This window comes from Flagellimonas amoyensis, from assembly GCF_003058265.1.
Classification (GTDB): domain Bacteria; phylum Bacteroidota; class Bacteroidia; order Flavobacteriales; family Flavobacteriaceae; genus Flagellimonas; species Flagellimonas amoyensis.
This window is the reverse complement of the sequence record NZ_QBUK01000009.1, coordinates 57,672-239,630: the sequence shown is the minus strand read 5'-3', so window position 1 is coordinate 239,630 and position 181,959 is coordinate 57,672. Positions and strand designations below refer to the sequence as shown.

The 181,959-nt window shown below is 45.6% G+C and carries 166 protein-coding genes, 4 tRNA genes and 1 pseudogene (1 of these 171 cut by a window edge); 99 read left to right on the top strand and 72 right to left on the bottom strand.

Annotated elements, in window-relative coordinates:
- The 4 genes and pseudogenes from DB398_RS13965 to nagB all read left to right on the top strand — a co-directional run.
- Nucleotides 1-729 (top strand): annotated as a pseudogene (locus DB398_RS13965) (gfo/Idh/MocA family oxidoreductase); the annotation flags it as partial.
- Nucleotides 730-807: 78 nt separating this feature from the next.
- Nucleotides 808-1,656 (top strand): fumarylacetoacetate hydrolase family protein, encoded by an 849-nt coding sequence (locus DB398_RS13960; RefSeq protein ID WP_108425057.1) that lies wholly within the window; start codon nucleotides 808-810, stop codon nucleotides 1,654-1,656.
- Between the two features lie 180 nt (nucleotides 1,657-1,836).
- The gene (locus DB398_RS13955) at nucleotides 1,837-3,645 is read left to right on the top strand and encodes a sodium:solute symporter family protein (RefSeq protein ID WP_108425056.1); all 1,809 of its coding nucleotides are present in this window, start codon (nucleotides 1,837-1,839) and stop codon (nucleotides 3,643-3,645) included.
- A gap of 18 nt (nucleotides 3,646-3,663) precedes the next feature.
- Nucleotides 3,664-5,583, top strand: coding sequence for a glucosamine-6-phosphate deaminase (gene nagB / locus DB398_RS13950; RefSeq protein ID WP_108425055.1), 1,920 nt, complete (start codon nucleotides 3,664-3,666; stop codon nucleotides 5,581-5,583).
- A gap of 545 nt (nucleotides 5,584-6,128) precedes the next feature.
- Here nagB and DB398_RS13940 read toward each other — a convergent pair.
- The 5 genes from DB398_RS13940 to DB398_RS13920 all read right to left on the bottom strand — a co-directional run bounded on the left by DB398_RS13940 (nucleotide 6,129) and on the right by DB398_RS13920 (nucleotide 12,599).
- On the bottom strand, nucleotides 6,129-7,976 hold the full coding sequence (locus DB398_RS13940; protein WP_108425071.1) for a CocE/NonD family hydrolase: 1,848 nt from the start codon (nucleotides 7,974-7,976) through the stop codon (nucleotides 6,129-6,131).
- Nucleotides 7,977-8,062: 86 nt separating this feature from the next.
- Nucleotides 8,063-8,785 (bottom strand): LytR/AlgR family response regulator transcription factor, encoded by a 723-nt coding sequence (locus tag DB398_RS13935; RefSeq protein WP_108425053.1) that lies wholly within the window; start codon nucleotides 8,783-8,785, stop codon nucleotides 8,063-8,065.
- Entirely contained in the window at nucleotides 8,782-9,849 is a 1,068-nt protein-coding gene (locus DB398_RS13930) for a sensor histidine kinase (RefSeq protein ID WP_108425052.1), read from the bottom strand. The genes DB398_RS13935 and DB398_RS13930 overlap by 4 nt, the downstream gene beginning before the upstream one ends.
- A gap of 139 nt (nucleotides 9,850-9,988) precedes the next feature.
- On the bottom strand, nucleotides 9,989-10,621 hold the full coding sequence (locus DB398_RS13925; protein ID WP_108425051.1) for a response regulator: 633 nt from the start codon (nucleotides 10,619-10,621) through the stop codon (nucleotides 9,989-9,991).
- Nucleotides 10,608-12,599, bottom strand: a complete 1,992-nt coding sequence (locus DB398_RS13920) for a tetratricopeptide repeat-containing sensor histidine kinase (protein WP_108425050.1) — start codon at nucleotides 12,597-12,599, stop codon at nucleotides 10,608-10,610. The genes DB398_RS13925 and DB398_RS13920 overlap by 14 nt, the downstream gene beginning before the upstream one ends.
- Nucleotides 12,600-12,745: 146 nt before the next feature.
- On the opposite strand from DB398_RS13920, the gene DB398_RS13915 reads away from it, so the two are divergent.
- From DB398_RS13915 to DB398_RS13905, 3 genes are all read left to right on the top strand, one after another.
- A complete protein-coding gene (locus tag DB398_RS13915; RefSeq protein WP_159076448.1) occupies nucleotides 12,746-13,135 on the top strand; it encodes a hypothetical protein in 390 nt (129 codons plus the stop codon).
- Between the two features lie 59 nt (nucleotides 13,136-13,194).
- Nucleotides 13,195-13,692 carry an outer membrane beta-barrel protein gene (locus DB398_RS13910; protein ID WP_108425048.1) on the top strand — a complete coding sequence of 166 codons (498 nt, stop codon included), beginning with the start codon at nucleotides 13,195-13,197 and terminating at the stop codon, nucleotides 13,690-13,692.
- Between the two features lie 79 nt (nucleotides 13,693-13,771).
- Nucleotides 13,772-14,812, top strand: a complete 1,041-nt coding sequence (locus DB398_RS13905; RefSeq protein ID WP_108425047.1) for an OmpA family protein — start codon at nucleotides 13,772-13,774, stop codon at nucleotides 14,810-14,812.
- Between the two features lie 65 nt (nucleotides 14,813-14,877).
- Here DB398_RS13905 and DB398_RS13900 read toward each other — a convergent pair whose 3' ends face one another.
- From DB398_RS13900 to DB398_RS13880, 5 genes are all read right to left on the bottom strand, one after another.
- A complete protein-coding gene (locus tag DB398_RS13900) occupies nucleotides 14,878-15,513 on the bottom strand; it encodes a hypothetical protein (RefSeq protein WP_159076447.1) in 636 nt (211 codons plus the stop codon).
- Between the two features lie 27 nt (nucleotides 15,514-15,540).
- The gene (locus tag DB398_RS13895; RefSeq protein ID WP_108425045.1) at nucleotides 15,541-15,969 is read right to left on the bottom strand and encodes a hypothetical protein; all 429 of its coding nucleotides are present in this window, start codon (nucleotides 15,967-15,969) and stop codon (nucleotides 15,541-15,543) included.
- A gap of 24 nt (nucleotides 15,970-15,993) precedes the next feature.
- Nucleotides 15,994-16,911 carry a hypothetical protein gene (locus tag DB398_RS13890; protein ID WP_159076446.1) on the bottom strand — a complete coding sequence of 306 codons (918 nt, stop codon included), beginning with the start codon at nucleotides 16,909-16,911 and terminating at the stop codon, nucleotides 15,994-15,996.
- A gap of 435 nt (nucleotides 16,912-17,346) precedes the next feature.
- Nucleotides 17,347-18,252 (bottom strand): ImmA/IrrE family metallo-endopeptidase, encoded by a 906-nt coding sequence (locus DB398_RS13885; RefSeq protein WP_108425043.1) that lies wholly within the window; start codon nucleotides 18,250-18,252, stop codon nucleotides 17,347-17,349.
- Complete coding sequence (locus tag DB398_RS13880) at nucleotides 18,249-18,596, bottom strand: helix-turn-helix domain-containing protein (RefSeq protein WP_108425042.1); 348 nt, start codon at nucleotides 18,594-18,596, stop codon at nucleotides 18,249-18,251. Before DB398_RS13880 ends, DB398_RS13885 begins: the two co-directional genes overlap by 4 nt.
- Before the next feature lie 383 nt (nucleotides 18,597-18,979).
- On the opposite strand from DB398_RS13880, the gene DB398_RS13875 reads away from it, so the two are divergent.
- Genes DB398_RS13875 through DB398_RS13865 form a run of 3 tightly spaced genes read left to right on the top strand, consistent with a single transcriptional unit; the run spans nucleotide 18,980 to nucleotide 21,311 of the window.
- The gene (locus tag DB398_RS13875; RefSeq protein WP_159076445.1) at nucleotides 18,980-19,651 is read left to right on the top strand and encodes a multiubiquitin domain-containing protein; all 672 of its coding nucleotides are present in this window, start codon (nucleotides 18,980-18,982) and stop codon (nucleotides 19,649-19,651) included.
- Between the two features lie 2 nt (nucleotides 19,652-19,653).
- On the top strand, nucleotides 19,654-19,992 hold the full coding sequence (locus DB398_RS13870; RefSeq protein ID WP_108425040.1) for a hypothetical protein: 339 nt from the start codon (nucleotides 19,654-19,656) through the stop codon (nucleotides 19,990-19,992).
- Nucleotides 19,989-21,311: a HesA/MoeB/ThiF family protein gene (locus DB398_RS13865; RefSeq protein WP_199913405.1), complete on the top strand. Its 1,323-nt coding sequence runs from the start codon at nucleotides 19,989-19,991 to the stop codon at nucleotides 21,309-21,311. Before DB398_RS13870 ends, DB398_RS13865 begins: the two co-directional genes overlap by 4 nt.
- A 30-nt stretch (nucleotides 21,312-21,341) precedes the next feature.
- Here the strand turns inward: DB398_RS13865 and DB398_RS18375 are convergent, their stop codons facing one another.
- Nucleotides 21,342-21,512 carry a hypothetical protein gene (locus DB398_RS18375; protein WP_159076444.1) on the bottom strand — a complete coding sequence of 57 codons (171 nt, stop codon included), beginning with the start codon at nucleotides 21,510-21,512 and terminating at the stop codon, nucleotides 21,342-21,344.
- A 279-nt stretch (nucleotides 21,513-21,791) separates the two neighbouring features.
- Between DB398_RS18375 and DB398_RS18470 the strand changes: the two genes are divergently transcribed.
- Nucleotides 21,792-22,058 carry a transposase gene (locus tag DB398_RS18470; RefSeq protein ID WP_199913404.1) on the top strand — a complete coding sequence of 89 codons (267 nt, stop codon included), beginning with the start codon at nucleotides 21,792-21,794 and terminating at the stop codon, nucleotides 22,056-22,058.
- A 20-nt stretch (nucleotides 22,059-22,078) separates the two neighbouring features.
- The gene (locus DB398_RS13860) at nucleotides 22,079-22,909 is read left to right on the top strand and encodes an IS3 family transposase (protein ID WP_234416293.1); all 831 of its coding nucleotides are present in this window, start codon (nucleotides 22,079-22,081) and stop codon (nucleotides 22,907-22,909) included.
- Nucleotides 22,910-22,933: 24 nt separating this feature from the next.
- Here DB398_RS13860 and DB398_RS13855 read toward each other — a convergent pair whose 3' ends face one another.
- Both DB398_RS13855 and DB398_RS13850 read right to left on the bottom strand, forming a co-directional pair.
- A complete protein-coding gene (locus tag DB398_RS13855) occupies nucleotides 22,934-24,349 on the bottom strand; it encodes an anti-phage dCTP deaminase (RefSeq protein WP_159076443.1) in 1,416 nt (471 codons plus the stop codon).
- A 337-nt stretch (nucleotides 24,350-24,686) separates the two neighbouring features.
- Complete coding sequence (locus DB398_RS13850; RefSeq protein WP_108425037.1) at nucleotides 24,687-24,902, bottom strand: helix-turn-helix domain-containing protein; 216 nt, start codon at nucleotides 24,900-24,902, stop codon at nucleotides 24,687-24,689.
- A 156-nt stretch (nucleotides 24,903-25,058) separates the two neighbouring features.
- On the opposite strand from DB398_RS13850, the gene DB398_RS13845 reads away from it, so the two are divergent.
- The 6 genes from DB398_RS13845 (at nucleotide 25,059) to darG (ending at nucleotide 29,578) form a co-directional block, all read left to right on the top strand.
- Nucleotides 25,059-26,249 carry a hypothetical protein gene (locus tag DB398_RS13845; protein ID WP_159076442.1) on the top strand — a complete coding sequence of 397 codons (1,191 nt, stop codon included), beginning with the start codon at nucleotides 25,059-25,061 and terminating at the stop codon, nucleotides 26,247-26,249.
- Complete coding sequence (locus DB398_RS13840) at nucleotides 26,233-26,604, top strand: hypothetical protein (RefSeq protein ID WP_108425035.1); 372 nt, start codon at nucleotides 26,233-26,235, stop codon at nucleotides 26,602-26,604. Before DB398_RS13845 ends, DB398_RS13840 begins: the two co-directional genes overlap by 17 nt.
- Before the next feature lie 29 nt (nucleotides 26,605-26,633).
- Nucleotides 26,634-26,981, top strand: a complete 348-nt coding sequence (locus DB398_RS13835; RefSeq protein WP_159076441.1) for a hypothetical protein — start codon at nucleotides 26,634-26,636, stop codon at nucleotides 26,979-26,981.
- Between the two features lie 30 nt (nucleotides 26,982-27,011).
- Nucleotides 27,012-27,359 carry a hypothetical protein gene (locus tag DB398_RS13830; protein ID WP_108425033.1) on the top strand — a complete coding sequence of 116 codons (348 nt, stop codon included), beginning with the start codon at nucleotides 27,012-27,014 and terminating at the stop codon, nucleotides 27,357-27,359.
- Between the two features lie 552 nt (nucleotides 27,360-27,911).
- Entirely contained in the window at nucleotides 27,912-28,532 is a 621-nt protein-coding gene (darT, locus tag DB398_RS13825; protein ID WP_108425032.1) for a type II toxin-antitoxin system toxin DNA ADP-ribosyl transferase DarT, read from the top strand.
- Nucleotides 28,533-28,534: 2 nt separating this feature from the next.
- A complete protein-coding gene (gene darG, locus DB398_RS13820) occupies nucleotides 28,535-29,578 on the top strand; it encodes a type II toxin-antitoxin system antitoxin DNA ADP-ribosyl glycohydrolase DarG (protein ID WP_108425031.1) in 1,044 nt (347 codons plus the stop codon).
- 470 nt (nucleotides 29,579-30,048) lie between these two features.
- Here darG and DB398_RS13815 read toward each other — a convergent pair whose 3' ends face one another.
- The 6 genes from DB398_RS13815 to DB398_RS13790 all read right to left on the bottom strand — a co-directional run bounded on the left by DB398_RS13815 (nucleotide 30,049) and on the right by DB398_RS13790 (nucleotide 38,143).
- Nucleotides 30,049-31,284 carry a site-specific integrase gene (locus DB398_RS13815; RefSeq protein ID WP_108425030.1) on the bottom strand — a complete coding sequence of 412 codons (1,236 nt, stop codon included), beginning with the start codon at nucleotides 31,282-31,284 and terminating at the stop codon, nucleotides 30,049-30,051.
- A 252-nt stretch (nucleotides 31,285-31,536) separates the two neighbouring features.
- Nucleotides 31,537-31,610, bottom strand: a tRNA-Asp gene (locus tag DB398_RS13810).
- Between the two features lie 126 nt (nucleotides 31,611-31,736).
- A complete protein-coding gene (locus tag DB398_RS13805; RefSeq protein ID WP_108425029.1) occupies nucleotides 31,737-32,663 on the bottom strand; it encodes a DUF58 domain-containing protein in 927 nt (308 codons plus the stop codon).
- Between the two features lie 74 nt (nucleotides 32,664-32,737).
- The gene (gene trxA / locus DB398_RS13800) at nucleotides 32,738-33,055 is read right to left on the bottom strand and encodes a thioredoxin (RefSeq protein ID WP_072877983.1); all 318 of its coding nucleotides are present in this window, start codon (nucleotides 33,053-33,055) and stop codon (nucleotides 32,738-32,740) included.
- Between the two features lie 103 nt (nucleotides 33,056-33,158).
- Nucleotides 33,159-37,544: a DNA polymerase III subunit alpha gene (gene dnaE / locus DB398_RS13795; protein ID WP_108425028.1), complete on the bottom strand. Its 4,386-nt coding sequence runs from the start codon at nucleotides 37,542-37,544 to the stop codon at nucleotides 33,159-33,161.
- Between the two features lie 143 nt (nucleotides 37,545-37,687).
- On the bottom strand, nucleotides 37,688-38,143 hold the full coding sequence (locus DB398_RS13790) for a ferritin-like domain-containing protein (RefSeq protein WP_108425069.1): 456 nt from the start codon (nucleotides 38,141-38,143) through the stop codon (nucleotides 37,688-37,690).
- Between the two features lie 258 nt (nucleotides 38,144-38,401).
- Between DB398_RS13790 and DB398_RS13785 the strand changes: the two genes are divergently transcribed.
- The 7 genes from DB398_RS13785 to DB398_RS13755 all read left to right on the top strand — a co-directional run bounded on the left by DB398_RS13785 (nucleotide 38,402) and on the right by DB398_RS13755 (nucleotide 44,648).
- A complete protein-coding gene (locus tag DB398_RS13785) occupies nucleotides 38,402-38,968 on the top strand; it encodes a 30S ribosomal protein S16 (protein ID WP_108425027.1) in 567 nt (188 codons plus the stop codon).
- A 12-nt stretch (nucleotides 38,969-38,980) separates the two neighbouring features.
- On the top strand, nucleotides 38,981-39,511 hold the full coding sequence (gene rimM / locus DB398_RS13780) for a ribosome maturation factor RimM (RefSeq protein ID WP_108425026.1): 531 nt from the start codon (nucleotides 38,981-38,983) through the stop codon (nucleotides 39,509-39,511).
- Between the two features lie 72 nt (nucleotides 39,512-39,583).
- On the top strand, nucleotides 39,584-40,990 hold the full coding sequence (locus tag DB398_RS13775) for a sulfatase family protein (protein ID WP_234416285.1): 1,407 nt from the start codon (nucleotides 39,584-39,586) through the stop codon (nucleotides 40,988-40,990).
- Complete coding sequence (locus tag DB398_RS13770; RefSeq protein ID WP_108425024.1) at nucleotides 40,983-41,696, top strand: tRNA1(Val) (adenine(37)-N6)-methyltransferase; 714 nt, start codon at nucleotides 40,983-40,985, stop codon at nucleotides 41,694-41,696. The genes DB398_RS13775 and DB398_RS13770 overlap by 8 nt, the downstream gene beginning before the upstream one ends.
- Before the next feature lie 43 nt (nucleotides 41,697-41,739).
- Nucleotides 41,740-42,918, top strand: a complete 1,179-nt coding sequence (locus tag DB398_RS13765) for an acyl-CoA dehydrogenase family protein (protein ID WP_108425023.1) — start codon at nucleotides 41,740-41,742, stop codon at nucleotides 42,916-42,918.
- 24 nt (nucleotides 42,919-42,942) lie between these two features.
- Nucleotides 42,943-44,202 (top strand): Y-family DNA polymerase, encoded by a 1,260-nt coding sequence (locus DB398_RS13760; protein ID WP_108425022.1) that lies wholly within the window; start codon nucleotides 42,943-42,945, stop codon nucleotides 44,200-44,202.
- A complete protein-coding gene (locus tag DB398_RS13755) occupies nucleotides 44,199-44,648 on the top strand; it encodes a LexA family protein (RefSeq protein WP_108425021.1) in 450 nt (149 codons plus the stop codon). The genes DB398_RS13760 and DB398_RS13755 overlap by 4 nt, the downstream gene beginning before the upstream one ends.
- Nucleotides 44,649-45,074: 426 nt before the next feature.
- Here DB398_RS13755 and hutG read toward each other — a convergent pair whose 3' ends face one another.
- The 4 genes from hutG to hutH are packed head-to-tail and all read right to left on the bottom strand — an operon-like array spanning nucleotide 45,075 to nucleotide 50,880.
- Entirely contained in the window at nucleotides 45,075-46,046 is a 972-nt protein-coding gene (hutG, locus tag DB398_RS13750; protein WP_108425020.1) for a formimidoylglutamase, read from the bottom strand.
- 4 nt (nucleotides 46,047-46,050) lie between these two features.
- The gene (locus DB398_RS13745) at nucleotides 46,051-48,066 is read right to left on the bottom strand and encodes a urocanate hydratase (RefSeq protein WP_108425019.1); all 2,016 of its coding nucleotides are present in this window, start codon (nucleotides 48,064-48,066) and stop codon (nucleotides 46,051-46,053) included.
- 2 nt (nucleotides 48,067-48,068) lie between these two features.
- The gene (gene hutI / locus DB398_RS13740; protein ID WP_108425018.1) at nucleotides 48,069-49,301 is read right to left on the bottom strand and encodes an imidazolonepropionase; all 1,233 of its coding nucleotides are present in this window, start codon (nucleotides 49,299-49,301) and stop codon (nucleotides 48,069-48,071) included.
- Between the two features lies 1 nt (nucleotide 49,302).
- The gene (gene hutH, locus DB398_RS13735; protein ID WP_108425017.1) at nucleotides 49,303-50,880 is read right to left on the bottom strand and encodes a histidine ammonia-lyase; all 1,578 of its coding nucleotides are present in this window, start codon (nucleotides 50,878-50,880) and stop codon (nucleotides 49,303-49,305) included.
- Nucleotides 50,881-50,955: 75 nt separating this feature from the next.
- Between hutH and DB398_RS13730 the strand changes: the two genes are divergently transcribed.
- Nucleotides 50,956-51,843: a LysR family transcriptional regulator gene (locus tag DB398_RS13730; protein ID WP_108425016.1), complete on the top strand. Its 888-nt coding sequence runs from the start codon at nucleotides 50,956-50,958 to the stop codon at nucleotides 51,841-51,843.
- A 161-nt stretch (nucleotides 51,844-52,004) separates the two neighbouring features.
- Nucleotides 52,005-52,559 (top strand): nitroreductase family protein, encoded by a 555-nt coding sequence (locus tag DB398_RS13725; RefSeq protein WP_108425015.1) that lies wholly within the window; start codon nucleotides 52,005-52,007, stop codon nucleotides 52,557-52,559.
- Here the strand turns inward: DB398_RS13725 and DB398_RS13720 are convergent.
- Nucleotides 52,556-53,068 carry a DUF456 domain-containing protein gene (locus DB398_RS13720; protein ID WP_108425014.1) on the bottom strand — a complete coding sequence of 171 codons (513 nt, stop codon included), beginning with the start codon at nucleotides 53,066-53,068 and terminating at the stop codon, nucleotides 52,556-52,558. The two genes, DB398_RS13725 and DB398_RS13720, sit on opposite strands and share 4 nt — an antisense overlap.
- Before the next feature lie 154 nt (nucleotides 53,069-53,222).
- Here DB398_RS13720 and DB398_RS13715 point away from each other — a divergent pair, with 154 nt between their 5' ends.
- The 8 genes from DB398_RS13715 (at nucleotide 53,223) to hemW (ending at nucleotide 62,331) form a co-directional block, all read left to right on the top strand.
- Nucleotides 53,223-53,621 carry a hypothetical protein gene (locus DB398_RS13715; protein WP_159076440.1) on the top strand — a complete coding sequence of 133 codons (399 nt, stop codon included), beginning with the start codon at nucleotides 53,223-53,225 and terminating at the stop codon, nucleotides 53,619-53,621.
- A gap of 167 nt (nucleotides 53,622-53,788) precedes the next feature.
- Nucleotides 53,789-56,014: a TonB-dependent receptor gene (locus DB398_RS13710; protein ID WP_108425012.1), complete on the top strand. Its 2,226-nt coding sequence runs from the start codon at nucleotides 53,789-53,791 to the stop codon at nucleotides 56,012-56,014.
- A gap of 429 nt (nucleotides 56,015-56,443) precedes the next feature.
- Complete coding sequence (locus DB398_RS13705; RefSeq protein ID WP_072878020.1) at nucleotides 56,444-56,806, top strand: BlaI/MecI/CopY family transcriptional regulator; 363 nt, start codon at nucleotides 56,444-56,446, stop codon at nucleotides 56,804-56,806.
- Nucleotides 56,803-58,950: a M56 family metallopeptidase gene (locus DB398_RS13700; RefSeq protein WP_108425011.1), complete on the top strand. Its 2,148-nt coding sequence runs from the start codon at nucleotides 56,803-56,805 to the stop codon at nucleotides 58,948-58,950. The genes DB398_RS13705 and DB398_RS13700 overlap by 4 nt, the downstream gene beginning before the upstream one ends.
- Nucleotides 58,951-58,973: 23 nt before the next feature.
- A complete protein-coding gene (locus DB398_RS13695) occupies nucleotides 58,974-60,122 on the top strand; it encodes a tetratricopeptide repeat protein (protein ID WP_108425010.1) in 1,149 nt (382 codons plus the stop codon).
- A gap of 44 nt (nucleotides 60,123-60,166) precedes the next feature.
- Nucleotides 60,167-60,646, top strand: a complete 480-nt coding sequence (locus tag DB398_RS13690) for a hypothetical protein (RefSeq protein ID WP_108425009.1) — start codon at nucleotides 60,167-60,169, stop codon at nucleotides 60,644-60,646.
- 3 nt (nucleotides 60,647-60,649) lie between these two features.
- The gene (ruvC, locus tag DB398_RS13685) at nucleotides 60,650-61,201 is read left to right on the top strand and encodes a crossover junction endodeoxyribonuclease RuvC (RefSeq protein ID WP_108425008.1); all 552 of its coding nucleotides are present in this window, start codon (nucleotides 60,650-60,652) and stop codon (nucleotides 61,199-61,201) included.
- Between the two features lie 2 nt (nucleotides 61,202-61,203).
- Entirely contained in the window at nucleotides 61,204-62,331 is a 1,128-nt protein-coding gene (hemW, locus tag DB398_RS13680; RefSeq protein WP_108425007.1) for a radical SAM family heme chaperone HemW, read from the top strand.
- Nucleotides 62,332-62,392: 61 nt separating this feature from the next.
- Here the strand turns inward: hemW and DB398_RS13675 are convergent, their stop codons facing one another.
- From DB398_RS13675 to DB398_RS13665, 3 genes are all read right to left on the bottom strand, one after another.
- Entirely contained in the window at nucleotides 62,393-62,704 is a 312-nt protein-coding gene (locus DB398_RS13675; protein WP_108425068.1) for a helix-turn-helix domain-containing protein, read from the bottom strand.
- A gap of 22 nt (nucleotides 62,705-62,726) precedes the next feature.
- Nucleotides 62,727-63,077 (bottom strand): type II toxin-antitoxin system RelE/ParE family toxin, encoded by a 351-nt coding sequence (locus tag DB398_RS13670; RefSeq protein ID WP_108425006.1) that lies wholly within the window; start codon nucleotides 63,075-63,077, stop codon nucleotides 62,727-62,729.
- 311 nt (nucleotides 63,078-63,388) lie between these two features.
- Nucleotides 63,389-63,964 (bottom strand): outer membrane protein, encoded by a 576-nt coding sequence (locus DB398_RS13665; RefSeq protein WP_108425005.1) that lies wholly within the window; start codon nucleotides 63,962-63,964, stop codon nucleotides 63,389-63,391.
- Between the two features lie 322 nt (nucleotides 63,965-64,286).
- On the opposite strand from DB398_RS13665, the gene DB398_RS13660 reads away from it, so the two are divergent.
- From DB398_RS13660 to DB398_RS13635, 6 genes are read left to right on the top strand one after another with little or no spacing between them, the layout of a single operon-like run.
- Nucleotides 64,287-65,039 (top strand): cyclase family protein, encoded by a 753-nt coding sequence (locus DB398_RS13660; RefSeq protein ID WP_108425004.1) that lies wholly within the window; start codon nucleotides 64,287-64,289, stop codon nucleotides 65,037-65,039.
- On the top strand, nucleotides 65,036-65,395 hold the full coding sequence (locus DB398_RS13655; RefSeq protein WP_108425003.1) for a DUF4260 domain-containing protein: 360 nt from the start codon (nucleotides 65,036-65,038) through the stop codon (nucleotides 65,393-65,395). The genes DB398_RS13660 and DB398_RS13655 overlap by 4 nt, the downstream gene beginning before the upstream one ends.
- A complete protein-coding gene (locus DB398_RS13650; RefSeq protein WP_108425002.1) occupies nucleotides 65,388-66,011 on the top strand; it encodes a DUF4230 domain-containing protein in 624 nt (207 codons plus the stop codon). The genes DB398_RS13655 and DB398_RS13650 overlap by 8 nt, the downstream gene beginning before the upstream one ends.
- A 5-nt stretch (nucleotides 66,012-66,016) precedes the next feature.
- Nucleotides 66,017-66,415 (top strand): Dabb family protein, encoded by a 399-nt coding sequence (locus tag DB398_RS13645; protein ID WP_108425001.1) that lies wholly within the window; start codon nucleotides 66,017-66,019, stop codon nucleotides 66,413-66,415.
- Nucleotides 66,416-66,417: 2 nt separating this feature from the next.
- A complete protein-coding gene (locus DB398_RS13640) occupies nucleotides 66,418-66,777 on the top strand; it encodes an MmcQ/YjbR family DNA-binding protein (protein ID WP_108425000.1) in 360 nt (119 codons plus the stop codon).
- 6 nt (nucleotides 66,778-66,783) lie between these two features.
- Nucleotides 66,784-68,553, top strand: a complete 1,770-nt coding sequence (locus DB398_RS13635; RefSeq protein ID WP_108424999.1) for a MutS-related protein — start codon at nucleotides 66,784-66,786, stop codon at nucleotides 68,551-68,553.
- A 223-nt stretch (nucleotides 68,554-68,776) separates the two neighbouring features.
- Here DB398_RS13635 and DB398_RS13630 read toward each other — a convergent pair whose 3' ends face one another.
- The 5 genes from DB398_RS13630 to DB398_RS13610 form a co-directional block, all read right to left on the bottom strand.
- Entirely contained in the window at nucleotides 68,777-69,142 is a 366-nt protein-coding gene (locus DB398_RS13630; protein ID WP_108424998.1) for a hypothetical protein, read from the bottom strand.
- Between the two features lie 212 nt (nucleotides 69,143-69,354).
- On the bottom strand, nucleotides 69,355-70,455 hold the full coding sequence (locus tag DB398_RS13625; protein ID WP_108424997.1) for a DUF4407 domain-containing protein: 1,101 nt from the start codon (nucleotides 70,453-70,455) through the stop codon (nucleotides 69,355-69,357).
- 108 nt (nucleotides 70,456-70,563) lie between these two features.
- Nucleotides 70,564-72,453, bottom strand: a complete 1,890-nt coding sequence (locus DB398_RS13620) for a M56 family metallopeptidase (protein ID WP_108424996.1) — start codon at nucleotides 72,451-72,453, stop codon at nucleotides 70,564-70,566.
- 2 nt (nucleotides 72,454-72,455) lie between these two features.
- The gene (locus tag DB398_RS13615; protein ID WP_108424995.1) at nucleotides 72,456-72,821 is read right to left on the bottom strand and encodes a BlaI/MecI/CopY family transcriptional regulator; all 366 of its coding nucleotides are present in this window, start codon (nucleotides 72,819-72,821) and stop codon (nucleotides 72,456-72,458) included.
- Between the two features lie 279 nt (nucleotides 72,822-73,100).
- Complete coding sequence (locus DB398_RS13610) at nucleotides 73,101-73,568, bottom strand: hypothetical protein (protein ID WP_159076439.1); 468 nt, start codon at nucleotides 73,566-73,568, stop codon at nucleotides 73,101-73,103.
- A gap of 180 nt (nucleotides 73,569-73,748) precedes the next feature.
- On the opposite strand from DB398_RS13610, the gene DB398_RS13605 reads away from it, so the two are divergent.
- The gene (locus tag DB398_RS13605; RefSeq protein WP_108424993.1) at nucleotides 73,749-74,327 is read left to right on the top strand and encodes a PhnA domain-containing protein; all 579 of its coding nucleotides are present in this window, start codon (nucleotides 73,749-73,751) and stop codon (nucleotides 74,325-74,327) included.
- On the opposite strand, the gene DB398_RS13600 is transcribed toward DB398_RS13605, so the two are convergent.
- On the bottom strand, nucleotides 74,324-75,712 hold the full coding sequence (locus DB398_RS13600) for a dipeptidase (protein WP_108424992.1): 1,389 nt from the start codon (nucleotides 75,710-75,712) through the stop codon (nucleotides 74,324-74,326). The two genes, DB398_RS13605 and DB398_RS13600, sit on opposite strands and share 4 nt — an antisense overlap.
- A gap of 97 nt (nucleotides 75,713-75,809) precedes the next feature.
- Here DB398_RS13600 and DB398_RS13595 point away from each other — a divergent pair.
- The 3 genes from DB398_RS13595 to DB398_RS13585 all read left to right on the top strand — a co-directional run bounded on the left by DB398_RS13595 (nucleotide 75,810) and on the right by DB398_RS13585 (nucleotide 78,009).
- A tRNA-Leu gene (locus tag DB398_RS13595) sits at nucleotides 75,810-75,891 on the top strand.
- A 176-nt stretch (nucleotides 75,892-76,067) separates the two neighbouring features.
- A complete protein-coding gene (locus DB398_RS13590; protein WP_108424991.1) occupies nucleotides 76,068-76,457 on the top strand; it encodes a response regulator in 390 nt (129 codons plus the stop codon).
- Nucleotides 76,458-76,551: 94 nt separating this feature from the next.
- Entirely contained in the window at nucleotides 76,552-78,009 is a 1,458-nt protein-coding gene (locus DB398_RS13585) for a sensor histidine kinase (RefSeq protein ID WP_108424990.1), read from the top strand.
- Here the strand turns inward: DB398_RS13585 and DB398_RS13580 are convergent.
- The 3 genes from DB398_RS13580 to DB398_RS13570 form a co-directional block, all read right to left on the bottom strand.
- Nucleotides 78,006-78,953 (bottom strand): pyridoxal-phosphate dependent enzyme, encoded by a 948-nt coding sequence (locus tag DB398_RS13580; RefSeq protein ID WP_108424989.1) that lies wholly within the window; start codon nucleotides 78,951-78,953, stop codon nucleotides 78,006-78,008. The genes DB398_RS13585 and DB398_RS13580 overlap by 4 nt on opposite strands.
- 53 nt (nucleotides 78,954-79,006) lie before the next feature.
- Nucleotides 79,007-79,915 (bottom strand): universal stress protein, encoded by a 909-nt coding sequence (locus tag DB398_RS13575; protein ID WP_108424988.1) that lies wholly within the window; start codon nucleotides 79,913-79,915, stop codon nucleotides 79,007-79,009.
- Nucleotides 79,916-79,995: 80 nt separating this feature from the next.
- Nucleotides 79,996-80,685: a Crp/Fnr family transcriptional regulator gene (locus DB398_RS13570; RefSeq protein WP_072878050.1), complete on the bottom strand. Its 690-nt coding sequence runs from the start codon at nucleotides 80,683-80,685 to the stop codon at nucleotides 79,996-79,998.
- Nucleotides 80,686-80,809: 124 nt separating this feature from the next.
- On the opposite strand from DB398_RS13570, the gene DB398_RS13565 reads away from it, so the two are divergent.
- The 9 genes from DB398_RS13565 to DB398_RS13525 all read left to right on the top strand — a co-directional run bounded on the left by DB398_RS13565 (nucleotide 80,810) and on the right by DB398_RS13525 (nucleotide 90,809).
- Nucleotides 80,810-83,194: a heavy metal translocating P-type ATPase gene (locus DB398_RS13565; RefSeq protein WP_108425067.1), complete on the top strand. Its 2,385-nt coding sequence runs from the start codon at nucleotides 80,810-80,812 to the stop codon at nucleotides 83,192-83,194.
- Nucleotides 83,195-83,253: 59 nt separating this feature from the next.
- Complete coding sequence (ccoS, locus tag DB398_RS13560; protein WP_108424987.1) at nucleotides 83,254-83,463, top strand: cbb3-type cytochrome oxidase assembly protein CcoS; 210 nt, start codon at nucleotides 83,254-83,256, stop codon at nucleotides 83,461-83,463.
- A gap of 2 nt (nucleotides 83,464-83,465) precedes the next feature.
- On the top strand, nucleotides 83,466-85,670 hold the full coding sequence (gene ccoN / locus DB398_RS13555) for a cytochrome-c oxidase, cbb3-type subunit I (protein WP_108424986.1): 2,205 nt from the start codon (nucleotides 83,466-83,468) through the stop codon (nucleotides 85,668-85,670).
- A 94-nt stretch (nucleotides 85,671-85,764) separates the two neighbouring features.
- Nucleotides 85,765-85,953 carry a cytochrome C oxidase subunit IV gene (locus tag DB398_RS13550; protein ID WP_072878058.1) on the top strand — a complete coding sequence of 63 codons (189 nt, stop codon included), beginning with the start codon at nucleotides 85,765-85,767 and terminating at the stop codon, nucleotides 85,951-85,953.
- Between the two features lie 4 nt (nucleotides 85,954-85,957).
- The gene (locus tag DB398_RS13545) at nucleotides 85,958-86,902 is read left to right on the top strand and encodes a cbb3-type cytochrome c oxidase N-terminal domain-containing protein (RefSeq protein ID WP_108424985.1); all 945 of its coding nucleotides are present in this window, start codon (nucleotides 85,958-85,960) and stop codon (nucleotides 86,900-86,902) included.
- Nucleotides 86,903-86,946: 44 nt separating this feature from the next.
- Nucleotides 86,947-88,356, top strand: a complete 1,410-nt coding sequence (gene ccoG / locus DB398_RS13540) for a cytochrome c oxidase accessory protein CcoG (RefSeq protein ID WP_108424984.1) — start codon at nucleotides 86,947-86,949, stop codon at nucleotides 88,354-88,356.
- Nucleotides 88,357-88,368: 12 nt separating this feature from the next.
- Complete coding sequence (locus DB398_RS13535; protein ID WP_108424983.1) at nucleotides 88,369-88,815, top strand: FixH family protein; 447 nt, start codon at nucleotides 88,369-88,371, stop codon at nucleotides 88,813-88,815.
- Between the two features lie 2 nt (nucleotides 88,816-88,817).
- On the top strand, nucleotides 88,818-89,528 hold the full coding sequence (locus tag DB398_RS13530) for a sulfite exporter TauE/SafE family protein (protein ID WP_108424982.1): 711 nt from the start codon (nucleotides 88,818-88,820) through the stop codon (nucleotides 89,526-89,528).
- 12 nt (nucleotides 89,529-89,540) lie between these two features.
- A complete protein-coding gene (locus tag DB398_RS13525) occupies nucleotides 89,541-90,809 on the top strand; it encodes an acetyl-CoA hydrolase/transferase family protein (RefSeq protein WP_108424981.1) in 1,269 nt (422 codons plus the stop codon).
- 86 nt (nucleotides 90,810-90,895) lie between these two features.
- On the opposite strand, the gene DB398_RS13520 is transcribed toward DB398_RS13525, so the two are convergent.
- The 4 genes from DB398_RS13520 to DB398_RS13505 all read right to left on the bottom strand — a co-directional run bounded on the left by DB398_RS13520 (nucleotide 90,896) and on the right by DB398_RS13505 (nucleotide 95,015).
- Nucleotides 90,896-91,717: a universal stress protein gene (locus tag DB398_RS13520; RefSeq protein ID WP_108424980.1), complete on the bottom strand. Its 822-nt coding sequence runs from the start codon at nucleotides 91,715-91,717 to the stop codon at nucleotides 90,896-90,898.
- A 17-nt stretch (nucleotides 91,718-91,734) separates the two neighbouring features.
- Entirely contained in the window at nucleotides 91,735-93,093 is a 1,359-nt protein-coding gene (gene hemN / locus DB398_RS13515; protein WP_108424979.1) for an oxygen-independent coproporphyrinogen III oxidase, read from the bottom strand.
- A gap of 128 nt (nucleotides 93,094-93,221) precedes the next feature.
- Entirely contained in the window at nucleotides 93,222-93,950 is a 729-nt protein-coding gene (locus DB398_RS13510) for an energy transducer TonB (RefSeq protein ID WP_108424978.1), read from the bottom strand.
- 90 nt (nucleotides 93,951-94,040) lie between these two features.
- The gene (locus tag DB398_RS13505; protein ID WP_108424977.1) at nucleotides 94,041-95,015 is read right to left on the bottom strand and encodes an ROK family protein; all 975 of its coding nucleotides are present in this window, start codon (nucleotides 95,013-95,015) and stop codon (nucleotides 94,041-94,043) included.
- 199 nt (nucleotides 95,016-95,214) lie between these two features.
- Here DB398_RS13505 and DB398_RS13500 point away from each other — a divergent pair, with 199 nt between their 5' ends.
- The 4 genes from DB398_RS13500 to DB398_RS13485 all read left to right on the top strand — a co-directional run bounded on the left by DB398_RS13500 (nucleotide 95,215) and on the right by DB398_RS13485 (nucleotide 98,412).
- Nucleotides 95,215-96,006, top strand: a complete 792-nt coding sequence (locus tag DB398_RS13500) for a universal stress protein (protein ID WP_108424976.1) — start codon at nucleotides 95,215-95,217, stop codon at nucleotides 96,004-96,006.
- 35 nt (nucleotides 96,007-96,041) lie between these two features.
- Nucleotides 96,042-97,355 carry an ATP-dependent 6-phosphofructokinase gene (locus tag DB398_RS13495; RefSeq protein ID WP_108424975.1) on the top strand — a complete coding sequence of 438 codons (1,314 nt, stop codon included), beginning with the start codon at nucleotides 96,042-96,044 and terminating at the stop codon, nucleotides 97,353-97,355.
- A gap of 85 nt (nucleotides 97,356-97,440) precedes the next feature.
- Complete coding sequence (locus DB398_RS13490; protein WP_108424974.1) at nucleotides 97,441-97,740, top strand: HPF/RaiA family ribosome-associated protein; 300 nt, start codon at nucleotides 97,441-97,443, stop codon at nucleotides 97,738-97,740.
- A gap of 45 nt (nucleotides 97,741-97,785) precedes the next feature.
- A complete protein-coding gene (locus DB398_RS13485) occupies nucleotides 97,786-98,412 on the top strand; it encodes a hypothetical protein (RefSeq protein WP_108424973.1) in 627 nt (208 codons plus the stop codon).
- Here the strand turns inward: DB398_RS13485 and DB398_RS18370 are convergent.
- The 3 genes from DB398_RS18370 to DB398_RS13475 all read right to left on the bottom strand — a co-directional run bounded on the left by DB398_RS18370 (nucleotide 98,409) and on the right by DB398_RS13475 (nucleotide 101,321).
- Nucleotides 98,409-98,555: a hypothetical protein gene (locus DB398_RS18370; RefSeq protein ID WP_159076438.1), complete on the bottom strand. Its 147-nt coding sequence runs from the start codon at nucleotides 98,553-98,555 to the stop codon at nucleotides 98,409-98,411. The genes DB398_RS13485 and DB398_RS18370 overlap by 4 nt on opposite strands.
- A 105-nt stretch (nucleotides 98,556-98,660) precedes the next feature.
- The gene (locus tag DB398_RS13480; RefSeq protein WP_108424972.1) at nucleotides 98,661-100,049 is read right to left on the bottom strand and encodes a sugar porter family MFS transporter; all 1,389 of its coding nucleotides are present in this window, start codon (nucleotides 100,047-100,049) and stop codon (nucleotides 98,661-98,663) included.
- Between the two features lie 21 nt (nucleotides 100,050-100,070).
- The gene (locus DB398_RS13475; protein ID WP_108425066.1) at nucleotides 100,071-101,321 is read right to left on the bottom strand and encodes a 3-deoxy-D-manno-octulosonic acid transferase; all 1,251 of its coding nucleotides are present in this window, start codon (nucleotides 101,319-101,321) and stop codon (nucleotides 100,071-100,073) included.
- Nucleotides 101,322-101,403: 82 nt separating this feature from the next.
- On the opposite strand from DB398_RS13475, the gene DB398_RS13470 reads away from it, so the two are divergent.
- Genes DB398_RS13470 through DB398_RS13460 form a run of 3 tightly spaced genes read left to right on the top strand, consistent with a single transcriptional unit; the run spans nucleotide 101,404 to nucleotide 103,948 of the window.
- On the top strand, nucleotides 101,404-102,531 hold the full coding sequence (locus tag DB398_RS13470) for a DegT/DnrJ/EryC1/StrS family aminotransferase (RefSeq protein ID WP_108424971.1): 1,128 nt from the start codon (nucleotides 101,404-101,406) through the stop codon (nucleotides 102,529-102,531).
- Nucleotides 102,532-102,533: 2 nt separating this feature from the next.
- Complete coding sequence (gene galE / locus DB398_RS13465; RefSeq protein WP_108424970.1) at nucleotides 102,534-103,565, top strand: UDP-glucose 4-epimerase GalE; 1,032 nt, start codon at nucleotides 102,534-102,536, stop codon at nucleotides 103,563-103,565.
- A gap of 26 nt (nucleotides 103,566-103,591) precedes the next feature.
- Nucleotides 103,592-103,948: a hypothetical protein gene (locus DB398_RS13460; protein ID WP_108424969.1), complete on the top strand. Its 357-nt coding sequence runs from the start codon at nucleotides 103,592-103,594 to the stop codon at nucleotides 103,946-103,948.
- A 7-nt stretch (nucleotides 103,949-103,955) separates the two neighbouring features.
- Here DB398_RS13460 and DB398_RS13455 read toward each other — a convergent pair whose 3' ends face one another.
- Nucleotides 103,956-105,056, bottom strand: a complete 1,101-nt coding sequence (locus DB398_RS13455; protein WP_108424968.1) for an acyltransferase family protein — start codon at nucleotides 105,054-105,056, stop codon at nucleotides 103,956-103,958.
- Nucleotides 105,057-105,268: 212 nt separating this feature from the next.
- Between DB398_RS13455 and DB398_RS13450 the strand changes: the two genes are divergently transcribed.
- Nucleotides 105,269-108,067: a 2-oxoglutarate dehydrogenase E1 component gene (locus tag DB398_RS13450; RefSeq protein WP_108424967.1), complete on the top strand. Its 2,799-nt coding sequence runs from the start codon at nucleotides 105,269-105,271 to the stop codon at nucleotides 108,065-108,067.
- A 23-nt stretch (nucleotides 108,068-108,090) separates the two neighbouring features.
- A complete protein-coding gene (odhB, locus tag DB398_RS13445; RefSeq protein ID WP_108424966.1) occupies nucleotides 108,091-109,308 on the top strand; it encodes a 2-oxoglutarate dehydrogenase complex dihydrolipoyllysine-residue succinyltransferase in 1,218 nt (405 codons plus the stop codon).
- Nucleotides 109,309-109,383: 75 nt separating this feature from the next.
- On the opposite strand, the gene DB398_RS13440 is transcribed toward odhB, so the two are convergent.
- Nucleotides 109,384-109,824 carry a retropepsin-like aspartic protease family protein gene (locus DB398_RS13440; RefSeq protein WP_108424965.1) on the bottom strand — a complete coding sequence of 147 codons (441 nt, stop codon included), beginning with the start codon at nucleotides 109,822-109,824 and terminating at the stop codon, nucleotides 109,384-109,386.
- A 126-nt stretch (nucleotides 109,825-109,950) separates the two neighbouring features.
- Here DB398_RS13440 and DB398_RS13435 point away from each other — a divergent pair, with 126 nt between their 5' ends.
- The 11 genes from DB398_RS13435 (at nucleotide 109,951) to DB398_RS13385 (ending at nucleotide 116,938) form a co-directional block, all read left to right on the top strand.
- On the top strand, nucleotides 109,951-110,562 hold the full coding sequence (locus DB398_RS13435; RefSeq protein ID WP_108424964.1) for a hypothetical protein: 612 nt from the start codon (nucleotides 109,951-109,953) through the stop codon (nucleotides 110,560-110,562).
- Nucleotides 110,559-111,326, top strand: coding sequence for a TatD family hydrolase (locus DB398_RS13430; RefSeq protein ID WP_108424963.1), 768 nt, complete (start codon nucleotides 110,559-110,561; stop codon nucleotides 111,324-111,326). Before DB398_RS13435 ends, DB398_RS13430 begins: the two co-directional genes overlap by 4 nt.
- A gap of 3 nt (nucleotides 111,327-111,329) precedes the next feature.
- Nucleotides 111,330-112,361, top strand: a complete 1,032-nt coding sequence (locus DB398_RS13425) for an asparaginase (RefSeq protein WP_108424962.1) — start codon at nucleotides 111,330-111,332, stop codon at nucleotides 112,359-112,361.
- A gap of 66 nt (nucleotides 112,362-112,427) precedes the next feature.
- Nucleotides 112,428-112,515 (top strand) — tRNA-Ser (locus DB398_RS13420).
- Between the two features lie 78 nt (nucleotides 112,516-112,593).
- On the top strand, nucleotides 112,594-113,322 hold the full coding sequence (locus DB398_RS13415) for a MotA/TolQ/ExbB proton channel family protein (protein WP_108424961.1): 729 nt from the start codon (nucleotides 112,594-112,596) through the stop codon (nucleotides 113,320-113,322).
- A 26-nt stretch (nucleotides 113,323-113,348) separates the two neighbouring features.
- Nucleotides 113,349-113,786: a hypothetical protein gene (locus DB398_RS13410; RefSeq protein WP_108424960.1), complete on the top strand. Its 438-nt coding sequence runs from the start codon at nucleotides 113,349-113,351 to the stop codon at nucleotides 113,784-113,786.
- 11 nt (nucleotides 113,787-113,797) lie between these two features.
- Nucleotides 113,798-114,403, top strand: coding sequence for an ExbD/TolR family protein (locus DB398_RS13405; protein WP_108424959.1), 606 nt, complete (start codon nucleotides 113,798-113,800; stop codon nucleotides 114,401-114,403).
- A gap of 13 nt (nucleotides 114,404-114,416) precedes the next feature.
- Nucleotides 114,417-114,899 (top strand): ExbD/TolR family protein, encoded by a 483-nt coding sequence (locus DB398_RS13400; RefSeq protein WP_108424958.1) that lies wholly within the window; start codon nucleotides 114,417-114,419, stop codon nucleotides 114,897-114,899.
- Between the two features lie 165 nt (nucleotides 114,900-115,064).
- Nucleotides 115,065-115,694 (top strand): ExbD/TolR family protein, encoded by a 630-nt coding sequence (locus tag DB398_RS13395; protein WP_108424957.1) that lies wholly within the window; start codon nucleotides 115,065-115,067, stop codon nucleotides 115,692-115,694.
- The gene (locus DB398_RS13390; protein WP_108424956.1) at nucleotides 115,694-116,173 is read left to right on the top strand and encodes an ExbD/TolR family protein; all 480 of its coding nucleotides are present in this window, start codon (nucleotides 115,694-115,696) and stop codon (nucleotides 116,171-116,173) included. Before DB398_RS13395 ends, DB398_RS13390 begins: the two co-directional genes overlap by 1 nt.
- 105 nt (nucleotides 116,174-116,278) lie before the next feature.
- Nucleotides 116,279-116,938, top strand: coding sequence for a porin family protein (locus DB398_RS13385; protein WP_234416282.1), 660 nt, complete (start codon nucleotides 116,279-116,281; stop codon nucleotides 116,936-116,938).
- Here the strand turns inward: DB398_RS13385 and DB398_RS13380 are convergent.
- The 10 genes from DB398_RS13380 to rplM form a co-directional block, all read right to left on the bottom strand.
- Complete coding sequence (locus DB398_RS13380; protein WP_108424954.1) at nucleotides 116,933-117,535, bottom strand: hypothetical protein; 603 nt, start codon at nucleotides 117,533-117,535, stop codon at nucleotides 116,933-116,935. The genes DB398_RS13385 and DB398_RS13380 overlap by 6 nt on opposite strands.
- Nucleotides 117,535-118,992 (bottom strand): RNA polymerase factor sigma-54, encoded by a 1,458-nt coding sequence (gene rpoN / locus DB398_RS13375; RefSeq protein WP_108424953.1) that lies wholly within the window; start codon nucleotides 118,990-118,992, stop codon nucleotides 117,535-117,537. The genes DB398_RS13380 and rpoN overlap by 1 nt, the downstream gene beginning before the upstream one ends.
- 47 nt (nucleotides 118,993-119,039) lie before the next feature.
- On the bottom strand, nucleotides 119,040-120,473 hold the full coding sequence (gene asnS / locus DB398_RS13370) for an asparagine--tRNA ligase (protein WP_108424952.1): 1,434 nt from the start codon (nucleotides 120,471-120,473) through the stop codon (nucleotides 119,040-119,042).
- 89 nt (nucleotides 120,474-120,562) lie between these two features.
- Nucleotides 120,563-122,959 carry an efflux RND transporter permease subunit gene (locus DB398_RS13365; RefSeq protein ID WP_108424951.1) on the bottom strand — a complete coding sequence of 799 codons (2,397 nt, stop codon included), beginning with the start codon at nucleotides 122,957-122,959 and terminating at the stop codon, nucleotides 120,563-120,565.
- Between the two features lie 75 nt (nucleotides 122,960-123,034).
- The gene (gene frr / locus DB398_RS13360; RefSeq protein WP_108424950.1) at nucleotides 123,035-123,589 is read right to left on the bottom strand and encodes a ribosome recycling factor; all 555 of its coding nucleotides are present in this window, start codon (nucleotides 123,587-123,589) and stop codon (nucleotides 123,035-123,037) included.
- A 40-nt stretch (nucleotides 123,590-123,629) separates the two neighbouring features.
- Complete coding sequence (gene pyrH, locus DB398_RS13355) at nucleotides 123,630-124,337, bottom strand: UMP kinase (RefSeq protein ID WP_108425065.1); 708 nt, start codon at nucleotides 124,335-124,337, stop codon at nucleotides 123,630-123,632.
- 127 nt (nucleotides 124,338-124,464) lie between these two features.
- Nucleotides 124,465-125,289 (bottom strand): translation elongation factor Ts, encoded by an 825-nt coding sequence (tsf, locus tag DB398_RS13350; protein ID WP_108424949.1) that lies wholly within the window; start codon nucleotides 125,287-125,289, stop codon nucleotides 124,465-124,467.
- Between the two features lie 83 nt (nucleotides 125,290-125,372).
- Entirely contained in the window at nucleotides 125,373-126,470 is a 1,098-nt protein-coding gene (gene rpsB, locus DB398_RS13345; protein WP_108425064.1) for a 30S ribosomal protein S2, read from the bottom strand.
- A gap of 213 nt (nucleotides 126,471-126,683) precedes the next feature.
- Nucleotides 126,684-127,070 (bottom strand): 30S ribosomal protein S9, encoded by a 387-nt coding sequence (gene rpsI / locus DB398_RS13340; RefSeq protein ID WP_108424948.1) that lies wholly within the window; start codon nucleotides 127,068-127,070, stop codon nucleotides 126,684-126,686.
- Nucleotides 127,071-127,526, bottom strand: coding sequence for a 50S ribosomal protein L13 (gene rplM, locus DB398_RS13335; protein ID WP_108424947.1), 456 nt, complete (start codon nucleotides 127,524-127,526; stop codon nucleotides 127,071-127,073).
- A gap of 245 nt (nucleotides 127,527-127,771) precedes the next feature.
- Between rplM and DB398_RS13330 the strand changes: the two genes are divergently transcribed.
- A complete protein-coding gene (locus DB398_RS13330) occupies nucleotides 127,772-130,423 on the top strand; it encodes a DUF5916 domain-containing protein (protein WP_199913402.1) in 2,652 nt (883 codons plus the stop codon).
- A gap of 85 nt (nucleotides 130,424-130,508) precedes the next feature.
- On the opposite strand, the gene DB398_RS13325 is transcribed toward DB398_RS13330, so the two are convergent.
- The 6 genes from DB398_RS13325 to hppD form a co-directional block, all read right to left on the bottom strand.
- A complete protein-coding gene (locus DB398_RS13325; RefSeq protein ID WP_108424946.1) occupies nucleotides 130,509-131,612 on the bottom strand; it encodes a pyridoxal phosphate-dependent aminotransferase in 1,104 nt (367 codons plus the stop codon).
- A 126-nt stretch (nucleotides 131,613-131,738) separates the two neighbouring features.
- Nucleotides 131,739-132,350 (bottom strand): hypothetical protein, encoded by a 612-nt coding sequence (locus tag DB398_RS13320; protein ID WP_108424945.1) that lies wholly within the window; start codon nucleotides 132,348-132,350, stop codon nucleotides 131,739-131,741.
- A gap of 93 nt (nucleotides 132,351-132,443) precedes the next feature.
- Nucleotides 132,444-133,313 (bottom strand): flavin reductase family protein, encoded by an 870-nt coding sequence (locus DB398_RS13315; RefSeq protein ID WP_108424944.1) that lies wholly within the window; start codon nucleotides 133,311-133,313, stop codon nucleotides 132,444-132,446.
- A 117-nt stretch (nucleotides 133,314-133,430) separates the two neighbouring features.
- A complete protein-coding gene (gene fahA / locus DB398_RS13310) occupies nucleotides 133,431-134,651 on the bottom strand; it encodes a fumarylacetoacetase (RefSeq protein WP_108424943.1) in 1,221 nt (406 codons plus the stop codon).
- 99 nt (nucleotides 134,652-134,750) lie between these two features.
- The gene (locus DB398_RS13305) at nucleotides 134,751-135,908 is read right to left on the bottom strand and encodes a homogentisate 1,2-dioxygenase (RefSeq protein ID WP_108424942.1); all 1,158 of its coding nucleotides are present in this window, start codon (nucleotides 135,906-135,908) and stop codon (nucleotides 134,751-134,753) included.
- 78 nt (nucleotides 135,909-135,986) lie between these two features.
- The gene (hppD, locus tag DB398_RS13300; RefSeq protein WP_108424941.1) at nucleotides 135,987-137,123 is read right to left on the bottom strand and encodes a 4-hydroxyphenylpyruvate dioxygenase; all 1,137 of its coding nucleotides are present in this window, start codon (nucleotides 137,121-137,123) and stop codon (nucleotides 135,987-135,989) included.
- A 177-nt stretch (nucleotides 137,124-137,300) separates the two neighbouring features.
- Here hppD and DB398_RS13295 point away from each other — a divergent pair, with 177 nt between their 5' ends.
- Nucleotides 137,301-137,747 carry a MarR family winged helix-turn-helix transcriptional regulator gene (locus DB398_RS13295; protein WP_108424940.1) on the top strand — a complete coding sequence of 149 codons (447 nt, stop codon included), beginning with the start codon at nucleotides 137,301-137,303 and terminating at the stop codon, nucleotides 137,745-137,747.
- Here the strand turns inward: DB398_RS13295 and DB398_RS13290 are convergent.
- Nucleotides 137,732-138,481 carry a sulfite exporter TauE/SafE family protein gene (locus tag DB398_RS13290; protein ID WP_108424939.1) on the bottom strand — a complete coding sequence of 250 codons (750 nt, stop codon included), beginning with the start codon at nucleotides 138,479-138,481 and terminating at the stop codon, nucleotides 137,732-137,734. The genes DB398_RS13295 and DB398_RS13290 overlap by 16 nt on opposite strands.
- Nucleotides 138,482-138,750: 269 nt before the next feature.
- On the opposite strand from DB398_RS13290, the gene DB398_RS13285 reads away from it, so the two are divergent.
- Nucleotides 138,751-139,314 carry a hypothetical protein gene (locus DB398_RS13285; protein WP_108424938.1) on the top strand — a complete coding sequence of 188 codons (564 nt, stop codon included), beginning with the start codon at nucleotides 138,751-138,753 and terminating at the stop codon, nucleotides 139,312-139,314.
- 60 nt (nucleotides 139,315-139,374) lie between these two features.
- Here DB398_RS13285 and DB398_RS13280 read toward each other — a convergent pair whose 3' ends face one another.
- The 5 genes from DB398_RS13280 to DB398_RS13260 all read right to left on the bottom strand — a co-directional run bounded on the left by DB398_RS13280 (nucleotide 139,375) and on the right by DB398_RS13260 (nucleotide 145,415).
- Nucleotides 139,375-139,980: an SET domain-containing protein gene (locus DB398_RS13280; protein WP_108424937.1), complete on the bottom strand. Its 606-nt coding sequence runs from the start codon at nucleotides 139,978-139,980 to the stop codon at nucleotides 139,375-139,377.
- 170 nt (nucleotides 139,981-140,150) lie between these two features.
- Complete coding sequence (locus DB398_RS18635; protein WP_262497747.1) at nucleotides 140,151-140,279, bottom strand: hypothetical protein; 129 nt, start codon at nucleotides 140,277-140,279, stop codon at nucleotides 140,151-140,153.
- Nucleotides 140,280-140,353: 74 nt separating this feature from the next.
- Entirely contained in the window at nucleotides 140,354-141,358 is a 1,005-nt protein-coding gene (locus tag DB398_RS13270; protein ID WP_159076437.1) for a hypothetical protein, read from the bottom strand.
- A gap of 30 nt (nucleotides 141,359-141,388) precedes the next feature.
- On the bottom strand, nucleotides 141,389-144,223 hold the full coding sequence (gene polA / locus DB398_RS13265) for a DNA polymerase I (RefSeq protein ID WP_108424935.1): 2,835 nt from the start codon (nucleotides 144,221-144,223) through the stop codon (nucleotides 141,389-141,391).
- A 190-nt stretch (nucleotides 144,224-144,413) separates the two neighbouring features.
- Complete coding sequence (locus DB398_RS13260; protein ID WP_108424934.1) at nucleotides 144,414-145,415, bottom strand: isoaspartyl peptidase/L-asparaginase family protein; 1,002 nt, start codon at nucleotides 145,413-145,415, stop codon at nucleotides 144,414-144,416.
- A gap of 40 nt (nucleotides 145,416-145,455) precedes the next feature.
- Here DB398_RS13260 and DB398_RS13255 point away from each other — a divergent pair, with 40 nt between their 5' ends.
- Both DB398_RS13255 and DB398_RS13250 read left to right on the top strand, forming a co-directional pair.
- The gene (locus tag DB398_RS13255; RefSeq protein ID WP_108425062.1) at nucleotides 145,456-146,175 is read left to right on the top strand and encodes a copper homeostasis protein CutC; all 720 of its coding nucleotides are present in this window, start codon (nucleotides 145,456-145,458) and stop codon (nucleotides 146,173-146,175) included.
- A 56-nt stretch (nucleotides 146,176-146,231) separates the two neighbouring features.
- Entirely contained in the window at nucleotides 146,232-147,464 is a 1,233-nt protein-coding gene (locus DB398_RS13250) for a metallophosphoesterase (protein WP_108424933.1), read from the top strand.
- A gap of 2 nt (nucleotides 147,465-147,466) precedes the next feature.
- Here DB398_RS13250 and DB398_RS13245 read toward each other — a convergent pair whose 3' ends face one another.
- Nucleotides 147,467-148,129: a hydrolase gene (locus DB398_RS13245; protein ID WP_108424932.1), complete on the bottom strand. Its 663-nt coding sequence runs from the start codon at nucleotides 148,127-148,129 to the stop codon at nucleotides 147,467-147,469.
- 208 nt (nucleotides 148,130-148,337) lie between these two features.
- Between DB398_RS13245 and DB398_RS13240 the strand changes: the two genes are divergently transcribed.
- A complete protein-coding gene (locus tag DB398_RS13240; protein ID WP_072878191.1) occupies nucleotides 148,338-148,634 on the top strand; it encodes a thioredoxin family protein in 297 nt (98 codons plus the stop codon).
- A gap of 34 nt (nucleotides 148,635-148,668) precedes the next feature.
- On the opposite strand, the gene DB398_RS13235 is transcribed toward DB398_RS13240, so the two are convergent.
- Nucleotides 148,669-152,007 carry a DUF2723 domain-containing protein gene (locus DB398_RS13235; protein WP_108424931.1) on the bottom strand — a complete coding sequence of 1,113 codons (3,339 nt, stop codon included), beginning with the start codon at nucleotides 152,005-152,007 and terminating at the stop codon, nucleotides 148,669-148,671.
- A 192-nt stretch (nucleotides 152,008-152,199) separates the two neighbouring features.
- Between DB398_RS13235 and DB398_RS13230 the strand changes: the two genes are divergently transcribed.
- Nucleotides 152,200-152,271: transfer RNA gene (locus tag DB398_RS13230), tRNA-Gln, on the top strand.
- Between the two features lie 58 nt (nucleotides 152,272-152,329).
- Here DB398_RS13230 and DB398_RS13225 read toward each other — a convergent pair.
- On the bottom strand, nucleotides 152,330-155,746 hold the full coding sequence (locus tag DB398_RS13225; protein ID WP_159076436.1) for a PA14 domain-containing protein: 3,417 nt from the start codon (nucleotides 155,744-155,746) through the stop codon (nucleotides 152,330-152,332).
- Between the two features lie 339 nt (nucleotides 155,747-156,085).
- On the opposite strand from DB398_RS13225, the gene rimP reads away from it, so the two are divergent.
- The 6 genes from rimP to DB398_RS13195 all read left to right on the top strand — a co-directional run bounded on the left by rimP (nucleotide 156,086) and on the right by DB398_RS13195 (nucleotide 163,649).
- Nucleotides 156,086-156,547 (top strand): ribosome assembly cofactor RimP, encoded by a 462-nt coding sequence (rimP, locus tag DB398_RS13220; RefSeq protein ID WP_108424929.1) that lies wholly within the window; start codon nucleotides 156,086-156,088, stop codon nucleotides 156,545-156,547.
- Nucleotides 156,548-156,559: 12 nt separating this feature from the next.
- On the top strand, nucleotides 156,560-157,792 hold the full coding sequence (gene nusA / locus DB398_RS13215; RefSeq protein ID WP_108424928.1) for a transcription termination factor NusA: 1,233 nt from the start codon (nucleotides 156,560-156,562) through the stop codon (nucleotides 157,790-157,792).
- 41 nt (nucleotides 157,793-157,833) lie between these two features.
- Nucleotides 157,834-160,596, top strand: coding sequence for a translation initiation factor IF-2 (gene infB, locus DB398_RS13210; protein WP_108424927.1), 2,763 nt, complete (start codon nucleotides 157,834-157,836; stop codon nucleotides 160,594-160,596).
- A gap of 364 nt (nucleotides 160,597-160,960) precedes the next feature.
- Complete coding sequence (locus DB398_RS13205) at nucleotides 160,961-162,751, top strand: hypothetical protein (protein WP_108424926.1); 1,791 nt, start codon at nucleotides 160,961-160,963, stop codon at nucleotides 162,749-162,751.
- An 8-nt stretch (nucleotides 162,752-162,759) separates the two neighbouring features.
- Nucleotides 162,760-163,200: a hypothetical protein gene (locus DB398_RS13200; RefSeq protein WP_108424925.1), complete on the top strand. Its 441-nt coding sequence runs from the start codon at nucleotides 162,760-162,762 to the stop codon at nucleotides 163,198-163,200.
- A 14-nt stretch (nucleotides 163,201-163,214) separates the two neighbouring features.
- Entirely contained in the window at nucleotides 163,215-163,649 is a 435-nt protein-coding gene (locus DB398_RS13195; RefSeq protein WP_108424924.1) for a hypothetical protein, read from the top strand.
- A gap of 62 nt (nucleotides 163,650-163,711) precedes the next feature.
- On the opposite strand, the gene DB398_RS13190 is transcribed toward DB398_RS13195, so the two are convergent.
- On the bottom strand, nucleotides 163,712-164,086 hold the full coding sequence (locus DB398_RS13190; RefSeq protein WP_108424923.1) for an SPOR domain-containing protein: 375 nt from the start codon (nucleotides 164,084-164,086) through the stop codon (nucleotides 163,712-163,714).
- A 235-nt stretch (nucleotides 164,087-164,321) separates the two neighbouring features.
- On the opposite strand from DB398_RS13190, the gene DB398_RS13185 reads away from it, so the two are divergent.
- The 9 genes from DB398_RS13185 to DB398_RS13145 all read left to right on the top strand — a co-directional run bounded on the left by DB398_RS13185 (nucleotide 164,322) and on the right by DB398_RS13145 (nucleotide 177,009).
- The gene (locus DB398_RS13185) at nucleotides 164,322-165,689 is read left to right on the top strand and encodes a cytochrome c3 family protein (protein ID WP_108424922.1); all 1,368 of its coding nucleotides are present in this window, start codon (nucleotides 164,322-164,324) and stop codon (nucleotides 165,687-165,689) included.
- 32 nt (nucleotides 165,690-165,721) lie between these two features.
- Complete coding sequence (locus DB398_RS13180; protein ID WP_108424921.1) at nucleotides 165,722-168,853, top strand: TAT-variant-translocated molybdopterin oxidoreductase; 3,132 nt, start codon at nucleotides 165,722-165,724, stop codon at nucleotides 168,851-168,853.
- 30 nt (nucleotides 168,854-168,883) lie between these two features.
- Nucleotides 168,884-170,635, top strand: a complete 1,752-nt coding sequence (gene nrfD / locus DB398_RS13175; RefSeq protein ID WP_108424920.1) for an NrfD/PsrC family molybdoenzyme membrane anchor subunit — start codon at nucleotides 168,884-168,886, stop codon at nucleotides 170,633-170,635.
- Nucleotides 170,636-170,637: 2 nt separating this feature from the next.
- On the top strand, nucleotides 170,638-171,165 hold the full coding sequence (locus DB398_RS13170; protein WP_108424919.1) for a DUF3341 domain-containing protein: 528 nt from the start codon (nucleotides 170,638-170,640) through the stop codon (nucleotides 171,163-171,165).
- 4 nt (nucleotides 171,166-171,169) lie between these two features.
- Nucleotides 171,170-171,739, top strand: coding sequence for a c-type cytochrome (locus DB398_RS13165; RefSeq protein ID WP_108424918.1), 570 nt, complete (start codon nucleotides 171,170-171,172; stop codon nucleotides 171,737-171,739).
- Between the two features lie 17 nt (nucleotides 171,740-171,756).
- Nucleotides 171,757-173,094 (top strand): quinol:cytochrome C oxidoreductase, encoded by a 1,338-nt coding sequence (locus DB398_RS13160; protein ID WP_108424917.1) that lies wholly within the window; start codon nucleotides 171,757-171,759, stop codon nucleotides 173,092-173,094.
- Between the two features lie 28 nt (nucleotides 173,095-173,122).
- Nucleotides 173,123-174,181 (top strand): cytochrome c oxidase subunit II, encoded by a 1,059-nt coding sequence (locus DB398_RS13155; protein WP_108424916.1) that lies wholly within the window; start codon nucleotides 173,123-173,125, stop codon nucleotides 174,179-174,181.
- 41 nt (nucleotides 174,182-174,222) lie between these two features.
- On the top strand, nucleotides 174,223-176,052 hold the full coding sequence (locus DB398_RS13150; protein ID WP_108424915.1) for a cytochrome c oxidase subunit I: 1,830 nt from the start codon (nucleotides 174,223-174,225) through the stop codon (nucleotides 176,050-176,052).
- A gap of 132 nt (nucleotides 176,053-176,184) precedes the next feature.
- Complete coding sequence (locus DB398_RS13145; RefSeq protein ID WP_159076435.1) at nucleotides 176,185-177,009, top strand: GIN domain-containing protein; 825 nt, start codon at nucleotides 176,185-176,187, stop codon at nucleotides 177,007-177,009.
- A gap of 1 nt (nucleotide 177,010) precedes the next feature.
- On the opposite strand, the gene DB398_RS13140 is transcribed toward DB398_RS13145, so the two are convergent.
- Nucleotides 177,011-179,272: an acyl-CoA dehydrogenase family protein gene (locus DB398_RS13140; RefSeq protein ID WP_108424913.1), complete on the bottom strand. Its 2,262-nt coding sequence runs from the start codon at nucleotides 179,270-179,272 to the stop codon at nucleotides 177,011-177,013.
- Nucleotides 179,273-179,559: 287 nt separating this feature from the next.
- Here DB398_RS13140 and ruvB point away from each other — a divergent pair, with 287 nt between their 5' ends.
- From ruvB to queG, 3 genes are all read left to right on the top strand, one after another.
- Complete coding sequence (gene ruvB / locus DB398_RS13135) at nucleotides 179,560-180,582, top strand: Holliday junction branch migration DNA helicase RuvB (RefSeq protein ID WP_108424912.1); 1,023 nt, start codon at nucleotides 179,560-179,562, stop codon at nucleotides 180,580-180,582.
- A gap of 128 nt (nucleotides 180,583-180,710) precedes the next feature.
- Entirely contained in the window at nucleotides 180,711-181,058 is a 348-nt protein-coding gene (locus DB398_RS13130; protein WP_108424911.1) for a GIY-YIG nuclease family protein, read from the top strand.
- 6 nt (nucleotides 181,059-181,064) lie between these two features.
- A protein-coding gene (queG, locus tag DB398_RS13125; protein ID WP_108424910.1) for a tRNA epoxyqueuosine(34) reductase QueG crosses the window boundary here: on the top strand, nucleotides 181,065-181,959 show its 5' portion. The gene runs 29 nt beyond the window's last position; 895 of the gene's 924 nt are visible here — the first part of the coding sequence; it begins with the start codon at nucleotides 181,065-181,067; its stop codon lies beyond the right edge, outside the window.

Sequence of the window (181,959 nt, the reverse complement as noted above, 5' to 3'; positions counted from 1 at the left end):
GATTACGGTTGCGGCACCCTGGGCGATATGGGGGTCCATATCTTCGATACCCCCTACAATGCCCTGCAACTGGACGTACCGACCACCATAACCACACAATGTAGGCCCTCCAATGGATACAGCTACCCAGAAAACAATGTGGTTACCTATGAATTTCCAACTACTCCTTATACCTCAAAATCCTTTAAGTGGATTTGGTATGATGGCCCTGGTGTTCCTGATATGCATGAAGATTTGGTTTTGCCCGGTGCTAAAAAGACAATGGGCACAAAACCGAAAAAAGAGGAGAGTGTGGCCGATAAGATGTCGCTCGATGCCAAAGTGGCCGGAGAGGGCGAACTGCCAGAACAGGGAGCTATGTTCGTTGGTGAAAAAGGCAGGTTGCTGCTCCCCCACTTCATGCAGTTGCCCAAAAAGATCGTGAAGGGCAAGTATGTGGACATCTCCAAGGAGATCGCCAAGGTATCGGCGGCCAACAACATGGGCGAGCCCATCCGAAATTACGAGACCGAGGGCCCGAAGCACTACCACCAGTTCGTGGATGCCTGCTTGGGCAAAGGAGAGACCACTGCGCCATTCGATTATGGGGCACGGTTGACCGAGACCATACTTTTGGGCACCATTGCGGGCCGTTTTCCTGGTGAAACGTTGCATTGGGATGCGGAAGCGGCAAAGTTCAAGGAAGAAAAGGCCAACCAATACTTGTCAGGGGATTATCGGAATTTTTAAAGATATCCCCGATCGACACAGACAATGACTGAGCGGTAGGAGCGCTATTATTTTTTAAAACAACAAAATAGATTCAATATGAAATTGATACGATACGGGAAGATGGGAATGGAGAAGCCAGGAGTATTGATAAATGACAAACGATACAGCCTATCAGCCTACTTCAAGGATTTTGATAGGGATTTTTTTGCGGCAGATGGCCCTGTCCAAGTGAAGGAATTGCTCTCCAAAGGAGAAGATTTACCATTGGTGGGAGAAGAAGAACGATGGGGAGCCCCAATGGCAAGGCCGGGAAAGGTGATGTGCATAGGGTTGAATTATTCGGACCATGCCAAAGAAGCAGGAATGCCGATTCCTACAGAGCCAATCATCTTTCAAAAAGGAAGCAATACCGTGGTCGGACCCTACGATCCTATTTTGATTCCCAGGGGAAGTGAAAAGACCGATTGGGAAGTGGAACTGGGAGTGGTGATAGGCAAAAAGGCCAGATATCTGGATTCGATAGAGGCATCCAAGGAGTGTATTGCAGGGTATTGTTTGGCCAACGATGTTTCTGAAAGAGCGTTCCAATTGGAAAGAGGCGGCCAATGGACAAAGGGCAAATCATCTGACAATTTTACGCCCATAGGACCTTTTTTGTTGGATGCGGATCGCATTGAAAATCCCCAAGACCTGGACATGAAACTTTGGGTAAATGGCCAGCTTATGCAATCGGGCAATACCGACAACATGATTTTTTCCGTCCATTTCATTGTTCATTACCTATCCCAGTTCATGACCTTGGAAGAGGGGGACCTTATTCTTACGGGGACTCCCCCAGGAGTTGGCATGGGCCAGAAGCCACAGGTATACCTGAGGTTGGATGATATTGTCGAGCTTGAAGTTGAACATTTGGGTAGACAGAAACAAATTTGCCAAAACGCATAAGAACAGATTGCTTGGTTTTGATGCCAATAACACAGAGGGGGCATCCGACCCTAGTATTTGAATAGATAGTTTTTAGTTGTTGAGTTAGTTGATGAAGGCGGGCAGGGGTTGCTCCCTGCCCATTCTTTTGCAATACGGAAAATAACTATTTTCTTTTTCCAACCTTTCCACACCATAATCATGATTACATTACAACTGCTGGATTATGCCATCATAATCACGTTTTTTGCCATTACATTGGGCATAGGCCTCTATGTTTCCAAGAGTTCGGGGAAGAGCAGTTCCGAATTCTTTCTTTCAGGGAGATCCATGCCGTGGTGGCTTTTGGGTATTTCCATGGTGGCGACCACTTTTTCCACGGACACTCCCAATCTGGTCACGGACATCGTACGTACCCATGGGGTAGCAGGCAATTGGGTATGGTGGGCGTTTCTGCTCACTGGACTTTTGACTGTTTTTATCTATGCCAGACTTTGGAGACGTTCCAACGTAAATACCGATCTGGAGTTCTATGAGCTGAGATACGGTGGGGCACCGGCCCGGTTTTTGAGGGGCTTTCGGGCCATATACCTTGGGGTGATCTTCAATGTGATCACCATGTCAGCCGTTACTCTGGCGGCCATCAAGATAGGGAGCATCATGTTGGGGTTGGAGCCTTGGCAGACCGTTTTGATTGCAGGTATCGTCACGGTCACCTTTAGTGCCATTGGAGGATTCAAGGGAGTGGTCTACACGGATTTTGTCCTGTTCTTTGTGGCCATGGCAGGAACTGTGGGGGCTGCTTATTATCTGGTGAATATCCCGGAAGTTGGTGGTTTGGATGCCCTGCTTTCGAATTCCCAAGTGAAACAAAAATTGGCAATTGTGCCCGATCTAGATAACACAGAGGCATTGATTACACTGATTATTATCCCCTTGGCGGTACAATGGTGGAGTTCTTGGTACCCAGGATCGGAACCGGGGGGCGGGGGCTACATTGCCCAACGGATGCTTTCAGCCAAAAACGAGAAACATGCCATAGCCGCTACTTTTTTCTTCAATATCATGCACTATGCGGTGCGTCCCTGGCCTTGGATCTTGGTGGCCTTGGCCTCGCTGGTGGTCTTCCCGGACCTTGAAAGTTTACAACAAGCTTTTCCGATAGTTTCTGAGGATAAGCTTGGGCACGACCTGGCCTATTCCGCCATGCTCACTAAACTACCTACAGGTCTGTTGGGGCTGGTACTGGCTTCATTGATAGCAGCTTACATGTCCACGATTTCCACCCAACTCAACTGGGGTTCGTCATACATTGTGTATGATTTTTATAAAGAAAGGGTCCATCCAGGGGCATCAGAAAAGAGATTGGTAGCGGTGGGTCGCCTATCCACTGTCGTTTTGATGATTCTCAGTGCTGCATTGGCACTCTTGCTGCAAAATGCACTGCAACTTTTTGAGATACTCCTTGTTTTTGGGGCCGGTACGGGTCTGATCTTTATCCTAAGATGGTTTTGGTGGCGAATCAATGCTTGGAGTGAAATCACGGCCATGTTCGCTTCTGGAATACTCTCGTTGGTACTCAAATTGACGCCTCTTGGGGATTTTTTATTTGCTGATGGCGGACTTTTGCCCAGTTGGACCGAATATCCCTTTGTGGTCCTGTTCACTACCCTTGCATGGTTGGTGGCCACCTTTGTCACCTCACCGGAGCACAAGGAAGTACTCTATGCCTTCTGCGAGAAGATCAGACCGGGAGGCCCGGGATGGAACAAGATCATAGTGCAGGGAAAAAAAGAGGGAATCGATTTGGAAACAGGGGAAAAATGGAGTGTGCCCAGTGGAATACTGGCAATGCTCCTAGGAACAGTCCTCATTTATAGTACCCTGTTCGCGATGGGCTATTGGATCTATGGAAAATGGCTTTGGGCATCTGTATTGAGCATCATCGTTGTGGTTTCGGCAACGAGTCTTTCACTTTTATGGAAAAAAATTAAAATAATCATTAGATAAAATACGTCACAATAAATTATGGGAACGGGTCAACAATCAATTCAACATGAGCCTGCAGGACAATTTGAACAAACACGATTTGAAAAGATACACAATGTAATCTTTGATGATTCAAGACAGGGATCATTGGAGGTTGCAAAGGAAATATCGGAACTGATCAGGGAGAGGTCTGGCAGGGGCCTTCAATGTGTCCTTGGCCTGGCCACGGGATCTTCGCCCATCAAGGTTTATGAGGAACTGGTGCGCATGCACAGGGAGGAAGGGCTCAGTTTCAAGAATGTGATCACTTTCAATTTGGATGAGTACCATCCCATGGAAAAGGCCAATATCCAGAGCTACCATTATTTCATGCACCAGCACCTGTTCGACCATGTGGACATATTGCAGGAAAACGTGCATATCCCGGATGGCACGGTGCCCTCCCATGCGGTACAGGAATATTGTAGGGAATATGAACGGAAGATAGAAGAGGCGGGCGGACTGGACTTCCAACTGTTGGGCATAGGCAGGACAGGGCACATCGGCTTCAACGAACCGGGGTCCCACTATAATTCTGCCACTAGGGACATCACCTTGGACCATATCACAAGGGTGGATGCCGCTGGATCGTTCAAAGGGCTTGAGAACGTCCCCCGCAAGGCCATCACCATGGGGATAGGGACCATCAGGAAGGCCAAACGCATCGTGCTGATGGCCTGGGGACAGAACAAGGCAGAGATCATCAGAGGGACCATAGAGGGGGAGGTGAGCTCCGAGGTGCCGGCGACCTATCTACAGGAACACCCTAATGCCACCTTTGTGCTGGACAGGGAGGCGGCATCTTTGTTGACCCGGATAGACACCCCTTGGTTGGTGCAGAGCTGTGACTGGACCAAGGACCTGACCCACAAGGCCGTGGTGTGGCTGAGCCAGAGGAAGGACAAGCCCATCTTGCAACTGACCGATAAGGATTATAACGACAATGGGATGTCGGACCTGCTCAGTACGGAGGAATCCTCGTATGAGATCAATATCCGGACGTTCAACCGTCTGCAACATACCATAACGGGCTGGCCAGGAGGCAAGCCGGGAGCGGATGACAGCAACCGTCCCGAGCGGGCGGAGCCTGCCAAAAAGAGGGTGATCATCTTCAGTCCCCACCCGGACGACGATGTGATCTCCATGGGAGGTACCTTTGACCGTTTGGTTTCACAGGGACATGAAGTGCACATCGTTTATCAGACATCGGGGAACATAGCGGTGGCCGACCACGAGGTGCTGAAGGTTGCCGAGGTGGCGAATTCCATTCAACCTACCGAACACTTTAAGCAAGTAATACTTGATCTTGAAAAGAAAACGGACATGGACTTTGATTCGGAACCTGTGAGAAAGGTGAAGGGGGGTATAAGGAGGAGTGAAAGTTATGGCGCCACCCGATATATGGGCATACCGGACAGTCAGGTGCATTTTCTGGACCTTCCGTTCTATGAGACCGGCACGATCAAGAAGAACCCGCTAGGTGAACGGGACATCCAGATCATGAACGACATCATCGAAAAGATCGAACCGCACCAGATCTATGCGGCGGGCGATCTGGCCGACCCCCATGGCACTCACCGTGTCTGTCTGGAAGCCCTTTTCGCTTCCTTGGATGCGCTGAAGCCACGACCATTCATGGAAGAGTGTTGGGTATGGCTCTATCGCGGGGCATGGCACGAGTGGGACACCCACGAGATCGAGATGGCCGTCCCGATGAGCCCTGAGCAGGTCCTGAGAAAGCGCAAGGCGATATTCTACCACCAGACGCAAAAGGACGGGGTGATGTTCCAAGGGGAGGACCTCAGGGAGTTTTGGGTGCGCGCCGAGGACAGGAACAAGGACACAGCACAGAAGTACCAGGCACTTGGGCTGGCCAGCTATGCTGCCATGGAAGCTTTTGTACGGTATGATTTTCATTAGAAATAGGCATCATTGTCTTGATTGCTAACAATGGTTCTACCAAGTGTGATTTGGAATAAGGTATGAGAAGGGTCTTTCAAAAGAGAACCTCAGGGCGTGAATCCAATTATGGACCTTGGAAGTGGCAATTATTACGGCAGGGAGCTTCTTCGAAGCTATGCTTATGGATATATACCTGTCAATCTTCGGAAATTTTTGAACACCAATACAATATAGAGGACAACACCTTAGTAAGAACTCTATTATTGGGACAATCCTAGCTCTTATTTGCCCAGTTCATGATACAGGGCCAAGAACATCTTTTCATGCAAGGGATGATTAAGGATGGGATTGACAAAGTTAATGAGTATGTGTTGGCTTACAAGGAAGAAATGGAATGTTATCCCATATACTTCATTGACTCTATTGTTTTTTATTTAAGAGAAATGATTCAACATGAAGCTAATAAAAGAGGATGTCGTTCTGTCCATTTTATACACAAACCCATAGAATGTTTGGTCGGGGAATAGATTTGATCAAACATATTTTTGATAGAAACATTTGGTTTACTTACATAGTGTTGCCATGGAGAGGTAGATTTTGTTTTTCTTCACAGGAATCTGAATATAGCTATCGCTGTGCCAAGTGATCACAAGGGGGGTTTTGCCATCTGCCATGGTTTCTTCGCTTACAGGTTTGCCCGAACCATAATTGATCTCGGTAAAAGGTTCCTTGATTCCGTTGATAACAACTACCAATCGGCTGCCTTTGCTGATTTTTTTGCTCGTCATCCGGACAATGCCAAAAGGAATCTTTGTTTTGACAAGGGGTTCCAATAATTGTCTTTTTTCGCGGTCCAATACATAACTGGCCCTTCCCACATAGGGCAATGTCAATGCAAAGAACTTCCCGTCTGGCGTTTGCTCGTACAATGCAACACTGTAGTCAAAATCCTTTTTGTTGATGGATACCGACATTTCTCCTCCAAAGGAGCCATTGACTTCGAAATCGGAGGTAAAGGGTTCGGTGACAAAGGAAAATCCTTGGCCAATGGTCAAGTTGTCTGCAACAATGCTTCCCCATCCGCTTGAATTCCAGGTGAAATTCCGCCTGTCCAAAAAATCGATTGTCTGTTCCAAATACCCTTCAGGATCATCGGGACGCTCTTCCAAACTGAAATGGATGTTCTCCCCATTGTTCCCAGAATTATAGGTTGATCTAAAGGCCACACCCGATCGTTTGCTGCTCAGGTAATAGGTAAGGGTGTCGTTTGCCATTTGGTCTAACGAAGGGGCATGTCCCCATGTATTGGCTCCCATGACCTCATAATTGATCTTGTCCTTCAGCAAGGACGGTTTCTCCTTGTCCTTCAGGATATGGTCGAACCATTCAAAGATCAAATCCGTGATGTCGATTTGGGCCGCAGGATCTATATCATATCCCAAAATGTGGGCGTTGGGTTTTCCTTGGGCACCAAAATGGGTGTAGGGCCCAATGACTAAATAATGCACTGCATCCTTATTGTATTTGGTGTGTTCGTTCAAATAATATCTAATGCCCGTTTGCCCCCCATCATAATACCCTGTCGTGGACAGAACGGGAATGTCCATATGCGAGAATTCCTCTTTATAAGGCATCATGCTTTGCCAATAGGCATCATAAGTAGGGTGCAATAACCGCTCATTGAATTGAGGATTGGGTAACCCATCCAAACTGTCCATTTTATTGTAGGCGACACCTTCCCCATACCATTTCATGTTCAGGTCTTGCCATCTTTGCCCATTGGAATAAAGGGTGGTGTCCAGGTATTTGTTGTTCGACACATAATGGTGCCAGGGAAAATGAAAATTTTGATGGACACCATTTTCCATGGGCTCGGCTATTCCCGGTGCCACGGATACGGATGGTACAATGGTTTTCAGTGCGGGGTGCACCCCATGCTTGACCGAGGCCCATTGGACAAAACCTACATAGCTTCCCCCATACATACCTATTTTTTGATTGCTCCACTCCTGTTTGCTTATCCACTCGATGATATCATAAGTGTCGGTCGCCTCTTTTTTAAAGGGCATTATGGAATCTGGGCTCAACCCTTTCCCGCGAGTATATGAAATGACCCCGACATAACCCCGATCTGCCGCCATTTTTGCCTTTTGCAGATCACTCTTCCGGGAATATATGGTGTGGAAAAGTATGGCAGGATTTGGCTTGGTGATTTTGGAGTTCCTAACCACTATGGCATGGATCTTTGCACCATCCCTGGTTTGGATCAAAATACTGTCCTGAATAAGATATGTGGTGTTGTCCTCAATGACCGTACGGGGAACCTGTACAGCGTCTTTTCGCTTGCAATGGATTAAAAAACAGCAGCTTGCTATTAAGACAAGAACGGATGTTATAATGTGTTTTTTCATTTTGACAGATGTTGGATTTTGAACATATTTCACCATCACCATGAGCCCTTGTCATTGGTGATATGTTTTTTTGATGTATGTATTTGCTACAGACTTTTTAGTTTTTTGAACAGTACGGATTGCCTACCTGAAACTTCAATGGTTTTCCCTGTAGTTAGGAAAATCCGTAGTTTATTGTTGAAATCCGGTTGGATTTCCTTGATGTATTCCGTGTTGATGATCTGGCTCCTGTTGGCCCTAAAGAACACGTTGGGATCCAGTTTTTTTTCCAGAAGGTTCAAGGAGCGTTTGATCATGGTTTTCTTGTCGTTGAAGTGAAGTTGCGCATAATTGTCCATGGATTCGATCAAACTGATGTCCCCCAATGTGATAAAATGTACTTTTTCGCCGTCCTTGACAAAGATTTTTTGGTGATTGGAAACCGTTGTCTGCGGTTCTTCCACTTTTTTTTCCAGTTCCATTTTGACCTTTTCAATGGCCTTGGCAAATCGTTCTTCCCGCAGGGGCTTCACCAGATAATCCAAGGCATTCACTTCAAAGGCCTTCACGGCATATTGGTCGTAGGCCGTGGTAAAGATCACTTCAGGAACGGTTCCCAATTCATCCAACAGGTCGAATCCTGATTTCCCGGGCATGTGAATGTCCAGAAAAAGAATGTCGGGTTGTTCTGTCTCGATCATTCCGATGGCCACTTCCACATTTTGTGCCTCTCCCACGATACAAAACTCCGGATACCCATTCAGTGCCCTCCTCACTTCTTCGCGAGCCAAGCGTTCATCATCAACGATCAATGTTTTATAGGTCTTCATTTCTTATTGATTGGTATCTTTAGGGTTGCCTCTATCATCAGCTCCCTAGGGGCTCCGATCTCCAATTCTGCCGTTTCCCCATATTGTAACAAAAGACGTTCGCTTAAATTTTTCAACCCCAACCCCTTATGCTCTTTTGTTGAAAGAATCCCTGGATTTTTGACAGTGATGAGGATATGGTCGGAATCGGTCCGGACCGAAATTTCCACCGTTCCTCCATCCAATTGTTGGTCTATTCCATGCTTGATGGCATTTTCAACCAGAAGTTGGATACTCAAAGGTGGGATGGTATGGCTCTTTAAGGTATCATCAATATCCATTTTCACTTTCAAACGTTCCTCAAACCGTAATTGTTCCAATTCCACGTAGTCTTTGACCAAGGCCAACTCCTCGGCAATGGTGATGGCGGTATATTCTTTCCCATAAAGTGACGAACGCAATAGATCGGACAACAAATCGATGGCCCTGCGCGCAATTTTGGGATTTTCAAGGGTCAACGCTTTGATGGAATTGAGCGAATTGAACAAGAAGTGGGGGTTCAATTGTGCTGAAAGATTGTCCAGTTGTGTCTGCTTGGCCATAACCAAGAGCTGGGCATTCTTTTTTGCGGTATCAATCTCCCTAACATAAAATTTATAACCATGGTAGGCAAGCACCCAAATGGACATATGCCTTATGCCTGTGATCAGGACAGGATTCCATAAAAGCAGATTTTCAGAAAAGGTATTGCTGCCATTGAACATATAAATATATACGGACATTTTAATGTTCATCAAGAACATGAACAGAACGGACAACATCAAAATCGAAGGAACGGCCCTTTTCAACAATTTTTTGATGCCCAATCGGCCCCATCCCTTCTTCAATGCAATGGCTCTATAGGCATGGGTGAGCCCGATACAAATGGCAACATCGAGGACATAATTGGTCAGAGCATCGGTAATGCCAAACCGATCCCGTACCAAAGCAATATATAACCACAGCAGGGAAACAATTCCCCAACCTATGATCTGGCATTTCCAGTAAAGGGAAAGTATGTTGCTCGCTTTTTGGGTCTCTGGCATGGTACAAAGCAACAAAAAACATCCTATCCTTTGAAGGTAAAATACACTGGCGCACAGAATTGGGGCTGAGCGATTAAAAATAGGGAGTAAAATGTCCTATGCTATGGATCATTTAAAAGAGGCTGAGCGCTATGGTACTTTACAGCAGTTGATGCTTGTTGGCCACCATGATCAGTTCGGCCACATTTTTGACCTGGAATTTATGGTGCAGGTTTCTACGGTGCGTTTCAATGGTCAATGGACTTACGTTCAATCGTGATGCAATCTCCTGTGTCGTTTCCCCATCGGCCACCATCCGTAGGATCTGTTTTTCCCTTTTGGTCAGATAGGGGGGGTCTCCCAGTTCATATTTGGTGGGCTTGGAAATAATGCCCCCGATCTCATTGCAAAAATGGATCTCTCCTGCCATTACCGCTGAAATTCCCTGCAACAGTCCTTGCTTTGAAATATTTTTCAGCATATACCCATTTGCACCATTTTGGAGCGTCTGCATGATGATGTTCCTCTCATTATGGTTGCTCAGTACCAAAACCTTTGTTTCGGGTGCCATGGCCTTGATTTTTCGACAGAGGTCTATGCCGCTGACATCTGGCAGGTTGATGTCCAACAACACCAAGTCAGGCCTTTCCCTTTCGATAAAGTCACAGGCCTCGTTGCCTGACGTAAAGTGTCCAAGAACGTCCAACGGATCACCATCCAAAAGGGATTTGAGTCCCTCTATCACAATGGAGTGGTCATCTACAATGACAATGGAGGTCTTATCCAAGTACATTCAGTTCAATGTTTACTGTGGTCCCATCGTTGGGTTCCGATATGATATTGATGCTGCCGTCCATGGTCTGGACCCGATGGTCCAGATTGCGGAGTCCCAATCCTTTTTGGTTCAATGGCGACTGTGGGTCAAAGCCTATTCCATTGTCTTCCACGGTGATGTAGAACTTGTTTTCGTTTTGACTGCATTGCACAATGGCCAGGGAAGCCTTACTATGTCTTAGGGCATTGTTCAACAATTCCTGTACAATTCTATATATGGTCAGCTTTTCGGTTTCCGTCAATGTGGATTGGATCTCATAGGGTTGGTAATCCACTTTGAAATCAAGGGTTTCGTAGGATTTGCACAAGTCTTCCAAGGCACTGGACAATCCTATCCTCGATAACGACTCTGGCATCAGGTTATGGGCGATCCTTCGCAATTCCTTCATGGACTTGTCCACGTTGGTAATGATCTTTTTGACTTCTTCATACAGGGTCTTGGCCACTTTGGTTTCCACATTGGAAAGGTTGATGCGCACCCCGGTCAGTATGCCCCCCAATCCATCGTGAAGGTCTTGTGCCATTCGTTTGCGTTCCAGTTCCTCACCTTTTAGCATGGCCTGGGCGGACATCAGTTGCTGATCCTGCTTGAGCTTTGTCAACTGGTTGCGATAGTTCTGTTCCTTTTCAAAGGCCAGTTTTTTGTCCTTTCGATAATAGAAATAGGAATATAACACTACGAACAGGAAAAAGAGACTGATGGTTCCCAACAACCAATTTGCAAGCCGGTTATTATGGGCCGCTAGTGAAGCCATTTTGTTTTCTGCTTCCAACCGGGCTATGCGTTTTTCTTTTTCGGCATTGTTGTACTTGATTTCAAGGGCATTGATATCGCTCTTCAGCTTGCTGGTGTGCAGACTATCGCTCAGGGTGCTGTATTTTTTTTGCCACTCATAGGCCTGTTTCATATCGCCCAGATTGACGTAGGTTTCCGTTAGCCCTTGGTATATTTGTAGTTTGTTGATGGCCAGCGACATGATTTCCTTCTGTTCCAAAAGAAACTGGAAGATCTTCTCCGCTTTTCTGTACTCCTTGTCGTTGTAGTGCACATAGAATTTCTGAAAGAGCAAGGTCTGCTCCTCGTATTTTAAAGCACGCTTCTGGGCCAAGGCTATCCCCCTGTCCAAACTGACCAGGGCATCATCAAACTGGCCCACAACGGTAAAATACATCCCCTCAATGGCATAGTAGCGTAAAAAATGTTCAGAATCGGGGTAGGGGGACAAGCGTACTTTGGCACTATCGAGCATGGCCTTGGTCTGGGCGTATTTTTCTTCGAACACATAGTTTTCGGCAATGGTGTAATAGGCCTTGGCGAGTACTCCCGGCTCTGCACGGGCATTTCTTAAGGCACTTATGGCCTTTAGGCAATACTCCTCTGCCTTGTCAAGCTGTCGCTGGTTTTTGAAGACGATGCCCAGCGCCAAATAATGATCTCCCACTAGCACACTGTCGCCTGACTGTCTGGCAAAAGGAATGGCCTTGTTCAATAAGATGTCGGTAAAGGCTTTTTCGTCATCCAGAGTCTGTTTGAGGGCCCCAATCCTTCGCCAAACCTTTGATCGGTAATAATAGGCGTCGGCATTCTGGTATTCCTTGAGCAGTGAGTCGGCGGTCAAGTAAATGGATTGGCTTTTTTCCTTATCGGTATCATAATAAAAATAGGCCTCGTAGTAGAGCTGCAATCCTTTTAGGTATGGATAGTTCTGGCCAAGTTCATTTCCTTTGGTCAAGTGCTCATGGGCCTCATCGTTGTTCTTGTTGTACCAATATTCGGACAATAATAGGTTGGCTCTTGCCTTGACACTGTCGTTTCCTGCATTTTTCAGGATTTGGTTCAGACTATCCGCATATGTGGACCCGCTTAAGGGAGTTTGGGCAGGACAAATGTAGATACCAAGGACAAGGAGTAGGATGATCAGGGGGTTTCGAATCATACCCGCAATTTATGATTTAGTTTAATCATTCAATCGCTTTTGCCTAAAAATACCAAGAAACCAGTAGTCGAAAATACCTCTGGTCGGGTATTGTTATGGAGGAGCGGGGCGTCTACTTTTGCCCTGTAAATTTAACTAGAGAGATCATGAAAAGAATGATTAGATTATTGGCCTTTGTTATTATGGTAGGTCTTGGGGCCTGTTCCTCGGATGATGGGTCCGTTCCGCAGACCAGGGAAATGACATATGAAATAACTGGTAACTACTCCGGGGAAGTGGTAATCGTTTATTCCGATGAGGGAGGAAACCAGCAGATTGCGGAAGCGGAATCCCTGCCTTGGTCGAAATCTGTGACCATTGATGGAGACGTGCCCGTAATAGTACTTGGAGTCTCGGACAGCGTAAGTAACCCGGGCAACGAAGGAGAGACCGTTCTGCTTAAAATTTATCGGGGGGACACTGTGGTGGAGGAATCCACTGTTACTGCAATAAGCAATGGTTACATGAACTTTTCCATGACCTATGAGTTTGACTGATGGTCATACCCGCATATCAAAATGCAACGAATACATCATAAACTTTAACCTTTAAATACATGAAAACTTTTTTACTAAGCTTTGGATTCATCCTGTTGACCTGCCAAATTGCACTGGCCCAAAATGATTTCCGCATTGGTGGGAAACTGATCTATGGAACCGAGATAGAGAGCATTGGTATTGGGGCCACAGCAGAAATCCCCATTATGGACAAACTTGTCATTGCTCCGGATATCGGATACTATTTTCCCAAAAAAGAAGGTGATGTCAAATTCAATATGTTCGAGATAAACGGTAATGTGAACTACTATTTTGTGGACGACGAGACCTTGGGTTTTTATGGCTTGGGAGGATTGAACTATACCCATGCCAAAGTAAAGTTCGACAATGATTTTGGCAGTGGAAGTGGTAGTAGTGGTGAAGTGGGACTGAACCTGGGAGCCGGTGTCAATTTTCCCATAGGGAAGAACTTCTTGCCCTTTGCCGAGATTAAGTACGTCCTTGGCGATGCCGACCAATTGGTCATTGGTGCCGGGGTGAAATTCAACATCGATTAAAGGCATAAAAGTTACATATATCTAAAAAAAACAGATGGAAGTGGTTGTTTCGACCACTTCCTTTTTATTTATACACATTATGAAATTACCGATTTTACATCCAAAAAGAATATTGCTCTTTTTTGCACTGATATTGCCATTGATATCCTGTAAAAAAGGAGCTGAAAAGAAGGACGCTGACACAGGTACCGAGCCTATGGAAGAAACCCAAATCGGACATGCCTCCGAAGCTGTGGAAGAAACAGGTGCCGAAGAACCTAAATTCAACATCAATGACCTCCCTATCTCCAAGGTCGACCTTGGAGAGTTCCCATTTTTTAGTCTGCCTGAAGGGCTTGTCACCACAAACCGCCCCATACAGCGAAAATATGATGTGCTATTTGTTGCGTTGGATAGCATCATGACTCCTTTGGAAGGTAAAGTATGGAAGACCTATATTTCTGCCGAGGGAGGTTACGATCAATGGTCCTTACCTTATTTCCAGAAAAGTTACGATGACATCATCACTTCTGTTGGCGGGGTAAAAGTGTTTGATGGAAAAATAAGCAGTGAAGAATACGAAAGATACCATGACGACGCGGTATATATGGGCGAGGATGGTTCCATTGGCTACGTGGGCCAACGGATACGGACCTATGTGATCCGACGGCCAGATGGTGGAAACATCTATGTGCAGCTGACTGGGGATACTGCATCAGGCTGCCTGAACATCCTCCAGGAAAAACCCTTTGAGCAGACAATCTCCATTTTAAGGTCGGACAAGATTCAAAAAGATTTGGAGGAAAGCGGTAAAGTGGTGTTGTACATTAATTTTGAGTTGGACAAGGCGGTTCTTACGCCTAAAGGGACAGAGGCCGTTGAAGAGGTGGCCAAGGCATTGCAGTCCGATGAGGAGTTGAAGGTTTCCATTCACGGGTACACCGATGCCTCGGGGTATGATGCACATAACCAAAAACTGTCCGAGGACAGGGCACAAACCGTGATGAAAGAATTGGTCTCCATGGGAATCGATGCCCAACGGTTGTTATTTCAAGGGCATGGTTCCCAAGACCCCATTGCGGATAATGAAACTGAAGAAGGACGGGCCAAAAACCGAAGGGTGGAACTGATAAAACAATAATGAAAATCGTTCAATGAATCGGAAGTAGTACTCTATTGTATTCTTCCGATCCATCGGACCATCGTCTATTTCAATTTTACTTTAACAGTTTCAGTGTCGGGCTCCACAGTTATGACCTGTATCAGGAAATCACTATGTGATACAGTGTAGTATTGCCGGTCATAGTAATCCACTCTTCCTCCATAAGAGCCATACCCGCTGCCCGTATATTGGTCCTGATACCCCGAGGATGTCCAGGGCAAGGTTCCCATGATGATGTATTTCCCTGGTTTGATTTCGGGAAAGGTAAATTCACCTCGTGAATTTGTCTCACAGTACAACCGATGCCCATAGGCGATGCTGTCCATATAGACAATCCGGTTTTTCTTTATGTTCTCCTTTTTTCTTTTGAGCTCATACCATTCTTCGAAGTAAGGGGTATAGGGAAACAGTTCCACGGTAATATGGTTGGCATAGATTTTCTCTGCCAAGGGAGCTTTGAAACCCAAATTGTTGGTGGGTTTTGTAAAGGCGACCCCCTTTATGGTGGCTTTGCCCTTGGCCAAAGAGTTCCTTGCGATAACTGAGTCAAAAGGCTGTTGTGGGAAAATCCTTTGTAGAGGGTGTTTTTGATATTCTTCCTGCTTGTACTGGGCACTTAGATTTGTACTTCCAATAATTGTGAAAAGAATTAGGGATAAAAGTAGGGACGTTTTTTGCATATTTCTTTTGTTGTTGAATACGATTTTTCAATCACCATGTACGGTTACCGTTCCGTCAACGTAATAGTTTGCCACAAATACAAGGACGCCATCTGGGGCCACCTCGGCTGAATGTGTAGCTACCTGCTCTTTTTCCAGAAAAATCTTGATGGAGACCATTTCTCCGACAAAACCATCTTCAACGGCTACGGAAAGACCCACCCCGGATGCCAAATAATGCAACGACACCTCTTTGGTCCAAGGAAGTGTAACGGTTTCCTCATAATCAACATCATCAAGGACATCTTCTGGACTCAAGATGGTCGGGGTATATTGAATCTGGACCGGGACGGAAACAGTGCCCGTCACTTCATAGCGATAATCGCTAACTTTCTGACCGGCGCCATCATCGCTTGAGCAAGCATTTGACAAATAGGCCATCAGTACGACAAGCGCAATGGCTGCGTATTTTTTCATAAAATAGGTTTGTAAGGATTACTGTTATGGGTTCCCGAACATGATACCCATCAGTTTGGCAGCTATGGTCTGAGCATCGGATTTTCCTGAATAGACAGGTTGGCTTTGTTGGATTTCCATATCTGAATCGCTGACTGGTACAGGGGTCACTTTTTTAAACTCGTACACCATTGGCATATCCGAATCCATGTCTTGATAAATTGCAATTTTCATGATACCATGTTCCTCCTCCAAATAGAAAGGGTGTATAAAATTCAGTGACTGAGGCATGCGTTCGGAGGTCCAGACCTCAAGTTTTCCCAATGCCATTGGTGCGCTGTTTTTCAACGTATATATGGCCTTGGCGCAGGTGTAGCCGGCGATTACATCAGTGTCATTGGTCTGCTGCCTGTCATATAAGTCCATGTCTATCCTGGTCTGTAGCTGGATTTCCCCAAAATAATCCTTGTCATATTCGAACGTAAGTTGCTTGCTCTTATCATATTGTGACTGGATGAACACCACCCCGGTCTCATTTTCACCATTCAGTTTATTCTCTAGATGGTACATCAATCCATCGCATTTGGCGAGTGCATGGTCTTCTCGTACGAAGATTTCATTTTTGAGCATTGGTGCAAACATGATCTGCATGGCAAGAATGGGATTGGCCTCCATTACCTTTTTTATGTTTTCCGCCTCGGATTGTGATAAATCTTTCATTAGGTTTTGCATCTGTTGCTGCACATCTCCCTTGGATGGGTCTACCTTGTTCAAAATTTCGCTCAAACGGTTTCCGGGAAAATGGATGACTACGTCTATCTTTCCCTCGCTGAAATTCTCTTTGGTATTATTCGTTCCCAGAATCTCCAATTGCTCGGATTCTGCTTGTGGTCCCTGACCTTGTCCATTTTTGCATGAAAGTATGGACACAAGGGCAATCAATAACATAATTCTGTTCATCATTTTAAAAGTATTTGGGCATTGTTGGGTTTTGATTAAATATTTGTCTGTTTCTAGCACACGGTATTAGGCATTGTGAAACGCCATGATTTATCAAAATTAGGGGGTCCCTATGAAAGGGGCAATCACTGAAAACCAGTATTTTTTCCTTACCGATATTTCATTTTGTCCATTTCACTGAAAATTTGATGTGTGAAGAATAGGGGAAGAAAAATAAAGTTATGTGTCCGGCCACTACTTGGGAGCTTGGATTATTGGAAATGAAAAAAGCCTGTAAACATCTTGTTTACAGGCTTTTGCATAAATTTGGAAATATTCCAAGCGGTCTGGACGGGACTCGAACTTTATACAAAAAAAGCCCATTTTTCAGGGCTTCCCGGAGGGTCATTTTTGAGAGGCACCGAATTGCTCACCTTTTAACAAATTTTAACGTTTATCCTATTTAAGGATTACTTTATTTCTTGCTTTTTTCATTTTTTCCCCTTTTGGGAAAATTAACACAAATGCATTATATCCATTTTTAAATAAATGATAGTTGGCTTCCATAATTTCACCACTTTTTAAGGTTAGGGTTATTTCTCCATCGGTGATGAATGGAGATTTGGAAAGATACCTGGGAATGAAATCCCATGTGTATCCAAATTGTTCAGGAAAGTCGATTTTTCCAAATTCTAAAAAAAATGATTTTGAATAGAATAGGTTTCTCGTAGAACAAATTGGCTTATAAAAATTTCTGTTTTGTATTGGATCTAATACGAGTAAGGCGCATCTTTTACTGGTTTTAAAAATGTAATTTCTGAATGAGGCATGGACTGAAGCCCCAAATTTTTTAGCTAATGCTACAATACCGGGAAGTCCAAAATCAAATTTTCTCATTTCTCGATCAAAGCGATTGTGCTGAAAAAGTGTAATAGATGCAAAATAGTTAGCCTCTTCTTCAAATTGATCTTCAAAATCCGGATTTAATGTAGTGGCGTTGTCAAAAGCACCAATAACGGCACTTTGCCAAGGTAAAACACCATGGCCTGTTTCATGTAGCTTTACAAAATTTTTTCTACCGAGATGTCTGGTTTGAGATATGTAAATGGTACTTTCAGAACGATCAAATAAGCCCCGAATATTTAATAGTCCTTCTTGAAGAATTTTAATTCCTTCTCCCGTTTTTTCTTTTAAAGACTCAAAAAAGGTTTTGTCTATATGACTTAAATCTACATTGTTGTTAATAATCAATTCAGAATGTTCAACAATTCGATCAACAGGGGTAGGAAATATATCAAAAGCCTTGCTTTGTTTTAAAAGTTCAAAGGACACCTCTTCGATGTCCTTTCTTGTAGATTCAATCATTTATTACGGCTTTTTAGAAACTCTAAATACTCCAAAACCGAATCCTTCTGTTCTTTTGTAAGTCCATCAGAGGAATATTGAACGGCGTTAATGAATTTAGTTTTTTCACTTCTTTCTTCCACTGGATTTTTGTCGATTATACCGGCGGAGTAAAGTAAAATATCCAAATCTACATTGTAAAGCTTAGCAAGCTTATATAAAGTATTTGCAGATGGCTGTTTTACTTTGTCATTTTCTAACTGGCTCAAATAAGCATTTGAAATTCCAAGCTTTTGCTCAACATCCTTAAGTGTAAGTTCTTTAAGGGTTCTAAGACTTTTGAGTGTTTTTCCTAAGCTGCTCATGAGATATTAACTTTAACCAAAGTTAATAAATTAATTTAAACATAGCAAGATTATATCTTAACAAAATAAGATAGATAAATCAAGAATTAATTTTACTATATATAGATATTTGATTATATTTGTATTTCAATTCATGTTTTTAATTAAACTATAAGAATGAAAAACGCCCAAAAAGTATAGCGGTACTTAATGGGCGGAAAGGGTTAACGTTGGTTCGTTTTTACAAAAAAAAATTGCAGTTCTTTTGTAATTCCCTCATTTCTTTCAAAGGTAAGTAAATTTTACTTCTGCTAAGAGATGTTAAATAATTCTGCACTTGTTGTCAATGCATACTCCATTGGTTACTTGATTGATGAATGAGTATAATTAAAAAATCTCTTTTAATGAAAGCAGAAAAAAAACAAAATCAAGAAAGGAAATTGTATTTAAAATTCTTAATTCAAGAAATTGAATACAATTGGTACGATCAGTTTATCACTGGGGAACAATTAAAAAATTTAGCGGGTATTAATATTGAGGAGGAATTATTTCTGTCTCTTGTTGATCCGTGGGATGATGAATTGATTTCCAATGATACTAAGGTTGATTTGGCTAGACCAGGTATTGAAAAATTTTATGTTAGGCCACTTCTAAAGTTTAAGATTGACAACAAAATGGTAAGCTGGAATGAACAGTTCATTACAGGGCTACAAATCAAAAACTTGGGGTCTCTGAGTGATGATGAACAAGTGTTTTTAAAGATAAAAGGAGACTTTGAAGATGAGATTATATTAAATAATGCAAAGGTAGATTTAGCCAGACCAGGTATTGAGAATTTTTACTCTAAGAAGGCCATCCCTGCATTGGTTTCAATTTTCATTGATACCAAACCTTATGAATTGGAAAGAGGAAAATATACCGGGTCAGAGTTGAAGGGTATTGGAGGTGTTCCTATCGACTATGAACTTGAACAAATTGTTCATGGACAAATCAAACTTATTAGTGACAATAAAATGATTGTCATTAAAGGAGGAGAGGAATTCATATCACATCCCAAAGATGGACATTCTTCTTAAGTATGAGTTTTGCCCAAAAAGAAATTGATGAACTGAAAAAGGTAGCTCCCGACTTGAAAATTATTCAAGAAGGGGGGTATACCTTTTTTTATATTGAAAAATTATTGCTGCCAGACGGATGTGTGCCAAATATAATAGAAGCATTATTGTGTCCTACTCCACATAGTGGCTATCCATGTAGATTATTTTTCTCTTCCCAAATTTCAGGCTGTCCTGCGAGAAATTGGAATGGAAATTTAAGAGTTATTGGTAGAAATTGGTTTGCCATTTCATGGAAAACTAAATCAGGACTGACTTTATTAGAAATGGTAAGCATTCATTTAAAAGCGTTGGAAAGATGAAGAAGATTAAATTTAAGTTGCCTAAACAATTAAGAAAGGAGATTGTAAAGGATTTAGAAAGGGACCATGATCATGCATACGAAAGGGTTGGGTTTATATTAACTCGTTTATGTGTGACACAAACACAGGAATTGATTATTGCATATAAATTTTGCCCAGTAGCAGATGAAGATTATGTTCAAGATGAAAGTGTTGGTGCTCGGATTAATTCTTTAGCGATAAGAAAGATTATGCAAACGGCACTTACGGAAAAGTGTGGCGTTTTTCATGTGCATATTCATGCCCATAGTGGAAAACCATATGAAAGTTTAAGTGATGCGGAAGGAATTCCTCCTATGATGGAAAGCATTTCTCGAATAAATTCCAAAGAAAAGCATGGATATTTAATCTTAAGTAAAAACTCGGCATTTTGTAATGTTTATTCGAGTGATTATCAATGTTTTATTGAGCCCAATATTTATGAGGAAATAGGATACCCCATGAATTTTGTTCTTTCAGATAAATTTAAAAGTTCACTTGAATTAGAAAGAAATAAACGCCAAATGTTTTTAGGTGAGGACTCTCTTTTACTTCTAAAGGAAATAACCATTGGTATTGTTGGATATGGGGGCGGGGGGTCTCACATTGGTCTTCAGTTGGCACATATCGGATTTGAAAATATAGTGATTTTTGATGGTGATAGATTTGAAGAAAGTAATATTAACAGGTTAGTAGGTGCGAATTATTCAGATATTAAAAATTGTACAAGAAAGGTAGAAATAGCCGAACGTGTAATAAAAGATGTATTGCCAACTGCCAATGTTGAACTAGTCCAGAAAAGATGGCAAGAAGAACCAGAGAAATTGCAGAAATGTGATATTATTATCGGGTGTGTTGATTCTTTTGTTGAAAGGCAACAACTTGAAGCAGAGGCACGACGTTATCTTATTCCATTAATTGATATTGGTATGGATATTCATAAATCCAATGATAATTTTTCGATTTCTGGCCAGTTAATTTTATCATTACCAGGAGATTTTTGTATGAGTTGTTGTGGGTTCATTACAGACAAAAAATTGGAAATTGAAGCCATGAAATATGGTGATGTAGGAGGAAATCCACAAGTAGTATGGTCTAATGGGGTACTTGCTTCAAGCGCTGTGGGTTTATTGATGGATATTTTGTTCGGGTGGAGTGGACTGGAGGATAGACAGGTTTATTTATCCTATGATGGAACATTAGGAATAATGATTAAGCATACAAGATTACTAGCTACCCCAAAAGAGTGTAAACATTATTTACTGAATTTAACGGGTCCACCAAGATTTATTAAAATTTAAACTAAATATTATTTAAAGTGTTCAAAGTCATTAATCGTTTCTTTTTTTTACGAGTGAAGCAACTTCATTTACCATATTATCCAATTCTCTTCGATTAAGATTTATGGTAGGAGAATTTGTAAAATGATCACTAGTTTTTGAGGTAGTAGAAATATCTTTTTTAAATTCTACTGAAATAACTTTTCCTTTGTTTGTTTCCATGTCGATGGTATTAACTTGTTTGCTGAATCCTTAATGCAGCCTGAGACTCTAAATAAATTAAAGCTTGTAATGTCATACTATTTATAGGCTTAAGGGTTTTTTTATCTCCAGTCACGTATTTGCCTGAAAATTTTCGCTCTCGTGTTTGTGTAAAAAACCTTAAATAACCTCTTGGTGAAACTCCTTCAAAAAACAAGATTTTAACTTTTTGTGTAACCCTCCCTAAAAGTCGGACTGGTCTAAATTAGACAAAAAGTTTAATTTTAACAGTCAGATATTATGAAGAGAACCAAGTTTACCGAGAGCCAGATCGTATCCTGCATCAAGCAGCACGAATCAGGGGTCAAAGTGGACCAGATCTGTAGGGATATGGGCATCCACAAGGCCACATTTTACAATTGGAAGAAACGATATTCGGGGATGGACAGCCTCGAGCTCAAGCGCCTGAAGGAACTTGAGGAGGAGAACCGCAAGCTCAAGCAGATGTATGCGGACATGGCCCTTGACAACAAGATGCTCAAGGACGTGCTCTCAAAAAAGTGGTAGGCTCCGGTGAGAGGAAAAACATGGTGGCCTACCTGGGGGAATATTACAGGGTAAGCATCACCAGGGCCTGCAGGACATTGACGTTCCCAAAGTCGATGTACTATTACCGCTCCGTGAAAGATGACGGTGAGGTGATCGACAAGTTGCTGGAACTTTCCGTGGCCAAGCCAAGGGAAGGACAGGACAAATACTATCAGCGGATAAGACTGGAAGGCCATAAATGGAACAGGAAGCGGGTCAGACGGGTATACCTGATGCTGGGCCTGAACTTGAGGAGAAAGACCAAAAAGAGGGTGCCCAAGCGGGTCAAGGAGCCCTTGGTGCTGCCCGATGGTCCGAACATGACATGGTCCATGGACTTCATGAGCGATTCATTGGTGCACGGGAGAAGGTTCAGGACCTTCAACATCATCGATGACTTCAACAGGAAGGCCATCGGCGTGGAGGCCGAGTTCAGTTTCCCTGCCATGGGCGTGGTACAGGTATTGAAGAGGGCCATCGGGGAACACGGTAGGCCCGAAAGGGTCAGGGTGGACAACGGGCCCGAGTTCCTTGCGCTCGATTTCACGAGATGGTGCGAGGCCCAAGGGATAGACATCCAGTACACCCAGCCGGGAAGGCCCATGCAGAACGGGTTCATTGAACGGTTCAACCGTACTTACAGACAGGACGTGCTTGACGCACATCTGTTCGAGGACATTTCACAGGTACGCATATTGACCGAGGAATGGATAAAGGATTACAACATGAAACGGCCGCATGAAGCCTTGGGTGGGATCACCCCGGAACGCTATGAAAAGGAATTCTCTTCCAAGCAAGCTTGCTTGGAAGAACAAACAAAAGTTGTCTAACCAATGGTCCGAGAAAAGGGAGGGTTACATTTGTACTTCACCTTCTTTTTCTGTAATTGAATCTTCATGTAGTAATGGAGCTTTACTTTTGATATATGGTTCTATATAATATACCTTATTGATTCCGGAAGCAACTATATGTCTTGCACAATTATGGCATGGATAAGTAGTACAAAATAAAATTCCTCCTTTTATTTTATTACCATCTAAATGTCCAGCATTAATTATGGCATGCATCTCAGCATGTACAGATCGTGAAAATTCTATTAAATTCTTAATTGATGAACTTTCAAGAATACTCTCTAGTAAATTAGAGGTATTTTTATTGATTTCAAAATTAATTTTTTCTTCTAATCCATCAATAAGTTTTTCTTTTATTTCTTTTGAGAATAATCCACCATTTTCAATCTTATCTTTTACTCCTTCTTTGAACTTATTAAGTATTAACTTTCTTAGCTTACTTTTTTCTTCGTCATTAAAACATTTTTTGGAATTAAAACACCTGTGATCTACTTTATCTTCACCGGAATATAAATTACCTCCCGCTTTAGGAACATCGTTCCAACCTATAGAAATCAACTCACCATTTGAAGAGACAATTGAAGCTCCAACTTGCCTTGATAAACATGAAGAATTGACAGAAGCTGATTTTGCTTCATACATGGCCCTTTCCTCTATCGTTGGTGTTTCCATCCCATACTCAAATATCAAATTAATGTATTTCTCAATATTCCTCTCTAATTTGTCGTTTTCATTTCCATTGACTCTAACGAAGAAATCTGAATCTATAAACACTTTTCTGACTTGTTGACCAGATAAATCTTCTTGGTATTCATCAATTTCAACAAGTTCTTCAGCTTCCTTTTGTGATAGTTCTGTGCCTGCAAGGAAATTAATTCTTTCATCTTTTGGGGTGAATATTCCAATCAAATAGAATATCTCCCTATAAACATTTCTAAAGGTTAAAAGCTCATCGGTATGCTTAATTGAATCAATAATATAGCATATCCTCTGTGATTTAATATTACTAAAATCCTTTTGTGTCTTTACACCAAATTCGTCTTTTTTCTGTTTGGCAATTTTAGTTATAGCAACATTTGCTAGATAATCATTACCATGTTTTTCTCTTAAATCATTGCCAGTCTTTATTTTTTGGTTGTATTCGCAAAACTTTGCAGTTTTATAGGGTTGATTTTCCGTTTCAAAGATGTTGTCAGAAATGGTTTTACTTAGTTTGATAACTTCAACCTTGTAGTCAAATTCCTTTAAATAGGCTTTAAGTTTGTCTATAACCTCATTCTTTTTGGCTCCAATTTGAGCACAAATTCCTATTATCAATTCTTCTGTATGAGTATCTTTAACTCGCTCAGATGTGTTTTTTTTTGAGGATGTTGATTCAGTGGTCAATAATTCCTTCTTTTTGGCGGTGGCATTACTCATTAACACAGACATTTAGTTGTAAGTAAAATATTAATAATTCCAGAAAAATTTAAAATTAAGTTAAATATCTAAATTGAACATTTTCAATAGTCAAGACATTTTTTATAAATTTTTATCTGAATCAGCATTGTGGTCTGAAATTAAGATGCAGTTGACATTTAATGGGCTGCTGCAATTTTATAATGTAAAAAGTTGATGTTTGAGCTAATTCTGGAAATTTTATGTAATCTGCTTGTTTTTATGAAGTCTTGAATTAATTGTTGAGAGCGAACGAAGCAAAGCGAAGTGCTGCAAGCCCAAATCTTACCGAAACTAATTTACTGAGCGAGGCATAAGGTCAATTTGGAAGTTTCACATCTCCATATAATTCCTTCATTACTTCACAGGGGTCAATAGCAATGGCCAATGAAATAAGGTAGAGTTCCTCCGCCCTTAGTTTCGTGGTCGGGTTGGAACTCAATTGACTTATCCTTGATTTACTTATACCTGTCCTTCTCGCAACTTCCGCTTTATTGATGGACTTTTTGGCCAAATATAATCCTAGGTCTGTCATTATAGAGTGAATGTAAAATTTTGATACATAAAGATAGATTTTAGATACACCTATATAAAATTTTATCCAATTCGTATAGAAAAAGAGTATTTATTTTATACATTGGTATAGAAATTCTACACGAATGGAATGAAATTCACCTTAAAACTTCGACATATGGATTCCTTAGCACAAAGAAAGAAACAGTTCGCCCCACAGATACAGGGGCTTTTATCGGATATCATCAAAGTAATTCCGAAGGTTGTACAGGTCTATCTGAATAAGGGCCTCAAAAAAAAGAACCCCTTTAAATTCAGGTGGAACATCATCATCGATGCACCCAAAAATGACATAAACAACAAGTTCCTTCCCATTATCCAAGGGTTGTTCCTTGACCATCAAGATCATTTCCACAATCTCTTTTCCCATGATTACGCCAAAACAGAACTGGCTAATGGAAACCTGTTTTTCATCAACCATTGTCGGACCGAACATCTCATATTTGGAAATCGGGAAATTGGCTTTCCTTGGAACCAACATGAAGACCTTACCAATGAGAAAGTCCAGAAACACATTGAGAAGGATTTTCGGACATCCTTGGAAGGCAGTTTTGCTTTTCAGAAGGGGTTCAAATACTTCATGTCGGATAACAACCTTTCCCAAGCTGCCTTTATGGCCCACCAAGGGTTCGAACTGGGATACCGAGTACTGGAAGGCTTTCTCTGCGGAAAGGTCAAAATATGCCATAAGATAGAAATCCATCAAAAGTTCATGGAAAGGAACATTTTCCGAACAAAGGGAATGTTCAATCTTGAAGACAACAAGGAGATGGAATTGTTGGAACTATTGGATAGGGCCTATTCCAGTTCAAGGTATGAAAACTCCTTCCATATTGAAAAGGCTCAGTTGGACATTTTGGAACAAAAGCTTGAATGCTTCTTGGATGAGATCAGGCAATTATTTGAAGAGGAACTTGAACTTTTACAGACCCTTATTACAAGCGAAAGAAAGGCTTTGCTCGAAACCCAAAATATAGAAGGCCCCAACCTATTGGACACGATCAAGCAATTGAGCAAGGAAAACTTTGAAATGATGAGACCTTCAAATCGAAGGACCAAAAAAGGATATTATCTCAACCATGTATATGTCCACAGTCACTTTTCCCTTTTCTATACCTTAAGATCGACCCTCAATGTATGTATCCTGGCTTTGGACGAGCAGTGCGATATGACCTTGGACATCAAAAACATCAAGGAGGATGTAAAGACCGTACTGGAGTTTGCAAAGAACCTCATCCCCTTGGAAGAAGGCAACTTTCTGGATGAAATGCGGGAACTCATGCTTTCCGATAATGAAACCACCACTTAACAAAGAAGCCATGAAAAAGAGCGAGGAAAGCCATAGCAATGAAAAGGAACTATTGGACAAAGTGATTGGTTTGTTGAACCCAAGAAAACGAAGGTATCATGGAAAAGATGAACCGCAAGTCCAAGAAGTAGTTTTCAAGGTGGAAAACAATTCAGAATTGCGTTATGTCATCGCTTGCCTATTAAGGCTGTGCATGTCCACCATTGACAATGAAAACGAATTGGATTCCCCAAGACTTCCCTTTCTATCCAAGGATGATGCAGTGATCACCATACTGGAATTGGTCATAAATATTCTTCCAGATGACCAGTTGGACAGTTACGACCGAATAGAAAAACTCCTTTTAAAAGAATAAACATGACTGTCAACTCAAAAACGTCAACAATGAAACAGAAAAAGAAGCAACTCAAAACCTTGAAGGATATACAAGATCTTAGAAAAAATCTTACCGGACTGTTGAGTAACAAAAAGTCCATTGATCCCAAAGGAAACCATGTGTACTTCGAGGTCAGGGACAACAACCACCTTTTGATGCAGATCAGAAGCCTATTGCAGCTCTGTGTATTCGCACTTGATGGTGATGGGATGATGTTGGCCCCTAAAAACAATAATGCATCAAAGGAGGATAGTATCACCCAAGTATTGGAACTGGTACTTTGTATCCTTCCAGATAACCAAATGTATTATGTGGACAAACTGGACGAAATGCTAACGAAACTTGAAAACAGATAATCCCATAAATCAATTCAAATACATCACATCATGAACCCAAACGAAGAAAAGCTCCTAAAGGATTTGAGACACCACTCAAATGATCATTCCCCTACCTTGGTTCCACACCCATGGTTCAAGGAAAAGTTCCAACCCACCTTCTTTTACCTTGACGGTCATGCCGATTTGTTGTTGACCGTGCGCGCATTGATATACCTTTCCATGAGGGCAATAAACCCCGATCTTGGCTCTGACGATGTCATGGAAAGGAACGAAGAGGAATTTATCCATCAGGCGATGACCATCGCCAACCGTTTGATGCCAGTCGGGGAAGAAGCATTGATGGACCATTTGAACCTATTTTACCGGAAGGAAAAGAAGGCTAAAGAAGATGAATAATCTAGGAATGGTAAAAGGATTTTTGCCCGAAATAAGCAACTGAATTTTGATTTTTACGCTAAAAATTCCTTGATTCTATTGGCCTGAGAGCATTTTTACGCTAAAAACAATATCAATCTATAAACTTCATATGGTCAAAATATTGTAGACAAAACAACACCTAAATTAAACACTGAACAGTCATTTTTTCATCAAAAATTGATTGATTTTACTGGGCTGAGAGCATTTTTTCATCAAAAATGATGTAAATACCATTAATCAATATTTTCAAAAAATCCACTAAAAATGGGCTTTTCCGAAGGAAAATGAATCTATGGCACCGCGCTAGCGTGCTATCCTCTTGCTTTACATTTTTCTTTTGCAGAGCAAAACAAAAAAGAAAGCCTTATGAAAATTCCTTAGTGCTGAATGCTAGGAAATAATATTTAACTTGCAATAGAACTGTAATAAGTTAAAAAGTATAAAACCATAAAGAAGTTTTTAAATAATCCCTTAAGTTATTGTCGTAACTATATTAGTAAATGGGTCTCAAAAATTTTTAAGGGTAAAAAAATGAATTTAAGCAAGATTTATATATATAGAATGACTCACATCGAGAACATTCCACATATTATAAATTACGGAATAACTCACAAGACATCCCTAAATTCAAATAAAAGCTTTAAACCAATAGGGGATAGTAGTTTAATTGGCACAAGAAATACATTTCCTATGCCTAATGGTGATTTTCTTGGGGAGTATATACCCTTTTATATGGGAAATAGAACCCCAATGCTTTATGTAATTCAGAATGGGTATAACGGTGTTACGGCATTACATCCTAGTAAAATAGTATATTGTGTTAGTAGTATACAGAAAGTAATTGATACAAATATTGATTATGTTTATACTGACGGACATGCAACGGATAGGTTTACAAAATTTTATGTTCCTGAAGATATTGCTAATATTGAAGATCAAGTAGATTTTAGGGCAACAGAGGCTAAGTTTTGGAAAGATGAGGGAGACTTGGATCTTAAAAGAAGGAAAGAAGCTGAGTTTTTAATAAAGAGCGATCTTCAATTTGCAGATATACTAGGTTTTGCAGTTTATGATGAGGCTGCAGAGGCAGAATTATTGGGTATGGGGGTTGCCTCAGAAAAGATTGTTGTGAAAAAGTCCTTTTATTTTTAATTATGATAAGATACGTTACCGGAAACTTATTTGATAGTGATGCTGAGGCGCTTGTTAATACAGTTAATACTGTTGGTGTAATGGGAAAGGGTATAGCGTTGCAATTCAAAAAGCTGTTCCCCACAAATTATAAATTGTATAAAGAACTTTGTGATAAAAAAGAGTTTAATATTGGGCAACTATTAGTTGTTACAGACCATAATGTAATAACTGGTGAGAAAACTATAATCAATTTCCCGACAAAAAAACATTGGAAAAGTCCCTCTGAGTATATCTATATCGAAAAAGGATTGTGTGAACTTTTAAATGTTATCAGAGATAACCGGATAAAATCTATAGCGATACCTCCTCTTGGTAGTGGAAATGGAGGATTGCAATGGTATAAAGTCAAAGAGATTATTAATGAAAAGCTTGGTGAACTTGATGATTGTGAAGTAACCGTTTATGAACCCAATGCTGATGTCAAGGAGTACTTGAAGAAGGAAAGGGTGCAGTTGACGCCGGCTAGGGCGATGTTGCTATTTATGCTTTTTGAATTGGTTAAAAATGGTGAGTTTGTATCTGAGTTTGCCAGTGAAAAGTTATGTTATTTTCTCCAAAGATTTGGAGCTGAAGAACATTTCAAGTTGAATTATTCTGCAAATTTTTATGGACCATATTCAGGTAAGGTCAGGCATGTATTAAATTATCTGAACGGAAGCTATATAATGGGTTTTGCAGGAAAAGATAAAAAGCCTTTTGAGCAGCTAAACCTTTTGGTGGACTCAGAGAGGGAAGTTGAAAATTATATTAAGGAGCATTTGGAATTACAGGAAATTGTTTCAAGGACCAATGAATTCTTGACGGGATTCTATTCTTCTTTCGGTTTGGAGCTTCTTTCAACCGTTGACTACATCTCTCAAACTAAAAATATTTCAGATAAGGACTCCATTAAAAAGGAATTGAACGAATGGAGTGATAGAAAGAAAACCCTTTTTTCAGATGATAGATTTATTGAGATATCAATTAATCATTTGAAAAAGTCAAATCTTCTTGTTGAAGCTTAGTATTATCATAATGTGATAGTCACTTTTGTATAGGCTTGATTAACAGATTGGCTATTCTCAGTATTAACCTTCTTTTATGGCTCAGAAAAATCAATAATTTGGGCTATAAATTTCATTTTTATAGCCCAAAATGAAGTAAGAATTCATCCTGAAAATTGTATTGAGTGGATTAATCTGAAAGAGTGTAAATTTTTGATTAATCCTTGGTGAAAAAGGAAAAACCTTCAAATCACATCAAAATTAATAAACTCAACTTATTTAAAATTGGGACAAGTCTTGTACCTATACTGTACCAAAATCGAGACAAGCAGTGAACAAGCATTGGTATCTTATATAAAACATATACAAACTAAATAAAACAATTAATAAACAGGGATTTTTAAAATTTCATTTTTTTGGGAATTCGCAAACTGATGCAAATAAAATGGGTGTCCCATATCTGGACAAGTAATAGGCAAGTGTATTAAAAATCAAATGGACTTGGCAAATTCCAATAGGGTAGGGTCATTTTTTAATTTTTCCATGTCATCCGAAATTTTACTGTCCAATACCTTGGCATAGATTTGGGTCGTTTTCAAAGAGGTATGACCAAGCATTTTGCTCACTGACTCAATGGGTACCCCATTGGAAAGGGTCACGGTCGTAGCAAAGGTATGTCTGGCTAAATGAGTGGTCAATGTCTTTTTGATCTTGCATGACATGGCAATTTCTTTCAAATAAGAATTGGTGCGCTGATTCGTGTAAACCGGTAGCAATGTCTTTTTTTCGATTACTCTGGGATGTTCTTTGTACTTGTCGATAATGGCCTCGGGAATGCTCAGTAGTGGAATACTGCTCAGAACTTTGGTTTTTTTCCTTTTGGTCTTGATCCATTTGTTTCCCTTGATGTCCTTGACCAGATCATCTTTGGTCAACTTTTCGATATCGCCAAATGCCAGTCCAGTATAACAGCAAAATAAAAACATGTCCCGCACTGTGTCCAATCTTTCGAATTCAAATTCTTGCTTTAACATCGCTTCCAGTTCCTCATGGGTCAGGAACTCACGCTCTTTTTGTTTCCAACTGGCCGACCAGTGGAAGAAAGGATCCCGATCGATCCATTGGTTGGCATAGGCGATGCGTACAATCTTCTTGAAATTGACGATATATTTGGTCGCTGTATTGTGTGAAACCTTTTTTTTACTTTTCAAATAATAATCAAAACCCGTTATAAACTCATAATCGAGCTTTTTAAGCGGAAAATCCTTTTTTTGGTACTTGTGCACTATGTAATCTGAGATATGCGATTTAGCGGCTTTATATCGCTGAAGAGTTCCGGCGGAATATTCTCGGCCCATCAAACTTTCCATTTGATCATTGTGATCTTGGAATATTTCCAAGATCATATACTGTTTTTGGCCCTTGCCCAAAAAGATGTTCTTCACGGTATCGGCATCCACGTATTCTTCATTGCGGACCAGCTCGTCATAGATGGAAACACACTTGGCTTTCAAGGTGTCGAAGAATCTGTTCAACACCAGTATTTCTGGGCCTTTGCCACGGACCCTGCAATTGTCGGCATCCCATCTGGCTAGTTCGATTTGTTTGCCTGTGCTGAACTCAGCACGTTTCCCATCCAGTGTAATTCGGGCATAAATAATGGATTTGTTGGGTTCTTTAACTACCTTTCTCTTTGGGTAAAAGATGACATTGATTGTTGAAAACATAAGAATAGTATTGATTTAACACTTTGAAGGTACAAAAAAGGGTCTTAAATAAATGTTAACAAATCCTTGCAATAAATTATAAAACAGTCAATTACAGCGATGGAGGTGCCTCTGAAAATGAAACCTTGAGAGGCACCGAATTAGGCACCTATTGGATGGTGTTTTTTGATGTTTTTTGGTGTCAATGGAAATGAAAAAAGCCTGTAAACATCTCGTTTACAGGCTTTTGTGTAAATTTGGAAATATTCCAAGCGGTCTGGACGGGACTCGAACCCGCGACCCCCTGCGTGACAGGCAGGTATTCTAACCAACTGAACTACCAGACCAATGATTTTATCTTTTTATCGACTCTGGCAACAGCCAGATTCAAATCTTGTTCATTTGCTTTTTTAAAGCGAGTGCAAATATACATTCTCAATTCCGATTCGGCAAAACATTTTTTAAAAATATAATCAACCAAATTTTTGGCGCTCGATCATAAAGGAATTCAACACCTTTGAGAAGCTGGAACGGATGTCCACATCCACATATTTGATTTGGTACTGTGCACACTGGAGTTTCAGGTCTTCTTGGTATTGGGCCACTTTTTCCGAATAGGCTTTTTTTATGGAATCTGCATACAGGTCGATGTGTGCCCCGGTCTCCACATCCACAAAACGTTTGGGGGCATTCCCAAACTCAAAATCGATTTCATGGGTATGGTCCAGCAAATGAAATAGCACCACGGAGTGCTTGTTGTATTTTAAATGGCGAAGGGCCTCGAAGAGCCTCGCTTCTTCAGTCTCCGTCTGAAACATGTCCGAAAAGAGGAATATCAAGCTCCTGCGGTGCATTTTTTCGGCAATTTGATGGAGGAAGGTATATGTCTTCGTGTCCTTTGTTCCTTCGGGCGTGGCAACCTCGTTCAACTTGGAATACAGCATTTGGAAGTGCCTCTCGCTGTTTTTCTCAGGGGCATGGAAGTCATAGGTGTCCGAATAGATGCTCAGACCAACGGCGTCCCGCTGTTTCTTCAATAGTTCCATGAGGGCGGCAATGGCCAGTACGCCGAAACCAATTTTGTTGAGGTTGTCCAGTGAAAGGTTTTTCACCTCGGGGTAGTACATCGAGGACGAATTGTCCAAGATCATATGGCACCTCAGGTTGGTCTCGTCCTCATACCGTTTGGTGTAGAGGCGGTCCGTTTTGGCAAACAGCTTCCAGTCGATATGTTTGGTGCTCTCCCCAGGGTTGTAGATCTTATGCTCAGCAAATTCGGCCGAAAACCCATGGAATGGACTCTTGTGGATACCGCTGATGAAACCTTCAACGATCTGGTGGGCCAAAAGCTCCAGATTTTGGAAAAGTTGTGCTTTGTGAAGTTCCGATCTGATATCCATACGTGTTGGAAATATAAAACAAAAAAGGCTTGACATTTGCCAAACCTTTTTTAAAATCGACGTTCAATACCTATTTATAGGGCCGCATCAATGGCCTCGGTATATACTTTTTTGGGAGATACCCCTACTTGACGATTGACAACCTCACCGTTTTTGAAGACCAATACAGTGGGGATGTTACGCACACCATATTTGGCAGCGAACTGCTGGTTGGCGTCAACGTCCACTTTACCTACCACAGCTTTGCCGTCGTATTCCTGGCTCACTTCTTCAATGATCGGGCCGACCATTCTACAAGGTCCGCACCAAGCTGCCCAAAAATCAACAAGGACAGGTTTGTCGCTTTTCAAAACTACTTCGTCAAAAGTCGCATCTGTTATTTCTAGTGCCATCTTATTTGTTTTATCGTTATGCAAAGTTAGTCAATTATTGTCCATCTAACTTACGCCCACGGCATTCGTTTTGATTATCGCGCCATTGGCAATAGTTATAGGTCTAGTTCAACTTGTAATGGATCTCATGGGCTTCCAGTTCGGAAAGCAGTTCGCTGTTGATCTTTACCTTTTGTTTTCGGCTCGATAGTTTGAGTTTGATCTCGTCCTTCATCTCATAGATCTCAAAACTGAGCGGGTGTTCCCCTTTGTGCAGGTGCAAGGTGTCCTTCAAGGTCTGTATGCGGTTTTCCTGAAGACGGTCCAGGTCCAGTTTGATGGTAAGTTTCTTGGCATAGGCATCCATCACGTCCTGCAGTTGTTTGAAATCGTTGAACTGCAATCGGGGTTCCCCCTTTTTGCCCGTGTCTCGGTTCACCCAACCTTCGCGTACAAATGCCTTGACATAGACAAAGGAATTGATCATGAAAAAATGGCGGAACTTGAGGTATTCCTCGCCAAAAATGCGGAATTCGTGAGAATCCGTATAATCTTCCAAGGTGAAAAGGGCCCAGCCCTTACCGTTCTTGGAGACCCTGTGCTGCACGTCGGTGATGACCCCGGCCACGGACAGTTCCCGGTTCACATACTCTTCCAGATTTTGGAAAGCGGAAACACTGGTATTGCAGAACGCGGTGATCTCTTTTTTGAAATCATCCAAAGGATGCCCGGAGATATAGATGCCCACGACTTCCTTTTCCCGTCTCAGTTTTTCCATGGTGCCCCAATCCTCGCAAGGCGGTACGATGGGTTCCGGAATCTGGACCTCACTGGCATCGCCAAAGAGGCTCACTTGGGATGAATTTTCGTTCTCTTGGTATTTGGAACCATACTTCACGGCTTTTTCTAAGAAGGTGATGCCATCACCATCATGATGGAAATACTGGGCCCTGTGCGTATTGGCAAACGAATCGAAACCGCCGGCAAGGGCCAGGTTCTCGAAAGCTTTTTTGTTGGCGGCCCTCAGGTCCACACGCTTCGCAAGGTCAAATACGGATTTGAACGGACCGTCTTTTTTTCGGTGTTCCACAATGGTCTCCACGGCGGAACGACCCACGCCCTTGATGGCGCCCATCCCAAAACGGACCGCATTGTCCTTGTTCACGGCGAACTTATAGTAGGATTCGTTCACGTCAGGCCCCAAAACTTCCAAGCCCATGCGTTTACATTCCTCCATAAAGAAGGTCACCTGTTTGATGTCGTTCATGTTGTTGGATAGCACCGCCGCCATATATTCAGCAGGGTAGTGGGCCTTCAGGTAGGCCGTTTGGTAGGCGATGTAGGCATAACAAGTGGAGTGGCTCTTGTTGAAGGCATAGGAGGCAAAGGCTTCCCAGTCCTTCCAGATTTTCTCCAAAACATCTCGGGGATGCCCATTTTTCTCCCCGCCATCCAAGAACTGAGGTTTCAATTTCTGGAGCAGGGCGAATATCTTTTTACCCATGGCCTTTCGCAAAACGTCGGCATCACCTTTGGAGAAACCGGCCAATTTTTGGGAGAGCAACATCACCTGCTCCTGATAGACCGTGATTCCGTAGGTTTCCTTTAGGTATTCCTCCATATCAGGGAGGTCATAGGTAATTTCCTCATCTCCGTGTTTTCGGGCGATGAAACTGGGGATGTATTCCATGGGCCCAGGACGGTACAGGGCGTTCATGGCGATAAGGTCATCAAAAACCGTGGGTTTCAGGTTTTTCATGTGCTTTTGCATCCCGGGCGATTCGTATTGGAATATCCCTACCGTATCCCCCCGTTGGAAAAGCTCATAGGTCTTTTCATCATCCAACGGAAAATCATCGGGAACCAAATCTATGCCGGTGCGGGCTTTCACAATCTTTACCGTGTCCTTGATGAGGGTCAATGTCTTCAGTCCCAAGAAATCCATCTTCAACAGACCGGCACTTTCCACTACGGAGTTGTCGAACTGGGTCACATAAAGGTCGGAATCCTTGGCGGTGGAAACGGGCACGAAGTTGGTGATATCGTCGGGGGTGATGATGACCCCGCAAGCATGGATCCCTGTATTTCGAAGCGATCCTTCCAATACACGGGCCATGTTCACCGTTTGGCCTTCCAGGTCTTCCCCTTCGGAAATGTTCAGCAGTTCGTTGACCTTGTCCAGTTCGTCCGATCGGAATTTTTTCTTGAGTTCCGCTTCTTCAACCCCAAAAATCTTGTTCAGTTTGGACATGTTGGGGATCAACTTGGCAATACGGTCCGCATCGCCCAAGGGAAGGTCCAATACCCTTGCCGTGTCCCGAATGGAGGATTTGGCAGCCATGGTGCCGTAGGTGATGATCTGTGCCACCTGATTGGCCCCATATTTATTGATCACGTATTCCATGACCCTGCCACGGCCCTCATCATCAAAGTCAATATCGATATCGGGCATGGAAACCCTGTCCGGGTTCAGGAAACGCTCAAAAAGAAGGTCGTACTTGAGTGGGTCGATGTTGGTGATGCCCAAACAATAGGCCACTACAGATCCCGCTGCGGAACCCCGTCCCGGTCCTACGGACACATCCATATTGCGGGCTTCGCGGATAAAATCCTCCACAATCAAGAAATAGCCGGGATAACCGGAGTTTTTGATGGTCTCCAACTCAAAATCGATACGGTCACTGATTTCTGGGGTGATTTCCCCGTAGCGCTTTTCGGCCCCTTGGTAGGTGATGTGCCTCAAATAGGCATTTTCGCCTCGTTTGCCTCCATCTTCATCATCTTCCTGTACCTTGAATTCTTCGGGAATGCCAAACTTGGGCAGCAGGATCTCGCTGGCCAGATCATAGGCTTCCACTTTGTCGATGATCTCATGGATGTTCAAAATGGCCTCGGGAACATCTTTGAAAAGTTCCTTCATTTCATCCGAGGACTTGAAGTAGTATTCCTGATTGGGAAGACCGTAACGATACCCACGCCCCCTTCCGATGGGAGTGGAGCGTTTTTCACCATCCTTCACACACAGGAGAATGTCGTGGGCCTCAGCGTCTTCCTTGTCGCAGTAATAGGTGTTGTTGGTGGCCACCAATTTGATGTTATGGTCCTTGGCCATTTGCACCAACACTTGGTTCACACGGTCCTCATCTTCCTGTCCGTGGCGCATGATCTCGATGTACAAATCGTCGCCGAACAGGTCTTTCCACCACAAAAGGGCTTCTTCGGCCTGTTTTTCGCCCACATTCAGGATTTTGTGGGGTACTTCCCCGTAGAGGTTTCCGGTAAGGGCAATGACATCCTCTTTGTATTGTTCCACAATCTTTCTGTCTATCCTTGGAACATAATAAAAACCATTGGTGTAGGCTATGGAGGACATTTTGGCCAGATTGTGGTAGCCTTTCTTGTTCTTGGCCAATAGCACGATCTGATAACCGTAGTCCTTTACATTTTTATTGGTGTGGTCCTCACAGACAAAAAATTCACAGCCGACGATGGGGGTGATTTCCTTCTCGGTAGGCTGTTCGCCCTTTTCCTCGAGTTCCTTGTTCTTTTCTTTGACACTTTTGTTGTGTGCCATGATTTCTTTCACAAAGTGAAAGGCACCCATCATGTTCGCGTGGTCGGTCAGGGCAACGGCGGGCATGCCGTTTTGGGCGGTGGTCTTTACCAGGTCCTTGATGTTGATTGTGGACTGGAGTACCGAAAATTGGGAATGGTTGTGCAGGTGGGCAAACGGAGCGTCTTCCAGGGTCTCAATGTTTTCCTGGATTTCTTCTGCTGAAATTTCACCGGTGTCTTTTGCCCAAAGGGCATCTGCAATTTTTTTGGAAGCGGCCTTTAGGTTGATGTGCTTGAGCCCGATGAGTTGTATTTCCTGTGGGTTGACCTCAGAAAAATGCTCAAAATAATCGGGTTGCACGTCCAGTTGTTCGGAAGTGAAATGTTTCTTCCGCACCAGTTCCAGAAAGCATCGTGTTGTGGCTTCCACATCCGCGGTGGCATTGTGTGCCTCGGCAAAGGGTTCACCGAACAGGAACTCATGGAGCTCGGTCAAGGTGGGCAGCTTGAATTTGCCGCCACGTCCCCCTGGTATTTTACAAAGCTCTGCGGTATACTCGGTACAGGTGTCCAGTACGGGGAGCTGGGTCAAAAGAGTGTCTACACTCCCTCGATGGAACTCACATCCCATAACGTTGATGTCGAACCCTACGTTCTGGCCCACCACAAATTTGGTCCGCTCCAAAGCTTGGTTGAACGCCTGCAAGACTTCATGGAAAGGGGTTCCTTTTTCTTCTGCCAAGGCTGTGGAGATGCCATGGATCTGTTCCGATTCGTATGGGATGTTGAACCCTTCGGGTTTGATCAAGAAGTCTTGGTGCTCCACCAATTGCCCCATTTCATCATGCAATTGCCAGGCAATCTGCACGCACCTTGGCCAGTTGTCGGTGTCGGTGATGGGGGCGTCCCAGCGTTTGGGCAATCCAGTGGTCTCTGTGTCAAAGATCAGGTACATAGGCTTTGGTTCTCGGTGAAAAAAAAGGAATGGATAAAAATACGGAAGAAGATAGTCACGGGAAAATCGAGTTTTCACGATTTATCAACCAAAAAAAGCCGGGGGTTTCCCGACTTTCCTTGATTTTGATATCTGTATTTTGCCTATGAAACGGCTGATTCAAAAATTTCGGCCGTTTCCAAGGTCTCCCTGATGGCGTTTCGGTGGCGCATCAATAGGCCTTCTGTGGATGGGGGCAATACAAAGTCCTTGTCTTGCAAGATATCATTGTAAGTGGCTATGGCCTCCTTTTCACCCCGGTGTACCTCTTTTAGCATGGCCTCTTCATTGTTGGAAGTGAACAGTGACTTGAAGTCTATCCACGAGCGGTGAAGGGTTCCCTTGGTGCTTCCCCCTTTGTCGGGAGCTTGACCAAATGATAATATTTCAGATTTTAATTCTTGGCCAAAATTGAACCGTTGCTTGGCTCTGTCCAAGAAAAATTCCTTGAGCGTTTTGTTATCTACCTTTTCGGAAACTTGTTTAAAACCTTTTTCTGCATCATAGGTCCGTTCCAAAAGTTCATTCAACTTATTTGACATTTCTACGGTGTACTTCATCATTTCATTTTTAGGTTCTGACTGTCGATTTTCGACAACTTCTATTTATAAGTTAAGGGATATCAGTGCCTTCCCAAAATTTCTGGAACGGTTTAAGATGGGTTTAACGGGATATGGGCGAATTGTTAAGCCATTTAACTTTTTTTTGTTTTATCGCGTGCTATAAACAAATAAGTGTATATTTGCACCCGCTTAGACGAAAAGCGTTACTAAAAAGAATTAATAACCAGGGTCGGGCACCCTACAAATTAATGTGATATGCCAGTTAGAATCAGACTTCAGAGACACGGTAAAAAAGGTAAACCATTTTATTGGGTGGTTGCCGCAGATTCAAGATCAAAAAGAGACGGTAAATTTTTGGAAAAATTGGGCATCTATAATCCCAATACCAATCCTGCTACCATCGATTTGGATGTGGACACTTCCGTAAAATGGTTGCAGAACGGTGCACAGCCTACCGATACTGCCAAGGCCATCCTATCATACAAAGGAGTATTGTTGAAGCACCACTTGTTGGGCGGTGTGCGCAAAGGTGCACTTACCGAAGAGCAAGCAGAGGAAAAATTCAACGCTTGGTTGGAAGAAAAGGAAAAAGGAATCCAGTCCAAAAAAGATGGTTTGAGCAAAGCGGATGCCGAAGCGAAGGCCAAAGCATTGGAAGCCGAGAAGGAAGCCAATGAAAAAAGAATCGCTGCTGCTGCCCCTGTTGAGGAAGTAGTGGAAGAAGTTGCCGAGGAAACAGCGGAAGTAGCTACGGAAGAAGCTCCAGTTGAAGAAACTGCCGAAGCTCCTGCTGCTGAGGAAGCTGCCAAAGAAGAAGAATAAGACTTAGGAACGATGCGCAAGGAAGATTGCTTCTACCTGGGCAAAGTCGTTTCAAAATATAGTTTCAAGGGGGAGGTATTGGTCAAGCTCGATACCGATGAACCTGAGATATACGAAAATATGGAATCAGTATTTGTTTCATTGGGAAACAATCTGGTTCCATTTTTTATTGACCGCTGTCGTCTCCACAAATCCAATCTGCTCCGCATCGATTTTGAAGAAGTAAAGGATGAGCCAACGGCGGACAAACTGATAGGCGTGGAACTTTATTTGCCATTGACCTTGCTGCCACCGCTTTCGGGCAACAAGTTTTACTTCCATGAAGTTATAGGGTTCACAATGATGGATGGGGTCCATGGGGATATCGGGATCATTAAGGCCATCAACGATAGTGCCTCACAGGAACTTTTTGAGGTGGACAAAAACGGGAAGGAACTTTTGATCCCCGTCAATGATGAGATCATTACCAAGGTGGATCGGAAAGCCAAGACCATCCATGTGAACACTCCCGAAGGTTTGGTAGACCTTTACCTGAATTCTTAGCATAGTAGATTTAAGCCTATCTTTAAGGAGATTATTTTAGTTTGTACTATGCGTATATATCTTCTTGTTCTTATGGTCATTGGCTTAACCTCCTGTGGGGATAAGAAAACCCAGCCCACTGTAGCGGAACGTCCCCCCAACATTGTACTGATTTTCACGGATGATCAGGGTTATCAGGATGTGGGGGTTTTTGGTTCTCCGGACATAAAGACCCCTAATTTGGACCAAATGGCGACAGATGGACTGCAATTGACCCATTACTATGCCGCCCAGGCAGTCTGTTCGGCATCCAGGGCGGGAATCTTAACAGGGTGTTATCCTAACCGAATTGGCATCCATAATGCGTTGGGGCCCGATAATACACATGGGATCAGTGCTTCGGAAACCACCATTGCCGAAATGTTGAAGAAAAAAGGGTATGCCACCGGTATTTATGGGAAATGGCATTTGGGGCACCACAAAGAGTTTTTGCCCACCCGGCATGGGTTTGATGAATGGTTTGGAATTCCATACTCGAATGATATGTGGCCTTTTCACCCCCAGCAGGGAACCATTTTCAATTTCCCGGATCTACCGCTCTATGAAAATGAAACGGTAATCGATACCTTGATTGACCAATCCCAATTGACTACGCAAATTACCGAAAGAAGCGTCGATTTTATCAAAAGGAACAAAGACCGGCCATTTTTTCTATATGTGCCACATCCACAGCCCCATGTGCCATTGTTCGTGTCGGATAAGTTCAAGGGCAAGTCGGAAAGGGGGCTGTACGGTGATGTCATCATGGAGATCGATTGGTCGGTGGGACAAATCATCAAAGCACTCAAGGAAAATGGACTCGAAGACGACACCATGGTCATCTTTACTTCGGACAACGGTCCTTGGCTTTCTTATGGAAACCATGCTGGGAGTGCGTTGCCCCTTCGTGAAGGGAAAGGTACTGCTTGGGAGGGAGGGCAACGAGAACCCTGTATCATCAAATATCCAAAAAAACTCAAAGGAGGAAAGGTCATTGATGTCCCGATGATGGCCATTGACCTGCTGCCTACCCTTGCTGAGATAACAGAGGCGGAATTGCCAGAAACCATTATTGATGGAAAAAGTGTGTGGAACATTCTCAGTGGGGAGCGGACGGTTCCCGTTCAAGATGCCTATTTCTTTTATTATAGAGTGAATGAACTCTTTGGGGTGCGCTATGGGAAGTGGAAATTATATTTCCCACACCGATATCGAACCATGGAAGGGCAAGAACCCGGAAAAGATGGAAAGCCAGGCGAGTATCGGATGGTCGATATGGAAGAGATGGAGCTCTATGATGTGGTGAACGATGTGGGCGAGACCCATAATGTTGCGGAGGAATATCCCGAAATCGTGGCAGAGATAAAAGTTTTGGCCAATCGTATGCGGCAGCGATTGGGAGATTCATTGCTTGAAGTCGAGGGAAGTGAGAACCGAGAACCAGGTAGGTTGTATGAGTAAGAAATTCGTTTTCAAACAATTTACTGTCCACCAAGATCAATGTGCCATGAAAGTGGGCACCGATGGGGTGCTTTTGGGGGCTTGGGCCTCTTTGGACCATCAACCTGAAACCATCTTGGATATCGGAGCTGGAACCGGACTCATCGCACTCCAGTTGGCGCAGCGATCAACGGCGGAAACCATAGATGCCATTGAGTTGGATGAGAACGCCTATGAACAATGTGTGGCCAATTTTGAGGGCTCGCCTTGGGCAGATCGGTTGTTCTGTTATCATGCAGGGTTTGATGAATTTGTGGATGAAATCGAGGACCAATACGATTTGATCGTTTCCAATCCACCCTTTTATTCCGAAGAGATGGCTACCGGCGACAGCCTACGGGATCAGGCAAGGCAGAACAGTTCCCTCCCATTTGATGAGCTGTTGAAAGGCGTTTCGGGACTCTTGTCCGAAGGAGGCCTGTTTTCCGTTGTCATACCCTATAAAGAGGAGCAGGGATTCGTGGTATTGGCCCAAGCGTCTGGTTTGTATCCAAAACGGGTCACTCGGGTCAAGGGAAATCCCAATGTGGACTACAAAAGGAGCTTGATGGAATTTGGATTTTCCAAGGGAGATATCGAAGAAAGCGAGCTGACCATAGAAATAGGACGCCATGAGTACACCGAGGAATACATCAAATTGACCGAAGCATTTTATTTGAAAATGTAACAATATCCGAACGTAATGTTATATTTGGTTAAAATTATAGCGCATGAAGCCCGATTTATTTGAAGCCCCGGATTACTACAATTTGGATGACCTGCTTTCCGAAGAACACAAACTGGTCCGTGATGCAGCCCGTCAGTGGGTAAAGCGGGACATATCCCCCATCATTGAGGAATTTGCCCAAAAGGCGGAATTCCCCAAACAGATTATTGGTGGCTTGGCAGAGATCGGTGCCTTCGGGCCCTACATTCCCGAACAATACGGGGGTGCCGGTTTAGATCAGATTAGTTATGGATTGATCATGCAGGAAATTGAACGTGGTGACAGTGGGGTCCGCTCCACGGCATCGGTGCAGTCCTCCTTGGTCATGTATCCCATTTACGCCTACGGCTCTGAGGAGCAAAGGCAAAAATATTTGCCCAAATTGGCCTCTGGCGAATGGATGGGCTGTTTCGGGTTGACCGAACCCAATCACGGTTCCAATCCAGGTGGCATGGAAACCAAGTTCAAGGATATGGGCGATCATTACCTGTTGAACGGGGCCAAGCTCTGGATTTCCAATTCGCCCTTTGCCGATGTTGCGGTGGTCTGGGCCAAGAATGAGGAAGGAAGGATCCACGGTCTGATCGTGGAACGTGACATGGAAGGTTTTTCCACTCCGGAAACCCACAACAAATGGTCGCTACGTGCCTCCGCCACAGGGGAATTGATATTCGACAACGTAAAAGTGCCCAAGGAAAACCTCTTGCCCAACAAAAGCGGATTGGGTGCCCCATTGGGTTGTCTCGATTCCGCTCGATACGGTATTGCTTGGGGGGCCATCGGTGCTGCTATGGATTGTTATGATACCGCACTTCGATATGCCAAGGAACGCATCCAATTTGGAAAACCCATTGCGGCCTTCCAACTGCAGCAGAAAAAATTGGCCGAAATGATCACGGAAATCACCAAAGCTCAATTGTTGGCTTTTCGATTGGGTCAATTAAAAAATGAAGGCAAGGCTACAACGGCCCAAATTTCCATGGCGAAGCGGAACAATGTGGAAATGGCCATCAAGATAGCCCGGGAAGCGCGACAGATGTTGGGCGGTATGGGCATCACTGGTGAATACAGCATCATGCGCCACATGATGAACCTCGAAAGTGTGATCACTTACGAAGGTACCCACGACATCCATTTGTTGATAACAGGGGCAGATATTACGGGGATTCCTGCTTTTAAGTAACCTGCTATTTCATTACTTTTAGGCATGTTTGCCTTGGTAGATTGCAATAACTTCTATGCTTCGTGTGAACGGGCCTTTCAGCCCCAGTTCAACAACATTCCCGTGGGCATTTTGTCCAACAATGATGGTTGTTTCATCTCGCGTAGCGATGAAGCCAAAGCATTGGGACTGCCCATGGGTGCTCCTGCTTTCAAATACCGAAAGTTCTGTGAGGACCAAGGCATCAAGGTGTTTTCTTCCAACTATCCTCTCTATGGCGACATGAGTGCCCGGGTGATGAATATTTTGGGGACCTTTACGCCCGATATAGAAGTGTACAGTGTGGATGAGGCCTTTTTAAGGTTTGATGGCTTCGAGCATTATGATTTTGAGGCCTACGGCAGGGAAATCCAACGCACCGTGCAAAAGTGTACCGGAATACCCATCAGTATAGGGATAGCACCCACAAAGGCCTTGGCCAAGGTAGCCAATAAGATTGCCAAAAAATTGAAGTCAAGGACAGGAGGAGTGTATGTGATCCAGTCTGAAGAAAGGCGTATAAAGGCATTGAAATGGACCAAAATTGAGAGTGTTTGGGGTATTGGACATGGAAACCTGAAACGAGTTCAGACCCAAAATGTAAAAACAGCCTATGACTTTACCCAATTACCGGATGAATGGGTGCGGAAGCAAATGGCGGTGATAGGACTGCGATTGAAAAAGGACCTGCAGGGCATCCCTACATTGGATTTGGATGATGATACCCGGGACAAGAAGGCCATCGCAACCACAAGAAGTTTTGAAAGTACCTATTCCGATATCGAGAACATCAAAGAGCGCATCTCCACCTTTGCCAGCAGTTGTGCCGAAAAATTACGGAGCCAAGGCAGTAGTTGCAACCATATTGTGGTGCTTTTGCGAAGCGACAGGCATAAAAAGGACGAACCACAGCACAGTGGCAGTCTCATTGTTACGTTGCCCTATGCCACGGATTCCAGTCTCACCATCAGCAACTATGCCGTCAAAACTGCGGTTTCCATGTTCAGGCCGGGCATTAAATACAAAAGGGCAGGAGTCATCGTATCTGGGTTGGTGCCCACCAATGCAAGGCAATTGGACCTATTTCTATCCGAAAATCCAAAGCATCACAAGCTCATGCAGGTCATGGACGGGATCAACAACAAGTATGGGAACAATAAGATGAAGATTGCGAACCAAGATCTGGAGAGGACCTGGAAGATGCGACAAGAACACCTTTCCCCGAGGTACACCACAAACATCAATGAAATCATTACGGTAAAATGACCCCTAAAAAGCCGCTGCATACCGAACCGCTCACTTTTTTTTCTCCAGATGAAGAAAAGAAAAAGGGCGTCCCCATTTCCAACAATACCGTTTCCGCAGGATTTCCGTCCCCAGCGGATGATTTTAAGGAAAAAAGGATCAGTCTTGACCGAACATTGGTCAAAAACAAAGAGGCCACCTTCTATGCACGGGTTAGCGGAAAATCGATGATCGGCGCGGGGCTCGATGATGGAGATCTCTTGGTCATAGACCGTAGCTTGGAGGCGGAACATGGCAAAATAGCGGTCTGTTTTTTGGATGGGGAATTCACGGTGAAACGACTGCACATGGAAAAAAACACCATTACATTGATGCCTGAAAATGAGAACTACAAGCCCATCAAAGTATCTAAGGACAGTGACTTATTGATATGGGGAGTGGTCACTTATGTCATCAAGGCGCTTTGACTTTCTTTTATTCCCATGGAAACAAATTGGTGAATCCAAAACCTTTGCTATCTTTGTAACGTTGTGTTGGATTCCAGTCGCGATGATAGGAATCAGGTTGAAGCATCATACCGATGCTCGCCAATGAAAGGCTTTCCTTTTGGAAGGCTTTTTTTGTTTGTGAAACCCATGAACATAATTCAAAATTGATGGTTGAACAAATTCCGCTGCAGAGCGGAATCTTCTCCAAATGGATTGTGAAAGTTGTCAGGTCGAGCTGTCATCCTGAGCGCAGTCGAAGGAGCGGTCGAGAGGTGACATCTGTAGATTAATGGGAATTAGTGCCATTCGTGTCAAACTTTAATCTATCTACATCTACCCAATAGATTCTTCGCAAAGCCTGTCTTGAGCGCAGTCGAAAGGATCAGAATGACAATCAGGCCACTATTAACTCCCTGAAACCGTATGCGCCACATGGTGCACCAAAGAAGCGGCCAACTTGGCCGTTTGTCCGTCAATGTCATATTTGGGGTTCATCTCGGCGATATCCAAGCTGATCAGTTTACCCGATGATATGATAGTCTTCAGGCATTCCAAAACAATGTGTGGGGTAAAACCCATGGGCGAGGCAGCACTTACCCCTGGAGCAAACGCCGATGAAAATCCATCCAGATCGATGGTGACATACACTTGGTCCACATTTTTGGTAAAGGCATTGATGAAGGTGGTGATCTCTTGCAAAAAGGTAGGCTGAAACGTTTCGGACATCACATAAATAACGTTGAGGTCCTTGGCCGTTTCAAAAAGATGACGGTCGTTGGCATCTTTTCGAATGCCGAGACAGAGGTAGTTAAAGTCGATGCCTTCTTTTTGGCAATCTTGGGCAATCTGATAAAAAGGGGTGCCGGAATTGCTCTGTTCCGTATTTTTCCGAAGGTCAAAATGGGCATCAAAATTAATGATTCCGATGGTCTGGCTTTCTTTTTTTGCATCCAGGTATTTTTTGATGCCACAGTAATGTCCATAGGCCATATCATGCCCGCCACCCAGCACAATGGGGAATTGTTTTTTCTCCAAAAGCGTGACAACGGCTTCTGCAAGTTGTTCTTGGGCAGATTCCATATCGCTATTGGTACACGTAATGGAACCTACATCGTGCAACAAAACATGACTGGCCAAATGGTTGGGCATTTTCCCGAAACTGCTTTTTATGGCATCCGGTCCGTCCACAGCCCCGACCCTTCCTTGGTTACGGTGCACTCCGGCATCACAGGAATAACCCAATAGGGCAATGGATTTTTTCTGGGCTTCGGGAATTTCGGTCAAGGGAGTGCAATGCACTTTTTCGTGGAGGTACAACCACTTGTTGGAAATACGTCCGGTCCAGAGGTTTTTTTTTGGGGGTTCGTAGTGTTTCATCACATTAAAAAAGGTCGTCCAGTATATTCGGTTCCACCAGATTTGGTAAAGTTACCCTTAAATTTGGAGTACGGTCCATTTCTCGTTGAATGGCAAACAATGCTTCTTTGTTACGGGCCCAACTTCTTCGGGAGATACCATTGTTCACATCGTAGAACAACATCTTTTTCAAACGGTTGGAAGCTTCTTCGGAACCATCGAGTACCATACCAAAGCCTCCGTTGATGACTTCGCCCCAACCTACACCGCCACCATTGTGGATGGATACCCAAGTGGCTCCCCTAAAGCTGTCGCCGATCACATTATGGATGGCCATGTCCGCGGTGAACTTGCTACCATCGTAAATATTACTGGTTTCCCGGAAAGGGGAATCGGTTCCACTCACGTCGTGGTGGTCGCGACCCAAAACCACGGGTGCGCTGATCTCACCCTTCGCAATGGCCGTATTGAAGGCTTCGGCAATCTTGCTTCGTCCTTCGGCATCGGCATAAAGGATGCGGGCCTGTGAACCCACCACCAATTTATTCTGCTCCGCTTCGGATATCCATTTGATGTTGTCCTGCATCTGTTGTTGGATTTCCCCCGGAGCCTCGGCCTTGATTTCTCTCATGACCTCCAACGCTATGGCATCGGTTTTTTGAAGGTCTTTTGGATTGCCCGAAGTACACACCCATCTAAAAGGTCCAAAACCATAATCAAAACACATGGGCCCTAAAATATCCTGTACATAGGAAGGATATCTAAAATCGATGTTGTTCTCCGCCATCACATTGCCACCGGCACGGGAAACTTCCAACAAAAAGGCATTCCCGTAATCAAAAAAGTAGGTGCCTTTGGCGGTGTGTTTGTTGATGGCATTGATCTGTCTGCGGAGGGATTCCTGTACTTTTTCCTTGAATGCGGTTGGATGTTCCACCATCAAGGTATTCGCTTCGTCAAATGAAAGACCAACGGGATAATATCCACCTGCCCAAGGATTGTGCAAGGAAGTTTGATCGGAACCTAGATGCACAAAAATGCCTTCTTCGTAAAGATGTTCCCAAACATCCACCACATTGCCAATGTAGGCCAAGGATACGGTTTCTTGGTTGGCAATGGCCTCTTTTACCCGGACCATCAACAATTGAAGGTCTACCAAAAGTTCATCCACCCAACCCTGTTCATGTCGTTTTTTGGCCGCTTCGGGGTTTACTTCAGCACAAACGGTTATGCAGCCGGCAATGTTCCCAGCTTTGGGCTGCGCTCCGCTCATACCACCTAATCCTGCGGTCAGAAACACTTTCCCCTTTGGGGAATCGTTCTTGTCCAGCACTTTTCGGAAGGCGTTCATCACGGTAATGGCCGTTCCGTGTACAATGCCTTGTGGACCTATGTACATGTATGATCCTGCAGTCATTTGTCCGTATTGCGTAACGCCCAAGGCGTTGAATTTTTCCCAATCATCGGGTTTGGAATAGTTGGGAATCACCATCCCGTTGGTGACCACCACCCTTGGGGCTTCCTTGGATGAAGGAAATAGTCCCATCGGATGCCCGGAATACATGTGCAGGGTCTGTTCCTCTGTCATGGTCGCCAAATATTTCATGGTCAACAGGTATTGTGCCCAATTCTGAAAAACGGCTCCGTTGCCCCCATACGTGATGAGTTCTTCGGGATGTTGCGCCACGGCTGGGTTCAAATTGTTTTGGATCATCAACATAATGGCCGCCGCCTGATGGGTTTTGGCAGGATATTCCGAAATGGGCCGGGCATACATTTCGTAATCCGGCTTGAAGCGGTACACATAGATCCTTCCATACGTTTTCAGTTCCTCGGCAAACTCTTGGGCAAGCACCACATGCCATGCTTTTGGAAAATAACGCAGCGCATTTTGCACCGCCAATTTCTTCTCTTCTTTGGATAGGATATCTTTCCGTTTTGGTGCCGGGTTCCCGTTTTCGGGATAGGGTCTTTTAGTGGGAAGTTGTTCTGGGATCCCTTGTAATATCTGTGCTTGAAAATCGGTCAATGTTGTGGTCATGCTCAATCGTTTTGATGGATGGGTTCTCCTTTTTTCCAGACTTCACCGGGTTTCATTTGCCCTTGGTAATAAGTGATTTCTTGGTAATTATCCGTTGGGAAAATGGCGAAATCGGCCCAGTTTCCAGGTTCCAATTTTCCCCTGTCGGTCAAGCGCAATGCTGCCGCGGCCCTAAATGTGATACCAGCTAATACTTCGGTGTTGGACAGTTTTTCGAACGCGCCCAAAATGCTGGCTTGAGTCAACAGGTCGCCCATCGGAGCAGAACCAGGATTGTGGTCACTGGCGATGGACAATGCCCCGCCGGCATCCAAAATTCTTCGGGCCGGGGTGTAGGCACAACCCAGACCAAGCGAAGCGCCGGGTAATGCCGTGGCGATGGTATTGCTTTTTGCCAAAAGCTGTATTTCCTTTTCGGTACTAGCTTCCAAATGGTCGGCACTCACGGCCCTAAACTCAACCGCAACTTGACTTCCGCCAGTGGTGAATTGGTCGGCATGTACAGTAATGTCAAATCCCATAGCTTTTGCTTTTTGGAAATAGGGTTTGATTTCTTCTGGGGAAAAGGCACTTTCCTCCACAAATGCATCGATGCGATGGGTTAGGTTTTCGGCTTTTAGGATGGGAAAAAGGGTCGTGCTTATTTCTTCAAGATATTCGCTCTGAAGATTCCAGTCTTTGGGTTTCATATGAGCCGCCAAACAAGTCGGCATCAAGGTGGCCGCTACTTTTTCATTAGCCAGTTTAATGGCTCGAAGCATTTTCAGTTCTTCATCCACAGAAAGACCATAACCACTTTTCACCTCAATGGTGGTGACGCCATTTCGAAGGTGCGTTTTGCTTCTGGAAACGATTCCAGCAACCAATTCCTCTTGGGTTGCTTTTCGCGTCTGGGTCACCGTGTCCCAAATGCCCCCGCCGGCCTTGGCAATTTCCAAATAGGACTTTCCTGCATTTCGGTAGGCATAGTCCCGAGCGCGACTGCCAGCAAAACAGATGTGGGTATGGGAGTCTACAAATCCGGGGAGGCAAACGGTCTTGCCCTCAATGTGATGGATGTCGACTTCGTTTGATTTCAAGTCATCAAAAATGCCAATGGCCACGATTTTTCCTTCGGAAACCACAATACCCCCGTTTTCAATGATGGGCAATTGCTCGTCTTTCAAAGCTCCTTTCAAGGGCAAACCTGTCATGGGCAATAATTGGGAAAAGGGTCCGATCAATAATGGTTTCATGCTAGTAGTTTTCAAATGCTTCTAGGTGGGGCGTGTTCCAATGCAGGTTTTTTTCCTGCATTACATCCTCCACCAAATGAATAATGTCGTTGTTTTGAATGATCTCGATTCCTTTCTCGATATCATCAGCAAATACCCTGTCGTGCTCGGCAAACGCTACTTTGGTCCTTAGGAAGGTATGGATTTCGTCCAGAACGATTCCTGATTTTAAAGGTTTTCGGTACTCGAAGGCTTGAGCCGCTGTCAAGAGTTCAATGGCCAATATTTTCTCCACGTTTTCAATTATTTGCAAAGCTTTCCGTCCGCTAATGGAACCCATGCTCACATGGTCCTCTTGTCCTAATGAAGTAGGAATGCTATCGGCACTGGCAGGGAAACAAAGGCTCTTATTTTCACTGGCCAAGGCGGCTGTAGTGTATTGCAAAATCATATAGCCCGAATTGATCCCAGTGTCCTTCATCAACAATTTGGGAACCCCTGGGCTGTTACCTTCCAGCGCCAGGTAAATGCGTCGGTCTGAAATATTCCCGATTTCCGATGCGGCCAAAGCGGCATAATCCAAAGCCATCGCCAAAGGCTGACCGTGAAAATTTCCACCGCTGATGGTGAGTTCGTCATCAATGATGACAGGGTTGTCGGTTACGGAATTAAGTTCGATTTCCAATAATTCCTTCAGATGCAACCACGTATTTCGTGAGGCTCCGTGCACCTGCGGAATGCAACGAAGGGAGTAGGGGTCCTGTACCCTTTCACAGTCGATATGGTCTTCCAAGATTTCGGAACCTTGTAGTAGGGTTCGGATTCTACCCGCTACATGTTGGTTGCCTTTAAAAGGACGGAGTTGGTGCAATTCCTCATGAAACGGTTTCAAAGATCCTTGAAGTCCCTCGATCATCATGGTCCCGATGATGTCAGCATGTTTGAGGCAATGCTGTAATTTATGAAGCACAAGCACCCCATGGGCGGCTATAAATTGTGTGCCGTTGATCAAGGCCAAACCTTCTTTGGGTCCCAGTTCCAAAGGATGTAATCCGGTTTTTTGGAAAAGCTCTTGGGTGGTGATGGTCTTTCCTTGGTATTCCACTTTACCCAAACCTATCAATGGGAGGAACAAGTGGGACAGCGGTGCCAAGTCACCCGAAGCGCCTACGGAACCCTGACTGGGAACCACTGGAATGGCATCATGTTCCAAATGCCAAAGCATCCGTTGCAAAGTAGTTTCTGCAATACCCGAAAAGCCTTTGGCCAAAGCATGGATTTTTAAGATCAGCATGATCTTGGCCAACTGTTTGGCAATGGGCGTGCCCACCCCAACACTATGACTCTGTAGTATGTTGGATTGAAGGATTTTGGTGTCCTGCTTCGAAATTTTGGTATTGCATAAGGGGCCGAAACCCGTGTTGATACCATAAACGATATGGCCTTTTTCCACAATGCGTTGTACCCTTTGGTGACTGGCATTGACTTTTTTGAGGCAGGTGTCGGATAAAATTCCTTTTACAGTACCGCCTGCCAGACCAAGGGCCAAACCTGCGGTCAGGTGGTCTTCACCATATTGAAATGTCTTGATGTGCGACATGGACTATCTTTTGATATAAAATTAGCACTTGCGTATGATAATTGCCAATACTTATTTTTGTATTATTTAATAAGTATGAATTATCAAATAGAACTCCGGCATTTCATCTACTTTTTGGCCGTGGCCGAAGAATTGCACTATAGAAAAGCGGCAGAAAAGCTCTTCATTTCTCAGCCGGGACTGAGTACCCAAATCAAACAGATGGAAGAAATCTTGGAAACTCAACTTTTTGTAAGGGATAAAAAGAAGGTGCGATTGACCCCGGCCGGCGAGTTTCTGAAAAAGGAGGTGGAATTCATCCTGAACCATCTTGACCAGACCAAAAAGCAATTGAAACTGATCGGGCACGGTCATATGGGCGAGGTCCGGATCGGATTTTTGGGATCGGCCATGCAAAATGTGGTCCCTGAACTTTTGGTGGGTTTGAAGGAAAAATATCCCTTGGTGCACACTACTTTGGAAGAATTGTCGAATCGTGCACAGATCAATGCCATCCTTTCCGATCGTTTGGATCTGGGTTTTGTGCGGATGTCGCGAGTACCCAAAGGCTTGGAAGTGAAACCTGTTTTTGAGGATACGTTTTCATTGGTGTTGCCCCAAGATCATCCCATTGATGCGAAGAATTTTAAGAGTATTGACCAATTGGTCAACGAGGATTTTATTCTTTTCTCCCAAGATTACAGCCCTGAGTATTACGATACCGTGTTGAGCATTTGTGAGGATAGTGGTTTTGTGCCGAAAGTGTCGCATAAATCCGTTCATGCGCAGACCATTTTTAAGTTGGTGGAGAATAAATTGGGTATTGCCATTGTCCCTACCACATTGCAGCATGGGTTCCAGATGGAGGTAAAGTTCATCGAGATGAAACAGATCAGGCAAAGGGCGGTATTGTCCATGGTCTGGAAAGCCGACAATCGGAATCCGGCCTTAAAAAACTGTATGGATTTGCTCTTGAAATTATGATGACATCTTTTTGGGGCCTACCTTTGAATTTGTCAATTCGAGTGATTTTTAAGCGAAGCAAAGAAAATTGTATCGAGAATAGCCGACAAATTTGGTTCTCGATACTTTTCTAAAGGAAAAACTCGAACTGACGTATTATTCACTATCTAATTTTAATGAGTATGATTTTTGATCTTATAGCGAAAAGGAGAAGTATTTTTCCTGTTCAATACAACGATAAACCCATAGCCAAAGAAACGTTGGAAAAAATTTTGGAAGCGTCCAATTGGGCCCCGACCCACAAGAAAACCGAGCCTTGGCGTTTTAAGGTGTTGACGGGTCAAAAAAAGGATGAAATGGGTGTATTCCTTTCTGAAAAATATCAGGAAGTGGACCCCAAGCCAAAACAGGTCACCATCAATAAATTACAGGAGAACCCTGCGCGTTCCGCAGCGGTCATCGCTATCTGCATGCAGCGGGATCCCAAAGAAAGTCTGCCCGAGTGGGAAGAAATTGCCGCAACGGCCATGGCGGTGCAAAATATGTGGCTGTGCTGCACGGAGTTGGGCATTGGCAGTTATTGGTCTTCGCCCGGCCTCATCAAGTTTATGGGTGAATTCTTCGACCTCAACGAAGGTGAAAAATGTTTGGGCTTTTTCTATATGGGCTATTTTGATGGTGAGGTGATTCCATCCGAAAGAACACCCATCGCTGAAAAAGTGGAGTGGTTGGACTAACTGAACGTAAAGAGTTCGCCAGCATATTTTATGGCGATGTACACGTAGAAAATAGCGTAGACGATGGTCAGCACCAATTTCATAAAGGTGCCTGTCAAAAAACCCAAAAAAGAACCAAAAGCCGCCTTCAGGGCGGTTTTTTGATTGGCCTTGTTCAGCAATTCGCCCACCAACGCCCCGATAAAGGGCCAAATGATGATTCCGAATGGGCCAAAAACAGGGACAAAAATGGCAACTAGCAACCCAATGATCGTACCCCACATGCCCGCTTTCGTGCCTCCAAATCGTTTGGTGCCCATGGCCGGAATCACATAGTCCAAAACGGTGATGGTCAGGGTAATCACCAAGGTGATGCCAAGTACCCACCAGTTGTCGGGTACGGCTTTCGTCAAATAGAGCAACAGCAATCCAACCCAACTCAAGGGAGGACCGGGCAACACGGGCAAAAAACTGCCCAAGATGCCGACCAGCATCAATAGAAACCCCAAAATCAACAAGACGATGTCCATGGTTTTCTTTTCCTGTTAGACAAATGTAACCGACAAATGTTACAAACAACCAAAATAAAACCCTCCACTTTAAATTTTCGTAAGTAGATTTGAAACCAATAGCCAATTGCTTTTGAAGGAGACCAAAACATATCGTAAATCTAGGCTTGTCCAAATGGGATGTGCCCTGCTCTGTACCTTTTATGTCTTCGGGATTTTCAACAGCCTTTTGTTGGAAGGAATGCACGAAGTATCACATTTCTGGGGTCCCAAAACGCACCAACATGGCTTTTTTGCCGAGCATGAAGCAGTGGACTACTCGTCATTGGAAGCCATGGCCGGACATTCCCACGAAGCCCTGGAAGCCTTGAAAGCGTTGTTGGAGGCCAACCAGCCGGATGACCAACAATCCTCGGATGAGATCCATCTCAAATTGGACAAACACTTTGTTGATGACGTTGGGATAGTATTTCAGATGGTCCCAACAGCAATGGCAAATGACCATTGGGTGCGCCCAAATAGTTTCTTTTCGTGGTTCCAAGGCGTGACCACACCTCCTCCCCAATACTGTTGAAATATTTTTTAGTGGATTTATCGGATAAGTCCTGAAATCGTCACCCTGAACTTGTTTCAGGGTCACATTATGTATGCTGAAACTCGTTTGGCATGACATTCAGGTGGGCTTATCTGATGTGCCTAACAGAGGCAGTTTTTATACAAATCAAATTTAAATACAACGACATGAAATATTTTATGACGGCATTGTGCATGCTGTTCATGGGCATTGCCGCCGCACAAAACATCAAGGGAAAACTGGTTGACGAAGCAGGCTCCCCATTGGAAGATGCCGGGATTTTCAATAAGACCAGCGGCCAACACAGCCATACCGACGGAACAGGGCATTTTGTGCTGGACAGGACCTCGGTGAACGATACCATTTATTTTTCACGATTGGGATATGCCACGCAGACCCGAATGGTGAGCGCATCCGACCTTGAGAATCCATTGACGATTGTGCTTCAGGAAAGTTCCATTTCCTTGGAGCAAGTGGTTTTGGTTTCCGAAGTGGATGCCCTGAGCAGGGTAGTGGATGTGGATGTGAAAACCAACCCCGTGAAATCTTCCCAAGAGATTTTGAGAAAGGTGCCAGGCTTGATCATCGGCCAACATGCTGGTGGGGGTAAGGCCGAACAGATCTTCTTGCGGGGCTTTGATGTGGATCATGGTACCGATGTGGCCATCAGTGTGGACGGAATGCCAGTGAACATGGTTTCGCATGCCCACGGGCAAGGCTATGCCGACCTTCACTTTGTGATCCCGGAGACCATCGAGAATGTCAACTTTGGAAAAGGGCCTTACTATGTGGAACAGGGGAACTTCAATACGGCCGGTTATGTGGACCTGAAGCTGAGAAAGAGCTTGGACAAGAGCATGCTGTCCACCGAAGTGGGCCAGTTTGGCACCAGAAGGTTCATGGGGATGCTCAATGTAATGGACAGCGAGAACAGCAATGCGTATCTGGCCTCCGAACTCTATCTGACGGATGGTCCGTTCGAGTCACCGCAGAACTTCAATCGCATCAACATTTTGGGAAGATACCGATATGCCCTGCCCGGCGATCAGGAACTCTTGTTGACCGCTTCGCATTTTTCCAGCAAGTGGGACGCATCTGGCCAAATACCCCAACGTGCCGTGGATCAAGGACTGATTGGTCGTTTTGGGGCGATTGACGACACTGAGGGTGGCCAGACCAGCAGGACCAATTTCGTCCTGAACCACAATAAGAACTTGGGTACGGGCAAATCGCTCAATACCATGGCCTTTGTGTCGCATTACGATTTTGAGCTCTATTCCAATTTTACCTTTTTCTTGGAAGACCCGGTGAACGGAGATCAGATCAAACAGTTTGAAGACCGATTGATGGCCGGTGCCAGAACCGTTTTTCAAGACAATGCGGCCCGTCTTGGTGGGTTGGATTTCAAATACAATGCAGGGATTGGTTTCCGGTACGATAATGTGGACGACAACCAATTGTCCCACACCTTGAATCGGCAGGAACTTCTGGAGCGTATGGCCTATGGCGATGTGGACGAGATGAACGGCTACGCGTTTGCCGGAGCAGCCTTCAAATCAGGAAAATTCACCTTTGAACCTGCTGTTCGTCTGGATTATTTCCGGTTCGATTACATCAACAAGATGAGCGAGCTGTACGATAGCAGCAGTGAGGAAAAGGTAGCTTTCAGCCCCAAGTTCAATACCATTTACAGTCCCACGGAAAACACACAATTCTTCTTGAAGACGGGTATCGGTTTTCACTCCAACGACACTCGGGTGGTGGTGGCCAACAATGGGGAGGATATCCTGCCCGCTGCCTATGGTGTGGATTTGGGGACCATCATCAAACCTGCGGACAAATTGGTGCTGAATGCCACTTTGTGGACCTTGTTCTTGGATCAGGAGTTTGTGTATGTGGGTGATGCGGCCATTGTGGAGCCCAGCGGGAAGACCCGCAGAATGGGTCTTGAAGTAGGGGCGCGATACCAACCTTTGGATTGGCTTTACCTCTATACCGATGCCAATTATACCCATGCCCGAAGCACTGAGGAGGCCGATGGGGAAGATCATATCCCCTTGGCACCAGATTTCACCATGGCAGGTGGGGTCACCTTGGGCGGCAACCAAGGGTTTTCCGGAGGAATCAATTATCGGTATATTGACGACAGGCCGGCCAATGAGGACAATTCCATCGTGGCCGAAGGCTATTTGGTCACCGATGCCACCCTCAACTATAGTCTGAAGAATTGGACGTTTGGGTTGATTGTGGAAAACCTGTTCGATACGGAATGGAACGAGACCCAATTTGCCACCGAAAGCCGTTTGTTCAACGAACCCACTTCTTTTGAGGAAATCCATTTTACACCGGGAACGCCGTTCTATTTAAGAGGAAAGGTCACGGTTACTTTTTAAATAATGTCAGTTCGAGTGATTTTTCTTTGGAAAAATCGTATCGAGAACCAGAATTCCAAGGCCAAAACGGATTTGCTACGCTGAATCTACGAATTCTAGATACCTGCCTACCGCAGGCAGGCAAAATTCCTCCGGAATTTCACTCGAATTGACAGTTTTGGGAATTGTCACATCGAGCGCAGTCGAGATGCTTTGGTGTTCTGTTTTTGAATGAGGTCTCGCATCTCGACTGCGCTCGATATGACAGCTCGACCTGACATCTAGGGTTCAACATTCTGATTTTTAGTAAAAAGTAGAATTCAAGTCAAACAATTATCCGCCAGAAAACCACACTGGCGGATTTTTTTATCCATTTTTTAACTAAAAAATTAGTTTAAACTAAATATTTAGTTATATTTGTTTCGTGTTGAACTAAAAAGTTAGTTAAAAATGAAACAGCTCACCAAAGCAGAAGAAGAGGTAATGCAATTGCTCTGGGAATTGAAAAAGGCCAATGTGGCCGCAATTCTGGAGGAATTGCCCGAACCCAAACCAGCCTACAATACGGTTTCCACCATTGTCAGGATATTGGAAGACAAAGGTTTTGTGTCCCATGAGAAGGTAGGGAAGGGCCATGTGTACTTTCCTTTGGTGAAAAGGGAGGAGTACAGCAACCAACGTTTGAACACTTTGGTCGATGGGTATTTCCAAGGCTCCTTCACCAGCATGGTGTCCTTTTTTATGAAGAAGAACGACATCAGCCTGAAAGAATTGGAAGAGATCATGAAGAACATCAAAAACGAGGAAAAATGATCGTCTATATCTTGGAAACACTCGTCTTTCAGTTGGTCTTTTTGTTGACCTACGACCTCTTTCTAAAGAAAGAGACTTTTTTCCAATGGAACAGGTTTTATCTCTTGGTCACTTTTTTACTGTCGCTGGTGTTGCCCTGGATCAAACTGGAAATGTTGCGGACCAGCATGCCCCAGGAATTGGGTGGTGTCACGGTCTTTTTGACGCAATTGGATGGGGTGGTCTTGACCCCACAGGGACCAGAATCGAATTTTTGGGCCACATTTCCATGGTATTATTGGGTATTGGGTGTGGGAAGCATCGTGTCCGCCCTTTGGTTTGGGTATAAACTGTTGCAGATTCTGAAACTGAAACGACAAGGAAAAGTGGTTAGGTACCCCGATTTTGTAAAGGTCACCGTACAAAGGAGCAGTCTGGCCTTTTCCTTCTTCCGGAACATTTTTATGGGGGCCGAGATCCAAAAGGAAAAAGAGGCCAAGATCATTGCCCACGAACTGGTGCATGTAAAACAGAAACACACCCTGGACCTTCTCTTTTTTGAGATGGCCCGGATCGTGTTCTGGTTCAATCCATTGGTCTATGTGTATCAAGCCCGTGTGGCGGAACTGCACGAGTTCATTGCCGATGCGCATGCGGTGAAAGACAACAAAAGGGAACACTTTGAAATGCTGTTGTCCGAAGCGTTCAAGACGCGGCACATCAGTTTTGTGAACCAATTTTTCAATAAGTCATTAATCAAAAAACGAATAGTCATGTTACAAAAAAAGCGATCAAAAGCCATTTGGCAGTTGAAGTATGTATTGTTGCTGCCCTTGGTCTTGGGGATGTTGGTGTATACTTCCTGCGAGAGTGAAAGCGAAAAGAAAATTGAAGAATTGGAAGCTCTACCTCTGAATGAAATTGTGGTTGTAGGGTATAGCGGGGATTTTAAGACCTACACCTTGAACGTGAAGGATTTGGATGCACTTACCGCAGAAGAAGAAAGCGCACGGGATGAGTTAATGGAAAAACTGGCAGAAAACAGCGAAACAGGTGTTATTGTCCATATGATGGACCAACAACAAAGATCCATAAAAATGCAGGTCGAAAACGGGGCTATTAAAAGTATAAGTGTAGATAAGCAAAATCAGAATGGCGTTTCGGTGCCATTTGGAGAGATAGATGAAGTGCCCGTTTTTCCAGGGTGCGAGGATGCAACGGATAAGAGGACCTGTTTTCAAGAAAAGATACAGGAACATATCCGCAAACACTTTAGATATCCAGAAGAAGCCCAAGCGCAGGGCATCCAAGGGAGGGTGAGCCTAATTTTCACCATCGATACAGATGGGACCATTACAGGTATCAGGAAACGTGGACCACACGAATTATTGGAAAATGAAGCGGTACGGATCATAGAACGCTTGCCCCAAATGCAAGCTGGAAAACAGGACGGAGAGGTGGTGAAGGTTCCCTTTTCCATCCCTATCACCTTCCGACTTCAAGGGAATGTGGAAGATGTGATCAGTCCACAAAAGGGAGGAATAGGAGTACCCTTCGCAGTTGTGGAGGAAGTGCCCATTTTTCCTGGTTGTGAAGATGCCGCTGATAAAAAAGCCTGTTTCACGGAAAAAGTACAGGAGCACATTCGCAAACATTTCAGGTATCCCCAAGTGGCCCAAGAGCAGGGCATCCAAGGTAGGGTAAGTGTGATTTTCACTATCGGGGAGGATGGGGCCATTACGGACATTCGCAAACGGGGACCACATGAATTGTTGGAAAATGAGGCGGTACGGATCATAGAACGTTTGCCCCAAATGCAACCTGGAAAACAAAAAGGGAAGGTAGTGGAAGTTCCTTTCTCCATACCCATTACCTTTAAATTGGCTGGAAAAACGAGTGGAACATCGGATGCAACGCGCCAAGCCAAAGATTATATACAAGTGGCCGGAGGGCTACAGCATGGGAACGGGTCCAGTTATTATAAAGGCAAGGTCACGGATAGTGAATCACTCGGTCTTCCCGGGGTGAACATATCCATCCAAGGTACTGAAAAAGGTGCGGTCACCGATTTTGATGGCAATTTTGCCATTGCGGTCGAAAAAGGACAGGTCTTGAGTTTTCAATACAAGGGACTGCCAACAAAAACAATCGAAGTAACCCGATAGCAATGTCATTAGAAATAGAGTAGATGATGGGAATAAAATCCATTTGGTATAGCTGTTTGATTTTGTTTTCATTCCAAGCCGGTGCTCAGTCATCGGCTTTGCCCGTTGCCGACAGTCTGTATGCCTTGGGCAACTATGCCGCGGCCATCAATGCCTATGCGAAGCAGAACAACACGGCATCGTCCCTTCAGATAGCCCGGGCCTACAATGCCATTGGGAATTACGATAAGGCCATTGTCCAATATCAGGAAACGCTGGGCATGGACCCCAACTTGGACATTGCCCGTTTCGAATTGGGCAAATTGCTCCTCAAGGCCAAAAAATATGACCTAGCACTGGCAACTATCGATTTGTTGGTCTCCAAAGAACAGGAAAATCCTGAATACTACTATTACTTGGGCAGGGTATGGGAATCCTTGAACAGCCAAAAAAAGGCAGATGAGGCCTTTAGAAATGCCGTTCAAAAAGATAGTACCCATTTGCGGAGCCTCTATTCGTTGGCCCGATCTTTTGCATCCAAAAAAGAAAAGGATTCCGTGCTCAAGTATGTGGATATGGGCCTTCGGTTCTATGAAGACGATGTTTCCATGATCAATCTGAAAGCACTGGCCTTTTTCAACAACGGACAGTTTGGGATGGCCACTCCACATTTTGAAAGATTGTTGCAGCTTGGAGAGGAAGTACCTTTTGTTTACAATAAGCTGGCCCATTGTTACCTCCGGGACTTGAAGTTGGAAAAGGCCCAAAAGACCTATCATCAACTCAAGAAATTTCCCGAGTATTTGGCCGATGCCTACTCTGGCCTTGGGGAGGTGTTCCTAAAGGAACAACAATTGGACAGTGCCCAATACTATATCCAAAAATCCATAGAGGAGCGCACCGTAGCCTTTGACAAAGAATATGCCGACCTTGGCCGCATAGCGCGCATACAGGGAAAGACCAAAACAGCACTGGACCTCTACACCAAGGCTTGGGAAGAGAACAAGGACAATCCGTACAATTATTACCAAGTCTGTATCTTGGCGGACGAGTACTACAAAGACACCAAAACAAAGTTGGGATATTATGAAAGGTTATTGGGTATGTACCCCGATCTGGCCCCTTTCATAGCCGAGCGTGTGCAAAAGCGCATATCGGAGATCAAGGAGGAAATACACTACGCGGGCAACTGATTTCTTCAAAATATCGTAATTTCAGCCAAATTATAGGGGCTGCCATGCAAAAGTATGTTTTGTGGATCATTTTTATGGGATTGTTCGTTTCCTGCGAGCTGTTCGAGTCCAAAGAGGACAAGACCCAAAAACTGGTCAATGAGGAACTTATGGCCATTGATTGGAACGATGTGGACCAATACCCCCTTTTTGATAGCTGTGACGAAACGGCGACCAAGGAAGCACAACGGGAATGCTTCCAGAATGTGATGGCCGACTATTTTTCCGAAGCCTTGGCAGGGCTCCAGTTCCAAGTGGACAGCGATCTGAACGACACCGTGTACATCGATTTTATGATTGACGAACATGGTTTCATATCCGTGATCAACGTGGAGGAAAAAACCGCCGTGCTCAATGAGATCTCGGATTTCAACACTAAGATATCCGAGCGATTGAACGACCTGACCACCGTGGCGCCCGCCCTGAAAAGAGGGAATCCGGTGGGCCTTCGGTTCAGGCTGCCATTGGTACTAAACACCCATTAGAATTTGGCTACAGAAAAGATCATATTGGGAATAGACCCCGGAACGACCGTTATGGGTTTTGGCATTATCAAAGTGGTGAACAAGCAGATGCACTTTGTGCAGATGAACGAGCTGATGCTGAAAAAGTATGACGACCCCTACATCAAGCTCAAACTCATTTTTGAGCGGACTTTGGAACTTATCGATACTTACCACCCCGATGAGATTGCCATAGAGGCCCCTTTTTATGGGAAGAACGTACAATCCATGCTGAAACTGGGCCGTGCGCAGGGCGTGGCCATGGCGGCCGGACTCTCCAGACAGGTGCCCATTACCGAGTACATGCCGAAGAAAATCAAAATGGCCATTACCGGTAATGGTAATGCCAGCAAGGAACAGGTGGCCAAAATGCTACAAAGTGTACTGAAACTGAAAACCTTGCCCAAAAACTTGGATAGCACCGATGGACTGGCCGCAGCCGTTTGTCATTTTTACAACGAGGGGAAGGTGGAACTCGGCAAAAGCTACACGGGTTGGGAGGCGTTCATCAAACAAAATCCCGATAAATTGGGATAACCATGTCAGGAATCTACATCCATATCCCTTTTTGCAAACAAGCTTGCCATTATTGCGATTTTCATTTTTCCACCCAAATGAAGAAGAAGGATGTCATGGTGGATGCCTTTGTCCGGGAAATGGAACTGCGCAAAAACGAGTTGGGCGATGAGGTTGTCGAGACCATTTATTTTGGTGGTGGCACCCCTTCGGTTTTGGAACTACAGGAATTGGAGCGTTTGATCCAAACCGTGTATGACCATTACAAAGTAATGGACCATGCAGAAATCACCCTGGAGGCCAATCCGGATGACTTGTCCAGTGATCGAATCATCCAACTATCCAAAAGTCCAATCAACCGTCTCAGCATCGGCATCCAATCTTTTTTTGAGGAGGATCTGACCTTGATGAACCGCGCCCACAATGCCCAAGAAGCTGAACATTGCATCGAGGAAGCCGTAAAACATTTTGATAATATCACCATCGACCTGATTTATGGTATTCCGGGGATGGGTCATGACCGATGGAAGGCGAACATCCAAAAAGCCTTGGATTTTGGATTGCCCCATATCTCCAGCTATGCCTTAACGGTAGAACCCAAAACCGCACTGGAAAAATTGATCCAGAAAGGAACAGTGGCCCAAGTGGATGACGGTCAGGCACAGGAGCAGTTCCATATTTTGGTGGATGTATTGGAGGAACAGGGTTTTGTAAACTATGAGATCTCCAACTTTGGGAAACCGGGCTATTTTTCCAAGAACAATACCGCCTATTGGCAGGGCAAAACCTATTTGGGCATTGGTCCGTCCGCGCATTCGTATGATGGACTTTCCCGCGCTTGGAACATTCGAAACAATTCCATCTACATCAAACAGATCCAACAAGGGATCTTGCCCAGTGAAAAGGAAACCTTGACCGTGACCGACCGGTACAACGAATATGTGATGACGGGACTCAGGACTATTTGGGGTGTTTCCAAGGTGAAGATTGCCAAGGAATTTGGACCGGACTACGCGAACTATTTGGAACAACAATCGGAAAAGTTCACAGAACAGCAATTGCTGTTTTGGGAAGATGCTATTTTACGAACTACCCAACAAGGCAAGTTTTTAGCGGATGGTATTGCGGCGGATTTGTTTTTTTTGGAGTAGTTTTGGGCAGACCCATCCACTGATTTTATGGGTTGCTCACAAAGGGAGCTCTCGCATTTTTTTATTCAAATTTGATGGAAATCTCCAAATGTCCTCCGAGTCCTTCGTTTATGATTCTTTGCAAGGTCGAAAATCGAATGTCCTTTAAATTTCTTTCCAATTTTGATATATAGGATTTGTTTGTTCCCGCCAATTCGGCCAATTGTTCTTGCGTAAGACCTTTGTCTTCTCTTGCTTGTTGGATCAACACCCCAAGTTTGAAAGCGTCATATTCGGTTTCAAATTCTTCTCGCTTTACGGTACCTCTTTTTCCAATTTTTTCATCGATAAATTGGTCAAGGTTTTTAAGATTTTTATTTTTTGCTTTGTCCATGTCACACTTGTTTTGAAGGTATTTACGAACCACCTTTGATGGTTTCATAATATTCTTTTTTTATTTGTTCTGCCCTCTCAATCTGCAGTTTAGGTGTTTTTTGCGTTTTCTTGTGGAATCCATGGCCGACAACGACAATATTGTCCAAATCAAAAAAGCAGAAAATTCTATAAATGTTACTTCCAACCTGAACCCTGATTTCATAAAGCCCGGTTGTGTTTTTCAAATGCTTTAAATAGGTTTCGGGAATTCGGTCAATTTCCTCAATGATCCTTAAGGTCCAAATAATTTTCTTTTTTACCTTTTCAGTTTGGATTTCGAAAAAAACCTCAAAGTAATTTTTGAAAAAGTACAGCTCCCGCTTTTTGTTCATAGCAAATATATAAAAAGTAGTCCAATTGGACTACTTTTTTGTGTTTTCAGAATGAAATACAATGAGGTTTCTTTAGAGACGGTTGCCTCTGATTCTTGATGGAGAAAAGTTGCCCACCGCCAAAAACTTGTCTTTTTTGGTGGATGGTATTGCAAATGATTTGTTTTTGTTGGAACAGTTTTTGGAAGTCCCGTCCATTGATTTGAAGAGTTGTACTTATTGGCCTCGATGATTTGGTTATGCAATCTTTCGCTGGATTTATACGCATAGAGATTAGCCTTTGATAACGCTTGTTTTTGTTGGGAAACGTTTTAAAATCTGTATCCAACCCCAATTTTCAATCGATTTGAATTGAAACCAATTTTTTCCTCAGTAATAAAATTATCAACATATAATCTTATAAATTGAAAATTGCCTTGAATGAAGAAATTTCTTAAAATGTCATAGGTTCCGCCAAAGCTTATATTAAATCCTCCAACATTATCTTTTTCAGTATTGGAAATTACAGGACCAGCGTCACTGTAAATATTTGTAGTCTTAAAATAACTTTGTGTGGAATATCCGACTCCTAAAAAGGGCATTAATCCTTTGATTGAATTGAGTGGAATTTCTCCAAATAAATTGAAATGATGTGATGTAAATGATTCACTTTGATTTTGAAAAATTAATTCACCAGTCAATAAATCAATCGAATAAGAAGCCCCAATGTTGAATGATTCCCTATTCAAAAACCTGTATTTCACCTTTGAATTTATAATTCCTGTTAAATCAGATGAATTCCCATTTGAAAACTCCATTGGATAATTTATCTCCAAGCTAAAATTCTTTGTTTGAGAAAAAGCAATGGTAATTGAAATGATGAATAATAGGGTAAAAATTTTTCTCATTTTTTGGTTTTTATTTTCCTTAATGTTTTAAGATGCCTATCTGTCGGTTGACAGGGGTGAAGATATTGGATTCTATCAAAAAATCTAGGTCAAATTGATGAATGCCCTTTTTGGGTTTATGTAACCCCATTTCCAATTGATGGAATTAGATAAGCATGCTTCAAGTTTTCAAAAAATGCGTAGAGAAAGTGATTTTTAGCAAACCGTTCTCGATACAAAATTCCTTTGGAATTTCACTCGAACTGACAATCTTCACCAAAAAATTCCAATTTATTGCATTTCTCAACGGAAATGAGTTTATTACTGCAACAAGTCCAATTACATGATCGCAACCCTAAAACATAATTCCAGAAACTATACAATAGACCTCTCCAGACCCCTTGACATTTCCATTGCCCTGCACGGTGGCGACAAAAATGTGAACGCTTGGTACTTGGGGCCACCCAAAATGGAACCCCATACCGAGGATGGATTTGTGGGCAAGGTCACGGAAGGGGCCTCTACCAATTTCAACGATGTGTGGTTCAATCCGCATTCGCATGTGACCCACACGGAATGTTTGGGCCACATCACCGAAGCATTCCATTCCATCAACCAGAAACTGAAAAAGTTCTTCTTTTTGGCCGAAGTGATCACCGTGGCCCCTGAACAAATGGGCGATGACTTTGTCATTTCCGAAAAACAGTTGAAATACGCTTTGGGCAATAAAAAAAGGGAGGCGGTGGTCATCCGCACCCTGCCCAACACCAAGGAAAAACGCTCCCGAAACTATTCCGATACCAATCCGCCTTACTTGCTGGAAGAAGCCGTGAACTTTTTGGTGAAAAAAGGAGTGGAACACTTGCTAATCGACCTGCCTTCGGTGGACAAGGAACGGGATGGCGGCGCACTTTTGTGCCATAATGCCTTTTGGAACATGAAAGGAAAACCCCGGGAAAAGGCCACCATCACGGAACTGATCTATGTGCCGAACAAAGTGAAGGATGGCACCTATTTTTTAAACCTTCAGGTGGCGCCTTTTGAAAATGATGCCAGCCCCAGCCGCCCCGTACTCTATAAAATCGAAGAAAAATGAAAACGATCATCAAGTTGGAAGAGGTGCTGATGTTCGTATTGGGTATTTATCTGTTCAACCAATTGAACTATGCGTGGTGGTGGTTTTTGGTCCTGATCTTGGCGCCGGACATAGGTATGCTGGGCTATCTTTTGGGCAATAGGGCAGGGGCCTTTACCTACAATTTGTTCCACCACAAAGGAATGGCGATCATCATATACCTCTTGGGGAGCTACTTTTCAATACCTTTATGCCAGTTGGCCGGCGTGATCCTGTTCTCGCACTCCGCATTGGACAGGGCCATGGGCTATGGATTAAAATATGACAAAGGATTTAAGTTTACCCACTTGGGGGAAATAGGCAAAGACAATGGGTGAAGTATTCGATTCCGTTCTGGGACTGATCTTGGGGGCCATATTGATGTATTGGTTCTTTTCCCTTTTCCGTAAAAAAAGGAGCAAGGAAATTACCGAGCACCAGTCCACCGTACTGCTGGACAAAATCAGGAGTGTGTGCAAGCTGGTCTCCGTGGAAGGCGATTTTGCCGAGATCTACCACTACGAGAACACCAAAGGCAGCTTTATGAGCCTCTTCAAAAGCAAAAAGAAGGCACTGATCGTGATCAAGGCCAAGGCGCATATTGGGTACGATCTGAGCAAGTTGGACCTGAAGGCGGACACCGAAACCAAACGGATCATCCTGAGCCATTTTCCACAACCTGAAGTATTGTCCATTGAGCCCGACCTGCAATTTTACGACATCAAGAACGGGATTTTCAACAGTTTTTCGCCCACGGACCTGACCCAGCTCAACCAAGAGGCCAAGCTCCATATCAAAGAAAAGATTCCCGAAAGCGGATTGATGGAAACAGCTAGGAAAGAGGCATTGCAAGCCGTACTTTTGGTAGAAAAGATCGTGGAGACCATAGGTTGGAAACTGGACTACTCCGCTTTGGACATATCGAACAGGGAAAAACAATTCATAGAAGAATAACAACCATGAAAATCAAAATCGTAATCTTGCTATTGGCGGGCATATGTGCCTCCAGTTGTGTACAATTCAAAAAAGAAATGAACAATAATTTTGACCCCACATTTACCCATGTCGTCTATTTTTGGTTCAAAGAACCTAACAACCATGCAGATAGGGTTAAGTTTGAAGCCTCGTTGAAGAAGTTTTTGGAGAACTCCCAATATGCCAAGACCAAGTTTATTGGCACCCCACCCAAGGCCACAAGGGATGTGGTTGATGACTCCTTTACCTACTCTTTGATCTTAAGTTTTGAGTCTGCGGAAGATCAGGCGGCCTATCAAACGGAGCCTCCGCATTTGGTCTTTATTGAGGAATGTAAGGATTTGTGGGAGAAGGTCATCGTGTACGATTCTGAAGGCATCTGACCATGAACATTGAAGCGTTTCGTGAACTTTGCTTGGCCAAAAAAGGAGTGACCGAGGAATTTCCCTTTGATGCGGAGACTTTGGTCTTCAAGGTCATGGGGAAAATGTTCGCTTTGGTTCCCTTGGAGCGTTTGCCTTCCCAATGCAACCTCAAATGTGACCCAGAACGTTCCGAAGAGCTTCGGGAAACCTATGATGGCATCATTGTCCCGGGTTACCACATGAGCAAAACGCACTGGAACACATTGTTTTTGGAACAATTGCCGCCCCAATTGATAGTGGAGTTGACGGACCATTCCTATGATCTGGTCGTATCCGGATTGACCAAGAAGTTGCAACAGGAGCTTAAAAATTTGGGCTGAGGTTACATGGAGGATCTACAGCATTTTTACACATCGCAACAAGAGAGGCACCAAGAGGCGCTTCAGCGCACAAAAAAGCGATTGTCCCTTCTGGCCACCCTGCGCTTGTCCGTTTTCGTGGTCCTCGCGCTTGCGGGATATTTTCTTTGGGACACCAAGATCGTATTTGTGGTGTTGCCCTTCGGAATGGGGCTGTTTCTGTATTTGGTGACGAGCTTTAGTGACGTAAAGCGTCATAAGGCCTACCTGCAAAGACTCATCGACATCAATACGAACGAATTGGAGATCCTGGCCCGCCGTTATCATCATTTACCGGATGGAAAGGAGTTTTTACAACCGGATCATCCCTATGCACAGGACCTCGATCTTTTTGGAAGAGGCTCTTTTTATCAATATGCAAACCGGACCACCTTGCCGCAAGGACGGGAAGTTTTTGCAGGGCTTCTGCTGGACGGATATCCAAAGGATATCGCCCAAAAGCAGGAAGCCATCCAAGAATTGGCAAAGCTGCCTGAGTGGCGCCAACATTTCTCTTCCCTGGCTGGGGAAACCAATCCCAAAATAGCTCCCAATGTGGTGGCCAACTGGATGAAAAACCACCAACCGTTCACCCCAAAATGGGTGGGGATAGTGGCACCACTTTTTGCGCTGGGTTCCATCCTGTGGATCGTTCTGGCTTTGTTGGGAGTGATACCCGAAAGTTTGGTATTGGTTTGGTACTTTTTGGGGATAGGCATCGTAGGTCGATTTTCCAAGCACATCCTCAAGTTTGCGGCCCATGTATCCCAAGCCCAAGAAACCATCCAGCAACATCAGCGACTCATCTCGGAACTGGAGGGGCAGACTTTCACCTCGGAGCTTTTGCAGGATCTTCAGAAAAAATTGGAAGTGAAAGGGGAGAAGACCTCCAAGTTGTTGAAAAGGTTCAGCCAAAGCATTGATAATTTTGAACAACAGAACAACCTTTTGGTGTTGATGTTCGGTCAGGGATTACTGCTCTGGAGTTTGTATTTTGCCCATCGCATAGAATCTTGGATCGCTACTTACGGGAAGGAGGTGGAAGAGTGGTTTTTCGCCATTGCCCAGTTCGATGCCTACATCAGTTTGGCCACTTATACCTTTAACCATCAGACACATAGCTATCCAAGTTTGGTGCAAAAGGATTTGGTGTTGAGCGCAAAGGAAGTGGGTCACCCTTTGGTAGATCCCCAAAAAAGCGTATTGAACGATTTTACCATAGGTAAAGGTCGGTTCTGTATCGTCACCGGGGCCAACATGGCAGGAAAAAGTACCTTCCTTCGGGCCGTTTCCCTTCAAATTGTGATGGCCAATATGGGACTGCCCGTAAACGGCAAAGAAGTGGAATACAGTCCCGTGCGCTTGCTCACGAGCATGCGTTCCTCGGATTCCCTCACGGATGAAACCTCGTATTTTTATGCGGAGTTGAAGCGGTTGAAATACATTGTGGACGAACTGGAAAAGGGGGAATGCTTTGTGGTCCTCGATGAAATTTTGAAAGGCACCAACAGTGTGGACAAGGCAGAAGGCTCCAAAAAATTCGTGGAAAAATTGGTGCGCTCCGGAGCCACGGGTTTGGTTGCCACCCACGATTTGAGCCTATGCACCTTGGCCGATGAGCTTTCCCAGGTGGAAAACCATTATTTTGATGCCCAGATCGTGAACGGGGAACTCTATTTTGACTACCGTTTCAAGGAAGGCATTTGCCAGAACATGAATGCCTCATTCCTTCTGAAAAAAATGGGGATTGTGGATTAGTGCCCCAAATGATCCTTTTTGATTTTCTGCTACAGGGGATGTGCCAATGATTTATATGAAGCCAAAAAAAAATTACACTTATCGGGTTTGTGTATGATTAGTTGCGTGGTTTAGCACGAAATTTAGCAAATAAAAACCAAGTAGAAAATCTGCAAGGATTTTCAGAAATAGGCGAGAACAAGCAATTATTTTACACTTTGTTACCTACAGGTTTTTATTCATTTTAAAGTCCGAAGAAAAATTTAAAGTAACTACTTTTTGGTCTCAGTACTTTTATTTTGGTCAGATAGATAAATTGTCCACTTTTATTTTTTCTGTACACAGTCAATTCCGAATCGACTTTTTTTACAATCGAATCCCCAACTTTAATTTCTTTCTCCTCTAATTGTTCCAAATAAAAGAAGTCCGATTCTCCATAATATACTTTTGTTCCTCTGGCAGCTTTTATGTCTACAATAATTCCGTTTACATTGTTATTGTAAAAAGCTACTTTGTTTTCATAGTAACTAGATTTTGAATTGTAAATAAGAGTGAAGGCAACCAATACAATTATAATTCCCCAAATTTTTTTAATAAGACTAATTTTCATTTTTTGGAACTTGCAGGTTACGTTAAAGATATGATTCGTTTCAATACTTCGGCTGCGCTCAGTACAAAGTGAATGATATCGACCGATACCTGCCTGTCGGCAGATAGGAGTGAAGTTAGGGTTTTTCCGGTTAAAATTCCATCACCAATGGATGGACATCCTTTTTAAATGGATAAGGTAGTAAGATCATTGGGCTATGGGCTCAAATTTGGCTATAAGCCCTTTACCTGCACATTGTGAAAGGAATCGGCCTGTAAGCGCAATAGCTCCTCGGCTTTCTTCTTTTTGTATTGGTATAGTTCCTCCTCGTTCTTGATGTCGGTGTAGATTTTTTCGTTGATTTCCCCATCGGTGGCCAACAACAGTTTGCGCTGTTCCACTTTTTGGGTCACCCAAGTGGACACCACACTTTCCTGCTCTTCAAACTTGAAGTCGTATTCCCCTTTGGGAGCCAACAATTTGGCAATGATAGGTGCCGTTTCGATGGCCAAGAACAACAAAAAGATAAAAAACGAAGGGAACCAAGGTAATTTTCCCAAAGCGTTGATGCGGGCCATGAGTCCGTCAAAACCATCAATAATGGGTTGTGAATTGGTCACCGCCGTGTTGTAATCGGCTTCCAAGGCCGCAATTTGGGCTTCGATGCCTGCTATTTTGGCTGCGTTGGTTTCTTTCAAGGTGTTGAGTTCCGCCAAAGCAGCATCGTGTTTGTCGCGTTTTTCCTTGTAAACGGGTCCTTTGCCCAAACGGCCCGTCCCTGCGGTGCCTTCGGCTTCCGAAATATAGGTGTCGTACAGCGCGTTGGTTTCCGTTTCTTTGGTAGCGATTTCCCCTTTCAGGTTGGCAATGTCCTGGTTGAGGCTTTCTATTTTAGGAGTGTATTGCAGGGCCAATTGCTCCTTATTGTCCAAGGTCATGGCATTTTTTTCTTCCAACAACACTTGGTTGATTTCCTTCTCAAAGATTTTCATTTCCAAGGGCTTGGAGATGACCACGGCAATGATCAAAGCCAAAACAATACGTGGAGCGGCTTGGAGCAGTTCATTTTTAAAATTGTCCCTCTTTTTGATGGTGGAAACGATGTATCGGTCCAGATTGAAGATCAAAAGTCCCCAGATTAACCCAAAAAAGATGGAGGTGTAGATATTGTCAAACACCGTGTAAAGCGCATACCCGCTGGCAATGAAGGCCATAACAGCGGTGAAGAATACGGTGGCGCCAATTCCGGCATATTTGTTCTGTTCCCCATTGGAGCAGGTTTTTAGGATTTCAGTATCGGCTCCGGAGCAAAAAATAAAAAAACGTTGTAGCATGTTCGTGTTCTCTTTGATTGATAGGGTATTAGAACGTGATTTTGGAACTATTGTTACATCAAAAGCCCCAATTAAGGGGCTTTTAACATAATTGGACTTTTTGGAAGGCTAGTTTTCTATGACAATGGGTTCCGTGGAGAGTTTTACGATAGGTTTGCCACTATCCGATCCTCTGGAATCGACATTGATCCTTTTGTTGTTTTCCAAAACCCGGATGGCTTCCTTGGCGGTTATTTCTTTTCCATTGTGCATGAAGGTAGCTCCCTTGCCTGCCATTTCCTTGATGTGCTCCAAAGGGGATTTGGGCTCTGGTGGAGGTGGGGGAGCAGGCAGTGCGGAATTCGGTTCCTGAGCTGGCATTACTCCAGGAGGCGAAGGAATAGCAGCTTCTGTTGCTGGTGCATGTTGAACAGGTTCAGGTGCATCTGGTGCTGGTGGTGGCGGTGGAAAATTAGGGAAGGGTTCCGCATCTTCCTGTTGTTTTTTGGACATTTTGCCATAGATTTCCTTTAACCGGTTCACTTCCTGTTTTTTGATGACCATATGGTTACGGTCCATGGCATTGTACTTTTTGGCCAAGGCGTTGTATTCCTTCATTTCTCCACGGGTGGCACTGGATTGCATGGAAGTTTCTGGACCTACAATGTTGATGGTGGCAGAGCCATATTCGGTGAGGATTTTATCCACCTGTTGAATCACATTTTTTGGGGTTTGGGCTTCTACTTGTATGACCGACCGAACCACTTTTTTGCGTTGATCAAAGGAAAGATGTTCGTTGACTTTGGAAAGCATTTCCTTTAAATCCTCCAAAGGAACAATGTTGCTTTGAAATACTAACTTACCGTTATTATTGATAAAGATTTCGATGAATTCGATCGTTTTTTGGCCTTCTTCTTTTGGAGAACATTCAGGGAAAGGTAGTGCGTTTTCCTTTTGGGTTTCGTCCATTTTCCGATAGATGCGCTCCAATTCCTTCAAATCTTCCAAAGGAATGATCCTTTGTTCAATGGGGATGGCGTTGTATTTCTTCGCCAATTCATGGTAGGTTTTAAGATCGGAAGGGGAAGCGTTTCCATCCAAAGTCAGAACTTTCTCCGTGGGATCCCATTTTTCAATTTGTCGTTTTTCACTAAACCCAAATAACAACAGGGCCGTAAGCGGGAGCACGAGCAGGCTCCTCAATACAAATGATTTTCTTGATGTGTTTGTTTTCATGACTGTAAACCGTTTTTTGATTGATGAATAATTAATGGCATTGGCAATGCCGGTCGACTGATGTTGTTCAAAACTACCGTGTGATAAGTACGATAGGATAGTATTTTGATAGTGTGAATGGTCATGGTTCCCGTTGATTACCGCCCTGTCCGCCAAAAATTCGTGGTTCAGCTTGATGGACGATTTGAATAGGTAGATGATTGGGTTGAACCATAAGATGACCTGGGCCATTTCAATAAAGAGAATATCCAGACTATGCCGTTGTTTGGCATGGGTCTCTTCATGTAAGAGCACTTCCTGCGGAATATGTTTTTCCTCAAATTGCCTTTGGTTTAAAAAGATATAATTAAAGAAGGTGTGGGGCGGAAGGGATTGTCTCAACAGTACCCTAGTGATAAAGTTTTCCTTGAACTTAGGATTTTTTCGGATGCGTAATGCAATTTGCGTCAGGTTTCTTAAAAATCGAATTCCAAATCCGATAACACCGATACTGTAGACCAACCACAATCCAATTTCCCAATCAAAATAGGACTTTTCTGCAACTACTTGCTCAGTTGCTGTGCTCGGTATCTCCCCAGCAATAGGGGATGCTGAAAGAACTATTTGCTCTGGCACGTCCACGTATTCGGTAAAGACCACGGCCGGAATCAAAAAGGAAGCAATCAATGCACCCAACAGAAAGAATCGCTTGAATTGGTGTATGCTTTCCTTTTCCAGTACCAGTTTATAGAAGGACAGGAAAATGACAAGGCATGCAGTGGATTTTAATAGGAAGACCAACATGGTTATTTCTTTTTGATTTCGTTGTCTATCAATTTTTTCAATTCTTCCAACTCGGCTTTGCTCAAGTTCGTTTCTTTGGCAAAGAAGGAGGCAAATTGGCTCGCACTGTCGTTAAAAAAGTTTTTGATGAGCCCGTTCACGTGTTTGGAAAAATAATCTTGCTTTTTCACCAGCGGATAGTATTCCCTACTTCTGCCAATGGTCTCATATGCCACAAAGCCTTTGTCTGCCATCCGTTTTAAAAGGGTGGCCACGGTGGTGGTGGCCGGTTTGGGTTCCGGATAGGCATCCAAGAGGTCTTTCATATAGGCCTTTTTCAACATCCAAACAATGTTCATCAATTCTTCTTCTGCTTTTGACAATTGCATCTCTTGTACTTTATTATGAAGTGTTATTTAATTGTTTTTTTCGTTCATTTTGTCCTTTAGTGCAACAGCTAGGTTTTCATCGGTCAAAATCATTGTTGCGTCTTGGCAATATTGCGTTTTTCCAATATATTGCTCGTATCCCAATTGTCCTTTAGTGCAACAGCTAGGTTTTCATCGGTCAAAATCATTGTTGCGTCTTGGCAATATTGCGTTTTTCCAATATATTGCTCGTATCCCAATTGTCCTTTAGTGCAACAGCTAGGTTTTCATCGGTCAAAATCATTGTTGCGTCTTGGCAATATTGCGTTTTTCCAATATATTGCTCGTATCCCAATTGTCCTTTAGTGCAACAGCTAGGTTTTCATCGGTCAAAATCATTGTTGCGTCTTGGCAATATTGCGTTTTTCCAATATATTGCTCGTATCCCAATGTCTTGATAGTAGTAAAAGCTATCCACTCATTATCCTCTTGGGATAAAAATTCACCACATAGAACAAAAGTTTTTTCATCGTTAGACGCTGTAAGAAAACCAACTTTTACATCACGGAAATTCATAGGTGTCGGTGGTTTGTGGTTACGAAAATCAGTTGAAGCCGAAGTAATCAAAAACTGTACAATACTGTCGGGAATAATTTCCTTATCAGGTGTTGCAGTTGAATTGGCCTCTGCTTCATGATTAGAGTTACAGCTTATGATTGCTAACATCAAGCACAGGGAAACAAACATTTTTAAAATTTGTCGGACCATTATTTCGCTTTTGATTTGATGTTTTTCTTATTGTTTTCAGTGATTTTTTTAAACCGCCTACAATTTTGCTCTACAAACATAGAACAAATATTTTAATTCTACAAATGTAGAGTTTGTTAAAATGAATAATGGGATGTTTTACTTTCCAAAAATGTTAAGTTTGCCGACAAATACAACAACATGGGATTATTGGAAGATTTACAGAGCAGGAGTGGTAACCAATGTGAGCTTTGTGGCGCAACGGAAGATCTGAAGGTGTATGAAGTGCCACCAGTGTCTACAGGAGGTTTGGATGGCAGTGTTTTGGCCTGCGCCACCTGTTTGGGTCAGATAGAAAATCCTGAAACTGTGGATTCCAACCATTGGCGTTGTTTGAACGATAGCATGTGGAGCGAGCAAGATGCCGTTAAGGTAGTGGCTTGGCGAATGTTGAACCGTTTAAAATCCGAAGGATGGCCGCAAGATCTGTTGGATATGATGTACTTGGATGAAGAGGTTTTGGCCTGGGCCAAGGCAACCGGCGAAGGTCAGGATGCCGCGGATAGGGTGGTACATCGGGATTCCAATGGGGTTGTATTGGAAAATGGAGACAACGTGGTGCTGATCAAAGACCTGAAAGTGAAGGGATCTAGCATGGTCGCAAAACAGGGAACCGCCGTGAGACGGATTTCCCTGGATCGCGAAAATGCTGAATATATTGAAGGTAAAGTGGACGGCCAGCAAATCGTCATCCTCACCAAATATGTGAAGAAGCTCTAGGCTTTCATCTCCGCATAATATTTATAGAAATAGGGGATGGTCTCAATCCCTTTCAAGAAATTAAAGACACCAAAATGCTCATTGGGTGAGTGGATGGCATCGCTGTCCAGCCCAAATCCCAACAGAATGGTCTTGCTGTCAAAAACCTCTTCAAAAAGGGCCACAATCGGGATGCTTCCCCCCGTGCGTTGTGGGACAGGTTTTTTTCCAAAGGTCTTCTCGATTGCCTTGGCGGCGGCTTGGTAACCAATACCGTCAATAGGGGTCACGTAGGCTTGCCCACCATGATGGGGCTTCACTTTCACCTTGACGCTTTTGGGGGCCAATGAGGTAAAATGTTTGGTGAACAGATCAGTGATCTCGTGCCAATCCTGATCAGGGACCAAACGCATGGATATTTTCGCATAGGCCTTACTGGCAATCACGGTCTTTGCACCTTCACCAGTGTAGCCACCCCAAATACCGTTCACATCCAACGTAGGTCGGATACCGAAACGTTCCGTAGTGGTATATCCTTTTTCGCCATGCACATCGCCGATGTCCAAAGCTTCTTTATATTTCTCTAGGTCAAATGGAGCCTTGGCCATTTCAGCTCGCTCGGCATCGGAAATGATCTGCACTTTGTCGTAAAAACCTGGAATGGTGATGTGGTTGTTCTCATCGTGCAGGGCTGCGATCATTTTGGTCAATACGTTGATGGGATTGGGTGCCGCCCCACCGTAAATTCCAGAGTGAAGGTCACGGTTGGCCCCGGTCACTTCCACTTCCACATAGCTAAGCCCACGCAGGCCAGTGGTGATGGAAGGGGTGTCGTTGGAAATCATCCCAGTATCGGAAATCAAAATGATGTCGTTCTTGAATTTTTCACTGTTTTCCCTCAGGAAAATGGGAAGACTATCGCTTCCGACCTCTTCTTCCCCTTCGATCATAAACTTCACATTGCAGGGCAGGGTATTGTTCTTGATCATGAACTCCACCGCTTTCACGTGCATAAAAAACTGGCCTTTATCGTCACAGGCACCGCGAGCAAAAATGGCCCCATCGGGATGCAGTTTTGTTTTTTTGATCACGGGTTCAAAAGGAGGGGAGTCCCAAAGGTTTATCGGGTCCGGGGGTTGCACATCGTAGTGGCCATAGACCAGGACCGTGGGCAATTTGGGGTCGATGATTTTTTCACCGTATACCACGGGATATCCTGTGGTCTCGCAAATTTCGGTATTGTCGCAACCTGCATCGATGAGTGACTTTTGGACCACCTTTGCCGTTTCCAGCACGTCTTGGGAATAGGCAGTGTCCGCACTGATGGAGGGGAGTTTGAGTAGCTCGATAAGTTCGCTGATAAATCTGTCTTTGTGGGTGTTGATGTAATCGTTGATTTCTTCCATATAGATTTTAAAAAGGACACTAAAAGTACAAAAAACAAGTTTTTCAGGGTATCGGATTTGCAAATCCGAAAATTGATTTATATTTGCACTCCTTTCCGCGGATGTGGTGGAACTGGTAGACACGCTAGACTTAGGATCTAGTGCCGCAAGGTGTGCAGGTTCGATTCCTGTCATCCGCACTTCAAAAACAAAAGAGCTTCCCCGCAACGGAAGCTCTTTTGTTTTTTACACAATTTTCAAACCTAAACGTACATTTTTTTGAAAGAAAAGGATGCTATATGCCAAAAAATGTTTAATTTATTTCGACCTTGCGTGAAACAAACCAATAATCAACTAACGGAGTATTATACAGATTATGTACAAGGAAATTTATCTAGTCGATGACGAAGATTTGGTGAACACGGTAAACACCATACACTTCAGGAGAATGGGAATGGAGGATCGGGTAAAAACTTTTACCAATCCTGAATTGGCCCTTGATGATCTTAGGTATAGGGACAACCCCAATGTAAAAACACTGATTTTATTGGACATCAACATGCCCGAGATGAGTGGTTTTGAGTTTTTGGAATTTATGACACTCGAAAATTTTCCAAGGACCAACGAGGTGCTGCTTGTGACTTCTTCAGAATCTGATGAAGACAGACGTGAGGCCAAAAAGTTCAATAAGTATGTCAAGGAATTTATCACCAAACCTTTGCGTATTGAGCATCTGGAGGACTATCTTCAAAGTTCATACAAGTAAAAGCCCTAAACAAATCATTCCCTAAACATTCAACCCATCTTGGCGACCCACCCCCAATCTGCCGGGACAAGTTTACTTGGTCAAAATTTTAGCAGTGAAGCGGAAACAGGTTCTCATACATAACAAGGTCGAAAACGTGGAAGATCGAGGGGATGTCGTTTGGGCGATGGACCAAGATTATAAGTTAACGGCGTACAATGCCTCTTTTGAGGAAAAGCTCAAAAAAGAGCAATTGGGAAAACCCTTAAAAGGGATGGACCTCAGGGCCATATATCAAAACGGTGTTTTTTTCAACCCCTGCAAGAAGGGGTGCGAGAAAGCACTCAACCGTTATGCGACCACTGCCAAGCACACTTTTGAGGAAGGAGGTCATACCTATGTGCACGAATTTTCGTTCCAGCCCTTTATGGATGTGTCCGGAGACGTGGCCGGATGTTGCATTTGGCAGAAGGACATTACGGATGAGGTGAGCAATATCCATAAACTGTGGGACAGCGAACGGAAATATAGGGAAGCGCAGCGCATTGCAAATGTAGGGCATTGGGAATGGGACATGATCAAGGACGAGATTGTTTGGTCCAACCAATTGTACCACATCTTCCAACAAATACCGGGGGAGTTTAAAGCCAGTTATGTTTCGTTGATAGAGATCATCCATCCAGAGGATCGCGAGGCCTTTCGCGAAGATGTGGAAACCAGCATACGGGAAAATGGGATACATGATATTGTGCACAGAGTCATTGTGGGTGATGGCGAAATAAGATATGTCCACCAGAAGGGGCGTACATTCTATGATGAGCTTGGCAATCCAATGCGAATGGCGGGCACGTCGCAAGATGTGACCATGGAGGTGATGGCCAACCAACAGATAGTGCAGCAAAACAACGAGCTGCAAAACTTTGTCCGAATCATATCCCACAATTTGAGGGGACCTATCTCCAATCTATTGATGCTATCCAAAATATATGATTGGGGCAAGGACGAGGTGAACGATGACATTGTCAAAAAAATTGAGCACACCACGGAAGCCTTGGACCAGACCATAAAGGACCTCAATCTTTCTTTGTCCCTAAAGAATGCCGATAAGGAACAGTTCAGGGAAATCAAATTGTCCGAGGTGATGAAAGATGTGGATGGCCTGCTCTCTGAAGAAATCATACGCTCCAAGGCAAACGTCAAAACAGATTTTGCACACGTGGAATCTATTTTTGGCCTGAAGAGCTACATGGTGAACATTTTCTATAACCTGATTTTGAATGCCATCAACTATGCCAAGGAAGATCTTCCACCCATCATCCAGTTAACTACAGAGGAAGATAGTGGTTTCATCATCCTGAAGGTCTCGGACAATGGCATCGGTATGGAACTCACCCCCGAAAAAGAACGCAAGATCTTCAATATGTACGGTAGGCTCAGTGGAGCCACCGAAGGAAAGGGATTGGGACTCTATTTGGTAAAGACCCAAGTGGAGGCCATGAACGGGAAAATTGGGGTAGAAAGCGAAAAAGGGGTCGGGACCACCTTCACTGTCCACTTCGAGAAACAACATTAAACAGGTTTTTGGAAGGGCAAATGCGCCAAATCCACATTCCCGCCGGAAATGATCACCCCGATTTTCCTGTCCTTGAAAATTTCCTTTTCCCGGAGCACAGCGGCCAGGGCGACGGCACTTGAAGGTTCGCAGATGATTTTCATCCGTTCCCAGATCAATCGCATGGCAGATACAATTTCTTCTTCCGTGACCCGGACGATTTGCTCCACATGTTTTTGGATGATGGGAAAATTTCGGTCCCCCAATTGGGTCTTCAGGCCATCCGCAATGGTGTTGGTGGTGATGTTGCCCTCTATGGTGCCACTGAGTAGTGATCTGTAGGCGTCGTCCCCTTCAAAAGGTTCACCACCGATCGTTTTGCACCCATTTCCAAAATAGGCGGCTGCCAGCGCGGTACCGGCAATCAGTCCGCCACCACCTACAGGGGTGATTACATATTCGAGGTCTGGGTGCAGTTCCAATAGCTCTTTGCAAGCAGTCCCTTGTCCCAAGATAACGGCGTCGTCATTGGAGGGGTGGATAAAGGTGGCGCCGAATTTTTTTTGGATCACTTCGGATTCGCGTTCCCGGGCCTGCAGCGTAGGTTCGCATTCCACGATACGTCCCCCATAGCCCCGAACGGCATCTTTTTTCACTTGAGGGGCATTTTTGGGCATCACAATATGGGCCTTTACGCCCAGACTCTGGGCCGCTAGGGAAAGCGCCTGTGCAAAGTTCCCCGAAGAATGGGTGACCACCCCGTTTTGTTTTTGACCTTCGGTCAGTTGCATGATGGCATTGGCCGCACCCCGCATCTTAAAGGCGCCCATCCTTTGGAAATTCTCACATTTGAAGAACAATTGGGCCCCGGCCATTTCATCGATCTGTCGGGAAGTAAGCACAGGGGTATTGTGGATAAAAGGTTTTATCCGTTCGTGGCACTCCAAGAGTTGTTGTTTGTCCATAGAAAATAGGCCCGGTAAGTATCAGGTCCGGGCATAAAGATAGGGACAAGGGTTCAATTATGGGACTCCACGTTCTCTTCTTCCTCCTCGTGTCCAACGGAGATGCCCTCCATGCTCAATTCAGGAATGACCAATAAGGGTATCTGTGCATGGAAAGCGGTTCGTTTCACAATGGGTTCGCGGGTCATTTTTTCCATATAGCTGTGCTGGTAGTTCAGCATCGCCAACAAGTGGATGTCCAGTTCTTGGGAGAACACTTCCAGCGTCTGCGACACTGAATTTAGCTCGGAGACCGTGTGCACATAATGTTCCACGTCGCCCAAATACCTCCGCAGCATGTTCAGGTTGAATTGTTGGAGTTCCGTCAAGGCCTTGATGCTGTACTGCACATGCACGATCCGGATGGTGGCTCGGAACATTTTTGCAATTTCGATGAGGGGCGATAGTTCCGAAGTGGTATAGAACCGGGTGAAATCCGTGGCAAAAGCGATCTCGGTGGGCGTGATGAACTCAAAATGATGGGGAATGGCCAAAATGGGACACTTTTTGGCACTTTTTATCATGCGTACCGTGTTGCTTCCCATAAAAACCTCATCCGCTCCGGAAGCACCTTTGGTTCCCGTGATCACCAAGTGGATGCCGAAAGTGTCCACAATGTCCTTTACCTCTTCGGCCAAAAGATTGAAAGAAGAAATCGTTTCAAAACTGTGGTTGGGGTTCCTGTACTTGTCCTTGATTCGTGTCACCGTTTTTTGCAGCCCTCTTTCGGAAGTGTCCCTCACCGCATCCACTATACGGACGCCATCAATCATTTTGGCCATAAAACGGCTGCTCGGGATCACAGGAGTGTAGGTGTTCAGCAGATAAAAAGTACAGCGCTTGTTGCGGAAAAGCTGCATCGCATAATCAATGGCGTTCCAGGCATTTTCCGAAAAATCCGTGGGTATGAGAATCCTTTGCATCTGACGAAATTTTTAGATGCGATAAAATTAGCCTTGTGGTGACGGGGATACTATGACAATTGTCAGGTTTTGGAAGTCCCTTAGAAACCTTCCACCATTTCGATGAGTTTGCGCTCGTCCTTGATGCCTATCTTTTTGCCGGAGGTGCGGATAAGCCCTTTTTTCTTGAATTCCGAAATGATCCTGATGGCAGATTCCGTTGCGGTGCCCACCACGTTGGAGATGTCCTCCCTGGAAAGGGTAAGGGCCAAAAAGCCGTCCTTGTCCTCCCCAAAGTTGTTCCTGAGGTAGAGAAATGCCTCGGCCACACGCTGTTTCACGGTTTTTTGCGAGATGTTCACGATCACGTCGTCCGCTTCCTTTAGGTCGTGTGCCATGTGCCTCAACACCTCCAAGGTAAAGTTGGGGTTCCTTTGAAGGGTATGGGTAATGCTTTCCTTTGGAATAAAACAGACCTCCATGTCACTTACGGCGACCGCGGAAAGGTTGGTGCTTTCCTCGGCAATCACGGAACGCTGGCCAAGGACCTCGCCCTTGGTGGCCAATTTCACGATCTGGTCCTTACCGTTTGCGCTCAGTTTGGAAAGTTTGGAGACCCCGTTGCGCACGCAATAGACCCCGTTGAGCTTGTCGCCCTCCTCAAAAAGGGGCTGTCCCTTTTTTATGGTCTTTGTGGTCTTGGAGTCGGATACGGTCTTCAATTCTTCCTTGCTCATGGCCCGGAGCGAATTGAACTGTCTTATAATGCAATTTTCACATCTGCTTTCCATGTGGATGGGTTTACCTGAGAGACAAATTTATGCCAATGGGATTGCCCATGAACTGATAAATATCATGTTTTTATGCAGAATCGTATTACAACTTTGTACCCAGGTATAAAGCAAATGTTCAATGATGGCAAACACAACCTGTTACCATTGTGGTGATGAATGTGGAAATGGCGCGGTGCACTATGATGAAAAGGATTTTTGTTGCAATGGCTGCAAGACCGTGTATGAGATTTTCACCTCCAACGGCCTTTCCGCCTATTACGAGATAGAGGCCAAAGCGGGGACCACACCCAATGAGATCACCAAAAAATATGATTTTCTGGACAATCAGGAAATCGTGGGCCAGTTGGTGGAGTTCAATGAAGAAGGGGTGCAGGTGGTGAACCTGAGCATTCCCACCATTCACTGTAGCTCTTGCATCTGGGTATTGGAAAACCTGAACCGTTTGCACAAGTCCATCACGGCATCCCAAGTGGATTTTCCCAAAAAGACCATCCGCGTCACCTACAAGACAGCCGATTTTTCCTTGAAGACCTTGGTTCTCTTGTTGGGGAGCATAGGATATGAACCCTATATCTCTCTGGAAGAATACAACAAGAAAAGCCATAGGGTGGACCGCTCGCTCATCTATAAGTTGGGGGTCGCAGGCTTTGCCTTTGGCAATGTGATGCTGCTTTCCTTTCCGGAATATTTTGAAGTGGAGGAATTTTGGTTGGAGCAATACAAACCCGTCTTTCGCTGGTTGATGTTCACATTTTCCCTGCCCGTGGTCTTTTACGCAGGTCAGGATTATTTCACGGCCGCTTATAAAGGGCTGCGGACCAAACTGCTCAATATAGATGTGCCCATTGCCCTGGGTATTCTCGCACTTTTTATACGGAGTACCGTCGATATCATCTTCGATTCGGGTTCCGGTTTTTTCGATAGTCTTACCGGTTTGGTGTTCTTTCTGCTGTTGGGGAAATTCTTTCAGCAGAAAACCTATGCCTACCTCTCTTTTGAGCGCGACTACAAATCCTATTTTCCCATGGCGGTGACCCGTTTGATGCAGGACGGCAAAGAGGAGAACGTACAGGTCTATAAAGTGGATGTGGGGGATCGGATCCTGATCAGGAGCCATGAGATCATTCCCGTGGATTGTGTGCTGATCAAGGGAACGGCCCAGATAGACTACAGTTTTGTGACCGGGGAGTCCGATGCGGTCCACAAACAATCTGGCGACAAACTGTTCGCCGGGGGAAGGCAGATGGCCGGAATTTTGGAGGTAGAGGTGCTGAAGTCCGTTTCGCAGAGCTACCTGACCCAATTGTGGGGCAACTCCGTTTTCTCCAAGGACAGGGCAAGCCAGTTCCAAACCTTGACGGACAGTATCGGGAAACGTTTCACTGCCGCCGTTCTCACCATAGCCCTATTGGCCACTGTTTTTTGGCTGGTCTATAGGCCCGGTATGGCCCTTAATGTGTTCACGTCCGTTTTGATCATTGCCTGTCCCTGTGCTATTGCGTTGGCGGCACCTTTCACGCTGGGCAATATGCTCCGCATCTTTGGGAAGCACAAGTTCTACCTAAAAAATGCAAGTGTCATAGAACGCTTGGCCAAAATCGACATGGCCATTTTTGATAAAACGGGCACGTTGACCACCAATAAAAAGGATACCATTCTCTATGAAGGAGTGGAACTGACCCAAGAAGAGACCGCCCTGCTGAAAACCACGCTAAGGGCCTCCAACCATCCCTTGAGCCGGTCGTTGTACGATATCCTCAAGTCGAATGCCATCATGACCTTGGATGAATTCCAGGAACATACAGGCAAGGGTCTGGAGGGAAGGGCCAAGGAACATTCCATCAAAGTGGGGTCTGCCACCTATGTGGGAAAAGAAACGTCCACTCCTGTGGCCGACACCTCGGTCTATGTGAGTGCAGACGAGGACATCAAAGGCCGTTTTGTGTTCAAGAACACCTACAGGGAAGGAATCGACCAAGTTTTTGAAACGCTCGGACAGCATTTGGAACTGGGCATCCTTTCCGGTGACAATGATGGTGAACGACACCAACTGCAAGAACTGCTCCCGCAAAAGACCCAAATGTTGTTCAACCAAAAGCCCGAAGATAAACTGGAATATATCAAAGGATTGCAGGAGGGACACAATGTACTCATGGTGGGCGATGGACTGAACGATGCAGGGGCCTTGGCGCAGAGCAATGTGGGCATTGCCATATCGGAGAACATCAATGTGTTCTCGCCGGCCTGTGATGGCATATTGGATGCTTCGCGGATGTCCCTGTTGCCCAAGTTCATCCACCTCTCACAGAAATCCATCCGGGTCATCAAAATGAGCTTTTTGCTCTCCCTGTGCTACAATGTGGTCGGGGTGTACTTTGCTGTAACGGGCCAGTTACAACCCGTCATTGCGGCTATTTTAATGCCCTTGAGCTCCATCAGTATTGTGGTCTTTACCACCTTGATGACCAATTTTTTGGGCAACGGATTAAAAAATCCTGAAAGCTGATATATGTCATTTTTTTCAACATACCATCACAGTAGTTTTACCCTCAAATTAAGGCAGGTATGAGTGTTATTTATGTGTTGTTGGCCATCAGCATCTCAGTGGCAGTGGTCTTTTTTGCAGCATTTGTCCTATCGGTCAGAAAAGGACAGTATGATGACACCTATACCCCTTCGGTACGCATGCTCTTTGAGGATGAGGTAGTGGGGGAGGCCAACGGACCCGATCAGATCAAAGGAAAAAATCAAACAGAAAATAGTACAAACCAATAAATATGGAAATACAGCAGTTCCGCTACGATAACAAAATCGTGCAAAAGTTCTTGTACGCCACCATGCTATGGGGCGTGGTAGGTATGGCCGTGGGGCTTTTACTGGCCTTCATGTTCTTGTTCCCGAATCTCACAGAGGGCATCCCGTGGTTGAGCTTTGGACGTTTGCGTCCACTGCACACCAATGCGGTGATCTTTGCATTTGTGGGCAATGCCATCTTTGCCGGGGTCTATTACTCCACCCAACGCCTGCTCAAGGCCCGGATGTTCAGTGATTTTCTGAGCAATTTTAATTTCTGGGGCTGGCAGTTGATCATTGTGGCCGCGGCCATCACATTGCCCTTGGGGTACACCACTTCCAAGGAATATGCCGAGTTGGAGTGGCCCATAGATTTGGCCATCGCCGTGGTCTGGGTCGTTTTTGGATGGAACCTTATCGGCACCATTCTTAAAAGAAGGCAAAGACACCTGTATGTGGCCATTTGGTTCTATCTGGCCACCTTTGTCACCGTTGCGGTACTCCATATTTTCAATAGTTTGGAGCTTCCCGTAACGGCCCTGAAAAGTTATTCGGTCTATGCCGGGGTACAGGATGCACTGGTACAATGGTGGTATGGACACAATGCTGTGGCCTTTTTCTTGACCACACCTTTCTTGGGATTGATGTACTACTTCGTGCCCAAAGCGGCCAACAGGCCCATTTACTCCTATAGGTTGTCCATCGTTCACTTTTGGTCCCTGATATTCATTTATATCTGGGCAGGACCACACCACCTTCTCTATTCTTCCCTGCCCGATTGGGCACAGAACTTGGGGGTTGTGTTCTCCGTGATGTTGATTGCACCTTCATGGGGTGGTATGATCAATGGATTGTTGACCCTTCGCGGGGTATGGGACAAGGTACGTACCGATGCCACTTTAAAATTCATGGTGGTCGCCATCACAGGATACGGTATGGCCACTTTTGAAGGACCCATGCTCTCGTTGAAAAACGTGAACGCCATTGCCCACTTCAGCGACTGGATCATTGCCCACGTACACGTAGGCGCCTTGGCCTGGAACGGCTTCCTTACCTTTGGTATGGTGTATTGGTTGGTACCCAGAATGTTCAAGACGGACCTGCACTCCAAAGGACTGGCCAATTTCCATTTCTGGATCGGTACCTTGGGTATCGTGCTCTACGCACTGCCCATGTATGTGGCCGGGTTCACTCAAGCCTTGATGTGGAAAGATTTTAATCCCGATGGTACCTTGGTATATGGTAACTTCTTGGAAACCGTATCCCAGATCATCCCGATGTACTGGATGAGGGCGATTGGGGGCAGTCTCTATATTCTAGGGGTGTTCGTGATGCTGTACAATGTGGTGCGGACCATCAAATCCGGTAGTAAAGTGGAAGATGAGTTGGTGGAGGCACCAGCATTGGCACGCGTTTCCAAAAGAAGGGTGGCCGGCGAAACCTTCCACAATTGGTTGGAGAGAAAACCGGTGCAGCTGACCATTTTGGCCACCATTGCCATCTTGATCGGAGGTGTTGTGCAGATTGTCCCCACCATTCTGGTGAAATCCAATATCCCGACCATCTCCAGTGTGAAGCCCTATACTCCCCTAGAACTGGAAGGACGTGACCTCTATATCCGTGAAGGCTGTGTGGGATGTCACTCCCAAATGATCAGACCTTTCCGAAGCGAGGTGGAACGGTATGGGGAATATGCCAAAGCCGGTGAGTTTGTCTATGACCACCCCTTCCTTTGGGGCAGTAAGCGTACAGGCCCAGATTTGCTCAGGGTAGGAGGTAAGTACTCCGACAACTGGCACCTGAACCACATGTACGACCCCCAGAGTACATCCGCAGGCTCCATTATGCCTTCCTACGAATGGTTGGTGAGGGACGAACACGACAGGGGCAATGTGCAGGCCAAGATGGAAGCCATGGTAAAACTGGGCGTTCCCTATACCGAAGCGGATATTGCCAACGCGCAACAGGCCATGGCGGAGCAAGCGGAAAAAATAGAGAAAAGCCTATATGCGGACCCAGAGTTTGTAAAGACCTACGAAGCGGATAAAAAATATGCCGAGGAAAACGGATTGGGCTTTGTGGAGATGCGCGACCGTGAGATTGTTGCCCTCATTGCCTACCTACAACGGTTGGGCACGGACATCAAGATAAAGGAAACAGGGGAACTGTTATCAGAAAATAAAGACTAAAAAGGAACCATGAACCAAGAGGTAAGGATCCGGACGCACAAAAGGCATTTCAAGTCCTATATCATGATTCTTGTTTCCAAAACACAATAAAGCCATGTTGAAATTTGTAAAGAACCATATGGAGACCATCGACGGGGTAGCAAATTATCCCATGATCTCCCTGCTTATATTCTTTGTTTTCTTCGTTCTGCTGTTCTGGTGGGTCTTCACCGCAACAAAGGAGCACATCAGGGAAATGGAAGAACTGCCATTGGATAACAACGACCAACAACATAAACCATAATATTATGAGCACAAGAACACCTTGGTGGATACGCATACCCGTACTCTTCTTTTTGATCTTCGGATTGATGGAATACTTTATCGACTCCGGCGACCAACCGGCCATCATTGCATACCCGATCACACAGCTGTTCCTGCTGTTGATCTTGATGATACTCATTGCCATTGAGCTTATTTTGAGTTCCATTGAAAACGTGATGTTCCAAACGCTAACGGAAGAGGGCAAGCAACGCTATTTGGCCAAGAAGAGCAAGAAAGCGGAGTGGACATGGGCAAAGAACCTCATGAAGAACCTTACCAAGAGCCGCGCGGTGGACCGTGAGGAAGAGATCATTCTGGATCACAATTACGATGGCATCCGAGAGCTGGACAATGTCCTGCCGCCATGGTGGGTGTACCTTTTTTATGGGACCATCATTTTTGGTGTCATTTATTTGGTGAGGTTCCATGTGATAGGCGACTACGACCAAAAAGAAGAATTTGAACAGGAAATGGCACAGGCAAAGATGGCCATTGAAGAATACAAGAAAACAGCCAAGGACCTGGTGGATGCCAGCACAGTGGAATTTTTGTCCGAAGCTTCAGATCTAAGCGCCGGGGAGAAAATATTCCAGTCCAACTGTGTGGCCTGTCACATGGCCGATGGTGGAGGGGGCATAGGTCCCAACCTGACCGACCAGTATTGGATTTTGGGAGGGGGCATCAAGAATGTGTTCAATACCATCTCCGAGGGTGGCCGGGACGGTAAGGGTATGATTGCCTGGAAACAGAACCTGAAACCTGCAGAAATAGCCCAAGTGGCCAGTTATGTGCTCACATTGAACGGTACGGCACCGGCAAATCCAAAGGCCCCCGAAGGTGATATTTGGATAGACCCCGATGCACCACAATCCTCCGAACCTGCTCCCGGACAGCAAGTTTCGGACTCCACGGAAGTTGCCGTGGAGTGATCCTTGAATAGGGAAAAGAGTCTGGAAATCTATAGAAAAGAGCAATGGAAGAGAATTTTAGGGATTCCATAGGAACCATTACAAAAGAAGGCAAAAGGGCCTGGATATTTCCCAAAAAGCCCAGCGGTAGGTTTTACGACTATCGAAAGTATGTCAGTTACACCCTGCTCATCTTCTTGGTGGTGGCCCCCTTCGTGAAGATCAATGGACACCAATTTCAGATGTTCAATGTGTTGGACCGTCGTTTCAACATATTTGGGCTTCCGTTTTGGCCCCAGGATTTTCACTTGGTGGTCGTGTCCATGATCATTGGGGTCGTTTTCATTGCACTGTTCACGGTAGCCTACGGACGTATTTTTTGCGGCTGGATGTGCCCCCAGACCATCTTTTTGGAAATGGTGTTCCGCCGTATTGAATATTGGATCGATGGAGATCGGGGCGCCCAAATGCGATTGGCCAAAGCCCCATGGAACAGGGAAAAGATCATGAAAAGGACACTCAAGTGGACCGTTTTTTTCATCATCTCCTTTGTCATCGCCAACATTTTCCTGGCCTATTTGATAGGTAGCGACAAACTCATCCGGTACATTACCGATGGGCCCGCGGCCCATATCGCCACGATGGTTCCCTTGTTGATCTTTACAGGGGTGTTCTACTTCATCTTTGCATGGTTCCGGGAGCAGGTCTGTATCATAGCCTGTCCCTACGGAAGACTTCAAGGGGTGCTGCTGGACAACAAATCCATTGTGGTGGCCTATGACCACAAAAGAGGGGAGGCCGAAAACGGTCGCAAGAAGTTCAGAAAGAACGAGGACCGCGAGGCCCTTGGTTTTGGGGATTGCATCGATTGCTTCCAATGCGTCAACGTTTGTCCCACGGGCATAGACATCCGAAATGGAACACAGTTGGAGTGCGTGAACTGTACCGCCTGCATTGACGAATGCGACCATATTATGGACAGTATCGATAGGCCCAGGGGGCTCATTCGTTATGCAAGTGAAGATGAGATCACCAAAAAGGCCAAGTTCAGGTTTACGCCCCGCATGAAGGGGTATACAGCCGTCCTCACAGTCTTGATCGGTATTTTGATCGGGATGCTGTTTTTGAGGAATGAATTGGAAGCCAATATATTGCGATTACCAGGGCAGCTCTATGAGCGAAAGGAGAACAACATCATCAGCAATGTATACACCTATAAATTGATGAACAAGACCACCAAGGATATCGAGGAGGTTTCCTTTAAGTTGATGTCGCACAAGGGCGAGATCAAAATGGTGTCCCAAGATCGGTTCACCGTTCCAGCGGAACAACTCATAGGTGGTACCCTTTTCATAGAGATCAACAGTTCGGCATTGACCGGGGACAAGGACAAATTGAAGATAGGGATATACAGCGGGGATGAGCTTATCGAAACCACGGTGACCCAGTTTCTGGCACCACGGAGTTACAACTAAAAATCTATTGCAATGAAAATAAATTGGGGAACAGGAATCGTATTGGCATTTATAGGCTTCATTGCCTTCATACTCTATTTTGTGATCAGGATGAGTACCGATGATAGGGCCAACCACGATTTGGTCACCGAAGAATATTATAAAAAGGAATTGACCTATCAGCAGGACATGGACGCTTCAAGGGCCACCACCGAAATGGATGCCGACCTCAAAGTGGAAAAAACCGATGAAGGCCTGATAGTCTATTTCCCCGAACGTTTTGATCCGAAGGAAATTACGGGAACAGTGTCCCTATACAGACCGTCCAACAAACATTTGGATACAGACTTTCCCATAAGTTTGACCAAAACACATTTGCTCATACCTGACAATCGTTTGGTGGGCGGTCGCTGGGACATTATCGTGAAATGGCAGTACGGCGGACAGGATTTTTTTCATAAACAGAAACTGATTTACTGATCATGCTGACATCGGCTTTGGTTCTGGGGATTTTGGGAAGCCTACACTGCTTGGGCATGTGCGGCCCCATTGCTTTTATGCTGCCCTTGGACCAGACGAACAACATCAAAAAAACAGTACAACTTTCCATATACCATACCGGAAGGTTGCTAGCTTACGGGACCATAGGGCTGATCTTTGGATTTTTGGGAAAAGGACTTTCCCTGTTCGGTATACAGCAAAAATTGTCCATCGGCATCGGTGTCCTTATGATCATATTGGTTTTGGTGCCGGGCAACCTTTTGAACGGGCATCGGATTTTCCGTCCCATCTATTCCCTTTTGGGAAAAGCCAAGTCCAAACTCGGGGCAGAGCTCAAGAAAAAGACCCCGGATGCCTTTCTGACTATCGGGTTTCTGAATGGTTTTCTACCTTGTGGATTGGTCTATATGGCCCTTTTGGGTGCCACGGCCTTGGCCACCCCATTGCAAGGAGGGCTTTATATGGTGCTCTTCGGGCTGGGGACAGTTCCCTTGATGTCCGCAGTGGTCTATTCCAAGGGACTGTTCCGAAATTCCATAAGGACAAAAATGCAAAAATTGGTCCCGGTATTTGTGGTAATCATCGGTGTTTTGTTTATTGTGCGCGGACTGGGACTGGGCATTCCCTATGTGTCCCCCAAACCGGCACCGTCCCATTCGGTGACAGCGGGCATCGAATGCCATCAACCTTAAAAATCATCAAAAGTGAAAATAACAACAGCTGAAGAAGCGGTAAGTATTGTAAAATCTGGGGACAGGGTGTTTTTCCAAGGAGCTGCCATGACCCCGAACATGATCATTGATGCCCTTTGCGATAGGCACGGGGAGCTTGAGAACGTGGAGATCGTGTCCATCCACACAGAAGGTGAGGCCAGGTATACCACTGCTCCGTGCAATACCAGTTTTAAATTGAACAGTTTGTTCGTGGGCGGCAATGTCCGCAAGTTCGTGAATGAGTTCAGGGGCGATTATGTGCCCATTTTTTTGAGTGAGATCCATTTGCTCTTCCGAAGGAAGATCCTTCCCTTGGACGTTGCATTCATTCAGGTTTCGCCTCCCGATAAGCATGGATTTTGCTCATTGGGGGTGTCGGTGGATGTGACCCTGCCCGCCATTGAAATGGCAAAGACCGTTGTGGCGCAGATCAACCCACAGGTGCCGAGGAGCCATGGGGATGGGATCATCCATATCGATAGGATACATTTTGCCGTTGAGGTGGACCAGCCCATCCATGAGCACGAACCCACGGAAATTTCCGAAGTGGAACAGCAGATCGGGGGGCATGTGGCCTCTTTGATCGAAGATGGGGCCACTCTTCAAATGGGTATCGGCAACATTCCCAACGCCGTACTGTCCAATCTTGGCAACCATAAACGATTGGGCATACACACCGAAATGTTCTCGGATGGGGTATTGCCGCTCATCCAGCAGGGAGTCATCACCGGAGAGGAAAAAAGGGTGAAACAGGGCAAGGTGGTGAGCTGCTTTGCTGTGGGCTCACGCGCCCTTTATGATTTTGTCGATGACAATCCCCTTTGTGATTTTAAAGAAGCGGCCTATACGAACGATACGGCAGTGATCCGGAAAAATCCAAAAGTAACGGCCATCAACAGTGCCATTGAGATAGACATTACCGGGCAGGTCTGTGCCGATACCATCGGGAGCCGACAATTTTCGGGTGTTGGCGGACAAATGGACTTTATCAGGGGAGCATCCCTTTCCGAAGGGGGCAAACCCATATTCGCCATGCCCTCGGTGACCAACAAGGGCATTTCAAAAATCGTTCCCTACCTGAAGCAAGGGGCCGGCGTCACCACTACCAGGGCCCACGTGCATTATGTGGCCACGGAATATGGTGTGGTTGACCTGTATGGAAAAAGCCTTCAACAACGGGCCAATGCCCTGATCTCCATTGCGCATCCCGAACACAGGGAAGCCTTGCAAAAAATGGCCTATGAAAGGTTCAATGGATAGAAAATAAGATCACAAACAAAAAGGGGGCAACTTTAGTTGCCCCCTTTTTTTATCCGCTTGCGTAGTACCAATCAGTCGTGGAACCTTTAAATCTTAAAGGTTATCACTGGGGTTTTGGAATGATTGGCAATGTCTTCGCCTATACTTCCCATAAAAAAATGGGAGAGTCCCCTTCTACCATGGGTCGGAATGCCGATGAGGTCGGCAGGTATTTTTTCGCTATAGTTGAGCACACCTTTTTCCACGGTATAATCGTTGTGGATATCGACACCGAGACCCAATTTGGCATCGTTCAGGAACTTGGAGATCTTGCTATAGGCATCATCGGTGCTCAAGAATTCATCCCCGGGGGTGTTGATGTACACCAAATGGAACTCTGCATTGAGGAGGTCTGCCATTTCTTTGGCCTTTTTGAGGGCAGGAATGCTCTCTTCCTCAAAATCGCAGGCAAAAACGAAGTTCTTGGCCTTGAAATCCTCTACTTCTCCTTTGATGACCAACACGGGCACATCCGAAGTGCGGACCACACGCTCCGTGTTGGAGCCGATAAAGATCTCTTGCAGGCCATCGGCACCGTGGGACCCCATCACTATCAGGTCTGCCCCATGTTTTTTGGCCACTTCGTTCACTTCGCTGAACACTTTGTAGTGTTTGATCACAGGTGTGATCTTGAGATTTTTCAAGTAGGGTTTCTCCAAGAATTCGGTGAATCTTTTTTCCCCGATCTTGATGAGGTGCACCACCTGCTCTTGGGAAATATATCCCGATTCGGCCATTATTGCAGGGGAAAGTTCCAACATGTGGAGCACCAATAGTTCGGCATTGTGCTGCTTGGCTAGGGAAGCGGCAACTTTGAGGGCCTTTTCGGATTGGTCCGAAAAATCGACGGGTACGATTATACTTTTCATTTTTTGCTTTTTTTAGGTTAAACGGTCATGGAAAATATCCGGGTATCTGGTTGTTTTCGTTGTAATTTCAGGTCGAATGCCATACTGATGTTCCTGATGAAAGGTCTTCCTTTTTCGGTCACTTTGATGTGGTCTTTTCCCAATTCTACCAAACCATCGGCTTGCAGTTCAGACAGGTTGCCGAGAATGGAGCCAAAATCGACCATTTTCTCTTCATCAGGTCCCCATTGGGTGTTGAACTGGCACATGATGTTCAGAATGTGCTGCCTCAAAATTTGGTCTTCGGTATTCAGGATGTGTCCTTTAAAGATAGGTATAACCCCATGCGAAACCAAATCGGCATACTCTTCGATGCTTTTTACATTTTGGGCAAAACCATACCAACTGTCGCTGATGCTGGAAACCCCTAGGCCGATCATCAGTTTGGTCTTGGAAGAGGTGTATCCCATAAAATTTCGGTGCAAGGTGCCATTTATGTAAGCTTTGTACAGGTCATCGGTCGGAAGGGCAAAGTGGTCCATCCCCACATCCTTGTACCCAAATTGGGACAGCATTCTCTTGCCCATTTCATATTGGGCCCTTTTTTCCACAGAGGAGGGCAGGTCGGTCTCCTTATAGCCCCTTTGTCCGTTCCCTTTGATCCAAGGCACATGGGCATAACTGTAAAAGGCGATCCTATCGGGCTTGAGGGCATTGGTCTTCATGATGGTTTCCTCCACATTGGCACAATCCTGAAAAGGCAGGCCATAAATGATATCGTGCCCGACCGAGGTATAACCGATCTGTCTTGCCCATTCGGTCACATTTTTCACATTTTCAAAAGGCTGTATCCGGTTTATGGCACGTTGTACGGTCAGGTTATAGTCCTGCACGCCAAAGCAGACCCTTCTGAACCCTACATCATAAAGGGCCTGGAGGTGCGCTTTGGTCGTATTATTGGGATGTCCTTCAAAACTGAACTCGATATCCTCGGCTTTTTTGCCAAGTCTAAGGATGCCATTTACCAGCATCTGTAGGTGTTCCGGGGTGAAGAAGGTTGGGGTGCCCCCTCCCAAATGCAATTCTTTTATCAGAGGCCTGGAACCCAGTATATCGCAGTAGAGTTCCCATTCCTTCAATACATTTTGGATGTAGGGAAGCTCCAGTTCGTGTCTTTTGGTGATGCGCTTGTGGCAACCACAAAAGGTGCACAAACTCTCGCAAAATGGGAGGTGTATGTAAATGCTGATCCCTTCATCGGAACTTTCTTGGAAAGCCCTAAGGATGCTGGACCTCCATTGTTTTTCCGAAAAGCTGTCCAAGTCCCAATAAGGTACAGTGGGGTAACTGGTGTATCTGGGGCCGGGGACATTGTATTTTTGAACTAAATGGCACATAGCTGCATTTTGTTATAGTATGGGGTCAAAAGTAGTTTTGGGGAATAGCATAAAACATGATAAATGTCATGAACCCCCAAGGACATTCCATGAAGTGGCCGTCCGACCAAGTTGGACGGCCATTTTCATTACTCTTGCATGACAAAATTGATAGGGATACTATATCTTACGCTGACTGCTCTGCCCCGTTGTTGTCCTGGTTTCACTTTGGGCAATAGGGACATGATGCGGACGGCCTCTTTTTCCAGTAACCTGTCGGGTCCCCTTTTTTCAATATTGCTTACCCTTCCTTGGGAATCAATGACGAACTGTACATAGACCCTTCCGGTGATGTTCATTTCCAGGGCATCTGTGGGGTATTGGAAGTTGTCCCTGATGTGTTCCTGGACTTTTTGGTTGAAACAATTCTTCCGCTCTGCTTGGGTTTCATAGATTTCACAGCCAGGAAATAGGGGCACATTTTCAATGATGGCAAAAGGCACCACGACTTCCTCTTCCACTTCCTCCACAGCCACATCCTCTATCTTGACTATGGCATCCTCAATATAAGTGTCTTGGCTACTTTCTGTGCTTTCGATGATGGTCTCCTCCACATCTTCCACATCCTCCACAATCTCGATTACGTCAGGCGCGGCAGGTGGGGGTGGAGGGGGTGTGGTACGGATGGCCTCGGTCATGGGGACATCTTCCTTGAGTTCGTCCACCAATTGGACCACCTCTATGGATTTGGATTCTTGTTCGTAGAATTTTACTTCAAGGGACTGCCATGTCACTAACAATACCGAAGTAAGGCCTATCATGAAATAAAGACTGCTGTTGCGTCCTATTTCGGCATTTGGGTTCTTTTTTGGTTTCATGACTTTTGCGATTTAACTATGTTAAAGATAGCCTCGTCACGAATCAAAAAATATGATAAAGGTCAGGTTTCCAATCGGTTGTTCGGTACTTTATCTGCCCAGATCATTCTTGTGGTTTTCCCAGATCAGTGCCGCAGCACCACAAATGGCGGCCGTTTTGTCCTCCATGCTGGAAAGGAGCAATTTTACCTTGCCCTTGTACACATCCAGTAGAAATCCATTGAAATATTTCTCCAAAGGGGTCATGATCCATTTGCCACTATTGGTGAGCCCGCCCATGAGGATAAAGGCTTCGGGTTGGGTAAAGGCAGTGAAATTGGCCAATGCCTGGGCCATGATCCTTGCCGTATAGTCAAAGGCTTTTAGGGCGATTTCATCACCTTCCTCGGCTGCCCGGGTAATATCTTCCCCGTGTAGGTCGTTGTAGGCCACATCCCTGAACCGGCTATCCACCAAGTATTTGCTCTGCATAAAAGTGACGGTGCGTTTCAGTCCAGTGGCGGATACATAGGCTTCCAATCCGCCCCTGACGCCGAGCCCTGTCAACCGGCCATCGCCCATGGTCATGTCAACATGCCCCAATTCGCCCGCAAAACCGTCATAACCATCGATGAGACGACCATTGGCCACAATACCTGCGCCAAAACCGGTGCCCAAGGTGATGACGATGAAGTCGGTCATGCTCTTGGCCTCGCCAAAGAGCATTTCCCCCAGTGCCGCGGCACTGGCATCATTCATGATCCGGATGGGCATGTCCATCCGCTGTTTCAGTTTTTCCACCAGGGGCACACTGCCCTTCCAGATGAGGTTGCTGGCATTCTCAATGGTGCCGTTCTTGCTCGATGCATTTGGTGCCCCGATTCCACATCCGAGGACGTTGACGGGCTTTCCAAAATTGCCGATGATTTCATCCGAAGTGGTCTTTATTTTGTTGAGATATTCTTCCAAATTGGGAAAATCCTGGGTCCTGAAGAAGGTTTTTTCGTGGCAGACACCGTTTTCATCCACCAATCCTATCTTGGTCTTGGTCCCACCTATGTCCACTCCGATCACTATGTCCGTCATTTGTTGGTCTTGTTGTAATTTAAAGAGTCTTAAATATAAACATTATGGAACCAAAAAATGGCTTTCCATATTTTTAAAAGGGGAGAATTTTCACTAATATCACAGAAAGATTGGAAACCTGACGGCTGTCATGTCATAGCTCAAGTTGGGAATCTACTTTTGAAATAGAATCTTTCATATACATTTAAATAGATCAGGTATGGGCAGTTTGGAAAAAATATTGGTTCCTTTTGATTTTTCAGAGGCATCGTTGAACGCCTTGGAGTATGTGGCCAACTTTGTGGGAACGGAACGTTCTATCGAAATTTTGGCACTTTATGTGAGTACCATGCAAATCGATAGTGCCGACGAACAAAAATTAGATCGGGATTTCGATAAGGTATTGGAATCCATAAGCGTGCGGCTGAAAAAGGCGCCAAAATTCAAAACGGTCACGGGGAATGTCACTGCCACCATTTTATCCACCCAACAAAACAGTGGTGCGGATTTGATCATGATGGGCACTATGGGTGATAAGGTGACGGATGAAGCCATTACCAATACGTCCAAACTGGTCTTGGATGCCAATTGTCCCGTAATCTCCATTCCCTACGGATGTCCCATCAAGGAACCCAAGAACATTGCCTTGGTCATAGGTGGGGAGACCATCGATGACAGGGAAGTTTTGAAGACACTCTTGGAAATTGCAAGGACCTTCGATTCCAAAGTCCATGTGTTGACCATATATAAGGAATCCGTGTACGACGAAGAAGTGGTCGGGGACAAGACGGACAACCTTTTGGAATACTATTTGGAGCACTTCTATGCGGAGCACACCTTTAGCAAAAACCAAGATGTGGAAGAGGGTATTTTGGAGTATATCGAAGAGAAGGACATCGATATGTTGGCCATTTTGCCAAGAAACCATGCCGAGCGAAGCACTGCTTCTGAGGGACGGTTGACAAAACTCTTGACCCTGCATTCCGAAATTCCCGTATTGGCCTTGGATTGATGTCAAGGTAGGAACATTAGTAATCGACAATCATTGTGAACGATAAGGAAAAGTTCAAGATAGAAAGCCTCGGGGAACCTAGGTTCAAATCCCCATTGCAGCTCAGTACGGTCAAGGGGGACCGTATTTTCAATTTCATCGGGGAATCGGAAAGACTGGTTTTTGACCCTTCCCTGGAACACTACAGCCATTGCTTTACTACAGGGGACAGTCCCCTGTGTATGGAAAAAGCGGGACCAAGGCAGGATATTTTTTTCGAACCCGAAAAGGTCACCGCGGCCATTGTGACCTGTGGTGGTCTCTGCCCAGGTATCAATAACGTGATCAGGGGTCTGGTCATGGCGCTCCATTATTTCTATGGGGTGAAAAAAATCATCGGGATACCCTATGGGTATGAAGGGCTCAATCCTACTGCTGGACATGGATTTGTGGAACTTACACCGGATAAGGTAAAGGATATCCATCAGTTTGGGGGAACCTTTCTTGGCTCCTCACGAGGTGCCCAAGAGGTGTCACTGATGGTGGACGCTTTGGAGGAAAACCATGTCGATATGCTCTTCGCCATAGGCGGCGACGGAACGCTCAAGGGCGTGAATGCCATCGGCGGTGAAATTGCCAAGAGAAATGCGAAGATCAGTGTGGTCGGGATCCCCAAGACCATAGATAACGATATTGACCTGATTGACGAATCCTTTGGATACGGGACCGCTTTTGATGTGGCCAGTTCCATTTTGAAGGATGCACACAACGAGGCAACGGGGGCCTATAACGGGATTTCCATCATAAAATTGATGGGCCGCGACAGCGGTTTCATAGCGGCCTCCGCAACATTGGCAATGCCTGTGGTGAACTTTGTGCTGGTGCCCGAAATGGATTTTGAACTGGAAGGGGAAAATGGTTTCCTCGCAGCACTGGAAGAACGCCTCCAACAGAAAAAACACGCTGTGATCGTTGTGGCCGAAGGGGCAGGGCAGCATTTGTTCGAGAACAAGAAAGGCATCAAAGATGCTTCGGGCAATGTGAAGCATGAAGATATCGGGGTTTTCCTAAAGGAAAAAATCGCAGCACACTTCAAGGATGTCCCAATATCGATAAAATATATCGACCCTAGCTATATTGTAAGGTGTGCGCCCGCCAACTCAAGCGATAGTGTGTATTGCAGTAGATTGGCCTACCATGCCGTGCATGCCGCCATGGCCGGAAAGACCAGATTGGTGTCCTGCAAGGTGAACAACAACTACGTCTACATCCCTATATCAGAAGTGACCAAGCAGCGAAAAAAGATAGACCTAGAGGGGGAATTTTGGTTCTCCGTGCTGCAAAGTACAGGGCAGCCGTTCTTTATGTGATAGGGGAAACAATCGGGAACTGATGGTTGTCATATATTGTTTTCCTTTTAGGGCATAGCTTTGAAACAAATCAAATACAATTACCATGGAAATACATGTTCAATATCAGAAAATGAAGACCAGTGAATCGTTGACAGAACTGTTGAACAAAAAACTGGAAGGACTGGAGAAAAAATATAGTTGGTTGATCAAGGCCAATGTGCTCTTCAAAATGGAGAACGATAAATCCGGTGAGGGCAAGGTCTGTGAAATCGAACTCAGTGCCCCGGGCCCTAGGATTTTTGCCAAATCCAGTACGGACGATTTTGAAAAGTCCATGGCCGAGACCGTGGAAGAACTCCGAAGGCAACTTGAAAAAAGACAAGCTACCTTTGCTTCCCATTAAGGGAAAATAAGATCTTTGCTGCGCACGACCGTTAAACCTATACCAATGAAACCAAAATTTCTGGCCTTAAGTCTATTGTTCCTCACGGGGTGTTCCTCCACAAAACTGGTAGGAACGTGGAAAAACCCGGATATCGTTCTCTTCGATGCCAGTCAAGTACTTGTCGTGGGGATGGCCCAGGACGACAAGGTGCGAATGGAATTTGAGACCCGTTTTGTGGAAGAATTGAAAAAACAGGGTGTGGATGGTGTGCGCAGCATTGATGTTTTTGATGTGGAATTCACTTCTTCAGAAAGATCGGAGGAGGAGCTGGCCAAAGTGGAAGAGCAATTGTTGGACAAGGATTTTGATGCCATTTTGTTCACCAAGGTAGTGGGCACGGAAAATAGAAAGACCTTAAAGGAACGGATGAACAATATCGACAAGATGTTCGTTCGTTTCAGCAACGACTATTTGGAGCACCAAGAAATCTACTATGATGCTTCATACTACGACAGTTACAACACATACCATCTGGAAACCTCGCTCTACTGCATTTGCATCGGAAAGGAAAGGGAGCTCATCTGGAGGGGGAATGTGGATGTCACCGAACCTGTCAACATCGAAAAGACCATGGACACTTACATCAAATTGATCACCAAGGCCATGGGGGAACAAGAGGTGATTTTCTAGGAAAAACCGATGGCGTCCATCACCCCAAGGAAGTCCAGTAGGATACAAACGGGGATTGCGATCAGGATAACGATCAGCACAAAGACCATGATCCGCAGGAAACCGACCATGAGTCTGTTTCCAAAAGAAATTTCTTCAGCCATAATAGTGTAATTTCATTCAATATACGGAATTATCCGCTCAATGACCATAACACCTTGTGCCATATTCGATTAACGGAAGGTTTCAGGCTATGTCATGCAGAAGTGCTATTTTTTTGACTTTTTGCCGCTCAGCAATTTGCCCAATTCTTCTAGGCTTATTTCCTTCGTCTCTGGCATCATAAAGGCGACCCAGAGCAGTTGCAGTACCATCATAAAAGCAAAGAAGATGAAAATAGGCCACGGGTTGTCCTTGTAGATACCGATTTTCGCATCCAAGAAGGTGGGAGTGAGCAGGGTGATGAGTGCGGCAAACACCCAATGGGTGCCCGTTCCCCAAGATTGCCCGTAGGAACGCACCTTGTTCGGGAAAATCTCCGAAATGAATACCCAGATGACCGCTCCTTGTCCAATGGCATGGGAAGCGATGAAGACCAGGATGAAGATCAACAGGAGCACCGAACTTGCACTGGAATAGAAGCACCAACCCACCATGGCCAAACTCAATATATAGCCAATGGAACCGATGTACATCAATTGTTTTCGGCCCAGTTTGTCGATAAGGGCAATGCCCACAAAGGTGAAGATCAAGTTGATCACTCCAATGGAAATGGAACTGAAAAGGGATTCTCCTGAGGCCAGCCCGGCCCGTTCCAAGATCTCGGGAGCGTAGTACAGCACAAAATTGATTCCGGAAAGCTGGTTGAAAAAAGCGATCAGAAAGGCCAAGGCCAAGGGTTTGTTGTATTTGCCCGAAAATAGGTTTTCCTTGTGCTTTTCGGCAGTTTCGTAGAGTGAGAGCTTGATTTCCGAAAGGTGGAGCGAGGCTTTCTCCTTTTCGATGCCGAGAAGTGTTATGGATTGGATCACCACGGCATCGTCCCTATCTTTCAAAAGGAGCCAACGAGGGCTGTTCGGAATTTTAAGGACCATAAAGGTATAGATCAAAGCGGGAAGACCTTCAATGCCCAACATCCACCGCCAGGCCACACCTTCCTCAAAAAACATCCCAATGAGGTAGTTGGAAATGAATGCGACCAGTATCCCAAAAACAATGTTGAACTGGTACATGGCCGTCAACCGCCCCCGGGTGTTGGCAGTCGATATTTCGGAAATATAGACCGGGGCTGCCACAGAGGATGCCCCTACACCGATTCCCCCAATGAACCTGAAAAAGGAAAAGCTATAGGCTTCCGGGGCGAGTGCAGAACCCACGGCCGAGATAAAATACAACACCCCGATCCAGAACAAGGTTTTTTTGCGCCCTAATCGGTCGGTAGGGATACCCCCAAAAAGGGATCCCAAAACGGTGCCCCAAAGGGCCATGGACATGATGAAGATGCCGTGAAAGGTGAAAATGGAGTCGCCCAAGAACCAATTGGTGCCCCATAGTTCCTTGATGGGTTGGTTGGCCCCTGAAATGACCACGGTATCAAATCCAAACAAAAAGCCAGCGAGAGCTGCTGTCAGTGAAATCCTGAAAATACGTTTGTCCATGCCATGCGAATTTGGTTAAAGCTAACCAAATTTCACCAATGATAGGTGGTTCAAAATCAAATCGGTGGCACCGACATTGGTTTGGATGTATTCGGAGTTGATCTTGCCTGTTTTTTCAAGGGAGATGGGGTCGGTCAAAAAAGTATCCATCAAGGTATCAAAACCTATTTGGTCCGAAATGGGGAGCACCCCGCCTTTCTCCACAAGATCCTTGGCTTCCTTGAACTTTTGGTAATCAGGCCCTATGATGACGGGAACACCATATACTGCAGGTTCCAGTGTATTGTGCAGTCCCGTGGCAAAACCACCGCCCACATAGGCCACATCGGCATAGCTATAGACCTTGGTCAAAAGACCGATGGTATCCACAATGAGCACATTGAAATCTGAAAGATTTTTTTCATCCATCTGGCTGAACCGCACCGTTTTTCTTTGCAGTCCTTCCTCGATTTTCTGGACATGGGCAGGTTTGATTTCATGTGGGGCAAAAACAAACTTTGTTTCCCCATCAGCGGAACGGTTGATGTACCGTATCAAAATTTCCTCGTCCTCGGGCCATGTACTGCCCGCTACCAGACAGAATCGACCATCTTTGAAACGCTCCATGAAATCCAACCGGTTGTCCTGCATCAGGATTTTGGAAACCCTATCAAAACGGGTATCCCCACTGATGGTGACATTGGAAAAACCGATGGATTCCAACAATTCCTTCGAATTTGAATCTTGGACAAAAAAGTGGGCGAACGTTCTTAGGCTTTTCCGCATAAAACCTCCGAAAACTTTGAAATAAATCTGTCTTTTGGAGAATAGGGCCGATACCAAAAAGGTAGGGACGTTTCGTTTTTTCAGTTCCGAAAGATAGTTGGGCCAGATTTCATATTTCACAAAAATGGCAAGTTCAGGATTGGCCTTTTCCAGAAAACGCTTGGCATTGGATAGGGTGTCCATGGGCAGATAGACCACCACATCGGCTGCCGTCGTGTTCTTTTTCACCTCATATCCCGAAGGCGAAAAGAAGGTGAGCAAGATCTGGTGTTCGGGATAGTTCTGCCTCAATCCCTCCAAAATGGGAAGCCCCTGTTCATATTCTCCCAATGAGGCCACGTGCATCCAGATGGTTTTTTTGCTTCGTGAAAGTTTTTCATCAAGCAGGGGGAAAGTATTTTTTCTTCCTGAGACAAATAAATCGATCTTGGGCCGGAACAATGCAATCACTTTTAGGGTAAACCAGGCCAAGGATATCAGAATGTTATAGAAAAAACGCAAGGGCATCATTTTTTGCTAAAATACATTCTTTCGGGAAGAGGGCATTATGGCATCTGAATTTCTTAATTTTGGAGCATAATCTATTTGGATGAAAAAGATACAGATGGTTGACCTAAAAGGTCAATATGAGGACATCAAAAAAGAAGTGAATGATTCCATCGCCGAGATCTTGGATTCTTCGGCGTTCATCAACGGGCCACATGTGCACGCCTTCCAGAAGGAATTGGAAGCATATTTGGGCGTAAAGCATGTGATTCCCTGTGCCAATGGCACCGATGCCCTTCAAATTTGCATGATGGGTTTGGGCTTGCAGCCAGGTGATGAGGTGATCACTGCGGATTTTACCTTCGCGGCCACCGTGGAAGTGATTGCACTCCTGAACTTGGTGCCTGTTCTGGTGGATGTGGAACCGGATACCTTCAACATAGACATCAAGGCCATTGAAAAGGCAATAACGCCCAAGACGAAGGCCATTGTACCCGTGCACCTGTTCGGGCAGTGCGCCAATATGGATGCGATCATGGAGTTGGCGGAAAAGCACGATCTATACGTTATCGAGGACAATGCACAGGCCATTGGGGCCACGTATTTGTCCAAGAACGGAAAAAAACAGCAGGCGGGGACCATGGGGCATGTGGCATCCACATCCTTCTTCCCTTCCAAAAACTTGGGATGCTATGGGGATGGCGGGGCCATTTTCACCAATGATGATGATTTGGCGCATATCATTCGCGGTATGGTCAATCATGGGATGTACAAAAGATACTATCACGATGTGGTCGGGGTCAACTCCCGTTTGGACTCCATTCAGGCTGCGGTGCTGCGTGCAAAGCTTCCGAAATTGGATTCGTATAACCAGAAACGTGCAGAATCGGCAGCCAAATATTCCAAGGCCTTTGAAGGACAGGAGCATATTGTGGTGCCAAAGATTGCCGGGGACAGCCATGTGTTCCATCAGTATACCTTGAAAATAACAAATGGCAAGAGGGATGCGTTGGCGCAGCACTTGAACGATAACAATGTGCCTTGTGGGGTTTATTATCCAGTGCCCCTGCACCGCCAAAAGGCCTATCTGGACAGTAGGTACAAAGAGGCCGATTTCCCGGTCACCAATCAATTGGTGGAAGAGGTGATCTCGTTGCCCATGCACACCGAACTCGACGATGAACAGATCCAGTTCATCACAAAATTGGTCATTGATTTCGTAAACAAATAAGCATGAAAATAGTGGTAACAGGGGGACTGGGCTATATTGGTTCCCATACGGTGGTGGAATTGCAAAATGAGGGCTTTGAGGTTGTCATCATCGATAACCTTTCCAATTCTTCCGTCGATGTTTTGGATGGAATTGTGGGGATAACCGGAAAGCGCCCCATTTTTGAGGAGTTCGACCTCAGGGACAAGACCAAGGTCCAGGATTTTTTTGCCAGACATTCGGATGTTGATGGCGTTATTCATTTTGCGGCTTCAAAAGCCGTAGGGGAGAGCGTGGAAAAACCGTTGCTGTATTACGAGAACAATTTGGGAGTGCTGGTCTATATCCTTCAGGAATTGGAGAAAAAGAAAGGGGCCAGCTTCATCTTCAGCTCATCCTGTACGGTCTACGGCCAGGCCGATCAACTTCCCATCACTGAGGCCGCTCCTGTAAAACCAGCGGAATCACCTTATGGAAACACCAAACAAGTGGGGGAAGAGATCATTCGGGATACCTGTAAAGTAACACCGGACCTCAAGGCCATAGCCCTGCGATACTTTAACCCGATCGGCGCCCACCCATCGGTCAAAATAGGGGAACTGCCGCTTGGCGTTCCGCAAAACTTGGTACCTTTCATTACCCAAACCGGGATTGGAAAAAGGGAGCAGTTATCGGTATTCGGGGACGACTACCCTACCGAAGATGGAACCTGCATCAGGGACTACATCCATGTGGTGGACCTTGCAAAGGCACACGTAAAGGCGCTACAGCGTCTTCTTCAAAACGAGAACAGCAGCAACTATGAAGTGTTCAATCTGGGTACGGGCAAAGGAAGTTCTGTCTTGGAGGTGATCCATAGCTTTGAGCGGGTCTCGGAGAAAAAGCTCAACTACAAAATAGTCCCTCGAAGAGAAGGGGATGTCATTCAGGCCTATGCGGACACCCAAAAGGCCAACAAGGTGCTGGGATGGAAGTCCAAATCCACCTTGGATGAATCCCTGAAATCTGCTTGGGACTGGGAACAAAAGGTGAAATCCCGAACAGCCAAATCCTAAAAAGGAGGTTTGGACGTAGATAAGGTATGCTGTCCAATTTTAACAATAGCCTGGAGCTGCTGGAGGTCATCCAAAAAGAACAACTGTATAAAGAGTTGCTCGCCCAATTGAAAAAGGATTTCGATCTGGCCAATGTCCCGATCAAGATTTCCATGGATGTGACCCCGTCAGAACTGAAGAGTCTGCTCCATGAAAAAATCTATTTCCTGATCGTGGAACGCTTCCATGATTACCTGAACCTGTTGTATGTTGTGGATATTTCCGAAAAGGAGGTGAAGAAGATAGCCCCGTCCGATGCGGTGGACATATCGGCAGAGGTATCCTTTCTTTTATTGAAAAGGGAATGGCAAAAGGTTTGGTACAAGTCCAAATACAGCTCCTGACCTTTGGTCAGACCTTGACATAGATTTTCTTCTTGTCCATAAAATAGCCCACGACCCAACAGGTAAGCATGATCCATAGGGCGAACAGAAAAGAGCCTACATACCCGCCCAACCATGAAATGAATGCATTGTCGGCAATCCAACGGTAAAGCGTGGATCCATTCATTTCTATGGAAAATAGGCTGATCACGAACAATTCCGATAACAGATAAATGAAAAGAGTGTTCTTGCCAAAGACCTCAAAAAAGTAGCTCCAACCCGTCATTTTTTTCATGTCGAGGAAATAGATCAGGATGGCAATGGCAAACAGGTCAATGCCACACGTGAGGAGCACAAAGGAGCTTGTCCATAATTTTTTGTTGATGGGAAGCAATAGGTCCCAGGCCAAACCGGCAAACACAAGGGCAAAACCGACCATCATCAGTTTGGAGACGGTCTCAAAATTTTGACCGCTCTTTTGAATGAACTTCCCGGCAAGGAAACCAATGATCACGTTCACGATGGCCGGTAAAGTGCTGAGCAATCCTTCAGGATCAAAAGCGATGCCTTCCCCATGGTACATGTGCTTTGGACCGATCAGCCATTCATCCAATTTGAGGACCGCATTCCCGGTAAGGGTAAGATCGCCAAAACCGATCAAGATCAAATGGTAGGCCACCAAGAAGGCCAAACTTAGCCAAATGGCCGTTCGGGTCTTCACAAAGTGAAGGATGATGGAAGCGAACATATAGCATAGTGCGATGCGCTGCAAAACCCCAAAAATACGGGTCTCGGAAAGCGGTTTCAGTTGGCCGTCATCAAAAAACGGAAACCAGTACATCAAAAATCCGAGCAGGAAGATCAAGGCGGTGCGCTTCAGTATTTTTTTGAAAAAAGCCGCATTGCCCATGGCCTCATACTTTTTGATGCTGAAGCTCATCGAATTTCCCACCACAAAAAGAAATGTGGGGAAAACAAGGTCGGTCAGCGTAAACCCGTTCCAATCGGCATGGAGCAAGGGTGAAAAAGTAGTGGAGCCGTTCCCTGGGGAGTTGACGATGATCATCAGTGCAACATCGAGTCCTCTGAACACATCCAGGGAGAGGTATCGGTTTTTCAATTCGGTCATGGTTGGTCGGGTTTTTTAGAGCTGTCCAAGTTATATTTTTTTTAATACGGCTGCCAGATTTGGAGTAAATATTTCATAATTGTTGCTTTCCTGTGGGTTCTGTAACAGAGTTGTGATTTTTGGGGAATTATTTGGTTAAAACCCATTTATATGAACCCTAAAACCCGTATTTTTGGGAAAATTTTCCATAAAGTTTTGGAGAAATAGGAAGAATGGACAAATATTCATTTTTAAATGCAGCGCACACCTCTTTTTTTGCGGAGCTGTACGACAAATACCTAACGAGTCCCGATAGCATTGAGCCCAGTTGGAGGGCTTTTTTTCAAGGTTTTGACTTTGGACTGGAAAGCTCGTTGGAAGATTTGGGGATAGAACCCGAAAAAAACGGAATGGTTGTCCTGTCCAACGGGAAACAGGTGGAAATGCCCGAGACCCTTCAAAAGGAGTTCCAGGTCATCCGTTTGATCGATGGTTACCGATCGAGGGGGCACCTGTTCACGAAGACCAATCCGGTCAGGGACAGAAGAAAATACGAACCCACCTTGGACATTGTCAACTTTGGGTTGTCGCAAGATGACTTGGAGACTGTTTTCGATGCTGGAAAGATATTGGGCATCGGGCCGGCTTCCCTCAAAGAGATCGTTCGCCATTTGGAGAGCATTTACTGCGATTCCATCGGTGTGGAATATATGTACATCCGTACCCCAGAGCGCATCCAATGGATTCAGGATTGGCTCAATGTCAATGACAACCACCCTAATTTTACGCCGGACGAGAAGAAGAACATCCTCCGAAAACTGAACGAAGCGGTTTCCTTTGAGAGCTTTTTGCACACCAAATATGTGGGCCAGAAGCGTTTTTCATTGGAAGGGAACGAGTCCTTGATCCCGGCTTTGGACGTGATCATCGAAAAGGCCGCCGATCAAGGGGTGAAACAATTTGTGATGGGGATGGCCCACAGGGGGCGCTTGAACGTGCTGACCAATATCTTTGGAAAATCGCCAAAGGATATTTTCAGTGAGTTCGATGGAAAGGATTACGAAGAGACCATCTTTGATGGGGACGTAAAATACCACTTGGGATGGACCTCCATGCGCGAGACCGATTCAGGAAAAATGGTCAATATGAACATCGCCCCGAACCCTTCGCACTTGGAGACCGTGAACTCCATAGTGGAGGGTATTGCCCGTGCAAAACAAGATCATGACCATAAGGATAACAACTCCGAAGTGCTTCCCATATTGGTGCACGGAGATGCTGCATTTGCAGGTCAGGGAGTTGTTTACGAAGTCATACAAATGGCCCGCTTGGACGGATATGCCACAGGCGGTACCATACACATTGTGGTGAACAACCAAATTGGGTTTACCACCAACTACTTGGATGCAAGGTCGTCCACGTACTGTACCGATGTGGGTAAGGTCACCCTTTCCCCTGTACTCCATGTGAATGCGGATGATGCCGAGGCGGTGGTACATGCCGCTACCTTTGCGTTGGAGTATCGGATGAGGTACAAGCGGGATATTTTCCTCGACCTGTTGGGTTACCGTAAATACGGTCACAACGAAGGGGACGAGCCCAAGTTTACCCAGCCCTTGCTGTACAAGGCCATATCCAAGCACGATAACCCAAGGGATATCTATGCGGCAAAGTTGTTGGCCGAAGGAATCATCGACAAGGATTATGTAAGCAATCTTGAAGAGGAATACAAAAGGATCTTGGAAGAAGACCTTATCGATTCCAGAAAGATAGAAAAGACCAGGATCACCCCGTTCATGCAAGATGAGTGGGAAGGGTTTGAGCAAGTGACCGAAGAGATGATGCTTGCCCCCATGGACACCACATACAACATTAAGAAGTTGGATGCGATTGCCAAGAGCATCACGGAACTTCCAAAGGGCAAAAAGTTCCTAAGGAAATTGGAGCGTTTGGTGGAGGCCCGCCAAACCATGTACTTTGAGGACAACAAGCTCGATTGGGCCATGGGCGAACTTTTGGCCTACGGTTCATTGATTGAGGAAGGCTATGATGTGCGCATGTCCGGACAGGATGTGGAGCGTGGTACGTTCTCCCACAGGCACGCCGTCATCAAAACGGAGATGCATGAAGAGGAAGTGGTGTTGCTCAACGAACTGGGTGAAAACCAGAACGGCGAGTTTCATATCTACAACTCATTGCTTTCCGAATATGCCGTAATGGGCTTTGATTATGGCTATGCCATGGCAAGTCCCAAGACCCTGACCATCTGGGAGGCCCAATTTGGGGATTTCAGTAATGGGGCACAGATCATTATCGACCAATACCTATCGGCAGCGGAAGATAAATGGAAATTGCAGAACGGTTTGGTGCTGTTGCTGCCCCACGGTTATGAAGGCCAGGGTGCGGAACACTCTTCGGCACGTATGGAACGTTACCTTCAGCTTTGTGCCAAGGATAATATGTACGTTGCGGATGTGACCACACCGGCCAACCTGTTCCATCTGTTGAGACGACAAATGAAAGCCGGTTTTAGGAAACCATTGGTGGTCTTTACGCCAAAAAGCTTGTTGAGGCACCCCAAAGTGGTCTCCACAAAAGAAGAAATGGCGCAAGGAAGTTTCCAAATGGTTATTGATGATGCCGAAGCGAATGTATCCAAAGTAAAAACCTTGGTGTTCTGTACCGGTAAGTTCTACTACGATCTTTTGGAGAAAAAAGAGGAGTTGGACAGGGACGATGTGGCTTTGGTGCGAGTGGAACAATTGTTCCCACTGCCAGCGGACGAGATGCGGGACATCATCAAGAAATACAAAAATGCGGACGATATTGTTTGGGCCCAGGAAGAACCAAGGAACATGGGCGCTTGGGGCCACATGTTGATGCATATGGACGAGGCCAAACAATTCAGGGTGGCATCCCGAAGATTTTACGGAGCTCCCGCTGCAGGAAGCGCGGTGCGTTCCAAGAGGCGTCATGCCCAAGTGTTGGAGTATGTCTTCGACAAGAGTAAGGACAATATGTTAATTCGATAAAACAAGTATAAACTACAATAGGAATGGTTTTAGAAATGAAAGTTCCCTCACCTGGGGAATCCATTACAGAGGTTGAAATCGCCGAATGGTTGGTTGCCGATGGTGACTATGTGGAGAAGGATCAGGCCATAGCCGAGGTGGACTCGGACAAGGCAACATTGGAGCTTCCTGCGGAGGAAAGCGGAATCATTACCCTTAAAGCAGAGGTAGGGGATGCCGTGGCCGTTGGCGAAGTGGTATGTCTCATCGACACCAGTGCCAAGAAGCCAGAAGGCGATGCGCCAAAGGCCGAGAAAAAAGAGGAGCCCAAAAAGGAAGAGCCCAAAGAGGAACCCAAAAAAGCTGAGCCTAAGAAAGAGACGTATGCATCTGGTACACCCTCTCCGGCCGCCAAAAAGATATTGGATGAAAAAGGAATAGAGGCTTCATCCGTTTCCGGATCTGGAAGGGATGGACGCATCACCAAGGAAGATGCTGCCAAGGCAGTGCCTTCCATGGGCACGCCAACTGGTGGTAACCGTGGTGAGACCCGTTCCAAATTGTCCATGCTCCGCAGAAAAGTGGCCGAACGTTTGGTGGCCGCCAAAAATGAGACCGCCATGCTGACCACTTTCAATGAAGTGGATATGTCGTCCATTTTTAAATTGCGCGATCAGTACAAAGAAGAGTTCAAGAACAAGCATGGAGTAGGGTTAGGGTTTATGTCCTTCTTCACCAAAGCGGTGATCAGGGCGTTGCAGATGTATCCTGCCGTAAATTCCATGATCGATGGCAAGGAAATGATCTCGTATGATTTCTGCGATATCAGTATTGCCGTATCAGGTCCCAAAGGCTTGATGGTGCCCGTAATCCGAAATGCGGAGAACCTTACGTTCAGAGGTGTTGAGGCCGAGGTAAAACGATTGGCCCTTCGTGCCAGGGAAGGAGAGATCACCGTGGATGAAATGACCGGAGGTACCTTTACCATCACCAATGGTGGGGTGTTCGGTTCCATGTTGAGCACGCCGATCATCAACCCACCACAAAGTGGCATCTTGGGCATGCACAACATTGTGGAGCGCGCCATCGTAAGGGATGGGGCCATTGCCATTGCCCCTGTGATGTACGTAGCTCTTTCATACGATCACCGAATCATTGACGGAAAGGAATCCGTTGGTTTCTTGGTGGCCGTGAAGGAAGCTTTGGAAAGTCCAGAGGAATTGTTGATGGACGGAAACGTGAAAAAAGCGTTGGAGCTATAATTATAAAGAGTAGTTGCTGGTACCCTGAGCGTAGTCGAAGGGTGGGTGGTTCAATGCTCGAACTGACAAGTGCCTTTACTTTTTTAAGTAGAGGCATTTTTTATTGTAGTCAATCACTGCTTTTCCCTTTTTCAGGACATCGGCCCCGATAATGCCGTCTACGGGAAGAGCCTTGTGGGAGACCAGTGCCTGGTTTACATGAACAAGGTCGAAGAGTACAATTTTCAGTTTTCCTTTTTTCCAGTCACCGATCTGGATCTTGTTTTTGGAAGAAATGAGGGTTTCCATTTCTGTGGCACCAGCTCCGGCCGCCTTGATGTCGGTTGCTTCGGAGGCCATTTGAAAGAAATCGATTTTATCCATGCCCACACAGGTGTTGGAGGCTCCGGTGTCCAAAATGAACTTGCCCGAAACCCCATTGATCTTGGCCACGATTTCAAAATGGTTGGTCTCCGTGAACACCAGCGGGATGCGGATATACGCTTTGGACTTGAGGAATTTTTTGAGTGATGCCATAGTGTTGATTGAATGATGTCATGCTGAGCCTTTCGACTTCGCTCAAGATAAACTCTGTCGAAGCATCTTTATATATAATCCAGAAACAAAATTTTGGGACAACTAAGATAAACCTATTTTTGTGTTATGATTGATTTCAACTTAAAGAAGCTGGTAGTTCCATTTTTAATTATGGCCATCTTGGTGTCCTGTAGGGACGGTGCTGAGAAATTGGATAAAACGGGGATTGCTGAAAATTATATCAAGGCATTGAATGCATCAGATTTTGAACAATTGGTTGGATTGTTCCAAGATAGCATTCGGTTTAACGAGATGGAATACATCCGAACCTTTGACAAGGAGAGTTACCATTCATTATTCCAATGGGATTCTGTTTTTAATCCCAAATATGAGATTTTAGATATCAAGGAGGAAGGCGAAAACCTTCGACTTACTATTTCAAAAGAATGTGAACGCATCCACTTTTTGCATGAGACTCCTTTTATTTCCAGCGAAATCATGAATATAAAGGAGGGTAAAATCCATAGTATTGATATTGTGGAGTACGTTGATTTCAATGACTCCCTATGGATCGCCAAAAGAGAAGATTTGGTGTCGTGGATTGAAGGTCATCATCCAGATTTAAATGGTTTTATTCATGATCAGACCAAACAGGGAGCGATAAATTACCAGAAAGCCATGGCATTTTATAGAAATAGGGCGGACTCGATACCTGCCCAACAAGAGATTGAACAATGATGATTACCGATACCCATACCCATTTATATAGTGAAGCATTTGTGGAGGACCGTGGCGAAATGATGCAACGTGCCCTGGATGCCGGGGTAGAACGTTTTTTTATCCCCGCCATTGATTCCACGTATACTCAATCCATGTTGGACCTTGAGGCCAAGTATCCCGACAATGTCTTTTTGATGATGGGCCTGCATCCCACCCATGTGAAGGAAAACTATAAGGAGGAAGTCGCATTGGTGGAAGAATGGTTGTCCAAACGGAAGTTCTATGCGGTGGGGGAGATAGGCATCGACCTGTATTGGGACAAGACATTTTTGAAAGAACAGCAAGAGGCTTTTGTGTACCAGATTCACCTAGCGAAAAAGCACCAACTGCCCATCGTGATCCACGGACGGGATTCGTTTGATGAGATCTTTGAGATTTTGGAACAGGAAAAAGGGGACGATCTTTTCGGTATCTTCCATTGCTTTACGGGTACTATGGAACAGGCAAAAAAGGCCATATCCTACAATATGAAACTGGGCATTGGGGGAGTGGCCACATTCAAAAATGGTAAGATAGACCAGTTTTTGGGTCAAATCGACCTGAAGCACATTGTGCTGGAGACGGATTCGCCCTATTTGGCACCGGCGCCCTTTCGGGGAAAACGCAATGAGAGTTCCTATATAATAAAGGTGTTGGAGAAGCTTTCTTCACTATATGGTATGCCGGAGGAAGAGATTGCGGCGATCACCACGGAAAATTCCAAAGACATATTTGGCATCTGACCTATGCAAAAGAAGACCAACATACTGCTGATCTACACCGGGGGAACCATTGGGATGGTGAAGGATTACCAGACTGGGGCGTTGAAGGCTTTCAACTTTGAGGAGCTCATCAAGAACATTCCGGAGCTGGATCAACTGGACTGCACCCTAAAGGGTGTCTCTTTTGATAAACCTATAGATTCCTCCAATATGAACCCGGGATATTGGGCCATGATCGCTTCCATTATTGAGGAACATTATGCGGAAAACGATGGTTTTGTGGTGCTGCACGGGAGCGATACCATGAGCTATTCGGCTTCGGCCCTCAGTTTTATGCTGGAGCATCTGGACAAACCGGTCATTTTCACGGGATCCCAATTGCCCATCGGGGACTTGCGGACGGATGCAAAGGAAAACCTGATCACTTCCATAGAGATCGCTGCCCTTCAGGAAAAGGGAAAACCAGTGGTGCAGGAGGTGGGACTTTATTTTGAGTACAAGCTCTATCGGGGCAACCGCACCACCAAGATCAATGCGGAGCATTTTGAAGCCTTTGCGTCACTCAACCATCCACCTTTGGTGGAATCGGGGATGCATCTGAAGGTACACCATACCCATTTGGTCAAACGGCCGATCAAGAACAAGGTGTTGACGGTGCACAAAGAAATGGACAATAGGGTGGCCGTTCTTAAATTATTTCCTGGATTGAGCCAGAATGTGCTCCATGCCCTGCTGAATATTCCCGATCTGAAGGCCCTGGTCATGGAGACTTATGGTGCAGGAAATGCCCCAATGGACGATTGGTTTTTGGAGGAATTAAAAAGAGCTGTTAAAAATGGATTACATATAATTAACGTTACCCAGTGCTCTGGAGGCAGTGTCTCCATGGGGCACTATGAGACCAGTGAAAGGTTAAAGGAAATGCAACTGATTAATGGAAAGGACATTACAACGGAAGCGGCCATAACAAAGGCCATGTACCTTTTAGGTACTGGGGTTCCCGACAAGTTGTTCAAGACCATTTTCGAGACACCGCTCCGTGGTGAAATGGTGTAAAATTAACGCGTCAAATTTCTATAACTGATTATTTTTTCGTTTATTGGTCGGCCTAAATGAAGGAATAGAGAGGTGGCCGAGTGGTCGAAGGCGCACGCCTGGAAAGTGTGTATACACCAAAAGTGTATCGAGGGTTCGAATCCCTTCCTCTCTGCAAGGTATTTTAGTTTTCAATTGTAAAAATTTTATATCTTTAACATTATTAACTAACTAAATTTAAGTTTTAAGTAAAATGAAAAAAATATCCTTTACTCTGGCTGCTGCCGGAATGTTTGTGATGGGAACTACAACTGCATCTGCAGCAATGTTGCAAGAAGAAGCTGAAGCCAGCAAAGGTTTCACCCAGGTATTGAAAGAACAGTTTATCCAAGGAGGTCCTGCCTTCATGGGTATCGTACTTCTTTGTTTGATATTGGGATTGGCAGTTGCTATCGAAAGAATTATTTATTTGAACTTGGCTACAACCAATACCGCCAAATTGAAACAAAAAGTAGAGGATGCTTTGGCTTCCGGTGGTGTTGAGGCTGCAAAAGAAGTTTGCAGAAATACCAAAGGACCTGTTGCTTCCATTTTCTACCAAGGATTGGATAGGTCAAGCGAAGGATTGGAGTCTGCTGAAAAAGCGGTTGTTGCCTACGGAGGTGTACAGATGGGACAGTTGGAGAAAAACGTTTCTTGGTTGTCTCTGTTCATCGCCATTGCCCCGATGCTTGGGTTCATGGGTACGGTAATCGGTATGATCCAGGCCTTCCAGAAAATTGCTGCAGTAGGTAACTTGAGTGCCTCTTTGATCGCTGGTGACATCCAGGTGGCGTTGTTGACAACGGTATTTGGTTTGATCGTTGCGATTATCCTTCAGATTTTCTATAACTATATCATTGCAAAGATCGATAGTATCGTAAATGACATGGAAGACGCCTCCATCGCCTTGATTGACATGTTGGCTGCTCACAAGAAATAAGTACGAATCAAAATCTATCGGGAATCATGAATAAATTAATAAAAATAGCACTCATTGTAATCGGGTTGATCGCAGCCGTTCTTTGGTTCTCATTACCATCGGCAGAAGATCCGAATGCAATCAGCAGCGGAGCGATGAACTTTATGTTCATCATCATGTACATCTTGCTTGCAATAGCAGTGGTGGCATCCGTATTTTTTGGATTGACAAAGTTGCTCTCCACTCCAGGGAGTCTCAAAAAAGCCCTTTTCGGGATTGGTGGATTGGCTATCGTGGTAGCCGTGTCCTATGGACTTTCTTCCGATAACGCACCTGTGGTTGAGGAAATGGCCAAGAGAGGTATCGAGACCACTGAGGGAACTGTAAAGAACATTGGAATGGGATTGAACGTATTCTTCATCCTTACCGTAGTAGCGGTAGTTCTGATGGTTTTTCCAGGCTTGAAAAAAATGTTTGTAAAGTAAAAGTTTGAATTATGCCTAGAAGAAAAGGAGCACCGGAAGTAAATGCCGGTTCCATGGCGGATATCGCGTTCCTCTTGCTTATCTTTTTCTTGGTGACCACCACCATAGAAACGGATGCAGGTCTGGACCGTATGTTGCCGCCTATTGAACCGCCAGAAGAGGACGTCATAATCAGACAGAAGAACATCTTTACGGTGAACATCAATAAAAATGGCCAACTTTTGGTCGAGGACGAACTGATGAACCTTAAGAATTTGAGGTCAGCAGCCATTGGGTTCCTTGAGAACAATGCTGATGGATCTTGTACCTATTGCAAGGGAAAGAAAGATCCAGGTTCTTCCGATAACCCAACAAAGGCCATCATTTCGTTAAAGAATGACCGTGAGACCAAATACAGCACCTATATTACAGTTCAGAACGAATTGGTAGGGGCGTACAATGACCTACGTAACCGCGAGGCACAAAGGTTGTACCAAAGGGACTTTACGGATATGGAGTCGGAATACTTGAACCCAGAAACACCCTCCAGTGTTAGGGACGAACTCAAGGATAAAGTGAAGCGAATCCAGGATATGTTCCCGCAAAAGCTGTCCGAGGCAGATACATCAACCAACTAAAACTTAGATTGATATGGCAAAATTTACAAAAAAGAAAGAAGGTGACTTGCCAGCGGTATCAACTGCTTCATTGCCAGATATCGTATTCATGTTGCTGTTCTTTTTCATGACGGTGACCACAATGAAGGACAGTTCGCTATTGGTTGAAAATACCCTTCCTAATGCAACCGAAATCAAGAAGTTGGAAAAAAAGGATAGGGTAATCTATATTTTCGTAGGTAAGCCTACACAGGAATATCAAAAGGTTTTCGGATCAGAGCCAAGAATCCAATTGAACGATAAATTTGCCAATGTGGACGAGGTAGGTTCATATATATTGGCAGAGCGTGCAAAGAAACCTCAAGAGCTTCAAAACGTATTGACTACTGCATTGAAAGTTGATAAGAATGCCAATATGGGTCTTATCACCGATATCAAACAAGAATTGAGAAAGGTAAATGCCCTTAAGGTGAATTATACCACCTACGAAGGAGATGCATTTAACAATCTGCAGTAGGCAATAACTTAGATTTAGTGGGAAACGCTCCAAATTTTATTTGGAGCGTTTTTTTATTCCCACTCTTCACCCATTTGATTTCCCTGGATCTATTTGGAATGATTGTTGTAACCCTTTGTTAATGAGCATCAACACCAATTTTTAATCCAATCAAATTCTTTAATTATGAGAAGAACCAGAGAAAACCCAGAGGTGCATGCAGGCTCCATGGCGGACATTGCATTCTTGTTATTGATCTTTTTCTTGGTCACCACTACCATCCAAACCGATGTGGGCCTTGACCGAAAGCTACCTTCCGATGATGTCATCAACCACATCGATGTGAATGAACGTAATGTGCTCAGGATAAGCCTGAACAAAAACGATGAGTTGTTCGTGGAGGATCGTGTTCTGAAGATCGATGAGCTAAAGCAGTTGGCCGTTGCCTTTTTGGACAATGGCGGTGCAACCGAGAACCAACTTCGCTGCGATTACTGCAAAGGTACGCGCGACCCCAAATCTTCGGATAATCCCCAAACGGCCATCATTTCGCTGAACAGTGACAGGGATGCCTCCTACGGAACTTACGTCATGGTTCAAGACCGTTTGGCCTTGGCTTATCGGGAACTGCGGAATAGGGAAGCACAGCGTCTTTTTGGGCAGGATTTCACGGCAATGGAAGAAAAGTTTTATGCCGCTGAGACGAATGAGGCTGAAAAGGCAACTCTTAAAGCCAATGTAGAGCGCATACGGGATATGTTTCCCCTGAACATTTCCGAAGCAGAATTGAACGTTCAATCACAAAAACTGGCATAATGAGCACATGGAGAAACCACCAAAGATCGGAACCAGCGATTTCGACCGCCTCATTGCCCGATATCGTCTTTATGCTCCTGTTCTTTTTTATGACCGTGACCACGATAAACAACACTGAGCTTTTGGTGGATAATGAGCTGCCCGAGGCCACTGCGGTCAATAAACTGGATAAAAAGGACAGAATTATTGAAATTTATGTGGGGACACCCAAGAAAAGCTTGGAAAAGGTGCTGGGAACAAGTCCGCAGATCCAATTGGACGACCGCATAGCATACTTAAACGATGTGGTTCCCTATGTTTTGGGAGAACTTTCAAAAAAGCCAGAAGCTGTTCGAAATTTTGTGACGGTCTCCTTGAAAGTGGATAAGGAGGTCAAAGTAGGTGTGGTTTCCGATATCAAAAAGGAGCTGCAAAAAGCCCATTTGTTCAAGGTGAACTACACTACTTACCAAGGCAATGATACCAATGTGGGGTTTTAAGTGAAAACCTAGCGCTAAAAAACAATCCAAATGCTTAATTTGGATTGTTTTTTAGTTTAGGAGTATTTTAGAATGAGTCGGTACCAGATTTTCATATCGTTTTTGTTGATCTTTTCCTTGGGAAGCGCACAGGAGCAACCCAAAGATTCCACCCAAGTAGATTCCCGTTATCTTGAGGACCAGTTCTATATTGGTCTGGGGTATAACGTGTTATTGGGCAAGCCTTCCGGGGTAGTACAACGAAGTCTCTCCTATAACCTTCAAGCAGGATTTATCAAGGACATTCCCCTTAACCCCAGAAGAAATTTTGGTGTGGGGCTTGGTGTGGGCTATGCGGTCAATTCCTATTATTCCAATGTGGTCGCAACGGATTTGGGCAACGATGTGCTGTATGAAGTCATGGACGAATCTGAGTTCAAGCGCAATAAGCTGGAGACCCATGCCATTGAAATACCGTTGGAACTGAGATGGCGTACATCCACCGCTGAGGAATACAAGTTCTGGCGTATCTACGCCGGGGCCAAGTTGGGCTATGTGTTTTCGGGCAGGTCGCGCATGGTCATGGAGGACGGGAGTGATGGTTTCAACAATAAGGATATCGAGCAGCTCCAGTACGGACTTATCCTTAATTTTGGGTACAATACTTGGAACGTTCACGCCTATTATGGCCTGAATCCGATATTGAAAAATGGCACCGATCTACAATCCGGGGAATCCATAGACTTCAAGGTCCTACGGATAGGGGTCATATTCTACATCCTATAGCCAATACTTCAGAATGATCAATTGGGAACAGCTCCCGATCAGGAAACCTATCAGCAGTTCGTTCCGTGTATGTGATTTAAGGTAGAGCCTTGAAGTGGCCACGAGTCCTGTGAGCAAGGTAAAAAGACTGATGGCGAGGGTAATGTTGGTCTCAAAATGGATGCTCAGCCCGATCATGTACATCAGGATGCTGCCCATGCCCAAAAGGTGCATGCTGGTCTTGAATTTGATGAAAAGCAAGATGAGGGCCGTGGCAGTGGCTGTCAGGAGCCCCGTGAAAAAGTAAAAGAGCTCGTGTACGTAGTTATTGGGGATGACTTTGTACAATATCATCAAAAACAAAATACAGCTGATGTAGAGCGGGTATTTGCGTTCTTGGATGGTGGGCAGGAAGATGGAACTGATCACGCCCAAATTTTTCAAAATCAGAAAAAAGATGATGGGTATGATGACCGTAAGAATGAAAATAGGGACAATGTTGCCGCTTTGCATCTCCAAGGTGCTGTATGGGGCGACAAAAAAATAAAGAATGGTGCCCCCAATGGGAATGAACAACGGGTGGAAGATGTATGAGATGATGTTGTAGAGATGGTGCATCAGATCTGCTTTCTAAGCCGTGCCACGGGAATACCGAGTTGTTCCCGGTATTTGGCTACCGTACGTCGAGCAATGGGATAGCCCCTTTCCTTTAGGATCTTGGCCAATTTATCATCCGTTAACGGTTTCTTCTTCTGTTCGTCACCGATCACGGTCTCCAATATCTTTTTGATTTCCTTGGTGGAAACGTCCTCTCCTTGTTCATTCTTCATGGCCTCGGAGAAAAAGTCCTTGATGAGCTTGGTGCCATAAGGGGTGTCAACATACTTGCTGTTGGCCACGCGCGACACCGTAGACACATCCATATCGATTTTGTCCGCAATGTCCTTTAGGATCATGGGGCGCAATTTTCGCTCATCACCAGTGAGGAAATATTCCTCTTGGTAATCCATGATGGTGCTCATGGTCACATAAAGCGTTTGCTGCCGTTGTTTGATGGCGTCGATGAACCATTTGGCCGCATCCAGTTTTTGTTTGATGAACAGCACCGTATCCTTTTGCGACTTGCTCTTTTCCTTGGCGTTCTTATAACCTTCGAGCATATTACTGTACTCTTTGGAAACATGAAGTTCCGGAGCATTCCGGCCATTGAGGGTGAGTTCAAGTTCCCCGTCCACAATCCTGATGGAAAAATCGGGGACAATGTGTTCAATGATCCGGGTACTGCCCGAATACGAACCGCCCGGTTTGGGGTTCAGTTTTTCTATCTCGGCAATGGCATCTTTGAGCTGTTCCTCGCTGATGTGGTGCTTTTGGGCCAGTTTGGCGTAGTGCTTCTTGGTAAACTGGTCAAACGACTTTTCCAGAATGTTGATGGCCAGTTCCACGGAAGGTTTCCGTTCTTTTCGTTTCAATTGGAGGATAAGGCATTCGTCCAATGAACGTGCGCCGACACCCGGAGGGTCCAAGTCCTGCACAATTTTCAGCACGGACTCTATCTTGTCCTCATCAACATAGATGTTCTGCGTAAAGGCAAGGTCGTCCATGATATCCGGAAGGGGCCTTCGAATGTAGCCGCTCTCATCCACACTGCCCACCAAGAACTCGGCAATAGCCCATTCCTCATCGTCCAGATAGGCGGTGTTCAGCTGGTTGATCAAATATTGGTTGAAGGAAATTCCTGCGGCATAGGGAACGCTTTTTTCCTCATCGTCCGCACTGTAATTGTTGGCCTGTGTCCTATAATCGGGAATCTCGTCATCGCTCAGGTAGTCATCGATGTTGATCTCATCGGTATCGATGGTCTCGCTGTCCGAACTATCGTCATAGGTGTCCTCATAAACATCATCCACAATGTCACTTTCCTCTTTCCCACTTTCGAGGGCAGGGTTCTCCTCCAACTCTTGTTTCAGCCGTTGCTCAAATGCCTGTGTGGGCAATTGGATGAGCTTCATGAGCTGAATCTGCTGTGGAGACAGTTTCTGGGAAAGCTTAAACTGTAGGTGTTGTTTCAGCATAGGGATTGGTTTACAATCGTCCTTCCTTATAAAGTTATGAATTCAATTTAAAACTCCGCGTTCTGGGGCGTTCTGGGATAGGGAATCACGTCCCTGATGTTGCCCATTCCGGTAACGAACTGTACCATGCGCTCAAAGCCAAGGCCAAAACCGCTGTGTACCGCTGTTCCAAAACGTCGAAGGTCCAAATACCACCAAAGTTCCTTTTCATCAATGTCAAGGGCCTTGATTTTCTGTTGGAGCACATCCAAACGCTCTTCCCTTTGGGAACCTCCCACAATTTCGCCAATGCCGGGGAAAAGCACGTCCATGGCACGCACGGTCTTGCCGTCCTCGTTCAAGCGCATGTAAAATGCCTTGATGTTGGCAGGGTAATCGAACAGGATCACAGGGCACTTAAAGTGTTTTTCCACCAAATAGCGCTCGTGCTCACTTTGAAGGTCGGCCCCCCACTCGTCAATAAGGTATTGGAATTTCTTCTTCTTATTGGGGTTGCTGTTCCTTAAAATATCGATGGCCTCGGTGTAAGAAACCCGTTTGAAGTTGTTTTCCACCACAAATTTCAGTTTTTCCAACAAGGTCATTTCCGACCGCTCGTTCTGTGGTTTGGTCTTTTCCTCATCGGAAAGTCGGCCTTCCAGAAATTCGAGGTCGTCCTTGCAGTGGTCCAAAACATATTGAATGATCCATTTGATGAAATCTTCGGCCAAGTCCATGTTGGCGGCTAGGTCGTTGAAGGCCACCTCGGGTTCTATCATCCAAAACTCGGCCAAGTGTCTAGAGGTGTTCGAGTTTTCTGCCCTGAAGGTAGGTCCGAACGTGTACACCTTCCCCAATGCCATGGCATAGGTTTCGGCTTCCAATTGCCCGGAAACGGTCAGGTTGGTCTCTTTTCCGAAGAAATCCTCGGTAAAATCCACTTCCCCGTTTTCATCCACAGGTGGTTTTTTGGCATCCAAAGTGGAGACCCGGAACATTTCCCCGGCACCTTCGGCATCAGAGCCGGTGATGATGGGGGCATGCATATAATAAAAGCCATTTTGTTGGAAATAGCTGTGTATGGCAAACGATAGGACGGAACGCACCCGCATCACGGCCGAAAAGGTATTGGTGCGCACCCTCAAGTGGGCCTTCTCCCTCAAAAACTCCAAAGAGTGTTTCTTGGGCTGTATGGGATAGGTCTCGGGGTCTGCGGTACCATGCACAAAAATGGCAGTGGCCTGGATTTCCACGGTCTGGCCCTTTCCTTGGCTTTCCACCAAAGTCCCGGAAATTTTCAGGGCGGCCCCAGTGGTCACTTGCTTGAGCAATGCCTCGTCGGCATTTTCAAAATCCACAACGCACTGTAGGTTGTGTATGGTAGAGCCGTCGTTCAAGGCAATAAATCGGTTGCTCCTAAATGTTTTTACCCATCCATTTACTTCAACGGAATCTCCTACGGGTTGCTTTGTCAGCAATTCTTTTATGGAATAAGACTTCATTGTAAGGCTATCGTAATTTAGTCGGTAAAGATAGGTTTTTGATGAAAAATGAGGGCATGAAGCGGCTTAATTTATAGCCATTTCTGCTACTAATTCTCCTTGCTGTTGTCCTCGTCCTGGGGCAAAATATCGATCTGTGGCTTTTTGAGCACCTGTTTGTTGGCAATGCTTCTTTCCAAGGAAAGGAGCAGGGAGGGGAGGAGGATCAAATTGGACAGCATGGCGAACAGCAGTGTGGCCGATACCAATCCTCCCAAGGCCTTGGTGCCCCCAAAATTGGAAATGATGAAGACTGAAAACCCGAAAAAGAGCACGATGGAGGTGTAGAACATGCTCACTCCGGTCTCCCGAAGGGCGGCATAAACCGATTTTTTGATCTGCCAGCGATTGGCGGCCAGCTCCTGACGGTATTTTGCCAGAAAATGGATGGTGTCGTCTACAGAAATGCCAAAGGCAATGCTGAACACCAAGATGGTGGACGGTTTTATGGGAACGCCCAGATATCCCATGAGACCCGCAGTGATGACCAATGGCAATAGGTTGGGAACCAGTGAGATGACAACCATTCGGAACGAACGGAACAGATAGGCCATAAAAAGGGAAATCAACCCGATGGCGAGTGCCAATGATAGCAACAGGTTCTTGACCAGGTATTTGGTCCCTTTGAGGAACAACAGTGCCTTTCCGGTCATGAACACATTATACCTGTCGTCCGGGAAAAATTTCGCAATGGACTGCTGCATTGTTTTTTCAATTTCCTCCATGCGATCGATCTTGACATCCTGCATGTAGGTGGTCAGGCGTGCGGTCTGTCCGGTACTGTCCACAAAGCTCTGCAAAAGGTTGCCCTCGGAAGATGATTTCCGTGCCACGTCCATAATGAAGGTGTTCTCCTGATTGGTGGGCAACTGGTAATATTTTGGGATGCCGTTGTAAAAGGCCTGCTTGGAATATTTGATCAGATCCACCACCGAAATGGGTCTGGAGAGTTCGGGAATCTCATTGATGACCGAGCCCAATTCGTCCATCCGTTTGAGGGTGGCAGGTTTTATAATGCCATTTTTCCGTTTGGAATCCACCACGATTTCCATGGGCATGATGCCATCAAATTCTTGTTCAAAAAATTGGATGTCGTTGTAAAAATGGGTGTCTTTGGGAAGGTCCTCGATCCGGCTCCCGGTAATCCTCATTTGGTAGATGCCGATAATGCTCAGTACCAATATGGCCACTGTGGTTATGTATACGGCAATCCTGTGGTCCCGGACCATACGCTCCATCCAGTTCACGAAGAAGTCCATCCATTTCTTGTTCAGGTGCTTCAAGTGTTTGGTCTTTGGAAGCGGCATAAAGCTGTATATGATGGGGATGATCAACAGCGAAAGAATGAAGATTCCAATAATGTTGATGGAGGCCACGATACCAAACTCCCTAAGAAGGTCGCTGTCCAAAATGATGAAGGTGGCAAAACCCGACGCCGTGGTGATGTTTGTCATCAAGGTGGCGTTCCCAATCTTGGAGATGACCCGCTGTAGGGACAGGGCCTGGTTCCCGTGTTTGTTTACCTCTTGCTGGTATTTGTTGATGAGAAAAATACAGTTGGGGATGCCTATCACAATGATCAGAGGGGGAATCAATGCGGTAAGGATCGTCATTTCATACTTCAGCAGTCCAAGGATGCCAAAGGCCCACATGACCCCGATGATGACCACGAACATGGATATGAAAGTGGCCCTGAAACTTCTGAAGAAAAAGAAAAAAATAAGGGAAGTGACCAATAGGGCGGCCACGATGAAGATCCCGATTTCGTCTACAATGGACTTGGTGTTCCAGGTTCGGATATAGGGCATTCCCGAAACGTGGACGTCCATTTGGGTCTCCTCTTCAAAACTTTTGACAAGATCGTCCAGGTCGTTCAGGATAAATTCGTTCCTGACCGGGGTGTCCATAATGTCCTTGTCCAGATAGGCGATGGTCTGTATGGTGCCACTTTTGGGGTTATAGACCAGATTATCGTAAAAAGGTAGTTCGTTGAACAAATGGTTCTTCAGGGAATCAATCTCTGCCTTGCTACTGGGTTTTTTCTTCAGGAAAGGTTCCATCACAAAGACCTGCTCGTCATTATCCTTCACCAACACCCTAAGGTTTTCCAGGGATACCACAAAGTCTATCTCGGGAAATGCTTCCAATTGTTTGCTCAGCCTGTTCCACCGATTGAAGTTTTTGGGAGTGAACAGGGCGGTGTCCCTTATGGCCAGTACAATGGCATTGCCCTCTTCTCCAAATATTTTGGTAAAAGATCGGTATTGGATGGTGGCCGGATGGTCATCGGGTAGGATATTGGATTCCGTGTTCGAGAATCGGATGTTCTTCCACTGTAGGGCCAAAAAAACAGTAAAGCCTACAATCCCTAGAAGGATGAGTATCCTATTGCGGAGTATGATTCGGGAGACCTTGGGCCAAAATCCTTTCATGAGCTTTATTGCCATTTCGGTTTTGTTGGGCGCAAAGGTAAAAAATGATCGGCTGTGTTCCTAAGAAAGCAGCCGATCAAGGATAAAGTTTTAGACTTTCATGATCTCCGCTTCTTTCACGGAGAGGATGGCGTCCACTTTTTTGCTGTAAGAATCGGTGAGTTCCTGTACGTCTACTTCGGCGTTTTTCAAGAGATCTTCTGAAATTTCCAAAGCCTTGAGTTCCTTGTTGGCCTCCTGTCGGGCACTTCGGATGCTCACTTTGGCGTCCTCTGCCTCAGCCTTTGCTTGTTTCACCAATTGTTTCCTTCGCTCCTCGGTCAATGGTGGCACATTGATGATGACCATTTCCCCATTGTTCATAGGGTTAAAGCCAAGGTTGGCGTTCATGATGGCATTTTCGATTTCCCCGATAAGGTTCTTTTCCCAAGGCTGTACCGAAATGGTCCTGGCATCGGGCGTGTTGATGTTCGATACTTGGGAAAGGGGAGTCTGTGAGCCGTAATAGTCCACCATAACAGAGGACAGCATCACGGGACTGGCCTTTCCGGCACGGATCTTTATAAACGCCTTTTCCAAGTGGGAAATACTGGCATCCATGTTTTCTTTAGTGCTATCAAGTACAAATTTTACTTCTTCGTCCATGCTCTTAAATTTTTATAACAATATCAAAAATGTGACCATATTAAACGTTGACCACCGTTCCAATGTTCTCTCCGGATACAATCTTCATCAAATTGCCCTTGGTGTTCATATCGAAGACCACAATCGGCAATTCATTTTCCTGGCTCAATGTGAAGGCAGTGGTATCCATCACCTTCAACCCTTTGGACAGTACCTCTTGGAAAGAAAGGGAGTCAAACTTGGTGGCTGTTTTATCTTTTTCGGGATCGGAAGTGTAAATTCCATCTACACGGGTTCCTTTCAGGATTACATCGGCATTGATTTCGATGGCTCTCAATACGGCAGCGGAATCTGTAGTGAAATAAGGGTTTCCGGTTCCCCCTCCAAAAATCACGACCCTTCCTTTTTCCAAATGGCGAATCGCCCTTCTACGGATAAAGGGTTCGGCCACTTCATTGATTTTGATGGCCGATTGCAAGCGGGTCTGGATGCCTTTGAGTTCCAAGGCACTCTGTAGCGCCAATCCGTTGATCACGGTGGCCAACATGCCCATGTGGTCCCCCTGTACGCGGTCCATGCCTTGGCTGGCACCGGCAAGGCCCCTAAAAATGTTGCCCCCACCAATAACGATGGCTACTTCAATCCCCTTGTCCACTACGCTCTTGATCTCATCGGCATATTCGGACAAACGGTCTCCGTCAATTCCGTATTGCTTTTTGCCCATCAAGGCTTCCCCACTCAGTTTTAATAAAATTCTCTTGTAATGCATCAAAGGTTTCTTGAAGTTCGGACAAAAATAATCAAAATTATTTATGGGAATGTAGAATGGGTTCTCTGGATATTGCATAAAAAAACCGCTCTTTTTGGGAGCGGTTTATATGTAAGGGGGCTATGGTTTATCCCAAAGCTACTCTTTTGAAACCGGTAACGGTCAAGCTGGCGTCAACAGATTTTACATACTGGGCAACGCTAAGTTTGCTGTCCTTGATGAAATCTTGGTTGACCAAAGTGTTGTCCTTGAAGAAACGGTTCAATTTACCTTTGGCGATGTTGTCCAACATGGCTTCTGGTTTTCCTTCTTGGCGCAATTGCTCCTTTGCAATCTCGATTTCCTTATCGATGATGGACTGGTCCACACCTTCTTCGTTAAGGGCAACAGGGTTCATTGCGGCAGCTTGCATGGCCACATCTTTGGCAGCTTCGGCAGCACCGTCAACATTGGCGGACAATCCCACCAATGTAGCGATCTTGTTTCCGGCGTGGATGTATGATCCTACGAAAGCAGCGCTCAATTTCTCGAAGCTTCCGATTTCGATTTTTTCACCGATCACACCGGTCTGCTCTGTCAATTTATCCGCAACGGTCATGCCACTGAAAGGAGCGGCAAGAAAAGCTTCCTTGCTGTCAAAACCTAGTGCAAGATCGGCCAGATCATTGGCCAAGGTCACAAAGCTTTCGTTTTTGGCAACGAAGTCAGTTTCGCAGTTCAATGAAATAACCACACCTTGGGTGCTGTCGGCATTGACTTTTGCTATGGCAGCACCTTCAGAGGATTCTCTATCAGCTCTGTTGGCGGCTACTTTTTGTCCTTTTTTGCGAAGGATCTCGATTGCTTTTTCAAAATCGCCTTCGGCCTCGACCAAAGCTTTTTTGCAATCCATCATCCCAGCTCCGGTGGTCTGTCTTAGTTTATTTACTTCTGCGGCGGTAATCTGTGCCATTTTTCTATGCTTTTTAAAAATTTATGTAAAGTAAAACACTATTGAAGTGTTTTGTTTTAGGACAATGTTAAATCAAGGTTGGTTTATTCAACGCCTCCCTTAACACTGTCTTGCCATTCTTTCAATTCGTCCCAATTCCCTTCAGCGGCCATTTTGGCTTGCTTTGGCCAAGATGTTGGGTCCAAATGGGCCATGGTAGAGCTGGCGTCGGTCAGGATTTCCTTGATTTCTTCGGCAGATGTTTCAGAAAGTTTGGCGAAGGTGGATACTCCAGCTTCAACCAATGCTTCGGCTGCTTTTGGGCCAATGCCTTCAACCTTGGTCAGGTCATCGACTTTTGCCTTTTCAGCTTTTACCGGTTTCACTTCTTTGGCAACTGCTTTTCCTTTTTTGGAAGGTTTTGCATCGTCCTCGTCATCCTCGTCGATAGCAACAGCTTTTTGTGTTACTTCTTCCTCCTCGTCTTCATCTTTGTCGTTGCCTTTGTCATTTTTGCGCTCGGCCAAACCTTCGGCTACTGCTTTGGTCACTTCTTCCAAAATGGCCTCGATGGATTTTCCGGCGTCATCATTGGCAGGGATAACGAAGTCGATGGGCCTTGGATCGGAGTTGGTATCGACCATCGCGAAAATAGGGATGTTCAATTTCAACGCTTCCTTAACGGCGATGTGCTCACGCATGGTGTCCACAATGAAAAGTGCACCTGGCAAACGGGTCATGTCCGCAATGGAGCCCAAGTTTTTGTCCAATTTGGCACGCAAACGGTCCACTTGCAATCTTTCTTTTTTGGAAAGGGTGTCAAAGGTCCCGTCTTTTTTCATACGGTCGATAGCTGCCATTTTCTTCACGGCCTTACGGATGGTGACAAAGTTGGTCAACATACCACCGGGCCATCTTTCTGTGATGTAGGGCATGTTCACTTTGGATACCTTGTCGGCGACAATGTCCTTGGCTTGTTTTTTGGTGGCCACAAAAAGGATTTTTCGTCCAGAGGCCGCAATTTTTTTGAGGGCCTCGTTGGCTTCCTCAAGTTTTGCTACAGTTTTGTAGAGATTGATGACGTGGATACCGTTACGCTCCATGTAGATGTAGGGAGCCATGTTGGGATTCCACTTTCGTGTTAGGTGTCCAAAATGCACACCTGCTTCCAGTAAGTCTTTTACTTCAATTTTACTTGCCATTTTTTTTGTACTTAGTTTACGTTCCGTTGTAGTAGCAATGCATTGGTGGTCACTTTTAGGTTCGCCCAACCCATTTAGATGCTAAACTAAATTCCAAAAAGTCGATTCATTTTTTCCTTTTGGAACAACGACAACTTGGTTAAAAATTTAACCCTGAAAATGGTTTTCAGGGTTTTCAATGAACTTATATAGAGGTGCCGAGGCACCGCAATATTAACGTTTGGAGAATTGGAATTTCTTACGGGCTTTCTTCTGACCGAATTTCTTTCTTTCCACCATTCTTGGATCCCTTGTCAAAAGACCTTCTGGTTTCAGGACTTCCCTGTTTTCAGCGTTGATCTCGCACATGGCCCTAGACAATGCCAAGCGAACTGCTTCTGCCTGTCCGGTGATTCCACCACCATATACATTGACCTTCACATCATAGTTTCCTTCGGTCTCTGTAAGGGTAAAAGGTTGTTTTACCTTGTACTGCAAAGTGGCAGTGCTAAAGTAATCGCCAAGGTCCCTTTTGTTAACGGTTATGTTTCCAGATCCTTCGGAGACATATACTCTGGCCACCGCGGTCTTTCTTCTTCCTATCTTATGAACCACTTCCATTTATTTGTAGTCGTTTAAGTTTATTGCCTTTGGTTTTTGTGCTTCCTGTCCGTGCTCGGCACCAACATAAACCTTTAGGTTTCTGTAAATTTCAGCACCAAGTTTGTTCTTTGGCAACATTCCCTTCACAGAGTTTTCGATAATGCGCTCGGGATGTTTCTTCAATACTTCTTTTGCGGAAGCGGAACGCTGTCCACCGGGATACCCGGTATATCTCAAATACACTTTGTCATCCCATTTGTTGCCGGTCAAGTTCACCTTCTCGGCATTGATGACTATTACATTGTCCCCACAATCCACATGGGGAGTAAAGTTGGTCTTGTATTTCCCCCTAAGCAATTTGGCCACTTTTGATGCCAATCTTCCCAAGTTCTGCCCCTCTGCATCAACCAATAACCATTGCTTGTCAACGGTAGATTTATTGGCGGAAATAGTCTTATAACTTAATGTGTCCACTTCTAGAATATTATTGATTTAAATACCTATCCCGATAAACGGGCTGCAAATGTACAATTATTAGATTGAATTACAAACGGTTGATTGGGAATATTTTTTTGCCTTTTTTCATTTTTTCTACTTCCGCTCCAAAACAGCGCGAACATCAGCTTTTAAATGTTAAAAAAAACTTAAAAAACAGAAGTGGTGTAACTAACCCGGTTCCTCGAGGTCTTTAGGGTAATCAATCAATCAAAAACGAACAAGTGAATTACGCGCTGCTTTATATTTTGCTCCTAACCTCTTTTATTGAACTACAAGCCCAAGACACCACGAATGTGGTCCCCAAGAAAATTTATGTCACTAAGGACCTGGGCAGTGAAACCCCGCCTACCATTGATGGACTTTTGGACGACCCGGCCTGGAATCTCGTGGAATGGGGGGATGACTTTATTGAGCAAAGACCCGATGAGAACACTCCGCCCGGGCAGCAGACGGCCTTTAAAATCGTGTATGGAGAAAAGTCCCTTTATATAGGTATCCGATGTTTTGATACCGAACCGGACAAGATCATGAAGCGGCTATCTAGGCGGGATGGCTTTGAGGGCGATTGGATCGGGGTATTCATCGACAGTTACCACGACCAAAGGACCGCTTTTGGTTTCATTGTCACTGCGGCCGGGGTGAAGGGAGATGTGTTCGAGTCCAATAACGGGGCCAACGAGGACGATAGCTGGAACCCAATCTGGTACGTGAAGACCCATACCGATAGTGAGGGATGGACGGCCGAGATGCGGATTCCCCTCAGCCAGATCAAGTTTGGGAACGAGGAGGACCAAGTCTGGGGGCTCCAGTTCATGAGACGTTATTTCAAAAATGAGGAACGTTCCGTTTGGCAGCGCCTGCCCAGGGATGTCGCCGGATTCGTCAGCGAGTTTGGTGAACTGCACGGCCTGAAGAACATCCAGCCCCAAAAACAGTTGGAGATACAACCCTACACCGTCGCTCGGATGGAAACCTACGAAGCGCAGGAAGGAAACCCTTTTAGGGATGGTAAGGATAGTGACATAACGGGTGGACTGGATGCCAAGATCGGGATCACCAACGACCTTACCCTAGACCTGACAGTGAACCCTGATTTTGGCCAGGTGGACGCAGACCCTTCGGCCATTGCATTGGATGGTTTCCAAATATTCTTTCAGGAAAGACGGCCCTTCTTTGTGGAGAACAAGAACATTTTTGACTTCAGCGTTTCGCAATCGGAGGCGGGCAATACCTTTGGTTCCGACAATGTGTTTTATTCCAGGCGGATCGGAAGAAGCCCACAAGGCTATCCCAGTACCATGGATGGGGAGTTTGTGGACCAACCGGACAATACACCGATCATTGGTGCGGCAAAGTTCAGCGGAAAGACGAAGAATGGATGGGCCATTGGGGTCCTGGAAAGTGTCACCGCGCGACGGCAAGCCACCATCGTCGATGAAAACGGCAATCGGAGGGAAGAGACCGTGGAACCCCTGACCAATTATTTTGTGGGCAGATTGCAGAAGGATTTCAATAACCGAAATTCCTATGTCGGTGGAATTTTTACCTCGACCAACAGGGAAGAACTGCCCCAAGAACTCGACTTTTTGCACCAATCCGCATATACCGGTGCTCTAGATTTCAAGCACCAGTGGAACAATAGGGACTGGTATGTGGAGGGCGACATCATCCTGAGCCATGTGACCGGAAGCGAGCAGGCCATCCGCGGTACCCAACGCTCCATTGCGCATTTGTTCCATAGGGTGGATGCGGACCACGTTTCTGTGGACACCACCAGAACTTCTTTGACGGGAAGTGGGGGCAACATCCAGATCGGGAAACTGGGCAAGGGCCATTGGCGGTTCGAGTCGGGCGGAACATGGCGATCCCCGGAATTGGAACTCAACGATATTGGGTTCCAACGCCAAGCGGACGATATCCGGCATTACACTTGGATAGGCTATCAGACCCTGAAACCCGACAGTACGTTCAGGCAGGTGGGCATCAACTACAACCATTGGACGGCATGGGACTTTGGGGGCAACCATAATTATATGCAGTTCAATACCAATAGCTGGCAGAACTGGAAAGGAAACTGGTCCACCAACCTTGGGTTGAACTATGCGCCTATCGAATACTCCAACTTTGCCCTAAGGGGAGGCCCGAGGTTGCGACTTTCCCCTTGGATGAGTTTTTGGAATGGGATAAACACGGACAACAGGAAAAAGATCCAGTTCTCCGTTTACCATGAGGGCAGAAAAGCGGTCGATAATTCCTTCAATTCGTATTATGTGGAAGGAGGATTTGTGTACCAGCCCATCAATGCATTGCGTATTTCCGCTTTCCCATCGCTGGGCATCAACCGTGATAAATTGCAGTTCATTGATAATTTTGAAGATGTGGGTGGTTCCCCAAGATACCTCAACGGGGAGATCGACCAACGGACACTGAGCATGTCCATTCGGTTGAACTATACCATCAACCCCAACCTCACCATCCAATATTGGGGCCAACCCTTCATTTCAAGGGGGAGGTATTCCAACTTTAAGCATGTCACAGATGCCACGGCCAAGCAGTTTGAGGATAGGTTTATGCAGTATGGGGCCGATCAGACCACTTTGAGTGATGGGGTGTATGCCATTGACGAAGATTTGGACAATGTTGCGGATTTCAGTTTTGGCAACCCTGATTTTTCCTTCGTGCAGTTCCGTTCCAATTTGGTGGTCCGATGGGAGTACATACCCGGTTCCGAGATATTCTTGGTCTGGTCGCAGGATGTGTCCCGAAGTGGCGACCCTACGGATGGACTGTTGCCCAGTTTGGGGGACAATATTTTTGGACAGAAGCCCCAAAATATCTTTTTGTTGAAGGCTACCTATCGGTTTGTACTTTGATTCAGATTGACGCATTGTCACATCGAGCTGTCATCCTGAGCGCAGTCGAAGGAACAGCCAAGATGTCTCAGAAGCGAAATGGCCATTAAATACTTTTGGTTATTTTCTGCATCGCTTTAACACATGCCTCATTGGCTTCAGCGTCACCTATGGTGATGCGAACTTTCCCCGGAGCACCAAATTGCGAAACGGGCCGCACCATAATACCCTCTTCCATCATCTTATCTGTGAATTCCATTTCAGGCAACGGGGGATCGATGATAAAAAAGTTGGCTTGACTGGACCAGTATTGGATACCGATGCGGTCAAACTCCTGGGCAAGATAGGTTCTGCCATCGAGAACCGTCTGTACCGTTTTTTCGATAAACTCCGTATCGTTCAAGGCGCCGATGCCTGCCTCGATGGATGTCAAGGGCAGCAAGAACGGTTTTTGGATCAATCGGATGTAGTTGGCAATGGTAGCGGTGGTGTAGGCATAACCGATGCGCTGACCTGCCAAACCATAGGTTTTGGAAAAGCTGTTGAGGCCAAGCACATTGTGTCCGGCCAAAACATAGGGTAGGGCGGTCACATAATCCTCAGCATCCGCAAAATGTCGGTAAACTTCATCAAAAACGATGAGGATGTTCTTGGGCACCCGTTCCAAAAAGGAATCTAGTACGGGTTTTGGAATATAGGTGCCTGTTGGGTTGTTCGGACTGGTGAGGAAAATGACCTTGGTCCGCACCGTAATGGCGTTCAAAATCCCTTCCACATCCAAATCGTAGTTGGGGGAAAGCAAGGGAATATCGATGGTCTTGGCTCCATACCATCTGGAAAATACAGAGTATGGCAAAAAGCAGGGGTTGGAATAGATCACCTCGTCCCCTTCATTGATAAAGGCCCTCAATAGGATGTCAATGATTTCGGAACCGCTGTTACCGCAAAGAAATTGGTCTGTGCTTAGTTTTCCACCAAAATCCTTGACCAAGGCTTCCCTCAGGCGAATGTCGGTTTGATCGGGGTAGATGTCGATATGCTCCAAGGCAGCTTTCATGGCTGCAATCGCTTTGGGTGATGCGCCCAAGGGGTTTTCGTTGGAGGACAGTTTGTAGATTTTTTTGTCGGAAGGCGGAATGTTCTTTCCTCCTTTATACACCTCTTTGGGCTCCAAATGGGCCTTAAAGATGGATTCGATGGTTTTTTTCATTTTATTTTTAAAGCGGGTGTATGATTAGTTTCGGGCCTTTTTCAGCTTGTATTCAAGATAATTGATTGTCAGGATTTCCTTTTTGAAAAATCTGCCCGTAATTGATTATACACGTTTTACTAGGAATTATTTAAATGCCATTGTAATCAAAAAATAGTGGGGAATATTAAAATGTTCTCCTAATTTTTCTGGAGCAATGTCCGATTGGACAACTTCGCAATATGAACTAAAACCATTGCTATGTTTTGTAGGGGTTATGATGGCCAACAATGGAAATTCCTTACTCAAGGGATTCTCAATCGCAATTTTAGCCCCAAAAAAATCTTTTGTTGCATATTCAGAACTGTTTTCGGTCAGTTCATAGTTTCTATTGGCGCTTGCATATTTTTTACTTCTCAGTTGAATTTTTAAGTTGTTCTTTGAAATTTCAGTAAATATTTTAAAATCAAATAGACGTGAATTTATTTTGAACTGGTCTATTTCTGTTCCATCAAAAAGAATTTTTGAGTCGATTAATTTTCCAGTTTTATATTCTTTTATAAAAACTTGATAATACTTTCCATTGATTTTGGGGCTTTCAAATTCAAATTTTTCAACCCCAATATTTTGAAATTCAAAAAGCTCCTGAAGTTCTGGATTCTCAAATCCGTATTTTACTGTTGTTGTAACGGTCTCCTGCCCAAATAATATGGGCTGTCCTAATAGGATTAGAATAGATAGGATTTTAATTCCCTTCATATTACTTTGTTTAGTTGACGGGTAAATTTGTTTTTATAAAAGTAAGATATACTGTTATAGATTAAATACTTCAATAATAGATGTATTCACCCATCAAAAACCCTCCCCAAACAACAAATACGCCATCGCCTTTTCCGTATCCCCAGCTTCCAAAAGCTGCTGTGCCAAGGTGTGGAGTTCTCGTTGGGAAAGCGTACCCACGCCATCGGCTTTTACGATTTTTTCAACTTCGGATGCTGAGGGTAGGCTTTCCACATTGCCCAATCGTCCCAGATTGTTTCCGGTAAGCACCTCGCTTTCCCGAATGCCCTTCGGCAAGGCATCCACCCCAATGCCATGGGTGCGGAGAGGTTTCGGGATTTCAAACAACGAATCCTTGATGGCCCGGATGTACCAATTACCGCCCATACGGCCCACGAGGTCCAATTTTTCGGTGTCCAAAATGCCATCGGTAAAATAGGTATCGTCCACATGGATGAGTTCCACTTTAGCTATGATGAGGTTCCCCGCTCCTGGGGTTTGGGCCAATTCGATGACCTCTTGCACCGTACACTCAAAGGAAACGGGGGATTCCGCCACGCGGGGTGGGCGTACCTTTTCACTGGGCACTTCGGTAAAGCCCGCCTTTTGAAATTCGTTCACCCCTTTGGCATAGGCCGTGCTGGAAAGTGACATCTGTTCCGCCATGTTGTGGTTCACAATATTGATGACCACTTCGGGGACTTCCAATACGTTTTCATGGGTATGCTTCAAAGAATTGTCCCTGCCGCTTCGCGAAGGCGAAAAGACCATAATCGGCGGATTGGAACTGAACACATTGAAAAAACTGAACGGACTCAGGTTCACGTTCCCATCTTTGTCGATGGTGCTGGCAAAGCAGATGGGCCTTGGGGCCACCGCCGTGAGCAGAATGCTGTGCAGTTCAGGTTGACTTACTTGGGTTGGGTCTACAGTTTTGATCATGGTTTGTTTCTTGTCATATCGAGCGCAGTCGAGATATGGTATAACTCTCAGATAACATTTCAGCTGCTCCTTCGACTGCGCTCAGGATGACAGCTCAAGTTTCATCTAAAGTGAAATTTATTTCGCAGGAAGTATTTTGGTGGAAACTTCCCCGAATCCGACCCTAATATCGCCATTTTGGGCGAAACCACGAAGGGTCACCGTATCTCCATCGTTGATGAACTTTCGTTCGGAACCATCCTTCATTTTTATGGGTTTGGTCCCCATCCATGCCAGCTCCAACATGGAGCCAAAAGAATCGTCTTCCTTGCCAGAAATGGTGCCAGAAGCCATCATATCGCCCACAGAAATATTACAACCATTCACGGTATGATGTGCCAACTGTTGGGCCATGTTCCAATACATGTACTTGAAATTGCTGTGACAAACCGTGGTTTCTTCGCTCCCTTCGGGTGTGACGCCCACTTCCAGATTGATGTCGTAGTTTTTGGTGCCCTCATAGGCCAAATAGGGCAATACTTTAGGGTCTTGTGTGGGACCTACCACTTTGAACGGTTTCAAGGCCTCCAAGGTCACCACCCAAGGCGAGATGGAAGATGCAAAGTTCTTGGCCAAGAAAGGTCCAAGCGGCACATATTCCCATTTCTGGATGTCCCTGGCGGACCAATCGTTGAACAAGACCAAGCCAAAGATATAATCCTCGGCTTCTTCGGTGGAGATAGAATCGCCCAATTGGGTATCTTTTCCACAGATAAAGCCCATTTCCAGTTCAAAATCCAATCGTTGTGTGGGTCCAAATACGGGGGCATCTGCATTGTTGGGCATGGTCTGGCCTTTAGGTCGATGGATGGGTTGTCCGCTCACGATAATGGAACTCGCCCTACCATGGTACCCCACCGGAATATGTTTCCAGTTGGGCAAAAGGGCATTTTCAGGGTCGCGGAACATCTTGCCCACATTGGTGGCGTGCTCTATGCTAGAATAAAAATCGGTATAGTCCCCCACAGAAACGGGCATGTGCATCCGGGCTTCGGACTGCATTACGAAAAGTTCCGGTTTTCCAGCCAAGGGTGAGTGGTCATCCTTCAGCCAATATTGGATTTTTTTCCGCACCCGATTAGTGATTTCCTTTCCGAGGGAAATAAAATCATTGAGGGTGTCCTTTTCCAAAACGGCGGTGTTGAATTCGAACACATCGAGTTCCGCCACAGCGGCCAGGTCGAGGATATGTTCCCCAATGGCCACGCCTACACGAGGGCTTCTGTCTTCGGTGGAAAAAATCCCAAAGGGAATATTATGGATGGAAAAGTCTGAGTTTTCAGGGATGTTTATGATCATGAATTGTTTTTTATGTCAGCTCGAGCGCAGTCAAGAGCGATAAAAAGCCTTCATTTCTCGACTGCGCTCGAAAAGACAGAAGGCATTGGGCCTTAATGATTACTCCAACCACGATTTGTAATATTTGCCATCATCAATTTTCAGGGCATTTTCGGTGACCATCAACGGTTTGAAGGTATCGATCATCACGGCCAGTTCCTCCGTACTCTTTTTGCCGATGCTGGCCTCATAGGTGCCTGGATGCGGCCCGTGTGGAATGCCTGCCGGGTGCAACGATATGTACCCGGGTCCAATTCCGGTTCGGCTCATAAAATCCCCATCCACATAATACAATACCTCGTCGGAGTCTATATTGGAATGGTTGTAGGGGGCCGGAATCGCTTTCGGGTGGTAGTCGTACAGCCTTGGGCAGAATGAACAAATGACAAAGGCACTCGTCTCAAACGTTTGGTGTACCGGTGGCGGTTGGTGTACACGACCCGTAATGGGTTCAAAATTGTGGATGGAAAATCCGTAGGGGAAATTATATCCATCCCAACCAATTACGTCAAAAGGATGGCTGGCATACACCAATTGGTGCAACATGCCCTGCTTTTTGATCTTCATCAAAAAATCTCCTTTTTCATCAAAGGTCTGAAGGTCTTGTGGCAATTTATAGTCCCGTTCACAATAAGGGGAATGTTCCAACAACTGCCCAAACCAGTTTCGGTATCGCTTTGGGGTATAAATGGGGTGAAAGGATTCCGCATACAGGATGCGGTTGTCCTCGGTATCAAATTCGATTTGGTAGATCATCCCGCGGGGAATGATGAGGTAATCCCCATATTCAAACGGAATGTTGCCCAAAAAGGTTTTCAAGGTTCCCGATCCTTTGTGGATGAAGAGCATCTCATCGGCATCGGCATTCTTGTAAAAATACCCCGTGATGGATTTTTTCGGTGCTGCCAGACCAATGTGCACATCGTTGTTCACCAAAAGGGGCTCACGTGATTCCAAAAAGTCATCTTTCGGTTGCACATCGAACCCGATAAGTTTTCTGCTGGTGATATTCTTTTCCACGGCAATTTTGGGAGACATATCAATGGGCTTACCAATGTCCTTTACCTGCGTAGGGCGATGGATGTGATAGGACAAGGACGACATGCCATCGAAACCGATGGTTCCAAAAAGCTGCTCATAATACAACCCTCCGTTCGGTTTTTCGAACTGGGTATGCCGTTTCTGCGGAATTTTCCCGAGTTTATGGTATATAGGCATCTTTTTAAATTTTAAGTTATCAGTTTTAAATTTTAAATGATTAAAACTTAAAACTCAACCTTTAACACTAACAATTGATCAATGTAAAGTGCCTCTTAGCTCCTGTTCGCGCTCAATGGCTTCGAACAGTGCCTTAAAGTTACCTTTTCCAAACGATTGTGCGCCTTTTCTTTGGATGATTTCGAAGAACATGGTTGGACGTGGCTCTACGGGTTTGGTAAAGATCTGAAGTAGATAGCCTTCGTCATCACGGTCCACCAAGATGCCCAACTCTTTCAATGGAGCGATATCCTCATCAATTTCTCCTACACGGTCAGTCACGGCATCATAATAGGTTGCAGGAACCTGAAGGAATTCCACTCCACGACTTTTCAAGTCACGAACGGTTTTGATGATGTTATCGGTGGCTACGGCTACGTGTTGCACGCCTTCACCTTCATAAAAATCGAGGTATTCCTCCACTTGGGATTTTTTCTTTCCTTCGGCAGGTTCATTAATCGGGAATTTGATACGGCCGTTTCCGTTGCTCATCACCTTGCTCATCAGTGCGGTGTATTCTGTGGAAATGTCCTTATCATCAAAAGAAAGAATATTGCGGAAACCCAATACTTCTTCATAGAAGCCCACCCATTGGTCCATTTGGTTCCAGCCTACGTTACCCACCATATGGTCCACATATAGCAAACCAGTGGAAGTTGGGTTGTAATCAGGAGTTTCCCATTTTTTGAAACCGGGTAAAAACGTGCCCTTATACTCTTTTCGTTCCACAAAGATATGGACAGTCTCACCATAGGTGTAAATACCCGAACGAACCACTTTTCCGTTGGCATCTTCTTCAACCTTGGGTTCCATATAGGATTTTGCCCCGCGTTCCATGGCCGCATTGTAGGCATACGTGGCATCGTCTACCCAGAGGGCCACTACCTTCACACCATCACCATGTTTATCGATGTGCTTCCCGATCTCGGTACCACTTTTTAGGGGAGAGGTGAGCACCAAACGGATCTTGTCCTGGACCACCACGTAACTTTCCCGATCTTTCAAACCGGTTTCTAGGCCTGCCTTTGCCAAGGACTGGAATCCAAAAGCAGTTTTGTAAAAGTGTGCGGCCTGTTTGGAGTTACCTACATACAGTTCAATATAATCGGTGCCATTGATGGGCATAAAATCCTGTTCGGTCCCTTTTTGGGTCTTTGGAAGTGTTGAAGTAGCCATATTTTTTATGATTTATTGCTCAGTTCATTTTGTTGCATGAACAACAAAAATAAGTATTTTTTTGGCTCATTTCTGATTTTTGGGATCAAAAATTGGGTTAAAAATTGATGGTTGAACCCCTTATGTGTCAAAGAAATCAAAAACTGAATCCCTATTTTTGTGGCAATTAGTTATAGAATGCTCAACCGGATTGACGAAATACAGGGGATAGGGCTGCACTTGGACCTAGTGCTCCGTAAAATACAAAAAGCCTATTTGAGGGCCTTTGATGAACTGGGCGTGGAGGTCACCATTGAGCAATGGGTGATCATGCACCAGATCTATGAACTGGGTGATGAGGCGAGCCAGAGAGAGATTGTGAAGGGCAACTTTCGCAACCGTGCCACTATTTCCAGGGTAATCGGTGGTATGGAACGCAAAGGTTGGATCACCAAGACCCGGTTTGATGGGGACCAAAAGCGTTTTAAACTGGAACTCACCGAGGAGGGGAGGAAAATCATTGAACTGACCTTGCCCAGTGCCCTGAACTTGCGAAAATTGGCCGTTAAAAATATTGACCCGGTGGAGTTCGAAACCTTTTTAAGGGTGTTGGACCAAATGGGGGACAATTATGAGGGGAGCTGACCCCAGTGTTTCATCATCAACTGAACAATGGTGGCCAGACCGATGATCAGGATAAAGATAAGGCTCAACTTTCGGAACTTTTCCTGTGGGATATAGGCCAGGATCTTTTTGCCCAAATACGTGCCCACAAATCCAATGACCAATAAAAAAGGGAGGTAGGTCAACTCCTGTTTCCCGATATAGCCGTTGTCGTAGTACACAAAGGTGCGTGAGAAATCGATCATGAAATCGATAAAGGCCGAAGTGGCGATAAACGCATTTTTCTCGAGGTTGAAGGCAGCCATCGTCAAGCCGCGGATGGCGCCACCTGTACCCAGAAGCCCTGCCGAGAACCCGGACAACGTTCCCCCGATCATGGCATTTTTCTTGTTGGGCAACACCACAATTTCACTTTTGATGAGGAACAGCAGGCTAAAGACCACCAAAAAAATCCCCAAGACGATTTCCAGGGAGCCACTGTCCACCATTTTCGACAAAAATCCACCGATAATCACGAACAGCACGGAAGGCACGCCGATGTAGAGCAACAGTTTTTTGTCCAATCCTTTTTTGAACAGGAATATTTTGCTGATGTTACTGGATAGGTGAAAAATGGCCGTCATCCCCAGAACGGAGTAAAAATCAAAATAGAAATTTCCCAAGGGCACAAAGAAGACCGATGATCCAAAACCGCCAATGGTGCCAATGATCTCGGCCACCATGGCCAATACCAAAAAAATGTAATTGATTTTCATTCGTTGACTTTACGGAAAGAAAAGATAGTCTTTTTAGCACAGCCAAAAACTGATATTCTACCATGTTCTTCTTGGGCGTTTTGGGTGTTTGTGGGTATATAGGATTCAGATTGAAATGAACCTATTTTGAAATTTATGCCATTTTACCTAAAAAAATCTTAAAATCGACATTTTGAGGTAATCCAGCATATAAATTGGTCAATTTATTGGACGCGTAACCTGTTGGTTTGCTGCAACTTTGTCCCTGTATAATCCTACATATACGCGCTATGAAAAAAATGAACTTTTACCCCACGATATGGTCCACCGTACCTTTTGCCCCCAACGCTATTGGTGATTGGTATGCAGAGGAACGGACCATGAAGGAATTGATCTTGAAAAACGAGGCCGCCACCGCGCTGAAAGTCTCGGAAATGTTGTTGAACATCACCAAGTTCTCTGCCATTGATGCAGATGGCAAGGAACATTTTATCATGGATTTCCCGGGCCAGAACCCGGTTTCCCTAAAGGGAATACCAGCTGGGACCTTTCTGCGTTCCAAAAGTGTGCTTTCCCTGCCCGCGGGCCATTATACCAAACTCCGGTTTTATCTGGCAGGATGGGGCAACCAGTTTGTTTATGAGGATGGGCTGGAGGAATCTGCCAATGCCTTTGATCGATTGGATTTTGCCATCGAAGATGGTTTCCAAGTGGAAGGTGGCGAGGCCACTGAAGTAAAATTGTGGTTCGACTTTGCTCCATTTCAGTGGAAGCGACACTTTAAACCGCTTACGGATTTGTTTATGCGGAGCAAAAGTCCAAGGCCGCGTCTGGCCAATAGCTTTGGCAATTAAATTGTTATGAAGAAGAATGGAAAAGGCACCCAATTGGGTGCCTTTTTTGGTTTTGGTGGGTTATTTGGAAAGTGCTGCGTGGTTTCCGTTATAGAAATTGGCCAATATGGATTCGAGTTCTTCCTCGCCGCCTATAATGTGTTCGATCTTGTTCCAAAGCCCTTCATTGAGGATGGGTCGCAAGGGTTGCTGTAGTTCGGTGATGTGGGCAAACACCTTTTTGATCTTGTTGTCCCAGACCTTGTAATATTTCAGCAGGTCGTCGGGATACACCACTTTTCGGCGGGTGCCCTCATCGGCGGCCCTAAAGGGAATGGGGATGTTGAGGTAGCCATAGTCGTCCGTGAGCTGCTCCCCGGGTTGGATGTCGCGGATGGCAATCTCAAAATCGTAGGCTGTGGTGAGGCAATTGGAGTTGAAACTGTGGTTCACGTACCGCCCGTTGTCCCAACAAAGGATATAGTTGCCCTTGTTGTTCCGAAAGGTGTAGGTGTCCAGAATGTTTTGGTAGATGGGGGCCATCTGTTGCAGTTCCAGAGGGGTGAACTCGCGATCCAACTCGTCGAGCACCCAGGTAATGGTCCCTGCGGGAATGAATTTGGTGGCCACGACGCCGTAGCCAATTTCGTTGCTGATAAAGCGCAATTCTGTATCGGGATGAATCATTTTATACGTAATGAATTTTCGAATGAAGGTATAAAATTGTTCGATCCGTTGATGGAAATTTTAGAAGGGGCAAATAATTTTTTTTAGCAGTGAAATAGGTAGTTAAATAGATGTAAAACAAAGGGTTGAAAAATGAAAAGCCCAGCTGGTGAAGTTGGGCTTTTCATGTTTTAATTCTCTTCGCCATTGTACCCTTCGGAGGAATTTTCCTGAACGGCTTCCAATAATTTTGGTTTCAAGACTTTGCAGACCCCATAGGTCTTGCTGGTGAAATAGAGGGGTTTTATGGTTGTTTCCATTTTGTAGAGTGTTCCTTGGGTTTAGGTTGAGATGGATTGAAATTAGCAATATAACAAACTCAAAAAGGTTAGAGTTAACTTTTTATATAGGTTCTAATTCTCAACCTATTAGGCATATCTGGTGAGTCCAGTGCAAACACATCTGGCATTTCTAATACTAGAGTGTCTTGTTTTAATTCGATTATTTTCCAATGTCTCCAATATTTTGATTTTTCTGTTGGGAATAAAATGTTTGCTCCATTTCCAGTTTGCATCCATTTTTCTTTGAATGGAATTCTAGAATTACCAGCAAAAATTGAATCTGATATTATTTGAAATTTTTCGAACTGGAAAATCAAACTTTCGGGAGGTGAAGGAGGAATATCTGATTTTAAAAGTTTCCACTCTCCTTGTAGATTCTTTTTTACATCAGGCGGTTGATATTCTTTTAATGAATAATGATTGATGCTGGTGTCATATGTTGAGAGAAAGATAGTTTGTTGGTTTACTGAGTCGATCAAAATTGGTTGAGGCGCATCAAGTTGGTTTAAAACAAGAAAGCTATAGTTTTCGAATTCTTCCAACCACCATTTCTTTGTGGAGAATAATTTTGTATTCAAATTATATTCTAGCATTAAAGAATCGGTGATGAATTCAAAATATGCCTTTCCATTTTTTCCTATAAATTCATATTTCTTATTTATTGGATTCCAACTAGAACTTTTATAATCTGGTGGAAGTTTTTTGTAAACAAAAGTGTACTGATTGCTGTCTCTTGTATCTTTCAAAACCAAACTATCCAAATTGACAGAAATAATTTTAAAAGAATTTTCGACATCATCGTTGAAATATATTAGGTTGCCTTCCTTCTGATACTTTTTAGAGTAAAAGGAAGTATCACCAATGTTGTTTTTTTGGCAAGTAAGATATTTTAATGTGTTCTCATTTATGGAGATCAGTTGGCACTCGTTTAGCTTGATCGTGTCCTTGTTAGTGATAATTTGATAATAGGCTAAGACCCAGTTTCCCTCAATCTTAGATTTGGTTTGGCAAGAAAAACATAGGAAGAAGACAAGGATTGTAAATAAAGATTTGCTCATGCTGTTCTTTTCTTGCATTCTTGGTTAAACTCAATGCGCCTCCAACCAATTCTCACCCACGCCCACTTCCACATCCAAGGGCACGGAGAGTTGGTAAGCGTTCTCCATTTCGGATTTGATCAATTTTTTCATGTCCTCCAACTCCGGTTTATAGCAATCGAACACCAATTCATCGTGCACTTGCAAGAGCATTTTGGTCTTGTAGTTACCTTCCGCCAGTTTTTTATGGATGTTGATCATCGCAATCTTGATGATGTCCGCCGCACTTCCTTGTATGGGTGCGTTCACCGCGTTGCGCTCCGCGGCCCCACGCACCACTTGGTTTCCGGCATTGATGTCCTTTAAATAGCGTCTTCGGCCCAAAATGGTCTGCACATAGCCGTGGTCACGGGCAAAATCTATTTGCTCGCTCATGTAGTTCCGCAGCTTGGGGTAGGTCTTGTAATAGGTGTCGATAAGGTCTTTGGCCTCGGTACGGCTCAGGTCCGTTTGGTTGCTCAACCCAAAGGCTGACACCCCGTAAATGATTCCAAAGTTCACCGTTTTGGCATTGCTGCGCTGCTCTCGGGTCACTTCTCCGATCGGCACGTTGAACACCCTCGATGCCGTGGAAGCATGGATGTCCTCCCCGTGTTTAAAAGCGGAGATCATCGTATCCTCCTCACTCAAGGCCGCAATGATGCGGAGTTCTATCTGGGAGTAATCCGCAGCAAGCAACACATAGTTTTCATCTCGCGGGATAAACGCCTTGCGCACTTGTCGCCCCCGTTCCGTGCGGATGGGGATGTTCTGTAAATTGGGGTTGTTGCTGCTCAAACGACCCGTAGCGGCCACCGTTTGCATATAGTCCGTGTGTACCCGGCCACTGTGTTTTTGCACTTCATTCGGTAGGGCATCCACATAGGTACTTTTCAGTTTGGTAAGTCCGCGGTAGTCCAGCACATTTTGGATGATCTCATGGTCCTTGGCCAAATAGGAAAGCACGTCCTCTGCAGTGGAATATTGCCCTGTTTTGGTCTTTTTGGGCTTGTCCACCAGTTTTAATTTCTCAAAAAGGATATCGCCCAACTGTTTGGGGGAAGCAATGTTGAACTGCTCTCCGGCCTGCTCGTAAATTTTCTTTTCCAACTCCGCAATGTCTGTTTCAAGAGCGGTCGAGAGATCTTTCAGGTAGGCTTCATCCAAATTGATGCCCTCTCGTTCCATATCCGCCAAAACACGTAGCAACGGAACCTCGATGTCCGCAAACAATTTATCGGTGCCCGTCTCTTTCAGTTCAGGAGCAAAATGCTGTGCCAACTGATAGGTGACATCGGCATCCTCCGCAGCATATTCGGTCTGCTGGTCCAACGGCACTTGCCGCATGTTCAACTGGTTCTTGCCCTTTTTGCCGATGAGTTCGGTGATGGACACGGGCGTATAGTTGAGATAGGTCTCCGAGAGCACATCCATGTTGTGGCGCATATCGGGGTTGATGAGGTAATGGGCCAACATGGTATCGAACAATGTGCCTTTCACATCCACACCATAATTGAGCATCACCTTGATGTCGTATTTCAAGTTTTGCCCAATTTTTTGAATGGTCTCCGATTCAAAGAAAGGCCGCAACTTCTTGATCAAGGGCATGGCATCGTTTCTGGTTTCGGGAAAGGGCACATAGAACCCTTTGCCGGGCGACCAACTGAAGGCGATGCCCACCAGTTCGGCTTCCAAGGGGTTGATGGAGGTGGTCTCCGTGTCAAAACACACGGCAGGTTGTTTCATCAGGGTTTCCAAGAACAGTTCCATGCCCAGCCCCTTTTGCACGGTCTGATAAAAATGGGAGACATCGGCAATGGTCTTCCTGCCGCTCACATCCTTGATGGTTGCCGGGGCCTCGGTAGGGTCGCCACCGAAGAGGGTAAACTGTCCACTGCCGGCCACCTTGGCCTCTTGTTTTGCGGTTTCCGTACTGGTCACCTGTGCTCCGGTTTCGGCTTCGCCAGAGAATATTTTGATGAATTGCTCTTTCAACCTTCGGAATTCGAGCTCTTCAAAGATCTTTTGTACTTCTTCGAAATCGGGCGGACACATTTCATAATCATCAGCGTGGAAGGTCACCTCACAATCGGTCTTGATCTCGGCCAATTTTCGAGAAAGTCGGCCCAATTCGGCATTTTCTTCCACTTTTTCCTTCATTTTGCCCGAAAGTTTGTCCGTATTGCTCAACAGCCCTTCGAGGGAACCAAAATCCTCCAGGAATTTTTTGGCGGTCTTGTCGCCCACCCCTGGCAGTCCGGGAATGTTGTCACTCGCATCGCCCATCATCCCCAGATAATCAATCACCTGTTCCGGACGTTCCACCCCAAAGCGTTTTTGCACTTCGGGAATTCCCCAGATCTCAATTCCGTTGCCCAGTCGGGCCGGGCGGTACATAAAGATGTTTTCGCTCACCAACTGCCCAAAATCCTTATCAGGGGTCACCATGAACACCTTGTAATTCTCTTTCTCGGCCTGTTTGGCCAAGGTGCCGATGAGGTCATCCGCTTCGTAGCCTTCCAGTTCCACTACGGGAATCTTCATCGCTTTCAGGATTTGTTGGATGAAGGGCACGGCTATGCGGATGGCATCGGGGGTCTCGTCCCGATTGGCCTTGTAGGCTTCAAAAAGCTCGGTGCGCTCCACACTGCCACCCTTGTCAAAGGCCACGGCCAAATGGTCCGGCTGTTCCCGCTTGATCACATCGAAAAGGGAGTTCATAAAACCCATGATCGCGGAGGTGTCCATACCCTTGGAATTGATCCTTGGGTTTTTGATGAGGGCATAATAGCCACGGAAAATGAGTGCGTAGGCGTCGAGAAGGAAAAGTCTTTTTTGTTCAGGCATGTTATTCAAATATCAATGTTCAATAAACAATCAGTAATGTGAGATGATCAAAAAATGGTGGGGATTAAAAGTACGAATTGCTGCTCAAAAGAACCTAGAATATAGAGCCAAGAATAGAGACGTCTTTGTTCTTGTTTCCAGAAGCGAAGCGGTCTAACATCTAATGTCCAACAGTGCAGCGGTCTTGTTTCTAACTATAAAAACTCGTCACCTCCCTGTTCTCATGGCCCTTCTCGCTATACTCGCGATACGTGAAGCCGGGATGCACGCAATACCCACCGGTTTGCCCATTTTTGTTGATGGCCAGGAACCCGATCTGGAAATCCTTACGGTCCTTGTTTTTCTGCATGATGCGCTTTACGCCCTCCTCACAGGCCTCTTGCGGACTTTTGCCTTGCCGCATCAGTTCCACGATCAAAAAGCTGCCCACGGTACGGATGACTTCTTCGCCAACGCCCGTTGCGGTTGCCCCACCCACTTCGTTGTCCACAAAAAGTCCTGCCCCGATGATGGGGGAATCGCCCACGCGCCCCGCTATTTTGTAGGCCATGCCACTGGTGGTGCAGGCCCCGGCAATATCCCCTTTCTCGTCAATGGCCAGCATGCCGATGGTGTCGTGGTTCTCTATGTTGATGATGGTCTCGTATTTGGAGGTTTTCAACCATTCTTGGTACTGTTTTCGGGTACTTTCGGTCAGCAGGTCCTCTTTTTTGAACCCTTGTTCGTAGGCAAATTTTTCAGCGCCTTTTCCGGCCAAAATAATATGTGGTGTCTCTTCCATCACTTTTCTTGCCACAGATACAGGATGTGCAATGTTCTGCATGCAGACCACGGAGCCGCAATTGCCGTCCTTGTCCATGATGCACGCGTCCAAGGTGACGTTCCCATCCCGATCTGGCCGGCCACCCTTGCCCACGGTCTCGTTGGTCACATCGGCCTCTTCCACCATTACCCCTTGTTCCACGGCATCCAGGGAGCTTCCTCCTGATTTCAGTACTTCCCAAGCCTTGTCGGTAGCATTCAGGAAGTTCCAAGTGCAGACCACAATGGGTTTGATGGGATTCACTGGAGTTGTGGCCAAAATTGGTGTTTCTTCGGGTTTGTTCTCCATTTTACAGGCGGCAATGGTAGAGGCAGAAACCAATCCGGCTGCCGTTAAGCTGGAATTTTTAAGGAAATTGCGTCGTTTCATGCAAGGGATCTTTATTTTTAAGCTGGATAAATATAGCAATATGCTTGTAGAAGTTTGTGCCAATTCCTTGGAATCGGCCATAAATGCTCAAAAGGCAGGAGCGGACCGAATCGAACTCTGCTCCGAACTGGGGGTAGGGGGCATTACCCCATCCATGGGCCTGATCCAACGGGTGCGGGAACGGTTGACTATTCCCGTGCATGTGCTCATCCGTCCACGCAGCGGCCATTTTACCTATTCCGATGCTGAGTTTGAAGTGATGAAAGCGGACATTGTGGCCTGTATGGAACTGGGTGTGGACGGAGTGGTCTCGGGGGTGCTGTTGAGGGATTTTTCTGTGGATGTGGAACGCACCCGGCAATTGGTGGAACTTGCCCAACCAATACATTTTACCTACCACCGCGCTTTTGATTGGGTGGGTGACCCTTTGAAAGCACTCGAACAGTTGGAAGAATTGGGTGTGGACACCATCCTGACCTCGGGCGGACATGCTTCCGCGGAAAAGGGATTGGAGCAACTCGAAGATTGGCAGAAAAAAACTTACATGACCATTATGGCCGGGGGAGGGGTGTCTTCTTCCAATGCCGTTGGGTTCAAAAAAATAGGGTTGCGGGCCATTCATTGTTCGGGGACTTCCTTTGGAAACCAGCTCGATGTTTCGGGAAAGATTCCCATGAATTCGTCCAAACATTTGGTGGAAGATCGTGTGGCGCTCAGCCATTTGGATACCTTGCGAAGCGTTGTGCAGGCCGTTAAATAAAATTAAAAAGGCCTTCTTTCTGCTGTATTACCCATAATTTTGCAAAAAAATATACGATGTCCCGATTTATTATACTGTCCTTTCTTTATGTGGTATTGGCCATATACGGTTTCCAGGCATTCCGAACCTTGTTCAAGAGTCCATGGATGCACTGGGCCTACGGGGTGTTGTTTCTGGGGGCGCTGTTGTTTTTGGCGATAAAGATCATGGGCTACGATCCCAGCAATGGGTTCAAAGGGAGCATGGCCGTGGCCGGGACCATTTTTGCGGCCTTTTTCTTATTGGCCTTGGTATTGGGTTTTTTCCTTTTGTTGGAAGATGTGGTCCGTTTGTTTGGGTTTGGATACAATAAATTGGTCGGGATGTCCGACCCCGATGCCGGTTATTTCCCATCGCGCAGAAAGTTCATCAGTGGTTTGGCGCTAGGATTGGCAGCCTTGCCTTTTGGTGCCTTGCTCTATGGCATGTACCGCGGAAAATACAACTATCAGGTGCTCAAATACGAACTGGAATTCGATGATCTTCCCGATGCGTTCCACAATTACCAGATCACCCAAATTTCGGATGTGCACAGTGGCAGTTTTGACGACCACAACAAAGTGGCCTATGGTGTGGATCTCATCAACCAACAGCAAAGTGATGTGATTTTCTTCACTGGCGATATGGTGAACAACCGATCTGATGAAATGGAACCTTGGAAAGATGTCTTTGCCCGATTGGAGGCCAAGGATGGCAAGTTTTCCATTCTGGGCAACCACGATTATGGCGATTATGCCGTCTGGCCCACAGAACAGGCCAAATCCAAAAATCTGGAAGACCTCAAGAATTTGCAGAAAGATATGGGCTTTGACCTGATCTTGAATTCCAACCGATACCTGGAAAAAGATGGGCAGAAAATTGCCCTGGTCGGAGTGGAGAACTGGGGGCGCGGCGGATTTAAAAAGGCCGGGGACCTTGAAAAGGCCAAACAGGGAGTTTCCCCAAATGATTTTAAGATATTGCTCAGCCATGATCCCTCGCATTGGGAAGATGTGGTGATCCATGACGATTACCATTTCCACCTGACCTTGAGTGGCCATACCCACGGCATGCAGTTTGGGGTGGAGATTCCCGGATGGATCAAGTGGAGCCCTGTGAAATGGCGCTACAAGTATTGGGCGGGCATCTACAAAGAACTGGGACAGTTCATCAACGTGAACCGCGGCTTCGGGTTTATTGGTTACCCGGGTCGTTTTGGCATCTGGCCCGAAATCTCCGTGATCACCTTGAAGAAAAAAGGGCTGGCATAACATTAAGGGTGTTCCCTGTACTTTATCATAATATCCTTAAATAGCTCAGCAGTACTTGGAGGGGTGTAGGAAATGGCATTTGCCCCAGCTTCAATAGATTCCAAAATGGTTGCATCCGTTTTTCCACCTGTGGCCATTATTGCGATGTTGCTGTCCAATTTCCTGATTTTTCTAACAATGGCTGCGGTTTTGTCAGCGCCAGAGACGTTTAAAATGTCTATTCCAGCGGCTATTCTCCCTTCAATGTCATCATGTTCTGAAACTATGGTGATGATGACGGGAATGTCTATCCGTTCTTTCAGTTTTGTGATCAATTCGTTGGGGGCAGGCTTGTTGAGCACTATTCCCAAAGCACCCTGAAACTCGGCATGTACTGCCAATTCTATGCATCTAGCTCCCGTTGTTATGCCTCCGCCAACCCCACAAAAAATAGGCTTGTCCGCTGCAAGTATCAACGATTGGGAAATCATGGGTTGGGGCGTAAAGGGATATACGGCCAAAATTGCATGTGCATTGGTGTTCCTTATAATCGCAACATCGGTGGAGAACAGGAACGACTTTAAAAGCTGTCCAAAAATTCGAATACCTGTACAACCATCGATAATTTCAGGAACTGCTACTATGTTTTTGCGTAACCTGCTGCCAAATGTTGGGATGGATTCCATAATTTTCTTGACTTATGAGGTTTTGGGCCTTGTTTATTTATAGTTGCTATCGGAAAACCTAATGATACTTTTTATCCAAATACGGCATTAAGATAATTGGCCAGATGAGGTTTAACGTGAATTTAACTACGGAGTTGAAGGGAAAGCAATGTCGGCCTATAAAACGTTAACATTTTTTCTTATTTTTGACCGTAAACCTTTAGAATTCATGTCCAAATTTGGTGAACTCATAGATGTAAAGGTCCCCGTACTGTTGGACTTTTATGCGGAATGGAACGAACAGTCCACATCCATGCACCCTGTATTGCGTGATGTGGCCGCTGCCCTTGGCGATAAGGGAAAAGTGATTAAAATCGATGTGGACAAGAACAAGGAGCTTTCACAGGCCCTTCGGATAAAAGGATTGCCCACCTTGATGATCTACAAAAAAGGCGAAATGGTCTGGCGACAGAGCGGCGAACAGGACGCCAATACGCTGATAGGCATTTTGAACGAATATATCTAAAAAGAAAAGCGAGGTTTTTACCTCGCTTTTTTATTTACTGTTGTATTGCTGAGTCTTCCTCAACCGGCCTGATGGTGTCCAGTGGGATGGAATCCTCCATATCGGGGTCTATGCCCAGCGGTTCTTCCAGCAGGTCTTCCTCGTCCTCACCTTCCACAAATTGGGAGAACTTGTCGATGTACTCATTAAAGATCAAGGTTTCGGATTCCGCCAATTCCCTGTCCTGGTTCTCGATCAGGATGTCGATGTTCCTTCGGTAGGCTTGCATATCGGCCAAGATGTCCTCCATCTTCTCATATTGTTCGTCCAAGGGGATGTTGGCATAATATTCCAGACGTTCCTGATATATTTTTTTCAACTTTCGGTAAACTTCACGTGCCTTTTCAGTTTCGCCCACTTTGTAGTACCCATCCACAAAGGGTTCCACAAAAGCATAGAAGCCAAAATGTTCCACGGGCATATTGGTCATGGCAACTTCGATGACGTCCTTGGCCTTGTCTATCTTTTTCTCTTCAATCAAGGTCTCCATCAATCGGGCAATATTGCTTCTGAAGGACAGTCCTTGCGAGCGGGTCTGGGGGTCATGGTAGATGTCATTACTGCCCGAATTGCCCCAATCCCATTTCCTCACAATGTCATAGGTGAGTTCCGCATCAATACGGCCCAATTCAAACGAATTCCTGTTCGGTGTCCTGATGGGTACCAATTTATAGACCAGTCCGTCCATTTGCAGGTAATCCTTCATCCAGATATACTCGGCACTGTCAAAACTACCGCCCGAGAAATAGATGGGACGTTTCCAATCGTTGTTGGCGATCAAGTCCAACATCATCATGCGGTTTTTGGGCAACGCGCTCTGTGGAAGGTCAATGTCGATATAATCCACGATCAAGGCGGAGTCTTTTTCCTTGACCAGGCCACTTTGCAACACGTTCTGTTTGTTCACAGGGATCCTGATCTTATTGGTGGGGTAGTACACAATGTCCAGATTGTTTTCCGGATATGCGCTGAGGTCGGCCCCACGACTTTCCAAAATATGTCTGAACTTGGTCTGCGGCTTGTCGCTCCCTACCCAGTTGATGAAATCTTTGATGGTCCATCGGCTGTCCGTGATCCCTTGGTAATAAATGGCGTCCCTGGTCCCATACCGGTATTTGTCGTGCGTCAATTGGGATGGAATGGGGTCGCTTTCATAAGCTTTGCTCTTCATCTGGTCAATGTACCAATCCGTGGCAAAAAGACTGGTGTTGACAATACGGACATCGGTCCTGTAATTTTCAATTTCCTGGATGTACCATAGCGGGAAGGTGTCGTTGTCACCTATGGTGAACAGGATGGCACCAGCGTCCTCCTTGCAGGAATCCAGATAGGCCTTTGCTGTGGAAGGCGCGGTATATCGGTCGGAGCGGTCATGGTCGTCCCAGTTCTGTGCGGCCATGAGCAAGGGAACGGCCAAAAGGCACAGACTGGTGATCACGGGGGCCGCTATTTTTGGGGTCAACAGTTTTTTGAACTCTTCGTAAAGGCCAAATACCCCAATACCGATCCATATGCAGAATATATAGAAAGATCCTACCAAGGAATAGTCCCTTTCACGGGGTTGGAAGATATAAGGGTTGGTATAGAACTGGATGGCAAGCCCGGTGAACATAAAAAAGATGAACAAAACCCAAAATTGTTTGGGGTTTTTGGAAATCTGGAAAACAATGCCCAGAATGCCCAATAGAAGGGGCAAGAAGAAATAGGTGTTGCGCCCTTTATTGTCCGTCCAGTCGCTGGGAAGGTTCTCCTGACTGCCCAATCGGAGGCTGTCCACAAAACCGATACCGCTGAGCCAGTCGCCATTTTCATCGTAACGGCCCTGTACATCGTTCTGTTTGCCCACAAAGTTCCACATGAAATAACGCATGTACATATAGCCAAACTGGAACTCGAGCATATAGCGGAAGTTTTGGCCGAAGGTGGGCGGCTCCACTTCAATATATTCCCCAAATTCCCGAAGGAAGCGGATATATTGCTCGGAATCCAGCTCTCCTCGGGCGTAGGCGGCCTTAAATTGGCCCACGGCATCCCTTAACTCGTTGTTGGAGATGTATTCGGATTTGATCCGGAAATTCAATACGCCAAAATAGCGCATGTAGTTTTCGGCATGTTGGTCGCTCCACATACGGGGCAGTAGTCCCACATGCTTTTCATTGGGCCCCGGAACAGCATCCTCATACTTGTTCACGATGACATATTTGCCCAATTGCAGGTCCTTTTCGTATTTGGGGCTGTCGTCCCTGTCCTCGCCGGAAGGCGCAAAGGCATCTGAGTAGTAGGCCCCATAAATTGGACTGTCCACCCCAGGATACTGTTCCCTGTTGTAATAGGCTAAAAGTGCACGTGCATCGGCAGGGTTGTTCTCGTTGACCACCGTTTTGGCATTGGCCCTGATGGGGAGCATCAACCATGAGGAAAAACCAAGGATGAGGAACATGAGGCACATGATGATCAAGTGTCCACTATAGAAGTTGTGCTTTCGCGTGTAGCGCAGGCCAAAATAAAAGGCGGCGACAAACAGTAGTCCCATGATGATGGAACCGGAATTGAACGGAAGCCCGATTTCATTGATGAAGAAGACCTCGCTCCAACCAAAGAGCTCGAGCACATAGGTCAGGGAGAATTTATAGACCAATACCAAAATGGCAATCACTATGATGTTGGCCAGCAGAAAGTTCTTGACCGTGGTGGTCTTATATCTTTTGAAATAATAGAGCAGGCCAATGGATGGGATGGCCAAAAAGCCCATGAACTGGATACCAAAGGTAAGGCCCACCATAAAACAGATGAGCAAAAGCCATCGGTGGCCCCTTGGGTCGTCCAGATTGTCCGTCCATTTCAGGCCCAGCCAGAGCAAAAGTGCCATGATCAGACTGGCCATGGCATAGACCTCGGTCTCCACGGCATTGAACCAAAAACTATCGGAAAAGGTAAAGGCCAATGCACCCACCAGACCGCTTCCCAATATGGCAATGGCCTTGCTGTTGGACATGGGGCTGTTGCTTGTAATGAGTTTTTGGGTCAGGTTGGTTATGGTCCAGAAGGTGAACAATACGGTAAAGGCACTGGAAACTATGGACACGGCGTTCACCATGAGGGCTATTTTTGAAGCGTCGCCAAAGGCGAACAAGGCAAAAAAGGCACCAATCATCTGAAGCAAAGGAGCTCCAGGGGGGTGTCCCACCTGCAATTTAGCAGAGGTGGAAATGTATTCCCCGGCATCCCAAAAACTTCCTGTGGGCTCTACGGTTAGGGCGTAAACGATAAAGGCAATGGCAAAGGATGACCACCCTAGGATGGTATCCCATTTTCTGAAGTTTTTTTCGAACATAGAACTGGTGGTTAACCGAATTGTGGCGAATTTAGTAAATATAGAACAGAAGGTTGGCCATTTTTGGAAAAGCTTTAACAGCGCAGTATGATAAAAATAGGTTTTAAACTTGCCAAAATATTTGTTGAAACCAAAGTTTGTTATAAATTTGCACGCTCAAAAGCTGAATCAAGTTTGGCTTTTATATGGTACTGGCCTATGGTGTAATTGGCAACACTACTGATTTTGGTTCAGTCATTCTAGGTTCGAGTCCTAGTAGGCCAACAAAAAAGCCCCCGAAAAAATTTCGGGGGCTTTTTTTATGTTATTGCAATGTAAACTACTAGTTCTTGTTCACCCTATAGGTTATCTTCCTATTGGTGATGACGGTTCCCACGCTCAGGGAAAGCACTGCGCCGTTGGAAATCAAGGGGTCGCACGAGGCCGTTGAGTCGGAGACCTGAACACGGAACACATATCCATTTTTGCCCATATCGGGTGCAGTTACAGTAAGATTGGCTGTTTGGCTGCCCGAATATTCAGCTCCATCGGAAATAGGGTCAAAGCTGCCGCCGCCATCTGTGCTCACTTCCCATTGATAGGTATCCGTGCCACTTGCGGTGACCGAAAAACTTCCATTGGCACCCACAACAATGCTTTGGTTTACAGGTTGTGTAGTTATTGAAAATGACGTGACGGTGATAGTCTGTTGTACGTCAAAAGTGTTGCCGGCATCATCAGTGATCCTGTAGGTGCGGGTAATGGTCTCTGGGTTGGAACCACCATCGCTCACATCACTTATAAAAGTGACAGTAGGGTCTGGGTCACAATTGTCTGCCTCATCCGTGATCACGGTCACATCAGGGGTTGGGATGTCATCGGAACAATAAACACTGATAGGGGCAGGGTTACTTGCGGTGGGAGCAACGTTCTCTACCGTTATGGAAGTAGTTGCTGCGATATTTGGACCGGGTGGGTCGCCGGGCATGCCGCCGTATTCCACCAAATATCCTTTGGGTTGATAGTCGCCACTGGCCGCTCCGGTATTGGAAAGGTCGTTCCACGAACCAGGTGCGCCCACTCCTGGAGCGGTGATGTGTGCATAATCTTCATCCCCTGAATTATTGGGTTCACCACCGTTCCAGAACTCATAGGCAAATGCAGTACCTCCCGCATTTCCTCTCCAGAACAAGGTGCCCGCTTCAGGACCTGTTACCCAATACCAATCACCCTCAACGGCTGCGTCGCTGGCACCGATCCATCCGGCACCGGGTGCCTGAGACCCCAAAAGGTCGGATTCGTCTTGAATGGAAATGGTGGCCAAATATCCTTGCAGTCCATAGAAGTTGCGCAAAGCTGCGGCATCCCGGGCCGATGTCCAAGTTATCCCCAGTGACGGTACATATTCGTAATAATGTCCTGTGGAGGCCAAATAATTGGCTTCGTTCATCACTATGGAAAAGCTTCTGGTGTCCCCACCGGCAACAGTGGCCGTGGTCTGGAACATGACTGCGCTCACCGCCGCCTCAAACTCGGCCAAAGTTGCTGGTCCCTCCAAGGTCAATCTTCCTTCGGGAGCGCTCCAGCTGGCCGTAATATTGGGGTGTGAACCGGTCAGGGTCAATAGGTCGCCTGTGTTGTCGTAATTGGAGGTGATCTGGATATAGATGGCTTCCAAAGTACTGCTGTCGGGATCGGTAATGGAAACGCTCTCCACAACGGCAATTGGGTCGCCGGGGCAAAATATTTGATCCCCGCTCGCAGTAATGGACGGTGGTTGGTTGCCATCGTCAGTATCGTCCCTGAAATCCAGGTCCCCGCCCGAGGCTACATCGCCATCGGAATCGGGAAGCATCAGTGAACCGCCATTGGTGTTCAGTGGATTGTCAATTCTACCCCCTGGGTCGCTGTAATCACTTGTGGTGTCTATGGCATTGTCGAGGCCATCACCATCGCTATCGGTGCCCAAGAGGGTCAAAGCGGCCTCAGAGGTATCGTTGGTGCCATCGTTGTCACTATCGGTGTCCATAAAATCGGGGATTCCATCACCGTCAGTGTCAACAGGGGAAATCCCTGCGGCTTCATAGGCATCGTCCAATCCATTGTTATTGGCATCTGTGCCCGATGGGGCAATATAATTTAATGAGGCCTGTGCCTCCACATTATCGGGAATACCATCCCCGTCACTGTCCAGGTCCTGATAATTGGGAATGCCATCCCCATCGGTATCCACAGTGGTGCAATCCACCGTGGCCCCATAGCTTGCGCCATGAACCCTAGCACCAAGTTGGTAAGCCAATACTCTAAATGATTGAAAATTGCTTTGTGAAACCGTAAAAGTGATTTCCGTTATGGAACCGGGTGGGATGTTGTTTGCATCGGCTAAATAGTTGCCATTATTGTATTGAACCTGCATATCCGAAAATCCGTCACCAGAAAGACCGGGTGCAGCCGATAAAAACACTCTAACCGTGGTTCCCATTGGTATGACTTGGGCAAACTGCAAGGATATGATGGATTGGCCTTGATAGGTCGAAGTCGAGTTTGCAGCATATGTGGTCCCGGGATTTCCCTCCGCATTGGCCGGATTGTTGAAATATTGCACATTGGTCGCGGTCTGTACAAAGTTTCCGGTGGCGCCACCGCATTCATCGATATCCAAAATACCATCATTGTCGTCATCTATGTCCACTTCATCAGGTATTCCGTCCCCGTCAAGGTCGGGTAATGAGACGGAACAGTTGGAATAGAGCTTGGAAAATGGAATGCTCTGTTTTGAAATGGAGGGTCCCTGATATTGTACGGACAGGTTTTCACTTCCACCATTTTCAAAGAAAAGTACGGTGATGTCATGTAGACCAGAGGTCAACGTGATGGTTCCCGACCTTTCCTGGGAACCATGGGCGCCATCATTGTTCACGACTTGAGTGCCATCGATGTATAGTTTGGAACCATCATCCGATGTGGTATAAAAAGTGTAGGAGCCTGGGGTGTCTATCTGGATATAACCTGTATAACGGATACTGAAGTTGTCAGCATCCCCGGGGTCCTCTTGGTTTTGTAAGGTGCTTACGTTGAAGGTTGAAATGGTACCGTTGCTCTGGTATCCGCTTGTTGGAATATTGTCCACTGTGCTTCCCGAGGGGGAACTGTCATAAAACTGAAAGTCAACCTCACCATTGCAAATGCCCGAAATACCTTCTACAATAACATCATCAATGTAATAGTGTTCATTGTTCGCGTCGTTGTCCATGCGGACCCTGATCTGCAGCGTGGAGTTTCCCGATGTGGATAGATTGACGGAATACGAAGTGTTCAAAGGGTTTGATGTGGACCCTGAAACGTTCACGAATTGCTGCCAAGAACCGCCATCCAACCGGTATTCCCCGATAAAATGGTCCTGGCCATCCTCCATTTGGCCTGGGTTGTTGACCCTTGTATTCATACGGAAACTGACGAAGGAATATCCACTGATGTCAATAGGGTTTACCTGCCAAGTTCCTTCAGAGCCTAAATTTCTGCCCCTCAGTTCATTGCCTTGTACGGATAGACTGCTGTTCCCTTTATTGGTGGTCCAGCTGGTGGCGGAGGGGCCTGTGGCTGTGCCATTTTGGGTATTGTTGCTGTAGGTGAAGGTTTCGCTCCAAAGCGTGGTCTGGGAAAACAGGGACAAGGTCCCTTGCAGAAAAAATACAAAAAAGACAATCCTGCCAATGGCAAAACCACGAGCCGAACGTCCACTAATAGAGCATATTCCCATGACCAAACATAATTTTTCAAGTACAAAACTAATCGGGAGAAACTCCATGGAAAATATTTGTTGTGAAATGAGGGAATAGCTATGGTAAACGATCGATACCTATGGTTTCCTACACGGTATTTTGTCGATGAGAGAGGGTCTGCTAAGCGAAAGAAGGATTTTTTGGGGTCGATGGTCCAAGGGTTTTTAAAGACGCCCATGTTAAATATGGGGCAAAGAAAGTCTTTGATGGAAAGGGGGTTGCACAAACGGTAATATTTGTTGTATATTTGCACCACTGAACGGATATACAAGTATTCATGAGGGGACTTCGAGTCCCCTCTTTTATTCTGAATTGTTATGCTGAAGGAAAAAGTGGAATCACTGTTGAACGAGGCCCTGGAAGAGCGTCCATCCTTGTTTTTGATTGATTTTACGATGGGTGGCGACAACACCATCAGGGTGGTATTGGATGGAGACAATGGGGTGAACCTCAAGGATTGCATGGACATCAGCCGTGCCATTGAGCACAACCTGGACCGTGAAGAAGAGGATTTTTCACTGGAAGTCACCTCCGCAGGGGCCACATCACCTTTGGTGTATCCGCGTCAGTACACCAAGAATATTGGTAGGATTTTAAAGGTGAGGACAGGGGCCGAAGAATTGGAAGGCACGCTGGTCCAAACCTCGAAAAATAATATTACCTTGGAGTGGAAGGCCCGCGAGCCCAAGCCTGAAGGGAAAGGGAAAGTTACCGTACAGAAAAAGCAGGACATTGCCTTTTCTGATATCAAAGAAGCAAAAGTCATATTAAAATTTTAATTGTAGTAGCTAATGGAAAACCTAGCGCTCATCGAATCCTTTTCGGAGTTTAAGGACGATAAGTTTATAGACAGGGTGACCCTTATGGCCATTTTGGAAGAAGTGTTCCGAAGTGCCCTAAAGAAGAAGTTTGGTTCTGACGACAATTTTGATATCATCATCAACCCGGACAAAGGGGATTTGGAGATATGGAGAAACCGCGTGGTCGTGGAAGATGGGGAAGTGGAAGACCCCAATGAGGAGATCTCCCTTTCCGAAGCACGGAAGATAGAGCCCGATTTTGAGGTCGGCGAAGATGTATCGGAAGAGGTGAAGCTCATCGATTTGGGAAGAAGGGCCATTTTGGCCTTGCGCCAGAACCTGATTTCCAAGATCCACGAGCATGACAATACCACCATCTACAAACAGTTCAAGGATCTGGAAGGTGAGATTTATACCGCAGAGGTACACCATATTCGACATAAGGCTGTAATTTTGTTGGACGATGAAGGGAATGAGATCATTCTTCCCAAGGAAAAGCAGATCCCATCCGATTTCTTCCGCAAAGGCGACAACGTAAGAGGTGTCATCGAAAGCGTGGAGCTGAAAGGCAACAAGCCCACCATCATCATGTCCAGGACCTCTCCTGTTTTCTTGGAGCAATTGTTCTTCCAAGAGATTCCTGAGGTGTTCGATGGACTGATCACCATCAAAAAAGCGGTCCGTATCCCAGGCGAAAAAGCCAAGGTTGCCGTGGATTCCTATGATGACAGGATCGATCCCGTAGGGGCCTGTGTGGGTATGAAGGGATCTAGGATCCATGGTATCGTGAGGGAGTTGGGCAATGAGAACATCGATGTGATCAACTGGACCAACAATGCACAGTTGATGGTGACCCGTGCCCTTAGTCCGGCTAGGGTGTCGTCCGTTAAACTGAACGACGAGAAAAAAACGGCCCAAGTATACCTAAAGCCAGAGGAGGTTTCCAAGGCCATCGGTAGGGGAGGGCATAACATACGATTGGCAGGTCAGTTGACTGGTTATGAAATAGATGTGTTCCGCGAAGGAGTGGAAGAAGATGTGGAATTGACCGAGTTCTCCGACGAAATAGAAAGCTGGGTGATCGAAGAGTTCAAGAAGATTGGACTGGACACCGCCCGCAGTGTTTTGGAACAAGATGTCAACGATTTGATCAAAAGAACCGATCTAGAAGAAGAAACAATCCGCGAGGTCGTACGCATCCTCAAGGAAGAATTTGAAGATTAGACTTATATTAGCAGCGAATTTTAGGGCAAGTAAAACAATTTATGGCAGGAAACCCAACAATACGACTCAACAAAGTTCTTAGGGAACTGAACATTTCATTGGATAGGGCAGTGGATCATCTCACCTCTGTGGGGCATGAGATAGAGGCGCGTCCCACAACAAAAATATCCGATGAGGTGTATCAGGTACTGTTGGATGAATTCCAAACGGACAAGAGCAAAAAGGTAGCTTCCAAAGAAGTGGGCGAGGAAAAGCGCAAGGAGAAGGAAGCTATTCGGGTCCAAATGGAACAAGAGCAGGAAGAGCGCAGGTTGGCCAGGGAGAAGCGAAACGCAGAACAACAGGTGATCAAGGCCAAGGCCGAGCTTACCGGTCCCAAGACCGTGGGCAAGATTGACTTGGATCCAAAGCCGAGCCAACCGAAAGAAGAAGAGCCAAAGCAGGTAGTAGAAGAAGTAAAAGAGGTTGAAGAGCCCGTAGTTGCCCAAAAAGAAGAACAGCCCAAAGAAGAGCCGCAAAAGCAAGAAGCGGTAGTTGAAGAAGTAAAGGAAAAACCGGAAGAAAAGGTAGAGCCGGTCAAAGAAGAGGTCAAGGAAGAACAGCCCAAGGAGCCGGAAACCATCAAGACCCAATACCAAAAACTTACCGGTCCCAAGATTACTGGGGACAAGATAGACCTTTCCCAGTTCAACAAGCCAAAGAAGAAAAAAGAGGACAATCAGAAATCAGCTGCAGGAGCTTCAGACCCCAATTCGGATAGGAAGAAGCGCAGAAAACGTATTGTCAAGAATGGTCCGCAGCCCGGAAACAATCGCCCTAACAACAACAATAAGGGAGGAGTAGGAACCGGACCTGGAGCAGGAAGAAAAGGACAACGTGGCCCAATTTCCAAAGTGGAACCCACGGAAGAAGAAGTACAAAAGCAGGTGAGGGAGACCTTGGAAAAACTCCAAGGAAAATCCGCCAAGGGCAAAGGAGCCAAATACAGAAGGGAGAAAAGGGACCAGCACCGTCAACAGACCGAAAAAGATCTGGAACAACAGGAGCTGGAAAGCAAAACCTTGAAAGTGACAGAGTTTGTTACGGTGAACGAGGTGGCAACCATGATGGATGTTCCCTCCACCAAGATCATATCAGCTTGTATGTCGTTGGGTATCATGGTGACCATGAACCAACGTCTGGATGCGGAGACCCTTTCCATCGTAGCTGATGAATTTGGTTACGAAGTGGAATTTGTCACGGCTGAAATAGAGGAATCTATTGAGGAACAGGTGGATGCTCCGGAAGATTTGAAGCCAAGGGCGCCCATTGTTACGGTGATGGGTCACGTGGATCACGGAAAAACATCCCTTTTGGATTACATCAGGCAGGAAAATGTGATTGCGGGCGAAAGTGGGGGTATCACCCAACACATTGGTGCCTACGGGGTTGCCTTGGAAGACGGTCAAAGAATCACTTTCTTGGATACTCCAGGCCACGAGGCGTTTACCGCCATGCGTGCACGTGGGGCACAGGTCACCGACATCGCCATTATTGTGGTCGCTGCGGATGACGATATCATGCCACAGACCAAGGAGGCCATCAGTCATGCCCAAGCGGCTGGCGTACCTATTGTGTTTGCCATCAACAAAGTGGACAAGCCCACGGCCAACCCTGACAAGATCAAGGAAGGTCTTGCCCAAATGAACCTTTTGGTGGAAGATTGGGGAGGTAAGATCCAATCCCATGACATTTCTGCAAAGACAGGTCAGGGAGTGAAGGAACTTTTGGAAAAAGTATTGCTCGAAGCAGAACTGTTGGAATTGCAGGCCAATCCTGACAAACTGGCTTCAGGAACCGTAGTAGAGGCCTTTTTGGACAAGGGAAGGGGATATGTATCCACCATTTTGGTACAGTCCGGAACCTTGAAAATAGGGGATTACGTACTAGCCGGTACCTGTAGTGGTAAGGTCAAGGCCATGCACGATGAACGTGGAAAGAGCGTGAAGGCAGCAGGTCCGTCCACACCCATATCCATTTTGGGACTGGATGGAGCACCACAGGCTGGGGATAGGTTCAATGTGTTGGAGGACGAGCGTGAGGCGAAACAAATTGCCGCAAAACGTTCCCAGTTGCAACGTGAGCAATCCGTTAGGACACAAAGGCATATTACCCTGGATGAAATTGGAAGACGAATTGCCTTGGGTGATTTCCAAGAATTGAACATTATCCTCAAAGGGGATGTGGACGGTTCCGTGGAAGCACTTACGGATTCGTTCCAGAAACTGTCCACTGATGAGATTCAGGTCAACATCATCCATAAAGGAGTTGGTGCCATTACCGAGTCCGATGTATTGCTGGCCAGCGCCTCCGATGCAGTCATCATAGGATTTAACGTAAGACCGATGGGCAATGCCCGTCAGGTTGCCGATAAGGAAGAAATCGATATCCGTATGTATTCCATCATCTACGACGCGATCAACGACCTTAAGGATGCGATGGAAGGAATGTTGTCCCCAGAAATCAAAGAAGAGGTTACGGGTAATGCGGAAATCAGGGAAACCTTCAAGATATCCAAGATTGGAACCATTGCAGGATGTATGGTCACCAGTGGTAAGATCTTTAGGAACTCCCACATTCGACTCATTCGTGACGGAGTTGTCATCTACACCGGTGAACTGGCGTCTTTGAAACGCTTCAAGGACGATGTGAAGGAAGTGTCCAAAGGATACGATTGTGGATTGCAGATCAAAAACTACAACGACATCAAGGAGGGCGATATAGTAGAGGCCTACCAAGAAGTGGCAGTGAAGAAAAAGCTGTAACAGCACAAACAGATAGTTATAAAAAATCCCGCTCAAGGCGGGATTTTTTATATTTCTTTTTTTGGTGATTTTCTATGATTTGGATTCCGTTGAAGGCTTCAAGAGCATGGCATCCGACCATCCATATTTTACACCGATCAATTGAAAGTACCCATCCGTCAATTGGAAGTGGGCATCCGTCAATTTGCAGGGTTTTCTTTCAAAAAGTGAAGTACTTTTTGATCCGTAAAATCCATTTCCCAAATCGACACACCTATGAAGATGAAAAACCATCTCCCGCTCCTGACCCTAATCGTATTGGGGGCCCCTGTCCCAGTCCTGCGAAAAAGAAAATCCTACTGCTTTCCCTAAAGAAATTCAGGTTGTGGATGCTGACCATGCCAAGATCGTTCTGGGCGATTCCCTGGACATTCCCTATACCGTGGACAATATGCAGACGGCCTTCGACAATCTAATCTTCAATCTAAAGAAGAATTCCAAGACCAGTAAATTGGCAAAGATTTTTAAGGATGGGGACGACATCGAAATAGTCCCTTCACACTACTATTACCGTTTTCTGCCCAAGGACAGTGCCGAGCACAACCTGTTGATCAACGATACCGTGCTGCAGGTATCCAACATACCCCTGCACCTAAAAGTTGAGCAAGAAGGGGACTATTATGACGACCCCAACTATGTTGGGGACGAAAACCCCGATGCACCATCGTACCTTTATGCCGTAGTGCCCTACGATTATGCTATCCCTGAGGGTCTGCATGGTGAAAGATTGGACAACTACTATTTTGCCCCGGACGTGAGCAAAGATGCTCCAGAGGAAGGGGAGATCGTGGTGAAGCAGCCCGTGAACAAGACCACCAAGGATATCCTCACTGTGGATGAGAACGGAGAGGTGTTCGAGTATCTGGAGCTTGAGGCCTTAAAGTTGACCAACAATCTGGATGAGGATGAACTGGCGGTGCTCCGGTTCTTCCTGCCCAACGATACCACCGCTACCCTCTACAGCTATGAAGAGGCGGCCCAATTGGGGTACGAACAAAAGGACCTCATTATGGACCTTGCCTCCGTAGAGGACTTATTGGAACAGGAAATTTTGGCCAACCGTAGCAGTTGGAACCCCGACGGAAAGATCACCGTGAAGGAAGATGTGGTGAACAAGATAGTGGGTGTGGCAGGGGCCGAGGTAAAGGTGCGCAAATGGGGCCTTGTGGTGATCCGCAGGGCCTACACGAACCAAAATGGCGAGTTCCGGACGAGCAGTACCAGTACCAAACGGGTAAAATATGCCGTGTATTTCAACAATCCGTCTCGGAAATTCAGGATCATGGCCGGGACAGTTTTTGTGGAGGCCAGGCACCGAGGGACGAGCACCTATAAAGAAAAGTCGTGGAACCAGCATTTTTCTTATGGTAGAAGCCAGTTTTATGCCCTCGTGCACAATGCAGCCTATGATTTTTATGACAGGGCGGTGGGCAAATTTGGGCTGCACCATCCCAACCAAAGTTGGTTGCGGATAAGCGCAAAATATGACCGCGAAGCGGGAGATCATTTGGATCTCAACCCAGGTGGACGCTTTAGTCTAATACCCCATTCCGAAATAAGAGTGGGCAGGTTGGATGATGGAAGGGTAATGGCAAGCGATGAAATTTACGCTTTGGTGACCCATGAGATGACCCATGCCAGTCATTATAGAATGGACAGAACTTTTTTTATAAACTTGAGGGGTATAGGTTGCACTTTGCAAACTATGGCGGAAAGTTGGGCTACTGGAGTGGAAACTGTAATTACCAACGATAGGTATAAAAATTTAAGTTCAACCTATATTGGATCAAAAAATATAGATCGCTTTAGCAGTGATGTAAACAAAAAACTTTATAACTCTGAAAAACAACTGCAAATAATTAGTCACGGAAGTAATTATGAGTATACTCCAATCGTAATCGATTTGGTAGATAATTATGATCAGAATGCCAAAATCGGGAATAACAGACCAAAAGACCGAGTTTGGGGTTATTCATTAAGACAAATCCAAACTTCCCTCAACACCTCGCGTGGTCCACATACTTGGAAAGAAAGAATAAAAAGCCAACATACCAATACTACAGAAAATTACGTGGATGAATTGTTTGGGGTATATATGTTCAATAGTTGTAAATAATTTAAAATATGAAGAAAACTTTAGTGTTTTTAATAATTTGTGTGATTTCTTCCTGCGGAATTATAGAAGATACGAGTGAGGAGACCTATACCTACACTTTTATAGTAAAGAACGAAACAGGGGGCAGGGTAATAATAACAGGCGACTATCCAGAGAGAGTTGAGGAGCTTCAGAATGGAGAATCTTTCATGTGTAGTTACAATAAACCTTCGAATATCTTCAGTGGAATTTGTGAAAATTATTTGTTCATTTTGTTTCCTGAAATCAACAAAGGTTATCGTTGTCATGGCACTGTCTCAAATGTAGAAGGCTTATGTTTTGAAGGTGGGCAAGGGTTGTTTACTAGGTTAGAGTCTGAGGGAACTGTTTTTACCGAGATCGGCACACGTACTTATGAATATGTATTGACTCCGAACCTTTTGGAAGGGGCTTTTGAGTTACCAGAGTAAAAAGGTTAAGGTGGATGAAGGGAACAGCAATACTCTTTGGCTTGTTGGCTATGTTTTCATGTGGTAGCGGTCTTGAACCTGATGGTCCTAATTCCCAAACATATACCTTTGTTTTAAAGAACAATACTGGTGTTGACCTATGGATAACAAGTGATTTTGATCGGAAAGAACTAATGCCAGATGGGGATTTATACCAGTGCCAGATGATTTCTGAAGAAGGTTACAAAGGTGGTCTTTGTTCAGGAGAACTTGAAATCCGTATTTTCAACACAAACCTAGGATATCATTGTTTTGGATTGGGAGTTGAATCAAAAGGATTATGCTTCGTAGAGGATTATAGGGTATTCACCATATCCAAGGGTACCATTTTCACCGAGATTGGCACACGTACTTATGAGTATGTTCTGACTCCGAACCTTTTGGAGGGTGCTTATGAATTGCCGGAGTAAAATCCTTGGAATTGTATTGTTGTTGAGAATCTATATGCTACGTCTGAAGAATGACTTGCTTGCTACGATTTGGATTCCACTGAAGGCTTCAAGAGCATGGCATCCGGATATTTTTTGCGTACTTCCAAATACTTGCGTTCCGCTTCCAATTTGGTCTTGAACCTGCCCAAACGCACACGGTAGGTGGGCGATTCAAATTCAATTTTGGAATACCAATCCGGAAAATCGATGTCCACTTGTGATTTGAGGTTTTGGGCCTTTTGAAAATTACCGAAACCGACCTGTATCTGGTAATACCCGGCTTTTGAATTCACTTCGGTATAGAGTTTCACCAATTCATCAATTTGTGGATCCTGTTGGATGTTCACCTTGCCTTCCTGGGCGGACAACTGTAAGGTCAAACCTATCAAAATAGCAGTAAATACAGGAGTTTTCATGGGATTAGGGTATAATTTTCAATGATATACGTGCAAAAGTAAATCTTTATGCCTTAAACTGGCTTAATCGACATTATTTAGAATCCTTATAAATTACTTCTTATAAATACCTTAACATTTTAAAAAATGACTGTATGTCGTACTTTTGTGACCAATTTTGGTAGGATAAAAAGCTATAGTTCTCAAACTCAATAGAAAGAATCGTGCCAAAGATTTCGATAGAAATTTCGTTAATATGAAAAAGGTTCTATACCGCCATCTATTTTCCAAAGCTTTAGGTTTATCTCTCCTATTTTCCCCTATTTCATTCTATGCGCAGGAAGAAGCTGCCGCCCCCACAGAGGAGGTTGCTGCCGATGTTGCCGCTGATACGGGCGGGGATGCTGCAAAAGGGAAACAGCTCTTTAACCAAAACTGTGCGGCCTGTCATGCTTTGGATCGCAAGATGACCGGTCCGGCATTGGCAAATGTGGAGACCAGATTGGCCGATGATGCCGGTTTGGACAGGGAGTGGTTGTATGCATGGGTGAAGAACAGTCCGGGGGTCATTGCTTCGGGTGATGCCTATGCCAACAAAATCTACGCGGAATACAACCAAGCGGCCATGACGCCGTTCCCAACTTTGTCCAATCAGGACATTGATGATATTTTGGCCTATACGGCTGCTCCTGCGGCTACGCCTGCCAAAGCTGCTACTCCATCTGGAGGTGGTGATGGTGGACAGTCTACTTCAGGAGGAATTTCCAATGAATTGATCCTGGGGGCATTGGCCTTGGTCTTCGGGCTTTTGGTGATCATGCTCGTGTTGGTGAACAAAACCTTGCGCCGCATCGCCGAAGCGAACGGTATCGTGTTGGAAGAAGAAAAGCAAAAGCGTTTGCCTTTGTGGAAAGCCTTCGTCAAAAACCAGTTCTTGGTATTGGTGAGTGTTGTTTTCCTATTGTTGGCCAGTGCGTATTTCGCTTACGGATGGATGATGCAAGTGGGTGTGGACCAAGGGTACGCTCCAGTGCAGCCCATTCATTTCTCACACAAGATACATGCCGGGGACAACAAAATCGAATGCAAATACTGTCACTCGTCCGCTAGGGTTTCCAAAACCTCTGGAATCCCTTCGTTGAACGTGTGTATGAACTGTCACAAATCCATCTATCAATACGCTGGCAATCCAGAAGGGCCATCCGCGGAGGATATCGCCAATGGATACACCAACGATTTCTACACAGGGGAGATCAAGAAGTTGTACAAGGCCGTTGGATGGGATGAGGAAAACCAAAAATATACAGGTGAGGGTCGCCCAGTAGAGTGGGTTAGGATCCACAACCTTCCCGATTTTGCCTATTTCAACCACTCACAGCACGTTTCCGTTGCTGGTATAGAATGTCAGACCTGTCACGGTCCGGTGGAAGAAATGGAGATAGTGGAGCAATTCTCCCCATTGACCATGGGCTGGTGTATCAACTGTCACAGGGAAACCAATGTAAAAGTGGAGGGCAACGCCTATTACGAAGCCATTCATGAGGAGCTTTCCAAAAAGTATGGGGTCGATAAGTTGACCGCGGCTATGATGGGTGGTTTGGAATGTGGTAAGTGTCACTATTAAGAAGTAAAAGAAGATAATCTCAGATATATCGTATGGCATCAAACAAAAAATATTGGAAAAGTGCAGCGGAGCTCAATCCGAACGATTCCATTGTTGAGGCGCTAAAACATAATGAATTCACAGAACAGATCCCCGTTGATGAGTTTTTGGGCGACAAGGAAAACCTATCCGCATCGAATACCAACCGTAGGGATTTTCTAAAATATGTTGGTTTCAGCACGGCTGCGGCAACAATGGCTGCCTGTGAAGGACCGGTTCGCAAGTCTATTCCCTACGTGGTGCAACCCGATCGCATCGTGCCCGGTGTGGCCAATTACTATGCCACTACCATTGCCGATGGTTTTGACTTTGCCAGCATTTTGGTGAAGACCAGGGAGGGAAGGCCCATCAAAATAGAGAACAATACGGATGCCAAGGTCAATGGAGGAGCCAATGCAAGGGTGCAGGCCTCTGTTTTGACCCTTTACGATAGCAAAAGATTGCAAGGTCCATCTGCCAACGGTGAGTCCGTGGAGTGGAAAGTGTTGGATGCCACTGTTAGAGCAAAGCTCAACAGTTTGAAAGGTTCCAACAAGCAGATTGTACTGTTGACCCAAACCTATGCCAGTCCATCCACCGATAAATTGATCGCTGAGTTCAAGGCGGCTTACGGAGAGAATGTGAACCACGTGGTTTACGATGCCATTTCCGAAGATGCTGCACTGAATGCTTATGAAGCGGCTTATGGGGAAAGGGCTTTGGCCGATTATGATTTTGAAAAAGCTGGATTGATCGTTTCTTTCGCTGCCGATTTCTTGGGAGATTGGCAAGGAGGGGGTTATGACAGTGGATATGCCAAAGGACGTGTGCCCAAGAACGGGAAAATGTCCAGACATATCCAAATGGAATCCAATATGTCCTTGACCGGCGCCAATGCCGACAAGCGATACCCCATGACCCCGACCCAGCAGAAGATCGCTCTTGCCAAGTTGTACGGCAAGTTGAACGGAAGCAATGTGGGCGGTGGAACATCCGATGTGGATGAGGCTGTGGACAAGGTAGCTGCCGAGATCAAGAAAGCGGGCAGCAAAGCTGTGGTCGTCACAGGACTCAATGATGCCAATGCGCAGACAGTGGTGTTGGCCATCAACAAACTATTGGCCAGTGAGGCATTCGATGCCAAGAATCCAAAATATGTGCGTCAGGGCAATACCGCCAAAGTGACCAAATTGGTTTCCGATATGAACGCGGGCCGAGTTGGGGCGTTGATCATGGACGGTGTGAACCCTGTGTATACCTTGCCGAACTCCGAAGCATTTGTGTCAGGATTGGAAAAAGTGGACCTTTCGGTCGCTTTTGCCTTCAATAATGATGAAACGGCGCAAGCCTCCCAATATGTTGCTGCAGCATCGCACTACCTCGAATCTTGGGGAGATGCCCAGTTCAAAAAAGGACAATATAGCCTCATGCAACCTGCCATCCGTGAATTGTTCGATACAAGACAGTTCCAAACGGCATTGTTGACATGGATGGGCACTGAAAAAACATACTACGACTACATCCAGGAAACTTGGAATGCGGATATCCTTCAAGGAGGTTCGTGGAACAAGGCACTTCAGGATGGGGTGTTCGTGGCTTCCGCACCTGCCCCAGTGGAAGGTGATGCTTCGGCTGCTGCTCCTGCAGATGCTGAAAGCGTGGAAGAAGAATCCACTGTTGTTCCCATTGCCTCTGCAATACGTTCTTTGGTCAATGCCACTAGTGGTGGGACGGAGCTTGTACTGTACTCCAAAGTGGGTATGGGGGATGGTCGCCAGGCCAACAACCCTTGGTTGCAGGAGTTCCCTGATCCAATTTCAAGGGTATCTTGGGACAACTACGTGACCGTTTCCAAGGCGGATGCCGAGAAATGGGGCGTTGATAATGAAATGGTGGCCGATGGAGGTGTCAACGGTGGTTACGTAAAATTGACCGTTGATGGAAAAGTATTGGAGAAAGTTCCTGTGATCGTCCAGCCTGGTCAGGCCGTGGGTACGGTCGGACTTTCCTATGGTTATGGCAAGAAGGCCGGTATGCAAGCCGAAATGGCTACCGGGGTGAATGCCTATGCCCTGTACACCAATTTTTCCGATGTACAGACCGTGACCGTTGAAAAAGTATCCGGAGTGCATGAGTTTGCATGCATCCAATCCCAAAAAACATTGATGGGTAGGGGTGATATCATCAAGGAAACTACCTTGGAGATCTTCAATACAAAAGATCATGCCGAGTGGAACCCGATGCCACACGTTACCTTGAACCACCAAGAAATCCCGGTAACCTCTCCCGATGCAGATCTTTGGGACGAGTTTGACCGTTCTGTTGGACATCACTTCAATTTGTCCATTGACCTGAACGCTTGTACAGGGTGTGGGGCATGTGTGATTGCTTGCCACGCGGAGAACAACGTTCCTGTGGTCGGAAAAATGGAGATGCGCCGTTCGCGCGATATGCACTGGTTGCGCATCGATAGATATTATTCCTCAGAAGAGACCTTTGAGCAGGACAACGAGAAGAAGGACGGAATGGACGGTCTTTGGGGAGAAAAAGGTTCCTTGGGCGGTTTCAGGGAGATGGAAGACCCATCTGCCAACCCTCAAGTAGCTTTCCAACCTGTAATGTGCCAGCACTGTAACCACGCACCCTGTGAAACAGTGTGTCCGGTGGCTGCTACCTCGCACAGTAGGCAAGGACAGAACCATATGGCCTATAACCGTTGTGTGGGTACTAGGTATTGTGCCAACAACTGTCCGTACAAAGTGCGTAGGTTCAACTGGTTCCTCTACAGCAACAACGATGAGTTCGATTTTAACATGAACAACGACTTGGGCAAGATGGTCATCAACCCAGATGTGAATGTGCGTTCAAGAGGTGTCATGGAAAAATGCTCCATGTGTATCCAAATGACCCAAAAGACCATTTTGGATGCCAAACGTGATGGACGTGTCATCAAGGATGGTGAGTTCCAGACAGCCTGTTCCGCTGCATGTAGCAGTGGTGCCATGGTGTTTGGGGATGTCAATGACAAAGAAAGCAAGGTGGCGCAGTTGAAAGAGGACGATAGAATGTACCACTTGTTGGAGCATGTCGGGACCAAACCCAATGTGTTCTATCATGTCAAGGTTAGGAACACCAACGAGGCTTAATCAATAAAAGAAGTAATTAGAAGATAAATTATGGCGTCGCATTACGAAGCACCTATTCGAAAGCCCTTAGTACTTGGAGACAAAGGATACCACGATGTAACCGTGGACATTGCCCGTCCAGTTGAGGGAAAGGCCAACAAACAATGGTGGATAGTGTTCACCATAGCACTTGTTGCATTCCTTTGGGGTCTAGGATGTATCATTTATACCGTTTCCACAGGTATCGGGGTATGGGGTCTTAACCGAACCGTCAACTGGGCCTGGGACATCACCAACTTCGTTTGGTGGGTGGGTATCGGTCACGCGGGAACCCTGATCTCGGCCGTATTGTTGCTGTTCAGGCAAAAATGGAGAATGGCGATCAACCGTTCTGCTGAGGCGATGACCATTTTCTCGGTGGTACAGGCTGGATTGTTCCCGATCATCCACATGGGACGTCCTTGGTTGGCCTACTGGGTATTGCCCATCCCCAATCAATTCGGTTCTTTGTGGGTCAACTTTAACTCGCCCTTGCTTTGGGACGTGTTTGCGATATCAACCTATCTTTCGGTATCCTTGGTGTTCTGGTGGACAGGTCTTCTACCTGATTTCGCCATGATCCGTGATAGGGCAGTAAAGCCTTTCCAAAAGAAAATTTATAGCCTGTTGAGCTTTGGTTGGACAGGTCGTGCCAAAGACTGGCAACGTTTTGAGGAAGTTTCCTTGGTATTGGCCGGTTTGGCAACGCCACTGGTACTTTCCGTACACACCATCGTATCCTTTGACTTTGCCACATCGGTAATCCCAGGATGGCACACCACCATCTTCCCACCCTACTTCGTTGCGGGTGCGATCTTCTCTGGATTTGCCATGGTGAACACCCTTCTTATTATTATGAGAAAGGTATGTAACCTCGAAGCGTATATCACTGTTCAGCATATTGAGTTGATGAACATCGTGATCATGATCACCGGTTCCATTGTGGGGTGTGCCTATATCACGGAGCTGTTCATTGCTTGGTACTCTGGTGTGGAATACGAACAATACGCCTTCTTGAACAGGGCTACGGGACCTTACTGGTGGGCCTACTGGTCCATGATGACCTGTAACGTGTTCTCTCCCCAGTTCATGTGGTTCAAAAAATTGCGTACCAGCATCATGTTCTCCTTCTTCATCTCCATTGTGGTGAACATCGGGATGTGGTTCGAACGTTTTGTGATCATCGTGACCTCATTGCACAGGGATTACCTTCCATCTTCTTGGACCATGTTCTCCCCAACCTTTGTGGATATCGGTATCTTCATCGGAACGATAGGATTCTTCTTTGTACTCTTCCTATTGTACTCAAGAACCTTCCCCGTGATTGCACAGGCGGAGGTGAAATCCATCCTGAAATCATCAGGAGAAAGATTCAAAAATTTGCGTGACGCCGGAAAACCTTTGTACCAAATGCCGCAAGGTGTCAACAAAGTGGTGAGCTATGAGGAGCCTATCACGGATGATGTGTTGATGGGAGAGGTGAAGCCAGCCGTGGGCGATAAGATCGGTGTTTCCGAACTGCTCAGCAGCATCGGTACATTTGATGCCACTACGCAAACCCCGGACGATTTGAAATTGATAAAAGGCGTGGGCCCCGAAATGGAGCGTACCCTGAACGAGATAGGCATATTTACCTATGCCCAGGTTGCTAGAATGACCGAAAGAGAGTATGATTTGCTGGATTCGATAACTGGAAGGTTCCCAGGTCGTGCACAACGCGATGATTGGGCAGGTCAAGCAAGGTTGTTAAACGATAAAAAATAAGTATGGCATCAAAAGTTATTCAGGCACTTTACAACGATGATGATGTATTGATGCATGCCGTAAAAAAAGTTAGGGCAGCGCACCACCACATAGAGGAAGTATATACCCCGTTCCCCGTGCACGGTCTGGACAAGGCCATGGGATTGGAAGGCACCCGTATCGCCATCGCTTCCTTCATGTATGGATGTTTGGGTCTTACCGTGGCCATCGTGATGATGAACTATATCATGATCGAGGATTGGCCCCAGGATATCGGTGGTAAGCCAAGTTTCAGCTATTTGGAGAACATGCCCGCCTTTGTTCCGATCATGTTCGAGTTAACGGTCTTCTTTGCGGCCCACTTGATGGTGATCACCTTCTACCTGAGAAGTAGGATGTGGCCCTTCAAAAAAGCGGAGAACCCCGATAAGCGTACCACTGACGACCATTTTTTGATGGAAATCGGAGTGCATGACAATGAAAGTGAACTTGCCGATCTGTTGTGGGAAACAGGGGCGGTAGAAGTAAAAGTTACAGAAAAGGAGTCTTAAAAATATGAAGCATTTAGGTAAAATAAGTGTTGCTTTGGTCTTGGTACTGTTCGTTGCTGCCTGTGCAGACAAGAACAGCCCAAACTATCAATATATGCCAAATATGTACGAACCTGTCGGGTATGAGACCTATCAAGGCGTGGACAATGGTCTGTTCCCTGATGGAACGGAGGCCATGCTTCCCGTTGAAGGGACCATCTCCAGGGGATACATGCCCTATGAATTCGAAAACACCCCAGAAGGTAAGGAACTTGCTAGGTTGAACACCAGCCCATTGGATTCCTTGAAAACTGAGGACAACTTGGCCAAAGGGATGCAGTTGTATACCATCTACTGCGCCATTTGCCACGGGGACAAAGGAGATGGACAGGGCAATTTGGTAAAGCGTGAAAAGATATTGGGTGTTCCCAGTTATGCCGATCCGGCAAGGAACATTACCGTGGGCACCACGTACCACACCATTTACTATGGATTGAACTCCATGGGCTCCTACGCATCCCAGTTCGCCAACGAAGAGGAGATGTGGCAAGTGTCCGAATATGTGATGAAGTTAAAGGAAGACCTAACAAAATAATTGGATAAGAGTAAACTATGTACACCTTTTCAAACAGACTTAGAATAGGATCTTTCATTGCCATGGCAGCGGGACTGCTTTTTTTGGGAATCGGTTTTGTGTCGGCACCATCTACAGTGGAAGAGGCCAAGGCCATGGTAGCATCGGCACACGGTGATGACCATGGAGGCGGACATGCAGAAGAAGCCACAGGACATGGAGAAGAGCAAGGTCATGGCGCAGCTGCCGCACACGGAGAAGAACACGATGCTTCCCACGACACCCATTTGTTGCACCAGTTGCAGAACAGACCATGGTCTGCACTCTATGTGGCAGCTTTCTTTTTCTTTATGATCGCATTGGGCGTTTTGGCCTTCAATGCCATTCAAAGGGCCGCACAAGCCGGATGGTCACCCATATTGTTCAGGGTGATGGAAGGCATTACGGCTTATTTGGTTCCCGGTGGAATCATTGTTTTCGTGATTTTGTTGCTTTCCGTGCTCCATATGAACCACCTTTTCGTTTGGATGGATGCGGAGACCGTTGCACATGATGAACTGTTGCAAGGAAAAGCGGGATACTTGAACCCTACTTTTTTCTTGATCAGGGCAGCCATCTTTTTGGGAGGTTGGATCTTTTACCGACAGTATTCAAGAAAATTGTCATTGGCCCAAGATGAGTCGGATGACGATAGCAACTTTATAAAGAACTTTAGATGGTCCGCAGGTTTCTTGGTATTCTACCTGGTCACCGAATCCATGATGTCATGGGATTGGATCATGAGCTTGGATCCCCACTGGTTCAGTACCTTGTTCGGATGGTATGTGTTTGCCAGTATGTTCGTATCGGGAATCACCGTGATTGCATTGGTGACCATCTACCTGAAGTCAAGGGGATATTTGGAAAATGTGAACAACAGCCACATCCACGATTTGGCCAAGTTCATGTTCGGTATCAGTATTTTCTGGACCTATCTTTGGTTTGCCCAGTTCATGTTGATATGGTATGCGGACATTCCGGAAGAGGTGACCTACTACGTGGCAAGGTTTCAAGACTACAAACTGCCCTTCTTTGGCATGTTGGTGATGAACTTTGCATTCCCGTTGTTGGTCTTGATGAACAGTGATTACAAAAGAGTCAACTGGTTTGTGGTGATGGCCGGTATTGTAGTGTTATTGGGGCATTATTTGGATATTTTCAATATGGTGATGCCAGCTACTGTGGGCGACCAGTGGTACATTGGATTGCCAGAGATCGGTGGTCTGCTGTTCTTTGGAGGTCTGTTTGTGTTCTGGGTGTTCACGGCTTTGACCAAGGCACCATTGCAGCCCAAGAGGAACCCGTTCATTGAGGAAAGCAAACATTTTCATTATTAATACGATTTAAGTCTTAGATAGATACACGATGACTGCATTATTAACATTCACTGTTTTGGTACTGGTGGCAATTGCAATCTGGCAAATGACCAAGATTTTTCAATTGTCGCAACTCAGGACAGAGCACACCGAGGTAGCAAACGACAACGATAACAAGACCAATGGTTATCTTTTGTTCGCATTCTTGATCTTTATCTATGGGATCACCATATTTAGTTTTGCAAAATACTCAAAGGTGTTGTTGCCCGAAGCTGCTTCGGAACATGGTGGGGAATATGATCAGTTGATGTGGGTCTCCTTTGCCATCATCTTTTTTGTACAGACCATTACCCAGGCACTTTTGCACTATTTTGGGTACAAGTACAGGGGTCAAGAGGGCAAAAAGGCTCTTTTCTATGCGGACAACGACCGTTTGGAGTTCATCTGGACCATCATCCCTGTGATTGTATTGGCCGGATTGATTCTTTGGGGACTTTACACCTGGACCACTATCATGGATGTGAACGATGAGGACGATCCTATCGTTGTGGAGCTTTATGCACAGCAGTTTAACTGGACGGCACGTTATGCCGGCGATGATAATGTATTGGGAGATGCCAATGTGCGTTTGATCGACATCAACAAGGCCAATGTGTTGGGTATCGATGAGTCCGACCCCAACGGTGAGGACGATGTCATCGTAAAGGAGCTTCATTTGCCCGTAGGTAGGAAGGTCAACTTCAAAATGCGTTCACAAGATGTGTTGCACTCTGCATACATGCCACACTTTAGGGCACAGATGAACTGTGTTCCCGGGATGATCACCCAATTTTCCTTCACACCTACCGTGACCACGGAGGAAATGCGTCGCAACCCAGATGTGGTGGACAAAGTGAAAAGGACTAATGCCATCAGGGCAGAACGTGCCGCAGAAGGCTTGCCGAACTCAGATCCATGGGAATTTGACTATATATTGCTATGTAACAAGATATGCGGTAAATCGCACTACAACATGCAGATGAAGATCATAGTTGAAACTGAGGAGGAGTTCAACAAATGGATGGCGGAGCAGAAGACTTTTAAGGAGAACATGACTCCCGCGCAATAAAACAAGGCTAGGAAAAACCATAACAAAATTTAGAAGAGATTATGTCAGCTACTGGACACGAACACGGACACGACGATCACGGACACGACGATCACGGGCATCATCATAAGGAGACCTTCATTACCAAATATATTTTCAGCCAGGACCATAAGATGATATCCAAGCAATATCTTATCACCGGTCTTATCATGGGATTCATAGGTATTGCAATGTCTTTGCTGTTTAGAATGCAATTGGCATGGCCAGGGCAATCATTCGCTGTTTTCGAGGCCGTATTGGGAAAATGGGCCCCTGATGGTGTCATGGACGCCGATATCTATCTGGCATTGGTCACCATACACGGTACCATCATGGTTTTCTTTGTGTTGACCGCAGGATTGAGTGGTACTTTCAGTAACTTATTGATTCCGTTGCAGATAGGTGCAAGGGATATGGCGTCAGGTTTCTTGAACATGGTATCCTACTGGTTGTTCTTCCTATCATCCCTTATCATGGTAACGTCCTTGTTCGTTGAAGCAGGGCCTGCGGCCGCCGGATGGACCATTTATCCACCTTTGAGTGCATTGCCTATGGCACAGCCTGGTTCAGGTGCCGGTATGACGCTGTGGTTGGTATCCATGGCCATCTTTATCGCCTCATCACTTTTGGGTTCATTGAACTATATCGTAACGGTGATCAACCTACGTACCAAAGGGATGTCGATGACCCGCTTGCCATTGACCATTTGGGCATTCTTCGTAACCGCTGTGATCGGTGTGATTTCTTTCCCTGTTCTACTTTCTGCAGCTTTGCTGTTGATCATGGACAGAAGCTTTGGCACATCGTTCTTCCTTTCGGATATCTTTATCCAAGGAGAAGTGTTGCACTACCAAGGAGGATCTCCCGTACTGTATGAACACTTGTTCTGGTTCTTGGGACACCCCGAAGTATATATCGTATTGTTGCCTGCGTTGGGTATTACTTCCGAAGTAATGTCCACCAATGCAAGGAAACCCATCTTTGGATATAGGGCGATGGTGGCCTCCATTTTGGCCATTGCGTTCCTTTCAACAATTGTATGGGGTCACCACATGTTCATCTCCGGTATGAACCCGTTCTTGGGCTCCGTATTTACATTTACAACGCTTTTGATCGCCATACCATCTGCGGTAAAGGCATTCAACTATATCACCACCCTCTGGAAAGGGAATCTGCAGTTGAACCCTGCGATGCTCTTCTCCATCGGTTTGGTCTCCACGTTCATTACAGGAGGTCTAACCGGTATCATTTTGGGTGACAGTACCTTGGACATCAACGTTCATGATACGTATTTTGTAGTGGCCCACTTCCACTTGGTAATGGGTATTTCTGCCTTGTACGGACTTTTTGCAGGGGTATACCACTGGTTCCCCAAAATGTTCCAAGGTAGGATGATGAACAAGAATTTGGGTTATGTCCACTTCTGGATCACGGCAGTTTGTGCTTATGGCGTATTCTTCCCCATGCACTTTGTGGGTATGGCGGGAGTGCCAAGACGTTACTATGAGAACACGGCTTTCCCCATGTTCGATGAGTTGACCAACGTTCAGGTATTGATGACCGTATTTGCCATCATCGCTGGTTTTGCCCAGTTGATATTCATTTACAACTTCATTTCCAGTATTTTCTACGGCAAAAAAGGATCTCAGAACCCATGGAGCTCCAACACATTGGAATGGACCACTCCACAGGAACACATCCACGGAAACTGGCCAGGGGAGATACCACACGTATATCGTTGGGCCTACGACTATAGCAAGACTTATGAAAATGGAGAGTACATTATTGCCGGACAGGATTTTGTGCCGCAGAACGTGCCGCTTCAGGAAAACGAAGAAGAACTCAACCACTAGTGTTGATGTATTTCAAAAGATAAAGAAAGCCCGTCCTATTTGGATGGGTTTTTTGTTTCTTAGGGTCTGAAATACAATGGTTAGCTTTGATTGTAATATCTTTAGAAAACAATTTGTCCTAAAAATAGAACCGTGAAAAAAATAGTAGTCCTTTTCTTGATCGTGTTTCCCCTTCTGTCCTCCGCCCAGCGAAAGCCAAAGATAAAAGGGAGTAGGATCGTGACCCATGTGAATGAGGAATTGCCGCCCTTCAATGCCATTGTGTTGAACGATAATCTGGACATTGTACTGAAAAAATCCTTTGGACCGGGGTATGACATTGAGGCCGATGACAACTTGATAGACATTCTCAAGTTCAATGTGGAGGACGGTACCCTGATCATCAGCTCCTATTACGACGTTACCGCAAAAAAACAGTTGGATATCACGGTCAACTATACTGAACTCAGGGCCATTACCCTAAAAGATGGTAGCATGGTCGCGCAGGATGCAATTGAAAGCGATGAGCTGTTCGTGGATGGGTTCAACAATACCCGATTGGACATCAAAGCAAAGGCAGCGGTGATGGACATCAACCTGGAAGAGACCAGTCGGGGCAATTTCAATGTGGATGTGGACTCCCTCAACATATCTATGGGAAATAGGGCAGAGGCCTACGTGTACAGTGTCGGGCAGACCGGTCTGGTCGATTTGGAGAGCAATGCCTCCCTGACCCTTGAGGGCACATCGGACAATATCCAGATACGTTTGATGGGGAATTCCCGCTACAAAGGCGAGACCATGGAAGTGGGCGACCTAAAACTGACCATGGAGAATGATCCATCGGCCTACATTTATGCCTTTAGAAATTTAGAGCTGAGCACCAAGGGCAACTCCAAAGTATACCTCTTCGGAAACCCAAAGATCACCATTGTCGATTTTTTGGATGCCTCGCAGTTGATCAAACGCCAGGAATAGGTTATTGGGCAATAGGCGCGGTCAGGCAATGGTCCGGAATACCAAAACCGTCCACCAATACCTCAATATGGGGGCGAAGTTCGGTGGACAATCGCTCCACACGTTGCCGTATCGCCTTGGACTTGGTCCCGCCAATATAGCCCTGCTCCAAAAACCATCTGCCATCCGAATGGATTTCGTTAAGGGCATACAGCGTGCCCAATTTTTCCAATAATGCTTTGTGTTCCGCGTCGGAAACCGTTTCGCAGAAATCATGGAACACCCCATAGGCCAGTTCCACACTATAGGCTTTTCCCAAAGCCAACAAATGGGTCTGTACTTTAAGGAAGGCTTGGTACGAAGGCACCCCTTTTTTGATATAGTTCCGGATACGCATGGCCAACGTATAGGTCAGCCTTCTGGTACGGTAACTGAACGCATGCTTGTGAAACTTGGGATTGTACAGGTGTTCGGCATCCACTTTGTTGGAATATAGGGGGTTGATGGCCGTCAGAGTGTCCGAAAGTTGGCTCTGCAACAATTTGAGCACCGAGGTGAACCCAGCACTGTTGAACTCCGCCTGAAAATCCGATAGAACGCCTTTGGCGGCCAATTGGAGCAATACGGTGTTGTCGCCTTCAAAAGTGGTGAAGATGTCCACATCGCCCTTGAGGTCGGCAATCCGGTTCTCCAGCAGGTACCCTTTGCCACCACAGGCCTCCCTACATTCTTGGATGGTATCGTTCGCAAACCAGGTAATGATCGATTTCAGCCCGGCCACCTGCGTCTCTATCTTTCGTTTGTCCGGTTGGGAGTCATCACTGTAACGTTTCATCATCTCTTCCAAGGTCACGTGGTACACATACGCACTGGCAATGGAGGGCGTCAATCGGATCTGATGGGTGGGATAGTCCATGATCAGGTCCTCCTGGATTTTTACGCTGTCGTTGAACTGTCTTCGGTTCAAGGCATATTTCACGGCAATGGAAAGTGCCATCTTTGCCCCTCCAAGCGCACCACGGGCCACACAGATTCGCCCGCCCACCAAGGTGCCCAACATGGTAAAGAACCGTTTGTTGGGGTTTTTTATGGACGAAAAATAAGTGCCGTCTTCACGTATCTCGCCATATTTGTTGAGCAAGTTTTCACGAGGGACCCTTACATTGTTGAACCATATCTTGCCGTTGTCCACTCCGTTCAGGCCCAGTTTGTAACCATTGTCCTCAATGGTGATGCCTTCAAGTTCCTCATGATTTTCATTGCGTAGCGGTACCAGAATGGCATGCACGCCCTCATTTTTTCCATCCACGATCAATTGGGCAAACACCGTGGCCATTTTGGAGTGCAAGGCGTTCCCGATGTATTCCTTGTTGTCATTCTTTCCTGGGGTTTGGATCACGATGGAATCCGAAGCCGGTTCATAGGTCGCGGTGGTCCTGATGCCGCGTACGTTGGAACCGTGCCCCGTCTCTGTCATGGCAAAGCAGCCAAGCAGTGTTGTGGCGCCTGCATCGGTCAGGTACTGGTCGTGGTGCCGCTTGCTGCCCAATTTTTGGATGCTTCCTCCAAATAGGCCGAACTGCACCCCAAATTTGACCGCCAAACTTCCGTCAACGAACATCAAATGTTCAAAAATGGCCGCATAGGCAGGCATATTTCCCGTACCTCCATATTCGGCAGGATAGGCCATGGCACCATATCCTTTTTTTGCCAAGGTCTGCACCTGTTCCAATATTCTGGTCCTAAAATCCTCTTTCTTCCGGAGAGTTTCCCATCTAAAGATGGGCTGGTCCAAAAAATCACGGAAACCATCCACAGTTTTGGCATGGGGCCCTTTGAGAATGTCGTCAAGGATGGTTGCGTTATAGTGATCGGAGGTTTTCTCATGCACTACCTCCACATCGAACAAATGGTTGTAGTGGTTGGGCTGTATCCCCAGATTGATCTCGATGTGTTTCAGGTGGTCGTTGAAACCGGCCCCGTTCTGTTGTTGGGTCAATCGTTGGCTGAACGAGGTCAACGGATAGGTCTCACTTTCAATGAGCTTTACTTCAGAGTTTGCAATGGTGAGTTTCCAATTCTTCATTTCCCCGTCGCTGGGAGGATTATCCGTATTCAGCCAAAGCAGCAATTGCTCCTTTTCTTTGGCTTTTAAGGATTCATCTTGTTCGATGGTCTTCATCACCACTGAAATTTCGGAAGCGGACAGCAGGTCATCGGACCAGATCACATAAAAAAAAGGGATGTATTGAAGGATGCCTTGGGAATAATCAATGTCGTGCATGGTAATTTTTATTGGGGCTGAACAATGTTGTTTTAGTTATATATCTGTAATTGTACCAATGGCTTGATAATTTTGTCTTTGTCCTCTTGAGCGCAGTCGAAAGGTAGACAAAGGCATCTCGACTGCGCTCGATGTGACATTTGAATTGATCATTGGTGCAATTGTGTATAATCGAATGCTTTTTAAGATAACTAAGGTAAGACTTAGATTTTGAAGATTGCCGTCAAAACTCATTTTAGGAAGAATGGTTTCAGGCGGATGGGGTTTTCAATTATATTTGTTGAGCGATGAACGAAAACTTAGATCCAACGGCCAATAATTTTTCCCAAGAGGAGCTCGATATCGAAAGAGCCCTCCGTCCCGTCACTTTCGATGATTTTACGGGACAGGCCCAAGTATTGGAAAACCTAAAGGTTTTTGTGCAGGCCGCCAACCTCAGGGGAGAGGCATTGGACCATACCCTTTTTCACGGACCCCCGGGTCTGGGAAAGACCACACTGGCACATATTTTGGCCAACGAGTTGGGTGTGGGCATCAAAGTGACATCGGGACCTGTCCTCGACAAGCCGGGTGATTTGGCCGGGTTGCTCACCAACCTCGACGAACGCGATGTACTGTTCATTGACGAGATCCATAGGCTCAGCCCCATTGTGGAGGAGTACCTCTACTCGGCCATGGAAGATTATAAGATTGATATCATGATCGAGACCGGACCGAATGCCAGGACCGTCCAGATCAATCTGAGCCCGTTTACCTTGATAGGGGCCACCACGCGTTCCGGATTGCTGACAGCTCCCATGCGGGCGAGGTTCGGGATCCAGAGCCGATTGGAATACTACAACACGGAACTGCTCTCCACCATTGTGGAACGAAGTGCGGAAATCCTCAAAGTGCCCATCACCCAAGAAGCGGCCATAGAAATTGCAGGACGGAGCAGGGGCACCCCTCGGATTTGCAATGCCCTCCTGCGAAGGGTCAGGGATTTTGCCCAGATCAAAGGAAATGGGAACATCGATTTGGATATCTCACAGTTTGGACTCAAGGCCCTCAATGTGGATGCCCATGGACTGGATGAGATGGACAACAAGATCCTGACCACCATCATCGATAAGTTCAAAGGTGGTCCGGTGGGGATCACGACCTTGGCCACGGCGGTCTCCGAAAGCGCCGAGACCATTGAAGAAGTCTATGAACCCTTTTTGATCCAACAAGGCTTCATCATGCGGACCCCAAGAGGTCGTGAGGTCACAGAATTGGCCTATAAGCATTTGGGTCGAATAAAGGGTGGTGTCCAGGGTGGACTTTTTTGACTCTATTTGAAACCAAGTTGCTTGATTTGCTCCAATGTCAGGCTGAGCGCAGTCGAAGCCTCAAAAACATGAAGGTTCGCAATGGGTCAGGCTGAGCGCAGTCGAAGCTAATTAAAGAATAAGCTTTCATGTACAGTTACTATGTTTACATACTCAAATGCGCTGATGGTTCCTATTACACAGGAATAACCAATGACATTTCAGAAAGACTTGACCAGCATCGATACGGTAAAGACAAGAGTAGCTATACTTACAAGCGAAGACCAGTGGAGTTGGAATTCTGCCAAGAGTTCAATGATGTGCTTCAAGCTATTTATTTTGAGAAAAAGGTAAAAGGCTGGACAAAAGCTAAAAAGCAAGCATTGACTTTGGGAGATTTTGATAGATTGCAATTACTTTCCGAATGTAGAAATGCATCTCATTTTAAATATCATCCAGCTAAAGAGGGCTTCGACTGCGCTCAGCCTGACAGCTAATGACAGATGAACAATAGGAACAAACATACCTCAATGATCAAGACCGAAGCCAAGCGCCTCGGTTTTTTGTCTTGCGGTGTTTCCAAAGCAGGTTTTTTGGAAGAGGAGGCCCCTCGTTTGGAAAAATGGCTCAACCAGAATAGGCATGGGGAGATGCAGTATATGGAAAACCATTTTGACAAGCGTCTCGACCCCACAAAATTGGTGGAAGGTTCCAAATCGGTCATTTCCCTGTTGTTGAATTACTTTCCGTCCGAACAACAAAACCCAGATTCCTATAAGATTTCCAAGTATGCCTACGGAACGGATTATCACTTTGTGATAAAGGACAAGCTCAAAAGTCTATTGCATTTCATCCAGGAAGAAATTGGGGAAGTTCACGGAAGGGCCTTTGTGGATTCCGCACCTGTACTGGATAAGGCTTGGGCTGCCCGCGGTGGTTTGGGCTGGATAGGGAAACACAGCAACCTGTTGACGCAGCAAGTAGGTTCCTTTTATTTTATAGCTGAATTGATTGTGGATCTGGAACTCGAGTACGATACTCCCGTCACCGATCATTGTGGTACCTGCACCGCTTGCATCGATGCTTGCCCCACGCAGGCCATCGTGGAGCCCTATGTGGTGGATGGGAGCAAGTGCATATCCTATTTCACCATCGAGCTGAAAAATGAAATCCCAGGTGAATTCCAAGGGAAATTTGATGAGTGGATGTTTGGGTGCGATGTCTGCCAGGACGTGTGTCCCTGGAACCGATTTTCCAAACCGCATCGGGAACCTTTGTTCGACCCCCATCCAGAATTGTTGTCCTTCACCAAAAAGGATTGGGAGGAGATTACGGAGGACGTTTTCAAAAAGGTATTTCAGAAATCAGCGGTAAAGCGGACCAAACTTTCAGGTCTGA

Excerpts from the sequence above, each read along its gene's own strand:
- DB398_RS13575 (WP_108424988.1), bottom strand. The coding sequence starts at position 79,915 with ATGCAAAGGATTCTCATACCCACGGATTTTTCGGAAAATGCCTGGAAC.
- DB398_RS13535 (WP_108424983.1), top strand. The coding sequence starts at position 88,369 with ATGAAAATAAATTGGGGAACAGGAATCGTATTGGCATTTATAGGCTTC.
- DB398_RS13955 (WP_108425056.1), top strand. The coding sequence starts at position 1,837 with ATGATTACATTACAACTGCTGGATTATGCCATCATAATCACGTTTTTT.
- DB398_RS13650 (WP_108425002.1), top strand. The coding sequence starts at position 65,388 with ATGGGTGAAGTATTCGATTCCGTTCTGGGACTGATCTTGGGGGCCATA.
- DB398_RS13745 (WP_108425019.1), bottom strand. The coding sequence starts at position 48,066 with ATGACCACAACATTGACCGATTTTCAAGCACAGATATTACAAGGGATC.
- DB398_RS13455 (WP_108424968.1), bottom strand. The coding sequence starts at position 105,056 with ATGACCGAATTGAAAAACCGATACCTCTCCCTGGATGTGTTCAGAGGA.
- hemW (WP_108425007.1), top strand. The coding sequence starts at position 61,204 with ATGTCAGGAATCTACATCCATATCCCTTTTTGCAAACAAGCTTGCCAT.
- DB398_RS13920 (WP_108425050.1), bottom strand. The coding sequence starts at position 12,599 with ATGATTCGAAACCCCCTGATCATCCTACTCCTTGTCCTTGGTATCTAC.
- DB398_RS13200 (WP_108424925.1), top strand. The coding sequence starts at position 162,760 with ATGAAGAAAACTTTAGTGTTTTTAATAATTTGTGTGATTTCTTCCTGC.
- nusA (WP_108424928.1), top strand. The coding sequence starts at position 156,560 with ATGGAAAACCTAGCGCTCATCGAATCCTTTTCGGAGTTTAAGGACGAT.
- DB398_RS13695 (WP_108425010.1), top strand. The coding sequence starts at position 58,974 with ATGATGGGAATAAAATCCATTTGGTATAGCTGTTTGATTTTGTTTTCA.
- DB398_RS13255 (WP_108425062.1), top strand. The coding sequence starts at position 145,456 with ATGCTTGTAGAAGTTTGTGCCAATTCCTTGGAATCGGCCATAAATGCT.
- DB398_RS13400 (WP_108424958.1), top strand. The coding sequence starts at position 114,417 with ATGGCAAAATTTACAAAAAAGAAAGAAGGTGACTTGCCAGCGGTATCA.
- DB398_RS13710 (WP_108425012.1), top strand. The coding sequence starts at position 53,789 with ATGAAATATTTTATGACGGCATTGTGCATGCTGTTCATGGGCATTGCC.
- DB398_RS13280 (WP_108424937.1), bottom strand. The coding sequence starts at position 139,980 with ATGATTCATCCCGATACAGAATTGCGCTTTATCAGCAACGAAATTGGC.
- DB398_RS13590 (WP_108424991.1), top strand. The coding sequence starts at position 76,068 with ATGTACAAGGAAATTTATCTAGTCGATGACGAAGATTTGGTGAACACG.
- DB398_RS13670 (WP_108425006.1), bottom strand. The coding sequence starts at position 63,077 with ATGAACAAAAAGCGGGAGCTGTACTTTTTCAAAAATTACTTTGAGGTT.
- DB398_RS13640 (WP_108425000.1), top strand. The coding sequence starts at position 66,418 with ATGAACATTGAAGCGTTTCGTGAACTTTGCTTGGCCAAAAAAGGAGTG.
- asnS (WP_108424952.1), bottom strand. The coding sequence starts at position 120,473 with ATGAAGTCTTATTCCATAAAAGAATTGCTGACAAAGCAACCCGTAGGA.
- rpoN (WP_108424953.1), bottom strand. The coding sequence starts at position 118,992 with ATGCTGAAACAACACCTACAGTTTAAGCTTTCCCAGAAACTGTCTCCA.
- darG (WP_108425031.1), top strand. The coding sequence starts at position 28,535 with ATGATAAGATACGTTACCGGAAACTTATTTGATAGTGATGCTGAGGCG.
- DB398_RS13775 (WP_234416285.1), top strand. The coding sequence starts at position 39,584 with ATGGTCATTGGCTTAACCTCCTGTGGGGATAAGAAAACCCAGCCCACT.
- DB398_RS13180 (WP_108424921.1), top strand. The coding sequence starts at position 165,722 with ATGGCATCAAACAAAAAATATTGGAAAAGTGCAGCGGAGCTCAATCCG.
- DB398_RS13730 (WP_108425016.1), top strand. The coding sequence starts at position 50,956 with ATGAATTATCAAATAGAACTCCGGCATTTCATCTACTTTTTGGCCGTG.
- DB398_RS13130 (WP_108424911.1), top strand. The coding sequence starts at position 180,711 with ATGTACAGTTACTATGTTTACATACTCAAATGCGCTGATGGTTCCTAT.
- DB398_RS13930 (WP_108425052.1), bottom strand. The coding sequence starts at position 9,849 with ATGCCAGAGACCCAAAAAGCGAGCAACATACTTTCCCTTTACTGGAAA.
- DB398_RS13850 (WP_108425037.1), bottom strand. The coding sequence starts at position 24,902 with ATGACAGACCTAGGATTATATTTGGCCAAAAAGTCCATCAATAAAGCG.
- DB398_RS13615 (WP_108424995.1), bottom strand. The coding sequence starts at position 72,821 with ATGCAATTGTCAAAAGCAGAAGAAGAATTGATGAACATTGTTTGGATG.
- dnaE (WP_108425028.1), bottom strand. The coding sequence starts at position 37,544 with ATGTACCTGATCTTTGACACAGAGACCACTGGATTGCCCAAACGCTGG.
- DB398_RS13815 (WP_108425030.1), bottom strand. The coding sequence starts at position 31,284 with ATGTTTTCAACAATCAATGTCATCTTTTACCCAAAGAGAAAGGTAGTT.
- DB398_RS13410 (WP_108424960.1), top strand. The coding sequence starts at position 113,349 with ATGAATAAATTAATAAAAATAGCACTCATTGTAATCGGGTTGATCGCA.
- DB398_RS13855 (WP_159076443.1), bottom strand. The coding sequence starts at position 24,349 with ATGAGTAATGCCACCGCCAAAAAGAAGGAATTATTGACCACTGAATCA.
- fahA (WP_108424943.1), bottom strand. The coding sequence starts at position 134,651 with ATGATCATAAACATCCCTGAAAACTCAGACTTTTCCATCCATAATATT.
- DB398_RS13890 (WP_159076446.1), bottom strand. The coding sequence starts at position 16,911 with ATGATGAACAGAATTATGTTATTGATTGCCCTTGTGTCCATACTTTCA.
- DB398_RS13755 (WP_108425021.1), top strand. The coding sequence starts at position 44,199 with ATGACCCCTAAAAAGCCGCTGCATACCGAACCGCTCACTTTTTTTTCT.
- DB398_RS13910 (WP_108425048.1), top strand. The coding sequence starts at position 13,195 with ATGAAAACTTTTTTACTAAGCTTTGGATTCATCCTGTTGACCTGCCAA.
- DB398_RS13440 (WP_108424965.1), bottom strand. The coding sequence starts at position 109,824 with ATGGCATCACTCAAAAAATTCCTCAAGTCCAAAGCGTATATCCGCATC.
- DB398_RS13480 (WP_108424972.1), bottom strand. The coding sequence starts at position 100,049 with ATGGACAAACGTATTTTCAGGATTTCACTGACAGCAGCTCTCGCTGGC.
- DB398_RS13425 (WP_108424962.1), top strand. The coding sequence starts at position 111,330 with ATGCAAAAGAAGACCAACATACTGCTGATCTACACCGGGGGAACCATT.
- DB398_RS13725 (WP_108425015.1), top strand. The coding sequence starts at position 52,005 with ATGATTTTTGATCTTATAGCGAAAAGGAGAAGTATTTTTCCTGTTCAA.
- DB398_RS13380 (WP_108424954.1), bottom strand. The coding sequence starts at position 117,535 with ATGCACCATCTCTACAACATCATCTCATACATCTTCCACCCGTTGTTC.
- DB398_RS13190 (WP_108424923.1), bottom strand. The coding sequence starts at position 164,086 with ATGAAAACTCCTGTATTTACTGCTATTTTGATAGGTTTGACCTTACAG.
- DB398_RS13915 (WP_159076448.1), top strand. The coding sequence starts at position 12,746 with ATGAAAAGAATGATTAGATTATTGGCCTTTGTTATTATGGTAGGTCTT.
- DB398_RS18635 (WP_262497747.1), bottom strand. The coding sequence starts at position 140,279 with ATGGAAACAACCATAAAACCCCTCTATTTCACCAGCAAGACCTATGGG.
- DB398_RS13875 (WP_159076445.1), top strand. The coding sequence starts at position 18,980 with ATGAAAGCAGAAAAAAAACAAAATCAAGAAAGGAAATTGTATTTAAAA.
- DB398_RS13835 (WP_159076441.1), top strand. The coding sequence starts at position 26,634 with ATGAAACAGAAAAAGAAGCAACTCAAAACCTTGAAGGATATACAAGAT.
- DB398_RS13610 (WP_159076439.1), bottom strand. The coding sequence starts at position 73,568 with ATGGTCCGACAAATTTTAAAAATGTTTGTTTCCCTGTGCTTGATGTTA.
- DB398_RS13785 (WP_108425027.1), top strand. The coding sequence starts at position 38,402 with ATGCCAGTTAGAATCAGACTTCAGAGACACGGTAAAAAAGGTAAACCA.
- DB398_RS13770 (WP_108425024.1), top strand. The coding sequence starts at position 40,983 with ATGAGTAAGAAATTCGTTTTCAAACAATTTACTGTCCACCAAGATCAA.
- infB (WP_108424927.1), top strand. The coding sequence starts at position 157,834 with ATGGCAGGAAACCCAACAATACGACTCAACAAAGTTCTTAGGGAACTG.
- polA (WP_108424935.1), bottom strand. The coding sequence starts at position 144,223 with ATGCCTGAACAAAAAAGACTTTTCCTTCTCGACGCCTACGCACTCATT.
- DB398_RS13225 (WP_159076436.1), bottom strand. The coding sequence starts at position 155,746 with ATGGGAATATGCTCTATTAGTGGACGTTCGGCTCGTGGTTTTGCCATT.
- DB398_RS18375 (WP_159076444.1), bottom strand. The coding sequence starts at position 21,512 with ATGGAAACAAACAAAGGAAAAGTTATTTCAGTAGAATTTAAAAAAGAT.
- DB398_RS13960 (WP_108425057.1), top strand. The coding sequence starts at position 808 with ATGAAATTGATACGATACGGGAAGATGGGAATGGAGAAGCCAGGAGTA.
- DB398_RS13325 (WP_108424946.1), bottom strand. The coding sequence starts at position 131,612 with ATGAAAAAAACCATCGAATCCATCTTTAAGGCCCATTTGGAGCCCAAA.
- DB398_RS13660 (WP_108425004.1), top strand. The coding sequence starts at position 64,287 with ATGATCGCAACCCTAAAACATAATTCCAGAAACTATACAATAGACCTC.
- DB398_RS13270 (WP_159076437.1), bottom strand. The coding sequence starts at position 141,358 with ATGAGCAAATCTTTATTTACAATCCTTGTCTTCTTCCTATGTTTTTCT.
- DB398_RS13550 (WP_072878058.1), top strand. The coding sequence starts at position 85,765 with ATGTTGAAATTTGTAAAGAACCATATGGAGACCATCGACGGGGTAGCA.
- DB398_RS13490 (WP_108424974.1), top strand. The coding sequence starts at position 97,441 with ATGGAAATACATGTTCAATATCAGAAAATGAAGACCAGTGAATCGTTG.
- hutG (WP_108425020.1), bottom strand. The coding sequence starts at position 46,046 with ATGAAACACTACGAACCCCCAAAAAAAAACCTCTGGACCGGACGTATT.
- DB398_RS13500 (WP_108424976.1), top strand. The coding sequence starts at position 95,215 with ATGGGCAGTTTGGAAAAAATATTGGTTCCTTTTGATTTTTCAGAGGCA.
- DB398_RS13895 (WP_108425045.1), bottom strand. The coding sequence starts at position 15,969 with ATGAAAAAATACGCAGCCATTGCGCTTGTCGTACTGATGGCCTATTTG.
- ruvB (WP_108424912.1), top strand. The coding sequence starts at position 179,560 with ATGAACGAAAACTTAGATCCAACGGCCAATAATTTTTCCCAAGAGGAG.
- DB398_RS13235 (WP_108424931.1), bottom strand. The coding sequence starts at position 152,007 with ATGTTCGAAAAAAACTTCAGAAAATGGGATACCATCCTAGGGTGGTCA.
- DB398_RS13655 (WP_108425003.1), top strand. The coding sequence starts at position 65,036 with ATGAAAACGATCATCAAGTTGGAAGAGGTGCTGATGTTCGTATTGGGT.
- DB398_RS18470 (WP_199913404.1), top strand. The coding sequence starts at position 21,792 with ATGAAGAGAACCAAGTTTACCGAGAGCCAGATCGTATCCTGCATCAAG.
- DB398_RS13700 (WP_108425011.1), top strand. The coding sequence starts at position 56,803 with ATGATCGTCTATATCTTGGAAACACTCGTCTTTCAGTTGGTCTTTTTG.
- DB398_RS13645 (WP_108425001.1), top strand. The coding sequence starts at position 66,017 with ATGAAAATCAAAATCGTAATCTTGCTATTGGCGGGCATATGTGCCTCC.
- DB398_RS13605 (WP_108424993.1), top strand. The coding sequence starts at position 73,749 with ATGGGATTATTGGAAGATTTACAGAGCAGGAGTGGTAACCAATGTGAG.
- DB398_RS13460 (WP_108424969.1), top strand. The coding sequence starts at position 103,592 with ATGCTGTCCAATTTTAACAATAGCCTGGAGCTGCTGGAGGTCATCCAA.
- DB398_RS13195 (WP_108424924.1), top strand. The coding sequence starts at position 163,215 with ATGAAGGGAACAGCAATACTCTTTGGCTTGTTGGCTATGTTTTCATGT.
- DB398_RS13165 (WP_108424918.1), top strand. The coding sequence starts at position 171,170 with ATGAAGCATTTAGGTAAAATAAGTGTTGCTTTGGTCTTGGTACTGTTC.
- odhB (WP_108424966.1), top strand. The coding sequence starts at position 108,091 with ATGGTTTTAGAAATGAAAGTTCCCTCACCTGGGGAATCCATTACAGAG.
- DB398_RS13485 (WP_108424973.1), top strand. The coding sequence starts at position 97,786 with ATGAAACCAAAATTTCTGGCCTTAAGTCTATTGTTCCTCACGGGGTGT.
- DB398_RS13620 (WP_108424996.1), bottom strand. The coding sequence starts at position 72,453 with ATGTTGGTCTTCCTATTAAAATCCACTGCATGCCTTGTCATTTTCCTG.
- DB398_RS13845 (WP_159076442.1), top strand. The coding sequence starts at position 25,059 with ATGGATTCCTTAGCACAAAGAAAGAAACAGTTCGCCCCACAGATACAG.
- DB398_RS13625 (WP_108424997.1), bottom strand. The coding sequence starts at position 70,455 with ATGCTACAACGTTTTTTTATTTTTTGCTCCGGAGCCGATACTGAAATC.
- DB398_RS13705 (WP_072878020.1), top strand. The coding sequence starts at position 56,444 with ATGAAACAGCTCACCAAAGCAGAAGAAGAGGTAATGCAATTGCTCTGG.
- DB398_RS13790 (WP_108425069.1), bottom strand. The coding sequence starts at position 38,143 with ATGAAGTACACCGTAGAAATGTCAAATAAGTTGAATGAACTTTTGGAA.
- DB398_RS13925 (WP_108425051.1), bottom strand. The coding sequence starts at position 10,621 with ATGTACTTGGATAAGACCTCCATTGTCATTGTAGATGACCACTCCATT.
- DB398_RS13690 (WP_108425009.1), top strand. The coding sequence starts at position 60,167 with ATGCAAAAGTATGTTTTGTGGATCATTTTTATGGGATTGTTCGTTTCC.
- nrfD (WP_108424920.1), top strand. The coding sequence starts at position 168,884 with ATGGCGTCGCATTACGAAGCACCTATTCGAAAGCCCTTAGTACTTGGA.
- hemN (WP_108424979.1), bottom strand. The coding sequence starts at position 93,093 with ATGTGCCATTTAGTTCAAAAATACAATGTCCCCGGCCCCAGATACACC.
- pyrH (WP_108425065.1), bottom strand. The coding sequence starts at position 124,337 with ATGCATTACAAGAGAATTTTATTAAAACTGAGTGGGGAAGCCTTGATG.
- DB398_RS13885 (WP_108425043.1), bottom strand. The coding sequence starts at position 18,252 with ATGATTGAATCTACAAGAAAGGACATCGAAGAGGTGTCCTTTGAACTT.
- DB398_RS13520 (WP_108424980.1), bottom strand. The coding sequence starts at position 91,717 with ATGAAAAGTATAATCGTACCCGTCGATTTTTCGGACCAATCCGAAAAG.
- rpsI (WP_108424948.1), bottom strand. The coding sequence starts at position 127,070 with ATGGAAGTGGTTCATAAGATAGGAAGAAGAAAGACCGCGGTGGCCAGA.
- galE (WP_108424970.1), top strand. The coding sequence starts at position 102,534 with ATGAAAATAGTGGTAACAGGGGGACTGGGCTATATTGGTTCCCATACG.
- DB398_RS13290 (WP_108424939.1), bottom strand. The coding sequence starts at position 138,481 with ATGAAAATCAATTACATTTTTTTGGTATTGGCCATGGTGGCCGAGATC.
- DB398_RS13430 (WP_108424963.1), top strand. The coding sequence starts at position 110,559 with ATGATGATTACCGATACCCATACCCATTTATATAGTGAAGCATTTGTG.
- DB398_RS13840 (WP_108425035.1), top strand. The coding sequence starts at position 26,233 with ATGAAACCACCACTTAACAAAGAAGCCATGAAAAAGAGCGAGGAAAGC.
- hutH (WP_108425017.1), bottom strand. The coding sequence starts at position 50,880 with ATGTCGCACATCAAGACATTTCAATATGGTGAAGACCACCTGACCGCA.
- DB398_RS13630 (WP_108424998.1), bottom strand. The coding sequence starts at position 69,142 with ATGAAAATTAGTCTTATTAAAAAAATTTGGGGAATTATAATTGTATTG.
- ccoN (WP_108424986.1), top strand. The coding sequence starts at position 83,466 with ATGGAAATACAGCAGTTCCGCTACGATAACAAAATCGTGCAAAAGTTC.
- DB398_RS13405 (WP_108424959.1), top strand. The coding sequence starts at position 113,798 with ATGCCTAGAAGAAAAGGAGCACCGGAAGTAAATGCCGGTTCCATGGCG.
- ccoG (WP_108424984.1), top strand. The coding sequence starts at position 86,947 with ATGGAAGAGAATTTTAGGGATTCCATAGGAACCATTACAAAAGAAGGC.
- DB398_RS13665 (WP_108425005.1), bottom strand. The coding sequence starts at position 63,964 with ATGAGAAAAATTTTTACCCTATTATTCATCATTTCAATTACCATTGCT.
- DB398_RS13905 (WP_108425047.1), top strand. The coding sequence starts at position 13,772 with ATGAAATTACCGATTTTACATCCAAAAAGAATATTGCTCTTTTTTGCA.
- DB398_RS13240 (WP_072878191.1), top strand. The coding sequence starts at position 148,338 with ATGTCCAAATTTGGTGAACTCATAGATGTAAAGGTCCCCGTACTGTTG.
- trxA (WP_072877983.1), bottom strand. The coding sequence starts at position 33,055 with ATGGCACTAGAAATAACAGATGCGACTTTTGACGAAGTAGTTTTGAAA.
- DB398_RS13365 (WP_108424951.1), bottom strand. The coding sequence starts at position 122,959 with ATGGCAATAAAGCTCATGAAAGGATTTTGGCCCAAGGTCTCCCGAATC.
- DB398_RS13635 (WP_108424999.1), top strand. The coding sequence starts at position 66,784 with ATGGAGGATCTACAGCATTTTTACACATCGCAACAAGAGAGGCACCAA.
- frr (WP_108424950.1), bottom strand. The coding sequence starts at position 123,589 with ATGGACGAAGAAGTAAAATTTGTACTTGATAGCACTAAAGAAAACATG.
- nagB (WP_108425055.1), top strand. The coding sequence starts at position 3,664 with ATGGGAACGGGTCAACAATCAATTCAACATGAGCCTGCAGGACAATTT.
- DB398_RS13315 (WP_108424944.1), bottom strand. The coding sequence starts at position 133,313 with ATGATCAAAACTGTAGACCCAACCCAAGTAAGTCAACCTGAACTGCAC.
- DB398_RS13160 (WP_108424917.1), top strand. The coding sequence starts at position 171,757 with ATGTACACCTTTTCAAACAGACTTAGAATAGGATCTTTCATTGCCATG.
- DB398_RS13870 (WP_108425040.1), top strand. The coding sequence starts at position 19,654 with ATGAGTTTTGCCCAAAAAGAAATTGATGAACTGAAAAAGGTAGCTCCC.
- DB398_RS13765 (WP_108425023.1), top strand. The coding sequence starts at position 41,740 with ATGAAGCCCGATTTATTTGAAGCCCCGGATTACTACAATTTGGATGAC.
- DB398_RS13435 (WP_108424964.1), top strand. The coding sequence starts at position 109,951 with ATGATTGATTTCAACTTAAAGAAGCTGGTAGTTCCATTTTTAATTATG.
- DB398_RS13880 (WP_108425042.1), bottom strand. The coding sequence starts at position 18,596 with ATGAGCAGCTTAGGAAAAACACTCAAAAGTCTTAGAACCCTTAAAGAA.
- DB398_RS13470 (WP_108424971.1), top strand. The coding sequence starts at position 101,404 with ATGAAAAAGATACAGATGGTTGACCTAAAAGGTCAATATGAGGACATC.
- DB398_RS13940 (WP_108425071.1), bottom strand. The coding sequence starts at position 7,976 with ATGAAAAAACACATTATAACATCCGTTCTTGTCTTAATAGCAAGCTGC.
- DB398_RS13305 (WP_108424942.1), bottom strand. The coding sequence starts at position 135,908 with ATGCCTATATACCATAAACTCGGGAAAATTCCGCAGAAACGGCATACC.
- DB398_RS13715 (WP_159076440.1), top strand. The coding sequence starts at position 53,223 with ATGGGATGTGCCCTGCTCTGTACCTTTTATGTCTTCGGGATTTTCAAC.
- rimM (WP_108425026.1), top strand. The coding sequence starts at position 38,981 with ATGCGCAAGGAAGATTGCTTCTACCTGGGCAAAGTCGTTTCAAAATAT.
- DB398_RS13505 (WP_108424977.1), bottom strand. The coding sequence starts at position 95,015 with ATGACGGACATAGTGATCGGAGTGGACATAGGTGGGACCAAGACCAAG.
- DB398_RS13250 (WP_108424933.1), top strand. The coding sequence starts at position 146,232 with ATGTCCCGATTTATTATACTGTCCTTTCTTTATGTGGTATTGGCCATA.
- DB398_RS13570 (WP_072878050.1), bottom strand. The coding sequence starts at position 80,685 with ATGGAAAGCAGATGTGAAAATTGCATTATAAGACAGTTCAATTCGCTC.
- DB398_RS13860 (WP_234416293.1), top strand. The coding sequence starts at position 22,079 with ATGGTGGCCTACCTGGGGGAATATTACAGGGTAAGCATCACCAGGGCC.
- DB398_RS13140 (WP_108424913.1), bottom strand. The coding sequence starts at position 179,272 with ATGCACGACATTGATTATTCCCAAGGCATCCTTCAATACATCCCTTTT.
- DB398_RS13170 (WP_108424919.1), top strand. The coding sequence starts at position 170,638 with ATGGCATCAAAAGTTATTCAGGCACTTTACAACGATGATGATGTATTG.
- DB398_RS13935 (WP_108425053.1), bottom strand. The coding sequence starts at position 8,785 with ATGAAGACCTATAAAACATTGATCGTTGATGATGAACGCTTGGCTCGC.
- DB398_RS18370 (WP_159076438.1), bottom strand. The coding sequence starts at position 98,555 with ATGGCTGAAGAAATTTCTTTTGGAAACAGACTCATGGTCGGTTTCCTG.
- DB398_RS13155 (WP_108424916.1), top strand. The coding sequence starts at position 173,123 with ATGACTGCATTATTAACATTCACTGTTTTGGTACTGGTGGCAATTGCA.
- DB398_RS13295 (WP_108424940.1), top strand. The coding sequence starts at position 137,301 with ATGCTCAACCGGATTGACGAAATACAGGGGATAGGGCTGCACTTGGAC.
- DB398_RS13450 (WP_108424967.1), top strand. The coding sequence starts at position 105,269 with ATGGACAAATATTCATTTTTAAATGCAGCGCACACCTCTTTTTTTGCG.
- tsf (WP_108424949.1), bottom strand. The coding sequence starts at position 125,289 with ATGGCACAGATTACCGCCGCAGAAGTAAATAAACTAAGACAGACCACC.
- DB398_RS13600 (WP_108424992.1), bottom strand. The coding sequence starts at position 75,712 with ATGGAAGAAATCAACGATTACATCAACACCCACAAAGACAGATTTATC.
- DB398_RS13805 (WP_108425029.1), bottom strand. The coding sequence starts at position 32,663 with ATGGATATCAGATCGGAACTTCACAAAGCACAACTTTTCCAAAATCTG.
- DB398_RS13150 (WP_108424915.1), top strand. The coding sequence starts at position 174,223 with ATGTCAGCTACTGGACACGAACACGGACACGACGATCACGGACACGAC.
- DB398_RS13530 (WP_108424982.1), top strand. The coding sequence starts at position 88,818 with ATGCTGACATCGGCTTTGGTTCTGGGGATTTTGGGAAGCCTACACTGC.
- hutI (WP_108425018.1), bottom strand. The coding sequence starts at position 49,301 with ATGAAACCATTATTGATCGGACCCTTTTCCCAATTATTGCCCATGACA.
- rimP (WP_108424929.1), top strand. The coding sequence starts at position 156,086 with ATGCTGAAGGAAAAAGTGGAATCACTGTTGAACGAGGCCCTGGAAGAG.
- rpsB (WP_108425064.1), bottom strand. The coding sequence starts at position 126,470 with ATGGCAAGTAAAATTGAAGTAAAAGACTTACTGGAAGCAGGTGTGCAT.
- DB398_RS13545 (WP_108424985.1), top strand. The coding sequence starts at position 85,958 with ATGAGCACAAGAACACCTTGGTGGATACGCATACCCGTACTCTTCTTT.
- DB398_RS13415 (WP_108424961.1), top strand. The coding sequence starts at position 112,594 with ATGAAAAAAATATCCTTTACTCTGGCTGCTGCCGGAATGTTTGTGATG.
- DB398_RS13760 (WP_108425022.1), top strand. The coding sequence starts at position 42,943 with ATGTTTGCCTTGGTAGATTGCAATAACTTCTATGCTTCGTGTGAACGG.
- darT (WP_108425032.1), top strand. The coding sequence starts at position 27,912 with ATGAATTTAAGCAAGATTTATATATATAGAATGACTCACATCGAGAAC.
- DB398_RS13390 (WP_108424956.1), top strand. The coding sequence starts at position 115,694 with ATGAGCACATGGAGAAACCACCAAAGATCGGAACCAGCGATTTCGACC.
- DB398_RS13720 (WP_108425014.1), bottom strand. The coding sequence starts at position 53,068 with ATGGACATCGTCTTGTTGATTTTGGGGTTTCTATTGATGCTGGTCGGC.
- DB398_RS13320 (WP_108424945.1), bottom strand. The coding sequence starts at position 132,350 with ATGAAGGGAATTAAAATCCTATCTATTCTAATCCTATTAGGACAGCCC.
- DB398_RS13395 (WP_108424957.1), top strand. The coding sequence starts at position 115,065 with ATGAGAAGAACCAGAGAAAACCCAGAGGTGCATGCAGGCTCCATGGCG.
- DB398_RS13475 (WP_108425066.1), bottom strand. The coding sequence starts at position 101,321 with ATGCCCTTGCGTTTTTTCTATAACATTCTGATATCCTTGGCCTGGTTT.
- DB398_RS13865 (WP_199913405.1), top strand. The coding sequence starts at position 19,989 with ATGAAGAAGATTAAATTTAAGTTGCCTAAACAATTAAGAAAGGAGATT.
- DB398_RS13580 (WP_108424989.1), bottom strand. The coding sequence starts at position 78,953 with ATGGACAAACAACAACTCTTGGAGTGCCACGAACGGATAAAACCTTTT.
- DB398_RS13565 (WP_108425067.1), top strand. The coding sequence starts at position 80,810 with ATGGCAAACACAACCTGTTACCATTGTGGTGATGAATGTGGAAATGGC.
- DB398_RS13900 (WP_159076447.1), bottom strand. The coding sequence starts at position 15,513 with ATGCAAAAAACGTCCCTACTTTTATCCCTAATTCTTTTCACAATTATT.
- DB398_RS13245 (WP_108424932.1), bottom strand. The coding sequence starts at position 148,129 with ATGGAATCCATCCCAACATTTGGCAGCAGGTTACGCAAAAACATAGTA.
- DB398_RS13510 (WP_108424978.1), bottom strand. The coding sequence starts at position 93,950 with ATGAAACCAAAAAAGAACCCAAATGCCGAAATAGGACGCAACAGCAGT.
- DB398_RS13185 (WP_108424922.1), top strand. The coding sequence starts at position 164,322 with ATGAAAAAGGTTCTATACCGCCATCTATTTTCCAAAGCTTTAGGTTTA.
- DB398_RS13675 (WP_108425068.1), bottom strand. The coding sequence starts at position 62,704 with ATGGACAAAGCAAAAAATAAAAATCTTAAAAACCTTGACCAATTTATC.
- ccoS (WP_108424987.1), top strand. The coding sequence starts at position 83,254 with ATGAGTGTTATTTATGTGTTGTTGGCCATCAGCATCTCAGTGGCAGTG.
- DB398_RS13260 (WP_108424934.1), bottom strand. The coding sequence starts at position 145,415 with ATGAAACGACGCAATTTCCTTAAAAATTCCAGCTTAACGGCAGCCGGA.
- DB398_RS13285 (WP_108424938.1), top strand. The coding sequence starts at position 138,751 with ATGAAAAAAATGAACTTTTACCCCACGATATGGTCCACCGTACCTTTT.
- DB398_RS13830 (WP_108425033.1), top strand. The coding sequence starts at position 27,012 with ATGAACCCAAACGAAGAAAAGCTCCTAAAGGATTTGAGACACCACTCA.
- hppD (WP_108424941.1), bottom strand. The coding sequence starts at position 137,123 with ATGGCTACTTCAACACTTCCAAAGACCCAAAAAGGGACCGAACAGGAT.